The sequence below is a fragment of the Mucilaginibacter sp. BGA-UO-ETr-C110 genome (assembly GCF_059567985.1).
The window spans coordinates 4,381,863-4,612,548 of the sequence record NZ_JCAQPB010000002.1; the positions used below are offsets into that span (position 1 = coordinate 4,381,863).

The window sequence follows — 230,686 nt, forward strand, 5'->3', positions numbered from 1 at the left end:
GCAGCAGGACAACAACTTTACCGTTGGCCGGGCCAACTTCAACATATCCTATGTTCAGTACGCCGGCTTTAATTTGTTTAATGTTATCAAATGATGTATTTGCACCTGATTTAAAAGCATTTGAATTTGTCGTGATTCCTGTTGTTGATTTTGCAATTGCAGAACCAAATATCCCAAGTTGAGTAGCGGCTATAGTGATGGCCGCAGTACTTAAAAAGCGACGGCGACTGTTTTGAATTTCGTTTGACATCTTGATTTCTCCTTTTATTTTAATGCGTTTGCTGTTTGTTTTAATACACCGACCGACGGCCGGTGTATAGCTTATATAAGATCAGTTATTTACGTAATGATTTGAATGCTGCACGAAGCTCTTCGGCAAATAATTGTGGCTCTTCCCAGGCAGCAAAGTGACCGCCTTTGTTTACTTCGTGGAAATAGATCAGCTTGTGGTAGCTTTTTTCGGCCCAGCTTTTTGGTGCCTGATAGATCTCGCCAGGGAAAACAGTTATTGCGGCAGGGATCGAAATGTCCACAGCGTTGAAATTATTGGCATTATTCTCCCAGTAAAGTTGTGCTCCTGATGTAGCTGTGTTGGTCAGCCAGTATAATGAAATATCATCCAGCATCTCATCTTTGGTCAATGATTTTTCAGGATCGCCACCGCTATAGGTCCAGTCGGCAAATTTATCATAGAACCATGAGGCCAAACCTACCGGTGAATCGGATAAACTGTAACCAATGGTTTGCGGACGGGTTACCATGATGCCGGCATATCCACCACCCCTGGTATACAAATTATTTAATGATTGATAAGCAGCTTTTTCTTTGGCAGAAAGGTTGGCTGGGGCGGGACTACCACTGGCCAGTGATTTTGCTACATCGGCAGGCACGGTAGCTGGCATGTTAACATGGATACCTAATAGTCCTACCGGTTTTTGAGCCGCCATTTTATCTGCAACAACCGAACCCCAGTCACCACCCTGTGATACATAATTCTTATATCCTAAACGTTTCACCAATACATCCCAGGCACGGGCTATGTGATCAGCATTCCAGCCGGTACCGGTAGGTTTACCAGAAAAACCATAACCAGGCATAGAAGGTATAATTACATCAAATGAATCTTCTTTACGGCCTCCATAAGCTTCGGGATCGGTCAGCGGACCAACAACTTTCAGCAATTCAAAAACAGAACCCGGCCAGCCATGGGTGATGATCACCGGCAAAGCATTTGGATTTTTGGAGCGTACATGAATAAAGTGGATGTCCAGACCATCAATATTAGTTATGAATTGTGGCAGGGCATTCAGTTTATCTTCGGCTTTGCGCCAGTCATAGTCTGTACCCCAATATTTTACCAGGGCTTGTATTTTGTCCAGTTGGGCGCCTTGTGAGCGATCAGTAACTGTTTCTTTTTCGGCCCAGCGGGTTGCTTTTACCCGCTGGCGCAGATCGGCAACTGCTTCATCTGAAATATGAGCGTGAAAAGGACGGATAGCATCAGGCTGCTGAGTATTGGCAGATGTGCTGGTTTGAGCAAAGCTGGTAGTTGCTGTAAACAGGACAAAAGCACCGGCGATAATTTTACTGATAAGGATGTGTTTATTCGTTTTCATGATTTAAATTTTTTGAGTTTTTGTTATTGTTTCCTCAAAAGTATCCTCACCATGTCCCTAACCTAACCACTATATATGGTAAGTAGACAAAGCCTATCCCGAACCGGTCATTTTTAAACCCCAATTTTATTTGAAAGAGATGTTATGAGTCCAAGGTATGCCGGAATTGCGTTTGAATACACATAACACTGCATTCAAAGCAACTAAAAAACAGCGTGATAAGATGTAATAGATATCATCGCATTAAATTTAATCACATCAAACGTTTGCGTTATTTTTTGAAAAAGCATAGTTTCATTTTCCTGATAAAGCGTATGATTCGGGTTTTAACAAAAAACAGGGATATTTTTAGATGTCTTTAAATTTTTGATTTTTGCTGCGTTTATTTTCAATAAAAGGGACTTCTAACGTATTTGCATATCTTTTATTTTAAAATTGATATAAAATCATAAAAAATTACCTTTCTATAACAAAACTATCCTCCTTTTTTACCTATATCAACTAGTTTTTCTCTCATTTTTTAATAAAAATGAGCCCTTATCCGCGATTTAAGCTCCTCTTTTCTGTTTTAACTATTAAATAATATACTTTTTTAACTACGGTGTAATAAAACATCAGCAGCAAACGTTTGCGTGCCCTTTAATTAGGTGCTCAATAAAATTATTCGATAGGTTTGGTTTAAGAGATTATTGGTTTTCTGATTGAAAAGCAATCACTTACGAGTTAAGTCCGACACTGAAAGTGGGGCTGTTTATCAGTGCAAATTAAGGTATGTATTGTTAACCGGCGATTATCCAATAATTAATTATAAAACAATCCAATTTATTTATTTAACCCAGTAAAGCATGATGAACATTTACAAAAAGATTCTGATTTGTTGTTTGCTGTTATTTTATTACGGGCTTGCCTACGCCCAGGTAAACGTAACAGGTACAGTTAAAGGCGCCGATGACGGCAGAGCCATCCCCGGGGTTTCGGTAACCGTTAAAGGAGAGCAACGGGGAGCAATTACCGACTCGGAAGGTAAGTTTAAAATCTCCGTCTCTACCAATGCCGTCCTCCGGTTTTCATTTATCGGTTTCGATGCCAGGGAGGTTGATGTTAATGGCAAATCGGTTATTAACGTAAACCTTCAACCATCCAAAAATGAGCTAAATAATGTGGTTGTAGTAGGTTATCATGAAATTAAGCAACGGACTACTACCGCCGCCATAACGGTAATTTCTGGTAAGGATATAGAAAACTTACCAGCACCCAGTTTTGATATTGCCTTACAGGGTAAGGTAACAGGGGTTAATATTCAAAATTTCAGTGGGCAACCAGGAGTACGTAACACTTTCACAGTTAGGGGTAATTCGTCATTATCATCTAATCTTTCCGAAGCCAATGCGCTGAGCACTCCCTTGTTTATTATTGATGGAGTACCTACCAGCCTCACGGATTTAGGTAATTACGATAATACCCAAACCGACGTATTGGCGGGCATCAACATTAATGATATTGAAAGCATACAAATTGCCAAAGACGCCGCTGCTACAGCCATATGGGGCTCAAGGGGTGCAAATGGCGTAGTAACTATAAAAACAAAGAGAGCGGTTAAAGGAAAACCGCAAATAAACTTAAACGTTTACGGTGGTTTCTCTGATCAGCCTAAATTAGTTGAAACAGCCACCGGCTCTTTTGAGCGGAATCAAAAACTTAATTTCCTAACCCAACAGGGTGGTGTAAGAGCCATTGGTTCATTACCACAAATGCTCACAGACAGTTTAAATCCGGCATTTAATAATGCCACTAACTGGCAGGGATTGTTTTACCGTAAAGGCTATATCCACAATGTCGATCTATCCATAGCCGGTGCTACGGATGCTATTAATTACCGCTTCAGCTTGAATAACTATGACGAGAATGGCGTTTTATATGGAACAGGCTTTAAGCGATATTCCTTCCGCTCGAATATTGATTATCAGATCAATAAAAAACTGAGCACCGAGGTAAACATCAGCTTTTCGAGGGTCGACAGGCAACCAGGTTTAGGCAACGACCCGCATGAGATCAATCCTTTATCTGGTTTTCAACAGCCAAGTTCATTGTACTATACCAATGACACGGATATTGCCAGATACCGGGGTGATTATGATCAATTAAGAAACCTGGACAGAAACGATCTCTTAACCGGCTTTATAGGTTTACACTACCAGATACTACCTGGGTTATTGTATAAAATTGAAGGATCGGGTAGCACTAATATGAGCCAAAACCAATTTAGCTCACCTACAACACTATCGGCACAGGGGATTGCCACTTCTTATGACTACAGCAGCAATTATGTGTCTGCCAACGTCAATAACGTTTTATCCTACGGACGAAAAATTGGCACCAATCACAATATCAATATCCTGGTACTGCAAAACTTTCAAAGGGATGTGGTAAACAGCAAAAACATCTATGGAGATAACGTTCCAGATGATAATATAAAAGTGGTTCAGGGTGTTCCGCAAGCCAGTTTAACCGCTTCAACTGATTACCAGGCATCGTCGCTGCTATCTTATGCTACTCAGGTGCATTACGATTATAAAGAAAAATACCTGTTTGATGCTACCATGCGTGCAGATGCTTCGTCAAGGTTTGGTTCTAACCACAAATGGGGATATTTTCCATCGGTAAGTGCGGGCTACATCCTTTCTGATGAGAATTATCTAAAATCGGTAAAATGGATATCACTCTTGAAATTAAGAGCAAGTTATGGTGTAAATGGTGATCAGCCATCCAGTTTTTACGCGCCTTATAATGGTTATAATTTAACACAAGGTTATTACAATGGTGTGGCCATGGGTACGCCTAACTTTAATACAGGCAATGGTGTTACTGATAAAAACCTTACCTGGGAACCAACCAAGCAATTTGATATCGGCTTTGATGGCGCTTTTTTTAACAACCGTATTAACCTTACCGTCGATTATTATAACAAGATCCAAAGTAATAAGTACTATACATTCCCATTAGCCTTTTATACCGGGTATACACAACAAACCTCTAACTCGGGTTTATCTGTCGGCAACTCTGGTATCGAGGTTAATATTGACACTCATAACCTTCCTCCTTCCAGCAAATTTCAATGGAACACCAACTTTAACTTTTCGTATAATAAAAATCAGATCCGGAGTCTTCCCAACGGTAATCGAACCATTTATGCAACTTATAATGATCCCAATAGTGGCTTAGGCATCAATTACATTTTCCAGGTAGGTAAGCCAATGTATATGCTTAACCAGATGATCTATCAGGGAGTTTACAATTCACAATCACAGGTACCGGTTAATCCATATACAGGTCAGGCCCTTACCTATTTTAAAGGAAATTACGGGGTTAAACCAGGCTATCCAATATGGATGGATGCTAATGGCGATTTTGATGTTTGGTCTGACGAGGACAAAGGTAATGCCCAAGGCGACTTGCTGCCTACCGCGAATCCAAACCCCGCTATAACAGGTGGTTTTAACAATAACTTCAGTTATAAAAATTTCTCATTAGGCATCGGGATGACCTTTACATTAAAAAGGGATATCATCAATAGTTTGCTATCTAACCAGTATGATAACTGGGCAAATGGTGTCACCAACTTTACCAACTCAGGCATTCCGGATTTGTCCAAAATTGGATTCTGGGATCCTGTATTAGCGGCTAAAGATCCGGCAGGCTATAAAGCCAAATACCCGGCACTAAACCCAAGCGGAGCTTATTTTTACCAGTTCTTCCCGTTCTCAACCATGTTTAATGAAAACGGAGCTTATTTAAAAATTACCAATATCTCTTTAGGGTACAAACTTTCTAAAAAATATTTAGATGCTTTGGGACTTTCGGGTTGCCGCTTCTACGCTGTATTACAAAACGTGTATACTTTCCAAAAAGCCAAAGTTCCTGACGCCGAGCAGGTAAATCCATTTGGTATTTACGATGGGGCAACTTACCCTATTCCTAAAAAAATAACCTTGGGTGTAAATGTTCAGTTTTAATTAATTCAATGAAATTACAGATGAAAAAGTATATAAATAAATACATTATAGCTATAATTATTTGCGGCCTTGGATTAATTACCTCCTGCAAAAAATATATTAATGAAGGGCCCATTGATACACCAACCGACGATAACTTCTGGTCAAGTGAAAGGGCTGCCGAAAGTGGACTGGCAGGCGCATACGGCCTGTTACGTACAGCTTTAACCAATGGCAAAGCATATTTTATTTTAGGAGATGCTACGGCCAATGAATTTACCTATGGTAGCGACTGGACAATAGGCTCTCTAAGCTCTGCCAATCAGTGGAATTTTAATTATGTTCCTTATAATGAGTCGGTGTTGCACAATTGGACCAGCTTTTACCAGGTGATAAGTCAATGTAATTTGATACTGAGCAAGGTACCCAATATTCCTGCTTCCAAATTCACAGACGACCCTGTGGCCACCAGAAATCAAATCATGGGCGAGGCTTATTTTATCAGGGCCTATTGCTACTATTATATTACCCAGGTTTGGGGGCAACCGGTTATAGTTACACAAGCCTATACCGACCCCATCAATGCCAAACCTATAGCCCGCAGTTCAGATGCCGATGGTTTTAACCAGGTAGTGAGCGATCTGAAAAAGAGCTCAAATCTTTTAAGCTATAATTACTCAGATGCTTCAAAAGTTGCTGTTCAGGCAAGTAAAGGGTCGGCATTGGCACTTTTATCAAAGGTATATATGTGGCAAAAGCAATATCAGTTAGCATCAGCCGCTGCGGATAGTGTGATACAATATGGCAATTATTCGCTGGAGCCCGGCGCAAATTTCGCCAATATATTTAAAGGCCAAAGCCCGGAAAGCATCTTTGAGATCAATATGATCTACTCGCCAAATCAGAATGAAGCACAGAGCGGGAGTAGCGGCATCTTTTCCATTTTCCTGGCAGATCCGCTTGTGAAAGGTAAAAGTTCAAGCTGGGCGGTAAATAAGGACTTGATCAATAACTTATATGATACTACCCAGGTGAATAGCGACGTACGTATCAAGGCTACATTTTATGGTTTGCATAGCAATAGTACCCTGATGGTTAAATACGCCAACGTGATCTATCAAAACCCGCAACAACAAACACTGCCCTTTGTGAGCAATAATATGGTTGTTTTACGCCTTGCCGATATATTCCTGTTAAAGGCCGAAGCCGATCTGAACCTGGGAAATACCGGGAGCGCATTGACCTATCTTAACCGCGTGCGTCAAAGGGCAGGTCTTGATCCTTATGTTTTTACAGGGCAGAATGATTTACTGTACACCATAATGGATGAACGGGGAAGAGAATTATACGGCGAAGGTCAATGGTATTTTGACCTCGTACGATCAGGTCTTATTACTAACCCCAACTATGATAATTCTATCGATGGTTATTTACCCAACCGGATAACTAACCGCGGTTATTTATGGCCGCTTGATTTGAGAACCCTTTTACCTCAGGATCCATTGTTAACACAAAACGCATGGTGGGCATCAGCAGGTCAGTAATTCAATTAAACAGACAAGAAAATGAAAAATATAATTAAATTCTTTATGATCTCTGCGTTAGCTGGTATCATACTGGTTTCATGCAAGAAAAACGATTACATCATCGGTGGTAAGTTAGAAAGCAATACAACCACCTTAAGCACTTATGACTATTTAAAAAGTAACAGATATAACATGTTTGATACTTTATTAATGGTAGTTGATAAAGCCGGACTTAAGGATGTGATCAATCAAAAAGGCATAACATTTTATGCCCCTACAGATTTTGCTATTAACAATTATTTACAGGCAAAAACTTTGCAGGCTCAAAAAAAGGACCCTTTTGCCAGGTATAGCATTGATACTTTGATCAAATACGATCTGAATGTTTTTAAAGATTCGCTGAATACCTATATCATTCCTAAAACAGTAACCTATGGGTCGTTAACCGAAAATGGCGTTGTTTTCAATACCTCCAAAACCGGGAGCCAGGCGGTAATATCGTTCGAAAAAACATATGACCCTACTTTAGGGTATACTTCGGCTACCAGCACAGCTCCGAGCCTGGAATACTACACATTTATCAAAGGCAAGCTGCCAAACGTAGTAGTCGCGCCTGACATTCCGGATACGGTTGGTGTTAGGGTACGCTGCCAAACAACAGGCCTTACCACTTCAACAGGTCAGCTTAATGTGCTTAACAACTCGCATGTTTTATTTTTTAAACAATAACCACAACATGAAACGTAACCTATTTTTATATATCCCATTACTTATTATATGCTTAGTAACAAGCTACGCATGTAAAAAAACAGGCACTGGCTTTTTGAGTCCGTACATCCATTACGAGCAAAGCCCTATCATCATTCCAAAAGGACGGGCATTCCTTAGTGCGGGGCTAAATGGAGACGGAACCTCGCAACCTTTTTCTGTAAGGGTGATACATTTTTATGATAAAGCAACAGGTAATATTGTAGATGACCTGTTTAGTAAAACATACCCAGTTTCGGTTTGGACAGCGCTGTATGATCCAAAAACAGATACAACGCTGCAACTGATCAACGCTAAACTTAAAACCATTAATGCAGCGCCAATTTCTATTAATCCATCCAGTGGTCAGATTTCAGGTAATTACGGCGCTTTAAAGCTGCCCGCCGGCGAGTACCAGTTCGACCTGGAAATAAAAAACGAAACTGGAACAAAAATATATCCCAAAATAGGCGATTTTTTACTCCGGGATACCACCACCTTTGAGTCGGTACCAACTATTGGTTCAACCAGCGAAACCAGGATAGTGGTTGGTAATGAGAGCAAGTCAGTAGTTGGCAAACCTCCACTTTTAACGGTTACAAGAATAGCAGATACCCCCAACATGATTACGGTTAAGTATATGGATAAAAACGGGGTGTTCTTTAATCCAAAGAAAGGGGAGATCATCAGTCGGCCGGCTGCCGGGTTAAATCCTGTTCCACCGTATTTACAATCATTGCAGCAGTATACAAAATCATATTATTACACCGATGATGCCATGGTTTTTAAATTTCCGTTCACACCTTTTCCATTAAGCTCTTTAGGCAACGGATATAACATTTATCAAAGGATACCTACTCAGTTTGTACACAATGATGGATTACCCGATGGAATGTACAGTTTAAATCTTCGGTTCCCCATACGTATATATGTACCGGGCTCCTATCTGGTAGTTGAACAAACCATAGATGCAACGCGTGCCAATTAAAAAACACACAAATCAAATGAAATTAAAAATAAAGAGCCTTTTTATTCCGATACTGACCCTCGCCATTGTAACACCTAGCCTTGCCCAGCAAAGCTGCCCCAAATGGGGCCCGTATGTAAAAACCGTAAAAATGGGTAAGATCAAAGCCGAACTGATGATGGCGGATGTGATGTTCCCGGCTGATGGTCTGGCTCCATATACCTATGCCTGCAGCGTGCAGTTTGGTATTGGCAAAAGTGGTGGTTATTGTGGGATACAAAAGGCCGGTTTAAATGAAACCCGCATGCCTAACAATATATTCTCCATCTGGGATTTTCCGAACAAGATCCAGCTATCTGCACAATATAAAGACCCGCTAACTTTTGTTGGCGGCTTTGGAGGTGAAGGTACCGGTTTGCATTCGCATGCCGATTTTGGCTGGAAGCCCGATCATTGGTATACCAATATTGTAAAAAGATGGACCACAAATGACTCCACAACAATGGTAGGTTACTGGATATATGACCAAAGCGAAAAAACCTACCGGCATTATGTAACCTTTGTAGTGCCCGAAAAAGAGGCTATGCTTCATGGGGATATCGGGAGTTTCCTGGAAAATTTTGCCGATGAGCAAAAAAGATCAAGAACAGCGGTTTACAAATCATACTGGATGTTAACGGATCAAAACAAATGGGCACACCCCGATTCCTTAGTAGCTGAAGCAGGTGAAGGATCATGGAAGGCGGAAAAGTATGGCAATGATGGTGTAAGGGTAACTTCATGTGGCACAAACCCGGGACAACCGAAAACCTTTTATCCTACCAGTCAAAAAGATAAACCGGAGATTGTACCGGCAAGTATTTATGATCTGGCCTCTTATTATGATCACTCCCAGAAAAAAATCTTTGTAAACTGGAGTATGTTACCAACTGCGACACCGCAGTTAAGCTATGAGGTAAAAATATACGAAAACAGCTCATACTCCGGCAAGCCCATTGCATCTATCAAGGGGACTGATCCAGACATCACCAGTATAGGATTTTTGGTTAAAGGAATGAACCTGAAAGCCCAGGATTACTATATAGCCCTGCAGATAACGGATATTTTTGGTCAGCTTTCCCCAGTCAAAAAAACAGTTTTGGAAGAAAAAAAGCCATAGGTGTAGTTAAAGTGTAACACTTGCATCTGAAAAGCAAAAGCCCCGGAATTTTAAAATCCCGGGGCTTTTGCTTTAATACTGAACTAAGCATAATCTTTAAATAAGTGAGCCATTTCGTTAAAATTGGGTTTACATGGTTTACACTTTTTACGGTTTACATTAAATTAAATCATTAACAATCAATTATTTAATTATTTTTAATGCTAAAAAGTGGGTTTACACTGTAAACCATAATTTTGTTCGTCCATGCTGGTCGAAATGGCCTGGGGAGTTCTTTATATCGAACTCACGTTAGATAGGCAAAATATTAAATGCATTAAGTATTTTTGATTTGATGCAAGCCAAAGAAACACTCCAGGCGCATATCGCCAAAACTATATCATTAACGGATGAGCAGTTCGATTATGTTTTTTCGCATTTTAAACAGCGGTCATTCAAAAAAGGACAGGTTATTATTGCCGCCGGCGACAAGGTGGATTGCGAATATTTTGTACTGGATGGCTGCTTGAAATCATTTTATATCAATGATGACCTGAAAATGTTCATCCTTCAATTTGCCATGCCAACCTGGTGGGCTTCGGATTACAACGCACTTTACAGCAACGCTAAAGCAACCATCAATTTGGATTGTATTACAGATGCCGAGGTGCTTTGTCTCTCAAACGATGACCGCGAAAAACTCTGCAACGAAATCCACCAGGTAGAACATTTTTTTCGCTGGCGTACCAATAAAGGATATGTTGCCTCTCAAAAAAGGTTATTATCATTCATGAACAATGATGCCAAACATCGTTATGAAGAGCTGCTGGCTCAATATCCCGCGCTATATAATATCGTCCCCAAACATTTAATTGCCGCCTATCTGGGGGTTTCGAGAGAAACGTTAAGCCGGCTTTATCATTCCTGATCTCTTCAGCCCAAAATGTGATGTATATCACTTAATTTACCTGCTTTTTTAAATGTGATGTAGGTCACGTAAGTTCCTCTTCACTCCTCCCCACATTTGTATTGTCATTAAAGACATACAAACATGGAAACACAAAATTTTAAAATCGTAAGCGCTAAAAGTAACATCGACTGGACCGGTCGTAAAGTAACCGGCGCACATAACGGAACTATCTCCGTTAAAGAGGGTTCTTTAACCTTTAACGATGGCCAGCTAACAGGCGGCCAATTTACAATCGATACTACATCGATTAACATTCTGGATATAACCGATCCGGCTACCAACGCGCAATTTGCAGGTCACCTGGCTTCGGAGGATTTCTTCAATTCAAAACAATATCCCGAAGCTTTATTCTTGATCACCACATCAGTGCCCAAGGGTGATGGCTCTTATCATATTAATGGAGACCTGACCATCAAGGATCTTACTCATCCGGTAGCGTTTGACGCGCAGATCGATCATGCTGGCGATGTGATCACCGCATCTGGAAAAATCGTGATCGACCGTACCAAATACGGAATGAAGTTCCGTTCAGGTAATTTCTTCAAAGATCTGGGCGATACTTTGATCTACAATGAGTTTGAACTACATGTAACTATCACCGCTAACGCTGTTGCAGAAATAGCCTTAGCCTAAAAATCTACAGCCATGCCATTCGTAAAAATCGAAATCACCCGTGAAGGAGTCACCCGTGAACAAAAGCAAACCTTAATAAAAGGTGTAACTGAGTTGTTAACCAACACGCTAAACAAAGACCCGCATTTAACCCATGTGGTGATACAGGAAGTTGACCTGGACGATTGGGGATATGCTGGCGAACAAGTATCTGTATTAAGAGAAAAAGGCATCACAGCCGATAAAAAATAAAATATGAAAAAACAAACCATCATCGTTACCGGCGCATCATCCGGAATCGGTAAAGAAATAGCCCGTTATTTTTTAGAAAAGGGCGATAATGTTGTGATCAATTCGTCAACTACCCACAAATTGGAGCAGGTTTTTAACGAACTTGGTGCTGGCGATAACCTGGCCATGGTTGCCGGCAACGTAAGCCATAAACATACCGGCGAACAGCTGGTAGCTAAGGCCATTGAAAAATTTGGTTCGGTAGATGTGCTGGTAAACAATGCCGGCATATTTGAAACCAGGCCTTTCCTGGAAGTGGATGAAGCCTACCTGGATAAGTTTTTGAACACCAACCTGAGGGGTACTTACTTTACTACTCAGGCGGTTATTCCACAAATGTTGAAACAGCGCGACGGTGTAGTGATCAATATTGGCACTCCGTTGGTTAACCATTCCCTTGCAGGAGTACCTATTACTGCACCAATGGCATCAAAGGGAGCCATACAAGCGCTTACTATACAACTGGCAGGTGAGTTTGGTAAAGATAACATCAGGGTGAATTCGATTGGGCCTGGCACCATCCGTACCCCTATGCATGGTGATAATGCCGATCAAAGCGCTGGATTGCATCTGCTGAACCGTGTGGGCGAAGTGGAAGACATCGCGGAAATGGTTTATACCGTTGCCAAGAGTAAGTTTATTACCGGCGCTATCATCAACGTAGATGGTGGTATAGGAGCCGGGCATAATTTAAATTGATATGAAACCCTTTTTATTAATCGCTTTAATGCTCTGCGGCTTGCGGGGCATTAAAGCACAAAATTTAAAGAAAATGGAAAATAATCAGCAAGACAGAGCCGCCATTACCGGGGTACTCGAAGACATCTACTTCAAAGGGATATATGAAGGAGATGTTAACGCATTAAGCCAAATTTACTACAGCGGCACACTATTATTTGGCGATGTAAAAGGCCAGCCTTACGCCAAAACACTGGAGCAGTATTTGGATGGCGTGGCACACCGCCAAAGCCCAAAAGATTCGGGCAAACCATTTAAAGGGGATATTATTGACATCAGGGTGATAAATTCCATAGCCGTTGCCGAGGTAAAAGTAAAAATGTATGATTTCAATTACCATGAATTGCTGTCATTCCACCAGATAGATGGCAAATGGCTCATCGTTAATAAAATGATCAGCGATATTGCTCAATAAAACCGATTAAAAATATTTTGGTCATGAATAGTAAGATAACGTTGATCGCCAATATAGATATCCTTCCGGGTTTTGAGGAGGAGGTAAAAAAGGTAATGGTTGCCATGGCTATTGAAACCCGCAAAGAAACAGGTTGTGAATTATTTCAGGTGAATACCCGGGAGGATTCTCCGCAGATGATTGTCAATTATGAGGTATATCAAAACCAGGAGGCCTTTGATTTACATAAAACTTATGCCTATGCCGCTACGTTCTTTGAATACGTGAAAGGGAAAATAAAAAATGACGAGATCGAGGTGATTTATTTGACAGCGTTAAATAGCTAATAGCTCATAAAAAATTGGTGCATAAAGTAATATAAAATCATGTGGTATAACACAAAAGCAACGGAATTATTAGGCATAGATTACCCGATCATGCAGGGACCATTCGGCGGTGGATTATCCACGGTTGAGTTGGTGGCGACGGTGTCCAACGCTGGTGGTTTAGGTGGGTTTGGCGCTTACACTTTGAGTCCGCAGGAGATCTATGAAAAAGATAAACAACTGAAAGCCGCGACCAACAAGCCATACAATATTAATCTGTGGGTTTCTGATACTGATACGGTTGATGACACGGTTTCGGACGAACATTTCGAGCAGGCCAAAACCTTGTTCAAGCCTTATTTTGATGAAGCCGGGATTGCTTTGCCCGAAAAGCCTGCCACCTTTAAATCCCGTTTTGAAAACCAGATTGAGGTCATTCTGAGCACCCGTCCAAAAGTGTTCAGCTTTATGTTTGGCATACCCTCTGCGGATATCCTGGAGCAATGCCGTAAACTGGGTATTAAAACAGTGGGCGCCGCCACAACGCTGGATGAAGCGATTGCTTTGGAAGCGGCCGGCGTAGATCTGATCATCGCCTCGGGTTTTGAATCCGGCGGTCATCGCCCTTCGTTTTTAGCCTCTGCCGAACAATCAACTACCGGAACTTTTGTATTAGTCCAATTGATTAAAGAGAAAGTAAAAACACCGATCATTGCCGCGGGTGGTATCGCAAGCGGTCGTGGTGTAGCCGCAGCTCTCACTTTGGGTGCTGATGCAGCGCAGATCGGTACCGCATTCCTGGCTTGTGATGAATCGGGTGCCTTACCCATTCACCGGCAAATGTTATTTTCTGATGCCGCTAAATACACCACACTGTCACGTGCCTTTACAGGACGATTGGGTCGGGGTATCACCAGCAGGGTGGCTAAAGATTTAGTGGGACAAGAGAAACAATTTTTGCCCTTCCCCTTACAAACTACTTTCATGTCATCGTTAAGAAAAGCGGCGCTTGAGCAACAAAAATGGGATCTGATATTGTTCTGGGGCGGGCAAATTGCACCGATACTTAAACATACCAAGGCCGCCGTGTTGATGCAATCCTTAATTGAGGATACCTCAAAGATCATGACCTCATAAATCAAAACAGTTTAAAACAAACAAGTTATGAACTCATCAAAAGTATGGTATGTAACCGGGGCCTCTCAGGGCCTGGGGCTCAACCTGGTAAAAAAGTTGCTGAACGATGGCTACCGGGTAGCTGCCACCTCGCGCAATGCGCAAACCCTTAAAGATGCTGTCGGTGTGATAGACACAGACCGCTTTCTCCCCCTGGCAGTAGACCTGAGTAACCTGGATTGTATTGAAGAATCGATCAGGCAAACTATTACCGCGTTCGGCCGAATTGATGTGCTGGTTAACAATGCCGGTTACGGCATGGCCGGTACTGTAGAAGAAATTGTAGAGCGGGATATCAGGAATATTTTTGACGTGAATGTTTTGGCTACCATTAATGTTACCCGGAGCATCCTGCCTGTTATGCGTAAGCAGAAAGCAGGCTTCGTTATCAACATGGGCTCTGTAGCCGGTTTTGTAGGCGCGCCGGGCTGGTCGGTCTATTCGGCTACCAAAGCTGCAGTCGCAGCTTTTTCTGAAGTGTTGGCGCTTGATGTTAAAGAGTTTGGTATTAAGGTGACTGTGGTTGAGCCATCAGGTTTCCGTACCGGCTTTCTTACCAAAGATTCACTCGCCTTTACCGAAAGTAAGATCGATGGTTACCAGGCAGTTAAAGATACACAGAATCGCTACCTGGCAGCCAACGGCAAACAACCCGGCGACCCGGATAAGGCCGCTGAGATATTGATACGGCTTTCTGAAGATCAGCAACCGCCGCTGCACCTGTACCTTGGTCGGGACGCCTATAAGCGGGCATCAGAAAAATTGAAAGCGATGGTTGACGAACTGGAGACCTGGAAAGCAACTACTATAGGTGCCGATTTTCCCGATCAGAATTAAGGATCTTATCATAATGCTTTGCCGATTTTGCTTATTTTCGTAATGCACAACAGCCTTATATAATAAGCTTATGAATCCGGATTCACAGAATGTTACAGACTACACCAATGACAATACCATATTTATGGTCTGGGATTTTAAGGATACCCCGGAGATTAAAGACGTTTTCAGCAAGCTTTGCAAGCTGATCATCAACCTCAATAATTCCGTTAATGTTCGTTTCCCTGTTTCCCGGGCAAGCTGTGTAATGGGAATCGGACATGATGCCTGGCTTAGGCTTGGGCTCCCTCTTCCATTACCTAAAGAATTAACGAATTTTGAGCCCATCATCGGCAGCAAGCACACAGCGGTTTCTACCAAAGGCGATCTGCATTTTCATATCAGGGCCGATACTACCAGTATATGTTATGATATGGCATCTGCCATAACGGATCTTTTAAGTCCCGTGGCTATCAGTACCGAAGAAATTCATGGCTTCAGGTATTGGGATAGCCGATCCATTTTAGGTTTTGTTGATGGTACTGAAAACCCTCACGGCCAGGATAGGGAATTGTTTGGCATAGTGGGGAATGATGACGCTGTTTACCAAGGTGGGAGCTACCTTTTTGTACAAAAATATATCCATAATTTAACCGCATGGAAAGGCCTTTCGACCGAACAACAAGAGAAAGTAATTGGACGGTACAAAGCGAATGATATAGAAATGAGCGATGAGGTAAAACCTTCCAATTCGCATATAGCCCTGGCCAATGTTGGTGATGATCTTAAAATTGTTAGGGATAATATGCCTTTTGGCAACATGTCTACCAATGAAATGGGCACTTACTTTATAGCCTATGCCAGTACATTCAGCACCGTAAAAAAAATGCTGAATAATATGTTTATTGGTTCACCGGAAGGGAATTATGACAGGATATTAGATTTCAGCACAGCCAAAACAGGAAGCCTGTTTTTTGTACCGACATTTAATATGATAGATGATTTTTCGTCAGAGTAAGTTTTATATTTCCTTTAATCAATAAAAGATAAAGCCAAACTTTTAAAAGTTTGGCTTTATCAGAAAAATATGTGCTTATAACGGCGTAAATTTAAAGCTGTGAATGATCACTTCAACCGGCTGCCCATCAGATGGTGCATTTCCGTCAAAAAGCCATAAATTCATATGCACCGGCATGGCTAAGGTGCTTATTGAAATGGGAGAAGTACCGGTAGTACTAAAAGTTTTGGATTGAAACTGGTTAGCATCCCCATCCTGAAAACCGTAAAGGCTCTGCAAGTAAACACTTGTACTTGTCCTTTTGAATCTGTGGGTAGTATATGTTCCGTTAGGTGTAGTAAACGAAGCGGTATACGAACCGGGACTACCAGTAACACCTGTTGCAGGCCAAATGGTATAATTTAAATTATCCCAGGCGGCATTACCCCAGCGGGCTATCTCGATATCCATTTCGTCATGTTGGTCATTTCCCGAATAGTTGTATAAGCCCAAAACGATGTTCTTGTCAAACGAGCCTAACGTTCCTTCAACCTGCCATTGGTATGTTCCATAACCTAAGCTTTGCGTAGTATAAACTTCAGCACTCTCCCAGTGATTATTTGATGGATTTTTCGCGACTTTTAAATGCAGCCAACCATTGGCGTCGACCCAGGCGTTTGATCCGCTCCAATAGTTTGGCCCCGGGCTTACCAAACCACTCGGGGCATTTACCTGCCAGGTATACCCGGCAAAAGATACCGTGGCATTTACCGCTTTTTTCCTGGTGGCCGTGGGATCTGAATTTGCTGATTGTACAGTTGAACTTTCTTTTTTACAAGCTGTAACCATTACAACTGCAAGGAGTACTAAAACCATTTTTTTCATAGTTTCTAAAATTTAGATGTTAAAATTATTGATGTAGATTAATTGCGATTTTGGAGTATATCATTACTTTTTTAATGCGATTTCAATAGTTTTTACTTGTACTTCTTAGCGATGACCGGCTCACTGGGTATTAAAAATTTATGCTACTTTAAGGCCTGGTAAATAACAGCCATCAACGAACTGGCGCCGGTGGCATCGTAATCAGCAGCCCACAAATACGCTCCTTTAAACCCGTTAGTTTTTATATAAGCTGCCTTTTTTGCTACCAGTGGTACGCCATTAAAATAGACGCCAAAAGCAATGTTGGCCTTTTCCTTTTGCGCGTTAGCCGGATCGGCAGCTATGATAGATCTATAGGTCATGTAACTATAGGAACCCCAGCTATCATTATTACCCGCAGCATTTAAGGCGTCATAGCGTAAACCAAAGGCGGGTATACCTATAACCAGTTTATTGGCCGGCAGGTGAAATTGTGTCCAGATCGCCGCTCCTGATACCATAAAATCATAACTTGATGATTGGCCCACAGGCGCATCAGGACCAATATGTATGTTATCTTCATAAGCATGTACATTAACCCAGGTAGCGGCAGAAAGATCAGGGTATTCCCAATGCTGATAGTTAACAGATGCCGTAACCGTTATGATAGCTGTGGCTGGCAGCGCGGCTTTTAGAGCAGTTAAGAATGGCCCGATAGCATGAATATTGTCAGGCGCGGCTACGGAGTTAATATCGGTCATGTTGATATCAACACCATCCAGTTTCCGCTTCAACACATACGCTTTCACCGAATCTATCAATAGTTTCATAGAGACCGGGTTGCGGATGGCCGTACCGAAATCATTGCTTTCGTATACGGCCCATCCATCAATCCCCGACAGGTGACCGCTCAACCCTAAAATCACCGGTACGCCGTTAATATGAGCCCTTGCTATGATCTCATCGGCGCGCTGATTCACGTTTCCTTTGGATACATCCAACGTACCATCGGCGGCTACCTTGCCAACCTGGTAATCAACGTGGGTAATATTGCTCCAAACCAGGTCGGCCGCTGTACCATCTTCGGTCAGGTTAGCAAGCACTACGCTGGTGTAGGGTTTAAAAGTGTAAGTTGACGGGCTAACCAATACCTTGGTTGTGCGCGATGTGGTTTCGCCATTATAGCTCACGTCCAGTTTAATGGTGAATTCGCCGCCTGTGGTTGGCTTAAAGTTAAAAGCCGTATCCGTCGACATTTCTTTATCATTCACTTTCCAGCTTATTTTCACTTGTTTTGCCGGCGAAAAGGCAAGGCCATTAAATACTGCCGTTTGTCCTTCGTTAATAATTTGTGGTGCACCAAGCTTCCGCAGGTTATCAAATATGCGTGGCGTATAGGGGTTATCGGCCTCCTGCTTTTTGGCCTCATCTTTTTTACAGCCCTGCAACACCAGCATCATGAGCATGATCACCGGTACCGATATATGTATAAATTTCTTCATCTTACTAAATGTTTTAAAGTCTGTTTACCGATCATTTACTATGCGCTTTGATCACCGTATTAATGGCATTCAATAATGAATTAGCTCCTTTGGCATCCTGCCTCAATTGCCATATCATGATACCACCCGCTTGATTCAGCGCCAGTTCGGTCTTACTTTTTATAGTAGGGATACCATTATAATACACGATGCCACCACCGGGAACCGTTACCTGGTCAAGATTTTCGGAACCGGGATAATCGGCCAGGATCTCGCTGAAGGCCAGGCTCTCGGGCGCATTTACCCCAAAGCCATAACCATAAAATGGCACACCCAGGCTCAGCTTTTCTTTCGCTATGCCACGGGTTCCACCCCAATAGTTCATATCATCTACAGCCATACTATAGGGCGAATGCTGGCCCGGCCTGGCCTGGTTCCAGGGACCAGTTTTATCGTATGACATCACATTGATAAAATCAAGCTGTGCCAGCGCTTTATCCGGGTAACTATCGGCATATACCGTAGCTACAGCCGCGGTAACGAGCTTCTTTTTGGCTTTGAGCGCTGTAGAAAGATTGGTCACAAAGGCTTCGTAGTTTTTATCGATAAAGGCTTGTTCCAGGTCAACATCAATACCATCCAGCAAATTATCGTCGGTAAGCTTAACCAGGGCGGCAATAAATTTGGCCTGATTAGCCGGGGCTATCAGTGCGCTCATGTAAGCCGGCGGGTTGCCCCCGGCGATGGATGCCAATATCTGCACGCCTTTGCTATGGGCCAGTATAGCTACCTGTTTCAAGTTGTCGTCAGCAGCAAAAGTGCCGTCGGCCGCAGGGTTGATGAACGCCACATTCAAATGAGTGATCATGCTAAAGTCGATGGCATTGGCCTCGTTCAGTATATTCCCTTCATAGCGCAGGTAACCCACCACCCTGAACCGGGCAGGGGTAGTTGTATTATTTTCGGGAGCAGCTTTTACATCACTTTTTTTGCAGGCCATAATGGCTATCAGTATCAAAAAAGTAAAAGGTAAAAGGGCTGTGTTCTTTAATATTTTCATCGTGTTATATAGTTTATTGTTTGTCCCACCAAACCCTGCCAGTCCAATCGTCTTTACCGCCGAGGGCGGCAATAGCGCTGGCTATGTTGGCGGAGTTTTGCTCACGCTCGGTCAAAGGATATTCAAATCTGCGGGGAATAGTAGTTACGTCCGATTCGGCAGTTACCCCAGGAACCAATGCCGGGAAACCGGTACGCCTCCAGTTGGCATAAGCCTCGGGGCCATTCAGCAGCAAAGCCACCCAAAGCTGGGTATCTATCATCTGCAGTTCTTTACCCGGGGCCAGCTGGTTATCCTGTTGAAATTGCTGTATCTGGGCGCCACTTAAAACCGGCCCTGTAGGATATAATGCCAATTGCTGACAGGCAGCAGCCAAACCTTTGTTGAAATGGGCTTTAGCATCACCACCCAAACTTAAACCCCAGCGGGTATTAGCTTCGGCCAGTAAAAATTCCACTTCGGCGTAGGTCATGTGAAAATACGGGGCATCGCTGCGCACCAGGAAATCGGCCAGCTGCACTTTTTGACCACCATTTGGAACCGATAAGGTTCCACGCCCTGGATAATCAACATTAATAGCCCCTAAAAAATCATCATAGTTATATTTGCCGGGGCCAACGCCAATAATGCCTACCTGCGCCTTTACCTGGTCGGTAACATCAAGCCGGTCGGTTAGTTTATCGGGGTTTACCCAGTAAGCACGCGCTATGTAATTGAGGCGGGGGTCATTGGTATTTTTCATTTCATCCAACAAGGTGGTACAAACCCTCGGACGACCGTCATCCTGATACTGGTTGATACCCACTGAAACACCATTACCACGAATTTCCAGATACCCATTGGTGATGTTATTATAATCGAGCTTGCAGATATCACTGTTGTCGGTAAACAGGCCGGAGTTAAAGGCGTCCTGCGCTTCGGTTTTAGCTCTTGCATTATCAATCTTAACTAAACGCATGGCCAGCCGCAGGCGCAGGGAGTTGGCAAACTTTTTCCACTTAGCAACATCCCCATGATAAAACAAATCTTTGCTTATATCGTCTTTTGAGGCATCCAGGCTTGCGGCCGCGGCTTTCAGCTCTTTAAAAAAATCGTCGTAAATATCTTTTTGCGTATCAAACTTGGGTCTTACCGTTCCGGTTGAATAGGCCTTACCAGCTTGCGAGTATGGGATATCACCATAAAGATCGGTAAGCCTGGCAAAAACATACACCTTCATGATACGGCATATCGCGTTCAGGTTGGTTTTCAGCGGATCGGTTTTGGTACGGTCAACCGCGTCAACAATGTTCAGCACATCGTTAGGGTATCCCAACTCCCAAAGCTCAGACATGTATTGTTTGTTTTTGATATAAGCGCTGCCATAACGGTTATAATATGCCCCTCCTATTTGCTGTATCTCCGGCATCGTCATGATAATGCTGGTACGCTCATTTATGGTAACATCGCCACCAAAGCGCAGTTGTACCAAAGCCAGTTGATTTATAGGATCAAGGTTGCTTGATTTTGTAGGATCGGTGTTCACATCCCCGAATTTTTTGCACGAAAACAGCAGCATCGGCAGCAGGAACGTAAGCAGCAGGTATTTATTAAAAGTTCTTTTCATCTTGTTGATTCTAAAATTATACATACCGTTAAAATCTGAAATTGAGGTTAAAGCCCCAGCTTTTACGCGAGGGTAATGAACCATACTCCAGCCCCTGTCCGTTACCATTGTTATAGTTGGAGTCGGGGTCAACATTCGGAACGTTCTTGTGGATGATGAATGGGTTACGACTTACCACCGCTACCGACATTTCTTTGATACCCAGCTTAGCTATAGCGCTTTTGGGCAGCCTGTAGCTCAGGGTTATCTCCCTCATTTTTATATAGCTGGCATCATAGATGAACGGTGTAGCTACCCCATTGCCATCGCTGTAAAACTGCGACCAGTAGTTTGAGGGATCAACGGCGGTTGTATTGGCGGTATAAATAGGTTTGCCATTAGCATCGGTACCTGTTTGTACCACACCTTGTGGCGTATAGCCTTTTACCTTTCCGGCGGCACGCCATGCTTCAATGGTCATGCCTGCGGTTTGACGGTCTTCTTCAGATTTTATCCACTCGGCTCTGCCTGGCAGGGTAGAAATATGACTACCCCGGATAATGGCGAACATGTTGGTCATGGAAAACAAACTGGAGCCATGCTTAATATCGATCACCGTACTTAAAGCAAAATTTTTATACCGGAAAGTATTGGTTAAACCACCCGTCCAGCTCCAGGTACCTTTGCCTAATACGCTGCGTTCTTCGGCCTGTTTGGGTGCAAGGGTTTGTGGATCAAGGATGATATTACCCTGCGGATCGCGCTGATAATCGAACCCTAAAATGGCCCCGTAAGGCGCGCCTGGTTTGGCCACCACAGATACGCCCAACCAGCGTGCGTCTGACAAAGTCAGGTACGGAACGCCCTCAGCCAAGGATAATACAGTATTGGTGTTTTTGGCAAAGTTTACGTTGATGTCCCAGCCAAAATCCTTACTGGCCACCGGGCTGCCGTTCAATTGTACCTCGATACCCTTATTGCCAATTACACCGGCATTGATGATCTGCTGCGCGAAACCTGAAGACAGCGGCGCTGGCACCAAATTGATCTGGTCACGAGATTTGGAGGTGTAATAAGTAAAATCGAGCCCGAGCCTGTCGCGAAAAAATTTCAATTGCGTACCAACTTCAAATGAACGGGTACGGGTTGGTTTTAAATTCTTGTTGGGTAATATTGTACTGGATATGCCGCCTACAGATTGTCCGTTAAAAGTTTGGGGATACAGGTTATAATATAAATTTAACTGGTATGGGTCGGTATCGTTACCCACCTCCGCACCGGAAACTCTAAGCTTGCCAAATGATAGTATGGCCGGGTTGATCTTGAAAAAATCGGTAAAAATAAAACTGGCCGCCAGCGATGGGTACACGTACGAATTATTATTTACCGGCAGTGTGGATGAGGCATCCTGCCTTACGCTGGCATCAAGATATAAGTATGATTTATAGGCCGCGCTGAACAAAGCATATACCGAGTTATTCTGTTTACGGTAATGGTTATCAACCACTGCCTTGTCCGAAAAACTATTGGGGCTTACAACATCAGTCACTGTTTGATTGATGAAAGTTGATAAGGTACCCGGATTATCAAGCCGGGATATACTCCCCCCGAAACGGGCTGATAAATTGAGTGATTTGGTCACCTGTTTTTGCAGGGTTACCAAAACGTCAGCTTCGGTAGTTGAAAGTTTTTGGTTGATCTCATCCAGCTCACCAGCCAGGGCGCCGGGTGTAGTACGCGGACTAAATTTGTTATAATCAAAGTAAGTAAAATCTGTTGAGGCGCGGCCCTGTACATTTAGCCAGCTGGTGATCACATAATTGGCCTGCAAACCGCCTATGAAACGGTTTTTACGGGTTTTGTTACTCATTTCGTTAATTACCCAATACGGATCTAAACGATACTGACCGCCGCCCCAGTCCACATAATTACCTTCGGAATCTTTGTAGCCGTTTTTAAAATAAGCCTGGTCAACGTTATTAGCCAAACCCACAAAACTGTTACCAATATTGCCGGGATCATCGGCCAGGGCCGGGCGGTTGGTCACATCTTCGTTCAGGTACATTACCCTTGCCGACATGGTAATTTTTGTACCCAGCTTGGTACTGCCGGTAAAGTTAAATGTGTTGCGGCGCAGGCTGCTGCCCGGCACAATATCGCGGTTACGCAGATCAGATATCGACAGGCGAAAGGACGAGTTATCTGTCGCATTCGAAAAAGCGACGTTATTGGTAAAGGTGGCACCTGTTCTGAAGAAATTATCAATATTGTTTTTTACCAGCGCGTATGGACGGTATTTGCCATCAAAACCAATCACCTGCAAACCCGGATCGAGCCGGGGGCCGAAGTTATTGAACAGGGTATTTTTTGCCTGGGATTGATCGACCACCAATTGCTCGGCGGTTCCCTGGCCATATATGTATTGATAGTCGTTATAATGGGTAAGCTGGTTTTCGATAGATGTGGTGCTGTTTAGCTCGATACCCAATTCTCTTTTAGCCGCACCTTTTTTGGTAGTGATGAGAATAACCCCATTACCAGCCCGGCTACCATATAATGCCGAGGCCGATGGCCCTTTCAGAACACTGATCTTATCAATATCGTCGGGATTGATGGCTGATATAGCATCGCCAAAATCAAATCCTCCCGAATACTTGGCTCCGCCAACCTGACCATAATTGGAGTTATCAATAGGTACACCATCCACTACATAAAGCGGCTGGTTATTACCGGTGATACTGGTATTACCCCTGATGATAACTCTTGATGAACCTGAGGGGCCACCGGCTGTACTGTTAATGATCAATCCCGGCACTTTACCCGCCAATGAATTGATCACATTGGTTTCACGCGCTTTTTTAAGGTCGTTACCATCCACTTCAGAATAAGCGTAGCCCAGGGATCGTTCTTCTCTTTTAATACCTAAAGCGGTTACCACTACCGTATTCAATTCAGTGGCTTTTTGTTTCAGAACGATCTTGATTGTTTTAATCTGATCTGAAGCAATCACAGAAGCTGTTTGATAACCGACCATACTAAAGGTAATCACTTCGCCATTGTTGGCCAGGATAATAAAATTGCCTGTTTCAGTAGTAACTGCCGAGCGTTTTTTGCTCGTGTTCACCACAGTAACGCCGGGCAGGGGCAGGTTATCTTCGTCAGTCACCTTGCCACTCAAATTAAAATCGTCCGTTACCTGGGATGATGTTTTGGGCGGTGCCTTTTGCGATTGGATCATCACCGTTTCGCCAACAATTTTGTACTGGGCCTGTAGTTGTTTGGTTAGTATATCAATAACCTGTGGCAGGCTTTGTTTGTTAACCGTTAAACTGATCTTTTTTTGCAGGTCGAGCTCGTTGGGGTTGTACGAAAAATGTACGCCGGCGGCTTTTTCAATCTGCCCAAAAACGGTTTGTACCGGAATGTTTTTCCAATGGAATGAATATACTTTTGCTGATGATTGCGCATGCCCTGACAGCGACACAATAAATAGCAATGAGGGGAGTATCCTCAGTAATATCCATGAAAAAAATCGTGAATAAAGTAATGGTTTTTGCATATAATTAATTAAGGGTGGTTTAAAAATTGGTAATCATAAACTCAGTGTCAGAACATTAGCTTCACGCTATGGCCTTCCTGTTTGTAGGTAAAATGGTTAGTAAAGCCAATGGCATCCAGCACGTCGGTTAGGTTTTTATCATTAAACTGGCCGGTAAACACAATAGCCGACGCCGGTTTATTAGCCGGAACGATCACAATGCCATACATCTCTTTTAATTTCCCGGTAATTTCCTCAAGCCCGGCGCTGTTGAAAATCAGCTTACGGTTTATCCAGTTTTGCAGGTTTTTACCATTAAAGTTTGATTGCTTAAAACTTTTGTCGCCCTGGTATAAAGCGGCCTGCTGTCCGGGGATCAGTGTTACATCGCTAATATCCAAACGGGCTTGTGTATATTCCACTTTCACCTTTCCGGTTGCCAGCATTACACTGGCCTCGGCCTCATGAGGGTAGCTTTGAACTTTGAACGAGGTGCCCAGCGCGGTAGTGGCTGTTTTATCGGTGATCACTACAAATGGCTTCTCCTTATTCTTTTTTACGGAGAAAAATGCCTCTCCGCTTAGTAGTACGTGCCGGTTGTTGACGTTATAATCCCTGGCTATTTTCAACGTACTGGAGCCATTAAGCAGCACCGAACTGCCATCGGGCAGTGTTACCTGTTTGCGATGGTTAAAATCGGTATTAGCTATGATAGTATAATTGGCATCTGTGGCCTGGCTATATAAGACTGCACCAGACGGAGCAGCCTTATATTTATAAATACCAAAGGCTCCGGCAATAATCAACAGCGAAGCGGCAATGGCCACCCATCTTGAAAAATAGGTTTTAATATGTACAATTAAAGGTGACTGTGCAGGTTCGATAACTTCCGGACTTGCATCAATAGCGGCTTTTAATCGCTCCAGCGCTATGGCCTTTTGAGCGGGGCTAACCCGGATACCCAGGAGCAGGCATAGCTCGCGGGCTTCACTTATTTTCTGGGTAAGTTCCGGCCTTTCGGCCTGTATATTTTCCCATTTAGCTTTGGCTGCCGCATTGTCGTCATAGCAGTATTGTACAAAGCTGTCATCGGTTAAAAAATCATCAATTTGGTATAATCCGTAATCCATTTAAGTAGGGTTTTTATTTCCTTTTCCTACAAGTGCAATAGATTATTCTTTTTTACCAATGCTTTTCCAAATAAATTTTATGTTTCAGTTTTCAGAACAATACTATTGCATTATTCAATAAGTATTATGTAGTTTTATAAAAACTTTAAAAAGTCAATCCTTTGTAAATCATGCATTAATTTTCAATCTTTAGATGGAAGTATCAAAAACAGTACTCATGAGTCCTAAACCCCGGGACATTTATAAGAACTGGCAATTGCTTGCAGAAGGTGAAAAGCAGGGACTTTACGAATGCTTTAATATTTTTTATGACGATTTGTATCGCTTCGGGCTTTCCCTGTACAAAAACCCCGAACTGGTAAAAGAAGGCATCCATAATTTATTTTTAGAACTGTGGAAGATCAGGCATAAACTAGCCGATGTGCAAAACATTCAGCAGTATACCCTTACCATTTATAAGCGAATATTGTACAAAACCTACCAGCAACTATCGGCCGAAACCCAAACCGGTCACCTGGTAGATGACATATCTATAGAAAACATTCCGATTGAACCCTCCTACGAATCGATACTGATAGCCAGCCAGCATGATGAACATATGAAAAAAAGGCTGCAAAAAGCACTCAATCAGCTATCGCCCAGGCAAAAAGAGATCATTCGTCTTCGTTACTTTGATGCCGTTTCTTTCAAGGACATTGCCGATCAAACAGGTTTGAGCGAACGCACCATCTACAATACCCTGCACAACGCCATCAAAGTTTTGCGCGATGTGATCTGCCTGGTGATCATTTTCAAAGGAAGCAAAACCATCCTTTAATACAATTCATACGAAAATAATCCTATAACTACCATTAATGGTGCATTGCGGCTCAAAACCTGAGTGTGTTTCTTTGTGTTGATGTATTTGATCCCTTAATATACAACCCAATTTTATTTATCAAATTAACATGCGAATAGTCACAGTCGAAGAACATATTTCCTTTCCGGAAATGGCAAATAAAATACCCAAAGCAGCTTTGGGCGGTTTTGGTCAATCAGAAAGGATGCAGCAGCTTATACCAAAACTGGCTGATATTACCGGTGAGCGGCTAAAATCAATGGATGCCAACGGTATTACGATGCAGGTACTTTCTGTAGATAGCTCTGGCGCCAACCTTTTAAGCCCAGGGGAAGGTCCGGCCTTTGCTACGCAGTATAATGACCTGATCGCCGAAAGGATCGCGGGGTTTGAGAACCGGTTCACCGCTTTTGCCCATTTGCCTATGACTGCTCCCATGGCCGCAGCCGACGAATTGGAACGCACAGTAAAAGAATACCAATTTCGCGGCGCCATGATCAGGGGACTAACACAGGACCAGTTTTTAGATCAACCCGAATTTGCACCGATATTTGAACGGGCCGAAAAGTTGGACGTGCCTATTTATCTTCACCCCGGCTTGCCCCCAAAAGGAATAGCAGATATTTATTATAGTGGATTGCCCAATCATTCGGGTATGGCAGAGGCGTTGGCCTGTTACGGCTGGGGTTGGCACTCAGAAACCGCGCTGCATGTTTTACGCCTGCTCTATTCGGGGATTTTCGACAGGTATCCCAAACTTAAACTAGTTATTGGTCATATGGGAGAAATGCTGCCCATGATGATGGCAAGGTCAGAGCGAGCATTTAAACCAGGTAACGGAGGCGCCAACCAGCGTACACTTACGGATACTTTCCACCAGCAGGTTTATATCACCACTAGTGGCTTTTTTACGCAGCCACCATTAAAAGTCTCTTTAGATACTTTCGGTATTGATAATATTATGTTTTCTATTGACTATCCTTTTAGCACAAACGAAATGGGTATTGAATTTTTGAATGCAATTGAGCTTTCTGATGAACAAGTAGCAAAAATTGCGCATAGCAATGCGGATAAACTACTGAATTTAACGATATAAAGGTATTCAACCTGGGGTAGGTGTTATCACCGCACCGACTAATACACATCAAAATTTAGGGCATAAAAAAACCCAACTCGCCAGAGTTGGGTTAAATCATTGATTTTCAGTGCTCCTGAGGCTGGGCTCGAACCAGCGACCCTCTGATTAACAGTCAGATTTTGGCCAATACGCTCATTTTGCTTAATTTTATTATTTATTGTAAATCAATTAGTTATACATATAATACTGCTTTTTAATTTGTGATATTTTGTATTTTATTGCTCGTTTTTCTGCAAATTTTCTGCAAATAATTCAATCAGATTTCTTATATTTGAATTAATAAAATCAGCTATAAATCAGCAATTTATGTTATTTATAGTGATACTTATATTTGATATGTTTCTGCAAATTTATACATTTAATTATTAAAATCATGAAAGCAGAAGTTTCTTTATACTTAGATACGAGGCGGGCGTTAAAAAGCGGTGCTTATCCTTTGAAATTACATGTTTATTTTACCGCAAAAATGGAACGGTGGTATAAAACGGATTACAAACTAAGCAATGAGCAGTTTGAACAATCCTATTTAGCTGCCAAGCCAAGAGGGGAACACAAAGAGCTTAAAATTGAGTTGGACGCTATTATACAAAAAGCCGCTGAACTGGCTAAAGACTTGGGCGACAATTTTACTTTTGAAAAATTTGAGCGCAAAATGTTCCGCTCTAAAGCAAGCACTACTAACGTAATTGAGCACTTTGCAGGCTATGTAAAAGTACTGGAGAAAAACGAACAGATTGGAACAGCCTCCAGTTACGATTGCAGTATCAGATCAATTACAGGCTATTTAAGTGAGGGTAAAAAAAGTCCGGTTACGCATATTCCTTTTGCCGCACTTTCGGCGGATGTTTTAAATAAATACGAGCAATGGATGGTATCTAAAAACAACTCCAAAACCACAGTTGGTATTTATATGCGGAATTTAAGGGCGATATTTAATAAAGCTATTGCGGCCGGGGATGTCTCCCCTGAACTTTATCCTTTTAAGACCTATAAAATCCCGAATGGCAAAAATGTAAAAAAGGCTTTGGAAACACCTGATCTCAACGCTTTATACATTGCAGATGTTGCTACAGATAGCTTTATGGAAAAGGCCAGGGATTTCTGGTTTTTTAGTTACCAGTGCAACGGGATGAATTTTAGGGATATCGCGGAACTAAAATTTAAAGATATCCATGACACGTATTTTTCATTTTTAAGGCATAAGACGAAAAACACCACAAAGGAAGACCCGACACCTATTGTTGTCCCTTTAACCAGCTATATTAAAAATTTCATAAAAAAGTATGCCAACAAAAAGGGCAAGCCAAATGATTATGTGTTTCCCATATTTCAGACAGATATGTCAGCCAAAGAGCGGCACCGGGTGAACCAAAATTTTATACGCTTCGTTAACCAGCACATGCAAAAATTGGTCGATCTGTTGGGCTTATCATTTAAGTTAGGCACAATGGTGGCCCGTCATTCATTTACTACCCAGGCAACTCGTACTATGGGACTGGAATTTGCACAGGAAGCTTTGGGCCATACCACTATGAACACGACACAAAACTACTGGAAAGGCTTTGAAAAGGATGCTAAGAAAAGCATGGCGGAAAAGCTTATGGAGTTTACAACGGCAAAACCAATAGCAGTTCAGGAGGTCGTCTAAACGACTTTTTGAACTGTCCTGAATGTCAATTGCAAAAAGCCCGTTTTTTGCTTTAACCATGATCAGATGCTGCTAAGCCGGTTTGGCTTATGTAGCATTGTGTATCGCTATTCATTTAAACCACCCTGCATGCCCAAATAAAGGGAAGGGGCTTTATTGCTAATCAAGCCTCGCCGGAATGGTTATGTATGCGGACATTCCCGCTCTGCAAGTCAATAACGCACACCACCCCATTTTCACCACTTAAGCAACAAAAGCGAATAGCCGGGTGAAATGTCAAGGGCAGGCGGGCAAAAAAACAAACAACTACCGCCTGTTCATATACCCTTGACATTTCATCCCTGCGTTGGCTATCTTTGCGTCAGGTGGTGTAATTGGGTTGTTTCTTTTTTCACAAGCAACGGGAAAAGCAAGTCGGTTATGAGCGCAGCGAATTTCCGTCTTGCTGTGCACAGGTGAGGCGAACGGCGGAATGTAACCCGGCGCGGAGCGCGTGGTGCAATGCAGCCGTTTGCCGCAACCGGGGCGGCCGTTTAGTTTTTGGTTTCATCATCGTTTAATGACACTATCTCATTTTTGATCCATGCCTCTACTTCTTTCTTCGCGTCCCTGCTGACTTTGGCAATTTCGTCGCAAGGCGGGATCAGTTCCAGGGTCATCCCCCTGTCGGGGTGTCTTCGCATTTTATCGACAGCATCACGAGTGATGATGAAATTGCGGCTTGCCCTGCAAAAGATCCTGGGGTTGAGTAGCTTTTGTACTGCATCGAGTGAATCCCAGAAGATAACCGAACTGGCATCGCGCCGCCTGAGCACCAATGGGCCCGCTTCCGTGCGATAGATATAAGCAATATCGCCTACCCGTACCCGGAGTTCTTCCTTTTCTTCCGAAATCCGCAGGTATAGATAGTCAGCATAAGTTGATTGTTGCTGTACTTCGGTTAAGACCGATTCTTTCACAGATTTCTTCTGGTGATAGTAATAAAAATTGCAGAACAGATATAAGCAGTTAAAGTTAACGGCCATATTAATGATCTCTTTAAGCATATAGCCAGTATAGGCATAACGTGCGCTATGCTGATCGAAAGGGAAGAACAACTCGCTGATCAACAGGGATGCGATAACAGGAAGCGGTAAGCCTAATAAAAGCTGCCATACGATCCTCAACCAAAACTGCATCTCCCAGTCATACTTTTTATCCAGCCGCTTACATATCCAGTTAATGATAATGATCTGCCCATTAGCAATAGTAAAGAGTGCGGTAAAAGAATAGAGAAACCATAAATGAGTGATCAACTTAAAAAATGGCTCCGGCGGTAAAGGACACAGCGCGTAGATACCGGCCAGAAAAGAGAGCAGCAGTAATAGCGGGCTATTAGGATATGGGCCTTCCCTTAAATGTAAACGTAACCATGCCACTGCGCTTTTTTTCATCGGCTTAAGTTTTTACACCCGGCAATGAAGCGGTCACTGGCACTTATTCCTGTTAGTGGTAGGGTAGACTGCTTATGACGTTTTCATCAGCGGATATGTATTAACCCAAAATTACAAAATCAACCTAAGCGAAACTGTGCACTCCGGGGGATTCAGAAAAAAAGTTGACGGTTCAACCCTTGTTTTTGTACGTTTCACATAAAATAATGCAAACGGTCTGAAAAAAAAATGACGGTTCAAGCCCGTTTTTGTACGTTTCGCATAAATTGGTTCCGCCCGTCTAAAAAATTTCACCAAAAACCAATTTACCTTTGTATTAAGCAATTAACCACATGGCAACAACGAATCTTCAACCGGATGGCGATAACGGAGGGCAAGAGGTTAACCGTTATGATGAGCATAACGAAACAAAAAAAGCAAACTGGCTAACCCGGTTGCTCCGGGCTTACATGCGTATCCCGTTACTGCGAAGCATCGATCCAGTCAAGTTGTGCATGTTCTTATTGATCATGTTGGTAGAGACAGCGCTGTTAAAGGTTTTCTTGCCACCGGGCTGGCCGATTCCAGTAGTAACCTGCACCTGTGAAGATCAGTACAGCGACACGACGCTACAAGCGATGGCGAAAGCAGGAAATGAGGATGTAAAACGTTACCTGGCTCAAAAGGACAACCCGATCAATTGCGCGGGTAGGCGGAAGGAACTGTTAGACAAACTGGAAAAGGCAAAGCATAAAAGCCAGCCCAGGCGATAGCCAGGCAGCGATAATATTAAAAATATGGATGGGGAATACCGGTTTTTCATAGCGCCCTTTCCGGGCGTAGAAGTGCATAGAGCTAAGATGGTCGTCCCCTTAATTGATGCGGTCATCGGTGCAGAAACCGGCGGTATTGGCAAGTTTTTACCGGAACGGCACAAGGAACGTTGGCACGACGATAAGTGCAAATAAGCAAACAGGGCGGGCCATATCAAGGCTGTGGCCGGTTTAAGTACAGTAATAAGAAAAATGTAAAGCAAATGAGAACGTTAGATGCAGCAACAATCAGGGATCTGGCAGAGGATTATGCCTCAAAAGTCATGCTGGCCGCTATGGCGACGCTATGCATCCGTTTTGTCTTGGCATACATCGCCGCATTGGTATGGTTTCAAACCTTATTCATAGTGCCTTTCTTTACCTGCACTTATGCCCACAAGAGAATCGTTAACAGAATAATCCATGACCGTAAGTTTGCGCTATTCACGAAAAACCCGAATAGCCGTGCCGGGCTATTCGGGATCAGGTAACTACCACATCGGGATGCGAATAGTTACGGTGAGGTCTGCCAAAAGACAAAACGCAAGATAAAAGTACGAAAATTTGAATTTTTTAAGGTAATCTTTTTTCTTAAAAAAAGACCATGCTATGAACACTACACTGTTCAAAAACAAAGTCATGGCTATAGTAGCTATGTTTACAATTGTATTAGGTGTTGGCGCTGCTGTTGCTATGAAAGCGCCTGAAAAAAAGACGCTGGCTAACCCGTATTGGCAGTACGATGGCAGCGGTAGTGTAACCTCCCCAAGCAATTATGTTGAACTGTCAGGCAGTCCATCTTGTAGTGGGAACGCCAATATCTGTGCAATACAGGCAGCCGAAGATCCCAACAATCCCGGTGAGCCACAAATCGACACAGGCCTGAGCGGACGCATCACTGCTAAAAACACATCGGCCGGAGATGTGTTTCTTAAAAACTAATTTGAGTTAATAAAGAAAGGGGAGCATTGCTCCCCTTTCTTTATCTGGTATTCTGGCTTATTCCACTCGTCTGTATTACACTTACAGGTATTAGCCAGGCATAACGTTTATCATTGGGTGGTAAAGTAAAAGTTTGGCCATTAATTACTCTTGTTAACGTCTTCGCATATTGCGGCTCTTTATTGAGCCTTCTCAAATCACTCCATCTGATCTCACTTCTGAAAGCCAGTTCCTTTCTGCGTTCCTGCAAAATTAATGGCAATGGGTTTGCATAATTCGCGGGGTAAGGTATAAAGCTTGATTTGGCATACCGTTTAGCTAATAACAGATTCAAATCGGCAATAGCATTGGAGTTGTTGCCCAGTCTTGCATAAGTTTCAGCCCTGATCAGCAGCATTTCATCTACAGCGATGCCACCAAATAATGAACCATAACTCTGCCCGGTATAATCTCCTTTAAACTCATAATAACCATCATCCGCGTAGGTATAAAAAACATGCTTACGAAGATCATTATTCGTATAGGTTGCATAGAGATTGGTATCTACCCGTGCATAATAGGGGTTTAAAACACCATCCCTGCCGGATGTTGTTGCATGAAAGATCACTTCATCATTGAACTGGCTGATCGGATTGGCGAGTGTGCTGTCCAGTGTATTGTAATCCAATAACTTGTTGTATAACTGCAAACAGGAGTCCGCATATTTATTGGCACTGGTATAATCACTCATTGCAAGATAGGTACGCGCCAATACTCCAAAAGCCGCTGGCTTTGATGGCCTTGTTTTTACCTTTGGCTGTACCGGTAATAAAGGCAGGGATGATCTCAGATCGCTGATGATCTGCCGATAGGTTTCCTGCATGGAACTCCGGGTCGTCTTAACGGTAATATCAGCCCTTAAACGTAATGCTATTCCCGGTAAGCTATTACTGTTCCCGGCATCATAAGGTAATGAAAAAACATTGGCCACCTGGAAAAAGGTATATCCCCGGAAGAATAAGGCACTTCCCTTAATGGATGCCCCGCCCTGAACATTGTTCTTTTCCAAACCATCCAAAACCACATTGCAGCGCTCAACCATATTGTACGCATAATTCCAGTCCAGGTCATTGGCGGCATTCGCACCCCAAACGTAAGTAAGCTGATCATTGGTTGAAAAATTTGACAGATCACTTGCTTTTAAAAAATAATCATCGCTACCAATATCTCCCGCAAAGGGATAATCCAGGTTTAAGAAATTGTTATCCAGAATAGCCTGGAAATCCTGCAACGTTGATGGTACAGCCAAAGTTTTGTCGGGCTTGGCATCCAGGTATTTTTTACAGGAAGCGAGTACCAGGCAGGTTAAAAGTAATAGCAACCATTTCGTGTAACTGCATTGGTGCATTAGTCGTATATAAAGGGAGTTTTGCTTTTTCATATTAATTCTAATTTTTGCTATAGCATTATAAATCTATTTTACACCCAAAAGCTATTGTTCTCACCGCAGGAAGCGACTGTCCGTAATCAGGGTCGAGGCCAAGCTTATTTGCCCGCCAAAGGATGGCAATGTTATTGGCATAGGTATAAAACAAAATACCCTTTACCGGCAGTCGTGGATAGTTCGACCTGTTGAACTGATAACTTAGCCTTATATCCTGCAAACGGATATTGTCCCCTTTCTCCACTGTAATGCTGGAATAATCATAAACCGCGTCACGGCTGCTGTTGGCCGGATAGATCATGGAGGGTACATTGGTATTTTTTTCATCACCGGGTTTCTGCCAGCGGTTTTCGTATTCACTATAACCTATCCAGCTGTAGAATAGGCTGTAATAACTCAGCGCATTCCTACGGAAATAATAATCAAAACAATAAGTCAGGTTAACCGAAAGGGCAAAACCCTTATATTCAAAATCATTGCGCAGGGAACCGAAGTATTGAGGTAAGGCAGAGCCATGAAATACCAGATCATTGAACCCTGCCGAACTGGTAATGGCATTGTAATCCTGACTTACTTTCCCATTCAGATATGCTTGCGGATTTCCGGTAGCCGGGTCAAGCCCTGCCCATTTATAGCTTACGATTTCATAAGCCGCTTGTCCTATAATGGGTGAAATTAGGGAGCCGTTGCCGATGTAGGCGGTGGGGCTTGACGGGGTGTAGAGATATTGGGCAACCTTGTTTTTATTCATAGAAAACAAGAGCGCCGAGTTCCAGTTAAAGCCGCCTCGCAGATTGACCGCATTCAGCGTAAAATCAAACCCATGTGTCTTTAGATCGGCACTGTTTTCATTGAGATAATCACCCGCGCCAATCGTCAGATCGGCGGGAACAAGACCGATCAAATCTGTTGCATTCTTATAATAGTATTCCAGGCTCCCTGAAATGCGGTTACCCTGGGTGCCAAAATCAAGTCCTAAATTAAACATGCCTATCTTCTCCCATCGCAGATTGGGATTAGGAAAATTGGTAATATTGGCAAAGGGTAACCCGGTAATACTGTTAGCGGAGTTTGGCGTGTTATACTGTATCGTTGTTAATGCGGGTATGGTATTATTGACATTACCGCTATAACCAAAGGTGCCCCTCAGCTTCATATAAGGCAATGCTGCTATATGATAAAATTTCTCATCAGATAATAGCCAGGATGCACCTGTCGACCAAAGAGGCACCCATTTACGATTGGTTTCTACCCCAAAGAGATTGGACGCATCCCGGCGTGCGCTCAGGCTAATTGTATAGCGGTTATTATAGGTGTAAGAACCATTGCCGTAAACAGAAACTGTTCGGTTTAACAGACCGCTAAAGGAATTGACATAAGGAACTGCGGCGTTGACCCCTAAATTGCCATACTGTGGGTAAAGATTAACTAAATCCACAGCGGAAGAAGTCAACGATTCATTATTGTAACCATAGGTTCTTTCTTTACTAATATCGGTACTGCTTTGGGTGATCTCTGCTCCACCAATGATGTTAACACGGTGTTTCTGGTGCCAGTCTTTATTGAAATTAAGCTGACCGCGTATATCATTGGATTTTATATTGTTTTGTGTAAGGTCAAGTATTCCGCCATCAGGAATAATTTGAGTAATGGTATTACCGGCCACCTGCGTGTAACGGTTGATGAGGTTACGGGTAAAATAAGTATCAGGGCTATAATAATTCCTTAAATTGCCGTCTGCATATTCGTACTGGTAACGAACTTCTGCGCTTAGGGCAGGCGTAAACTGGTAGGATAAACCCGCATTCAATAAAAGGTCATGTAACTTATTGGTATTATCCGCAAGCTTGATCTCCTGTAATGGGCGGTATTTCCAGTCCAATAAAGTGCCGTGACCGACGGTATCAATATAATTGTATCGGTAATCTTTGGCAATGGGCAATGGTTTACCATTTGCATCAGCTAATTGTGCATAGGGATAAAGCCCGGTTTTACCACCGCCCGGATAGATACTGCCATATCCTCCCTGGCTGTTGGTGATGGTATTACTTTGTGTGTATTGGATACTGGTCTGTAATTGCAGGTTTTTTACTGGTCTGTACGTATTACTATTTCTGAATGTAAAACGGCCATACTGATTACCCACCAGACTTTGCAGATTGCGGTCGTACCCTACAGAAAGGTTATTATTCATATTGTTGGTTCCGCCTGAAATCTGTAGATTATATTGCTGACTAAAAGCCTGCCGATAAACATATTTTTCAAAATCATTACGTACATCAATATTCCGTAAGGCGTCAATCTGCGTAGTGGCAGTAGCGGCGGAGATTGTTCCCAATTTTTGCTGATTTAAAATTTCAACAACAGGCGAAATCACGGGCCGCCTTCTATTGCTCAAAGCGGAAGTATAGTTTCCGTTGGCAAACAAATATTCTTCCACGTCAATAAAATCCGAAGAACTGATCATGGGCAGATAAAACAGATCAGGTCTGGCTGCCACGGTAAAGTTGGTATTCAGCGTTATTGCCAAAGGCTGATTGTATTTGCCTTTTTTAGTAGTAATCACGATTACCCCGTTTCCGGCCTTTGTACCCCATATAGAGCTTGCCGCTGCATCTTTTAATATCGTGATGCTTTCCACATCGTTTGGGTTGATATTGTTAACATCACCATCATAAGGGAAATTATCCAAGATAATCAGCGGTTTGCTGATGGTGCTGGTGAGTGTACTTAATCCGCGAACACTGAAATTCGTTGTGCCGGTGCCACGCTTGTCAAACAAAATGCTGCTTGCTATTCCGTCCAGGCGGGTGAGCACATTCGTGCTGACCTCTCGGTCAATTAACTTGTTACTGATCTGTTCAAATGAACCGGTGGCGCGTTCCCTGGGTAAATGCTGATAACCTGTAGAAACGACCACTTCCTGGAGTCTGCGGGTATCGGGTGTTAAAGTGAAAGTCAAGGGAGTTTTAAGCGGTAGCTTCAACGGCACTTCCGAACTGATGTAGCCAATATAGGTAATTTGCAAGGTATCCGGCAGACGGGCCAGTTGAAAGTGGAAGCTCCCGTTTTTATCGGTAATGGCAGAAAGGCTTTGTCCTTTCAATTTAACGGTCGCCCCAGATAATGGACTGCCATCCCTTACGTCTAGCACCCGGCCATTGATAATCTGCTGAGCCCTGAGAAATGCAGGGATGAGCAGCAGCATTAATAATAAGTATATCGTTCTTTTCATCTAAACGGTTCTTTAAGGTTAAAATGATCTGTTAATTATCTGGTGATTGGTTCTAAAGCAGGGCTTAAAATCAAATGCCTTTGCTCGGTCAAAACAAACATGTCCAGCTTTCTCCTTTGCTTTATAAACTCCAAGCCAAGTGGCTTTAACACGACGTTCCATTCACCAATTGTTACCGGAAGGGTTTTGAAATCAAGATCGAAAGGCGCTCTTGTTGCTGATTCGTTTATTACTGGTGTCGCATTTTCTTTTTGATTAAGCAGCCATTCTAAATCAGCTGCCTGAATGTGGTGTGTAAACAAAGGATGACTTGGGTTCAATTGAATATCCTTTTTTGCATAAGCGGTTTGCAGCGTAGCCTGACTATCTTTTCGTTTTAGTATCCAGCAATTTGTTTCCCGCTCCTGTACCGATCCTTTTATTTTCAGCAGGTATTCGATTTGAAGTTGCAGTTGTTTTAATACTTCACGCTCTGAAAAACCGACAGGGACAATAGCTTCATAGGTATAAGTATGCGTTTTAAGCCATTCGTCATAATAACCCGATTGGGCGGCATACACATAAATGTTAGAATGATCTGTTGGAAGTATTCTCCGGGTTGCCATAAAAGGCAGGCCGCTGTTTAAGATCAGCGCATAAAGGTTGAGTACAGGTTGGTTGATAAATGAAAAGCGTTTGGTTTGGGTCGGTGTATCCGTTTTCACCTGTTGCGCAGGTGGAACTCCTTCGAGATAGCCTGTAAATGTAATAGAGTATAAAATAGAGCCAGATTTCAATTTTGTATTATTATCCGAAAAGAATAATGGTTTATCCGCATTATAGTCCAGTTTATCGTTTTTTAAATCCCATTGTGGTTTTTGACCTTTTAAAACCTGCTCAATATTCCGGGCAGTAACATATTCGTCAGTTGTAACTGCGATGAGTTTACCTTGCGGATCGATCCAAACTTCATGAGGCAGCTGATTATGGGGGAACAGTTTTGTTAATACTTGATCATTTACTACGGAAGTAATCTTGTAATTTTTCAGAAAAGCGCTACCGAGCAAAAACTTTTGGATGTTTTCAAGTTTTTGTCCCGTAACAGGCAGAATATATGCTCTATCCAAAAACGTCCTATTCAAAGTATTTGCTTGTGGCAAAAACTTAATACAACTGCTGCACCAGGTATCCCAAAAATCAAGAATGAGTAGCTTGCCTTTAAAGTCTGATATTTTAGCGGTTTTAGCAGAGTAATTAATGATGTCACTTATGGTAATATTGGGTACGATGTCGCCGATTTTAAGGGCAGTGACGGTAGGTTTATCCTGGGCGCTCGCGGTTAATTTTAAGCAAAGCATAGCCAGTACGATGTATATCGTTAATTTTTTCATGAAGTTTCTTTAGCTGGTTTGGGTAAAGGGTTCGTCAGATTAAGACTATGAAAAGGAAAACGGCAACCCCAAATTGACTATTAACTACTAAGCTGATCTTAGATTGCCGTTTATCCTGAAGATTCAATCAGGGGATTTGATAATGTTTTTAAACCGGTTTTTGAGGAATTGAGATAGAATTTCTTGAAGAAACGAAAAGTGCAATAGAGGGCCGTTGCTATAAGTAGCAATCTTTGTATAACCGAAATGTGGCAGTTTTAAACTCATTATTGTTTGACAATGAGTCTCGATGTTTGAATAAGAATAGGCTGGGCCTTACAAACCACCGCTTCTTAGGTGACAGCCAAGAAAATGGATTTACAGTAAGGCCCATACCTATTCTTAAGCGCAAATATATGCACTAAGGCGATATGGGCATTATCTTACTGTCTCGCATTCTTGGCTGTCAATCTTTGAGCGACGAGACTCTTCAGTTAATACCTCAAAAAGAGGCGGCAATCTATCTATTTTGCCATAATTTATTAATAATCAAATATAACTACAAATTATAATTATTCCAAATTTGGAATAATTATTTCTGATTAAATGAAGTCATTTTGTTTTATGGGTGAACAATTCATAGACAAAAAATCTTTAGGAGTCATAAGAGAAAGATTGTGGGAGATTTGCAGCGAAAAGAAAATAGCATTGGAGGATATTCAGGATCGAACAGGATTTAGTTATAGTCAGGTTTATAGAATAGTTAGAGGCAAAAACAATATGTCTGTTAGTGGGCTGATTGCTGTTTGTAAAGCGCTTGAAATTCAGCCAACGGAAATCTTCAATTTTAAAATTCAAATTCCGAAACACTCACCTACAAGAAAGAATTTTTAATTCATGCTGTTTTTAAGGTGCTTTTTATATGTTGTTAAGAAACACAAATTAATCATAATGGCTTGGAGCGATGTGCCTGAAATTGCAGTCACTTGCCATCCGGCACATATTGATAAACAACCTCATAAGGCTTATTGTGCAATTTTGCTGAAATCTGTCCTATCCCAAGATCCTCCCGCTGGGGAGTGGGTTCACAAAGCGAATAGGTTTTCCCTTTGTAAATTATAGGACTGCCAACAGGTTTGTCAAACTGTACAGCCATCGTAATATGTGTCGGATATAAAAGGGCTATCATTGGCAGATTATATACCTCTTTGACGAGATAAAAAAACAAGGCGGCTCTGTCGTCGCAATCACTGTATTTAGCAAATAATGTTTCCTCCGGCGAGAGGCGCTTTTCTTTTCCAAAATTATCTTCATCATCTTCATATAAAAATGCATACCTGGTAAAACGCATCAGATAGTCCACTCCCTTTTTCTGATTCATCCCCTTTACATTTTTTTTCAGCAGCGGAATGAGGGAGCCATAAGTTTCCTTACTCAGTGGAATATTAAAATAAGATTCAAAATCTACAATTGGATAATTTGCAAAAATGGCCTCTACATCCCTGTTTAGCTTGATATTAAAATAATAAACCTTATGATGATAGGTAAATTGCAATTCTTTATCGAAGTAATCTTCCGGTTTAAAGTTGGGCATCTTAGTTACTTTATAAGAGAAGGGTTTTGTTGCTTCAGGGATGTTGACCGTCACCGGAATTGGTGGGTCCAGATTAAGATCGGTTTTTGGATAGTCATGGTAGTTTAAACACATGTACTTCTTATTATTAACCGTAAAGGACGGAATGTCTTCAACATCTTCATCGTTAAATACATAGAATATGACCTTGTTCTTAGTTAACGCCAACCTGGCATCATAACCTGACTTGGCAAGTAAAAACCATTTATAAAGGGTGTAGCGACTATAGTTATCTGCTTTAGGGCTTATTTGCTGGGCTGTTTTACGGATCAACTGATAATACAACCAATCGCTTAACTGATGTTTTTGTTTATAGGAGGTTAATGAATCAATAATGGGCTTATAGTTACCGGTATTCAAGGTGTCATAAAATGTTTTGATCTCCTGGGGTGTTAACTGAACCGGGATATCGACCAATAGGGTTTTATCTATTTCGCTGTTAAAGGTACCTTCATAAAATTCAAAACAAATCCTTTGATCTTTCGCCTGACCATAAACGGATGGCAGTGTAAAGACCAGCAGTAAAGTACAGCATACTTTAATAAGCCGGATCATGAATATTACAATTGGTTATATTAAAATTACGCAAAATAAATTGCTTTCTATGTTAAGTTTTGACCTGTCAAATACCGCGATTATCCTTGTTTTATATAATCTAACCATACGCCCGGGCAGTTTTGTGAAAAAAAATTTGGAGAATAAAATATTAATCGTAATATTGCAATATAATATGGGACTTACAAAAACAGAAATATTCACCGAAGAGCAAAACAGGCTGGCCATTTTGCTAAAAGCACTTGCTCATCCTGCGCGGATTGCCATTTTGCAACAAATCATTAAAGCGAATGCTTGTATCTGTGGTGATCTGGCTGACGAGCTGGGCTTGGCGCAGGCGACCATTTCGCAGCATTTAAAAGAACTTAAAACAGCAGGTTTGATCCAGGGGACCATTGAAGGCGTTAGCGTTTGCTACTGCATTAATCCATTGGTATGGAAACAATTAAATGATGAGCTGGGCGATTTTTTTGCCACTTATGATGTAGCTAATTGCTGTTAAAAAAATTTAATCAAATCAATCGTAATATTGCAATAAAATAAATAGAAATCATGAATAAAGTAGAAGCGATCAACTGGAAAACCTTTAAAGACACTCTATTACTGCATCCCGACCTTGACCTGCAATTCCAATATGCAGAAGGCAAGCTGGTAGATGCAGCTTATCATATTACTGAGATCAAACAAGCGCCAATCACATCGGTAGATTGCGGCGGGGTGATGAATGCCTGGACAGAGATCATTGTACAACTTTGGGTACCTGAAGGCGATCAGCAAGAGCGCTCCATGAAAGTTAGCAAGGCATTATCGATAGTAAACATTGTAGAAAAAATGCTGCCGCTTAATCCAAACGGCACGGTAAAGATCGAGTTCGGTAATTCTGAATTTGATACCCGCCAGATGTTCCCTAACGAAATGATCGTGAACAGTGAAGCTTTAACTATCGACCTGCGCCCTGATGCAGTACAATGCAAGGCCATTTCCCGCGGCGGCAGTTGTGGTACAAACGATAAAGGCGAAGAATGTTGCGTACCTGCGGCGGCAGAGAAACCCAAAGTACAATTAGTTAACCTGGCTGCGCCTGCGGAAGCTTGCTGCACACCAGGCGGAGGCTGCTGCTAATATAACAACCATGATCATAGACCAGGCCCAACCCTATAAAGACAAAATAATCGAACTGCTGGCCGCTGAAAAGCTGCCCATAGCGGATCTGCCGCAAACACTAGATAATTTTATTGTAGCGATACAAGATGGTACAGTAGTCGGTGTTGGAGGCGTTGAGGTTTATGGAGACTATGGGTTGCTCCGGTCTTTAGCGGTACAACCTGAAAAGCGAGGTTTAGGTATCGCCGGTAAACTGCTGGCCCGGTTGGATGCGATGTGTAAGTTGAAAGGCTTGATTGAATTATACCTGCTAACAGAAACGGCTCCAGCCTACTTCGAGCGTAAAAACTATTCAAAAATAAACAGGGAAGATGTGCCTGCGGAAGTCAGCGCTTCATCAGAGTTCAGCCATGTTTGCCCGGTATCGGCTATCGTCATGAAAAAAACATTAAGATGAGCAAGAAAAATATATTAGTCCTATGTACCGGCAATAGTTGCCGCAGCCAATTGGCCGAGGGTTACCTGCGTCATTTCGCAAGTGAAAAAGCCAATATTTACAGTGCAGGCATAGAAACACATGGCGTTAATCCTAAAGCCATCCAGGTCATGGCGGAGGATCATATTGACATATCAGGACACACCTCCAATCACGTAGATGAATATATTTCCATCCCATTTGATTATGTGATCACCGTATGTGATAACGCCAATGAGGCCTGTCCTTTTTTCCCCGGCAAGGCAGAACGTTTCCATGAAAACTTCCCTGATCCTGCAAAGGCGAAAGGAACAGACGAAGTAGTTTTCGCTGAATTTAAAAGGGTACGGGATATGGTTAAAATCTATAGTGCCAATTTTATTCAACAACACCTGCCTAATTAATTTAAACTTATTTAACAAAGCCCGTTTCCGGGCTTTGTTTCAAATTATTTTTTCACAAAGTATTGGTTTACAGTCAGTGTATCCATTGGCTTATTTGCCTCTGTTCCAAGAATTACTGTTGCATGAATAAGCCATTTTTGATCATCAATCCTGTGTCCTTCAACATGACCTCCTATAGGTTTAAAAAAAATTGAGTTGCAGCAGGGACAGATGAAATTGTAATTGACAGTGCCATTTACGATATCCTGGGCATTATAGTCAAATTTGTTGTTTGTTAAAGGAGCTTTTATCATCATTCGCGTTTCTATATTACAACTCTCTTTCAAAATTTGGCCGTAAGTAAATGCCCTGAAACTGGACGGTTGATCCTGTGCATATTCCGGTATAGTGGAAAATGTATGCGTACAATCGGAATTGACCGGGCATGATGTTAAATCATTTGTGTTCTCGTTGGGCTCGCTGTGCTTTTTACATGAAGTAAACAATTGAATACATATCAACGGCACTACTAAGAAAATGGATACAGGTTTCATAGGCTTTCGTTTTTAACTATTTACGTTTACGAAGGCCTAAACGCTACAGATTATCAAATTTTGCTATAGAAAATAGCAATAACACAAATGAGGATCGTCTACTCTTTTTGGATAATTGAAGCGTTTCCATAATAAGATCCTGACAGCACATTAGTGCTCCTTAAATTGAATGAATTTATAAACGTAAGAAACTCATTAAGGGACTTCATCGAATTTTTACGAATGCCCGTTTATAAAGCTATCCGAATAATTAATACTCAAAAGACCCGACTAAATTAGTCGGGTCCTTTTATATTAGATCACTACATTACTGAACCGTAATATTTTTTATTCCGGTTACCCCGGCAGCATACTTACCACCGGATATAGCACATTGCAGTTGGTAAGTTCCTGATGGAAGATTCAGTTCCAGTCCCGGATTGTTGTTATCCGGATCAGTAAAGTCATAACTAAAGGTCGTTCCGTTTATACCAATCGCTTTCCAGTGATAGTTTATACCAACTTCTTTTGATATATAACTTAAGGAAAAGATTCTTTCGCCACCAAATGTTGATGGACCACTTACTATTGGTGCTATAGCACTGTTTACATTGATAGGATATAAAGTACTTATTGCCGTTTTATCATATATAGAAGGCAATGGATAAGTTTGATTGTTTGAATTGTAGGAACTTAGTGCTGTTCCCCCATTCATTACAGAATTAGGATCGCCCTGAGTGGCGGTTGGTGTATTTGGTATCTGGATCGCACCATCAGGCGAAGCACCTTCGTTTCTTAAAAACCAGTTCGTATGCCTCAATCCCAAACAATGTCCAATTTCATGTATCATATTCCATGTGGTTTGTGCTGTTGTAGGATTTATAAATGAACTGGAAAAAGGGTCTACAAAATCGGTATTTACGATTATTAAATTTCCCGGTTTTCCATCAGAAAAAGGAAATACTGCCCTTGCCGCCGTATTAGCATCTAATAAACCATTATCTGATTTGATCGTAATATCGACTCTTTGACCTGCATCGTACACATCGTAAATAAGATTCAGTTTGATGTTGCTGTTGGATTGGGTATTCCATACTCTCATCGCCTCCAGCAAGCCGCTTTGCCATGTATTAGCGTCACTCCATATGGTATGATCGACTAATATATTTATATTATAACTACTGTAATTACTAATAATATAGTTAGACCGAGTTTGGTTGATAATTTTATCCCGGTCAATCTGCGTAGTTGACTTTTGCGGTGTTTTTAAATTCGATTTTAAGAGCATGATATCGCCCTCCACCACGTAATAATCACCAAATTCTTTAATGGTATCCGCTCTGAAACCCAGGTCTTTAATGGCCTTCACAATTAAAGGGTCTACACTTACTAATGGATCTTTTTTAGCCGATGGAACATTATTATCTTTTTTACAACCGGTATATACCGTTGCAAGAATAAATAATAATAAAACAAAATTCTTTGCAGGCGAAAGCTTAAATCCCTGGGATTTAAGCTCTTTTTGATAAGGTTTTATCATATTGATTTAGATTTGTATCAATATAATAACCATATATTAATTGATTATTTTTTAAATGTTATCTTATTAAAATAATACAATTGATTCATGATTGCAAAGTCAATAAAAGCAGAATATGCATCAGAAGATGTGTTAACGAATTTCGAAACGCCGGGGATATAATTAAAATACTTTTCAATAATTATTACAAGTGTCAAATATGAAATGACACTTATATATCAACCCTTTATTTTTCGACTCTCCTTAATAAGTTCAGCAATACGGTAGTTGTAATATTCTTTTGTTACAGTTTGCAAATTCAAATAAAGCGCTTTGGACAAGCTTTCTAATTTATCAATATTTAATGATTTCTTGCCTCCTTCTATTCTGCTCAGCTGTGCCCGGTCAATATTGATCTTCTTTGCAAAGTCTTCCTGCGAAATGTTAAGCTCTTGCCGGTGTGCTTTAATAAAAGCGCCAAAGTTTTTGAAGTTAATCAGTAGCTCATCCTTTTTTAAATCCAGAACGGTTTCAGTTACTGATTTGGGGTGATCTATTTTTTGCAAACTTAACTGACTTATGCTTTGAAACATATTGATAAAACTATCCGATATTTGCTTTGATACATTTTGGTCAATGCTATAAGTAATTTGCCCCCTCACGCCATTCATCTTAAGAATTCCAACTGATTTTAACTCCATAATATGCTTATTGATATTATCTGTACTGAATACGCCGGTGTGTAGTGCCTGCTTACTGATGGAGTTGCCATTTTCAATGATCGTTCTGATAATGAAAACCCGAATGGGTAATGCCAGCGCTCTTGCAAATTGCGACAATTCAAGATCAATATGATTTAAAAGAAAATGTAAAGATGACATAGACGTTTCAGGTGGATATAATTAATTTCTATAAAAAAAGCTGCCTCAAAAATATTGAGGCAGCTTTAAAATATTAAATAAAATTACTTTGTTACTGCGCCCGGAGTTGTATAAGGCATTGTTTGAGGATCAAAATTAGCCCATCCTGCTGTCCAGTCTGTAGTGCCAAAAGCACCTTTGTAATCAACTTTTTCAAAGAATGTATCACTCAATTTAGCATCAGTGAATAAAGCACCAGCTGCCGCAATTGAGCCAGCCTTAACAGTAAAGTCTGGAGTTCCTGCATTAGCAAAATCAGATGAAAACTTAAACGGCGAATTAATAACAGCATCAGCGTATATGGCAGCATTAAAAACATTTTCAGCTCTTAATTTGGTTTCAAATAAGGTTTTATTTTCACCTTTTACTTCATTGTTCTTCGTTCCTAAAATGATGTTGTTTTTGAACACCAGACGACCTGCTGTATAGTTAGTTGAAGTTGAGGCAGCGGTAGTTACTTTAGAATCATCTATATAAACACCATCAACATAACCCGAGAATATAGAGTTAAAGCAGCTTAAAGCCGAATTACGACGGATCTGCGCGCCATGCTGATAGTTAGCATTTACGTTAGTTTCTCCGCTCTTAGTAATAGGGCCTAGTAGAGTCATATTTGAAAAAACAACCGAAGTCTGTGGTGTTTTATCAGAGCCATTAGCATCGTTATCCGATTCAAAGCTGTTTGATCCCGAAATATCGGCAATGGTTTTAAAGCGTTGGCTTATACCAAACTGAATTTTACCTGCAAAACCAAAATCTGTATCAAAATCATCATCTAAACTCCCCATAGCGATCAGGTGTTTACATTTAACTGTACCGCCAAACCACTCAAAAGCATCATCACCAGAGCGGTAAACTTGTACATATTCAATAGTTGTACCTGCGCCTACGCCACCAAAGGTAACACCATTGATCTCGTTATCAGGTGAAAAAGGGATACCTGCGTATTCAACACGTACATATTTCAATGTGCCTGAGTTATCATTAGCATCTGTACCACCATATTGGATGTATTTAGCAGCGTCGCCTTTAGCATCCAAACCACCTTCAATAGCTACATTATCGCCTTGGTTAACGGGAGCTTTTCCTAAAAGGATAATACCACCCCAATCGCCATTTGCCCTTGCACCTGATTCAAATGATGAAGTAAATACAATAGGTTTGGCAACAGTACCTACTGCCATGATTTTTGCGCCACGGGTAATGGTCAAAGTGCCTTTACTTGCTTTATCACCTTTTATGATCGTTCCTGGCTCAATTGTTAATGTAGCACCGTTAGTTACGTATACAAAACCTTTCAATAAATAAATTTTATCTGCTTTCCAGGTAGTTGCTGTAGAAATATCGCCGGTTACAGTAACAACGTTACTGGTTTTAGTAGTGTCATTAATGGGCGGGTCAATAGTTGCTGATTTTTTGCTACACGCAGCTGAAAAAAGAGCTACAATAAGCGCTAAAAATAATCCTTGCTTTTTCATAATTTTGGGTTCAATTAAATCTGTATTGTTAAATTTTTGGGGTGTAAGCTTATTAAAAATTGTAATTAAAGGTTAGCGCATAAACTGCCCCTGGTTTGTACTTTTTAAAGATATTACCGGTACCGCCTTTAGGGTTTTTGTCGAGTTCGTAGTAGAAAGTATAATTCTGATTAAACAGATCACTACCGTTTATTTTAATCTCTCCTTTGTTTTTGAGTACTTTGTAACCTAATTGAAAGTCAAGTACATTTCTTGGAGCTTCATAAACGCTGGGGAAGTTTTGCCCGCCGGCGTAAAAAATACGCTTACCTAAACGGTTATACAGGATATTAACAGACAATGTGTTGTTAAAGGCATTATGCTGAAAACCTGCATTAATAACATAGGGCGATTGCCCTACTAATGACCTGTTTGGTTCAAGCAGATTGGGATTAGCTGGATTTTGAATACGTGATTTGGTTACAGACACGTTAGCATAAAGAGAGCTGTTTTTAAAGAACCCTTGATCATTAATGAAATCAAGAGATTTACGGGCTTCCATTTCGAGGCCATAAACATAGGCTGATTTGGAATTGAAATAACTGATTGTAGTTGATGAGTTTACATCATCTATACTCGGCTCAATAGCGTTATAAAACTTTTTATAAAAAACAGAGAAAGAGAATATCTGACCTGCTGATGGATAAAATTCATACCTTAAATCGGCATTATCAATTGATGTTCTTTTTAAATCAGGGTTACCTACCTGGGTAGCTAACAGTTCATAATCATAATAGGAAAATGGTGCAAGTTCCCTGAATTCAGGACGTGCCAGGGTACGATAGTAAGACGCCCTTAAGTTTGCTTTGCTGGTTAAACTGTAAGTAAGGTTTACTGATGGCAGGAAATCGGTATTGTTTAATTCGGCCTGGGGTTGTTTTTGATCAGGGTCATTGGTGTTTAGTTTCAAATCAAATTTTTCAATCCTTAAACCATAAACCGCTCTGAACTTTTCGCTTATTTTATTATCGAACATTATGTAGCCGGCGTTGGTATAACTATGCGCCTTATAGTTATCATTCGGGGCTGAAATTTCATCAAGTTCAAAAGCACCTGAATTGACAGCATTTGGCCCAAAAAGGGTTTCTATTGGCCTTAGCCTGATATCACTTGTCCCGTCAAGAAGCGTAACACCCAGGAAACGGGCGGCAAAAGTACGCTCGCGATATTGTGAAGATATACCCGCTTTAAAATTGCTGGTTTGGTTAAACAGCTTAACAGGTAATTTAAAATCAACTTTGCCTGCATAAATATTCTCATGCAGATCTGAAAAAAAGCGGGCATTCTCTTTTCCCAAAGTAGTAATGCTTGCCACATACGGATCACCTGCATTCGGTTGTACATAGTTTATTTTTCTTTGATCTGGTTGGCTGTTTAAAATATTGCTATAGCCCAGGCTCCAGTCTAATTTTGCATTTGATGCTCCAAGTTTATGATCGCCGTCCAATGTGGTTTTAAATAAGGCTTTTTCCGTTAAATCAAATGCATAAAATCGGTTGTCGTGGCTTGAATTGGAAGTATTGACACCTGTGCGATAAGTAAAAATATCGTCGAAAGTACGATTGTAAAGATTTTTGAGTGTTATTTTGTTGTTGCCAAAACTGTATGCAAAATTTGCAAGTGCTCCAATATTTGTAGAGAATTTATATTGATCTTCTGTATAATCAAAATTATTATACTTCCTGATCAGGTCTGGCGTTGTTGTTTCCGCATTACGGTAGGTTAAGGCTATAGTAGTACCAAAGCGATTTTTGTTGGGGCCTATTTCCTGTACATTACCCAGGGTAAACTGGTAGCTTTGGCCTAAAAATGCGTTTTTATTATAGATATTAAAGTCGTTATTAAGCGAATTGATAGATTGTATATTTTGCTTAGTGGTTAATCTTGGGGGGCCAATTATTTGAGCTGTGGTTGGGAAATTCTTAACCAGTTCCCTGGCACCGCCGTCAAAGCCGAAATAATCACTTGTGTTGCGGTATCCGCTCTTAAAGTCTTTAAATGTGCTTTGTGTATTATAGCTATACCCCGCCCCCAAACTGATAAAATTTTGATCCGGAATGTCTTTTGTTAAAACCTGTATATTACCACCGGCAAAATCAGCAGGAAGGTCAGGTGTAGCTGTTTTACTGATAATGATATTTTCAATTAAGTTGGCTGGTACAATATCAAATGAAAAGGCCTTTCTGTTTGGCTCTGTACTTGGCAATGGGGTACCATCAAGCGAAGCACTATTGTACCGGTCACTAAGCCCCCTTACAACCACGAATTTATTATCCTGAACAGTAGCGCCGCTCACCCTTTTTAAAACATCACTGGTACTTCTGTCGGGGGATTTTTTGATCAGTTCTGATGATATACCATCAGATATAGATACACTGTTTTTTTGCACAGCATATAGGGATGCTACCGATGCCTGGCGGTAAGTAGCAGTAACAACAACTTCTTTAAGTGAGGTATTTGTAGCCTCCTGTAAAACAACATCAAGATTAGTAACAGCACCAGCCTTAACCTCTATATCAGAAACTGATTTGCTTTGGTACCCTATATATTTTATAACTATAGTATACTTACCGGGCTGAAGACCAGTTAAGACATAACGGCCGTCAACGTTGGTGGCAGCGCCTTTGGTTGTACCTTGAATGCCGACTGTGGCTCCAATTAATGTTTCGCTTGTTTTCTGATCAATAATTTTACCTGCAATTTTTCCACTATTCTGTGCAAAAAGCTTGGTATTAATTAGGAGGATCGGAAAAAGAAAAATGAGTAAGTAATTAGTTTTCAACATAATATTTAATGATGGGTCAAAATTACCCTAGCATCATTAATTTCGTGTTAACAGAACATTATCAAATCGAATATCTTAGATATTAGATTAAACTAAGGAAACATTATGTTAACTCAGGGTATTATGAAGAAATCATGAAGAAAATCCTGTTCAAATTCTATTTATGTTTAAGATCATGTTTTGATTTTATCTTTGCACGATTCATTCAACATGGCTAATCATAAAAAAGGCGAGTTTACCTCGGTTGACCAACATATCTCATTAATAGCGAAAGCCATGTCCCATCCTGCAAGGATAGCTATACTGCGTATTTTGGCGGAGCGCCCTAAATTCACCTGTGGTGAAATTGTGGAGGTATTACCTCTGGCACAACCTACTGTATCGCATCACTTGAAAGAATTATTGGAGTCGGACCTCATTATCGCATCCATTGACGGTAAAAAGTCTTTATATGAAGTAAATTGGAAAACCTGGAATGAGTATACCGGGCAATTTGAGCACCTCATGGAAGCGATGCATAAAAAATAATTTCATTTATTAGCATCATTCAAATATTAATCGTAATATTGCAATATGGGATTAACTAAAACAGCAAACTTTACAGATGCGCAAAATGACATGGCGCAAATGATGAAAGCTTTGGCACACCCTGCGCGTATTGGAATCATTGAACATTTAATAAAAGCCAATGAATGTATATGCAATGATCTGGTAGAGATACTGGGCTTGGCGCAGCCAACCATATCACAGCATTTGAGAGAATTAAAAGATGCCGGAATAATCAAAGGTAAAATTGAAGGAACAAGCGTATGTTACTGTATTGACAGCAAAACCTGGTCAAAATATCGGGATACATTCGCAGCGTTTTTTGTAACTGTTAATTGTATTGATGAGTGTTGTTAACTTTTTTTTAACACTATTTCATCGTAATATTGCTTTAAAGCAATAAATAATTATTACTATTGTCAGATAAACCATCAGTCCTTATTATGTTATCTCCAAAATCAAAATTCAGTGAAAGTGACAACGAATTAGCAGAATTTGCTAAAGCGCTGGCATTGCCGGTTAGGGTTGCCATTTTTCGTTTAATTGTTGAAAAGGGAAATGTGATCAGTAAAGAGGAGTTATTTGATATCCCGTTTACCCAGGATGCGATTAAAAAGCATGTTGCGGAATTAAAGGCTTTAGGCATCTTAAAAGCACAGGGGACAAAATATCATTTGACCTATACTATAAATCAGGAACTTATTGGCCAGATGTCAAATAAATTTTCGCTGCTTTTTGCCAGTATTAATAGTTTTCGCCCCAATCCTGCTGATGGCGCAGTCACTACCGAAAATCCATCAAAGACTGCGCAAAAGCAAACCGACGAAAAGCCTGTAGTATTTGCAAGCTTTGGTGCTTTCATAAAAGAACATCGTCAGGAGCTCAACATCTCACAGGAAGAATTTGCAAAAAAACTGGATATAGAAAGGGCCAATTTGAGCCGGATTGAATCCGGCAAAAAGGCATTTAATGCGAGTAAATTAAAAGAACTCTCTAAAGCATTGTATATAGATCTCCCTACCCTAAAAAAAGAATACTACAGTTACAAGATAGCACAACTCGCTGATGAAAGCGGCTTAAATGCTACCATATTAGACAGCGCTAAAGAGAAAATCAATCAGACAAATACTTAACATCTATCCGAACTTCATCATCTACTATAAACAACCTAATTGATATAAACCAATAATTTAAAGATCATGAAACCCTTAGTTAATGTATTTTTAGCAAGCCTACTGGTAGTAGGCTCCGCTTTCGCCCCGGTGGCAGATGCTATTTATCCTGAACTGGTGCAATCTTTTAAACAAATCAAAAAGAGCAACCCTGTTTCTTATGAACGTCAGGATGTATTGACCGGCATCCAGCAGATGGGCATTGTAGCAAAAGGTCAGAAGAAGCCGGTTTTGATCGAACTGATCAGTAATGACGGATTCAGCGCTCCTTTTGCGAAGGCCGTTTTGAAAGCAGCCTTAGCGAACAATGGGATTAACGATGTCAAAGTATTTGCCGTAGGCGCTGCCCCGTCCGAGAAAGTGGCACCGGCTTTGACCAAACTTGGATTCAAGATAGGTACAGACGGCGGTCTGAATGCCAAATACAATGACCAGGGTGGCTCGGTTACCTTTGAAAGTTCAGCCTCTAATCCTCAGGCGGTTCATGTACTGCTGAATGAGGATGCGTCGTCCTTGCTAAGCAGTCCGGACAAATTCGCGATCAAACTTAAATACCCAGCTCTTACAAGTGCTACAGATGAGCAATTGCAGCAACAGGAAAAACTGATCGCTGCCGAAATGATCTTTGTGGCTAATAAGATAAAAGATAACTGGAACTATTAACATTCAATTCATATTCATACACGAACTTTAGATTATGTCAGCAAACAACTGCGCCCCGGTGGCCGAACGAAAAAAACTAAGTTTTCTTGACCGGTACTTAACCTTATGGATATTTTTAGCAATGGCTATAGGTGTAGGTATAGGTTACTTTATTCCCTCGTCATCGGGGTTCATCAATTCTTTTTCCAGTGGCACAACCAATATTCCATTGGCCATTGGTTTGATCTTAATGATGTACCCGCCTTTAGCCAAAGTGAAATATGAGAATATGGGTGAGGTATTCAAGGACACTAAAGTACTGAGTGCATCCCTGATCTTAAACTGGATAGTTGGCCCCATATTAATGTTCGTGTTAGCGATAACATTGCTGCGTGATCATCCGGCCTACATGGTGGGTTTGATCCTCATCGGTCTGGCCCGCTGCATCGCGATGGTAGTGGTATGGAATGAACTGGCCGAAGGTAACCGGGAATATGCAGCCGGGTTAATCGCCTTAAACAGTATCTTCCAGGTATTGCTGTACAGCGTTTATGCTTATGTATTTATTACCGTGTTACCTCCATTATTCGGATTGAAAGGTTTAGCAGTTAATATTACCATTGGGGAGATCGCCAAGAGCGTAGGTATTTACTTAGGTATTCCGTTTGCTGCTGGTGTAATCAGCCGTTATGCGCTGATAAAAATCAAAGGGGAAGAATGGTTCCAAACGAAATACGTACCGTTCATATCGCCCATCACGTTAATTGCTTTACTGTTCACCATTGTAGTGATGTTCAGCTTAAAGGGAAATCTGATCGTTCAGATTCCATTCGATGTACTGCGTATCGCTATACCATTGGTGATCTACTTTACCATCATGTTCGTGCTGAGCTTTTTTATCGGCAAATCTTTTGGAGCGGATTATTCCAAAAGCACATCTATCGCTTTTACAGCTACAGGCAATAATTTTGAATTAGCTATTGCTGTTGCAATCGGTGTATTCGGTATCAATTCCGGTGAAGCTTTTGCAGGTGTGATTGGCCCCTTAGTAGAAGTACCTGCACTGATCGCTTTAGTAAACCTCGCTTTCTATTTCAGAAAGAAATATTATACTTCTAAAACTAAAACATTAACTACTATACAATAATGAAGATTGCGCTTTTTTCTGATATACACGCTAACTTACCGGCACTGGAGGCTTTCTTCGCCGATGTAGAAACTCAAAAGCCTGATGCCATTTATTGCCTGGGTGACCTTGTAGGTTATAATATCTGGCCCAATGAAGTCATTGACGAAATTCGCAAACGGGGTATCCCTTGTATCACCGGAAACTATGATTTTGGTATAGGTCGCCATAGTGATGACTGCGGTTGCGCCTACAAAACAGATGAAGAAAAAGCATTAGGCAAAATTTCCATTGCATATACCAATGAAGTGGTTAAAGAGGAGCAAAGGGATTATTTACGTACCCTGCCTGCGCATATTCGTTTGGAGTTTCAATTGAATAATGATAAACTGAATGTGCTTTTTGTTCACGGCAGCCCCCGTAAAGTAAATGAATACCTGTTTGAAGACAGGGACGAAAAAAGTATGCTGCGTATTATGGAAGGGGCCGACGCGGATGTCATGTGTTTCGGCCATACGCATCAACCTTATCACCGCATCCTGCCTACGGAGATCACGGAAGATACCCATTACCGCCATGCCATCAATATCGGCTCGGTTGGTAAACCAAAAGATAAAGACCCGCGAGGCGGCTATGTGTTATTGCATATTAATGAAAACAGTTCTGTAAAAGATAAAGACAGCGTAAAGGTGGAATTTATCCGCTTTGACTATGACATCGAAAAAGCGGCCAAAGCGGTTGAAGGCAGTCCATTGCCGAATGAATATGCGGATATGTTAAGGAACGGATAAATGAGGATAGCACTATTTTCTGATATACACGCCAATCTTCCGGCATTTGAAGCTTTTTTAACTGACCTGGACAGCCGCAAACCTGATGCGGTTTATTGCCTGGGCGACCTGATCGGGTATAACATCTGGCCGAACGAAGTCATTGCGGAAATCCGCAGGCGGGGCATTGCTATGTTAGCGGGCAACCATGACCTGAAGACAAAAGGCTATGCTTATGAACTGGTATCTGCCGAAAACAGGCAATATCTGACTACGCTACCCTCGCATATTAAGCTGGAATTTCAATTGAATAATGATCATTTGAATATCGTACTGGCGCATGGCAGTACCCGCGGTATCAATGAATATGTTTTGGAAGACACTGACGAAGCTTATGTACTGGATATGATGAACGAAGCCAAAGCGGATATTTTATGTGTGGGCCATTCCCATTTACCGTATCACCGCATTATAGGTAACAAGCATGTGGTAAATATCGGCTCTGTCGGCAAGCCAAAGGATGGCAACGCCATGGGCTGCTATGCACTGCTGACCATCACAGATACGGTTCAGGTCGATTTTATCCGTTTTGCTTATGACATAGAAAAAGCAGCATCGGCTATTTCCCAAAGCCCATTGCCGGATGAACTGGCCGACCGGTTAAGAAAGGCTTATTAAAAACAAAGCCCCGAACGATCCGTCCGGGGCTTCTTTATGCATGCTTAATGCTTATTTACAGCAATCTGCTTTGGTGCAGGTTGTCTTGGCACATTTCTGTCCTTTGGGGCAGCTGGTGCAGGTCGCCTGTTTAGCTTTTGCTTTTTTAACAGGAACATTCCCATTAGCCATTACAGATGTTGCTGCGAAAGCGATTACCAGCATGCTTAACATTACTTTTTTCATTTTGAATATCTTTTATATTGTTAAATAATTTATTTGAACGTGAAGGTTCAGGTCTGCGGAATTATTTAACAGGCTTGCGGCGGCTTCCAGTTGTCAGCGTGATAAGCGGCAATATCGCCATCAGTATGTGGAGCAACTGGTTTCGGTAACTCGAAAGCAAGAACAGGTTTTAATGCGGCCGATCGCGGTACGATAAAGCCGCAAATATTACAGGAGAACATCATGGCGCAGCTTTGTTTGCCGCAATCGTCTTGCGTTTTTTTGGGATGGTGGCAGGCTGGTTTCCCGGCCATTTTTGCACAGCAGCTTTCTTTAGCAGGCGCAGCCGTGTTCGTCATCCCCGAAAACGAAGACAGGAACAAAATGCAAAGCGCCAAAAACAGTGACAAAAATTTCATCTTTTCAAATAACGTAATTTATTTTAAAATATGCGGCCATAATCTAAATTAACCGCAGCAGGATGTCCCCTGCTGAATAGGCGGGCATTTCGCTGAACCGTAGCTGCAAAACACACAGCAATCACCCGTCAGCGGTTTTAATCGGGTTTTACAGTTTTCACACTCATAGAAAAACTGGCAGGCATCGGTTGGCATTTCTTCTTCTTTTTGAAAGCCGCATTGAGGACAGGTAATTATAGAATTAAGCAGGATCGTTGTTGCCATGAGATTAGTTATTTTTGATCAAAGTAGATTGATATCCTATTTCTTTTATTTTTAGATTGATGCTGTCGGTGTTCGTTTTTGTTGGATCGTACCGGACAATCGTTACCGCCTTTTCATAAGAAGTATTGGATGTCGATACACCGCTAAGTCCCATCAACGCCCCGTCAATATGTTTGGTACAATCCGCACAGCCCATGCCTTTAATATTCAATTTAACGAATTTGAATTTACCCTGGGGAGAAATGGTTGCTATTGGTTGAGTCGTTTTGTAAAAAAAGGAAGAGTAATAGGGAAAGGTAATTACCACTCCTGAAAACAGGGTTAGGACGAGCAGAAACTTTTTCGACTTCCAGAATGATCGCTTTACAGGCTCACAACAATCCTCTTGCCCACGGGGAACCACAACCAATTGCTGATACCAGGCCACAGCAAAAATCAGTATGGTCAAACCAATAATATATGGCCGGAAAGGTTCTATCCAGTTAAAATAAGTGGCAGCGCCGCTTATTCCCCCAAATATGGCGAGCAAGGGTGTAATGCAGCAAAGAGATGCTGCTAATGCGGCAAAGAGGCCGCCAATCCAGCTGTTTTGAATGTTGGTGCTCATGCGTTGGTTGATAAAGGCTGATTGATTAAATTAAACAAGGGTTGTAGCAAAGGTAAATGTGGCGCACAAATCGAATAAAATATCGTTTGACCGGATTTACGAAACTGTATCAATCCGCCGTCTTTTAATTTACGCAGGTGTTGAGACACTGCGGGAATAGTCATTTCCAGAATATCACTCAGGTCACAAGGACACAATTCTTTTTCCTGGTGCAAAAGAAAAAATATCTTCAACCTGACCTCATTACCCGCTAAAGCTAAAGTCGCTGACAGCGCGGAAAATCCTTGTTGGTTTCCTTTAATGGTTTCTTTGCAATTCTTAATTTGTCCAGAATCAGCAAAAATTCGTTTACAGGTATTCATCTCCATAATAAGCAGCAAATATACCATTATTTAAGCAGTTGCTTAAATAATGGTACCAAATATTATATTTACATTTTCATGCCGTCCATGCTATTATTGCCATTTTAAAAATAGTTTCGCTGTTTAATAAATAAGCGCCATTCGTTACCACAATATCGCCAGGATTTAAGCCGGAATGGAAAGATACATAATTCGGGTTACCCATACCCGATTTAATCATTTTGGCTGAAAAGCTACCGTCTCCACTTTTTATCAAACCAAATCTCCATTGCCGTCAGTTAAAACAGCAGAGGGAGGTACGGCACAAAGTTTTTAAGTTTTTGGCTGCTTTCCGTTTTGCACCTTTTCGATGCCATAAAGAACGTTCGTTTGGATAAAGATTAGCGTAAGTTTTTCATTCGCAAGGCCGTTGGTTGGTGGTTTTTATGGCAGGGGTTGGTCAGGTTGGTGGATCATCTGTTGCAGCAAAGATAGCCTCCGAGCCATTGCAGAAAAGGCTCGTTTTATATATTAAACCATTTAACAAATCTTATGCCCTTCAGGGTTTCCGTCGCAAAGCTTTCAAACTGTCCGCCTCCCTTTCCAATTGCTTGATTCTCAATTCTGTTGTCAGTATTTCCAGGTAATGTTCTATGCTGTCAGTCCGGTAGCTATTAATCTCTGATATATTCAGGCTGTCCAGTTGGTTTTGTAATTTCTTCCTTTTTATAGTATCTGCAATCAAATAGTTCCAGTACCAGGCTGTACGATAGCGGCTGTTTTGACTGTCCTTATACCAATTGCGGAAGCCGAACCAACTGACAAAACCAACGACGATAGCTAAAGCAGTTAAATACATACTGCGCTTAGCCATAGTCTTTATAAAGCCCTTTCCGGCGTCCTCCGGCAATACCAAAATTCTGTTCTTGGAAAATAACTCATGCAATACTTGTGTGACGGCTGTTCTCGTTGCGGTTATACCATCACTGGCAATTTTAGAAAGAGGCAAAGTACTTGGTGCTGGTACCTCAATCTTTTGGTACTTCTGCTCAAAGCTGCCGATCAGCTTCTTTGTCTCCTTTTCCTTTTCAATAATGATTTGCTCCTTTTGATCGAGCCGCTGCTGTTGGTCTTTTATAAAATTTTTGATCTCCTTTAAATCAGTTGCGTGTTCGTTCAATACGGATGTTAAGGTGATCTCATCAATTGGGGTTTCTTCGTTTGGTTTCATGATGCCGTCATTAAATTTAATAAATCTGTTCACTGTAAATAGGTGTCGCTCATCGTCCTATGCTTGGAGTGTGCTGATGCACTTGTTGTTGCTGTTGTTCCTTTTCCTGTTGTTGCTGTTTCTTTAAATCCTCTTGCTGCTGTCTCAGTAACAGCGCCTGCCTGTTTTGTTCCTGTTGCTGCCGTAAAACCTGTTCCTGTTTTAGCTTCTTCTCAATATCCATCAGGGAGTAGCCAATCTGGCTGCCTTTGAAGCGTACATGCTGTGCATCCGTAAAAGCGATGCCCCGGCCTAATTCTACTTCGTAGCTCCGCTGCTCCATGTACTTTTTGACCTGCTGCACATCTTTACTTTGCTTAATCGCTGTTTGCAGATGCTTCTTCAGGGTTTCCTTACGGTTGTCAACACGCTGGCTTTGTACAACCCTTTGCTCCGGCTTCAAAAACTTATTCGGGCTTAATACTTGCTCTAATTTGTATTCCAGTTCCATCTTCCGGGCGAACTCGGCCACATGCTTATAGCTATTGCTGTCACTGGCGGTCTTGCCGTCAAACCCAATGCGGTTGGCGACAATATGCAAATGTTCATGATCGGTATCTTTGTGCGCTACAACTACATACTGGTGGTCTTTGAAATCAAATTTATCGGCCAGCTTTTCTACCATGTCGATCTTATCTTGCAAGCCTAACTTCCCGGCATCGCTATGGGCGAAGCTTAGCGAAAAGTGAAACACCGGTTTGGATTGATCAGGGTTTAGCTTGGCCACTTCGATCATTTCCCGCACTAGTTCCAGGCGGGTACCGAAGCACTGATTATAAGCAATCACCTCGACCTGCTTCTTTTCCAATTCCTGCATTTGCAGCTCTTTGCTTTCCTGCCGCCTGCCCTCAAAAAGGTAATGCAGCACACCACGGAAGCTTTTGCCTGTACCTACTTTACCGATCATGATACATAGGCATTTATGTTCTTTACCAATGCCCGCAGGCCCCGTACATCCTGGTCGAGCAAAGCCCTTTCCATCGCATTCAGGTCATCGCCCCGGTTGCGCCGCTTTGCGATCTGGTTGAGGTTGGCGGCGATGTGATTGAGTGTACCCCGTAATTCCAAAACTGGTTTGGGGAGGGCCTTGACCCTGACTTCTACCCGCGTGTTCAATCCCAGGTTACGCAGGAAAACAGATGCGTTCATGCCTACGCGCTTCGCGTTGGCCTCAATGATCTTTTTCTCGATGAGCGTACACATTACGCTCACACTGCTGCGCCGCTTATGCGGCACTTTAGGCCGCCCGCCTTTATTAACCCGGTCCGCCGGGGCCACGTCTTTTGTACTTGTTATCTTTTTAACCACACTTTCCATAAGCTTCAATTCTTTAAAAAATCCCCCCCCGAATGCGATAGCATGAGCGGGGGCCAGCAAGTTTCGGCACGGCCGAAACATAGCTGGCTCCGCTTACAGGCCAAGGGCCTGTTCCGCTATCTGTATATATGGCTATAGTCATATATACAGAGTCTGTTAAAGCAGCACCTTTGGTGCTGCTCCGCCAAAAGCGCTTTGCGCTATAGCGATTATCGGGCTTTTTAAACGGTGGCACCAAAGGTGCCGCCCGTTGTATCCGGCGGCTTGCCGCCGATGCTGTTATACACCCGTCTGCGGGTGTCGGGTTTCAGCATACCGCTTCGCGGTATCGCTGATTTGCCCGGTGTTCTTTTGACAATGGCACCGTTGGTGCCTCGTCGGTACGCCGCCCCATCAGGGCGGGTGTATCGGTCTGCGTTCTAAAAGACGTTGGCTTTTTGACCGACTTAAGGTCACTTGTAAGGGGGTTGATTCAATAGCATTGCCATTGGTCACCCTGGCGGATTTAATGCGCTCAATCGGCTTTAAAATGCTTTAGCTTTTTTATTGCTGATTGCCAGATGCTGTACCGCCTCTTCCCTGATTTCTTCTGCTGTTTTTTTACGGCCTGACTTGATCCATTCCGTTAATTCTGAACGATAGAAATACAGGCGCTTCCCTCGCTTATTCACTGGGATTTCTTTACGACATACTTTGCTATAAACGGTCGGGACTGCCAGGTCTAAAAATGCTGCGGCCTGCGTGATGGGCATAAGTTCTTCCTGCTCCGGCGATTGTTCTTTTCGCTGAGTTAAAAGCTGTTCGATATTGTCGAGCTTTTCCTGTATTTGTGTTACCGCCTGGGGTAACTGGTCAAAGGTGAGTGTGTCTTTCATTGCGCATTAATTTTGTTTAATGCTGCAATGGTATGGGCTTGTTTTGCAGGGTTACAAGTAGGTAAGCGGCAACCCTGCGCCTACCCCCTCATTTTTTTGTTATTTTTTGCTGCGGGAGCGGGCAAAATAAAAAACTTGTCTTCCTTTTGTTCAATTGTCAGGATGGGGGACTTACATGGTCGACCTTTAGTTGACATCAATCCATTGAGATAACCCTCGGGTAACTCTCTCGGTTGGGACTGCGGGGAAAGGTACAGGAATTTCGGGGCTATCCATTTTTCGAGGTCGATCATCCGGCACCCTACGATCAAATTAGCTTCTTTGAGTTGTTTAAAGGCATCGGCCAGTGCGGTGGCGGAACCCCGGAATAATAAAGGCGTATTAGGGGCTTCGTCGTGTAACAATAGTTTTTCCAGTATGGAATGATCTTCTGCAACAAAATAAGTTTTTAATAAGTCAAACAGTTGCGCGGCTGCCCCCTCCTTAAAGGTTGGATAGAAGCCCACAATTTTAGTAGTAGCTAACTGTTCTTCACTTAGTGCAGATTCGGCAATTGTTTCCTGTATCGCCGCTGTTTCATGTACGTTGGGTGTTTCAGATTTAGGAGTTAAATCCGTTTCGTTATTGGTTTCAGTCTTTACCGTTTCCGCTTCACGTTTCTTTCTCTCGTTATCCAGCCATTCTTTGAATTCGGCTTCTGACATTTTAGGCTTAATGGCTGTTTCTGTAGCATTGATCAGTTCCATTAAGAATTTTTCCCGAAGCTTGACCGATTCGCCCAGGTCTTCACCAAATTTACCGCTAACTTCGATCTCTGCACTGGCTGGTTGCAAACCGTTGACAATAAATAAATATTCCAGCCGGACGGAAAAAATAAAAGAACGGTTGTAAACCCGTGTCATCTCGGAATAATTATCATGATAAAAACTCCAAAATTCTTTAAATCGGCTACGGACTTTAGCCAGTTCGGCCAATTGGAGTTGGATACGCTCCTTGTCTAATGTCATCAGGTCGATAAAGGACATATCTTTCAATACCCTTAGTTCGCTGCGATAGGAAAAAGAATCATAGTATTGCGTCTGGTAGCTGATGTCGTAAACCCTGACTTGCTTCTTTTCGTTAGTTCCCCATTCCATGTGAATGTCGTCTTCGATTACACGTAAGTCGAATGTTTGGATACGGGTTAAAAATTCTTTCAAGTGCTGCATATTGAACTTATGAAATTGAGCCTTTAACTATAGTCAGAGCCTTAAAAAATGTAATGAAAAAATTAAAAACAATAGGAAAATCCGTTAAAAATCGGCTAAGGATCAGCCTAAAGCTTCAATTATAGCAAAGTTATGCAAAATGAGTTTTATATATGTTTTGATTTTTTTTCCTGCAAATTTTCTGCAAATAAAAAAACCCAACTCGCCAGAGTTGGGTTAAATCATTGATTTTCAAGCTCCTGAGGCTGGGCTCGAACCAGCGACCCTCTGATTAACAGTCAGATGCTCTAACCAGCTGAGCTACTCAGGACTATTTTCCGTTTGGAGTGGTGCAAAAGTATAATTTCTGCGTTAATTTCACAATATTTGCGCAAAAAAAATTTAAAAATATTTTACATGAGTTTGTTAGTTATTGGTACTGTGGCATTTGACGCTATTGAAACACCCTTCGGAAAGACAGATAAAATTGTTGGCGGGTCGGCAACCTTTGCCAGTTTGGGCGCATCTTACTTTTATGACCGTATAAAAATCGTTGCTGTAGTAGGCGACGACTTCCCGCAGACCAAGATCGAAGACCTTCAGAAGCACAACGTAAATACCGAAGGCTTGCAGATAAAACAAGGCGAAAAGTCGTTTTTCTGGAGCGGAAGATACCACAATGACATGAACAGCCGTGATACATTGGTTACTGAGCTAAACGTTTTAGAGGCTTTTGATCCTATTATCCCCGATTCATACCAGGATTGTGAATACCTGATGCTGGGTAATTTATCGCCGCAGGTGCAACAAACGGTTATCAAACGGTTAACCAAACGTCCAAAATTGATTGTGATGGATACCATGAACTTTTGGATGGACATTGCCCTTGATGAACTATTAGCTACCATTAAACTGGTAGATGTTATCACTATTAATGATGCCGAAGCACGTCAACTATCAGGTGAGTTCTCTTTGGTAAAGGCAGCCCGTAAAATATTAACCATGGGACCCAAATATGTGATCATTAAAAAAGGAGAGCACGGCGCCCTGCTTTTCCATGAGGATAAAATATTCAGCGCCCCCGCCCTGCCATTGGCCGAAGTATTTGACCCTACCGGGGCCGGTGATACCTTCGCGGGTGGCTTTATTGGTTACCTGGCTAAAGTAGGCTCAGTAAATTTTGATTACATGAAAAATGCTATTATATACGGATCGGCGCTGGCATCGTTCTGCGTTGAAAAATTCGGCTCAGAGAGATTAAGAAACTTGTCTCAGGAAGAAATTGCAGCCCGTGTACAGGAATTTGTTGGCTTAGCTAAATTTGAAATATAAGTCTCAAAGCCCTCTTCTGATTTCTAAGAGGAGGGCTTTTCTTTCAAGAATACCCTTCCTCTACGTAGTCGGCTGACTCAACCGCCCTATTTTCTCAAATTTCTCAAATACGCTTTCGGTATGCGGAGCATCGGGCAATTCATCAGTCAGATCCTGCCCTGCCCAGTGCTCATAATGTTTGCCGTTTTTCCATAGTCGGCTTTCGCTCACATCATAGATCACTCCTTTATAGGCCACCCATATTTGGGGCTTATCCTGCCCGTTGCGCAGGGCCAGTTGTGATCTGGTATATTCCGGAAGCTGATTCAAGATAATTGATTTTTGGTTTTAAAGTACTCAAAAAAGCCGATGTTCATCAACAGCAGGATGATTAAGTAAAAATGATCTTCTACCGGGATCGTACCTATCCGTTTACCCATATTCTCGCTGTTGTCATAGATGACTACCGGTATAGATGTCAGTATACCATTTACTACATAAAAAGGGATAAGCGCTACCAGATAAGCCAAATAAAACCGGTTAAGCCATCTTGCTTTAAATACATATTGTAGCAAGGGCATCAACACCAGCAGCAAGCCAAAAGTTACGATAGTATATAAACGGTCATGATAAAAAATGAGCCCTAATATACTCAGCGTAATGATCAGACTATTGATAATACCGGTGAGCCTGTTAGTCATTTCCCATTTGATATAATAATTCAAACAGGCATAAATAAAGATACAGGCAAATGGTACGGTTATAAAAAACAATATCTCCTCAAGTGGTAGCCCATAAAAAGTTATACCTACAATATAATGAGGATTAAATGACCATACTCCTTTTACCGTGAAAAGCACATCCCAAAACAAAAAGAAAAGCCCGGTTATAGTCATCCCCGGCCAGATAAATTTCCAGCTTTTGTAAAAATGCACTCTCTTATCAAACGATAATACCACCGGAAAAAATACGGTCAATATATTGATCAATAAGTAGGTATATTTCACTTTAAAGCGGCTAAAAGCTTATTTAACTCATCAATTTGGACAGGGGTGCACCTTCGGGAGTTCACCAAAAACTTAATGATCTCTACGGTAAGTTCCTTATCAGCTGTACCATAATTTTTTTTATCCAGCTGGGTTATGATCTCCTTGCTATCGGTAGCTATATTTTTATTATAGCCTAAAAACCCGGGCACGCTGTCTTCCACAGAAAAGCGCATAAACCTGATCTCGATATTATGCGGATCAACCTCAATGGCCTTTTCAAAAGTTTTTTCGCAGTTTTTCAGATATTTTATTTTGGAGTATGGGTTCCAGGCGTGTTTTGCCTTCAGTGCCTGTACACCGGCTATAAAGCCATCAATAATACCCGTACGATTTTTTATACTGCTCAGGCTTTTATAAAGAGAATCAGTGGTTTTACTATCATTAATGGCCTCTCTTAATTGCCTGCGTATATTTTTCAGGTTAGGCTCATCGGCCTTTACGTTTTGTACCATGAACAAAAACGAAAACATTCCGGCTATAAAAAAAATACTTCTCCTCATTATCTTAAATCACATTCAGTTTTTGTTGTAAAACAGCTTTAACGTACAAACCCATTTTACGGGTATCAGAAATACGTATTCTTTTTTGCAGAATAACATTCGCAGGGGTATAGCTTATTTTTTTAAACAGTTTCAGATAATAAGTGTAAGCTATATAAACCCCTAAACGTGTACCTGCGGGCAATTGTTTGATCCCCTCAAAAGCATTGTCAAAGTCGTTTTTAATCTCAACTTCAATACGATGCTTATCCTGCTCGGTAAAATTGTTAAAATCAATACCGGGGAAATAGGTACGACCACGCTCCTGATAATCAGCTTGTATATCACGCAAAAAATTTACTTTTTGAAAAGCAGCGCCCAGGCTTCGGGCCTGGGACAAAAGCGATTGATATTGCGCCTCATTATTATCTGTAAACACACGCAGACACATAAGCCCTACCGTCTCAGCCGAACCATAGATGTAAGTTTCATAGCAAGCCGGATCATAGGCTTTTTTGTCCAGATCCATTTCCATAGAGCGCAAAAAAGCATCAATAAGCCCGGTTTCAATACCATACCTGTTTACAACCTGTTGAAACGAGTGTATAACCGGGTTTAAACTGATCTTTTCCTGGATGGCTTTAAACGTTTCCTTTCTAAAATCGCTGAGCAGCGTTAGTTTATCATACTCATGAAAAGTGTCCACTATTTCATCGGCATACCTTACAAAACCATAAATAGCATAAATAGGGTAACGAAAACTCTTATCGAAAGCCTTTATCCCTAAGCTGAATGATGTGCTATACTTATTGGTTATCAATTTACTGCATTCAAAACTGGTCTCGTCGTACAGATTCATCATTTACACTTGGGCTGATCCCCAAAAGTACAAATTCCAACCGTTATTGTTTTTTTATGGTGACAAAACAATTTGTTTAACTTGGGCCTCCATAGCTATATGAACAGGGGCAGGCATATTATCATCATCGGGGCAGGTTTTGCGGGGCTATCAGCTGCCTGTGTGCTGGCTAAAGAGGGCTTTAAAGTTACCATATTGGAAAAGAACGACCAGCCCGGCGGTCGGGCCCGGATTTGGGAAAAAGATGGCTTTAAATTTGACATGGGCCCCAGCTGGTATTGGATGCCCGATGTATTCGAAAAGTTTTTCGCCTTGTTTGGCAAAACACCTGCTGATTACTATCAGTTAGAGCGTCTAGACCCCGGATATCGCATTTATTATGGCCCTGGTGATGCAATGGATATACCCGCTAGTATGGACCAACTGGAAGCCCTTTTTGAGCAAACAGAACCCGGCAGCAGCATCGGCTTAAGGGAATTTTTAAAACAAGCAGCTTATAAGTATCAGGTTGGCATGGGCGAGTATGTGTTTCGTCCCTCCCATTCCATTACCGAATTTATTGACTTTAATCTCATCAAAAAAAGCCTGAGCATGCAGCTGCTAAGCAGTATGAGCAAGCATGTGCGCCGATATTTTAAAAATCCCCGGTTGATCAAACTGCTGGAGTTTCCAGTTTTGTTTTTGGGTGCGACGCCTCAAAATACACCCGCCATGTACAGCATGATGAACTATGCCGACCTGGCCCTGGGTACCTGGTACCCGCAAGGCGGCATGAACCAGATTGTAAAAGCCATGGTGAATTTAGCCGAAGAGTTAGGTGTCGAAATAAAGCTCAATACAGAGGTTGTTAACATCGACATAAAGGACAATGCGGTCAATAATATAAATACAAACCAAGGCTCATTTCAGGCAGATTTTGTGATAGCCGGAGCTGATTATGAGCATGTTGACCAGCATTTGTTACCGAAATCTCACCGAAACTATTCCGAAAAATATTGGGATAGCCGTACCATGTCGCCATCGAGCTTATTGTTTTATATCGGTACCAATAAAAAGATAGACGGTATAAAACACCACAATTTATTTTTTGACGAGGACTTTGAACTGCATGCCCGGGAGATATATACCTCACCGCAATGGCCTACCAGTCCCCTGTTTTATGTTTCCTGTACCTCCAAGACAGATCCTAACGTAGCGCCAGAAGGTGGTGAAAACCTATTTTTTTTAATGCCCATTGCCCCTGGTTTACATGATGACGAAAGTATCCGCGAAAAATATTTCAACCTGATGCTCAACCGGTTCAAACACATTACCGGACAGGATATTCGTGATTCCATCGTAGTGAAACGTAGCTATGCCCTGAACGATTTTAAAGCCGACTACCATTCTTTCAAGGGCAATGCCTACGGCTTAGCTAATACACTGGCGCAAACCGCTTTTTTTAAACCGGCCATGCGGGCTAAGCATGTTAAAAACATGTTGTATACTGGTCAGTTAACCGTTCCTGGACCCGGAGTACCGCCAGCTATTATATCCGGGCAAATAGTGGCTCAAGAGGTTATAAAAACCTTTAAATAAGTCCGGAAACGGCATTGTCATAAAAATGACGTAAACAAGTCGGTATATTACGGGGTGGAAAATCTTTTGAGCAAGCTACTTTTGTTGCATAAATCTAAATACTTAAACCATGAACAATTTTGAATTAGGCAAAAAGATCAAAACACTAAGAACATCAAAAGGACTAAGCCAGGAAGAGCTGGCCCAGCAAGCAGGCATTAGTTTACGAACCGTTCAGCGTATCGAAAATGATGAGGCCGAACCCAGGGGAGATACCTTAATAAGGCTGGCAGCTGTTTTAAACGTTAAACCCGAAGAGCTTGCTGAAGTTGAAAAGCCAGAACCGGGGAATAAAAACCATATCGCTTTACTCAACCTGTCTGCGCTTGCTTTTATTGCTTTCCCTTTATTAGGCGTGCTGGTGCCGCTTATGCTATGGTCGTTTAATAAAAACAAAATGAAAAACATTGATGAGGCCGGCAAGAAGCTTTTAAACTTTCAAATATCCTGGTGCATTGCCGTTCTCGTTGTTACTATTGGCACTATTGCTGCTGGAATAATCAGCACCGGTAATATAGGGGTTGAATTATTGTCGACCGTAGTTTTTGGACTTTATGGTATGTATATTTTAAACTTTGTATTTGTTATTTCCAATACCATCAGGGCTTTAAACTCCCGGGGAATGTTCTATAAGCCTGCAGTACAATTCATCAGATAAATTTTAGCTAATTATCATACATCAGCGAGTAGATCTCCTGCATATAAATGGCTTCGGCCATGGCAGCATGAAAATCTTCCCATTCTTCGGTAGTAAAAGTTAGTTGTACATCATTAACCGGGGTGCGCATCACCAGCCTTTCCTGCCCGTCGGGAAAGGAGTGGGTGTGTTCGGCAAAATCAAGATCGACTGTAAAATCCCTGAACTGTATAAACTGTTCCGGTGAAAAGCTCAGGATCAGGTTGTTATTCCAGATAAATATACAGCGGCACTCTGAGCACCGGCTAATTACCGATGCTCCAACCTGGCTTATGATTTTTGAATCGCACATAGGAGTGTTAATTAAGTTGGTGCCTGCCCGGCCTGCAAAGCTATCGCACCGCAGCATTTGCTTAAGAGCAGGACTTTATATTTTAAACTGTTTTTTACAGGTGTGTTCCTTATCAATGGGAACAAAGTAATGTCTTATTTAGAATAAATCCAAATAAAAATAAAAAAAGCTTATTTACAGATAGTTATAGATCTATCAATCCTGAAGGAGGCTTATCAGGGTATTAAACCATTCTTTGTCGTGGGTATAAATACCGTTATAATCAATAATAAGATACAGGTACTGTGTTTCGGTGGCGGATAAATAGTACTCTATTCTTAAAGGCTGCCAAAGCATTCCCAGGCTTTTTTCGGCAGTTACGGGAAACAGCTCATCGAAACCCAGGTATACCTGTTTAACATTATTCAGCGGAACAAGCAGGTCTTCATCCTCCTCAATTCCCTCAATGATCAGTTCGGTAGTGCTTAATGCGATATAACCGTTATGGCGTAGTAGCACCGGCGTTGAGGTTACTAAACCTGCCAGTATTTTTTTGCTCCGCGATATGCCGGCCAGTTCATGATCATAGCTCCATTTAACATTGCCCTGCAGTAAGAATTTCTCGGCCATAATGATTTTTTTAGGATAAGATGTTTACGGATATTGTTAAAATCTGCTGTTTATGCCCTGGCAAAAACTTTTTAAACCTCTTATTTTTAACACTTTTCTGCTCAAAAACGGCTAAAAACAGATCAAAAATCACTCAAAAACATCGATTTTAACACTTTTTAACAAATTTTAACACGATTTTGATGTGTTTTCAAAACTTTAAAAAGTACTAATTTACTGATTATCAAATAACTACATACAAAACGGTCGATTTTTGGGTCGTTTCCCCTTTACCTAAACGGCCCGACTTTCTATTACGAAAGCCGGGCCGTTGGAGTAATATAAATATACGAATTTTTGGAGTAAGGAACAAGGACTTTTGGACTATGGGATTTTTGGAGCAAGGACGTTCGCCTATTCATAGGACATTTCCTCCGCGCGTCATTGCTGTAAGGTACGAAGCAATCCCCGATAAGCAGGTTCGCTCTGTATAGCTTAGAGATTGCTTCGTACCTCGCAATGACGCGTTTTTTTATGGATTCGTTCCCTCGATTATACCCCAAAACAAAAAAGCCTTCCAAGCTAAACTTGAAAGGCTTTTTTTTATCATCTGCACATCTGAAATATGCACATCTGCACATCTATGACATCAGTTTGATAAAATCATCAAACAGGTACCTTGAATCGTGCGGGCCGGGAGATGACTCCGGATGGTATTGCACCGAAAACGCTTTTTTGTCTTTTACACGAATACCTTCTATCGATTGATCGTTCAGGTTCACGTGGGTGATCTCAACCTTGTCAGAGGCACGTACAGCCTCAGGCACTACACCAAAACCGTGGTTTTGTGAAGTTACCTCGCAATGGTTGATAATAATATTTTTTACCGGGTGATTTAGGCCACGGTGACCATTAAACATTTTTTTGGTTGGGATATCGTTAGCCAAAGCCAGCAACTGGTGACCTAAACAAATACCGAACATCGGTTTTTCTGAAGCTAAAACTTTTTTAACCGTCTCAATAGCATAAGGCATGGCCGATGGATCGCCGGGGCCGTTTGATATAAAGTAACCGGTTGGGGCAAAATCTTGCTCCATTTCTTCGAAGGTGGTTTTTGCAGGGAAAACCTTGGCGTAAACATCACGATCGTCAAAATTGCGCAGGATGTTTTTCTTAACACCCAGGTCAAGCACGGCTACGCGGTATTTCGCGCTCTCATCGCCAAAGGTATAGGTTTGGGTAGTAGATACTTTTGAGGATAGTTCCAACCCGTCCATCGATGGCACCAGGGCAAGCTTAGCTTTAAGTTCATTAATATCTAGTATCTCCGAAGATATGATGGCATTCATAGCGCCTTTATCACGGATATGACGTACCAGCTGACGGGTATCCACATCAGATATACCTACCAGGTTTTGTTCCTGGAAATAATCCTGTATCGATTCATCGGCTTGTTTGCGGCTGTAGGCTATGTTATAGTTTTTACAAACCAAACCGGCAATCTGGATATTTCCAGATTCAACCTCCTCATGGGTAATACCATAGTTACCAATATGCGCGTTGGTAGCCACCATAATCTGCCCAAAGTATGATGGGTCGGTAAAAATTTCCTGGTAACCGGTCATCCCGGTGTTAAAGCATATTTCGCCGGTAGTGGTACCTATCTTTCCTGCGGCTTTACCGTGAAAAACGGTTCCATCATCAAGTAATAGTACAGCCGGTAATTTGGTGAGGTAAGTCATTTATCAAAAAAATTGAAAGGATTAATAAATCGGATCGCCTGGTTCAAAGCCCCGTGAAAACTAATAGAAATATCGAAGTAAGGAACTTCCTGATTCACGCCGCAAAAGTACAGTTTTATTTGGGATTTCGGATGTTCGATTTCGGATTTTTTTATTTTGGATTACCTATATTGGGAATTTCGGATTTTCGTTTCCTCAGGGTCTCCTGTAAGGGCCCCTGAGGATATGTGAAAATGGTTAAAATCTCAGGGACCTCTGCGAGAGGTACTGAGGGAACGAAAAGGCTTTTGCATTTAAGTTCTATTGCAAAAAGGTTTACTTTAGTTTCATGAAACAGGCCTTCATAATCGGCTTCTTTATATTATCATTATTGTTTTCTAACATGACCAATAATATTCAGGTAAGGGCAAGCTTTACAGAAAAGGAAATATTGAATCAGTTAGATCTTGCTTTTCAGGGTATTCCAAGTGAATATTATCCTGCCGGAGAGAAAAAGGATATTAAATACAACTTTTTTTTTGACCTTGAGCATGGTTATTTTTATACAGCAGGTAACCGTATTCATCTCTATGCAGACCCGCATCGCTGGGCAATTGTTTTTGAAAAAAATGGATATGCAAATCGTGGCGGTGATGCCGAGATCGAGTTGAATTATATCGGAAACTGTATTAATTATCCTATAGATAAATACCCTGAACGAAATTATATTACTAATACAAGCAGCATACAATTAATTACAGGTGAAGAATATGAGCGGATACAAAACAAAAGCGGATCTGATACGGAACGGTTTGAATTGATCGATCCAAGTACTAAATACGTTATTGTAAGAGGCCATAAGGTAGCTATTGAACATAATGAAAAAAAATATGCCCATTTAGGAATTAAGCCCAGAAATTTTGATAACCCCAGAAATCTGGTGAGTTTTGAAGGTTTGATGCGCTACCTTAGTGAAACTCAACCACTGCTTACCAATGCTACAAAAGACGACATTAAGGCGTATTTGCCAAGCGATTTACCTGAAATATTAACGATAGATAAATTTCATTTCGAAAGTATTTATGATAAAACCAATTTTCCAAGTAATCAAGAAACTTACCAATTGATTGCAAAGATTCTTGTAACCGGAAACCCTAATTTGTGGAAGCCAAAAAACAAACCCAATAACCACTGGTCAAATTGGGAATCTGGTAATCTATAGTTGTTATCATAAAGAATATGGTGATGGAAGCGGTTAAAACCACAGAAGCTTCAGTAAGAGACCGGGAGGGAACAAAAAATCAAAAACTTTCAAATTCTCCAAATCCGAAACGGCGGAGCCCTCTTGAGTATCGTTAAAATAAACATAACGAAAAATCGAAATTCCGAAACGGCGAAGCCCTCTTTAACGCCAATAAAAACCATCAACTGTTAAAATTCCGAAATTAATAGTAACCTTTGCATACCAGAAACATATTTATCGATGTCAATACATAAAGAAGTTAAAAGGATCACTACACATATTGTGCAGGAAATGAAGAACCGTGGCGAGAAAATTGCCATGCTTACTGCTTATGATTACTCCATGGCAGCTATTGTTGACGATGCCGGGATGGACATCATCCTGGTGGGCGATTCGGCTTCGAACGTAATGGCCGGTCATGAAACCACGCTGCCTATAACGCTTGATCAGATGATCTATCACGCCTCATCGGTAGTGCGTGCGGCTAAACGCGCGCTTGTGATCGTCGATCTGCCTTTTGGCTCGTACCAGGGTAACTCCAAAGAAGCCCTGAACTCGGCCATCCGTATCATGAAAGAATCGGGTGCTCACGGGGTTAAAATGGAAGGTGGCATTGAAATAGCCGAATCAGTAACCCGTATACTCACCGCCGGCATCCCGGTGATGGGCCACCTGGGATTAACACCGCAATCTATTTATAAATTTGGCACCTACACCGTACGCGCCAAACAAGATGCCGAAGCACAGAAATTACGCGAAGATGCCCTCACCTTACAGGAACTGGGCTGCTTTGCCATTGTAGTTGAAAAGATCCCTGCCAAACTGGCCAAAGAAGTTGCCGAAAGCGTGCAGATACCTATTATAGGCATAGGTGCCGGACAGCATTGCGATGGCCAGGTGCTGGTGATACATGATATGCTGGGTATTAACAAAGGTTTTAAACCCCGCTTTTTACGCCAGTATGCCAATTTGTACGACCAGATGAACGGCGCCATCAAAAATTATGTTGGCGACATCAAATCAAAAAGCTTCCCGAACGAACAGGAACAATATTAAATTGATTTCGGATTTCGGAATTTCGATTTCGGATTTTGGGGATTTAGATTTTTTTGATTTTTGAATAAATATTAAAATCCTACATCCGAATTCCGAAATTAGAATAAATCCGAAATCGAAAATCCCAATTCCGAAATAAAAAAGATGCGTCCCGAATTTAATTATACCAGCTACGATATTACCGATAAGGATATCCTTTATGAGGACAATCACCTTATTGCCGTGAACAAGCGCGCCGGTGATATTGTACAGGTTGATGAAACCGGCGATGAACCGCTGGATGAAAAGGTTAAAAAATACATCGCCCAAAAATACAATAAACCCAACGGCGCTTTTTTAGGCGTGGTGCACCGGCTGGATCGCCCGGTAAGCGGCGTTATCCTGTTTGCCAAAACCAGCAAGGCACTCGACAGGATCAACAAGATGTTTAAGGCCCGCGATATGCATAAAACCTATTATGCCGTAGTGCGCAAACGCCCCCAACCCGAGGCAGGCACCCTGGTACATTGGCTGGTAAAAAACTCACAGAAAAATGTAACCAAGGCGCATGATAAAGAAGTACAGGGCAGTTTACGCTCCGAACTGCATTACAAACTGGTTGCCGAACTTAATGGCTATTACCTGATTGAAGTTGACCCGATAACCGGTCGCCCGCACCAGATCAGGGTGCAGCTTTCAACCCTGGGTACGCCCATTGTTGGCGATAATAAATACGGCTACCCGCGCGGCAGCCTGCGCAAAAGCATTTGTCTGCATGCCCGTAAATTAACTTTTGTCCACCCCGTTAAAAATGAACCGGTGACGATCATTGCTCCCGTTCCGCACGATGGTTTCTGGGAAAAGTTTGAGGGCATGATGGTGGGAGAATAGGAGAGAATCAAGAAGTGAGAATTAAGAAATAAGATTTAAACGGTGATAACACCAGCCACAGGCTGGAATAATACCAACCACAGGCGGAGATAATTAGTTGATCAGTTCTCGTAATTTATTAACCAGTGCGTCACCCCTCAGGTTATAGTCCACAATTTTTCCCGAAGGATCGATCAGATAACTTGTTGGGAAGCTGTTTATATGACCATAACCTGAAATTTGGGTAGATTTGCTATTCATTTCAACATTGGGCCATATCACTTTATTCTTTTTGAACAAAGTTTGAGTCATTGCTTTATCACGCTCATCAAAAACACCAATGATCTCAAACTTATCTCTTTTATATTTCAAATAAGCTTCCCTTAAATAGGGCAATTCTAAAATACATGGACCGCAGTAGGTGCTCCAAAAATCAACAAAGATGTATTTGCCCTTCCAACCGGCGGTTGATATCTGCATGCCTGTACTTAAACTTTGATTGATGTTTTCACCTGAAATTAATGGCGCCCGAAACCCAACCTGGTCAGAAGTCACCGTATCAATTATTCCTGCCGTTATTTCTTCCTTTTCCTCCGTGACGCTCCCATTATCAGAAAACCCATTAACAGACATACCTGTTAATGTAACCTTGCCTGCATTAGGGTCATAATTGATAAACTTAAAATTGGAATTTCCTATTCTAACAAAATGATTAATCCTGATGATTTGATCATTACTCACACGCATGAAGTAAGGCCTGTCAGACAGAATACAAATAAAAGGAGTCAAGTTGGCACTGGTGCACATCATATAGGATTTTCTCTGATACTTAAACCTGGTATAATTAAATTCAGGAAACATAAAAGCTAACGCTAATTGTTGAGGATTGCGTGAACGTTCTAAAAAAACAGGCACCTCTTTTTCTTTAATTTCTTTACCAGACAAATAGGTTGTTTTAACCAAAACCGATAAATTACTGAACAATGCTTCGTCATATACATTCTTTAAAAGCGGCTTAATCACATCATCCGCAAAATCTCCATTGTTATTAGCATCAATAATAGCCACCTCATTTTTCTGCTGATCAATACCAGCCAACACGGAAACAAAACATAGGAGGGGTGTGCGCGATAATTTAACAGTATCTGCTAAAACCCAGCCTTCCTTATTTGCCTCTTTAAGAAAAATCGCTTTGTTATAAATACCGGCACAATAGTTTTGATAAAAGAACTGAAAATGATTAAGGATATAAAAATACTGCACCACATTTGTTAAACTGCCTGGAATATTTTTCATCACCGGATAGGCTTTAAATTCCACATAATCTTTTACTACATCGTAGGAGCCTATCCCAAATGAATTTTGGCCCATGGGCCCAACCCCATTAACAAGCTGCATATTAAACACAATAGTATCCTGATGTATAACGAACGATTTGGATTGAGCAAAAGCAAAGCTCTGTAATAAGAGAACAATTGCGAAACAGGAGAGTGATAATTTCATAATTTTAGGTTTATGGTTCACTAAATTAATTTAAATCAATGGATTATTCATTAGTCTCTTCGCCTTTAACACAAATTTTGTGTGGCTACCGATGGGTTGATGGCTTGTGTTTGTATACAATGCAACAAGGTCACAAGTCAGCCCTTACCTCCAACCTATCACACAAGACTTGCGCCAACGGGGGCGAAAAATTCAATCCCTTGATGCATGAATTAAGATAATAAAAAAGTGGTGCGGTGATAACACCGACCACAGGCTGGAAAAGGTAAGGAATCGAGAATCAATAAAGAAGATAAAGCTTGTGGTCGGTGTTATCACCGCACCACAGACTTTTGACTTTTGACTTTTGACTTTTGACTTTTGACTTTTGACTTTTGACTTTTGACTTTTGACTTTTGACTTTTGACTTTTGACTTTTGACTTTTGACTTTTGACCCCACCTCTACAGTCCCAGCACCGTATTCCAGATCTTTTCATCCACTAAAACACCTTCTTTTAAATTTTGTGCGCGTGTTTTCAGTGTGTTTTCGCCGGGATAGGAGATAGTTGTTCCGGGGTGTTCGGGTCGGCTGGTTTTGGTATAGCTGATGACCTCTTCGATGAGGGCAGCGGTATGGTCATCGTCCTTTGGTTTTATGCAGATAAATACTTGTGAGATACCGGCCTCTTTGCCATCGGCAGTGATCCTGGCGGTGGAATTACCGCCGCTTAAAACCGTAGCCAGCAGATCAAGCACCAGCGAAAGTCCAGATCCTTTCCAAAAGCCAACCGGCAGCAGGCGCTCCGACTGTAGTATGGCCGCGGCATCGGTACTCAAATGTCCTTCGCTGTCATAGCCACCGGGTAAGGGCAGTTGTTCACCTCTTGATTTATATTGATACAGCTTACCAACCGCGTATTGCGATATGGCCATATCGAGCACTACATGCCCGTTTTTGCGGGGCACGGCTATCACCAATGGGTTGTTACCCAAACGCGGATCCAGGCCGCCCCAGGGCGGTAAATTGGCAATAGTATTGGTAAAACAGATGCCTATATAACCGGCCTCGGCAGCCTGCCAGCCGTAAGTGCCGCCGCGCATCCAATGATTGGTATTTTTGATGGCTACACAGCCAATGCCATTATCGCGGGCCAGTTCAATAGCCCGGTTCATACAGATACGGGCATTTAACATTCCCGGACCATAATTACCATCCCATTGTTCAATAGCGCCTAAGCCTCCTTCTTTTATAGGTTCTTCGGCTGGTTTTACCAGGCCGTCTCTTACATGCTGCACAAAAACCGGGAAACGGTTAAGGCCGTGTGTATACACACCATCCCTGCTGTTTTCGGCAAAAATGGCGGCACATTTTTCGGCCTTATCATCGGTAAAATCAATATTGGTTAGGATCCGTTTAAATTCAGCTTTCAGTTTTTCGAAGGGTACACGCATGGTAGTAAGTAGTAAGTCAAAAATCAAAAGTAAAAATAAAACATCCATCCTGAATCCGTCTTGAGGTTTAGGGTGTAAAACGCTTAAATAGCTTATTAAAATAATTTCAGTTTAAAAGAGTTATTATTACGTCCTGGTTGCCAACTAATAACCGGGAATATTTATTTTTGCCTGCGTATTTTCTATGAAAAATAAAACCCCGTTAGTTTTTGTTTTAGGCTTAGTTATTATTAACCTGCTGAGTAATTCCTGTAAAAAGGATGCAGACAGCAATATACCACATTTGCTCACAGCCGGCACCTGGCTGCTGGCTACGGTACAGGTTAACAATTATGTTGGTGATGCGCAGATTGGCAGCACGGATACTTTATATGTTAACTGCGACTCGACCCAAACATTCACTTTCAATACCAACAATACCTGCACATTTGTGAATTTTGCCTGCCTGGCCCAAAAAACAACCGGCAACTGGTCGCTTACTCAGAATCGACTTTATTTAGTATCAGACATAACGTGCAAGGATACTACCGGCAACGTAGGGGCGGCTATAAAAGATACACAGCCTTTTACCAATGCACAGATATCTACCCTGGGGGTTTATTCCCTGGTATTACAAACGGGTGATGTGCAGCCGAATTATTCATCAACCTCCAGGCGAAGAATTGTGCGATACGGATTTATCAAGCAAAAAGCAGTAACACAATAACTAAACTTTTATATTTGGATTATGATACCAGTGATTTTTTATAATAAAATTACCAGCAGCATAAAACAAATCCCTATAAATAAACATTTACAGGTAACATCATCACCTTTGAAAAGCCCCAAATTTTAATGAAGAAACGAATTGCCATTTTTGCTTCAGGTTCAGGGTCAAACGCCCAAAAGTTAATGGAGCACTTTAAACGCAATGCCGATGCCGAAGTAGTGCTGATACTTACTAATAATCCCCAGGCTTACGTATTACAACGGGCCGATAATTTTGAGGTACCATCGCACATATTTACCAGGCATGAATTTTTTGAAACCGACGATGTGATCAGACTACTTAAAAACCTGCAGGTTGACCTTATTGTACTGGCAGGCTTTTTATGGTTGGTACCCGCATCGTTGTTAAAAGCCTTCCCCAACAAGATCATTAACCTTCACCCTGCCCTGCTGCCCAAATATGGTGGCAAAGGCATGTATGGCGATCATGTGCACAAAGCTATCCTGGAAGCCGGCGAAGAGGAAAGCGGTATTACCATACACTTTGTAAACGAGCAGTTTGATGAAGGCGAGATCATCCACCAATCCAAATTCAGGATTGAACCGGGCGACAACCTGGAAATGGTTAAATTTAAAGGCCAGCAGCTGGAGCATCATCATTTTCCCAAAGTTGTAGAAGCTTTGTTGAAGAAAATGAAAAGTTAATTCAAGTTCTGAGTCTTAAGTCCTAAGTCAGAAAAGAATCTTAAGTAATGAACTTACGACTTAAGACTCAGAACTTCGGACTTAAAAATTCGTGCTTAACGATACGCCATAGGTACGCGGATTGCCTAAGTGCGATGCGCCAAAGTCATAGGCATAATCAATATACTTTTTGTTGGCGATGTTGCTCTCCCAGAAAAACAGGCTGAAGTTTTTGGTATCCAACCCTAACCTCGCGTTAAACTTACTGTATGCTTTTTGTTCGATCTGGTTGGCCAGGTCAAAATACTGATCGCCCAGGTAGCGCCATTCGCCACGGGCTACCAGTTTTACTTTTTGCGGTCCACCCAGCTCATAGCCGTATTGTACAGCCAGCATGGAAGTAATATCAGGTGTATAGATCTGGCGGTTACCTTTAAGGTCCACAATTTGTCCATTGTTACCTACTGCCAGGCTGGTATAACGGGCATGGGTATATCCAAAATTATAATCAAAAACCAGGCCCTTTACCGGGGTAGCACTCAGCTCCAGCTCGGCACCTTTACTGCTCAGTTTTCCCGCATTTTTGGTAATGGTAATGGCATCGGGCAATATCAGCGTAGGCACCTGCGCGTTGGTTACGCGGGTATAAAAAGCGGTAATATTTACGCGCAGCTTGTTATCTAAAAAATTATTTTTAGAGCCTATCTCGTAGTTATTACTGTACTCGGGCTTAAAGGTATACAGCGGTGGTTGCGAGGGGTCTGAGCCCAGTTCTGTAATCCCCCCGGCCCGGAAACCGCGGCTATAACTGGCATACAGGTTATTGTTGGTCGAAAAATGATAAGCCACGCTCAGTTTTGGCGAAAAAGCATTAAAATTAGCTTTTGACGAGGTATCAGACCGGGTTACGATAGCCGCCTGTCCATCGGGTTGAAATTCACCCAGGATGTTTTCTTTCTTATGCTCATGGTCATAACGAAGACCGGCGGTAATATCAAATTCGGGGCTTACGGTATATGTTACCTGGCCATAAACAGCTACGCCTAAATTACGGTCGGTATTGGTATTGATGCTGGTAAAATTGGTCATGGGCGAACCTACTTCCGCAGCATCGGCACCGAAATGGGTACCCTGGCGATTTGGCGCGTAATGGTAAAAACCATAAGCGCCGGCTGTCCACTTTAAAGCCGAGGTTGATGAGGCCGGCGAAGTAAACCGGAACTCCTGGATCCCAGTCTTTACTTTGTTCCAGTCGCCGCCATAATTGTTGATGATCGATATGCCATCGATGGCTGAAAAATCGCCGTCGATAGGCGTAGTATAATACCGGTTATTAACCTGGTATGACGATTGGGAGGTAAAGTTAAAATCGCGCCCGGCATAGCTAATAGCCAATGAGGACTGGAAAGTATTATCGATCATTTTGGTGGTGGCGTCCTGATCTACCTTAAACGGATCGCTCAAAGCATCAGCCGGTGAACCTGCCAGCGGGAAAGCGCCATTATTGCGGTTATTATAATTTTTAACATTCAAGGTGAGCGCCAGTTTGGAGGTAGCCAGGAACTTGAGGTAGTAATTACCTAAAAAGAAATGCTGCTTATCAAAATGGGCATTGTTAAAGGTATTGGTATAAAAACCGTTGAAAGCCGAATAAACACCGGCGACGCCTAAAAATAACTTATCCTTAATGAGGGGAGCACGCAGACCCAGGGTGTAGCGCTGCTGGCCGTAGTTACCAAAATCGAGCCCGGCAAAACCGCTTATGGTATTGGTAGGTTGTTTGGTGATGATATTGATAACCCCGCCGGTAGCATTGCGCCCGTAAAGGGTTCCCTGCGGGCCACGTAAAACTTCTATTCTTTCTACATCCAGCAACTGGGGGATGTAAGTATCGAGGCCGTACTGGTTCACACCATCTACATAAGTAGCTACCGCGGGGTCGTATGAAGTTGTGACAATACCCCTGATGCCACTCACTGTACGGTTATCGCCCGGTCCAGCCGAGTTGAGGTTGGGTGCAATAGCGGTCAGATCTTTAAGATCCCAAAGACGGTAATCGCGTATCTGCTTTGCCGTTAACGTCGTGATACTGATCGGTACACGCTGGGCGTCTTCCTCATATTTTTGGGCGGTTACGGTAACCTCGTCCAACTGGTTGGCTGCATCTTTTAATTTTATATCGATGGATTTGCTGTTACTGCCAACTTTTATTTCCTGGTTCCTGGCTGCATAACCTACCGCGCTGATATGCAGGGTATAGGTACCGGCATCCAGGTTTCTGAATACAAATTTCCCGTTTTTATCGGCAATAGTGTGGTAATTGGTATTGAGCAAATAAACCGAAGCAGCGGGTATAACCTGTGTTTTATCATCAGTCACTGTGCCCGATAAATTGGTGCGGGTTTGGCTTTTTACAGTAACAGCAAGCAGAAACAGTACTAACAAAGTAAATATTGTTTTCATCATAAAGGCAGTAATTGGCAGGTGTCAGAAACACACATTGATATATTTTCCAATTATAATAAAACGGCCTGCATATTAGAAGCAGGGAACAGAAATATTACTGAAATGTGTTTAAAGAGGTGATGATCTAAGCGGTCTCCATACCAACAACGAGTATGTGAAGAAATAAAAAGCTTGTCATTTCGAACGAGGTACGAGGAGAAATCTTCTGCAATTTGCAAGTGGGATTTGTATACAGCAGAAGATTTCTCTTTCGCCCCAACGCTTATGCCTCTCAGGCTCTATCGAAATGACACCCTTTGTTGGAATTATTGAGATTAATTTTACCTAACTCACCCTATTCATTTTTCATATACTTATCAATCCCCTCGGCGGGTTTCCAATTGCTGCCGGGCTCAAAATAGTGCCATAACAGGGCCGATATTTTTTTGATGAGTACACTGGCTTCGTTGTCGGGTACCCAGCGCTGGTCGGTATTATGATTGGTCATGATGGAAAATACATAATCGCCATGCGGGGCGTTCACCAGCACGGTTTCTGATTTCGCGGCATCAACGGCACCCTGTTTAGATATGGTTTGCACATAAGGTGGTATCTGCGACAGCGCTTTCTCATCCCAGTAAATACGTGCCATGTTGCGGCTCATGCGCTCGCTGGCAGCCGGACTAACAGCCTTACCCTGCCTGATCATGGTAAACAGGCGGCACATTTCAAAGGGTGTACTTACCCCCCAGCCGTAAATACTGCGGATAGCTTCGCGCCCCGGCACACGGGAGTTTACCCGCATTACCTTAAATCCGTTTTGCTGCAGCCAATTGTTGATATAATCGCCGCCTACCAGCTTTTGCAGCCAGGTGCTGGCCGTATTATCGCTCATGGTGATCATGAGCAGGGCCACTTTACTCAATTGTATCGTGTCTTTATCTTTAAAGGAGCCCAGGATATCCTCTCCTTTGTACAGCAAGGAGTCGCGGTAAACCAGTTTTTGATTGTATTGCAGCTCGCCCTTTTCAATTTTATCCATTAAACCGCATTGGATGCTCACCTTGATCATACTGGCCGTAGGGAACAAGGTATCGGCATTAATACTCGCGGTTTTGCCGGTTTTAAGGTTTTGCACATAGATTCCTACCTGGCCATGAAATCCCATAACCGCATCATTAAGCTGTTGTGTAAGCTTACGATCTGCTTGGGCAAAGGCGGTGGAGGTGATAGTGAGTAAAAAAGGAAGTAGTTTGAGTTTCATCGGGTATGCGTATAAATACTAATTTAAATAAATTTAGTAAATTTGATTATGCAAATTCAGGTTGATATAGGTTTTGAGAATTTGATTAAGATCGTTAAGCAGCTCCCTAAAGATCAGTTATTAAGATTTAAAAAAGAGCTGGAAAAAGAATCTGCAAAAGATACGCAACAAAAGGATCTAAGGTCATTTCTATTAGATGCTCCGGTTTTTACCGACGAGCAGGTTGCAACTATTGAACAAACCCGCAAAGAGATTGATAAATGGCGGACAAAGTAGTATTGGCTGATACTTCACTGCTCATTGATTTTTTCAGAAAATCCAACAAATTAAATTCGAAATTAATTTCATTAATGGATGATGGTTACAGCTTTTGTATCTGCACCATTACGGAATATGAGATTTATACAGGTGCTACAGAGGCACAAATAGCATATTGGAAAGAGTTTCTTGACAACATTGAGATACTTAGTTTTGATAGTGCCACAGTAACTAAGGCCATTGATATCAATAAAGCCCTGAGACTTAAAAGTAAACAAATAGGTATTGCCGATCTGTTTATTGCAGCCATTGCAATGAGCAATAACTTGCCTGTGGCCACTTTGAATAAAAAACATTTTGATCGGATTGATGATCTATTACTGATCGATATCAAATAACTATATTCATCAGTCATTTACTATGATATACCTCCGCTGGCTTTTATTTCCTTTCTCGTTGCTGTATGGCCTGGTGGTGGTTATCCGCAACTGGTTTTATAATACCGGGGTATTTAAGAGCAGGTCGTTTAACATCCCCGTGATCGCTGTGGGCAACCTGGATGTAGGCGGCGCGGGTAAAAGCCCGATGACGGAATACCTGATCCGCTTGTTGAAAGGTAATTACAAACTGGCTACCTTAAGCCGGGGCTATGGCCGTAAAACAACAGGGTTTCTGATAGCAGATGCTCATGCGCAGGCATCTGACATCGGCGATGAGCCTGCGCAGTTCAAAAACAAGTTCCCCGGCGTTACGATAGCAGTGGACGAAAAACGGGTGGAAGGGATCGAACAATTACAAACATCACATGACCTCATTATTCTGGACGATGCCTACCAGCACCGGGCTGTAAAACCGGGTTTCAGTATTTTATTGTTTGATTATAACCGCATCCGCGAGCCGCGCTTATTATTACCCGCCGGCAACCTGCGCGAGCCTTTTACAGGGCGCAAACGCGCCGATATTATCGTGATCAGCAAATGCCCGGCGACTCTGGATCCTGAACAACAAGCAGCTGTTATCAACCGAATAAATCCACGACCACATCAGGCCGTTTTTTTTACATCGATAAGCTATTTACCACTTCAGAATATGAACGGGCAGGCTACCGATACCGTGATAGATGATACCACAACGGTATTCCTGCTTACGGGAATAGCCAATGCCTATCCTTTGCTGGAGCATTTAAAAAAACAAACACTGCACATCATCCATCATAAATATCCCGACCATCACCAGTTTAGCTTAAAAAATATCAGTAAACTTGCCGATGATTTTTTGGCCTGCACTGCACAAAAAAAACTGATCATCACAACAGAAAAGGACGCACAGCGTTTAGGGGAACAGGAACTGCAGCAGGTGGTGAAAAAACTTAATATTTTGGTATTGCCTATAGGTATTGAGTTTTTAAATAACCAACAAAAGCAGTTTGATAAATTAGTAACAGATTATGTTAGAAAATATTCAAAGCACAGCCCAATACATTAAAAGCCGCATTGGCGATTTTGAACCCGAAATAGGCATTATTTTAGGCACCGGTCTTGGTGGTCTGGTAAAAGAAATAGAGGTTGAAAAACAACTGATGTACTCCAACATCCCGGATTTTCCGATCTCGACACTGGAATTTCATTCTGGCAAATTAATTTTTGGTACGCTGGCCGGTAAAAAGGTTGTGGCCATGCAGGGCCGTTTGCATTATTACGAAGGTTATAGCATGCAGCAGATCACTTTTCCGGTAAGGGTGCTGAAATACCTGGGCATTAAATCATTGTTTGTTTCAAACGCCAGCGGCTCGCTTAATCCAAAGTTTAAAAAGGGCGACCTGATGATTATTGCCGATCATATTAACCTGCAACCGCAAAACCCACTGGTTGGACGTAATAATAATGAACTGGGTCCGCGTTTCCCGGATATGAGTCAGCCTTATCAGCGTACATTGATTGATAAAGCATTAACAATAGCAAAGACCAACAATATTATTTGCCATAAAGGAGTTTATGTAGCTGTTACCGGCCCAAATCTGGAAACCAAAGCAGAATACAAGTATTTACAAATTATTGGCGGCGACGCCGTTGGCATGAGCACCGTACCCGAAGTTATTGTGGCTAACCATATGGGCCTGCCGGTATTCGCGATATCGGTATTAACCGACGAAGGTTTTAATGATGAGCTGGCGCCTGTTGTGATTGAAGATATTATAAAAATTGCCGAAGAGGCCGAACCCAAACTAACATTGATACTTAAAGAACTGATAGCCGGTAGTTAGAGATAAGAACCAAGAGTCAAGATATTTAGAGTCAAGAAAAGAGTTTTTAAAGTGAATAAAAGAAAATATTTCAACAGGACATCACAGCATCATCGTTTACATGAGGAGGCTTCTGTCTTGATTCCTGATTCTAATATCTTGACTCTTCGGCGTAAGCCATTTAAATATATTTTATTGTTCCTGCTGTGCATATCGGTACATAGCGCGTTTGCGCAATATAACCAAACCGGCCGGCAACGAACTTTACCTACCCGGGATACCCTTAAAGCAACCAGGCAGGTGAGTGATGATGAACTGCTGGACAGCTTGCGTAAAAAAGAAGAGAACAAGCACGATTCTGTAATTTACAATTCAAAATTCATCCGCGTAACCAACGAGCTGTTGCTTAACGACAGTACCCAAACATTTGCTATTGACACGGGTATAAGCCGTTTTGAAAACTATAGTCCGCTGCTTGATCCGCGGAACCCACGCATACACCTCGGCTATACCGGGCTATCGCAAAGAAGCCTGTTGTTTGAACCGGTTAAAACCATTGGTTTTGATATGGGCATGCACGCCCTTGATATTTACACACTGCAACCACAGGATATCAATTACTATAATACCCGGGTTGCTTATACCAACCTATCGCTTTTTAATGGCTTTGGAAGTTCGGCCGAACAGCTTTTTAAAGTGATCCATACCCAAAACATTAAACCCAATTGGAATGTGGGCCTTAATTTAAATTTTAACGGTTCCAAAGGTTTTTACAGTAGCAGCAGTGTGCTGGGTCAAAATGTAAGCGGTCTTAACGCGGCCATATTTACCTGGTACGAGTCGAAAAGCAAACGCTATAACCTGTTGGCGAATGCCACGTTTAACAACTTAAAAGCCCCCGAAACCGGATCTATATTGGGTGATTCAGTTTTTACAAGCGCTCCAGGTACCGTATTTTTTAAAACATCGGCCCCTGTGCGTTTACCTAACAGCTACGAGAACTGGAACGACAAAGGCATATATATTAAACAGTTTTACTACCTGGGCCGTATTGATAGCTTAAATAAGGGCAAAGAGAATTCCAAAGTTTTACCTACGCAACGCGTATCGCATACACTGAACATCAAAAATGGCCGGTATAACTATATCGAGAGCGGGGTTGATACCTACAATGTATTCCCTGATTATTACTACAGCAATAACCGGTCGCGCGATTCAACGATATACACACACATTCAGAATGAATTTTCGTACAGCTTTTATCTGCGCAGCAAATCAGTCAAGTTTGTCAAAAACGAGCTAAAACTGGATCTTGGACTGGTACATGATTTCTGGCATTACGCGCAATTTGTAAGTGATACCGCGTTGAACCAGTACGGCGCCAAATATGTTCACCAGGACAGAGTACAAAACACCACTTTCCAGGATATTACCTTAAAAGCTAAACTGGGTTACCGTTTCAGCGACCGCATAGGTTTGGATGCCGATTTCAGGCAGATAGTGCAGGGCCGCGATTTTGGCAATTATTTGTACGATGCCAAACTTAACCTGGCCGGGGGTGGCCGTGTGGGTAAAGTTGTTTTAGAGGCTTATACCCAAAATAGTTCGCCGCCGCTGGTATATACAGACTGGATATCCAATCATTATATTTTTCATAATGATTTCCGCAATCAAAAAACAACCAGTTTATCCTTCAATTATATTAATGCCCCCTTACAGTTTGATGTAAAGGTGGAGTATTTTTTAATATCTAACTACCTGTATTTTACAGCGCAGGATGGCGGTAATGACGCACACCCGGCACAGCTGGGTAACGACATTAACTTACTGAAGATAAGCGTTGGCAAAAGTTTAAAGTGGCGCAACCTCCATTTTGATAATTACATAGTCTATCAAAAAACCGACTATCAATCAACCCTACGTACGCCGGAGATATATACGTACAGTAACCTATATCTGACCAAGACATTTTTTAATGTGCTGCAGTCGGCTGTTGGGATAAATGTGCGTTATAATTCAGAGTATGTGGCGCCGTCATACGCGGTAGGCTTAGGCCAGTTTTATAACGGACCGAATGTTACTTTTTCATCGTACCCTATAGCATCTATATATTTCAAAGCTACCCTGCAGCGTACCAATTTATTCCTGATGTATGATTATGCCAACCAGGGCTTGTCAAGCAAGGGGTATTATACCGTGAACCGCTATCCGCAACAAGATCACCTTATCAAGTTCGGCGTAAGCTGGACGTTCTATAATTAGTATCAAGTAGTTAGTATCAAGTATCACGACAGATTCACAAAGGCAAGCAATCATTTTCAAAAATCTTGATACTTGATACTAACTACTTGATACTAAACAAAAATCACGTTTTCTGTTTCTTCTTTTTGGCTGCCGGGAACAATACGTTGTTTAGGATCAGCCGATAGCCTGGCGAATTGGGGTGCAGCTTCAGATCGGTCGGGGGATCGCCTACAGCATGCTGGTAATCCTCAGGGTCATGGCCACCGTAGAATGTCCATTGCCCCTTTCCATATTCGCCATGGATATAACGGGCCTCGTTAGCCGTTTTCATTTCGCCCATGATGGTTATGCCGGGCTTCAGCATACTTTTGTTGAAGGCGGTAGTCAATCCCATAAAGCCCTTGATCACTTTATCATGATCCTGTGTAAGCATGCTGGGTACCACATCCCACTTGGCCGAAAAATCAAACAAGGTAAAAAAATCGCGGGTACGATCAACCTGGCGGGTGCTGGTAACATCAATATTGCTGAACTGATGCGATATGGGGTTCATATCCAGCGTAAAGTTCTGAAAAGCGAATGTTTGGGTAAAATCTAGTTTCGACTGCGCATCCGGATCGGCAGAATCACCGTCGAACATGTTTTCGCAGATATCGGTATTGGCAGCAGCCAGGGCAATATCAAAAGTATCGGTACCTGAGCACATGGCAAAAAGAAAGCCTCCGCCGGCGCAAAAATCGCGGATGTTTTTAGCAACCGCCAGCTTCATCTTTGATACCTTTTTAAAGCCGAGTTTGTGGGCCAGTTCTTCCTGTCCTTTTACATCATCGGTATACCATTGGGCAAAGCGGAAGGCGCCGTAAAACTTGCTGTACTGGCCGGTAAAATCCTCATGGTGCAGGTGCAGCCAGTCGTACTTAGGCAGGTCGCCACGAATCACTTCTTCGTCGTAAACTACATCATAAGGTATTTCGGCATATTTTAATACCAGGGTAACGGCATCATCCCAGGGCAATTTGTTCTTAGGTGAATACACGGCCATTTTGGGCGTTTTTTCCAGCTTGATCACATCCATGTTGACTGATGGATCGCTTACCTCCGTCAGTATCTCGTTTACCTTGGCATCGGCCAGCACCTGGTAGCTCACCCCACGAACTTTGCATTCCTCTTCTATCTTTGGGTCATACTTCATCATGAAGCTGCCACCGCGATAGTTCAACAGCCAATCCACCTCTTCACCGTTCTTAAGCGTCCAGAAAGCGATACCGTATGATTTCAGGTGATCTTTCTGCTCATCATCCATCGGGATCAAAATTGATGCGGCTTTTGAAAGTATGGGAGCCAAAAGCAGAAAGCCAAAAGCTAAAAGCTTTGTAAGATGCAAAGGGCGATACTGATATATTTTGCTGGCCACTAATCTGTAATTATGTATGTAGATATATTCAAATGTAACGAATAAACACCTAATGTATTACCGTATATCAATGATGATATAAACGCGATTCTAAAAAAGTTTAGAGCCATAAGCTTTTCGCTTTAAGCCTTTTCCCTTTCAGCTCAAAATTATTACCTTTGCCAACTGTTTTCCAAAAAACAAATAAAATGAGCAAAGCGATTATCAAAACCGAAAAGGGCGATATGACTGTTGAGTTTTTCGACAAAGATGCCCCAAATACTGTTGCTAACTTTCAAAAATTAGCTAAATCAAAATTTTATGACAACGTGACCTTTCACCGCGTTATCCCAAACTTTGTAATTCAGGGTGGCGACCCAACCGGTACCGGTGCAGGTGGCTCTGATCAAAAAATTGATTGCGAACTAACCGGTGATAACCAATATCACGATCGTGGTGTGCTTTCAATGGCACATGCTGGTCGTAATACCGGCAGCTCGCAGTTTTTCATTTGCCACAGCCGCGATAATACGGCTCACTTAGACCGCAACCATACCGTTTTTGGTAAAGTGGTTGAAAATGTGGAAGTGGTTGACGCTATCCGTCAGGGCGATAAAATTTTAACCATCGAAGTAATAGAAGACTAATTAGTAAAGAGTTGGGAGTTTTGAGTGATGAGTTTAATACCTCACTCAAAACCCAATACTCAAAACTCACAACTGATAAAACAAATGAATTTACAAGGAATTGTAGCAGTATCGGGCAAACCGGGTTTATGGAAAGCCCTGGCGCAAAACAAAAATGGTTATGTGCTGGAAAGCCTTGATGCGCAAAAAACCAAACTGGTAGCTAATCTTTCAACCGCTAAATTAGCGGCACTGAGCGAGATCACCATTTTTGGGCTTGACGACGATATTAAATTGACTGATGTGTTTGAGCAGATGAAAAGCGCTGCCAGCATCCCCGACGCTAAAGCCGACGGTAAAAAATTAAGGGATTTCTTTTTTGAAGTAGCCCCTGATCATGATGAAGAGAAAGTTTACTCTTCAGATATGAAAAAAGTAATTTCATGGTTTCAGCTGCTAAAAGATCTGCCGCTTTTTAACGAGCCTGATCCAACCGTTGCCCCAGCGGAAGCTGCTGCTCCGGCTGTTGAAGCCCCTGTTGCTGTTGAAGAAGTTGCTGAACCAGCACCTGCCGCAGCACCAAAAGCAAAAGCTAAAAAAGCTCCGGCAAAAAAAGCATAAGCAAGTAGCTTTAAAATATAAAAGCCCCGGTAGTAATTATCGGGGCTTTTATATTTTATAATACTTTATTCAATATTCTTCATCACGTCATTGCGAGGAGGAACGACGTGGCAATCCCTAATAAGCAAGTCGCTCTGCTCTGTAGGTCAGGGATTGCCACGCTATCGCTCGCAATGACGTTTTTTTTGTTACTTATGCATCCACCGCATCATACACAATAACCTTTTCCCAAAGGTGACTGCAGTTTTTGATGAACTCCAGGTGTATGGGGTGGGTTTGGTAAGTGGCTTGTCCGGCCAGATCGCTGAAGAACATGAGTTCTGATACTGCCCAGCTGTTATCAACCACATCGCGCTTTTCGGTACTGGCTACAATACCTACACGCAGTTTGCGTACGGTTTCAATTTTGGCTAAGGTTTTTACGCCGGCTACCAGTTTATCCCGGTCTTCTGTTGAGCCCGGGTTTTTAAGCCAGAAGAATACATGATGTATCACCGGCCATTCTTCTTTCTGTTCTGCTGATAATGGCATTGCCGATGCAGCTATGGTACCGGCCGCCATAGCAGCCGTAGTGGTTATAAATTTGCGTCTGTTTGTTTTCATCACAGGTTAAATAATGGTCTTAAATTAGTAAGAATTATTTACTTAGTCGATATAGGATATCTGTCATGTTATTCAATAATTCATTTTTCATAAACCCAATCTTCTTTTCCAAGAGTTCGGCCAATTCTAATTTAGGTGTTACATTAAACGGATAGCAGTCGGTTACAGAATTTCCTTTTTTTATTTGATCAATCCAATCCTGGGCCAGATTGATATAATCCTCAACTACATGTTTTGTCGTTTTTGGCCCATAAACATCCAGGTACATAGGTGGAAAATCGCCAACCATCACCCATAAAAAATCATCCTCACTGCTTTGAGTATTTATGATCTCGAAAAGAAAAATGCAGAGCACTTCTCCAAGATTAGTATAAAGAAAGCTATTTTTTATTTCCGTACACCACTTAAAACCAAGCAAATAGTTTTCGGCTTCGCTATATATTACGTCGAGCTCCTGATAAAAATCTATATCAGCAGTAATATTTTTATAGTTGACCGGATAATTCATTATTTACAAACACTCCGGTTGCTTGCATTTTTCGTCGGCAAACTCGGGTTCAAAGGTGCTGTGGTTGATGTCGAGGTGTTCCAGGCGATGGCGCAGATCATGTTTAATATTGTCAAAATCGGTCATTGATTCAGGTTTGATCACCAGGTGAGCGGTCAGTGCGTTTTCGGTAGTGCTCAGGGCCCATACATGCATGTGGTGTACATCAACTACGCCTTTGCCTTTCATCAGTTCGGCTTTGATCTTTTCCAGGTCCATTTCGGCAGGTACACCATCCATTTCCAGGCGCAGGCTGTCTTTAAGCAGGCTCCAGGTACCACGTAATATCACAACACCTATAATTACACTCACTACGCTATCAATCCAATAGATCTTGGTAAAATAAATGATCAAACCTGATACTACTACCCCAAATGAAACGATGGCATCAACGGCCATGTGCAGATAGGCACCTTTCACGTTCAGATCTTTATCCTTATCCTTTACAAAAAGCCATGCGGTAAAACCATTAATAGCAATACCAATAAAAGCCACCCAGGCCATGGTACCGCCCGATACCACTTCGGGATTCATAAAGCGTACAACGGCTTCATATAAAATAAAGCCTACCGCCACAAACAAGATCAGCGCGTTAAAAAACGATACGATGATGGTCGACCGCTTGTAGCCATAAGTATATTTACTATTGGCACTCACTTTAGTAAGCTTAAAGGCCAGCAGGGCCAAAGCCAGTGAGGCCACATCACTCAGGTTATGACCGGCATCGGTTAATAACGACAGCGAATGCGTTGTTAAACCGGCTATTACCTCAACTACTATAAAAATAGAATTCAATATGATACCGGCAATAAACGCGGTATTCAAATGATCGAGCTTGGGAGCGTGATCATGGTGATGATGACCGTGCGCGTGTGAATGATCGTGACCTGCTGACATTTAGCAAAGATAGGGTTTTTGATGTGCAGATATGCAAATTTCAGCTATGCAGATTATTGTCTTAATCAGAAGTTCACAATTGAAACAAAATGTGCAGATGTGCGGATTTCAGATGTGCAGATTAAGATTATGGGATCAATCAGAAGTTCACAATTGATCAAAAAAATTCATTTGCATATCTGAAATCTGCACATCTGATCACTCATGATGATAGGGTTCCCCTTTAATAATAGTATAGGCGCGATAAAGCTGCTCCACAAAAAACAGGCGTACCATCTGGTGCGAGAATGTCATGCGCGACAGGGAGATTTTATCATTGGCCCGTTGATAAACGGATTGGTCAAAACCGTAAGGCCCGCCGATAACAAATATCATATTGGTCGATGAGCTGATCTCTTTTTTATTGATATAAGCCGCAAACTGGGTTGATGAATACTCCACACCCTTTTCATCCAACAGTATCAGGTGATCCAACGGAGTTACTTTTTTGAGTATCAGCTCAGCTTCTTTGGCTTTCTGCTGTTCGGCACTCAGGGCTTTGGTATTTTTCAGTTCGTTAATTTCAACCAGTTCCAGTTTGGTGTAATGCTTCAGGCGTTTTACATATTTGTCGATACCCTCTTTTAGGTAGGCATCTTCTGTTTTACCAACGGTTAAAAAAGTGATCTTCATATATTGAACAAATAAACGTTTATTTAAAATATATGTGTTTATTTAGCCACAAATTTTTTAACAGCAATCATGCAACAAGATATTATTAATGATTATCAGCAACATGCGGCAGCGGCCGGTCAGGAAGCCAGTCAATACAAAAAACTGGCCAATACCTACTCCCTGCTCCGGCTCAGTATCTTCGCGCTTATTGTAGTAGCTATTTATATTGCTGTACAGTTTGACAATTTCACCATTGTGGCCGGTGCATTCGTGGTACTTGTTTTCGCGTTTGCCTGGCTGGTGTCGCGCCAAAGCAAGTATGAGCGCCAGAAACAATATTTTGAAGATCTGCAAAAGGTAAACCTCAACGAGATCGACAACATACAAACCCATGCCAATATTTACAACGATGGAGCCCGGTTTGCCAACGAAAAACATTATTATACTTCTGATCTGGACATTTTTGGCAATGCTTCGCTATACCAACTGGTAAATCGCACCGCTACTTCAACCGGCAACAATAAGCTGGCGCAATGGTTTGATAAGCCATCGGCCAAAGAAGTTATCCTTCCCCGACAAGCCGCCGTTCAGGAGATCGCCGCAAAAAACAACTGGAAACTGGACATCCAAACCCGTTTGTTATTTGCTCTGAAACAAGACGCGAACCAACTGCCAAACCTTTTCAAATACCTGTACATGCCGTTGAACATGCCGGGCGAAAAATGGCTCGACCGTTATACCAGGATCGCTCCTTACCTGCTCACCGGACTGTTGGCACTGGCCTGGTTTTTCCCGATAATAAGACTAGCGGCCGTTTTGGTGGGCCTCATCAATATGAGCCTGGTTTTTTCTAAAGCCGCGTATATCCAAAAAGCTGATCTGATAGCCGGTAAAATAGGAAATACCCTGGCCAACTATGCCGATGTTTTTGAGCGCGTTGAAAACGAAAAATGGCAAACGGTTTATAATACCGACCTGGCCCAGCAACTCAAAAGCGGACAAACATCCAACAAAATAAAAGAACTGGCTTCGTTGATCAATAAGCTCAATTATCACCTGAATATGATCATCGCTTTTGTGCTTAATTTATTCTTTTTGTGGGATATACGCCAGGTAATAGCCATTGAGAATTGGAAACGCCAGAACAACCAAAGTCTGGAAGCAGCCTTTGAAGTAGTAGCCGAATTTGAAGCCCTGTTTAGTTTGGCCGGACTGGCCATCAACTACCCGGAATGGAATTTCCCACAGATAGATGATCGTGAAGCCTATACACTCACAGCTCAGGAATTAGCCCATCCGCTTATTGATGCCACCAAGCGTATTGAAAACGATTATGAACTGGACGATGCTTTTAAAATAGATATCATTACCGGATCAAATATGGCGGGTAAGAGTACCTTTTTGCGTACCATCGGCATTAATACCGTGCTGGCTCTTTGCGGGGCACCGGTGTGTGCTAAAAGCATGCAGGTATCGGTCATTACTATCATCAGCTATATGCGTATTAAGGATTCATTGAACGAAAGCACCTCTACCTTTAAGGCCGAGCTTGACCGCCTGCAAATGTTGCTGGGTGCCGTGGAGAATGAGCCTAAAATATTTTTCCTGATAGATGAGATGCTAAGGGGCACCAATTCGGTGGATAAATACCTGGGCTCGAAAGCGGTAATTGAACAATTGATCGCTAAAAAGGCAGTAGGCATGGTAGCCACCCACGATCTGCAAATAGCCCAGCTGGAAACCAAATACCCTGATTACGTACGCAATTTTTATTTTGATATCCAGGTTAAGGATGGCGAAATGCTATTTGATTATAAGATCAAACACGGCGAGTGTAAAACTTTTAATGCCTCGCTATTACTTAAGCAAATCGGCATCAATGTAGAAGCCCATTGAAGGGATTAAAGATTATTGGAACAAGGAATAAAGATTGCCTATCAATACAAATAAAAAACGCGTCATTGCGAGGAACGAAGACAACCGACCGGAGGGAGCTCATTAATACCTATAAAAACAAACACAATATTAATAATCTCTACGTAAGTAGGTCAACTATGCAAATTTGCTCTGTATAGCATAGAGATTGCTTCGTTCCTCGCAATGACGTAATGGTTATTACAACAAAAAGCTCCCGGCCATATGACCGGGAGCTTTTTTTATTGTCTTTATTCTTGACTCTAAAAGTCTTGACTCTATATGTTATCTGCCGCCTGATGGTGCACCCTGGCCGCCCTGATCGCCTTGTTTCTGGTCGTCATTGTTAACGCCTTTTTTCTGCTGATTAGGGTTGCTGAAGGTAGTTTTACCAAAGCTATAGCTAAACGTTAAACCAAATGAACGGAACGGAAACGCGGTTGAGCTAGTTTGACTAAAACTTGCGCTGCTGATATTCTGATCAAAATGTTTATCGCGGGCAAATGGCTGTACGGTGTTAAAGCCGATAGCCAGTTTTCTTTTCATGAACTGTTTTTTGATACCAAAGGCATAAATACCAAATGCCGGGTTGGTACCCTGTATGGTACGGCGTGCTGAGTTGGTAAAGCCAAATAACTCTGCCAGGAAATCACCTTTAAACTGGTATGACGCGCTTCCGAATGCAGAGAACTGGAAATAAGTACCAACTTTTGAAGCACTGCTGGCAAACTCATCAAATATAGTTGGGCTATAAGTATAGCCGTTTATACTCGCCCTTATAGTTAAAGGTTTGATAGGGTTTACCGAACCAAAGAAACTGGCACCGAACGAATTGTTACGGCCAATATTTTGGTAAGTTGTACGGGTTGCGTGTACAGTTTGGTTGCGGATAGTCTCGGTCAAAGTATCGGCAATGCCCTCTATCAGGTTGTTTGTTCTTTTGTAATAAACCGAAAAGTTTAATACCGACGATTTGATAAAGGTATTATAACCTAACTCGAGCGTTTGTGAAACTTCCGGAGCCAGGTTAGGATTACCTACACTTTGATTCTGGATGTTGCTGCGGTTAATGAACGGATTCAGGAACTGCAAGCTTGGCCTTGTTATACGTTTGCTGTATGACAATTTCAGCGTTTGGTTACCAAACTGTTTTTGTATAGTTAAACTTGGGATATAAGTAGTATAGCTTGATGTAAATGGCTGCAGATTTTGGAACAGGTTACTGTTTTCATCCTGGAACGGATTCTGCGGATCACCTTTTATCCGGGTATTCTCTACACGCCCACCGGCCAATATCGAATAACTTTTAGGCAGAGTAATGGTAAACACCGCATAGCCGGCATATACATTCTGCGTATAATCATACAGATTTGAGTTTAACGAATCGCGCAGGGCGTTATTTCCTGTGTTATCTGTATCAAATATATCGTAGTTACTGTTTATACGGCGCTGTATGGTTTTACCGCCAGCTTCAATCTTTAATACCTTATTTACAGGCAGGGTATAATCTAACTGGAAAGTGTACTCGTTATTTTTACCATTATTATCGCCAGTTTGACTTGGGTTCTGCGCGGTGAATAAGTTGGTATAATCTGTTGTAATATTACTGTGGCTCCACTGTCCGGATACGGTTATTTCCTCACCCTCTTTTTTAAACTTGTGGGTGTAATCGATATTCCAGTCAAAACCACCAAAATGGTTGTGAGACATACTTTTACTAAAGTATTGTATAGGTGAAATGTGGTTATCGATATTATTAATACCGCTACCATCAACATTAAAACCACCATCATTCAATCTGAAAGTACTGTTAATGCTGTTAAAAGCATTAAACTCATAACCTAAGGTAACAGAACCAATGGCGCCATGCCTTTTAATACGGCTGCTTGAATTATTAAAGTTGTGAACCAATTCATTACCGGCAGCATCTTTCAATACCTGGTCAAAGGTGGTCAGTGAGGTTTGTGGCCAGGTTAAGTTGCCACCCGCGTTGATACCTAAGCTAAAACGGTTCTTGTTATAGTTCAGGTTGACGTTACCATTGTTTTGACGTGTACCTACACCTCCACTTACCGAACCGCTAATGCCTGATATATTCTTTTGCTTGGTGATGATGTTGATGATACCACCAGAACCTTCTGCATCGTACTTGGCCGATGGAGATGTTACCACCTCGATGCTCTTGATCTGATCGGCCGGGATGGTTTTTAATACATCCGATAAGTTGGCTGATGTAGCGCCAGATGGTTTACCATTGATCAATACACGCACGTTTGCATCGCCACGTACCGATACGTTACCGTTGATATCAACTGCTACCAATGGTACTTTTTGCAGTACATCTGTAGCGTTACCACCTACGGAAGTAAGGTCTTTTTCGGCATTGTAAACAATTTTATCGATCCTGTTCTCTATCAGCGGAGCCTGGCCTACTACGTTTACTTGCGCCAGCGCATGAGCACCCGGAGCCAGCAATACGGCGCCCATTTTATTATCAGGTTTTGATGCTGTTGTAGTTACCGGGTCAATTGTTTTTGAAGGATAACCAATAAAAGATATCACCAGTTTGTAGCTTCCTGGTTTTATGTTATCCAGTTTAAAGTTGCCTTTTTCATCAGTTACCACACCTGTAATGGGCGATTTGCCTCCGCTGCGGTATAAGCCTACAGTGGTATAATCCATTGGTTTTTTGGTAATTGAGTCGATCACCGTGCCCGATATCCGGCCCGTAGTAGTTGGCCCGCTCCCTCCCACACCAAACTGGGCTTTCGCCGAAAGTGCAAAACAAAAAAGTGCTATAAGTATGTAAAAACGTTTCATTTATAAGGATTTTCGTAATTGGAGGCGAAAATAGATTAAATGTTACACCCCAAACTTTTATTTTTTTAGGAAATTAGCAATTGTCATGTATATGTTACACTAAGAAGATATTAACTCTGTGTAAACTTGGAGAGTTTCTTTACCCACCGCACGTCATTGCGAGGTACGAAGCAATCTCTACATAAGCTCGTCAAACATTATAAGTATAACCTTTTCTGTCTGCCCTGTACAGTATAGAGATTGCTTCGTCCCTCGCAATGACGCGTTTATAATTATTAGATTAAAAAGAAAACCCGTTTTTGCCTTCGGCAAAAACGGGTTAACAACAAATTTTACAACTCCCCCTTCAGGGGGCTGGGGGGCTTAAATCACCATATTCACTATCCTGCCTTTTACCACGATCACCTTTTTAGGAGCTTTCCCGTCCAGGTATCGTTGTACATCGGCATTGGCCAAAACAAATTCTTCAATAGCTTTTGGCTCCAGGCTTAAGGAGATATTGAGGTTCATTTTTGTTTTACCGTTGATAGAGATAGGGTAAGCAAACTCATCCTCCACCAGGTAAGCGCTGTTGAATTTTGGATACGGAGCGTATGACAAACTACCAGCCGGGTTACCTAATAAGGTCCACAGTTCCTCACAAATGTGCGGAGCATAAGATGACAGCACGATCACCATATCCTGCAGGATGGCCCGGTTATTACACTTCAGGTCAGTTAATTCGTTAACTGCGATCATAAAGCTGGATACCGAAGTATTGAACGAGAAACGCTCCACATCTTCCTCTACTTTGCGGATGATTTTATGCAACGATTTCAGTTCGGCTTTGCTTGGTTCTGCATCAGATACGCTAAACTCCCAGGCTTCGTTATGGAACAAACGCCAGAACTTACGCAGGAATTTGAACACACCTTCGATACCATTGGTATTCCATGGTTTGCTCTGCTCCAAGGGCCCCAGGAACATTTCGTACATGCGCAAAGTATCGGCACCGTAACGGCTGATAATGTCATCCGGGTTCACTACGTTGAACTTAGATTTCGACATTTTTTCAACTTCAACACCACAGATGTATTTGCCGTTTTCCAATATAAACTCAGCAGTTTCAAACTCCGATCTGAATTTTTTGAATTTCTCTAAATTCAGCACCTCGTTCTCTACAATGTTCACATCCACATGTAATGGCGAAGTTTTGTACGCTTTAATCAAACCATGAGATACAAAAGTGTTAGTTCCGCGACCTTCTTCATCAATTAAACGATAAACAAAATTACTACGGCCCTGTATCATCCCCTGGTTGATGAGCTTTTTAAACGGCTCTTCTTCAATAACCAGGTCAAGATCTTTCAGGAACTTATTCCAGAAACGGCTGTATAACAAGTGTCCGGTTGCATGTTCGCTGCCGCCGATATACAAATCGACATCTTTCCAGTAAGCAATGGCTTCTTTGGATGCAAACTCTTGATCATTCTGCGCATCCATATAGCGGTACCAGTACCAGCTGCTACCGGCCCAGCCCGGCATGGTGCTCAACTCATATTCACCTTCCGGATGTTTCCAGCCTTCTGCCCGACCCAATGGTGGTTCGCCCGTTTCGGTTGGCAGATACTTATCCACTTCGGGTAATAACAAAGGTAAATGCTGCTCTTCAATTAAATGAGGCAAACCATCTTTAAAGTAAACCGGCACCGGTTCGCCCCAGTAACGCTGACGACCAAATATGGCATCGCGCATCCTGAAGTTCACTTTGGCTTTACCTGCACCAATAGCTTCCAATTTAGCAATTACGGCGGCGGTTGCTTCTTTATAAGCAAGCCCGTTCATAAAGTCGGAATTGATATATTTGCCCTCTTTGGTCGGGTCGGCTTCCGTTTCGATATTTTGTATGTCGATAATAGGTACTATCGGCAGGTTAAAATGTTTGGCAAATAAATAATCACGCTGATCGCCCGATGGTACGGCCATTACGGCACCGGTACCATATCCGGCCAACACATAATCAGCTATCCAGATCGGGATTCTTTCATTATTTAGCGGATTCAACACATAGCTGCCGGTGAAGGCTCCTGATACTGTTTTGGCATCGGCCATCCTGTCCAACTCCGATTTCTTTTTGGTCTGGACTATGTAGGCTTCAATATCTGCCTTTTGCTCAGGCGTTGTCAAAGCAGACACCAGCTCATGCTCGGGCGCTATCACCAAAAAGGTAACCCCAAAAATGGTATCAACCCGGGTGGTGAAAACCTCTATATAGTCTTGAGTCTTGAGTTCTGAGTTCTGAGTTGCATTCTCAATCGGAAATTTTACTGACGCTCCGGTACTTTTGCCTATCCAGTTGCGCTGCATTTCTTTTAGCGGCTCGGGCCAGTCAATAATATCCAGGCCTTGCAACAGGCGTTCGGCATAGGCGGTAATACGCATGCTCCACTGCATCATTTTCTTTTGCTCCACAGGGTAACCACCACGCTCGCTAAAGCCGTCTTTCACCTCGTCATTAGCCAATACGGTACCTAAAGCGGGGCACCAGTTTACGGTACTTTCGCGCAGATAAGTTAAGCGGTATTTTAACAGTTCACTTTGCTGTTCGCGGTTGCCCAGGGCTTTCCACTCCTCAGCAGTAAAACTCAAAACTTCTTCGTCGCATACGGCATTAATACCTGCAGAGCCTTTTTGCTCAAAATGTTCCACCAATTTGGCAATGGATTCGGCTTTGTCTGCATCCTTATTATACCAGGAGTTGAACAGTTGCATAAAGATCCACTGTGTCCATTTATAATAATCGGGCGAACTGGTACGTACTTCCCGGCTCCAATCAAACGAAAAACCAATCTGATCCAGCTGGCGGCGATAGGTGGCAATATTATCAGCCGTAGTAATAGCAGGGTGCTGCCCTGTTTGTATGGCATACTGTTCGGCTGGCAGGCCAAAGCTATCATAACCCATTGGGTGCAGCACGTTAAAACCTTTTAAACGTTTATAGCGTGCAAAAATATCAGAGGCAATATAACCCAGCGGATGGCCCACATGCAGCCCCGCACCCGATGGGTAAGGGAACATATCCAGCACATAATACTTAGGTTTAGCGCTTTTATCCTCAGCTTTAAAGGTTCCGTTCTGGGCCCAAAACTGCTGCCACTTTTGCTCTATATCTTTAAATTGATAGTCCATTTTATTGTTTACACGTATGAGGTTGCGAAATTAAGAAAATACCTATTAGTTTGGTAGTATATTGATGCTTTGTTTATTATGTTCTGTGGATAATTCGATCCGGTCGACAAAGTTACGCCCGGTTTTCCCCACAAATTAATTTGACTCCCCTTTTCCTTAATTCATTGATAATAAGTTAAATTTGCGAAGAACACCAAACCTTTTTTATGAAACAGTACCCCAAACTCACCTTTTTACTACTTGCCTGCATAGCCATTGGCTACTCTGCATGTATCAAATCAGCAAATAATAATAACAAAAGTAATCCCAGTACGGTAAGCACCAAAGTGGTCAGCAGCAATATCGCGATGAACCTTAAACAGATACTGTATGGCGAATATGGTTCGTTCAGTATTGCAGACGGTGCTAATATGCCTGATAATATGGATCAAAACCACAAAGGGCGATTGAAAGTACAATCAACCCACAGCCCGGATTGCGATTTTAAAATTGATACCGCGTTTCAGTTCTCGCTCGACCTGAGCGATACCGCCAAATTCAGCATCTGGAACAAGATCAAATATAACGTACAGTGCACGGGCGAAGCGCTTTCGGGCATCAGTGTATACGATAGTTTATATGTTACGATCACATCAAATGAGTATATCGTATTGACTAAAAGCGGCGAAACACTCAGCATGAAGCTATTAACGCCGGGCGATAAAAATTCGCAATTATCTATGAACGGCTCTATGAATGTTTACGCCAATCTGCAGGCCAAAACATCAGCACAAAAAACAACTATTTCCAGCTATAACTTCTCGTTCAACTCGCTTATCATTGATCCAACAAAAGATGGGGATATCATCAGCGGATCGGCTAGTTTTGCTACCAAAGGCAGTGGTGCCGATGGTACCTGGGATTATAAAGGCACTATTCAATTCCTGCCTAACCACCGGGTAAAAATAGTGATCAATGGATCATCCTATACCTACGATCTGCAAACGGGGCTTGCAGTATAAATTACTCACCCGGATCAAAAACATAAAAACCCGCCTAAAAAGCGGGTTTTTCTATGATATATATTTGAGTTTAATAAATATTAGTTCTCCGCGTAAACGGGTTTCGCAATGCCGTTATCATATGCTTTCAAGTTCTTTTTCAGCAACTTGCGGGCTACGTGGATGCGGGTTTTTACAGTACCGATCGGGATATCCAGATGATCGGCAATTTCGTGGTATTTATGACCTTCAAAGTACATGGTGAAGGGTACATAATAATCTTCGGGTAAGCGGTCAAGCGCTCTTTTGATATCGTCCATCACAAATTTTGCTTCGCCTTGATTTTTTGTCGAGCTGTATACCAGGTTTGGAGAAGAGATCTCGTCAGACTTGGTAACAAAAGTGCTCATTTTAACAAAACGGCGATAGTTGTTGATGAATGTATTTTTCATGATGGTATATAACCATCCTTTTAAATTAGTACCCTCTTTAAACTTATTGTAATAAGTTATGGCCTTCAACATTGTATCCTGGACAAGGTCGTTAGCATCATCTGCGTCATGCGTAAAATGAAGGGCGTAAGACCTTAATGAACTTGCCTGACGTAGTACTAGGGTGTTAAACTCAATCTTTGTCATTTTGTTAAAGTTTTGTATCAACACTTAGGCAACCATGATGCCACTTAAAAATTGAGCTTTTAACCCGAACAATGACGAAAGAGATTTTTTCTGAAAAAATTAAGTGTGTAAAAATTACACTATATAGACAATTAACAAACTGAAAAGCAGAACATTAAAGATAGAAATCAACCAAAATAAAAAAGCACTGAAATTAACTAATGTAACAAGAATGTTATACAATTGACGTGAAACGAAAGTGAAAGTTTAATTAGAATAAAATTATTTAACTAATAATATTCACCTCACGTTGTAGCATAACGCCAAATTTAGTGTACACACTGTCTATGATTTGCGACGAAAAACTGTACACTTCCTGGCCGGTGGCACCGCCATGGTTCACTAATACTAGTGCCTGATTTTTCCAGGTACCCGTATTTCCTACTACTTTTCCCTTCCAGCCGCACTGTTCAATAAGCCAGCCAGCTGCTAATTTGATCAAGCCAACACCACCGGGATAATTGACCACGTCGGGGAATTTTGCCTGGATCACATTGAAATCCTCCACACTAATCAAGGGGTTTTTAAAGAAACTGCCCGCATTACCTATAGTAGATGGATCGGGCAGTTTGGACACCCGGATGTGTGATACCACCGTCGAAACATCTTTTATAGTAGGCGCAGTGATTCCCCGATTGGCCAGTTCCTGCCCGATAGCACCATATTGTGTATTGATATCAGGAATAAGCGATAACTGGAATTTTACCGACACGATGATGTACAGCCCCTTGAGTTCATTTTTAAATACACTTTCGCGATAGCCAAATTTGCAATCTTCTTTAGTAAAGGTTTTAAAAGTACCGCTTGCTATTTCAAAAGCACGACAGCTCAAAAAGGCATCTTTCAGTTCCACGCCGTAAGCGCCGATGTTTTGAATAGGCGATGCACCTACTGAGCCGGGGATCAGGCTCAGGTTTTCAATACCTGCATATTCGCGGGCTACGCAAAAGTTCACCAGGTCGTTCCATACTTCGCCGCCGCCTGCTTCCACAAAAACATCGTTATGACTGATGCGGTGCTCAATCCCACGGATATTCATACGGATCACCAGTCCTTCAAAATTACTCACCAGCAGCAGGTTGCTGCCACCGCCCAGTACCAGCCGGTCAATTTGCAGCCATTGCGGATCGGCAAACAACTCCACCAGTTCATCCTCGTGGGCTATCTCCACAAAATAACGGGCATAAGCGTCGATACCAAAGGTGTTAAAGTTTTTGAGCGATACGTTTTCCTGTATTTGCAGCATATTTTTTGATGTCGGATATCGGGTGTTCGATGTCGGATTTATTGGGGGCGAATTTCGGAATTTTATTTTATTGCCTGCGGTTATTGTATCCCCGCTATGATGAAAAACTTTTTAAACCTTAAATTTTAACAATTTCTGACTCAAAAATGGATCAAAACAGGTCGAAAACCGCTTAAAAATCATTCAAAAACCTCGATTTTAACACTTTTTAACAAATTCCTGATGGCTTTTGAAAGGTTTAAAAAGTATTAAATTATTGACAATCAAACAACTAATCTCAAAACAATCTCTTTTTTGCCCCCTTTGTCCTTTAACAAAACGGCCCGGTTTGCTGATAAACAGTAAACCGGGCCATTGCTCATATAAATATACGGAAATTAAGGGGTAAAAGCAAGCTCAGCTGTGCACTGGTTGGGATTATATCGCATGCAGAAACCCCTTCCTCCCCTTCCCGGGGGAAGGAATCGCACGTACCCCAGGCTTTTTTGTTCATGGCTTCTGTCCTCCTGCGAAGCTAAAGTTCCCTCCCCACGGGAGGGGTGCGGTTGGCTGGTGTGGTAGCTGGGGGGGGGGTTATACACCCACTGCGAGGAAGATCACGACTTATTTGGAAGCTTTTAAATCGGCGCGTCTATTTTGATGTTCTCGAACCATGCGCTGAATAATTTGACACCAACAACAGGCAGAATTTAACATCACAAACCCTTACCTATCCTCACCAAATAAAATCGCTCCAACGTACCCAGTCTGCTGGTTTTGATGATGAACGGCAAGGTCATGTTTTCGTTGGGGTAATTATAAAATGCCTGCACTATCCGGAGATTGGTGTGGTTCTTTTCCAGCTCCGCCTTTAATCCGTCGTCTATCAGGATAAGGGCATTGCTGTGCGTGGCCGCCTGGGCCATGCTCATAAAGGTTACCGGTTGGTGGGTATAAAAATCGAAAGCATTGGGCACATCAAAAGCGGCAATGATCTCATCGTTGGGATAATGCTGGTTAATGTATTCAGCCGCGTGGACGTCGCCTTTAAACTTGAGCAGCGTGGGGTAAACTACGCCCATGAGGTAAGCATTAACCCATAAACCCATCACAGCGGTTAATAAAACCAAGGCCCTTTGCGGGTTGCCGCTGTTTTTATAAATGTACAAAGCAATACCGATGAGCAGGATACAGAGCGCTATAAACACGGGCCAACGTTCGGGCGCGTAAACAAAGTTAAGCACCGTTACCGCGATGACGAGCAACACCACGATAGCGTATTGAGCAATGGTAAAGAACTTGTTTTTGTTTTGGATCACTTCGCTGATGAAACCGGCCGTGATGATGGCGAAAAAAGGAAACAGGATATTGGTATAAAAGGGCAGCTGAAATTTGGATACCGAAAATATCAACAGCATCACTACCGAGCCGCTGATGGTAATATACTCAGGCAGCTTTACCCCTTTGATCATTTTGCCAATATGCCTGATCAGCGCGTAATAAAACAACAGCATCCACGGCGCAAAGGCCCACAACAGTGTATGCAGAAAAAAGAAGATACTGCCATGTGTATTGCGGATAAAACTGTTGTTGTTGAAACGACCAAATTGGCTATCCCACAAAAACCAGTGGATACCCGATATGCCTGTTTTACCAAACACCACTTTTTCGGGGTGCATATCAAACTGTATATATAAGGTATAAATTTCGGGCAGGGTAAAAACGGCAACCAGTATAAAGGCCAGCAGCCATTTCCAATGGAACAGACTTTTAAGATCTTTTTTAAACAGGTAATCGCCTATGATAGCGCTGCCGATGGGGATGAGCAGGTAAATCCCTTTGGTCATGACCGCGCAGGCGGTAAACAGGGCGCCCAATAAAATATCGGCCCAGCCAAAACGCTCTTTAACTTTATAAAAGTGATATACGGCCCCCATGAGCAGGCCCATGATGTAGGGCTCGGCCCGCACATCGGTGTTCGACATGAGCACGTGCTGGGCGGTAAGCAAGATCAGTGTGGCGATCAGCGAGGTTTCCAGATCGTAAAACTTACGGGCCAGTTTATAGGTATAAGCCACCGACATCAGGAAAAACAACAAAGCCGGTAATTTATAGGCGATGGTATTGATGCCAAAGATCTTAAAACTGAGCGCGGCCATCCAGAATGGAAAATGCGGTTTATCCAGCCAATCCTTCCCATGATAGATGAGGTCGGTAAAATTATTGCTTTGGGCCATGCCACGGGCAATCACGCTGTACAAACTGGGATCGTCGGTAAAATACCGGATGCCGATGCCGGCTATATTCACCAGTATGGCCAGTGCCAGAACTACGATGTATGGCTTTTTATTTGCGGAAGATAAAGTGCTTGCTGAACTATTCACCAGGGATATTTAGAGTACAAAATAACACATTATAATATTACTACGTTGTTGTCTGATTAAGATTCTTTAAAATTTTGGCCTTTTTCAAGTTTTTCAAAAGCTGAGGCAGGTGCGATTCCTTCCCTCGGGAAGGGGAGGAAGGGGTTTCTTCATTGTGCAGAGTTTATACCCGGCGTATAAACCCCTCCCTGCCTTTACGCGCATAGCAGCCGCACCCCTCCCGTGGGGAGGGAATTAGAAAACTTTTACTATCTTATGCGTTCCAGGGCAGGTATTTGGGCGATGCTTCCTTCAGTGTCGGGTTAAGCGGGTTCAGGGTTTCGCCATTTAAAACTCTTTCGTATAGCGAAAGATAGCGCCGGGCCATTTTTTGCACGGTGAAATGCTCCACGGCATAATCATGGCAAAGCTGGTTGTTAAAAGTATCTACAGCTTTTAGTCCGGCTACCAGTTCCTGTTTACTGTTGCTAAGCAAGCCAACCTCGGCAGGTACCAACTCGGGTAACGATCCGTATGGCGTACCAAACACAGGACAGCCAAAATACAGACTTTCGATAATAGCCAAACCAAAAGGCTCATGCCATAAAACCGGGAACAGTAAGCCCTTTGAAGCATTCAACACGACCGACTTTTGGTCATTATCCACCATACCCTTAAACCGTACATTTAAATTGGGTGTAAAGCGTAGCCCCATCTTCAGGTTTAAACGTGTGCCGCCCAGTACCACCAGTTTGTTGCGACTTTGGGTGGCTATATCAATGGCGCCTTTCACATTTTTAACGCGCCAGGCTGCTTTAGCCAAAAAGTGAGTATGGGTACGTTTCTGTTGCAGATTGGGCTTAGGATAATCGTCGGGGTCGAGACCATGGTGTACAAATGAGGTTGAACCATGGCGGGCAGCATGATCGGCAGATACAAATACGGAGTTTTGATCCAATACATGCCCATAGCCCGGGTTATTATGTACATTAATCAGGTATGGCTTTTTGGTAAAGCCACTTACCTGGAAATGAAAATGTACCACATCAATATCATCGGGCACCTGTTGGTTCATATCAACAGCGGGATCATATATCAACACCTTAGCAAAGGGACAAGTGGAACCCTCGGCCACCAGGTAAGTAACCTCATGCCCCAGGCGGTTAAGCTCTTTACCCAACCACCAGATCACCCTTTCGGTACCGCCATATTTGGCAGCCGGTATAGCGGTATTGTTAACTATTAATATTTTCATGCAGGCGATGAATGTAAGCGCCCGAATTTCGGAATTTTAATTTGGATTGAAGATTTCTGATATCGATGGTCGGAAGAACCAACACCGCACAATAAATTAATTTTTTTTTCTAAATCCTGATTTTTATAGGTATTGCACATAAATAGCCACGCAAACGTTTGATAAATCAATAAAACTCATTATCAATCTGTTTTTTAAAGAAAAATCACCATAAAAAACCATACGAATGATATAAATCACCTAAATAAGAGGAATATATCCTCATTTAATTTCACTAATTTTCACATTCCCAATACAATCTACCAACTTTTTTAATTATTTTAGAAACTTCATTAAGTTCTTAACAATTTAACTAAAAGAAATGGATTCTGTTATCAAAGCCGAAAAGCCGGCAGCAAAAAGTTCGGGTATCAACCCTATTATTATTATAGGTGCATTATTTTTCATTTTCGGGTTTGTAACCTGGCTAAATTCTGTGTTGATACCCTATTTAAAAATTGCCTGTCAGCTTAATAACATCGAATCATTTTTAGTTGCAAGCGCTTTTTACATTGCTTATTTATTAATGGCCAAGCCATCGGCCTGGCTGCTTAAACTATTTGGCTTTAAAAACGGCATGGCCGTAGGCTTGATCATTATGGCGGTTGGCGCCCTGATATTTATTCCTGCTGCATTAACCAGGACTTATGCTGTTTTCCTCATCGGTTTATTTGTACAGGGTTCGGGATTGGCCGTTTTACAATCCGCCTCAAACCCTTATATCACTATAGTTGGCCCACCAGAAAGCGCTGCCAAACGGATCAGTATTATGGGTATCTGTAATAAATTTGCAGGTGTATTGGCTCCTATCGCACTGGGTGCCGTGGTATTAAAAAATATCGACGCTTTTACAGCCAACCTTGCTAAGCTTGACGCTACCCAAAAAATAGCCGAATTGAATGAGCTGGCCTCCAGGGTAATTTTGCCTTATGTGCTTATTGTTATTGTATTGGTAGTATTGGCGGTACTAATCTACTTTTCGGGCCTGCCAGAAATTGATACCGACCATGAGGACGAAACAGTGGCTGCCGCCAACTCCGGCAAAACCAGCGTATTCGAGTTTCCGCATTTGATATTGGGGGTAATTGCCCTGTTCCTGTACGTAGGTGCCGAAGTTATAGCCGGCGACTCCATCATTAGTTATGGTGTTGCTCACCATATCCCGCTATCTACCGCCAAATATTTTGCCTCTGGCACATTAGCCTGTATGGTTATTGGCTATATCGCAGGTATTGTATTTATCCCCCGCTATATTTCACAGCAAAAAGCGCTGGTATACTCGGCTATTTTAGGCGTAATCTTAACAGCGGCAGCGCTATTTGTCCCTAAATATGCTTCTATAAGCTGTATAGCGCTTTTAGGTTTAGCAAATTCATTAATGTGGCCGGCTATATGGCCTCTTGCCTTATCAGGTTTAGGCAGGTTCACCAAGATCGGTTCGTCATTATTGGTCATGGGTATCGCCGGCGCGGCGGTATTCCCACCTGTTTATGGATTCCTGGTTGATAAATTTAAAGTAAGCCTCGGCCCCGAAGCCGCAGCTCAAACATCCTACTGGATCTTGTTGCCTATTTACCTGTTCATCCTGTATTTTGCTACTATCGGCTATAAAAAGGGGAAACATGTGATAGCGGTGTAAAAACATACCGTCATTGCGAGGCACGAAACAATCTCTAAACTATACAGAGCCAACATGAATAGTTAATCTGCTTACGTAGAGATTGCTTTGTACCTCGCAATGACGTGTTTTATAACTTAATTACTCCTGAACCATTTCCTGCTGGCCACCAGTAACCCAAACTCTTCCGAGGGATTTTTCTGCATAGATTTATGGTGGATCTTATGCGCCCGGCGGATGCCTGCCAGGTAGCGATTGTTACTCTTGAAAGCTTTAAAGCGGTTATGGATAAACCAGTCGTGGAAAATAAAATAGATGATACCATATATGCTGATGCCGGTACCTATCCAAAAGTGATAGTCTAGATTAAGATGCCCCATCCACATCAGCCATAAAGCAAAGGTTGCAAAGCCTATACTGAACAGGTCGTTTAACTCAAACCAGCTATGGCGTTCCTGGTGATGCGTTTTGTGGATAAACCAAAGCGGGCCGTGAAACAGGTATTTGTGCATAGCCCATGATAGTAATTCCATGAGCGCAATGCTGAGTAGCGTAATACCTATGTTAATCAATACCTGCATTTACTTAACCGCGAGGGCTTCTTTTATCATCTGCTCAATTTTCGCATTCTCAGCTTCTTCTACATCATTATCATAACCTGTTTTTTTGAAGAGCAGTTTCCCTTTTTTATCAAAAATAACGATAGTTGGATAACCATGGAAGCCAAATTGGGCATCTGGGCATTTTGTTTTATCGTCCGGGGTATATTTTGCTAACTCCTTATCCACATAGATCTTTTCATTACAACCAGGTATAAAATACACCGGGAGCTTGAAATCTTTTAGATGACTAAAACCATGATACATATCTATATACCGGGCCATTGATTTATCCTGAGCAAAAAATTTCCGGGCTATTGAACTGTCCGTACGGCATATGGTTATAAAATTGAAATTTTTATTGGTCCTATACTTTGCATAAAGCTGATGCAGCACATTCATTTCACGAAAACATGGCGGACACGGTATAAACCAGGAGTCGATAAACAGCACTTTATTTTTACCCAGCTGCCGCAAAGTCGTGTGTTTGCCGTGAATGTCGTAAACATCAATATCGGGTAAGTATTTAAGCTGATGTTTTTTTAGGTTCTTGTTTTGTGCCACGCTCAAAGATGCCCAAAACAACATACTTATTAATAAGATATAGCTTACACCTTTCATAACTATTAATTTAGTTTAATATAAGCATCTTAAACCAAAAAGCAAATAAAAAGCGGTTATCTATTAAATAACCGCTTTTAAAATATGGACTAGATTACAATTTATTGTTAAAGCAAACTGCCAACTCAAAACTGCAAACTGTAAAACTTACATATGTATCGGCCTGTTGTCAGTAGCTGCTAAGCAGGCTTCACGCATGGCTTCGGTGTAAGTTGGGTGAGCGTGACTCATGCGCGAAATATCTTCGGCGCTGGCACGGTATTCCATCGCAACAACGGCCTCGGCTATCATATCCGCTGCACGCGGACCAATCATGTGAACGCCCAGTATCTCGTCGGTAGTAGCGTCAGCCAGTACTTTCACAAAACCATCCAGATCACCGCTGGCACGTGCACGGCCACTGGCTTTGAATGGGAACGATCCGGTTTTATATTTTACACCTGCTGCTTTCAATTGCTCTTCGGTTTGACCTACGGCGGCAACTTCCGGCCACGTATAAACAACGCCCGGTATCAGGTTATAATCGATATGTGGTTTCTGACCGGCTATGATCTCGGCAACCAGAGTACCTTCATCTTCGGCTTTGTGGGCCAGCATGGCACCTTTAATTACGTCGCCAATAGCGTAAACACCTTTAACGCTGGTTTCCAGGTGATCGTCAACGGTGATCTTACGACCGCGTTCTTCAACGGTAATGCCAATTTTATCCAGACCTAAACCATCGGTGTAAGCTATACGACCAACAGCAACCAGGCAGTAATCGCCTTTTAGTTCCTGTTTTTCGCCTTTCGGGGTATCAAAGGTTACGGTTACTTCTTTACCTTTTACGGTAGCGCCGGTAACTTTATGACCCAGGTAAAACTCCATACCCAGTTTGGTCAACACTTTTTGCAGCTCTTTACCCAAACCTTTATCCATGGTGGGAATAATGCCATCCATAAATTCAATTACAGATACTTTTGAGCCTAAGCGGGCATAAACAGAACCCAGCTCCAAACCAATAACACCGCCGCCTATCAGCACCAGGTGCTTAGGGATCTCGGTCAAGGTTAAAGCTTCGGTTGAAGTGATGATACGTTTTTTATCGATCTTTAAAAATGGCAGTGCCGATGGTTTTGAACCGGTAGCGATGATCACGTTTTTGCTGGTGATCTCGGTTTCGGTGCCATCGCTCTTTTTAACGATAATGGTATTTTTATCTTTAAAAGATCCTACACCATAATGGGTATCGATCTTATTTTTTTTCATCAGGTAAACAATACCGCTGGTATTGGCATCAACTACTTCCTGTTTACGTTTGATCATCTGTCCGAAATCAATTTTCAGGTTATCCAAATTAATACCATGCGTTTTAAAGGAGTGAGCCGCGTTATGGTAATGTTCAGACGAATCCAGTAAAGCTTTGGATGGGATACAGCCTACATTAAGGCAGGTACCGCCAAGAGTAGCATATTTTTCAACAATCGCGGTTTTTAAACCAAGCTGGGCACAACGTATAGCGGCTACATAGCCACCTGGGCCCGAACCGATAACGATAACATCATATTGCATAAGTTTGTATTTTGTGGTTGGCAAAGTTAATGGTTATTAGGCTATTATTTTATAGATTAATAGTCAAAATTCGCAATACTTATCTGTCCACACTTTTATCAGCGCAACCCTGTCTTTTATAAATTTCGGGCCAAAAAACGGGTTCGACCAATCATCGAAGTTCTCATATTGAAAGCCCAGGTAAAATATCCAGAAACCTACACCGAGGTAAGGAATAGCTTTTATCTCGTCATCTGATACTGGTCTTACTTCACGGTAGGCTGATATAAAAACCTTAAACATGCGGTCAGCTTCTTCATCGGTTAATTTGCCGGTAAATACATGCATAAAAAAATGCACAAAGAACGACATCAGATCGTTTGCCAGGTAACCTTGTCCAGCAAAATCGAAATCAAAAAAGGTGATCCTGTCATTATCGTCAAAATGAAAGTTCTTAGGTAAAAAATCATACTGGCAGTATCCATAGCTAAATTTCTTTGTATCAAACGTATTGAGCTTTTGAATTACCTGCATGGCTGTTTCCTTTAAATAAGTGTATTCATCCGGAAGGTCGGCAAAGGCAGGCTTCAGAACTTTTAAGGGTCCGGTTAGTGTGGTATCAATGGTATAAGCTTTTCTTTTATAGTTCAGCTTCACCACCGAGGTGATGTTATGAACCGTTGCCATTTCACGGCCTACGGTTTTTAGCTGCTCATCCGACAGATCAAGGCTCACCTTACCTTCGGCATAAGAAAACACAATGCCGTAGCGGGTACCTTCTGCGGCATCAAACTTTTGTATCTGGCTGCCAAAAATATCGATCAACGGGTACGATACCTTGGCACCATACTCTTTCAACATATTCAGCAATTCCACTTCACCCTGTATTTCGGTTAATGAGCGGTGCCGGTCGCGGTAAATTTTTAAAATATATTTTGAATCGGCTGCTTCTAAAACATAAGTATCGCTTACGCCTCGCAGTAAATATTTGCAGCTTATTAGGTTTATACCATACGCTGCTGTTATATAATCTTTTAAAGCAAGGGCAGATAAGGTGGAATACTGAGCTGGGAATGATGACATAAATAAGGTAGATAAATATACAAAATGATGTTTGAGGCCGTTTTTTAACTTTATTGTAACAGTGTTGCAATAATAAATTGAATTAACGATTTACTTGCTAAATTAGGCGTTTAAACTGACTGATCTCATGAAAAAAGTTTACTCATTTTTTGCACTGTTATTGATGTGCAGCATTAACGCTTTTGCTCAAAGCGACTATGTAAAAGAACATTTTACCAAAAAAGACGTGTACATCACCATGCGCGATGGTAAAAAGCTTTTTACCTCCATTTATACGCCGAAGGATGCTTCAGCCAAAAACAAGTACCCCATCTTGATGCAGCGTACCTGTTACAGCGTTGCACCGTATGGCGAAGATAAATATCCGGCACGCCTGGGCCCATCGGAAATTATCATGAAAGAGGGTTACATTTTTGTATACCAGGATGTGCGTGGCCGCTGGAAAAGCGAGGGTACCTGGACCAACATGACCCCGGTTATCGACAACAAAAAAAGTAAAACCGACGTTGATGAGGGTTCTGATACTTATGACACCATTGACTGGCTGGTTAGAAATGTTGCCGGCAACAATGGCAAGGTTGGCCAGTATGGTATATCTTACCCCGGCTTTTACACCGCTGCGGGTATCCTGTCAAACCATCCGGCATTAAAAGCGTCATCGCCACAAGCCCCTATATCCGATTTCTTTTTTGACGATTTTCATCATAACGGTGCATTTCTGGAAGGTTACTTTTTCACCTTTCCCGTTTTTGGTGTTCAGAAAACCGATACCACCAGCAAAGCCTGGTACACCATGCTTAAACCCAATAGCAAAGATGGATATCAATACCTATTGGATCTTGGTCCGCTAAAAAATGCCGATAAATTTTATCACGACAATTTCTTCTGGCAGGAAACCATCAACCACCCTAATTATGATGAATTTTGGCAAAAACGCGGTCTGCTAAAGCACTATGGCAAAGTAAAACCAGCGGTAATGCTGGTAGGCGGCTGGTTTGATGCCGAAGATCTGACCGGTCCGCTGGCTATTTATAAAACCATCAACAAAACCGATCCTAATGCCTATAATACTATTGTGATGGGGCCGTTTGGGCACGGCCGCTGGTCGCGCGAAACCGGGCATACCATGCACAGCAACGTTTACTTTGGCGATAGCATCGCTACTTTTTACCAAAAAAATATCGAAGCCAAATTCTTCAACCATTTCCTGAAAGGTAATGGCGATAAAAATTCAGGTCTGCCAAATGCTTATATGTATAATACCGGCAAAAAAGAATGGGCTACTTTTGATAAATGGCCGGCTCCAAATGCCGTTCACCAAAAAATGTATCTGGGTGCCGATGGTAAACTGGCAGATGCGCAGCCAGCCACAACCGGTTCGGTATCCTATATAAGCGACCCACTTAAACCGGTTCCGTATACCGAGGATAATACCACTACCATGGGCTTTACCCCGCACAATTATATGAGCGAAGATCAGCGATTTGCTGGTCGTCGCCCGGATGTATTGGTTTACCAGACTGATGTATTAAATGACGACGTAACTCTTGGCGGCGAGATCATGGCTCATCTAAAAATAGCTACTACCGGTACCGATGCCGATTTTGTGGTAAAACTGATTGATGTTTACCCTGCCGATGAGCCTAACAACCCGTACATGCCCAACAAAAACATCATCCTGAGCAATTACTGGCAAATGGTACGCTCAGAAGTAATGCCGGCGCGTTTCCGCAATAGCTTCGAGAAACCCGAGGCTTTGGTAGCCAACCAAAAAACCGATGTTAACTTCCGGCTGCAGGATGTGCTACACACCTTTAAAAAAGGTCACCGCATCATGATCCAGGTACAAAGCACCTGGTTCCCGATCATAGCGCGTAATCCGCAAAAGTTTGTGGAGAACCCTTACAAGGCCAACGAAAGCGATTATATCAAAGCCACCGAAACTGTTTATAACGACAGCTTTATTGATGTGGAAGTATTGAAATAAAACATTACACCGGCCCTTCTCCAAATAGAGGAGGGCCTTTTTCTTAAAATGCCCCCCTTTTGGGGTGAATTTAAAAGCAACTTATCTTTAAAAATAAACTTAATCACAAGATATTTGTAGATTTAGGTTCATTTAAACATTGACTGATCCGTTACAATGAACAACTCATCATTAATTAAACTGAATTATCAGTTTATATTGGGGGCAATCGTATTATTCCTCCCGGTTATTGCCAAAGCCCAGCTTTTACAAGAGAAAGAAAAATACACACATGCAGACACCCTGCGCGGTAGCCTTTCACCATTACGTTCCTGTTATGATATTAACTATTACCACCTTGATGTGAAGGTTAATATCGATCAACGAGCCATCAGCGGCAGCAATCAATTTAAATTTACTGCCACGGAAGATTTTACCAAATTACAGTTTGATCTGTTTGCCAACCTGAATGTAGATAAAGTAGTGTATAAAGGTAAAAACCTGCCTTACACCCGCGATGCTAACGCCGTTTTTGTTACATTTCCGCAAACGATTGCCAAAGGCAGTAAGGACGAATTTACCGTATACTATTCGGGCAAACCAACGGTGGCTATTAACGCCCCCTGGGATGGTGGCCTTGTATTTAAAAAAGATTCCCTGGGCAAACCCTGGGTAGCTACCGCTTGCGAAGGTATAGGCGCCAGCATCTGGTGGCCCAATAAAGATCACCTGAGCGACGAGGTTGACAGTATGATGATCAGCATCAGCGTACCTAAAGGATTAAAAGATGTATCAAACGGCAGGCTGCGTAAAGTTACTCCGCTCAAAGATGGCTATACCCGCTTTGATTGGTTTGTGGCCAACCCCATTAACAATTATGATGTAGTAGCCAACATTGGCGATTATACCCACTTCAGCGATACGTACGATGGCGAAAAAGGCAAACTCAGCCTTGATTTCTGGGTACTGCCTGCCAGTTTGGAAAAAGCCAAAAAGCAATTTGCCGAAAACGTAAAGCCCATGCTCAAAGCTTTTGAACACTGGTTTGGCCCTTATCCGTTTTACGAGGATGGCTACAAACTGGTGGAAACACCGCATTTAGGTATGGAGCACCAGAGCGCTACCGCTTATGGTAACCACTATTTGAATGGCTACCTGGGTTATGATATGTCGGGCACGGGCTGGGGACTTAAGTGGGATTATATTATAGTTCACGAAAGCGGCCATGAATGGTTTGGCAACAACATCACCGGTAAAGATCTGGCAGATATGTGGATCCATGAAGGCTTTACCTGTTATTCCGAATCGTTGTTTATTGAAAACAACTGGGGCAAAAAAGCAGGCCAGGAATACAACAAAGGGCTCAGAATAGGGATTGGGAACGATAGCCCTATTGTTGGCGTTTATAATGTAAACAAAGAAGGCTCCGGCGATATGTACCCCAAAGGTGCGGTATTGCTTAATATGGTGCGCACTATGATCAATGATGATGAAAAATGGCGCGGGATCCTACGCGGCTTAAATAAAACATTTTATCATCAAACCGTTACTTATGATCAGGTGGTTAACTATATCACCGAACAATCGGGCAAAAAATTACTCCCAGTGTTTGACCAGTACCTGCATTATAAAAACCTGCCAACGCTGGAGTTTGCCACCAGAGACGGTAAACTGACCAGTCGTTGGATAGCTGACGTAACTGGTTTTACCATGCCCGTATTAGTAAAGGTTAAAGGGGGCGAGTATCAATTTATTACCCCTACTACCCGTTTTACCCCGGTTGCTATTGATGGTGCTACTATTGATAATATTGAAGTAGATACATTTAACTACTATATCGGTATCCTGAAAGATTAGTATGAGCATGCATTACATCAAATTCATGGGCCTGCTGATATTTTTATCCGCGGGGCAAATGACTATGGCACAGATCAGCGTGATCAAGCTTAATAAAAGATCGATACCTTCATCAATTAAATATAAAGGAGATATTGTTAAAGCGGTACGCTTTACAGATAGTGAAGGTGAGCATTTACTGATCACTACCGAAACCGGGATAACCGACACCAAAGGCGATAGCGAAGATGGCAACGGACGCGACGCGGCACTTTATGCTTACCAGTATACCATCAAGAGCAACGGAAGTATGCAGTTAAACTGGCAAATGGTTGATTTTGTGAAGGACTGCCAGGTTGACCTGGAAGCGATATACATTCCGGGCACTTTTGCCGTTACCGACCTGGACAGAAATGGCAAAGCCGAAGTATGGCTGATGTACAAAACATTATGCGCCGGTGATATCAGTCCGGGCGAAATGAAGATCATTATGCATGAGGGCGGTAACAAATATGCCATCAGAGGGCAAAACAAAGTTAAAGTGGGGCCGGGCGACTATGATGGCGGCAAATATACTTTTGACGATGCTTTTAAAAGCGGGCCTGAGCTGTTCAGGAAATATGCCCAGGAGCTTTGGAGAAGGAATATTTGGGGGGCTGATTGATCGACATTAAATTTACAAGCACAGCAATTTAACATGAAAACAAAATATTTATATAACATCGCGTCGGCTATTTTGATCCTGACCGCATTTACTTTACCTGCACAGGCACAGCTTGGCGCAAATCGTGAAATATTTACCCGTGCCGATACCCTACGCGGCAGTTTAACACCTTTACGCACCTGTTATGATATCAATTACTATCACCTGGATGTGAAGTTTGATATCGATCAAAAATACATCAGCGGCAGCAACCAGTTTAAATTTACAGCCACACAGGATTTCACCAAACTACAGTTCGACCTGTTTGCTAACCTAAAGGTTGACAAGGTAGTTTACAAAGGACAGGAGCTGCCTTATACACGGGAGTTTAACGCCGTATTCATCACCTTTCCGCAAACCATAACCAAAGGCAGCGCCGATGAGTTTACCGTATTTTACTCCGGCAATCCTATTATTGCCAAACATGCTCCCTGGGATGGCGGCATCGTGTATACTACAGACTCCTTAGGTAAACCCTGGGTGGCTACCGCCTGCCAGGGCATTGGCGCCAGCATCTGGTGGCCTACTAAAGATCATCAGTATGACGAGGTTGACAGCGCCCTCATCAGCATCAGCGTACCTAATGGTTTAAAGGATGTATCCAATGGCCGTTTACGCAAAGTGACCAAATTGAAAGACGGTTATACCCGTTTTGACTGGTTTGTGGCTAACCCTATCAACAACTATGATATTGAGGCCAACATTGGCGATTATGTACACTACGATGGCGTTTATCCCGGCGAAAAAGGAAAGCTGACCATGGATTACTGGCCACTAAGCTATAACCTGAATAAGGCTAAAAAACAATGGAACGAGAATGCTACCAAAATGCTCAAAGCATTCGAGCACTGGTTTGGCCCCTATCCTTTTTATGAAGACGGCTATAAACTGGTGGAGGCCCCACACCTGGGCATGGAGCACCAGAGTGGCACTGCATACGGCAATCACTATCAGAATGGCTACCTGGGCCGCGATCTTTCAGGAACAGGCTGGGGTTTAAAATGGGATTTTATTGTGGTACATGAGAGCGGACACGAATGGTTTGGCAATAATATCACCTCCAAAGATGTGGCTGATATGTGGATCCATGAAAGCTTTACCAATTATTCTGAGTCCTTATTTGTGGAAACCTATTACGGCAAGCAGGCCGGGCAGGAATATGTACATGGCACCCGTTTGGCTATACAGAATGACAGGCCTATTGTTGGCCCTTATGGCGTGAACCGGGAAGGATCGGGCGATATGTATTATAAAGGCGGTAACCTGCTCAACATGATCCGCACTGTGATAAATGATGATGAAAAATGGCGCAATATCCTGCGTGGGCTCAACAAAACCTTCTATCATCAAACCGTTACTTACGACCAGGTGGTAAATTATATTACCGAACAAAGCGGTATGAACCTGGCGCCCATATTTGACCAGTACTTGCATTATAAAACCATCCCAATCCTGGAGTTTTTAACCTATAAGGATAAAATACGTTGCCGTTGGATAAACGTAAGCAGCAAAAAGTTCAATATGCCGGTAAGGGTTAAAGTAAAAGGCGGCGATTATCAATTCATCACCCCAACTACCCGCTTTACACCATTAAAACTGGATGGCGCTACAGAAGATAATATTGAAGTAGATACTTTTAATTATTACATAGGGGTAGCGCGCAATTGAGTTGTATTAGAGAAAGAAGTCATGCTGAATCTACTTGCGCTCGTTTGCAACGAGTGCTTATTGTGGAGAGGCGATTGCATCGCTCTCGCGTTTTAAACGCAAACCCATGTTAAGCACTCGTTGCAAACGAGCGCAAGACTGACTGAGGGGACAAAAAGGTTTAAAATTGGGTTTACATGGTTTACACAATTTATGGTTAACACTTATTTATATAATTGAAAATCAATTATATATGTGAATTTTATCATTATATTATGGGTTTACATGTAAACCATCTCAGGGTCCTCTGCGAGAGATTCTGAGGGGGCAAAAAAGTTGTAAAGCCTACTTTATTTTAAAAACAGTGCAACCTATCGGTGCATGTTGCGTCTTATAAACAAATAATTAACGTTAACTATGAAATCACTAACCAAACTATTATTACTTGCGGCTTTAGCAACAGGAACCGCTGGCTATACTTATGCCAAACCTGTTACTACTGTTAAAACCATACAACAAAGCACGCAGGATCGTCATTTATCCGGCTTCCACGCTATTGATCTGGCAGGTTCTTTTGATGTTTACATTACACAGGGCCCAACTGAGTCGGTAAAGGTAGAAGCACCTTCTAATGTTATTGACCGGATTGTTACCGAAGTACAGGATGGTGTATTAAAAATACACAGTAAAAAAGACTCCAACTGGAATAACTGGAGTTTTGGAAATAAAAGAATGGTGATCTATGTTACCGCAAAAGATCTGAACGGCGTTTCTGTAACCGGTTCTGGCGATATCTTTTTTAAAGACGGTATCAGTACTAACTCCTTAAAATTAAGTATCACCGGATCGGGCGATATGCTGGGAAAAGTAAATGTAAAAAAACTGGAAAGCAGGATCTCCGGCTCAGGCGATATGAAACTATCTGGTCGTGCAGATGATTCAAGCGTAAGTGTAGTGGGCTCAGGCGATTTTACCGCCCGCGACCTGGTAACCGTAAACACCGCGGTACGCGTAGCAGGCTCAGGCGATGCCGTTGTAAATGCCAGCAATAAAGTAGATGCTTCGGTAAGTGGTTCAGGCGATATTCACTATACCGGCGGCGCTAAAAATATCAGCAGCTCAAAAGCGGGCAGCGGCGATATCAGCAGACTGTAAGGCCTCACCCCAACCCTCTCCAAAGGAGAGGGAGGTAAACAAAAGAGCGATAGAATCAATTCTATCGCTCTTTTGTTTTTAAGCAAGATGCTAATCAGGTACCCTCTCCTTTGGAGAGGACAGGGTGAGGCTCTAAAACCTCGTATAAATAGCCAGCTGGGCCACGTGGTTCAGCGTATAGGTTTCGGCCAGGTTGATGTATTGGTTAAGGTAACCGGCCTCTACATCAAACTTTTTGCTTACGCGATAGCCGACCGCAACATAGGCTCGATTTTGATCAAAGAAATGTTTGTTCACCCGGTTTTTATTTTGAACGTTAAAAAACACTTCGTTCTGCAGGGCCAGGAATGGACCTTTGGTAAATACAGCCGAATCATTCTTAAATGGAATTATACCTCTTACAAAATACCGGAAACGCTGGGCAAAGTAATCGTCATTTTTATTATTAGCTGTTTCCCCTAAAAAGCGCTGCTCCAAACGGAAACGGTGTGCTACAGATATGTGTTTACCCAACTTATGTGAGTATGTATATTGTTGCCATATTCGCTGTTCGGGCCTGAAGGTTTTATCGCCATTGGCGGTACGGCCATTGGTGGCTATATAAGCATAACCCAGGGCCGCTACCTTGTTATTGGCAAAATAATAATTTGCCGATGGACGCAGCAGCGTGTGTTTTAGATAGCTCAGGTCGTCATGTGAGCGAAATTGCCCGTCAAATGAATAACCCCAATGTTCAGATAGTCGCTGGCTGTGAAACCAGGCAGCCCAGCCCGAAAATTGATTCTCTTGTGCCAATAGCCTTGCAGGAGCTATAAACAGGAACACAAAAAGAACCAGTAGTTTGTGCTTTAATTGCATAGTATATATTATTTGTTTTAAAATTAGTATCAAGTAGTTAGTATCAAGTATCATGACCGAATTAAAATCTTGATACTTGATACTAAAACTTGATACCTGACTAAGGTTAATTTCTTTCTTTACTAATCTTTAAACTTGAGCAGGGTTTTCCGGCCCAGATCAAACGTTACCCTAAATGCTTCCTGGTTGCTCATAGCAGATCCGGGTACCTGGTGAAAGCTTAAAATAAACTGCCCTTTTATACGGTTAAATAAAAACGGCGTATAAATAATATCCAAACGGTTATAGGTTTTGTACTGATAAAACGAATCGCCGTATATGATATGACTGCCATCGCCTTTATAAAACTCATCAAACAAAGCAAATTTGTGCCAGCCTAAATAAGCATTGGCTATAAACCCTTTTGGTTTTTGAAAGCCATCAACGCCACGGGTGCGCTCAAATGACATCATGCCACCTGCTTCTACAGATAACGAATCTAAAAAGGTTTTATGACTAAAATCAAGACCTAAACGGATCTGGCCTCCGCCGTTATCCTGTATATGATCATTGGGGATAGGAATACCCGGACCGGCATCATGCAACAGCAAAAAGTAATGCGATACATAAAAAGGGCCGAAAAGCGAAGGGCGGTATTTACCGGAGAATCCAAATAAAAACTCCTCGCGTTCGGTATCGGTTTGGCGGCTCACCCAGTCGATCCAGCCGGTTTCAGTAAAATGTTCGTTGTGATAACGGGCCAGTAAACCTTCTACGTTAGGGCGATAATAGCGCAGCGTATCATTCAGCAAAGCACGTGGGTAATCGTCCAGCAAACCTTCGCGTGGAAACGCGCCCGCGTTAAACAACCAGTTTTTCCCGGTATAGCTGTAGTAAGCCACGGGATTAACCTTTACAAAATAAGGCTGCGCGCCAAATTCATGCAGGGCGTTGGCACCTACAATAAAGTGATGCACACTATCGATATTTAAACCCATATCCAACTCCGTACGCACACCCGAGTAAGTGCGTGAACGTAGCACAAAAGGTTTGTATTCGCGGTTATCCAGAAAACCCATTCCATTAAAATGGATATCGAGACTATTTTGTGCCAAAGCAGCGGTACTGCTTATAAAGGTAATGATTGCAAAAAGGTATAGTTTTTTAAGCATGGGGTGATGTATTATTTAACTGTAAACTTGATATAAGTGCTGTTTCTGCTTCCTACAAACGGTTCTGTTCGCCAGGAAAAAAACAGGCCGTAATTGCCTTTTTTAAGCGGGGCTTTAAATGTAAAATTATAGTGTACCTGTGCACCGGGTTTTAACGTGGGCAGGTCATAAATATTTTGAGGGGCCGATTGTATCTCTACGATGTCTTCGCCCAATAAAAAACAAGCTTCTACCGTAAGCGGATGCAAGGTATTGGTATTGCTGAAACTAATTGGGAAAGGATATGGATTGGTAATAAGCATCTCTACCGACTGCTGCTGTCCCGGCATCGAGGTCATACTATCCACAGCGGGTTTACAGATCACTTTTTGATAAGTACGCACGTCTTTAACCCAGCCACCATGCCATTTACCCGCGGTATTACTGGTATGGATACTATCTGTCGATATTCCTTTTATTTTATCCTCGGTGAGGTAATATATATCGGTATGCTGCAGGCTATCCTCAAAAGGCCACATATCAAACTGGGTGGTGCGGTAATAGCGCGAATCGTACCCGAAGCCTTTTAATGAATTGGTGTAAAAGCAATATTTAGATGGATTTTGATACTCATCCTTCATGATCACATAATGATCACCGGCTTTGGCCTGTACCGCCTTGGCCCAATCCCTGAATCCATAATAGCTGGCCAATTGATTATTTTCCTTTAAAAACGAAAAACCGGCTACCATACAAAGCCTGAAAGCAACAATAAGTGCCACATTAACCACCGCCAACCTGTAAAGCCACACCGGGTTAAGTTCTTTTTGTTTAATACCGATCAATGCCAACATGATTAAGGGAACAAAGGCTATCAGCGTGTAATGCGGTTGTACATTTACTTTTAAGGTATTGAGATAAAAAAATATAAAAACACCAGCCGCGTTAACCATCAGGCCACGCATAAAGGCATCTTTTATTTTGGCAGTGAAGGCCTTGTAGAATATAAACCAGCTAATGAGCGGTCCGCCAATAAGCAACTGGGCTGCCAGGTAAATAAAGCCGTAAGTAATATCAAAGCCCCCTTCAGAACGTTCAAATAAATTGAGGTTTATCGCCGGGAAATGATGATGATACTGCCATATGATATGGGGCACAAATAGAGCCAGAGCCAGCACCGCTATCAGGTAAAACGAGGCCCGCTTTAATAACTTCAGATTGGATAAGAGGGTAAAGCCAACCAGCAAAATGCCATGATATTTGCTATACAGCAAACAGGCGACTATAACGCCAAGTATAATAGCCAGTAACCAACTATCGCCATCGAGATATTGCTGATAAAAAAAATAGAAGAGTACAGCAAAAAATAACAGCGGGGCATCTGGCGTGGCGGTAAAGCCATATACATGAAATATCAGTATCCCCGACATCAGCAGGATAAACCATTTGGCGCTTACCTCATATCGCTTCAGCATCAACCAGACCAGGTATATGGCTCCCGTGCTCGATAGCAAAGTGATCAACCTGGCGCCGAGCTCATTATGCATCAGCGTATCACCCATGCGGATAAATACAGCCACCATAGGCGGGTGATAATAAAATCCCCAATCCATCATGCGCGAGAATACCCAGTAATAGGCCTCATCGGCATGCAGCTCCAGCGTAGCCGACTGCAGCACGTTCAATGCTGTCCACAACAATAAAAAATAAATAACAGGGCGGCTATATTTTACCGGGGCCTGCGTATTATTTAAACTGTCGTGCTGCATTAACTATACTAAAATTTTAATTGGCAAAGGTATGATAAAAGATATAAGGCTTAAAGTATTCGCAATCATCATTAAGTAATTTGATCAAATAATACATCTAATCTTCATAATTTAGCCTTACTCAAATAAACCAAACATGTTCAAATCTGAATTTATAAAACAACCCAGAAAGTTTATACTTACCCAGGTTGAGGGCCTTACCACCGAGCAACTTAACCACATACCTACCGGTTTTAATAATAACCTCATCTGGAACCTGGCCCACCTGATATCCGGGCAACAAGGTATATGCTATACCCGTGCAGGATTGCCACATGTTGTTGAGGATAAATACTACACCCCTTTCAGGCCGGATACCAAACCCGAACGCTTTATTGATACAGAAGAGATAGCCCATATTAAAGAACTTTTCCTGAGCAGTATTGATCGCCTGGAGGCCGATATGCAAGCTAATATATTTACCAATTACCCTGCCTGGTTGAGTCGTTACGGCACCACCATCAATTCGTTTAATGAAGCCATGGAGTTTTTGCCATTTCACGAAGGATTGCACTGTGGCTATATCATGGCATTGAAAAGGGCGGTATTGAATGAGTTGAAATAGTATTATAAAACAGCCGCTTCTTTGTTATACTTAATCCGGTAATCGTTCGGGGTCATGCCGGTTATTTTTTTAAAAATATCCCTAAAGGTTTTCACATCCGAATAGCCAACATGATACATCACTTCATTGATCGACCGTTTACCGGTTTCCAGTAGTTTTTTAGTGGCTTCGATCTTGACACGTTGGATGTACCCGACCACGGTGCACCGCGTGGCCTTTTTAAACCTGCGTTCAAACGTACGGCGACTCACATTAAAAACATCCGCTATCTGGTCGACAGTTAACTTTCCTTTATAATTCTGTTCAATAAATTCCTGCGACTTCAAGATGGTATCGTCTTCATGGTTCTTTTGGCCGTTAAAAATAATAAAGGGCGATTGATACCTGCGGTCGATATCGATCACAAAAAACTTAGCGGTATGGATGGCGATTTCGCGGTTGGTATATTTTTCGACCAGGTACAACAGCAAGTTCCAGTACGCGTTATTACCGCCGCTTGAGTATAATCCATGCTGATGCGTGATCACTTTTTCGTCGACCAGGGTTACATCGGGATAATAATACCGGAATTCGTTGGCATAGGCCCAGTGCGTTGTGCATTGCCTGTCTCTTAATAAACCGGTGAATGCCAGCAGAAAGGCGCCTGTACACAAACTGGCTACCTCGGCACCTTGTTTATATTGATCAATTATCCAGGACGCGTAATCTTTGTTTACGTAAGCAGCAGCAATAGCATCACCCATCATGGATGGGATAATGATCAGGTCGGTTTGCGGCAAATCATCTATGATCACATCCGGCTTAATGGAGAAAATACCATTGTTTAATTTTACCTCTTTGTCTAAGCCAACCAATTTTACAATGAATAAAGGGGGCTTGCCTGAGTTTTCCAAGAGTTCATTAACGGTAGCAAATACATAGGCAGCATCGGCGATGGAGGCCATGACCGCGTTTTTGAGCGTTAAGATGGCAATGTTGATCATGATTAAATATACCATTTTGTCGCAATACCCTACCTAAGATTGTCGTATTAGCACATCATGTCTAATAGATATAGCGCTTACCTTTGTTTTAACAAAACAACAATAATCATGATCAGCATTAATCCTTATTTAAATTTCATGGGCAATACCGAAGAGGCCATGAAATTTTACCAATCCATATTCGGTGTAGAATTTGCAGGTTTTCAGCGTTTTAATGAAAGTCCCGGTTTTGAGCGGATGCCTAAACAAGATCAGGAAAAGATCATGTACGCATCGCTTCCTATGGGTAAACATAATAACCTGATGGCCACCGACACCTTAGAATCAATGGGGCAAACCTTAACCATGGGTAATAACTTTTACATCAACATTAATACCGAAAGTGAGGCCGAAACCGACAAGCTATTCAATGGCCTGGCCGCGGGTGGTAAAATAGAAATGCCGCTTAACAAAACCTTTTGGGGAGCCTATTGCGGCATGTGCCGGGATAAATTCGGCATACAATGGATGATCAATTTCGATCTGAAGCAAACGGCTAAATAGTTATGAAGAAGATAAATATATTTTACTGGATCTGCACGGGTATATTGCTTGCTGTGGTTGGCGTAGGTTCGGTATTTGACGCTATCGCTTACCCTGATTCGGTCAAGATAGTTACCGGACTCGGATACCCTGCTTACCTGGTGCCGTTTTTGGGTATTGCCAAACTCCTGGCCTTCGCGGTGATTCTTGTTCCTGGTTATCCACGATTGAAAGAATGGGCCTATGCTGGTATCGCGTTCGACATATTGGGTGCCTTGTATTCCAACATCGTCCTGGGCCGACCTTTGCCGGCTTTGATCTTTATCATCCTGCCTATTTTACTGTTGGCCGGGTCTTACATATTTTACCATAAAAGATCAGACGTAGGTAATCGTGTGCTTGTTGAAAGCTAAACCGGTCAGAAAAAAGCAAACACAAAAAAGGCCTTCTTATACAAGAAGACCTTTTTACTATAAACTCTTTTATAAATTTTATTGTCCGGATAAAGCCGCGGCACCACTCACAATTTCGGTAAGCTCGGTGGTGATGGCTGCCTGACGGGCCTGGTTGTATGAAAGCTTAAGGGCTTTTAACAATTCGCCTGCGTTTTCAGTCGCCTTATCCATGGCTGTCATACGGGCGCCATGCTCAGAAGCGTTGGAGTCTAATACAGCACGATATACTTGTATCTTGATATTTTTAGGTATCAACTGCTCTACGATTTCTTCTTGCGAAGGCTCCAGTATGTAATCAACATTAGCAGTTTTTACCTCTTCTTGTTTTTCAGGTTTTGGTACTGGCAACAATTGCTCGGCAATTAAAAACTGTACTGCCGCGTTCCTGAAATGGTTATACACCAGCTCCACACGGTCATAATTGCCATTAACAAAACCTTCCATAATGCTTTCGGTAATTTTGGAAGTATTTTCAAAGTTAAGGTCAAGGTACAAATCGTTATTGTTACCAATTACGTTGTACTTACGACGCTGATAATACTCCTGGCTTTTTTTACCGATAGCTACTATCGAAACATTACCAGCCTGCAATTGCTTGGTATATTTTTCGGCAATAAGGTTGTTAGCTGTTTTAATTGCGTTGGCATTAAAAGCACCAGCCAAACCACGGTTTGAGGTTACTACAATCACCAATACACGTACAGGCTCACGCTCCTGCAGATAAGGTGATGAACCATCCTCTAAACTTGCAGATAAATTAGCCAGCAACTCCTTTAGCTTATTGGCATAAGGGCGCAATTGTACAATAGCATTTGTAGCACGTTTCAACTTAGCCGCCGAAACCATTTTCATGGCCTTGGTGATCTGCTGGGTTGATGATACAGATGTTATCCTGTTTCTTACTTCTTTTAAATTAGCCATTCTTTACGATGTGCAAATTTTAAATGTGCAGATGTGCAAATGCAACATTACACGGTTTTTAAATCTTAAAAAATCAATGGAGGATATGCTAATCTGCACATTTGCAAATCAGCATATCTGCACATCTGATTAATAGTTACTTGCCAGTTCTTTGGCTACAGTTTCTAATACGCCGGTGATCTGGTCGTCGAATTTACCTGCTTTAAGGGCAGCTAAAACTTCTGGATGACGAGCCTCTAACTGGCTGGTAAATTCAACTTCAAATTTCCTGATATCTTTTACAGGCACGCTACGCATCAGGTTTTTTGTACCTAAGTATATAATAGCAACTTGTTTTTCAACAGATACCGGAGCGAACTGACCTTGTTTCAATATCTCTACGTTACGGATACCTTTGTCCAACACGTTTTTTGTTGAGGCGTCAAGATCCGAACCGAATTTTGAGAACGCTTCCAACTCACGATATTGAGCCTGATCCAATTTCAAGGTACCGGCTACTTTTTTCATGGATTTGATCTGCGCGTTACCACCCACACGTGATACCGAGATACCTACGTTAATGGCCGGACGAACACCCGCGTTAAACAGGTTTGATTCCAGGAATATCTGACCATCGGTAATTGAGATTACGTTGGTTGGGATATAGGCAGATACGTCACCAGCTTGGGTTTCGATGATAGGCAAAGCGGTTAATGAACCACCACCTTTTACGATACCTCTGATAGACTCCGGCAAATCGTTCATCGCCTGGGCGATAGAATCATTCGCGTTGATCTTAGCGGCACGCTCTAATAAACGGCTGTGCAGGTAAAATACGTCACCTGGGTAAGCCTCACGGCCCGGTGGACGACGTAATAACAGTGATACCTCACGGTAAGCAACAGCTTGTTTTGACAAATCATCATAGATGATCAAAGCTGGCCTTCCGGTATCACGGAAGTACTCGCCGATAGCGGCACCTGCAAACGGAGCAAAGAACTGCATGGTTGCAGAGTCTGAAGCGTTTGCAGCTACAATGATAGAATATGGCATAGCACCATTTTCTTCCAGTGTACGTACAATGTTTGCTACTGTACTTGCTTTTTGACCGCAAGCAACATATATACAGATAACCGGCTGACCGGCATCATAAAATTCTTTTTGGTTGATGATGGTATCGATACAAACAGCGGTTTTACCAGTTTGACGGTCACCGATTACCAGCTCACGTTGTCCACGGCCGATAGGGATCATCGCGTCGATAGCTTTGATACCAGTTTGCAGAGGCTCAGTTACCGGCTGACGATAGATTACACCAGGTGCTTTACGCTCCAAAGGCATTTCGTAAGTTTGACCAGTGATAGGGCCTTTACCGTCAATTGGGGTACCCAAAGTATCCACAACACGGCCAAGCATACCTTCACCTACGTTGATAGATGCGATACGGTTGGTACGTTTTACCGTATCACCTTCTTTAATATCGTCAGATCTACCTAACAATACCACACCCACGTTATCTTCTTCAAGGTTAAGCACGATACCTTGCAATCCTGTGCCAAATTCTACAAGCTCTCCTGATTGTACTTTTGTCAATCCATAAACGCGTGCAATACCGTCACCCACCTGGAGTACAGTACCCACTTCTTCTAATTCAGATTCTGACTTGAAGCCTGCCAACTGCTGACGCAAAATTGCCGATACTTCGTCTGGTCTTACCTCTACCATTGTTTAAAATTTATTTAGAGTTTTAGTGTTAATATTAAGCTGCCTGTTCGGCAAATTCTTTCTTTAATTTTTTCAAGCTGGCTGCAATGCTGGTATCTACCTGCCTGTCGCCTACGGTTAGTACAAAGCCACCAATCAGGCTTGGGTCAACCTTAGCTTCCAGTTCAATAGTACCGCCAATTGTCTTTTGCAATTCAGCAATCAGCGTTTGTTTGTTAGCCGCAGAAAGCGCTGTAGCCGAAGCAACTTTTGCTTTGGTGATATGCCTTTTGATGTTAAACTGGTTTATGTACTCCAGTGCGGTAGTATATAAAACCTCACCACGACCTTTGTTAACCATCAATTTAAAAAACGCGATGGTAACCTTGTTCACCTTACCAGCAAACACTTCATCCAGTATTTTTATTTTTTTGATGTGGGCGATGATCGGGTTACTTAAAACAGCTTTAAGTTCAGGATTTGCCTTAAGGGTATGCAAAAACAGATCCATATCAGCCTTGATCGCATCAACAATATCTTGTTCCTGCGCTAGGTCAATTAGCGATTTGGCGTACCTGGTTCCTACTGTTAATTCTGACATATATTTTTGAGATGTGAGACGTGAGATGTGAGATGTGAGACCGGGACTATTTCTGTCTCATATCTCAAATCTCATATCTTAAATCTATTTACAATTTCACTTCTTTTAATAGTTGGCTCACCAGTTCGTCTTGTTTCTGGTGATCTTCAAATTGCTTGCGTAATACTTTCTCGGCAATTTGTAATGACAGGGTAGCTACCTGGTTTTTAACATCAGCCATAGCTATTGATTTCTGGTTGTTGATCTCCACACGGGCCAGTTCAATCATGCGTGCACCTTCTTTGTGGGCAAGCTCTTTGGCATCAACTATCATTTGCTCTTTTACTTTGCGGGCTTCAGACAGTATCTGGTCGCGCTCGGCACGGGCTTGTTTCAGTAACGACTCATTCTCGTTGGTTAAACGGGCCATTTCATCTTTAGCAGCTTCGGCTTTTGACAGTGAATCTTCAATAAAACGTTCACGATCGTTAAGGGCGCCTAAGATAGGTTTCCAGGCAAATTTGCCCAGTAAAAACAGCAGGATCGCGAAGGATATCGTTGTCCAGACAACCAAACCAAGATTGGGGGTAACTAAGTCCATAATTATGTATAGATATTTACTTTATATGTTTATTCTTTTTTAACCTCTTTAAAACAAGCCCGGAGCCAATCGCCCCGGGTTGTTCTTTTTCTTTCCTTCTAATAAATATTAGAGAAGAGCAACTACCACGGCAAACAAAGCAACACCTTCAACAAGGGCTGCAGCGATGATCATGTTAGTTTGAATTTTTGAGGCAGCTTCTGGCTGACGGGCAATACCTTCAACGGCTTTACCACCGATTTGACCGATACCGATACCAGCGCCAATAACAGCTAAACCTGCACCAATTGCACCAATTTTTTGTAAGCCCACAACGCCTGTAGCAGCGGCTTGTGCAATTGTTCCAATCATTCCAATCATTGTTTGATAATTTAACGTGTATATATAATTATAATTAATTCAGATTAATGGTGATGCTCTTCAACAGCCATCCCGATAAACAGGGAAGTAAGCATCGTAAAAATAAAGGCCTGCAAAAACGCTACAAGCAACTCGATACAATCCATAAATACTACGAACGGTACAGACACTGTTGCCATCCATGCAGTTTTAAAGATAAATATTAAGGATATTAAGCTTAATACAATGATGTGACCGGCTGTAATGTTCGCAAACAAACGGATCATTAATGCAAATGGCTTTGACAGGATACCGATGATCTCAACCGGAACCATAATAGGATACAGCCACAATGGAATATCAGGTGTAAAAATGTGTTTCCAGTAGTATTTATTACCGCTAAAGTTAATAACAACAAGTACTATTACCGACAACACCATAGTTACCGCAATATTACCGGTTAGGTTAAAGCCTCCCGGAAAGAAGGGAACCAAACCTAATAAGTTGTTGATCAATATAAAGAAGAAAATAGTTAGCAACAAAGGCATGTATTTAACATACTTAACACCTATATTAGGAATAGCCACATCATCCCTTACAAAAAGGATAACCGGTTCCAGCAACGCCTGCAAACCTTTTGGTGCTTTACCTACGCGTTTTTTATAGGCCGAAGTAATACTAAAAAATACAATCAATAATACAATCATTCCCAGCCACATACTGATCACATTTCGGGTGATAGAAAAATCATATACTTTAGCATCTTTAATAACTTCACCTGCTTCGTCAACCGCCAGTATCTTTTTATCTTCAAGCTTATAGCTGTAATGCTCACCTTTGTAAATTGTAGCTTCGTGACCTTCTTCATGATGGAAACCTAATTTCCCAGAAGAAAAAACTTCCAAACCTTTATCTGTATACAGAATAATAGGCAATGAAACAAAGTGCTCATCCATAAATGGTATTGCCACAGGCCAGGAGTGTGAATCACCGATGTGTTCAAATACTACTTCTTTCGGATCAAATGGTTTTTCGCTTGCTTCCGCAGCCTTTTCTTGTGAAAAAGATAATGTTGGCTTAACACAGAAAAGCAAAAAAAGCGCGGAAATCAGTAATGGTTTAAATATTTTTGAGTTCAAAATCGAGCTATTATTCATCTAGATGAAGTTTTCTACCTTATTTTTTGGTTGCGCAAGTTACGTAACAAACCATAAATTTCAAAACCCATATTTAAGAAATATATATAAAAAAAATCGGCCACAAAAACGTACCTGTTTACCTTGTTTTTTAAAAGAAAAATCAAGGCGAAAAACATACAAGCCAATAGCTTAACCGTCGTCGCGGCCAAAAAGGCCTGGGCATACATTTCTTTGTTGATTTTGGCCACCATCAGGATAGCAATTACCGTTAAAAAGGTAAGACCCGACAGAAAAAAAAACAGCAGCCAGAACTTTGGGGTAAGCAAATTGCCGTAACCAATATAAGGAAGAACCAGAGGTGGTACAGCTATGATAATAATAAACGATAAATAGGATAATACAGTAGGTAGTAATTTCAACTTTTTACAGATCTGATAACAATATATAATGCAATAAACACCCCAATAAGCGATAACACAGCCGTTACCCATTTTACCCGGTGCGCCATGCTCTCATCAATTTTATAACCTGCAAAAGCAAATACACCAATAACCGCTATCATCTGGAAAGCTACACCGCTGAACTTGGCATAGGTGTTTGCCTCTCTGACATTTTCAGATTCATCGTCCTGTTCATTTTTAGCCATGCGCAAATTTATTAAACCTATTGGATAAAGTTCTGAATTCTAAACACTAAATCCGAAATCAAAATAAATCTGGCACAGCGAAGCCCTCTCGAACACCACCGTTAAAATAAACAATAACGAAAAATCGAACATCCGAAACCCAAAATCGTATAATATCTTTAGTATTTTAGCAATGCTTTTAAAACCAATAGCTTATTTTGAGGCAACTACCTATATCTTCCATGTATAAAAACAGTAAATTTTTACTGTTTGCCCTTATTATCACTATCGCGGGGTGTTCGCTCGAAAAACAAAGCGGCCTTAACCGCTCTATGCAAAACCTTACCGCGCATTACAATATCCTGTTTAATGCCAACGAGTTGCTGCGGCGCAAGCAGGAAAGCTTTGCTGCATCCTTCCCTGATGCTTATACCGAATTACTGAATGTTTACCCCGATACTTCCAGCCAGAGCGGTTCGCCGGACAAGGATATGGAGCTGGCTATTACCAAGGCCAATACCATTATCAACATCAAAGAGCAAAGCCATTACATTGGCAATGCCTACCTGGTTTTGGGCAAAGCCCGCTTTTTAGAGGGCAGCTATTTTGATGCTGTAGAATATTTTAGCTACGTGGTGCGTTCGTTTGGGAATAATTTCCCCCTGGCCCAGGAGGCTATGGTTTGGGAAGGACGTTCGCTTTTATATCTTAACAACCTCCCAAAAGCCAAACTTGTGATTGATTCGGCGGTACAAAACATCAACCCTAAAAAACCGGGTAAAAGTTTTACTGCCGATGTGTATGCAACCCGCATGCAGTACAACATCAACACGCAAAATTATGCCGAAGCCGAGGAAGATGCCAAACAGGCCATACAATTCAGCTCGGTAAGCAGGCTAAAGCTGCGCTGGATTTTTATTTTGGCCCAACTACAGGAGCTTAACTTAAAACCAGCCGATGCTTATGATAGTTATACCCGTATTGTGCAAAGCAATGCCTCGTTCGAGATGGCCTTTAATGCCAATTTAAACCGCATCCGGATACAGGATAACCGCAATGGTATTAAATTAAGTAAGCTAGACCAGCTGCGTAAACTATTAAAGAATCACGATAATATCGATTTCTTTGACCAGATATACTACCACATCGGGCAGCAATATTACTCCACTGGCGATATTGATAACGCCATCAAGAACTATAAGCTATCGGTACGCCACAGCACTAAAAACCAAAATCAGCGTGGTGTATCGTATCTGCGCATTGCCGATATCGATTTCAAGAACAAGGCCAATTATGAGGGCGCTAAATTATATTACGATAGTACCCTTACCTACCTGTCGCCCAGTTACCCGGGTTATCAGCTTATCGTTAAAAAGAGCAACAACCTGCAGCTACTGACCGATCTACTGCAAACTATAGCCCGCGAGGATACCCTGCAAATGTTAGCCGCCCTTGACGAAAAAACACGCATGGTGCATATTGATGCCATGGTTGCCCGTAAAGCAGCTCAGGAAAAAGCAGCAGCGGCCGAGGCAGCGGCAGCAGCGGCCAGTGCCAACAACGGTGATCCGTTCAGCAATAGTTTTACCTTAAATAACCCCGACGCGCAATCGCAGCAAAATGGTCTAAACCGCCAGCCCGGGCAAAATGGTCAAAACGGGCAAAACGTAGTAAGCTCCTTCTATTTTTATAATAATGCCGCGGTAAGTCAGGGATATACCGCCTTCAAGCGCCAATGGGGAAACCGTAAGCTGGAAGACAACTGGCGCCGCAGCAAACGCTCTAACAGTGGTTTACCTACAAGCGCCGGACCTGCTGGACCGAACACAACTACAGACAAACTCGCGGGTGTTACCGGTAAAGCGGCCGATTCGTTAAGAAACGTCATCTATAAACAAGACCTCATTCACGATCTGCCATTGACGCCCGATCTGCTTAGTCAGTCCAATATCCGTATCTACAATGCCTACCTTGATCTGGGCAACCTGTACCGCGATGTGCTGGAAGATAAAAAAGAGGCAATAGCCGCGTTTGAAAAAATGTTGGCCCGTTTCCCGGATAACCCGGATAAGCCTGCTATATATTATAATCTGTATCGTTTGTATACGGATATTGATGCCGCCAAGTCTGACATGTACAAAAACCGCATCCTGAAAGAGTATCCGCAAACCGCGTTCGCCAAAATAATTCTTGATCCGGAATACAGCAAAAAACTGAATGATGCCAATGCCGGGTTTAACATATTCTATAACCAGGTATATGACCTGTATGAACAAAAACAATACGCCCAGGTGATCAGCAGTGCAGACGATCTGTTAAAAAGATACCCGGACAATCGTTTCTCGGCACAGTTATTTTATTTAAAAGCCATAGCCGCGGGGCACCAGGAAAAATTGCCTCCATTTATGGCCGATATGAAGCAAATAGTTGAAAAATATCCGGATGATGTATTAATAACCCCGCTGGCCCAGCAACACCTGGCCTACATTAATGCCAACCTGGCCGAAGTGGCCAATCGTCCGGTAGTATTGAATAACGAAGATCCTAACGAGATCCCGTTCACCCCTCCTGTGGCCTATCAAAAACAAACGGAGTATCGGAAAACCTATATACCATCGCCGCAGGCACCAGAATACCGTCACCCGGTAAATGCGCCTCTGAACGGATTGGCTTCAGTAACAACAAAGATCAGTACCCAGCTAAACGCACCACAGGGTAAACTAAGCGATACTCATATACAACAACCCGCATACGTGCTGCAGCAAGCCAACAAGGCTAACCCGGATAGCGTTAACACAACGGTGGCTCCGCCCGTTATTGTGGCACAAAATATTGCCCAGATATTTTCAAAGCGCGATAGCTCACATTATTATTTTGCTATAAATGTAACTTCGGGTACAACTAACCTGGCATCTTCACGTTTTGGGATAGGACAATTTAACCGCATCCGTTTTTTTGGTTATGGTTTTAAACACGAGTTGGTAAACGCCGGGCCAGATAACCAGATCATTTACATTGGTCGCTTTTTTAGCCTGAGCGATGCCCGGAAATATGCCAAGAGCATTATCCCGGTATTGCCGGATATTATGAAGGTTCCTAAGGATAAATACAGTTTTTTTATCATTACCAAGGAAAATCTGGATAAATTAGCCGATCAAAAAACGGTGGATAGTTATATTGACTATTACCAGAAAAATTATTCAAATGAGAACCACTAAGCCCAAGCTAACGCAACAGGATATAAGACGATACAATTGGTACATATGGCGCACCGTAATAGCGGGTTTTGTATTTGTAGGATTGATGATAGCGCTTACTATTTTTGATGTATTTGGTCAGCTACCTTCCTTCCGTGATCTGGAAAATCCCAAGAGCAACCAGGCATCCGAAGTATTATCGGCCGATAAAAAGGTATTAGGTACCTATTATATACAAAACCGCTCCAACGTAACTTATGCAGGGCTATCACCCAACGTAGTTAACGCGCTGGTAGCTACAGAGGATAAGCGCTTTTTTGACCATTCCGGTATTGACTTTGGCCGGAGCTTTACCATTTTTCTGCATTTACTGATCGGACAAAAGCAGGGTGGCAGTACTATTACACAGCAACTGGCATTAAACCTGTTCTCAGAAAGAGCAGCCAATCCATTTAAACGCGTTATTCAAAAAATGCAGGAATGGGTAACCGCTGTTAAGCTGGAACGCCATTATACCAAAGAGGAGATCCTGACGATGTATCTCAACACGGTTGATTTTGGCGCCTATAATACTTATGGCATTAAGTCGGCAGCACGTACTTACTTTAATACTACGCCTGACAAGCTTACACCAGATCAGGCAGCATTATTGATTGGTATGGTTAACGGACCTGGTATCTACTCGCCCATCCGTCATCCTGAAAACGCGCTGAGACGCCGTAACCTGGTGCTCAATCGTATGGTTGAAAAAGGTGATTTGAACCAGGCCCAGGCCGATGAGTACAAACAAAAACCGCTTGGACTCGATTTTCACCCGAACAACCACTTTGATGGCCCGGCACCTTATTTCAGGTCGGTACTTAAAAAAGAGCTGCAAAAACTGTTTAAAGAGCAAAACATTAACCGGTCAGACGGTACACCTTATGATCTTGACCGCGATGGCCTGAAAATATACACCACTATTGACGCTACCATGCAGCAATACGCCGAGGAGGCCCAGCAGCAATATATGCGCGATCTGCAGGTACAGTTTAATGATCACTGGCGTGGAAAAAACCTGTCCAAAAGCATTCACAATTATAAACTGCTGATACAGCAGGGTATGCTCAAATCAGACAGGTACAAGCAGTTGAAAGCCCAGGGAATGAGTGATGAGGATATCACCACCAACTTTAACACCCCAGACAAGCTAAACCTGTTTACCTGGCATGGCGACATCGACACGCTGATGAAACCTATCGACTCTATTGTGTATTGTAAAATGCTGCTTCGTAACGCCTTGATGAGTATGGACCCAACTACAGGCTATGTTAAAGCCTGGGTAGGCGGTACCAACTTTGAGCATTTTAAATATGATCAGGTAAAAAATGGTACACGGCAGGTAGGTTCAACGGCCAAACCGTTTACCTATGCGGTGGCTATTGATAATGGTTACTCCCCTTGCATGAAGATCAATAATGTACCTGATACTATCAGGGGATATGGCAGCGGTCCTTGGTGTCCGCGCTCATCTCCATCTGAAACTATACCCGGCTTTATTACCCTGCGCCAGGCTTTGGCACACTCGCAAAACTGGGTAACCGCACACGTAATGGGTGAGGTTAAACCCGAACCTGTTGTGGAGCTGATCAAAAAAATGGGGGTTACCAGCGCGGTGCCGCCTTATCCTTCTATTTGCCTGGGTACATTTGATGCTTCGGTATTTGAAATGACTGCAGCCTATTCGGTATTCGCTAATCATGGTCTTTGGACAGAGCCTACCTATATATTACGTATTGAAGATAAAAACGGGAACGTTTTATATACACATACTCCAAAAGTAGTGCAGGCCATGAACCCGCAAACCGCTTATGTGATGACTTATATGCTTAAAGGTGTAATTCAGGATGGCACGGGCTCCCGCTTACAATATAAATATGGTCTTAGCAACCCGATAGGAGGTAAAACCGGCACTACCCAAAATAACTCTGATGGCTGGTTTATTGGCATTACGCCACAACTGGTTACCGGTTTATGGACAGGCTGTGAAGATCGGGACATCGCATTCCAGTCGACCCGATTGGGTGAAGGTGCAAACAGTGCACTGCCTATATTTGCGTTCTACATGAAAAAGGTATACGCCAACGCCGCCTTAGGCATCAAGAAGAATGTCGACTTTGACGCACCCAAAAACGGCGTAAGCATAGTAATGGATTGCAACCAATACAACCAGCAACAGCAGGGTACAACCGAAGTTGATAAAAAATTAGGATTTTAATAACGTTGTAAGTTTAACGCTATATGTTTTACGTTGATTGGCATTGATCAATAGGTTTTATTCAACGTAAAACGTATCACATACAACGTAATACCTAACAAACGAGAAAATACCGTGGAGAAGTTTGATTACAGGGCGGCATTAAAAAATATACCTCACAAACCAGGTGTTTATCAATATTGGGATAGTGAGCAGGAATTGATATATATAGGTAAAGCTAAAGACCTGCGCAACCGCGTAGGTTCATACTTTAACCAGGACATACATGTAAATGCCAAAACCCGGGTTTTGGTATCCAAGATACGCAACATCACCTTTACTATTGTTGATACCGAGGTGGATGCCTGGCTGCTGGAGAACAGCATGATCAAGAAGCATCAGCCCCGCTACAATGTGATGCTTAAGGATGATAAAACCTACCCCTGGATCATCATCAAGAACGAGAACTATCCCCGTATTTTCTGGACCCGTCGCATTGTTAAAGACGGTTCAAAATACCTGGGCCCTTATGCTTCGGTGAGCATGATGCATAATATCCTGGGGCTTATTAAGGAAACCTACCCCTTACGCACCTGCAACCTGCAACTTACCCGCGAAAACATCGATAAAGGTAAGTTTAAGGTTTGCCTGGAATACCAACTGGGCAACTGTAAGGGGCCATGCCAAAACTACCAGACCGAGGATGATTATGATAATGGCATTGAGGAGATCAAAGACATCCTGAACGGTAAAATAGGAGCCGTACTACGTCGTCTTAAGGGCGAAATGGAAACCGCGGTTGCTGAGTATAACTACGAGCTTGCCCATCGCTTAAAGCGGAAGTTCGAGTTGCTGGAGAACTACCAGAGCAAATCAACCGTTGTAAATTCATCTATAACAGATGTGGATGTTTTTAGCATCGCATCTGAAGATAAAATAGCCTTTGTTAACTTTTTAAAAGTGATGAACGGCACCATCATCCAAACGCAAACCATCGAGCTTAAAAAGCGCCTGGATGAGAGCGATGAGGAGTTACTAACCCTGGCCATATCCGAGTTCAGGAGTCGTTATAACAGTGATTCTAAAGAGATCATTGTGCCTTTTGGTATTGATCTGGAAGATCACCCCGGGATTAAGTTCACAGTACCCAAACTGGGCGAAAAGAAAAAACTGCTCGATCTTTCGCAAAAGAATGTACTCTTCTTTAAAAAAGAAAAGATAGACCAGTACGAAAAACTGAATCCCGAGATCCGTACAGAACGTTTGCTTACACAAATGATGAAAGATCTGCGGATGAACCAGCTGCCCCGCCATATTGAGTGTTTTGATAACTCCAACTTTCAGGGTAAATACCCGGTATCGGCCATCGTTGTATTTAAGGATGGAAAGCCATCCAAGAAAGACTACCGGCACTTTCATGTAAAAACCGTAGAAGGGCCGAATGACTTTGCCACCATGGAAGAAGCCGTACACCGCCGTTACCGCCGCATGCTGGATGAAGGTACCGAACTACCTCAACTCATTATTATTGATGGAGGCAAGGGTCAGCTATCATCGGCTATGCACAGTCTGAAGCTATTGGGTATTGATAAACAAGTAACCGTTATAGGTATAGCCAAGCGCCTGGAGGAGTTGTATTATCCTAATGACCAGTACCCAATGTACCTGGATAAAAAATCAGAAACACTAAAAGTGATCCAACACCTGCGCGATGAGGCACATCGTTTTGGCATCACCTTTCACCGGAAGATCCGCGATAAAGGCACCCTGGCCACCGAACTGGAACTGATAGATGGCATAGGCAAAACTACTGCCGAAAAGCTGCTGAAATACTTTAAATCGGTAAAGAAGATCCGTGAGGCGAATGAAGAAATGTTGCTGGAAGTAGTGAACCTGAAACAGGCCAAAGCTATTTTAGGATATTTTACGGCAAGTCAAAATTAAAAAGTCAAAATACTCCTTACTTTGTCATGCTGATATAAAGAATATGTCATTGCGAGCGCAGCGTGGCAATCTCATCTCAAGCAGAGGCACGCGAGGAGATTGCTTCGTCGTTCCTCCTCGCAATGACATCGGGCAGACATGGGTAGCCGTAGCGAAGCATCTGTTATTCAACAAGCATGTTGAAGAAGATCCTTCGTACCTCAGGATGACAACTTTTAAGAAAGGCCTTATTAAACAAAAAAGCCAAAACTCAATACCCGCAGGCTCTGAATTCTGGCTTTAAAATTTAGGTTGGTAATTGGTTAGTATGACCAGAGGTTAAGCTCCCAATCCATCAACGATTTTTTGATCCGTTCTGATTCGTAAAGCTTATCAATACCCTGTGCGTAATCTTTTATGCGTTCGTCCTTATCATTACTTTCTTTAACAATGTAGCTGGTGAAGATCCTCTTCATAAAAACATCGTCAAAGCTGAGGCCTGTCGCATCACTGTTACGACTGGCAACTTCTTTAGTAGCAAAAATTGGTCTTGCTTCCGGAAAATACACCCAAAATGCGGGCTGATAATCCAGGTCAAGAGTACCTGCTTTTGGTTTGATCAATGGAGCTATACCAATAATGCGTGGTTCAAATACCGAGCGCTGCTTGTCAAAAACCCAGTCTTCTTTGATGCGGAATTTCACTACGCTATCGGGGTTAAATTCACCGGCCTGTAAAGATGATCCTATTTTATTACCGTCTTTATCAAACTTATCAACTACCGAACTATCTGCCATTTTTGATTTGGCGCCCCCCGAAGAAAGCGGAACAGTAAAAGCATCGCCTCCCGGATCATCCTTTGTAGGGCTTGGATCATAGGCGGTTAACTCACCTGCGGCAATGGCATTCAAAAGAACATCAATCAGCCTGCTTTTTGGTGAAGCCAGGTATTGATTCATTTTTTCACGAACATCAATTTCGCGCCAAACACGTTTAGCAAAAACCACATCATTTTCACGCAGGTTTGGTAAAGGGGTAACCTTGGCATTCAGGATGTTGTTTTTTTTGTAATACCCATCAAGTGGTCTTTCAAAAGGCTTGTTGGGGTCAAATGCTTTACGCTTTGAAGTATCGGCAACAGGAGGCTGGCTCGCCACATTATCCTGCTGGCTGGATTGCTGTGGTTGCAGCTGTGTTGGCTGTTGCTGTACTGGTTGTTGCTGAGTGGTAGTTGCAGGTTTCCTGGTACGTTTTTTAGCCGGGCGTTTCTGGGCAAATGCTGCCGAAACGCACACTAAGCAAAGTACAGCTACCAAAATTTTCTTTTTCATACGCCTTTAATTTGCGGATATTACAATCGGGTCAAGTCCTCTCGGTGTTCCATCAGGGCCAACTGCAATAATATCCTTAAATACAACAGTAGTACCCGGTGTAACAGTATTCATTGCTGAACGCATAGCGCTTGTTAACTCAGCACCGCTGCTTGAATATATAATGGCATCCTGGCGGGGCTTTACAACAAGCAGTGTAAAACGCGTTACGTTAAATTTAGCATCAAAATCAAAATTCTCTAATTTGGCAAATACCCGGTCCTGCGCTCTTAAGTTTGCAGCACTGGTATTACCACCACTTTTGCCGGCAAATTGTGGTTTAGGATCAGGAATACGTTTAATACGAAATAATGATGAACCTAAAACCATGCCCTTATCGCCGGTTACCGTAATGGTTGTAGTGCCTATGCTGTGTACAGTGGCAATATAATGACCGCCGCTACCACTTATAGATGCACCACCAGATGAGCCTATATGTAAACTAGATGTAGGCACACCAGGCGCCGATACCGAAAGCGGGTTTGGTACACCAATATATAATACGTTCATTTTATCGGGCGATACCACGGCAGATGGTTTAGCCACCATGTAGGTAGCAGAAATAGGATATACTTTAGGCGGACCTTCTACCTGTTTTACCGATAAACTACCTGTCCATGTATGTAATCCTTCACCACTTGCTGTAGTAGTATAGGTACCAACGCCATCAGTAGTAGGTATGCTTGAGCCACCTACGGTAATAGCTGGATTAGAGTTTTTATCATACGCAGTTAAGTAGATCTCAGCTTTGTACTGCTGACCGGCCAAAACATAACTGCTTGGTGCAACAGCAACAGCCTTAAACTGATTTAAGGTTACCTGTGCCTGATCGATTTTACCTAATATCTTTTTCACCACTTCGTTCTCCGCATTTTTATTATCCGCCTGGATCTTGGCCAGGGTGGTTAAAGCAGCACCCAATGGAATGCCGTCACCAAAATAGGCCTGCTGCCACGTTTTACCTTTAGTTGCAATGGCGTTTAAAGAAAAATTAACACCTGTACTATCCTTACCTAATATTTGCAGTAAATGTGCACGGGTACTTTCAATCTTTTCTTTCAATACATCCGCCTTTTTAGCATTGATCATTACCTCGGGTGATATATCAAGACTTTCTCTGGCGTCTACGTCGCCTGTCTCTGTATTAATACCTCCACCTCTTTTAATTAACTCGGCTTTTAATTCTTCAATGTATCCATTCAATTCGTCAGCAGTTTTACTTGCTGCTTTGGCCTGGGCTTCCAATCGCTGTGCCTTTTCGGGCTGCTCTTTTCCTTTGGTAGCTTCAAATGCCGAATAAGTGCTCTGTAAACTGGTAGTTACATTTTGACGTGACTGGTCTAAACTACTTGTTATATTTTTAAACGCGTCTAACAAGCTATCGGGTACATTAAGCGCTATTAAGCCTAAAAGCACCAGGTATAGTATGCCTATCATTCGCTGTCTTGGGGTTTCCTTACCTCCGGCCATCTATATAAATATTAGCTTGTATAAAAATCTATTAATTATATTAATTAACACGTGGCTGGTTCATTGCAGTAAGCATATTACCATACACCGAATTTAACGATGCCAGGTTTTTAGCTAAACGCCCCACTTCTTCCTTAAACTGTTTCGAATCATCTAACGACTCATTGAAATTGTTCATGGTTAAAGACAGATTTTTATAAAAGTTATTCATTGATTTTAAATGAGCGCTTGAATCCTGCAGTTCCAATTCATAAACAGCGTTCAATTCAGACAGGTTTCTACCTAATTTGGTTACCTGCTCATGGTATGCCTTTGAATCAACGTTTGAATTGGCTAATTCTGCTAAATTGGTTGAGGCCTTATCAAAAGCGTTGCTTAACTTATCATAGCTTGCAGATGCCGTTTTTACCTTATCAGTAAAAGCAATAGTAGCCTCACCGGCATCAGTTACTCTTGATATAGCGGCAACTTTGTCACCAAAAGTTCTTAAACCGTCGCCCAGGCTGCGTACCAGTTCCGGACCTATTTTAGCATCCTCCAGCATTTTATCCAGGGCCTGTGTATTTGATGAGTTACTAATTACTGGTCTGGTAGTTGCTTTTGGTAATTCGCCGCTAAAATCTTCGCTTAATTCCGGGTAAACACGTACCCAGTCAATATCCTTATCTTCTCTCTGGAAACCCAATAAGAAAAATAGGAAAGCTTCCATACCTAATCCTATGGTTATAAAGGTAGATGCCATTGGCCAATGCTGTATTTTAAACAACAAGCCGATGATTACTACTGTAGCTCCCCATGATATCACATTTCCTATTCCATAAGGTTTTTTCTTCCCTGCCATAATAATTCAGAAATAATTTGTGTAGATGTTTATTAATTAGTTTTGTTTATCGTTTGTCTTTAATATCGCGGCCCAAATAATCAGTTACACAACGGAAACCAATGTATGATTTCGCGGTGTCCTGGTATTCATAAGTACGGGTCGCATTTTGAAGAAAATATCCGATATCTTTCCATGATCCGCCGCGCACAACCTTACGTTTCAGTACTTCCGGATCGGTTGATTTAGCTTCGTAATTAAATGTTGGTGCAAGATCATGCACAAATGATGAGGCTGATTCGTCATAAGTTGATGATGTCCACTCAGCTACGTTACCTGCCATATTATATAAGCCGTAATCGTTAGGGAAATATGAGCGCACATTTACGGTATAAGCTCCGCCATCATCTGTATAGTTACCACGACCAGGTTTAAAGTTGGCCAGTAAACAGCCTTTGGCATTTTTAATATAAGGGCCGCCCCATGGATAATCGGTACCGATCCTGCCACCACGTGCTGCATATTCAAATTGAGCTTCGGAAGGCAAACTGTAAGGTAAACGGTGCGGTAAGCGGCGTGAATCTTTATAAGCATCATTATAACGGGTACGCCATACGGTGTATGCTCTTGCCTGGCGCCAGGTTACACCAACTACCGGGTAGTTACGGAAAGCCGGATGCGAAAAATAACCTTCAACCATAGGCTCGTTGGCGGCGTATGAAAAATCGCTCAACCAAACCAGGGTATCCGGATAAACAGCTACGGTATCACGTAAAATGAAATCAGAACGCCTTTTAGATTTATCGTTTTTATAATTGGCAGCATCACGCAGTACCATAATGGAGTAGTTATACTTTAATATACGTACATCTATTTCATTACGATCAAAAACGCGGTCGTCGCCCTGGTAATACATACCCTGTAATTTTGAAGCATTACTGGCCTGCCCTTTTTTATTACTCCAAACAGGATTCTTTTTTACATAATCCCAGTTAATGAATTTTTTGCCGTTATTATTATTGGCATTGGCACCAGCACCTTTAGGTTGAATGTAGTACTTATTATCGTTAGCGTAATTGGTAATAGCTATGGAATCACGTACCCAGTAAACAAACTGCTTGTACTGGCTATTGGTGGTTTCGGTTTGATCCATAAAGAAAGGAGCTATGGTAACCTGCTTGGTTTGCGCTATCTGCGCAAAGGTTACGTCCTGATCGGTTTGTCCCATCAGGAAGGTTCCGCCGGGTATATAAACCATACCATAAGGCACTTCGGACCTGAACGAGCGTTGCGGGATACCGGTAACCTCCCCTCTATCGCCTCCTTTACTGCAACCGCTCAATAACCCGCCCGCCAAAACAACTATTAAAAAGTAGATATGCTTCATTTTTAAACAAATTCAGTTATATAAACTATAACATTATGAGCCCCCCGAATATATCAAAAATTTGCGCTAACAAACCTAAAAAACATTTTTTTAACCTAAAATAAAGTCAATAGATGTCCTTCGCGTTATTTTAACGACAAGTTATTACATCGTATAGAGGCAAAAAACCAATTACAATAATGTGAATTAGTTGGCATTAATACGCTAACTTTTCACAAAAAGTTGCAACAGGGGTCAATAAATTTCTAAATTATTTATTTGTTTACCAGTTTAACATATTGCTCAATGGCCATTGTCATGGATGGGGCAGCTGGGGTTGGCGCCGGGATATCCAGGATCAGACCTGCTTCGAGCACTGCTTTGTGTGTTGTGGCACCAAAAGCTGCTATGCGGGTGTTGTTTTGTTTAAAATCGGGAAAGTTTTTATATAACGACTGGATGCTTGACGGACTGAAAAACGCGATCACATCATAAAACACGTCGGCCAGGTCAGAAAGATCGCTGCAAACGGTGCGGAACAATACAGCTGGTGTAAAGTTGTAACCATTCTCCAACAGGAAACGTTGTGTTTCTTCTGCCGCAACGTCTGAACATGGGTAAAGGAATTTTTCGGCCGAATGTTTTTTGAGCACCTCAGCCAGATCGGCAGCGGTTTGTTTGCCAAAAAATATTTTACGCTTACGATATTGAATATACTTTTGCAGATAAAGAGCAATAGTTTCTGAAAGACAGAAATATTTCATCTCCACAGGTACCTCAAAGCGCATCTCTTCGCAAATGCGAAAAAAATGATCGGCTGAGTTACGGCTGGTAAAAATAACCGCGGTAAAATCGCTCAGGTTTATTTTTTCCTTTCTAAAATCTTTTGCAGGAACGCCTTCAACGTGAATGAAAGATCTGAAGTCAATTTTCAGGTTTAGCTTTTTAGCCAGTTCTGCATACGGATTCTTATCGTTTTCGGGTTTTGATAAAGTAACTAATATACTTTTAACCTTTTTCTTTCTGTCTTCCAAATCAATTCGTTTAAAACTACCTAAATTCTAATATTCAATGCCTTTATCAAAATTAAAACGGGGCAAATTTCGAGGGCACAAAGATACGTAAATAAATAAAACTTATGAAATCGAAAAGTAGAAATTATATTTACGCTGCTCCGGAGGTATTGCCATACAAATATAATCACCGTTATTATAAGCGTAACGTCCAATAAAGCCGGAACATAACGATTGCCAAGTAAGCTAAAACAAACTACAACCGGTAAAAATATAAATGCTAAGTTAAAGTAGGTAAGATGCAATATATTCAGGTATTCGCTTACCAGGCGGTTCATATCAAAAACAAATCCCAAAAACTTAAGGGCCAGGAACTTTAAGGCAAACAACACTATTATAATAACCGTAAGCGACACATATAAACGTGTACCGCTCACTACATAATAAACGCCTTTATAAGCGGCAAGCTGATACAGGAATAAACCACAAGTTAAACAAAACAGTAAAAAAAGGCCCAAAAAAGCCCATGAGCTTACAAAACCTTCCTCTTTACCTGCTTGCGAAAGTACACGCTTACTGTAAAACGATTGCAGCACATAAGCCACATCCTTATTTAAGGCGATGTTAAGTGCGGCTGTATACAAAAGCAAACTAACTATAATGATGATTATCCAGGGATCACGCAGTGGACGGTTGTGCCCATCCCTCACCAGGTCTTTTGATTTTAAAGGAATATCTAAAAATCCATAGCCTCTATATAAAGCATGAGCAAATAAACTATCCGCAAATTCCCGTGTGGTTGCCGAGTCGGGTGCATGTATGTAACGCATGGCTATGGAATCGGCTACAAAAATCTTACGGGACTGCATAGCTGCAGCTACAGAGTCAAGCAGCGAGTTACCACCCTGGTGTATAGATCGCTTAATAGTATTACCAGCAATTACCGAGTCCTGCTGTGCAAACACGGCCGAACAACTCCATAATAAAAGCAGGAAACACCAGGCAATTAAACGCATTTTAAAGCAAAATATAAACTCCGTTAATTTTGCTGCAAATTTATTGTAATAATTGATTGTTTTATAAACGCTTTACAATTAACCTGGTATTAGTTAAATAGAATTTTATTTAACGGGCACTCCGGTAGCAGCCCAAAATAAAAGATATCCGGCAGTCCCCTTTTTAACTTTAATATGCAGTAAAACCCGTCGCGGATCGGGATAAATGTTCAAGGCATCAATATTATGATGGTTATGCTCTGCCATGTTGTTTTTATTATCCCACTTAGCCAGGTCATGTACCACGTAACTTAAACTGGTGTCCCTGGCAATAATGTCATTATAATAATCAGGCAGCCAGAAATCTTTTACTGCTACCCCGTCTTTATATGTTAATTCTATTTGTAATTGCGAGCCCCCTTCGGCGCTGGTCATGCTCAGATACATACCCATATATCTTTTGGGTGGCACGTAAAATCCAAAACTACCTTCGCCCGAAACAAAATGGGCCTGGTAACCGGTACCGGCGTTATTTTTATAGTGCAATGTAATTGACGGATGCTCCGGCGTGGCTTCTATCCCCGGATGATCTGGTAACGCGTGCGGATCCTTATCCTTATTAAACAGGGCCGCTGCCATTGTGAGGTAGCCATCACCCTGTCCATCACCATCGATACCCTTGCTCCAGGTTACCAACTTGCCATGTGTAAACGTAGTTACCGGCCGGGCATTTAAAAGCGTATCTATATTGATCTGAATCTCGCGACCAGGCTGTTGACCGCATACCCGGAACACCATCAGGGTATAAAATATGATCAACAATATTATTTTAGGTTTCATTTGATCGGGTATATGCGTATATAAATATACTTTAAAAATATGGACCTGATTATTTAATTTGATGAGCATTCTTATCAGGCCATCCCTCCTTTTCTCGACAATTACCTTGGTAAACCCATAATTATCATGAAAATGCCTCTTGTTATACATATCCTTAATAAAAAAACTTATTTTTATACATTAACTCATTGAACCTCTTAGCCATTGAAGAAGAAAATTGCTATATTCATACTCTTTCTGCACCTTTTTAATATTGGTGGGCAATTGGCCTTACATCAATATTTAGTTTATAAAACCGACAAATTATTCACCGAACAGATACGCAAAGGCTTTTACAATGTAGAAGACCTGACAGAAGTAACTATTCCTGTTAATTTACCAGGCATTAGAGATTGGAACCGTTTTGAAAACATAAGCGGACAAATCCAGTTTGAAAACAACAATTATAACTACGTAAAAATGAGGCTTACACGGAATGCTATGTACTTAATGTGCATTCCTAATTATGAAACCACTCATTTATCATCCGAAAATATCCTAAAGGCGAAAGGTATGCAGGGCATGCCAATCCCCCAGAAAGACCACGTTCCGTATGGCAAATCAATTTTACAGGACAACCTGAACTTTTGCTTTGTACAATTTGATTTTTATTGTCCTGTAAAAAGCCTGTCCCAAAACATTGAACAACCTGTTCAACAATTGATCTATCAGCAAAAAGACATTCCAGAGCAACCTCCTAAAATGAATGCAGCGCATTTCCTCATCTAATCCAATTTATCGCATCATTTAAAACTACATCTGTTCGAGCAATAGTATGTTCCGCCCAATTTAATCAGGAATGCGAAAACAGTCTATGCATTAACCCAATATTAATATATACCTGCGGTTAACTATCCTTAACGGGAACTTGCAGGTAAACCCCATAAATATGATGAAAAGGTTAACAATCTGCGTATTATCTGTCTTGTTACTCTGCGCTATAATAATAGCATGCCGTCAAGACTCATCACATGATGAAATGATCCGGATACTTCAAAAAATTAACAAGCAGAATTACAGTACCGGCAACCCCTTCAACCAGGAGGCTAAAATTGCTTTTTATGATTCATTGCTTAAAAAGACGGGCAATAATCAAAATCAATACATTTTATCTGCAAAAGCATCCCTCTTGCTCAAAGCCGGTAAAGAAGAGCAATCCGTAAAGATTTATGAAAACCTGTTGTATCAAATGGATTTTATGCTGGGCGATAACATGCTGCCAGACCTGGGCATAGCCTATATGCGTTTAGGGGAGCGTAGTAATTGTATGCTTAACCATAACGGATCATCCTGTATTTATCCCATCAAAGATGAAGGCGTTCATAAGATACAAACCGGTTCAAAAAAAGCGATTGAAATTTATAAAACCATCTTAAAAAACAAACCGGATGATTTGGAATCCAGATGGTTGATCAATATCGCTTATATGACCTTAGGCCAATACCCGCAAAAAGTACCCAAAGAATTACTGATACCTAATTTAAATTCAGATACTGCTAACCAGGTAAAGCCTTTTCCGGATATGGCCGGCAGCCTGGGGCTTAATATCAATGGTCGGGCCGGTGGGGTTATTATTGACGATTTTAACAATGATGGATACCTTGACATTATCACATCGGGCTGGGATCTGAGCGATCCCATGCATTATTTTCAAAACAACAAGGACGGCACCTTTAGCGACCGTACCGAACAAAGTGGTTTAAAAGGCATAACCGGGGGCTTAAATATCCAGCAAACAGACTATAACAATGATGGTAATACAGACATTTTTATCCTGAGAGGCGCCTGGCTCACTAATGGATTTGGCAATCAACCCAGCTCTTTGCTGCGCAATAATGGCGATGGTACTTTTACAGATGTAACCATACCCAGCGGCTTGCTCTTTTTCCACCCAACACAAACTGCAACCTGGGCCGATTTTAATAACGATGGTTGGCTTGATGTATTTGTGGGTACCGAAAGCTCAACCAATATTTATGAAAAAAACGCATCGGCCTGCGCCCTGTATATCAATAATCACGACGGAACATTTACCAATATTTCTGCCGCTGCCCATTGTAATATCAGCGCGTTTGTAAAAGGTGTTACCTCTGCCGACTATAATAATGACGGATACCCCGACATATTCATTTCAACTATGGATGGGAAAAAGTTCTTATTAAAGAACAAAGGAATAGCCGGCCCTGCTGTTGATTTTGAAGACGTTACCGCGAAATCCGGGATAGATAACAATCGGGAAAGATCATTTACCACCTGGTTTTATGATTATAATAATGATGGCTGGCAAGACATTATGGTAGCCGACTACCAGTTTGACCGTGCCCTGGGGTACTATAGCGCGGCCGAAGCCTTAGGTTCGCCGGTTCCGGGAGCGGGTAATATTTTCCTGTATAAAAACAACCACGATGGCACCTTCACCGATGTAACTAAAGAAACTGGCTTAAATAAAGTGGTTTACAGCATGGGAGGAAATTTTGGCGATATTGATAATGATGGATATCCTGATATGTATTTTGGCACAGGCAACCCCGACTTCAAATCGCTGGTACCCAATAAATTTTTCAGAAATATCGAGGGGAAAAGATTTGCCGATATTACCACATCTTCACGTACCGGTAACCTGCAGAAAGGGCATGGTGTAGCATTTGCCGACCTGAGAAATACAGGTACCCAGGATATATTTATTGAAATGGGCGGCGCCTACATTGGTGACTCCTACACCAGTTCATTATATATGAATCCTAGCCTCAGCAATAACAATTGGATAAGTTTAAAACTAAATGGTGTTAAGGCAAATAAAGCAGCTATAGGTAGTCATATTAAGTTAACCTTTACCGACAATGGGGTTAAACGGAGTGTTTATAAAGATGTAAATTCAGGGGGGAGCTTTGGATCTTCGCCTTTGCGGCAGGAAATGGGCATAGGACAGGCAAAATTGATAGATGATATTGAAATTAAATGGGCGGGCAGTAATACCGTACAACATTTTAAAAACGTTATGCCCAATCAATTCCTGCATATTACAGAGGGTGAAGATCATTATCAAACCATACCATTGGCTAAGTTAACTTTCATAAACAAGCAGCATGCTGCGCCGGTTTGTATGCCAATGACCGCCAAAATGAATTAAAGATCATATTTATAAAAACAACCGGGGGCATTGCGGCTTTTATATATTGTTTAAATAGATTACATTTAGATAAATAATTGACAATCAACTCTAATTTTAAGCCATGAGAATTTTTTTATTAGCATGCTTTATCCTTGTTGGGATAACAACAGCATGCAATGCCCAAAATCATCCGGGTACCAATAGTCCGGCCGAAAAAGCTAAGGAACTGCAAAAAGAGCTTAAGCTCAATAATACGCAAACCACTAAGATTGAAAAAATATATGAGGGATCTTCCCAAAAATTTGATAAGATCAAAGCAGATGCGCATGGCGATAATACCAAAATGTTAGCTGCGATAAAACCTCTTCGTACAGCTACCATAAGCAAAATAAAAGCCGTTTTAACTACTAAACAAGCTGTAAAATATGATAAGCTGTTAAAAGAGTCCAAAAACACTGGCGGTAGTGGTTGGGGCGATGGATGGAGTGCGCCAAATTAATATATTAATCAATTTACATAACAGAAAAGCCTCGTCAAATTGATGAGGCTTTTCTGTTATGATATGGTTGCTGGTAGTCCGTATAAAATTAATCACTATCAGCATCCCAAATAATAAAAAAGCCTGCGAACGTGTACGCGTCCGCAGGCATAACTATTATTATTAACGAGATTTAGCTGTTCCTGTCAAATAAGCTTCCGAATATCCTTAAAAAGATATTTTTCTTGGATAGCTCTATATAACCATCACCTGTTAACGTGCTGGCTAAGGGTATGGTTTTATTCTTGATGGTTTTTAAGCCCTCCATCAGTTTTACTTTTGCTATATATTTATCATGTACCGGGATCCTGATAATTTCGGTTATCCTGCCTTCTAAGGGGCCAAATGTAGCTGCAGAGTATTCGGCCAGGTTGATCATTACTTTCTGATTAGGTAATACCTCGCCAACCCTTTCTGCCTTTATATATAGCCGTACCTCATAGTTCCCTAATGTTGGATTGATAATAATGGTATTTTTACGAGGGTTATCTTCGGAGCCTTTAAGTACAATGGCCTTACCCAGCACCGGGCTGGTCATTACCGAAGTAATTTTACCTGACGAATTGGTTTCAATTAACAAGGTATCCATGGGTTTAACCATCTGGCCATCTTTTATATCCGTTTTATATAGCTCAGCGCCATCTTTTAGCCAGCTAACCCTAAAAGGTTGGTTCTTGGCGTCAATAACCACGGTTGACGGCAGTATCGATGGGAAACTTATTATTGTTGAGCATAAAATAATTATGCCAAAAACAAATAAAAACATCATGATGCCCCATCTTATTAACCAGGGAGGTACATTACCTATAATTTCCTCAACCTCGTAACTGTGTTCTACAAAATCTAATCTATCTGGCATAATCAAAAAATTTAAGCAGCATCCAATTCTAATTGATTCTTAACAAGCTCGTAATATTTGCCTCTTTTTTGTACTAATTCCAAATGGTTACCCACCTCAATGATAGTTCCGTTTTCCATTACCACAATCTGATCGGCATTTTTTACGGTACTTAACCTGTGGGCAATAACCAATACGGTTCGCCCCTTAAAAAAGTCATGCAGGTTTTGCATAATAACCGTTTCGTTATTGGCATCAAGCGCGCTGGTAGCCTCATCAAAAAACAGGTATTTAGGTTGTTTATACACGGCCCTTGCAATAAATATCCGTTGCTTTTGGCCGCCGCTCATACCAGTGCCTGTATTACCTATTTTGGTTGTAAGCCCTAACGGAAGTTTTTTGATATAGTCCTGAATGTTGGCAACATGAATGGCATGTTGTAAAATTTCTTCATTAGGAGTATCCTCATTGGCCGCGATGTTGCGCGATATAGTATCCGAAAAAATATAGCCTTCCTGCATCACGGTTCCGCAAATTTTCCTCCAATCCCTTGCAGACAGGTCCAATATATCCGATTCGTTCACTGTGATCTGGCCTTCTGTAGGTGGATAAAACTTCAGCAGCAGTTTCAGCAGTGTACTTTTTCCGCTACCGCTTGAGCCCACTATCGCGGTCACCTTACCCTCGGGAATAAACAGGTCGATATTTTTAAGAACTTTTACAGATTGCGAGCCCCCATACTGGAAAGAAACATTATCCAGGTGTATCCCTCTTTTGGTATTATAAGTTTTGCCGTTGATCACCTGGCTATTGATCACATTGTCGGTACTTTCGCTCATTTCATACAGCTCCTTGTTTACCTTTCCGGCCTTGGTCGACAGATCGATCTCCTCATTACTTTGATCATGTATCTCGCTCAATCGCTCCAAACTTATTTTAGCATCCTGAACACTCCGCACAAAACCAATAATCTGGTTCAGCGGATTATTCATTTGCCCTACTACATAGGATATGCTGAGCATAACCCCAAGCGAAATGCTATTGTTGATCACCAAAAAGGCAGCGGTAGACGATATCAGGATATTTTTAAGCTGGGTAACAAATGACGAGCCTATCTCCTGGTATTGCTCCAATGCCAAGCTTTGGATATTTACCTTAAATAACCTGGCCTGTATACGCTCCCATTCCCATCTTCTGGTTCTTTCGCAATTGTTTAGCTTGATCTCCTGCATGCTGGTAACCAGCTCATATATGGTATTCTGATTTTCGCGCATCCGCTGAAAACGTACATAATCCAAATCTTTACGTTTTTTCAGAAAGAGAAGTACCCAGGCAATAGAAATAGCACTACCAATACCAAAAATGGCCAGGATCTTGACATTGTATGAACCCAGTACGATCGAGAATATCAATATATTGATGATAGAAAAGAGCGTACTTAAAGTTGACCCCGTTAAAAACGTTTCGATCCGGTGGTGATCATTGATCCTTTGTGTAATGTCTCCAACATTTTTCGACTCAAAATAACTGATAGGCAGTTTCATGAGTTTAACCAGGAAATTGGAAATGATAGTTACGCTTACCCGGGTATTAATATGAAGCAACATCCAGTTTCTGATCATATCAACCGTCATCCCGCCTACAAACAGGAAGAGCTGGGAGAAAAGAACCAGGTAGATAAAATCTATATTATGTCGTTGTATCCCAAAGTCGACCATACTTTGTGTAAGGAACGGGAAGATCAGGGCGATGAGGCTACTCAACAGCATCCCGATAATAACCTGAACCACATACTTTTTATATGGCGCTATATATTTAAACAGGAATTTAAAGCCACTTGATTTTGTTTGCTGGTTTTCCTCCTGATTATAGAATTCAATGGTTGGTTCCAGGATCAATGCTACTCCTTTTTTGTCGCCGGTGTTTAACCAGAACTTTGAAAAGGTGGCTTGGTCAATGGATATCAAATTATGCCCTGGATCGGCGATCAAAAATTTCAGTTTTTTCTTCTTGGAAAGGATACCATCTTTGGCTAACTGGATATCATACAGGACAACAAAGTGCTCCTGGTTCCAGTGCAAAATACAAGGTAACGGCACATCCTCAACTAATTGGTTAATCGTAACCTTAACACCTAATGTTTTTATACCGATTTTTTCAGCAGCTTCGCTCAAACCAAGCAAATTCACCCCCTGGCGGGTGATAAATGAGTTAGCCCTTAAAAAGTCTAATGAATAATCTTTCCCATAATATGATGCGATCATCTTTAAACAAGTGGGGCCGCAATCCATGTGGTCTAACTGCTTGTGAAATTTAAATTTCTTTTTCATCATTATTATTTAATAGCTCATCATTGAATGTATCTCGTTAAAAACATGATCATAGGAAAGCAGGTTCTTTTTTGCTTTACTTAAAACCTTTTGCGGCAAACTGTCCATCAGTGTATTATGTATATGGCATATTAACCTGAGCGAATCATGGCAGTAAACCGACCTATTGTTAAACCCGTTTACCGCGCTATACCGGTTTGGCAAAAAACCGCCTCCGCAAATACTAACAACCTTACAGTTACAACACGGAAAGGGCAATTCCTGGTGACTGTTATAATGCAGGCTTAGTTGATTATTCTGTAACGCGCTATCCAGGTCCATTTCCAAAATATTCATATTTTCTTTGGTCATGCCATGGCCGCATACTTTTAACGCGCCCGAAACCTCAATACTCCCATCAGTTTCAATGATCAAAAAGTCGAGCTTTTCACCACCAAAGTATTGCGAACTTTGCTTTAAACCTATACACAAACCCAGTATTTGCTCAAATATTGGGATTGATGGTTTAGGCTTATCATCAAAATACCAGCGGTCAAAAACTTTGATCAACCAGTCGGCATACACGGTTTTACTTTTAACCCAATCCGGCGGCGGAACATCCCAGGAAGCATATGGTAAAAGCAAATTAAAGCTCCTGATATTTAGCCCTTTTATTTGCTGATATAGCTTATCCGGATCTGCCCGGGTATTAATAACTGTCAGTATTCCCAGGTTTAGCCTTCCCTGGTAACTATTAACCAGGTTAATGGCCGCAATAACTTTTTGATATGATCCCTTGCCCGCATGATCAACACGTTTGCTGTCATGAATTTCCTCATAACCATCTAAACTGATGCCTATGGTTATGGCTTCTTCCAAGAAAAAGTCGCACCACTCTTTGGTCAAAAGCACCCCATTGGTTTGAACAGCAAAATGGAGGTGTGTTTGAGGCTTAATGATCTCCCTGGCTTTGTTAATAAAGCCCGAGAAAAACTCCATGCTTTGCAGAAGGGGCTCACCACCATGAAAAACAAAATGAAAGCTCCTGATATTATGTTTTTCGCAGTGCCGGGATACCTTTTGCAAAATAGCGTTAACCACCTTTGCCGACATGTATTTTGGCTGATCCTGATAAGTTAAATCGCCCAGGTTATAAACGTAGCAATAGGTGCAATTCAGATTACATCTGCTTGCTACTTTTAAAACGAGCGTATTCAAATTCATTAGCTTAGGGATCAGTAACCATGTTCAAGTTTAATTTTAAACCATCGGCTTATTTGTCTACGTGTACCTCAATAAAGCCCGGAAGACCGCCCGTATCCATTGTTTCAATAAATCCGCCGGAAATGGTATCACCACCCTCCAGCTCAATTCCTTTGAGTTTTAGCTGCTCAATTGCCGATGACTTTAGGTCTTTCTCGGCATCAGCTGATTTTTTGTCTTTCTTTTTCATTTTGAATAATAGTTATTGTCCTGATCAAAAATTACCGAACTCTTGCTCCATATGTTTTTTTTCTCCGGATCATGATAAAGCGGTTTATACTCTTTATCGCCCCCGTTTATAGTGGTTAAAGCCTCATTATCCAAAATAAATTGATCATCCTGGGCAGCCAGTGTTTGTTTAAAATGATTTAAGTCCTTTTTCATAGCGTCCTTAATTTTTTAACCAATCTTTTTATGTTTAACTCTAATTAATTACTGTATTGTTTATGTAATTATAGCGAAGAATGTAATTAAGACCTTCATTTTTTCGACCAACTGAGGGCTTTGGGTGACTAATTGACATAATCCCTCCGCTTATGAAAATGAGCGGGTTAGCTGGCTTTCATTACCAAAAGAACTACATGTAAATACCAATAAAATGGAAGCGGTATATATACTATATGGGCAAGTGTTAAGACCGGCGCAGAGCAGCACCGGGGGAAACTTTTTAAAGCTTTAGTTTTAACACTTTTAGGCTTAAAAATGGGACAAAACGAGTCGAAAACCACTTAAAATTCATTCAAAACCATTCATTTTAACACTTTTTAACAAATTTTAACGTGGCTTTTGAAAGTTTAAAAAGTATTAAATTATTGACAATCAATATACTACATAAAAAACAGTCTATTTTAGGGGCTATTTATCCTTTAACCAAACAGCCCGGACCTCTTATAAAAGAGCCCGGGCTGTGTATTGACATAAATATACGAAAATTTGGGCATAAATTAAAATCCCGGTTCTCAAAAGGTAACACCCTCTCCCTGGTTCTAAAGCAAGCAAATCCACGATAATTGGTCATTAGCCCGAAGGATGGCGCAGTTAGTCGAAAAAGTTTCGCTTTGGCCGATGGCTCGATTAGTTTTATCATAAACAAACTAAAATTTTAAAGCCATGTCAGAAAAAAAAGGATCCTACAGCTTCAGGCTGAATCTTGACGAATTAACTCCAGAGCAGTTATTCGACAAACTGAAAAAATTACAAAACGACGCGCTGATAGATGCCGGTGAATCTATTGCAGGCGGAGCCGACAAACAAAGTTCAGTAAGCGTAGTTCATGGTTCTGTGAGCGGCACTTTTAGCAGAGCAGCTAACTAAAGACAAACCGTTTCTAAAAAAGATGGCCTGATCTGTTTATCTACGGACCAGGCTATCTTTTTATCCGGGCCTTGATCATGAATACATACAGGTATAAGCCGCTATTAGTCTTTATGCTGCTTTGATTGGTCGAAAAAGTTTCGCTTTAAAACACAACCCGGTTAGTTTTATCATAACAAACAAACTAAATTTTAAAGCCATGTCAGAAAAAAAAGGATCCTACAGCTTCAGGCTGAATCTTGACGAATTAACTCCGGAGCAGTTATTCGACAAACTGAAAAAATTACAAAACGATGCGCTGATAGATGCAGGTGAATCTATTGCAGGCGGAGCCGACAAACAGAGCTCTGTAAGTGTGGTTCACGGTTCTGTAAGCGGCACTTTCAGCAGGGCAGCTTCACAGTAATTGTAGCGCTACTTCTGAAAATAAAACCCGGTGTTCATCATTGCGCATCGGGTTTTGTTTTTATAATAGCCTTATACAGAGCCTATTTCAAAACGCATTTATCCCAAATATCCGGTCATTCGCCAAATGTTACACATTGGTCTTTAAGACACTCTGATTCGTCGAAAAAGTTTCCCTTCAAATCATCAGGCATTTAGCTTTACCATAAATTAAAACTTAAAGCTATGTCAGAAAACAAAGAAACCAAAGGTACTTACAGCTACAGGCTGAACCTTGATGAATTAACTCCAGAGCAGTTATTCGACAAATTAAAAAAATTACAGAACGACGCGTTAATGGAAGCCGGCGAATCAATTTCTGGCGGTGCTGCTACTGATGCCAGGGCAAGTGTTATACACGGTTCTGTAGGCGGCACTTTCAGCAAAAGCATCGTTTCAAAACCAACTACCGACTGAGTTGATGGTTTTCAAACAAAAAGCCTGATCTACGGGGGTAGGTCAGGCTTTTTGTTTGGATAAAATTTAATTTTTCAATACATCTTACAATTATAACTTCCCTGGTAAAAAATCAAATTGTAATGGTTTAAAACGGATTCGTCTTTAAGAGATATCCATTAGTCGAAAAAGTTTCAGCTCAAATTATCAGGCGCTTAGCTTTACTAAAAATTAAAACTTTAAAGCCATGTCAGAAAACCAAGACAACAAAGGAACTTACAGTTTCCGCCTGAATCTGGACGAATTAACTCCGGAAGAATTGTATGCTAAATTAAAAAAATTAGAAAATGATGCATTGAAAGATGCCGGTGAATCAATTTCTGGTGGTACAGGCACTTCACCCGTAAGCGTGGTGCATGGCTCAGTAAGCGGAACTTTCAGCAGAGGCGCTGACAACATGTAGTTTCCTGCTTTACCCGTAAGCGGCCGGTATGGTTTATGATTGATAAACTATGCCGGCCGTTTTGTTTTGGGTAGTCGTCTGCCCCATAACAGGCCGGAATTTTTTCTTTGTAATCGTCGAAGGGTAAAGCGCAGAGGCTTGCCCATCCTACTTCGAACGGAGCTCAGCATGACATCCTTTTTGAACGATTGTCTTTTCAGCGCTTACTACTCTATCCTCGCCAATATCCCTTATTTCCATTCGTCACCCATTGGCTATGCTTCTTGCATACAAAAGCACATAGTTGGTCGAAAAAGTTTCAGCCCAAAGTATCAGGCATTTAGCTTTACTCAAAATTAAAACTTTCAAGCTATGTCAGAAAAACAAGAAAACAAAGGAACTTACAGTTTCCGCCTGAATCTGGACGAATTGACTCCGGAAGAATTGTATGCCAAATTAAAAAAATTAGAAAATGATGCGCTGAAAGAAGCCGGCGAATCAATTTCTGGTGGCGCTACTACCGAAAAATCAAGCGTTATTCACGGTTCAGTAAGCGGAACTTTCAGCAGAGGTGCTGATTGCATGTAGTTCCCCGCTTTACCCCTAAACGGCCGGTATGGTTTATGATTGATAAACTATGCCGGCTGTTTTGGTTTTAAGCATGTGGCTCCTTTAACCTTCCTGGTTCTGTACATCCTATTTTAGCCATAATCATATCTGTTTAAATACATATTAACCGGTCATAAATCATACACCCCGTTGAATTATGTATTCGTCTTATAGTAGGCTCAGTTAGTCGAAAAAGTTTGGGTTTCCATCATCACCCCATTAGTTTTAATAAAAAAACCAAATCATAGAAATTATGTCAGGAGAAATTAAAGCATTAATTGGGGGGCTACATAATTTACAATTAAAAAATTATGGTTTACCCATTGCCGAGCCTCGCGAAAAAGCAAAAAGAACGCACAATGGTAAAGTAGAAAAGTCGGCGCGGCTATTTCTGAAGAGGTTCCCCGGCATTGATGCCACGGGCCTTTAAAAACAGCCCGGCACATCAAATAACGGTTAAGAGCAAATACCAATAAACTTAATTAACAAGCGGCTATAACAACTCAGTTTATTCAAAAAATTATGCAAACCCAGATAGCAGAAAAACCCGAAACCTTAGAGGTAGTGCATCACCACTCACCAAACCCATCAAACCCAACAAGCAAGGTTGATTTTTTGGTTCTGAAAATAGCCAGCCGGTGCAACCTGAACTGTACCTATTGCTACATGTATAATTTGGGCGATAAAACTTATTTACAACAACCAAAGTTCATGAGCGAAGCGGTAATTGATACTATGCTTACCCGGGTTATTGAACACTGTGAAAAGCATCACTTAACCGCTTTTGCATTTGGTTTTCACGGTGGCGAGCCCTTACTGGCCGGCAAGGCCTTCTTTATAAACTTTGTTAATAAAACAAATACCCTGTTTGAAAAACACGGCCTCACCGCTAATTACTTTATACAAACCAACGGGGTTTTACTTACCCGCAGCATAGGCAAATTATTTAATGAACTGAAGATACAGATAGGCGTTAGTTTGGATGGTACCGAAGAGATCAATGATGCGTTCCGGGTTGACCATAAAGGCAAAGGCACCTACCAACGGGTTGTAGCAGGTATCAATAAATTAGAAGATAACAAGCATCCGGTGACCGGCAAGATCAGGGTGGGTTTACTTAACGTAATGAACCTTAACTGCGATCCGGTGGCATTATACTATCATTATTCCAACGTAGTTAATGTGGAATCATTTGACCTGTTATTCCCTTTAGCCAACTACCAGGTGGCGCCTTACGTGCCGGCAAAAGGTCCCTTTTCCAAATCACTTACACCCTATGCCGATTGGATGCTGATCATGTTCCATCTTTGGTTTAATGATAAATCGCAGGCAAGGCCTCACATCAGGCTGTTTGATATGCTGATAAAGCAGGTTTTGGGCGCATCGGCATCTTTAGATTCCATAGGCAATAAAGATAATGGCCTACTGGTAATAGAAACAGACGGTGGTATTGAGCCATCAGATGTATTGAAAAGCTGCGGAAATGGCATCACCAAACAAAACCTGAATATTAAAACCAACGCTTTGGATGATGCCCTGGATAAAGAATTGGTGGCCACTTATGTACACAATGGCCAGTACCTGAGCGAAACCTGCAAAAGGTGCCCTATTGTGGAAATGTGCGGCGGTGGTTATATGCCGCATCGTTACAGCAAGGTAAACGGCTTTGATAATCCGTCTATCTACTGCAAAGACCTGGTCAAACTGATCTCAGAGATCCAGTCGACGGTGGTAGACAATCTTCCGAGAGAGATCCTGGATCTGTATCCGCTTGAAAAGCTGAACTATACCGAAATCATCAACGAAATATACGCTCAAAGCTATGCAAGCTAAATCATTTTCTTTTGTTGTAAAAATAGCCAGCAGATGTAACCTCAACTGTACGTATTGCTATATGTACAATATGGGCGACGACAGCTATTTGATGCAGCCTAAAAAAATGAGCGACCTTACCATCCAAAAGCTTGCCCTGCGGATCGACTCATTTTCAAAAAAGCACGAAATGCAGGCCATTTCGATCATTTTACATGGTGGCGAACCCTTACTGGCCGGCAAAGCTTTTTTCCGCCGTTTCCTGGATATCTTCCGGGAAAACATTGCCGATCATGTAAAGATCGTTTACGTAGTGCAAACCAATGCTTTGCTCATTGATCAAGAATGGATGCAGCTGTTTGAAGAACTTGATATTAAACTGGGTATTAGTTTAGATGGTGATAAAGAAACTAACGACAGGTACCGCATTGATCATAAAGGCAAAGGATCATATGACCGCGTGATCGAAAAATACCAGCTGGCCCGCGATTCTGAATTCAGTAAAAGAGCACCTGCGGTATTAACGGTGATCAACGTAGATGCCGACCCTAAAGAGCTGTACTATCATCATAAATCCATCGGCATCGAGTCGTTTGATATATTATTGCCCGATTCTAACTGGGATAAACTGCCCCCGGCACCTTCGCCAGGCACCCGGTTTTATGGGTCGCCTACAGCTTACGGCGATTGGCTTATTGCCTTGTTTGATGAGTGGTATAATGACTCCAATCAAAATAAAAGACCACGAATCCGTAAGTTCAGCCAGATTGTTCAAATGATCCTGGGCCATAAAGTTTCTGCAGATGACCTGGGCGAAGGCGATAACCAGTTAATGGTTATTGAAACAGACGGATCATACGAAGCCGGCGACTCGTTAAAAATTTGTGGCCCCTCTTTTACCAAAGCCAATACCAATGTGCATAACCACGAAATTGACGAGGGCCTGAATACCGACCTGGCCAGCCTCTATTTCAAAAGCCATAATAGCCTGTGCAGGGAATGCTCATCATGTAAAATACGGAATATATGCGGCTCCGGTTATTTGCCGCACCGGTACAGCACCGAAAATTCATTCAATAATACTTCGGTGTATTGTATGGACCTGACCAGGTTGATCACACATATCCAAAACAGGATAGTGGATAGCCTGTCTGTTGACATGGAGGAGGAGATCCAGATCAAAAAATTTGACTACCTGGAAATATTTAACGACAGGCAGCCCAAGGACTTAGTAACAAATTAATATTTGACCCAGAAAATATTTGAAATCATGATCATACAAGATGGCATCAAAATTTATCCACATTTAGACTGGGAGTCTAAAATTTGGCTTAGCGAAGGAACAATGATAGCAAAGGGTACAGCGTCAAACGGGATACAATACCGGGATAATGCTTTTAAACCATTAAAACCCTGGAGAAGTGCCAATGAAACCGAGCGGGAAATATTGCTTGGCCAGGATGGGGAAGATGAACCGGACCTGAACAGCGTGATCAATATTGTTAAACTGCCCGATCATGTGATTGAAGAACTGAAAGAATATAAGTTTCAAAACATCAACAGCAAGTTCAAATTTAAACATTACAAAGCGCTTTACGGCGAAAAGCTGGATCAAAGCATCATTGGTCTTAATACTTACCTCAAAACATTGTTGATCGAAGGTCAGCCTGTGCCGCCACCCTCATTCGCGTTTAATCAGCCTAACCTGGAAACGGTGACCGTATACCTCAAATTTAACGCGCTTGGTGGTTTACATATCGATAATTTCGATGGCTTTGATATAGGCCAAACCGAACACGCCGGTCGCAGGATGTGTATAAACCTGGGTTCCGAAGTAAGGCACCTGCTGTTCATTAACCAACCTGTCAACACCATGATAGAGTGGATGAAAACCAAAAAAACGGTGGTAAAGGAGTACTCGCAATGGAACCTGTATAACGACTTTATGCGGTATTTTAGCGAGTATCCGGTTGTAAAGATCCCTATCCAACCGTATGAAGCTTATATCGCCCCAACAGAAAACATGATACATGAAGGCTGTACCGAAGGCACCACACATTACGATGTGAGCCTATCATACCGGGGCGCGTTTAAAAATACCAGTCCTAAGCCCGTACTAAACAGCCAGGTTTATTAATTACCATCACCACCTATGAAACAATTAGCGGTAGTACATCCTGAATTTGAAGTTGCTAACCCGGCCAGTAAATTTGCTGTGAACTTTTTTGGAGAACGCGTAAATTTTGTTCTGGATGATTGCTTTCCGGAAAAGGAAAACATTGTACTGGGCGACCACGAAGTGCTGGTCAGGAAAAAAGGCTTTTCGCTCAACTATCGCGACCTGAATTTTATTATGAAGGCCTCGCGGCACTTTATCAGCGATAATTGTACAACAGCTTATTTACCCATTGGGTCGGAGTTTGTGGGCGAGGTGGAACAAACCGGCAAACTGGTTACCGGCCTGCAAAAAGGCGACCGCGTGATACCCAACTGGAACTATGAGGAAATACGCCGCCTTAAAAAACGTAAACCTGGCTTAACCGCCGGAGTGGCCAGTAACTCTACCTCAAAAGAAAAAGAGGTATTTCATTTCCGCAAGCTGTACAAAATTCCAGCTACCTTTTCATTAGAGGTGGCCGCAGGGTTTTCTATCGGCGCGCAAACCGGTATGAGCATGCTGCGCAAGGCTAAGCTTAACAGCCAATCGACACTGTTGGTTACCGGCGGCTCGTCCAACACTTCGCTGTTTGTGCTAAAAATGCTTCCCAGCTTTAAATATAAGCATGTTTATGTACTTACTTCGTCTGCAGAAAAGGCACAGCAGCTGGAAAAACTAAATATCAAAAATGCCACTATACTCATCAACAATAAATCAAAAGACGAGGAAATCGACCAATCCATAGTAAACATCCTGCATAATAACATCGACGCCATTATTGATCCGTTTTGTAATGTATACCTTAAAAAACTGTATTACCTGCTTAAGTTTAACGGCAGATATGTTACCTGCGGAATTGAGAATAACACCTTATACAACACGCCCGGTATAGATACCGAAACCATGCAACTACCCGAAAATTTGCTTGTTCACTTTATCATGAACAATATCAGCTTTACCGGCAACTGCCTGGGCACAACCAAAGATCTGGGCAAAGCGGTTGATCTTTATCTTGATGATAAGCTGAGTTTAAGCAATTACCACAGCCTGTCTTATAAAAATGCCTGTGAGTTTTTAGAAACGTCATTTAACGACGCCAACAGGCTGGGTAAAGTGGTATGTATGTACGAGTGAGCACAAGTAGTAAAAAATTAATTTATTGATCATGAGCTTTAAAGTTTTTCACAGCTCCCCGGTTCAGGGTCTGTCGGTTATTGAACCACGATTTTCGTTAACGCATAAAAGGCTATGGGTTTACGCAACTAAATCGCCTATTATGTCGGCCCCTTTTCTGAGTAACCTCGGTGGCGATTTAACCTGCTACGTTGGTAAAGAGATTGTGGAAAACAGGTCCTTTATCCTGGAGCGTAATCCAGGGCTTTTTGATCAGCGGTATCTGAACAAAAAAGGATCTATATATATGCTGCCTGGCGATACTTTTATTGAAAACCAAACCTCATGGAAAGAAGAGCTGGTGAGCGAAGTGGCCGTGCCCGTTTTAGACGAATTTAAGATCGACAATGTGAAGGATTTTCTTTTTTGGTTAAAAGAATTGAACTTATTAGACATCTACCTGATACCCGAAGACGGTTTACTATATGGATAGCCCTGATTTTGCTTATCAATGTGATTTTTTCTCCTTAAGGCTCCCCATTTTTAGTCTACAAAAAATGGATGAGTTTCACATTGCCGAAGCAAATGGCCAGGAAGAAACGTTTTTTATTGATCTGCTCAATCATCATAATTTCAGAGATGGCATTTTGCTGGCCTCGCCAACTGTTTACCACGAGCTCCTGAAACTGGAAAGCGGGGAGCTAAACCCTAAAAAAAAAGAGAAGTTATTAAAAACCCTTTATAAATATTTTGTCAGATGCTGTATCCGTCCGCTGCCTTTCGGCCTTTTTGCGGGGTATGCGGCAGGCACTATTACCCCGGATGCAACAAGCTCGGCTATCGATCCGGAGCAAAATTTAAGGCAGCTAAGATTAGCAGGCACACCGGTTAAAATACTGATCAAAATGGTTACAGATTTCCTGGTCAGGAATGAATATCAGGAAAAAGTGGAGGCTGTAAAACCGCGATACCCATTGATATTTAATTATTATCCGCTTCAGGGTTTTGAGGCGGATGTTACAGATGAGTACACCTTTGGCTATTTGCAAAAGCAACTATTCGCCATATTCTTAAAATCTGAGGAGCCTTTTATTGAACTGATCGATCTCATCAGCCGGTACCCTGATAGTGAACAACTGGCCGTATTTATTAAGGGTATCCATAACTATTTGCACTCGGATAAGCCTTTGATCCAGGTACATGAACATATTACCGGTCTGTTCAATTCTTATGACCCGGATGCAGGGTCAAAGGAATATCTGCAGGCCGATCTGTTTGTGCATCATACGCAAAGTTTAAATATCCCCGACAAGGTAACAGCCACACTGTTAACCGAAATTGAAGAACTTAATGCCTTGGGGCCAGCTTATGTAAATGACGACCTGCTCAATTTTATTACGGAATTTACAGATCATTACGGTGATGCCCAGATACCCTTATTAACAGCACTCGATCAGCAAAGCGGGATTATTTACCCCTCCTCCAATTCAGAAAGTTGCACATTTAACGGCAATATTTCCGCTTTAAATATACCGGAGCAAACAGCCGATAGAAGCGATGTTTTAAAAAACCTAAAACTCAAAAAGCTGGCAGAGGCTGTTGCCAATAAACAAAAAGAGGTTGAAATTACCGCTGATGACATTAGCAATTTTAAAAGCCACCAGTCGGCAGCAGTTAAAAACTTTTATTTGCAGGGTAACCTTATTGCTTCCTCGCCAGATCAGCTCGACCAGGGATCATTTCATTTCTTTATCAAAAAACAATCGGCTCCATCGGCATTGGCCTTGGTCAATAAATCGGGTTATGGTTTGCCCGGTCTGCGCGATCAACTATCCGCTTTTATAGACCAGGAGGATGCATTAAACAGCGATGTTATTTTGGCCGAAATAGTTTATATCCCTGACGATGTTATTGATAACTCTATTTATCGGCCAATACTCAGGCAGTTTACCATTGATGTTCAATCCGGGGCCTTTGGCCAATCCGAAGAAAATATATATTTAACAGATCTGCTCATCTCGGTTAAAAACCAGGAGATCATTTTACACTCCAAAAAGTTAAACAAAAGGATCATCCCGGTATTAACCTGTAATCATAATTTTTATAAAGGACCAGTGGTATATCGTTTTTTGAGTGAGCTGCAGTACCAAAACCCTAAACAGATATTTGCATGGTACTGGGGTCATCTGTCAAACCAGCCTTTCCTTCCTCGTATCACCTACAAACACCTGATACTTTCCAAAGCGCAATGGCATATCAGCCAGCAGGATGTGAGCTTTGTAATTGAACAATTTGCTGAGCCTGTTGACGCGCTGCAGGAGTTACAGCATAGATTTAAGTTTCCACAGCTATTTACCATTGCCAATGACGATAAAGAAATGCTGATCGATATCCGGTCGCGATTTTCCTGCACCGTTTTCATGGAGGCGGTAACATCGGCAGGCATTATCATTACTGAATTTATAGGAAACCCGGCGTCAACTTTATTTAAAAATCAAGACAATAGCTTTCATCATGAAATGATCATCCCGGTTTTGGATAAGCGAAAACCGGAAGCCTCTTTAACCATACCGGATAACGAGGTAATAACTCAGTGGCCGGATGAACACCTCCAGGAGCAAAAGGAATGGATATATTATAAAGCTTATGGCCGGCCGGTGGTGCTTCAGCGATCACTCGAAACACTTTATCCTTTATTAAATCTTATGACTGATGAAGGCATCATTTCGCAGTGGTTCTTTGTCAGGTATAACGATCCTTATAATCACCTGCGGTTAAGAATAAAAATGGCTTCGTATGCCATGGCTAAATATGCCAATGTTATTGCTGAACTGAAAAACGTGCTAAAAGATCAAATGGAAAACCACCAGATCTGGGCTATCGAAGCGGATACGTACGCTCCGGAGGTTGACCGGTATGGTACAAGAACCATAGAATATTGCGAGCAATTATTTTATCATGACAGCCACGCCACCATGCAGCTGTTTAAAAGCGGCATTACGCTACCGGATAACTGGCTCATCGGCATACTCAATGTGGAAACCTTGCTAAATGATTTTGATTTGGATATTGCCGGCAGAATTGAATTGCTGTATCAAATGGAGACTGACTTTTTTAAACGTACGGGTGGTTCAAAACAACTCCAGGTATCATTTGATACTTTATACCGGGCACATAAACAAAATATTGAAACGATGATCAAGGGCGGAAACGAGGCATATTGGGCATTTAAAGAAATACTTAAAACCCGCTCAGAACAAAACAAGCTTACGCTTTCGGCCATGACACAAACCTGTAAAGAATATCCTGGCGAGTGTAAAACCCCATCACAAATAGTCAACAGCATTATTCACATGGCGCTCAACCGTTTCTTTTTGACCCAACAAAACAGGAACGAGTTATTGATATATGCCCTGTTACGAAGATATTATGTATCCGTCATCTGTAAATTGCGTTATGATGCCAAACAATTGGCCGGTCATATGGAAGCATAGTTGCCAGCATTAAATCTGATTAAACCGTTCCATAAAACTGCTGATCAGGAATTCCCAGTGGCTCGAGGGGCAAAACCCGGGAGATGTAGCTATAGAAACATCAACAATTTGCGGCCGGATACGGCTTAGTGCCGCGCAGATAGAACGGATCTCCTCTTCCAGTTCAACATGGGTAATGATATTACCGGGGTTGTCATTCCGGGAATTGCCGTTGAATTGGTTTAAAAAATAATCCAAGTCGATATGCAGGAAAGTGGGATCGCCGTTAATTTCCCCAATCAATGATTTAAGATCATTACCCCGGTAATAAAAACCTTTGGCAGGTTCATCATTTTTATCGGTGACGGATATAGAAATGCGGTCTTTATCCAGGTATGGAAAATCATTAATGTATGATTCAACCAGATTCTGTTTTGTGGGCCCGTTCAGTGAAGGCTCTTTTCGCAGGTGAAATATATTTACCCTGTCCAGGAAAAAAATAAGCGGAGCAATAAATGATCCCAGGTTAATACTTCCTTTCCTGATAAAATCAGTAATACTTTCCGGTTCATCAAAATCCACCTTTTTATCATCCGTTACCTGAAAATATTCGTCCTGCTTTTTATATAACAAAGGTGGCATCAAATCGGTATGATCATCCAGGTGAATGATGTTGATCTTTCTGATCCCAGGGTTGGCTTTTAAATATCTTAACCAAAATAAAAGCGACCAGGTATCTTCAAAACAAAGGTTATAGCCATCCTTAACTTCATGAAAATCTGCCACATCTGTCAGTGATAATTCACTTGCTGAAAATCCGGACAGATTAGCGCTCAGGTTTGCATCCAGGCCAAGGTAGCTTAGTCCGGGCCCCTGCAGTTGAAACTCCCGGCCCACCTGGGTCCATTTACAGTTTGTAAAATAGCGGTTCAGTTGTTGCTCAAAAGTAGCTTCTAACATCGTCATGAATAGTAGGTATATATGATATAAGCAGATCTGCAGGTTGTAAACTATTATATTCAAGATAATAATTTAATAGAACAAAATCATTTTATTTTATAATATTTATAGGTGTTATAAATATCCGGTTAACCTAAACCACATTATACTATATGCCAGTATCGCCGCACGAGTATAGCTTTAAAGAATATGAGATTAAACACGAACAGGAAGCTATTCGGTTTTATATTCATACGCCTGGATTTTCTCCTGCAAAAAGCACTTTTATTTTCCTGCAGGGCTCGGGCGCGGTACCTTTATGTATTGAAAATAACGACGGCCACCATAGGCTAACTTTTTCATTGCATACCAACCCGCAGATCATTCAAAATTTCAACTTCATCATCATTTCAAAGGTGGGGTTCACTTTCAGCGGTCATCAGGAGGCTGAGGTTCCGGAGGAGTATCATCAAAAAACCAGTCTGGCTTACCGGGTTTTTCAGGTTGATGCGGTATTACAATATATCCTGTCAAACCAGTTAATCAGCAGTAAGCATATCATCGTATGCGGGCATTCCGAAGGATCAGACGTTGCGGCTAAGCTGGCCACTATCAATAAGGCTATCAGCCACCTGGTATTTTTAAGCGGCGACGGTGCATCACAATTTTTTGAATATTTTCTTTACATCCGCAAGCGGATAGAACGGGGAGAGTTATCCTTTCGGGAAGGGCAAAATGAGATTGAAACGCTCACCAAACAATTCGCTGAAATTATGCAAAACCCGGCCTCAACCGGCAAGTTTTGGCAGGGACATACTTACCTGCGCTGGGCCACATTTACCGAGCCGGCGCTAAAAAATCTCTTACAGCTCAACATACCCATTTTTATGGCCATGGGATCAAAAGACAAGGTGGTACATGCCGAAGGTTTTGATCTGATCGTCAGCGAATTCCTGTTCAACAAAAAGCAAAACCTTCATCACCAGATCTACGAGGGTGCCGACCATGGATTTAAAGAGAAAAACGATACCGGGACAAGCATTGATCATATTCCTCCATTAATAGCCGATATAGTTACCTGGTTCAACCAAACCTTAGTATCTTCTAAATCCTGAACCGACCATGGCCGATTATCACTTTATCCGCGACCTTATATTGCGGATCCCCCTATTTAGTTTTGAGGACTACTCCCTCTCCAATGTGCAGGAGATTGCCAATGATCCGCAATTTCAATATGCCATTTATCTGTCCAATCCGGTGCTATACCAGGTATTGCTCCATAAGCATTTCCATATCAGCTCCTTTAATGATAAGGAATTGCTCAGTATCCAAAAATATATCAACCGCATGTGTTTCAGGCCCACACCTTTTGGCTGCTTTGCATCGTCGATAGTTGTTGGCTGGGGTACGGATGATGAAATTATATTGAAAGATAAAGCGCATGACCGCGTTCAACTGCTTTTAGACCAGGAGGTTTCACTCTTGCTTGCTAAAAAGTTACTCCATGAGGTTCCATATCCCAGGCAATTATTTTTAAACCCCACTATCTATCGTTTTAACAAAAGCTACAGGTTCGTAAAAACCACTTATGAGGAAGGGGTTTCGGCGCCATCTTATACGCTCGACTCGATTAAAATAAACAGGTACATAGATAATATTGTCAGATTATTTAAAAAAGGCCCTCTTTCAGAAACCCAGCTGTTATCGATTTTAGAAACCGGGTGGAAATTCAGCAACGAGGAAGCCGTTGAATTTTTGAACATGTTGCTCTCCAGTCAGATTTTAACTACACAGCTTGGGCCAAATTTAATAGGCGAAGATTATTTGTACCGGTTAATCAACACGCCTTATACAAGGGATAATCATCTCTCGCTCCAACTCAATGCCTTATATAAAAAATTAACCACGGTAAAACCTTTTGCACAGGAGTTGTTATTGAAACTTGATGATGAAATAAAACAGCTAACAACTGGCAGCGCAAAAAAAACCAACCTGAATTTTTACTCAAACCTGCAGCGAAAAAAACTGACGGGGAGTTTGAACGTAAAGTACCAGGAACAAATTTCGGCGGCCATAGCCGCTTTACAGGTTTTAGTGCCTTATGCTTTACCGCAACAGCTTAAAGATTTTATAACCGAATTCAAGACCCGGTTCGACAGGCAAAAAGTGCCCTTACTACAGGCCCTTGACCCGGATGCCGGCATAGCCTATGGCAATATTTCCGGTTCAGCAAGAGAGGGGCTCCTGAGCCAGGTTAAATTTAACCAAAGCGTTAAGAACTCAACCGCAATAGAATGGACCATGGTTCACCAGGTGTTGCTTCAACTTTGGACAAACAACACCAACCGCGGCACTTTTGAGCCTATCGAATTAACCCCATCACACTTAAGTGCGATCGATACTACGAGCACCCCATTGCCGCCGTCCATGATGGTGATGTTCCGGGAAACTGAGGGCCAGATTTTTATGGAGAATGCAGGGGGCTGTTCGGGCACATCCATCATTGGCCGTTTTACTTTATTTAATGATGATGTATTGCATTTAAGCAAACAAATAGCCCAAATTGAAGAACAGGCGAACCCGGATGTGATCTTCGCCGATATCGGCATACTTTCCGATACCCATACCGATAATATCAACCGGCGGTACCCGGTTTACCAATATGAGATCCCCATTAATTCCGTCCCGGTTCAACCAGCAGCCCACCAGATCAGGCTATCCGACCTGGTGATATCCGTTGTAAATGACGCGTTGGTACTGGAGTCTGTATCTCTGCAAAAAGTTGTGCAACCCCGGCTAAGTTCGGCCTATAATTATGTACATAATCACTTAAGTATCTTTAAGTTCCTGTGCGACCTTCAGTACCAGGGCATCCACCATACTTTAAGTTTTGATCTGGAATACTATTTCCCCAACTTAAAATTTTACCCAAGAGTAAGCATAGGCAACGTTATCCTGAGCGCTGCCAAATGGTACTTAACTACCAACGATATCGATTATTTGAACAAGGCTACAGAAAAAGAGGGCTTAGAGAAAATGCAGGAAATAAAACAGCGTGTTCAATTACCCGATCTGATCTGTTTAACCAGGGCCGACCAGCAACTTGTTTTTAACCTTACCCAAAAAGAAGAAGTATTGGTATTGTTAAACTGCATAGCAGGTACCGAACAGGTTAAACTGCAGGAATATTTTTTACCTAGGCCTGTTCGGCCTACAGTAGCCATAGCGGGGAAACCCATGATCAACCAGTTTATAACCTTCCTGTATCAAACAGATAATGTTTACCCGGCTAAGTTATTTAACCCTCAGCCTGCACTCAGTAAAAAAATCAAAAGGGAATTTGTACCCGGAAGCGATTGGCTTTATTTTAAAATTTATTGCAGTCCCCAGGTAGCCGATCATTTATTATCTGATCAGATTTTACCACTCATGATCGCTTTAGAAAAAAGGGAAATAAGCTCCTGGTTTTTTATCCGCTACCTGGAATCGGGCTATCACCTTCGGCTCCGTTTAAAAGTAAACCCAACGGATATTGGCCGGGTGATGATAAAATTAAAAGATCAATTAGCCATAAGTCTGCAAACCAACCAGATCAAACAACTACAAACCGACACTTATATTAGGGAAATAGAGCGGTACGGGGCCGATATCATACCGCTTGTTGAAGATTTTTTTAGCGCGAGTAGTAAGCTGGTCATTCATTTTATAAAAGCCCGGGGCATGGTTTACTCCAGCCACAGTCTCGCGATCATTGATATTGATAGGTTAATGGTTCTGTTTATGCCATCTGTTACCGATCAGATATCATTTTTACAATTAGTGTCGGATAGCTTTTACCAGGAGTTTTCGGGTAACAAAGCTTTAAAGATTGATCTGGATTTGAAATACAGGGAATTAAAAACCGAAATCCAATCCTTGCTCCATGATCATCATTACTTTAAAACGTTGAAATTGAGTAAATACCATCAGGATTTTTTGCATCAGGCAGGCCAGGTAGCTAAAGTATCCCTCCAATTCAGCACAGAGCGAAGGGTTGCATTGCTTGCCGATCTGATCCACATGCACTTTAACCGTCTATTTACTGAAAACCAGCGGGAGCAGGAGTATATCGTTTACTACTGTATATTAAAATACAAACTATCGGTAAAAGCCCGGCTTTAGGAAAAGATGACGTTATCGCTTTTTCAAAATATTCAGATCTAATTTCTTAAAAAACAGGTCCCGGTAAGTTGCGCCTAATTGAAGTACCTTTTTGTTGGCTAAAAAGATCTGGTTACCATTTATAAATTTAATCTTATTGGTATTTACAATAAATGATTTATGGATCCGGCTAAAACTGCTTTCGGGCAGATGTAACTCTATATCCTTTAGGGTTATATAGGCTTTGTAGTCGGTATCGTTTAAGTATATGGTAATAAAATTATTGCTGGCTTCTATGTAAATAATACTTTCATGGTCTATCTTTACTATTTTGCCAAAATCACTTTTTATATAAAAAAAGCCTTGTTCATGCTCACCTGTTTTTGAGCTATCTTTCTCCTCCATACTCCCCATTACTTTTTTAATACAGGTTAAAAACCGGGGGTATGAAATGGGTTTAAGTAAAAAGTCGAGCGCGTTTTTTTCAAAAGCCTCCACGGCATGGTTAGCGTGCCCGGTAACAAATATGATTTTAATTTGAGGGTCAAGCAGGCTTGATAGTTCCAGGCCATTCAGCATGGGCATATCTATATCCAGAAAAAGGATATCAGGCCTCTCCTTCCGCACAGCGGCCAAACCCTCCATGGGGTTATTAGAAGTTCCTAAAAGTGTAAGGTCAGGTGTATTAGCTATATAATCTTTGAGTAAATCAATTGCATGTGATTCATCATCAATTATAAAGCACTTTATTGTGTTCATGTAAATTTATATTTAAATCTATTGAAAATATGCCATCTCTGTTATTGATAGTTAAATCATATTGACGTTTATACTGGTTCTCCAGCCGGTTCTTTACGTTCATCAGGCCTAATTTGTTATTATTATGTGGCATGGAATGAGTTTTTCCTATTTTATTGATGGTATAAAAGCTTAGGCTACCGTTGTCTAATCCTACATAAATTTGTACCGGAAAATCACCATCTGATAAATTAGCATATTTAAATATATTTTCAACAAAAGTTAACAGCACCAGCGGAATTATTTTAATACCCTCAAAATCCCCCTTTAATATTAACTCAATACAAAGCTTATTATTAAACCTTATTTGATTTAGTTTGATCAGGTTTTCTATCGCCACCACTTCATCTTTTAAACTAACGGTTTCATTACTCCCGGTTGATTTAAATGAATAATGGGTGATCTCTGATAAAAGCATAATAACCTCTGCCGCTTCTTCTGAGCTTTTGTATACCGTATTATAAATATAATTTAATGTATTAAATAACAGGTGCGGGTTAATTTGAGCCCTGAGCAAGCTGTTATGCGTAGCCAGCAGATCTTTTTCAAGCAATATCTTCCTGCTTTCAGATTTCATCCGCTCATTTTCAAGCTGAAGTATTTTCCTTTTATTATACACACTGTATAAAGCAAACCAGTAACAGGTGCTCAGACCGATAAAATATATGGCACGCCATACACTGGCCACAAAAAAGAAATAAGGAACACGAATTGATCTTAAAACCTTTATATGGAACCAGCTTTCCAGCATATAATTCAGCCCATAATTAAGTACTAAATAGATAGTTATCTCTAAAGGAAGCAAGATCAAAAATGATACGAACCAATTATGTTTCTTTTCAGAAAAATTTCTGAGCAATACCATCGCATTATAATAAAACAGCGTGATGTTAAGGGGGTAGTGCACTATCTGATCCATCAAAGAGAGATCTCCCGATGATAATATTAATAACACAGAAAGCTCATATACAATAAATGAGCTCCAAAAAATTAAGTGCCAGAAAACATGAATACCATGGGTATTATTCACCATGCGTTTAAACTTGTTTACCATCCATTTAAAACTGTTTGCACAATAAATTTCATATTATTTATAGTATACTCTAAATTAAATAAAAAAAGAACCTATGAAAAAGTCCCAAACCTTAAAAGCTATGTTTGAAATTGAAACAGTTTTCAAATTTCAACCAGATCACAGGGCCCTACATCTATTCCCTACTGATACAACAACAACATCATCAACGTCGCTGGTAACCTCTTTTCAAACTATTAGCTTCAGAGGGGGACCCAATAAGTTAAGAATGTAACCTTTTCTTAAACTATTACCGACTGATGATTTGTTGAACCGCTTAAAATAAAAGGAAAAGAACGATATATGATTAACTCATACTTAACTAATAATACAACGATCAATGAAAACCTAAACAGGTTAATGATTGATAAAACAATCTGCCTGATATCGGTCATTCATTGCTTTTACATATACTTTATATATTATTAGGTTAATTAAGGGATATTTAAATAGTGGCCGTTTTTAACACGTTAAGATAAATATTTTTTTTATTAATAAAAACTAACAGTAACTATTAAAAAAAATAATTTACAGGTAACCTGTTATTACTGCGGTCATAACAAATATATCAATCATAAACTCAAATTATAATTTATGGTTTAATATCCCCATAAATAATAACAATTAACGTATTTAAGGAAAAATAAGATAAAGCTAAAAGTTTTATTTCAATAAATATAAACCGTTGATTTTAGCAAATTATTAATTATTTGATATCATAATACCTGCATTATGAATAACCCTTGTCAACTATCTGTTATTATTGTTGAAAATGACCAGGCCGACGCGTCTACATTAAAACAATATATTTCCCGTATTCCGTTCCTGAATCTGTTAACGGTTTGCCGGACAGCCATCGATGCATTGGATCTGATCTATATAAAAAAACCGGATATCATTATAGTGGATGTAAATCTGCCAATGATGTCAGGGTTGGAACTCATCAGCGGGCTAACATCGCAAAAACCACAGATCATCCTTACCTCTTCCCATCAGCAATATGCTTTTAACGGCTTTGAACTTGATGTAACCGACTTTTTGCTGAAGCCCTTTGATTACCAACGCTTCATTAAAGCTATATGCAAGGTTAAACAAAGGCATTATAATTTAAACAGCGATATAAGTGTCAAAGAATTGATGCCTAAGCGTAACAACATGCTGGAGGACCTGAACACAAGTACAGCCACGAAGAGCCTCTCGAAGGAAGAACGGTTTATATGGGTTAAGGTAGATAAGAAAATGATGAACCTGAATACTTCCGAAATTGTGTACGTTGAAGGGCTAAGGGATTATGTGAAAATTCATTTAGCTAAAATGAACTACGTAGTAAACTTAACCATGACCAAAACCGAAGAACTCCTGGGCAACAGCAGCTTTATTAGGGTAAACAGGTCTTTTATTATAAATAAGTCATTTATCATTTGTGTTAAAGGCAACACCATCGAAACCAGCTTAAATAATTCTTTACCTATCGGGGTAAATTATAAAGATGCTGTGAAACAATTGCTGTTTAACTAAATCCTTCTCAAACCCCAATCAAAACCTATTTTATAAAAGCGCCCCTGGTAATTATACCAGGGGCGCTTCTGTTTAAGAAATCTTATGCAAGCTTTTATCTTTGGGTATCAAATTAACAATTCATGCCGGATAAGGACAGTACCAGGATAATTTACAACAGGACGCCGGAATCGGCAGCGATGTCGGCAAACGTTAAACGGGCGATGGCGATCACCACCAAACTTAACCGATTGACGTTCAACGATGCGGACGAGATCAGGGCCTTGTTCAGCGAACTTATTGGTAAAAAGGTGGACGATAGTTTTCTACTCATCCCGCCATTTTATACTGCCGGTGGCGACGAAATCCGCATGGGGCATAATGTCTTCATCAATCAGAACTGTACCTTTTATGACCTTGGCGGCCTCTGTATCGGAGACGATGTAATGATTGGACCCAACGTAAGCATCATCACCACTGGGCATCCACTTGAACCATCGCAACGCCGCAAGGTCACCATTGGAAAGCCCATCGTGATTGAGCGAAACGTTTGGATCGCCGCAGGCGCAACGATTATCGGCGGAGTAACGGTAGGCGAAAACTCGGTTGTGGCCGCCGGCGCCGTAGTTACCCTGGACGTTCCCCCTAATACGCTCGTCGGAGGAAATCCGGCGCGGGTCATTAAGGAAATTATTGATTCAAACCATTCTTAACCCGGTCGCCTTCTTCAGTAGCTTTTGGTTCGTTTTTCAGGTTACCGTTGATGGACTGGTTACCGAACGAATACGTGACTCTAAAATTAAAGTAGCGCGTATTGGTAAATTGCGATAAGGAGTTATGCAGGTTTAAATAGTTAACCGTTAAAACATCCTTTCGACCACGATAGATGTCATAATAATTCACATCGATGGTCAGTTTCTTTTTCAGGAATTCCTTTTTCAAACCCAGATCCAGCGAACTGAGGGCATTAACCTGGTAAAAGTTAAACACCGATGGCGAAGTATAGAAGAAGGCCGTGTTAAAATAAAAACCCGGACTAATAGTAAAGGTACTTACAAAGTTATTGGTAAAGTTTATTTTATTCCGTGTAAATGACCCGCCAGACAGTTGCGATTCATAATGATCATGCAGCACGGTGCTGGAGTTTTCCAGCGTCCACCAGCTGGCCACTTTTAAAGGAAAATTCAGATCGAAAGAAATATTCCTCTTTTTATCCAGGTTAAGTGGCGAGTAGGTTAAAATGTTGGTTTCGGAATTTAAAACCGGCAGTTGGGTAATGATGTTCTTTTGGGTCCTGTAACTCAATGACATATTAACGGAATGAATGGAGTACTCTACTTTAAAGTTATTGTAAGTACTTGGATTTAAAAAAGGATTACCGCTTACATAAGTATAGGGGTCAATAATAAACACAAAAGGGTTCAGGTCGCGATAGCTGGGTCTGCTTATTTTTTTGGCGTACGAAAGGGTAAGCGTTTGTCCCGAACCCCATTTTTTATACAACTGGGCGCCTGGCAATACATTGGTATAATTTTTTGTAAAGCTTTGCGATGCTATAGCCGCGGTACCTGTTGAACGTGTATCCTCTACCCGTGTACCCACCTCTAAGGTGGCAAAGCCAAAGTCATAATCTAAATTAAAGTAGTACGCGTAAATCTTTTCATCGTACTTAAAATCATTGGTTTGGCGGGCGGCATTAATTACGGCATTATTCCTTACCGAGTCGCTTACCAAACCGTCTTTGGTTGTACTGTTGTTAAACTTACCACCTAATTGCAGGGTTACCGCTTTTGACAAGGCTGTCGAGAAATCGGTATTTACGTTAAAAAGATCAATGGTTGATCTGGCATCATTGATGATCCCCGAAGTGTTAGTGGGCGTATTTACATTTGAACTGATGGTATTTTGATTTTGAGTAAGATCATAACGGCCCAGGTTTGATTCCAAACTAAACTTAGTGCCTTTGTTAAAAGCATGCTCATAATTAACCGTGTAGGTGGAGTTTGTTGCATCGGTTTTGGTTAAGCCGGTGGTATTGATGAGACTAACCAATTGGTTGTCATCCGCGGTGCTGCCCAAAAATGTTTTGGATACGCTGTTGGGCTCCTGGGTTGTTTTCAGGGTGTTGCCCCGGTAATATACGCCAAAGGTATTAGCGGTATCTATATAATACTCCAGGCCGGCGTTATAATAAACCAGCGTGGGTTTATTTTTAATGAACGATTTGGTATTGAGCAAATAATCCTGCCCATCCTGGTTATAATAACGGTTACCGGTGATATCTGTAAAAGCAGGGGTCCATATTCTGCCGGCTGAGGCGGTAATGGTGAACTTTTTCTGCTTAAAGCTAAAGTCGCCGCCAAAGTTAAACTGGTTGTACTTGTTCCGGGCATATTCTGTGTACAGCGAAGTATTATAGCCGGTTTCTTTCACTTTGTTTTTCAGCACAATGTTGATGATCGCTTTTCTGTCGCCCTCATATGATGAGTTTGGATTGCTGATGATCTCAATTTTTTCAATGTTATCATAAGGGATAGATTTTAGCTCCTCCAGGCTTAAGGGTGTTCTGCGGCCATTGAGTAAAATATCGGGTTCCACATTCCCGTTTATTTTAAATGAACCGTTGAGCAAAGCCACGCCCGGCGCTTTTTGCAAAACATCAAACGCCGTATTTGACGATGCGAAGATCTTGCTTTGGGCATTGATCTCCATTTTTCCGGGTTTATTAGAAACCAGCTGTCTTTCGGCCTTCACCTGTACTTCGCCAAGCTGATTTAAATTGGGTATAAGCCTTAATACCCCTATATTATGCACAGATGTGGCACCGGTGATCTCGATGCCCGCTTTATCCAGTATTTTATAGCCCAGGTAAGATATATTAATGCTATAGGTCCCTTTTTTAAGCCCCTTGATGGTAAATTTACCTGCCGAATCTGTTTGGAGTGATTTTATATTATTGGGATCTTCAGAACTAATCAGTTTTACGGTTGCCAACTCAACCGGGGTATTATTTGAATTATCAACAACGGAGCCGGTGAGCGTTAAGCTACCCTGGGCCTTCAGCGTTAGAGCAGTAAATTCAAATAGTACAATAAATAATAATGTGAGCAACCTGATTAGTCGTTTGTTCATAGATAGTAGGTGTTATAGTATTATTTGATGATACTCTATTGTAAAGTCTCATTTCTTCCTAATTTAGTTTAAAGAAAATCCAACGCTTAATTTTTTCGATGAACTCACCTATAGTTTCGATATATGTTATATTTATTTATGACGAGTTTAATTGGGATATCAAGGATAGCCAGGAACGGGGCAATTGTTAAAATAGATGAATAGTTAGGCAATATTTAATGAGCCGGGTGTCGTAAATTCCTATTTATTTGTATAGGCTGATTTCGCCCCAACAGCCTCCGGTTTCCGGGACCACCTGATATAAACGATATGACCAAGCTATCTGTAATAAAATTTGCGCTTCTTTTGTGTTTCGCTATGCCGGCTATAGTCGCCAATAGTCAAACACAACGTGTGGGTACCCGCATAACCTTTGGCAAAAATGCCAAAAACATCGCCCGGATAACCAACGACTCCCTGGTGTTGATTAGCGGTACTACCTACCTGTTCACGGTGGATACGCCCGAAGACCAGGGACTTATCTCCACCAAAGTAAGCGTAAGTGACCTGCCCTGGCAACTGGCTTCTGCCGATGGCTCTGTCCAGAAATACACCATTACCGATCAGAACGGCAAGGCAAAAACTGATGGCGATATCCAGACCGGAGATAAGTTGGTGGTAACCTCAAAAGGGGCATCCACCAAAACATATCATATTGCTATTAAACCCATGGCGCTTAGTGGCCAGCTAAGTTTAGATCATACAGCCATAACCGCCAATGCCAGCCGCGATGTGGTATTGTATTTTACCGCAGGGCAACGCAGCCCGGATGCTACTGTAAAGGTTTATATCCCGGCGGGTATTCATGTTACTATGGCCAATACCACCGTAAATGTTATTGGCCGGGGCGATGTAAAACTAAGCGGCCTGCCCACACAATCCATCGGGCGGGTTGGTACAAAATATTCCTATTTCAAAGTTGGGGAAGTAGCTATTTCCGGATCGGTGAGCAGCGGTTCTGTCATCACCTTCCGTCATCTCGACCTGAGGCCTGCAAATGGTGCCGATCTCAAGATCACAATCAGCGGCGTAAATCTCAAAAAAGCAGGAAAATATCCATTCAGGGCTGTATACAGTACTTCTAAGCCCGAGATACTGACAAGCCCCGGCACGGGTTCCGAAACGGTGGTGTTAACCGCTACCCATACCATCTCTGATTTGGTGCGGATTCCCGACACTGCCATGAGCTACCGCGAAACACCGGCTATGTATACAACAGCAAATTTTAAATGGGCGCAGGGTGCAAATGCTTCGGGTATACAATTGATGCAATCTACGGATAAGGGCAAAACATGGTCGGCAGCAATGGCCAAAATTGATCCCAAAGCAGCCACCGCTTCGGTTCAGGGCTTATCTCCCAATAAATTGTACAGCTTTAAATTAAAGATTGGGAGCGGCACACAAAAAGGCTATTCAAACCCGGTTTCATTTTACTCGGGTAAAATGGACATCAAATCCTTTGGCGTTACAGGCAGCGGTACAGACGATACCGAAAATATCAACAAAGCTATCGCCTATATCAATCAATTGGGCGGCGGCACCCTGTTATTTACCCAGGGTACTTATATGGTACGTACCGTTCACCTCCTGAGCAATGTTTACCTGTACCTGGAAAAAGACGCCATCATCAAAGCCCTGAAAGGGGGCGATGCCCCGGAATCAACCTGGTTTAGCGACCGTAAATACCGCTCGGGCCTTTCTCCTACCGATGCTGGCCCCTATGCCGATCCCGAAAACTACATGACCAAGCAGGATGTGGGTCACCATTATTTCAAAAACGCCATGTTTTTTGGCGAGCGGCTCGACAACGTAAAAATTATAGGCAATGGCCAGATCAATGGCAACGCCAACCTGGTTAACGGCGATGGCGTCATGAAAAACGCACCCGACAACCGTTGCGATAAAATGTTTTCGCTTAAACTTTGTACCCATATTGAAATTGGTGGTATTTATCACCCCGAAGATCTGTGGTATGATGAAACCAAAGACGAGCCTTACTATATAGGCAGTAATGGGACAAAGAATTTCGATAGCGACCATATGCTCCAGATCGACCGCTCCGGGCATTTCGCTTTACTGGCTACGGGGACCGATGGCATCAACATTCACGATACCTACATCTGCAAAAACAACCAAACCAATGTGCGCGACGTGTATGATTTTATGGAGTGTAACAATGTAACCGTCACCAATATATTCTCCCGGGTGAGCTCCGATGATGTGGTAAAACCCGGCTCCGACTGTTCGTTGGGCTTTACACGGCCGGCCAGCAATTACCTGGTGCGCAATATTATTGGCGATACCAATTGTAACCTCATCCAGATAGGTTCTGAAACGGTTGATGATATTACGCAGGTTTATGTGGATAATATTTATGTACTGGGCGCCAACAAGGCCGGGTTCTCCATATCTACCAATGATGGGGCCCATGTAAAAGATGTTTACCTGAACAGTGGTCGCACAGGTCCCATTCGGGAGCGCTCTAAAATGTACCGGGCCACCACACCGTTTTTTATATCCATCTCCAACCGCGGGCGTGTTATCGGCGCCGAGGCCGGCAGGTATGTATTTACAGAAAATGGTAAAAAGCACGACGAGCTACTGATTAAAAATGTAAACATTGGCCAGGTGGAAAACATTAACCTCAAAGGCCTGGATGTGTATGAGGTTTATGGCGGCAGTTCATATGGCGGTAAAAAGAAACCATACGATGGCACCCAGCGCAAAGCCTCGCCCATTATTGCGGGGTATAAGCTGCCCGATAATGCCGATGTTACCGGCGGCCTGGATTTTAAACTGCCCAATGGCCTGCATACAGGCTATATTAAAAATGTAGTTTTTGACGATGTCCATTTCCTGGTAAAAGGAGGCAACCCGCTAACGGACACTGCTAGCGCTCCGGCTGAATTGGGCGTAGGGCAATATAATGTGGCCGATCTGAAGATCCAGCCCTCCTACGGACTTTGGGCCAGGCATGTGAAAGGGATCTCGGTCAATAATTGCACATTCAATTACGAAAAACGCGACAGCCGGTATGCCCTGTTTTTTGATGATGTGATCGGTGCCAGCATCAGCAATATAAAAACGGTACGTGCGCAGGATAACCCTAAGGTGATTGGCACCCAAAAAGCGCAAAATGTACAGGTGTTTAATTCGGTTTATTATAATGATACCTGGGGAAATGCTCCGGTAGCGCTAACAACATACTAAGGGTGTCACCCTGGCAAAAAGCCCGGGCCCTGTGCGATTCCTTCCCTCGGGAAGGGGAGGAAGGGGTTTCATCGCTATGTAAACTTGCATCGCGCATAGTCGACTCACCCGGTCTCCGCTTCGCTGGACCACCCTCTCTCCGGCTTTGCCGCAAAGAGGGTAAAGAAATAACTATGTCATTGCGAGGAGGAACGACGAAGCAATCTCCTCGCGTTCAATATGCAAGCGAGGAGATTGCCACGCTACGCTCGCAATGACATAATTTATTATTACTACCCCGCTGCCTTAATAAGCATACTCCTCAACAGCACCCAAAGCTTTGGGCAAAGCGGTTTCTTTGGTTTCGCCTCTGAAATGTCCTTCTACCCGGAAAGCGGTTATATCCGTAAGACCAATTAAACCGAGGGCAGTTCTCAGATACGATTCTGTAAAATCATAACTTTTCATAGGTCCTTCGGAGAATACCCCTCCTGAGGCGATAGCCAGGTAAACCTTTTTGTTTTTTACAAGTCCTTCCGGTAAACCACCTTCTTCATAACTAAAAGTAACACCACGTCTGATAACATGATCTATCCATGATTTTAATGTAGATGGGATAGCAAAATTATACATCGGCACACCAATTACAATAACGTCTGTATCCTTCAATTCGCTTATCGCCGCGTCGGAGTGTTTGATAGCCTCACGATGCTCGGCTGTCCGCGCTTCATCCGGCGTATAAAACGCGGTAAGATGTGATTCCTCCAAATACGGAAATGGATTTTTGGTCAGATCACGAGTTTGCACAGTACTGCCGGGATAAGCAGCGGATAGTTTTTCCAATATAGCGCCTGATAGCTTGTTGCTGAAGGATTCGTTTCCGTTAACGCTCGAAATGATATTCAGTATCTTTTTCATTGTTTCTTATTTTTTTGTTTGATCAAAGGTATTTACTATTGATATACAAAGGATACTACTATACTAAAGGATAGTAGTATCCTTTAGTATAGCGACAAGCCGGAGGGATCAGAAAACGCAGTGATTATATCGGGGGCATGTGCGATTCCTTGGGAGGAAGAGGTTTCTGCATCATATAAGCTTGCATCACGCATAAACCCCTCCCAGCCACAACACCATCCATCCGCACCCCTCCCGTGGGGAGGGAACTGGAAAATATCCGGCCCAAACCTCAGAATCCTCTGCGAGACACCTTTTTCTTCCCCTCAGCAGATAAGCTTCGGGCAAAATCGGACAGAACAATGGTGGCCTGTGCGGCTGCAGGGACATAGCAAGTTTTTGCTGAAGCGCGGGAAACGAGCGAACGAAGTAGCGCAAAATAATTGCAGTCCGTGGTTCTGTCTGATTTGCAGAGTAAAGGCATTGTGCGGCAAAGAAGCCTCTCTGCTGAAGCCTTTATTCGCCTATTGTTTATTTTTTATTGGTGCTCATTATCTCGCTTCGCTCGGTCTTGGTTACTTTTGTGGCGACAAAAGTGACTGGCCCTCCCGCGGCCAAGAGCGGGTATACGATTTGCATTATTCGCCCTGTATAAAGGGGATTGCTTCGTTCCTCGCAATGACGTGACGGAATCGAAATACGTACCCGCCCATGGCCTTTCAATCAAAATTTATTTACAACCCCCATTAATCCATTCCCTCCAATTCAAGTCTGATAGAAAAAGCATATCTCCATCAAAATGGCAGAGGCGCTTTTTTATTCGTTTATATATGATCGTTATAGTTAAAAAACGTTAAATAAATGACTGTACGTCAACTTTCTGTAGGTACATACGATTTGTTTTTACTTATTTTTGCTATATCTAATTTAAAGTCATGCAAAGGAAATTAATTATCATTGCCAGCTTACTGATAGGTAGCTTTTACAGCGGCGTAGTACACGCTCAACAAACAACTGCTTTAGAACCTGATCAAAATCCAAGATATTTGGAAAGTCAGTATAAATATATGCGTGGAGCCGACAGCCTGAACAGTCTGCACGGAACCACTATTCAAAATACCTATAAAGCTTATGACTGGTACGAGGCCAGATTGGAACGCCGCAGGCAAAACCGCGAATGGCGCCATCAGGAACGTATGAACGGTTATGATTACTCACCATCATGGAGCCTTTATGGCGGCTACTCGTACCCCTACAGTAATTGGGGCTGGAATAGCGGCTGGGGCGGTAGCTGGGGCAACCGTTGGGGCGGCCATGGCCGTGGTTGGGGCGGACGTACCAGCGTTGGAATAGGATTTGGCTGGTAACAATTCACATAAAATACAATCTTACTATATAAAACCCCGAACAATACACATGAAATTCAACAAATTTATAGCCGTTGCTGCCCTTGCAGTTTCAGGAATGTTAGTAGCCTCATGCTCCAGACAAGTAACACGTGTTAGTACAGACGAAACTATCGATATCAGCGGAAACTGGAACAACAGCGACTCGAGATTAGTAGCAGCCGACCTTACCGATAAAATATTAAATGCCAACTGGATCAATACACACCAACAAGAGCACCAGGGTAAAAGACCGGTAGTTATTGTGGGCTTTGTTCAAAACAAAAGCCACGAACATATTGATGCCGAAACATTTGTAAAAGATGTGGAAAGCGCATTTATACAAACTCAAAAAGTACGTTTGGTACAGGGCGGCAAAAAACGTGATGAGTTACGTGCCGAAAAAGAAGATCAGCAAACCAATGCTACCGTTTCGAGCATGAAAAAATTCGGTTTGGAAAACGGTGCCGATTATATATTGCAGGGTTCTATCAATTCTATTGTTGATGCGCACAAACGCCAAAAAGTAGTTTACTACCAGGTAAACCTGGAACTGACCAACATCCAAACCAACGAAGTAGTTTGGATAGGCGAAAAGAAAATAGCCAAATACGTTAAAAACTAATCTACTTTTAGTATCAAGTAGTTAGTATCAAGTATCAAGATTTTTTGAATACTATTTATATAGCTTTTTGAAGCTGTCTTGATACTTGATACTAACTACTTGATACTAATACCTTCACAATGATAAACCTCCGCAAGTATATTCTCCAGGCATCGTCTGTTATAGGATTGATGCTTTTTTTGTCAGGCTGCGCATCTTATAATGACCGTATTCTTCCGTATTATAAAAATGTTTCGGCCGGGAATTACAAAGCGGCCGAGACTGAGCTTGACAAAAACAGCCTGATTCAAAAACCCCGCAACAGGCTCCTTTACCTCATGGAAAAAGGAAGGATAAGTCAGCTGAACGGAGAATATAAAAACAGCAACCAGTATTTTAATGAGGCCGATTCGCTGTTGGAGCAAGGCATGACCAGTGCTGCTGATGAAGCCGTTGGCGCGCTGGTAAACCCTATGGAGCAACGCTATAAAGGCGAGGATTTTGAGAAATTCATGATCCATTACTACAAAGCGCTCAACTACATGTATCTGCACAATACCGAAGATGCCATCGTAGAAGCCAGGCGCATTAGTTTACAAGCACAAGTACAGGGCGATAAGTTCAATAACAAGGATAGCCGTTACTCAAACGACGCCTTTTCGCTCATGCTACAGGGTATGCTTTATGAAAGCAATAACGATGTTAATAACGCATTTATATCGTACCGTAACGCTGCCGAGCTATACCTAAAAAACCCGGATAAAACCTATTATGGCACTACTATGCCGCTTGGATTGCAACAGGATGTGATCCGTACGGCAAATCTGAATGGCTTTACAACAGAGGCGGATCAATTTGAAAAAACCTTCGGCATCAACAATTACGTGCTGCCCAAACCCAGCGAGGGCGGCGAGCTGATCCTTTTTTGGGAAAACGGTTTGGCCCCGGTTAAAACCCAGGTCGATTTATTTTTCAGCCTGATCAGGAATGATAACGGTGATCTTTTCTTTACCGACGCTGCCGGGGGCATAGTGGTTCCTTTCAATTATAGCGGCGACAGGTATAAAGTAAATACCAAATCGGTAGAAAGCCTGCGGGTGGCCTGGCCCAAATACGTGGCACAAACCCCATATTATTCGGGCGCGGTAGTCACCAATAATCAACAGCAGATCCCGTTTGAAAAAGCCGAGGATATTAATGAACTGGCCTTTAAAACATTACAGCAACGCACATTAAAAGAGATCGGTAAAACACTCTCCAGGCTAGCCGTAAAAAAGATAGCAGAGTACTCGGTACGTGCCGCCGCTAAAGACAATAATGGCAATACCAACTCCTTATTACAGGGCATAGGCTATGGTATACAGCTGTATAGTCTGCTCTCGGAAAAAGCCGATACACGTAACTGGCAAACCCTGCCCTCGTACATTTCATACGCGCGTATACCATTGCAAAAAGGCGAAAACCAGATCAGTCTTACTTTAAAAAACAGCCACGGCGCCGACGAAACCAAAACCATCAAAGTAAACGGTACCGGCAGGCTCCAGTTTTATAATTATCCATCATTAAGATAAAAAGGCTTTAAACCGGAATTGACTCACCCGATCTACGCTTCGCTGGATCGCCCTCTCTTCGGCTGACCGCAAAGAGGGATAGAGAAAATCCTTTCTTCTTATTTCTCCTCCGTCAGCAGTTAAGCTTCGGGCGAAAGCGGGCAGAACAATGATGGCTGGTGCGGATGCGGGGCATAGCAAGTTTTTGCTGAAGCGCAGGTTGTGGGAACGAAGTAGGGCAAAATAATTGCAGCCCTGGTTCTGCTCGATTTGCAGGGCAAAGGCCTTGTGCGCAAAGAAGCATTTCTGCTGACTTGATTTTTGGTTACTTTGTATCAAGACAAAGTAACAGCCTTAGCGGCAATTGAGCGCTCTACGATTTGCATTATTCGCCCTGTACAGTATGCGATTGCCACGCTACGCTCGCAATGACATGGTTTTAATTATGATTTACTCCTTCCTTTTGGTGAACTATCATTGCATATCCCAAACATTTTTTGTATACTTAAGTACATCCAAACACCAGCCCTGCTTACTTGAATATCGTAAGCAGGGCTGTTTGGTTAAAGGGATAAAAGGCTCAAAAATCAGAACTATTTATACGCAATATCATGACAATCAATCATATAATACTTTTTAAAGCTTTCAAAACCTGTCTAAAATTTGTTAAAAAGTGTTAAAATCGATAGTTATGAATGAGTTTTGAGCAGTTTTCGACACGTTTTCACCTCGTTTTTGATGAGAAAAGTGTTAAAATAAAGGTTTAAAAAGTTTTCTGCTGATTGTGGCTGTTTGAATTTTATAATTATCTTTAATTAAGTTGTGGCGAACTTCAGAAACCTGTCACCTTCAACATATCACACCCATGGCCGAAAACAAAACCAAAGAAACCACTGCCAGTGTAGCCGAATTTCTAAATTCGGTTACCGATGAAACCAAACGTAAGGATAGTTTCAAACTGGTACAGATCATGGAAGATCAAACCGGACTAAAAGCCAAAATGTGGGGACCCGCTATAGTTGGCTTTGGCAGTGGGCATTACAAATATGCAAGTGGCCGCGAAGGCGATATGCCGCTGGTAGCCTTCTCCCCGCGCAAAGCCGAAATATCCCTTTACCTGATGCAGGACCCAATTGAGAAAGAAAAACTGCTTGCCAGTTTTGGTAAATACAAAGCCGGGAAAGGCTGCATCTACATCAAAAAGTTGCAGGATGTTGATGAAGGTGTACTCCGGGAAATGATCACCGCCACGGTTAGCTATGTAAAAAGCAAATATTGCGCATCAGTATCCTAAATAGTTAAACGCTTAATTTGGAATCTCATTTATTTTATCTTCTTTTGAACAAGGGTTCAGGGAGTTATCCTGACTGAAACACCAGACCCTTAATGCAGGTATGCAGCGTATGCCGGCGATAAACCAATTTTGAATACCAATTTATAGGCACTATTGCTGAATTTATAAAACACCTCGAAGAGGCTGTTAGATGTTGAATTTTGAGCTTTTAAAGCTTAACAATAACTTAACTTATAAAATTAAGCATAGTAATACCTTAGTTATATTATTGCCCCTATTGATTATTTATAATGGATGATATAGAATTACTGTCGCGGGTAAAAGCAGATGACAGGGAAGCCTTCAATTCCTTATTTCTAAAATATTATCCATTATTATCTGATTTTTGCCGGTTTTTAGGCATAAACGGCGATGATGGAGAGGACATTATTGCCGACGTTTTTTTAGACATCTGGGTAAAACGGGAACGTTTGCATATCCATACCTCCTTAAAATCATACCTGTACGGCGCTGTAAAAAACAGGGTTTACACCCTAAAAGGCAAAAATCAAAAAATGCAGCTACTGCCCGAAGAGTACGCATCAGATAAAGCTATCAGCGATCACCTGCGCCCGGATGAAATGCTTTTCAGAAAGGATCGCCGCCTGATGATCGAGCGTTTTGTTGATGAATTGCCCGAACAGGGCAAGCTTATTTTTTTAATGAACTGGCAACACCAGCTTGACTACCAGGAAATTGCCGAAATTTTAAGCATCTCGCCCCATACGGTAAAGACACATATTTACCGATCCGTAAATTATTTCAGGAAACGCTTGCTTTTTGTTAAGTAATTGGCACCAATATTAACATTATGTTAAATCGTAAAAACATGTAATCGAATTATGCCTTTTTGAATACTTACTTCAAAATGGCATACATGGATGAACATCATTACCTACTGATCATAGGCTACCTGGAGGGAAGGATAACCGAAGAGGAAACCCAGTATTTATTACAAAAAGTTCAAACAGACAAGGAATTTTCCGACGCGTTTGAAGATATAGCCGAGATCTGGTCGGCAAAAAAGGCTATACCCAATAATAGTGGTAAAGCTAATGAAGCATTAGCCCGTTTAAATAAAAAGATAGATGATCTGGAGGCAGGAGCGCATATCCGTAAAAACGGATCAGCAAAAACAGGGCATCAAAACTCCATTATCCTAAAACTACGCCCCATACTGGCCATAGCTGCTTCGGCGCTGATTTTGGCAGGTGCCTTTTGGTTATATAAAGCCAAACTTAGTACCAAGCCGGCCGATACCCTGGCCATGGCCGAAAAACATACCGCTCCCGGCGAAAAGAAAAAGATCGACCTGCCGGATGGCACCACGGTTACGCTTAATTCATCAAGCAACCTGCGTATCGCTAATAGTTTTGGTGATGATAAACGGGAAGTGTACCTGGAGGGTGAGGCATTTTTTGATGTAAAAAGAGATCCGCAAAAACCATTTATTGTACATACCGGCAAAATAGCTACGCAAGTACTGGGCACGCATTTCAACGTTTCGGCTTACAAAAACGACAGTAATATTACCGTATCACTGGTACAGGGCAAAGTTCAGGTGGATATGAATAATGATCCATCCAAGCGTATCATCCTTGATCCGGGTAAACAAATGATCTATTCCAAAAGCAATCATCAGGCCCATGTTGCCGATTTTATGACTGATGATATTACCGGCTGGAAAGAAAACAAACTGGTATTTAACTATGACAGCTGGCCCGATGCCGCCAAAAAACTAAGCAGATGGTATGGCGTACCTGTACTATTAAAAGATAGCACCCTGCTGCGCTGCAAGCTAAAAGGCACTTTTGATAATATCCCGCTGGCTAAAGTGATGGAACAGATCAGGATGGTAGCGGATGTATCATGGCAAATGCAAGGCAACAAGGTGATCATATCCGGTAAATGTAACTAAACACAAGAAAGGTAATTTTAATGAAATAAGAAAAACCATAAAACAACAACAGGCAGCATGATCAGATCATACTACCTGCTCCGTAATCAGGTTCTCGCCAAAGGACCCAATTCATTTAGTAAAACAATCTCAAAAATATGAAAAAATATATATTCTCGCTTTTAAGTGCTATTTATTTGATGTGCACGGTTGTACAAGTCAGTGCAGCTAACGTAAACCGCGCGTCAGATTCTATCAATTGCACTATCCAGGTTTCTGAAAAATCGATCAAGGAGGTATTTTCTTTGATAGAAAAACAAACCGGTTTACGCTTTATACACAATGCTACAGAGGAACAGCTCAGTAAAAAGATCAGTCTTTCTGAAAATAACCAGCCTATTGATGAGGTATTAAAAAAAATAGCCAAACAATCTGGTCTGTCATTCAAAAGGGTTGACCAAACCATATATGTACAAACCACCGCCAGGCTCATGCGGGTTAGCGGCAAAGTTATCGATTCGCAAACAGGCGAAACCATGCCCGGCGTATCGGTAAAGATCAAAGGCAGCACCGATGGCACCGTAACTGATATCTCGGGCAGTTACCATATTGAGGCTGCCGAAAACAATATCCTGATATTCTCATTCATCGGTTACCAATCGCAGGAGCTTGCGGTTTCGGGCGGTACCCTTAACGTGTCTTTAAAACCAGATCAGGCCGCGTTGAAAGAAGTGGTAGTAGTAGGTTATGGAAAGCAATCGCGCAAACTGTTGACCAGCTCTATCGTATCTGTTCAAAATAAAGATTTTAATAAAGGTGCATTCACCAGCCCCGCACAATTACTACAAGGTAAAGTGGCTGGCTTAAACATTACCCGTTCGGGCGACCCAAACGAAACACCATCTATTAGCTTGCGCGGCCCGTCAACCTTGCGTACCGGTCAGGCCCAGGAACCATTTTATGTGATCGACGGTGTACCCGGTGCCGATTTCCGCCTGGTAGCTCCAGACGATATTGAAACACTGGATGTATTAAAAGATGCCTCTGCAACTGCCATATATGGTACTCGAGCTGCCAATGGTGTAATTATCATCACCACAAAAAAGGGCAAAAGCGGCCAGGCGGTCATATCCTATAATGCTTACGCTGGTTTTGAAAAGATCGCCAACAGCATTAAGATGATGAATGCCACCCAACTGAACGACTATCTGACCAAAAATAACCTGTCTCTTGATCCATCCGATCAAAAAGGTGCTAATACCGACTGGCAAAAAGAAGTAAGCCGCACTGGTTACTCTCAAAACCATAACGTGGCCCTTAGCGGCGGTTTTAACCAAACATCCTATAGTGCCTCTGTTAATTATTTTGATGATAAAGGTATCCTGAAAGGCAGTGCTTTAAACCGTTTAACTACCAAAATAGCTGTAGAGCAAAAGGCTTTTAATGACCGGTTAAAATTGGGTTTATCAGTAAATAACGCCACCAGCAATGCGGACATCATTCCTAACCAAAATATTGTGCTGTACAATATGCTGCGTTACCTGCCAACCGTACCGGTGATGCAAAACGGCGCGTATACCGAAAATTTGCAAAGGGTACAATACTACAACCCCGTAGCGCTATTAGCCGATGCTTATCAAAAAACTAAAAGCAAACTAAACCTAATTAATGCTACTGCCGAATTGAAATTGCCTTTTAACTTTACCTACAACATCAGCCTGTCGTCACAAAGCGAACAGGTAAATGGCGGTTCTTATTATAACAGTAAATACACGCTTGATCAGGGTGTAAATGGCGAGGCTTACCGCTCATCCTTTGAAAACACGCGTAAGGTAGGTGAAACCTTTTTGACCTATGCTAAAGCTACCGGCAAACATGATATCAATGTGCTGGCAGGTTACAGCTTACAGCAGGATGTTAACGGTGATGGTTTTCAGGCCAACAACCGCAACTTCCCTACAGATGATATTGGTTACCTGAATATTGGTTTAGGCTCGCCACAAGCAGGATTTGTGACCGACTGGGGGCCAAACCTGTATCAAAAACTACGCTTAATATCCTTCTACAGCAGGGCCAAGTACAGCTATGATAATAAATACCTGTTACAGCTATCATTAAGACGCGATGGTTCATCGGCTTTTGGCGCCAACAACAAATGGGGTACTTTCCCATCAGCCTCGTTAGGATGGAGGATCACCGAAGAATCATTTATGCAGAACCAGCATCTATTTAACGATTTGAAACTACGTGCCAGCTATGGTATCACCGGTAACTCCCTGGGGTTTGATCCATTGATATCACAGATAAAATACGGTTCGTCAGGCGCATTTTATTACAATGGTACATTCACCAACTCGATAGGCCCATCACAAAATGCCAACCCCGATCTGAAATGGGAAAAAACCACCATGTACAACTTAGGTCTGGATTTTTCGATGTTCAAAGGCAGAGTAAGCGGTACTATTGAAGCTTATGACAAAAAGACCAACGACCTGATCTACTTCTATCCGGTATCAACCACTCAATACTTTGTGGGTACTTTAACAGCCAACGTGGGCTCCATCTCTAACAAAGGTTATGAGATTACTATTGATGCGATACCCGTACAATCGAGCAAATTCCGCTGGAACACTTCTATCAACATAGCGCATAACAATAACAAACTGGTATCCTTGTCAAACAACAGCTTTAAACTGGATTCGATACCGCAGGCAGAACCAGGTGGCCAGGGCGAAACCGGCTACAAAGTACAGATCCTGAAAACCGGTTACCCGGTTGGTCAGTTTCTGTTATACAAATACGCGGGTAAAAATGCAGCCGGTGTATCACAATTCTACAGCCGTAGCGGCGGTGTTACTACCACCCCAACATCTAAAGATTATTTTTATGCAGGCAACGCACAGCCGAAATTACTCTTCGGGTTTAACAACAGCTTTAACTATGGCAATTTTGACCTGAATGTATTTATCCGCGGTTCATTAGGCGGTAAGGTATTGAACGCTACCCTGGCCGACCTGAACCGTACCAGCGATGTAAGAAGCTATAACCTGCCGGTTTCATCAGCTAATGAATCGCCAAAGGACGTTAACGCTTATCTGTATTCTGACCGTTATATCGAAAGCAGCTCTTATTTAAGGTTGGATAATGCTACTCTGGGTTATACCTTCCCTAAATTCACTCCGGGTATCCGTAACCTGCGTTTGTATGTGTCAGGCAACAACCTGGCCGTTATAACGGGTTACAAGGGTATCGACCCTGAAGTTTCATTAGGAGGGCTTACGCCGGGCATTGATAATAAGAACTATTACCCGCGTACCAGGGCTTTCCTGTTCGGTTTAAGTGCATCATTTTAAATCATCCCATTAAGAGATCAACATGAAAACTTCCATTCATAAATACTGCGCCATATTTTTAACCGCGCTAACCATATCGTCATGCACCAAGGTTGATGTACCGGTTGAAACCGAATTAACCCCTGCTAATTTCCCTGTAACACAACAGCAATTTATCCTGGCATCAGGAGCTGCTTATGCACAATTGAGAGGCTCTTTTGCACAAGCTTACTGGCAAATGCAAAGCCTAAGTACCGATGAGGCTATTATGCCCGCAAGAGCCGGCGGATGGCGCGATGGCGGCCGTTATCAACAGTTACACTATCACAGCTGGAATGCCGATCTTCCGGAGGTACAAGACGCCTGGACATGGGGATTTGGTACCATAAGTACCTGTAATCGTGTTATTGCAAGTTTTGCTACTGCTCCTGATAACCCAGCTAAGGCTGCTACCATTGCAGAATTAAGAGCTACCCGCGCCATGGTATTCTTCTTTATGATGGATCTGTATGGTAATATCCCTGTGGTAACCACTTTTGGTTCGGCTGATAAACCTTCTACCACTGCCCGTAAAGATGTGTTCGCCTTTATTGAAAAGGAACTGAACGAGGTGATCCCCAGCCTGAGCCAGGTAGTTGATCAAACCACATACGGAAGGCCGACCCAATATACCGCTTACGCTATACTGGCCAAAATGTATCTGAACGCACAGGTTTATACCGGTACAAGCCGTTATGACGACGCGGTTAAGATGTGTGATAACATTATCCAATCGGGTAAATACAGCCTGGAAGATGATTATATCAAAATGTTTTACCCGGATAACGGTCCTAAGGACAAGGAATTTATTTTCGCTATTCCTTTTGATCATGCACAAGCTCAGGGTGAGCAATTTACCTGGTACAACCTGCACCCGGCTCTACAGGCTAAATATGGTTTACTATACCGCCTGAGCAATCCATGCAGTACCATACCATCTTACTACGCACAGTTCAATGACCCTAATGACATCCGTACCAGCATTTGGCTCATTGGTAAACAATATGACTTTGCCGGTAACCCTATCATTATTAAAACGACTAAAAAAGGCCTGGATGCTTCGTACAGCGGCCCGGATCCTACTGCGCCTGTTGATTTCCAGCTAACTTTCACACCTGATCTGACCCTGGTTGATGTGCCTACCTTTGAGGTTGGCGGCGACGAACTGGGTAAAGCCAAAGGTATCCGTAATAACAAATATTATCCGGATGTTACCGCTACAGATCGTAACCAGAGTAATGATGTACCGGTATTCCGCTATGCCGATATATTACTGATGAAAGCCGAAGCCATTTTACGGGGAGCTTCCTCAACCAATGGTGAAAGCGCTTTATCGCTGGTTAACCAGTTAAGGGCAAAACGTAAAGCCGCTACCTGGGCCAGTGTCGACTTGCCAAATATTTTACAGGAACGTGCCCGCGAGCTGAACTGGGAGACCTGGAGAAGAAACGACCTGATCCGTTTTGGTAAATACGAAGAGTCATGGGGCTATAAAACCGACAACAACGTAAACAAACGTCTTTTCCCTATTCCCTCTGCCGAAATTATCCTGAATTCAAAACTGCAACAAAATCCAGGCTATTAATCATATTGACCGAAACCTTATCACAGCCCTTAGCTTTTAGCTAAGGGCTTTTTTATTGACCAAAATTTTATAAATAGCACATAAAATTTTATAAAACATATCCGTTATAATGCTTTAACTTTGTTGCCAGATGAAAAGAGCGGCCGTTTTAAGCATAGCAGCATTTTACCTGTTACTCACCACAGGGATGTTTGTGTGCCTGGTGCATTGTACCGGTCAAAGCTTAATGGGCAACAAAATGGCCATGCAGGCCATGAACCACAAGGCTGCACATCATCATCACAAACACAATTCAAAAAGCGATGATTGCGACTGCTGCAAAAAGCATGGCAATTATGTGATCAAAGAAAACATAAAACCAGCAGGTGTTGATGTCCAAGCGCCATTGGTAGCTATTGTTACCAGGCCATTTCAGCTAATCCCGGCTGCTACACATTACCTTGTTTTAAATACATTTAAGCTAAGTTTAGGTAAGGCCCCGCCGGGTTTATCCGGCAAAGCATTAGCTATACAACAACGTTCTCTCCAGATCTGATCTGATAAGTAATCCTGTTTTAATTTGAGGCGATATTATGCCTTGACATTTGAATTATATGGTTATTAACCGTCAATTACAGGTTCTAACCATCAAAAAAAATTAATTACTTTTAATCATAAAAATCATGAGAACGTTAAAATCCATCATAATACTCTTCACCGTATTCATCACTTATTCAACCGTTAAAGCCCAGGATAAAACAGCCAATACCGCTGTAAACAATGTACTGAGTGCTTACCTGGATGTCAAAAATGCCCTTACCACCGATAATAACGCGCAAACCAAAGCAAAAGCTAAAGATCTGTTAGCTGCCATTGCCGCCGTGCCCATGGATAAGTTAACTGCCGATCAGCATAAGTTGTGGATGACCTATGCCGAAAAACTGGAATTTGATAGTCGCCACATCAGCGAGAGCGATGCCATTGATCACCAACGCGAACATTTCACCAGTTTATCCAAGAACATGTACGCCGTAGTTAAAGGCCTTAAACTGAACACCAACACAGTTTACGAACAATACTGCCCTATGAAAAAAGCCACCTGGTTGAGCGAAACCAATACCGTTAAAAATCCATATTACGGCAAGCAAATGCTAACCTGTGGTAAAACAACAGAAACGCTGGCCCCGGCTACCAAATAACAAACAGGCTTTTTATGAAGACTTACCTTTTAATATGGGTAAATTTGTTCCTGGTGGCTACTGCTTTCGGTCAACATCATACGTCTATGAAAATGGATCAGGGTGCTGGCGGTAAGCGGGAGCCTTTCTATACCAAAATAGGCAACAGGGAGATTTATCATTTATATATAGGCGATACCACCGTAAATTATACCGGTAAAGCCAGGCCCGCAATGGCCATTAACGGATCGATACCGGCACCCACGCTTACCTTTACCGAGGGTGATACTGCCGAGATCTACGTACATAACAACATGATGATGGAAACATCCATCCACTGGCATGGACTCATACTGCCTAACCGGTACGATGGTGTATCTTACCTCACTACATCGCCTGTAAAGGCCGGTGAAACGCATCTGTATAAGTTCCCATTGGTGCAACATGGTACCTACTGGTATCATTCGCATACCATGACACAGCAGCAAAGCGGTATGTATGGCGCTTTCATTATCCATGAAAAGCAACCGTCACCCATTAAGGATTACACCTTGTTACTGAGCGACTGGACAGATGACAACCCCGAACAGGTGCAGCGCCTGCTGCATAACGCTACCGATTGGTATGCCATACGCAAAGGCAGCACGCAGAACTATGCCGAGGCCATTAAAGAAGGCCAATTTAAAACCAAGGTGGCTAACGAATGGAAACGGATGACTGCCATGGATGTAAGTGATGTGTTCTACGACCGCTTTTTCAGCAATGGCAAAGCAGAGAATACCGCGCCGCAGTTTAAAGCCGGCGACCAGGTAAGGCTGCATGTGGTTAATGGTAGTTCGTCAACCTATTTCTGGCTCAATTATGCAGGTGGCAAGCTCACCGTAGTAGCCAATGATGGCGAAGATGTGGAACCAGTAAAAGTTGACCGCCTGATCATTGCTACGGCAGAAACTTATGATGTGGTGGTCACCATTCCTAAAGATGGCAGCTATGAATTTTTAGCTACGCCCGAGGATCGAACCAAATACACTTCACTTTGGCTGGGCTCGGGTACGCAGCATAAAGCCACGCATCTGTCGCGCCTGAAATATTTTGAGGGCATGAAAATGATGAACGGGATGATGGATATGCAAGGCAATATGAAGGAGATGGATGGCATGACCATGACCAACCAGGTAATGGATATGAACACGGTGATGTATCCTGAAATAACCGGGGAGGCCGAAAAACCTGCTGATAAAAAAGGTCAGAAAGCCGACAAGATGGAGGGTATGGACATGGGTGGCAAAAAAACTGATCATAAGGACATGGGCAGCATGAATATGGATGGCATGGACATGAGCAGTAGTTCCTCTGATATTGTTACCCTGAACTATGGTATGCTACGATCAACCAAAGTGACCACCCTACCAGAGGGGCCAACCAAATTACTGCGGTTTGACCTTACCGGCAACATGAACCGTTACGTGTGGACGATCAACAATAAGACCGTATCCGAATCAGATAAGATCCTGATTAAAAAGGGCGAGAATGTGCGCATCATCCTGTATAACAACACCATGATGCGACACCCTATGCACCTGCATGGGCATTACTTCAGAGTATTGAATGGCCAGGGCGATCATTCGCCTTTGAAGAATACACTGGATATTATGCCGATGGAAAGGGACACCATTGAGTTTAGAGCAAGCGAAAGCGGCGATTGGTTTTTCCATTGCCATATCCTTTATCATATGATGAGTGGTATGGGACGGATATTCAGCTATGAAAACTCGCCGCCTAACCCCGAGATCCCGGATCCAGCCGCGGCAATTAAAAAGATCTATGCCGATGACCAGCATTTTTATGCATCGGCAAGAGTAGGACTGGAAAGCAATGGCAGCGATGGTACCGCCGCGCTGGCTAACACCCGCTGGAAGTTTTCGACCTTGTGGCACCTTGGCCTGCATGATCACGATGGTTACGAAAGCGAAACCATGTTGGGCCGATATTTTGGTCGTATGCAATGGCTATATGCTTATGGTGGCTTTGACTACCATCACAAAAAGGACAATGGCGAGCCAGAAAAAAACCTGTTTGGCCAGGTAAGCAACAAAGACAACCGTAAAACGGTAGTTGCCGGTTTGGCTTATACGCTACCCATGCTGGTTGTGGCCGATGCCCGCATTGATGGCAATGGCAAGCTCAGGTTTCAGCTAAGCCGTGATGATATACCGGTTACCAGCCGCCTACGCTTCACCTTTATGGGTAATACTGACAGGGAATATGCAGCCGGATTCAGGTATATTTTTACCCACAATTTTGCGCTGTCCAGTCATTATGACAGCGACATGGGTTGGGGCGGGGGTTTAACGCTTACCTATTAACTAGTTAAAAAAGAGGTTGTATCATCAATCGTGATCAACCTCTTTTTCTTTGATCTACCCGGGTACTCAATCACAAATTGATGTATAGTTTTGAATTGACTTTATAAACAAAAAGTGGGTTTACATGGTTTACACTTTTTACGGTTTACATTATTATAATTTACTGATAATCAAATAATTAATTTATTTTATCATCGAAAAGTGGGTTTACAGTGTAAACCATAAATTATGTAAATCCAATTTGTATAAATATGATCAGCTTAATTTCAATTCATAGCTGGCACAACACCAAGGGCGGTTAATTTGGTTTATGATACAGTCTCTTTTTTATATTTTCTTTGTCTTTATAAAATCCAACACCTTTTGAGTTTCCTCGGGGTAAACCGCTATGTGGTGATTTCGCAACAGGTAAGGCGCGCTGGTTTTACCCTGGGAGCCTCCACCTACCATAATCACATGCGATGATTGCTGCGGCATATGGCAATTGATACAATAGTTATTAATAACTGCACCTATCTGCGGAGCCATTTTGCAAAAATTGTGTTTTGCCTCACTATGGCAGCTCAGGCACTTCTGGGTAAACATTCCTATGTTTTTTTCCTGGTTAACATGCGGGTCATGACAGGTATTGCAATCCATTTTACTCATGATAAAGCATTTGCTGGTGGGTAGCAACGCACTCTGATTACCATGCACATCGGGGCTGGGATGTTTAGGATCATCGGGCAAAAAGGTCATCTCCTTAAATTTGGATAAGGTATCGCCCATATGAAAAGCATATGACGTACGCTGAAAATCGCCCTTTGTACCAGAATGGCAAACCGCGCAGGCATCCATCTTTTGCCCCCTTGTTAAAGATGCATAAGTGGTAATATACTTTGGCTTTTTTTCATCCGGATAAGCGGTATGGTAATTAACGTGATTAGCAGCCGGGCCATGACACCGTTCGCAATCAATACCATATATCAAGGAGGCTTTATCAAACCCTACCTGCATACTCGCCTGAGGCAGATCGCTGATATAGGAGGTGTGGCACTCCAGGCATTTACGCAATATGGGGCGTTGAAAATTCACACGGGTTGGATCATACCCCGGACTATTAGCCCAGCCATGCAAAGCCGTAAAGTAAGACACCGGCAACTCAAATAACTGGTTCTCTTTCCAATACAAATAGGTTTGGGCATTAACCAGGCCTACAGTTATCTCAAACTTTTCGGCTTGGGTTTGTTTGTTGTTTAGGTATCCAACCTGGTAAAGGCTATCACCACGTTTTTCCATGGCTACGTGCAGCCCGCTACCATAATCCAAAATGTTAAACCCTTTCGTAAAACTGCCTTTAATATTATCGGCTGAGGAGGGACGTGTAGTTTGAAAATGAGCGGTATGAGCATAGGAATTATAAACATCGCTATGGCATTTAACACAACTCTCTGAACCGGCAAATAATTGCCCGCGGGGATCATCTTCCGGAGCACCTGCGTTGTAACACTGTGTTAAAATAAAACTTAAGGGGATAAGGGAAATTAAAACAAAAAAGAAGGTCTTTTTTTTAAGCATGTCCTTAATTCACAAATTGGATACGGTGGTTTAAATTTGATTTTATCGGCTGGGGTAAGCTCGTAAAATCAACAACAATTTACTTCAATAATTATATAAAACAAATAAAAAAACAAAGGGCCGCCACATAACGCGGCAGCCCTTCTATATAAGCGGTTATATTAATTATAGCCTGGGTTTTGTTTTACCTGGCTGCCATTGGTTGTCTCGTTCAATGGGATAGGTAAAATTTCATTCACACCTGCTTTAAAGCCTTTAAACGATAAAGCAGTAGGTGCTTGTCCCCAGCGTACCAGGTCAAACCAGCGATGACCCTCGGTAGCCAGCTCTAAACGTCTTTCGGTATACACATTTTGCAGAGTTGCCGCTACAGATGGTAAACCCACACGGCTGCGTACAGCATCAAGCAAAGTTTGGGCACGCGCGGTGCTGCCACCACCGTTCAAATCAGCTTCAGCTTCCATCAGGTAAGTATCAGCCAAACGGATCTCGATGTAGTCATTAGGCCAGTTCAGTTCGGTAATACCTGTTGTTACTTTATTAGCGTTTATAGGCGCGTATTTCTGTATAAAGTAACCAGTATTCTGATAGCTTGGTGCATAGCTTGTTTTAGTAGCTTTGGTTAAGCTGTCGATATTTACAATGGTGTAACCATAACGCGGATCACCTTTCATGGCATCAGCTAACTGGGTAGTAACCGGGCTAAAGCCATAACCACCGCTGTAGTAAATTGGGCCGGTATAACTTCTTGGACCAACCATTTGTACATATACGTTTGATTTAAACTGATCCCAGTTGCTCCAGGTATAGCTTTGTGTACCAGAGTGTACTAATTCAAAGATCGATTCACTGTTGAACTTATTTTTGGTGCTGAATACATCACCATAGTTAGGCAACAGTTTATAGCTGTAATTGGTATTTACATCGTTTAATAAACGTGCGGCATCTGACCATTTTTTTTCATACAGGTAAACTTTACCTAAAAGGGCCTTTGCTGCACCCTGAGATACACGACCATTTTCGGAAGCGATAATAGTTACCGGTAAACCATCAATAGCTGCCAACAGATCTTTTTCTATCTGCGCATATACAGCATCGGCAGGTGCCTGAGGCTGTTGATACACGTTGTTGATATTTAATGTAGTCAGTATTAACGGTACGTTTTTAAATAACCTAACCAGGTCAAAGTAATAATGCGCACGCAGAAACTGGCCTTCGGCTGTGTATCTTTTTAACAGGTCGGCACCTAAACCTGGTACTTTAGGTAATTGCTCCAACAAAACGTCGGCGCGGTTTACACCCTGAAAGTTAATAGCCCAGAATTGGTTTTGAGGACCAACAGTTGGCGACAGGGTATAATTATTAATAGCCTGCCATGCGGGTACGTCTGACGAGCTACCACCACCTGCGTAACAATCATCCGATGCAGCGTTCAATGCTCCCAGTGGTGATGAGTAGGTATTATCAATACCGCCAGTTTCAGTAACCAAAGGGTCATAAGCAGCCACTACAGCGGTAAGCGCCTCCGCAGGGTTAGCATAATAATTGGATTGAAGGAATTGCCCTTGTGGCGTTAATTCCAGGAATGATTTTTTACAGGAAGCTAAAGCACCTACACCCAGCAAAATTGCTCCCGTATATATAATATATTTTGATTTCATGATCAATCTTGTTATTTGTTATTATAAAGTAATGTCTAAACCAGCCATAAATGTGCGGGCCTGAGGATAAATGCCCATGTCAATACCACCACTTATTTCGGGATCATAACCTTTGTAACCGGTAATGGTTACGAGGTTGTTGCTGCTTAAAAATACCCTTACCTTTTTAACGTCTGCCGATTTTAACCAGCTTTGTGGCAGGTTATAACCTAACTGCAAGGTTTTGATACGGAAGTAAGCACCATTTTGCAGATAAAAGTTTGATGGGTTTTTAAAATTCTGGTTTGGATCAGCATCGGTTAAACGAGGATAGTTGCTACTTGCATTTTCTGGCGTCCATGCGTTTACAGCCGCGATAGGATAATTTGCCGAAGCGATATCTAACCTGCGGTAAGCCTGGTAAATTTTATTACCCCAAACACCCTGACCAAATATTTTTATGTCAAAGTTTTTGTAGCTGGCGTTAAAGTTTACACCATAAGTAAAGGTAGGCAGCGGATTGCCCAGGAATTTACGATCTGACGAAGTTATTTTACCATCACCGTCTACATCAGCCCATTTAAAATCACCTGGTTTGGCATTAGGCTGTATTAACTGACCATTTTTAGTATAAGCGTTAATTTCTGCCTGTGAGTGGAACACACCTAACTCCTGGAAGCCATAGAACGCACCCACCGGCTGACCAACAGCAGTACGGCCAATTTCATAGGTTGAGCTTTGTACGCTACCTACAGTAAAGTAGTTGATCTGATTGCCCAGGCTGGTTACTTCGTTGTGGTTATAAGATATATTACCACCTACGTTATATTTAAAATCACCTGCTTTGCCAGTATATCCCAGGCTTAACTCCACACCCTTGTTTTCCATATCACCAACATTGGCAAATGGCTGACCACTAAAACCGGCATAAGTTGGTAACTGCACATTTTGCAGCATACCTTTAGTCAGCTTTCTGTATACATCAAAGGTTACACTCAAGTTATTGAACAAGGTAGCATCAAAACCAAGATCAGCGGTACGGGTTTCTTCCCATTTCAGATCCGGGTTAGCCGGCGCATTAGGGCTGTAACCTACAATCAGGTTATCGTTACCAAATACATAATTACGACCGCTCCCAATAGTTGCAGCATAGGCAAAATCGCCAACGGCCATCTCATTACCTACAATACCGTATGAACCACGTAGTTTAATAAAATCAACAAATGTATTTTTCGGGAACCAATCTTCGCGGCTGATCACATAACCAGCTTCGGCCGATGGGAAGGTACCGTAAACATTGTTGCTACCAAACCTTGACGAACCATCACGGCGGATGATACCTGTGAACAGGTATTTTTGATTATAATCATAAGTTACCCTACCAAAAAACGAAGCCAGTGTATGTGGTTGAGCAATAATACCCGTAGCTATCCTGTTAGCTGCTGGTAAAGCGAAGCCGGTTGAAGCGTCGGCAAATGAATTTACCGGCTCACCGATGAAAGTACCACCCAGGCCTGATGACGTTATTTTCTGCGCACTGGTACCTACTAAAGCAGATAAATTATGCTTACCGAATGAACGGGTATATGTAGCAGTATTATCCCAGTTCCATGACAAGTTCCTGTCGTTTTCCTGATACTGTGAGGTGTTTGAAAGATTACTTGTGCTTGAATTTAGATAATAAAGCGGTGTAAAACCATCCTGCCCGTAGTATGATTGTTTAGCACCTATCTGCGTACGGATCTTTAAACCTTCAATCGGCTCAATCTCGGCAAAAGCATTACCCAAAAGATTGGTAGCATAGCTGTAATTACCCACACGGGTTTGAGCATATGCAAAAGGATTGGTGATTTCCTGCGATACATAGTTGGATATACCATATGGCAATCCCTGCGCATTTCTTACTATGTAATTAGCCTGATCAGTATAAACAGATGCGTTTGGTTGGGCACCAATATCACTTACTGTTACCGGGGTAAGAGGGTCAAGGTTTAAAGCAGAACTAAGTGGACCGCCAAATACACTATTGGTATTACCTACACTTTTATTGCGATTGTAAGAGTATGTAAAGTTTTCACCAATAGTGAACCATTTTTTTACTTTATAAGTAGTATTGGTTGTAAAGTTGAATTTCTTGTAATCAGAAATATCAGGCATTACGATACCTTTTTGATCAAGATAACCAAATGAGGTATAGTAAGTAACTTTATCAGTAGCGCCGCTGATATTCAGGTTATGATTCTGAATCAGAGCATTGTTACTGAAGATCTCATTTTGCCAGTTGGTACCCGCGCCTAATGATCCCGGATTGGTGAATATAGGAGCTTTGCCATCATTAACCTGTGCTTCATTTCTTAAAGTGGCATACTGTGACGCATTGGCCAATTTAACTTTGCTTACCGGCCCCTGAAAACCAACATAACCGTTATAGCTAATTACAGCATCCCCTTTTTTACCTTTTTTGGTAGTGATGAGGATAACACCATTTGATGAACGAGAACCGTAGATAGCTGCAGACGCATCTTTCAAAACCTCCGTTGATTCAACATCATTAGGGTTCAATAACGATATGTCATCAACAACAACTCCGTCAACAACATATAACGGATTGCTATTTATTCTTGATGTAACACCCCTTACACGTATTTGTGGAGCAGCACCAGGCTCCCCAGAGCTTTGTACAACGCTTACCCCACTAACGCGCCCCCTCAAAGCATCATCAATACGGGTTACCTGCTGATCTTGTATATCGGCAGCTTTAACACTGCTGATAGCACCTGTGACGGTAGCTTTCTTTTGCGTACCGTAACCTACTACAACAACCTCGTTTAGATTTTTAACGTTTTCAACCAGGGTTATGGTAATGTTAGTTTGGTTACCAACAGTTATCTCCTGGTTATTATAACCAATATAGGCTACTACCAATACCGATGACGGACCGGCTACGTTCAGTTTAAAGTTACCGTTAAGATCTGTTGACACGCCATTCGTGGTGCCTTTTTCAAGAATGCTGGCTCCAATAATGGGCTCACCGCTTTGGTCAACAATTTTACCGGTTATTGGCGTTGCAGCAACATCTGTTTCTGTATTTACTGGTGTAGTTTCGGGAGTTGAGGTTGCTTCGTTAACCACGCCGGCTTTACCCAGGACGATCCTGCCCTGCAGTACTTCATAGCTTATACCTTTACTTTTTAATACTTCGTCAAGCACATTTTTAAGCGACTCGTTTTCCATGTTAACAGAAACTTTCTGAGTGCCGTTGATGGCTGTGCTGCTGTATATAAACTTAACATTATCATTCTTTTGCAAATGAGTTAATACATCAACCAGGGTGGTATTATTTAATGATATACTTACCTTTTTATCAAGTATACCCTGGGCACTCAAGGTGTTTGAGTATGCCATACCGGTTAACATGGTTGATATCAGAATTTGAATAAATGTTATCCTCATGATTTGATACCAGGGAATAGGTGTTCGTAAACGAAATTTCATATATTTGTTATGTTTCTTTTTAAAAATGAGACAATTAACGCCCCGCCACCATTAAAAATGGTGTCAATTGATTTGGGCTAATCTGAACTTAGGAGTGGTCGTAACACTTCTAAGTTTTTTTATTTATACCAGTTTCTTGCTGGCTTATAACTGATTTTTAGGCTTTTGTTCTCTCTTTCATTCAATCATGGGTTTGGTTAATAGTTGGTTTATTTAAGTTCGATGGTATTATTTTTTATTTCGTAATCAATACTTAACGACTTGTTAAGCGCCTCCAGAACGTCGGGCAGGTTAAAGCCCGTAAAATCGGCGTTAAGCATATAGTGGTTCAATTTTTCGTTGGCTACAACAATGTGTGTTTTATACCTCGCGTTTAGTACAGGTACAATATCTTTCATCAGTCTATTATCAAATAACAAATCCTCGTGGTTCCATATTTTAAGCGTGGTTTCATCAGATTTGGTAACGGGCTTTAGCGTATGATCGTGCACAGAGTATACTGCCTTCTGATGCGGATAAAGCATCACATCCCCATTTTCTATATTTAACCGGGTATTGTTTATACTCTGTTTGCTTTTAATACTCACGGATACTTTACCTGTAACTACAGCCACATCAGCTTCGCTGCTTAGGTCATTATCACGTACACGAAAACTTGTTCCCCAAACTTTGGTGATGATAGAATGACTACTGATTATAAAAGGACGTTCTGGATTTTTAGTGACTTCAAAAAAGCATTCGCCCGACATGAAAACCATACGTGCCGATGCTGCAAATTCCTTTGGATACTTTAATTGTGCATTAGGGTTTAACCAAACCGTGCTGCCATCGGGAAGTTTTGATTTATAAATGCGGTGGGAGTTATTAGTGATAGCAACCATTTCCTGCTGGTTACTGGCCAGCATATCCTGGTTACCCGTATTTGTTTGACGGTATAAACCTATCATTATAGCTATCAACAACATGGCAGCCACTGCACCTACCCATAGCCAGGTATTACTTCTCTTATTTATTACCGGCGCTTCCTGATCATTTACAGCATCTATATTGTTCAGTATACTGTTATATATCTTTTCTTCCAACTCTTTTTGCTGAGAGGCATTCAGGGCCGAAGTATAATTAGCATCATGTTCAAATGATTGGTACCACCGTTTTACCAGGGCAGCTTCATCATCCGTGCATTCGCCATTAATATACCGTTCCAGTAATTCAATAGATAGATGTTCTTTCATGAAAAGAAAAAAATTCGGTTTATACTATGATTGACGTTTGAGAAAGACACATCCCTTAGTCGGTTGGAAACTTTTTTTTTAATAAATTATTTCAGCAGTAAGAACAGCATAAGGGCAAGGTAGTGGGTAAGGGTAAGCCTAATTTGTTTTATTGCTTTGGTAAGATGCTGTTCTACCGTTTTCTCGGATATGCCCAGGTAACTGGCTATTTCCTTATTGCTTTTATGTTCCTTACGGCTCAGCTCAAATACGGATCGGCATTTATCCGGCAGGTGGCTTATTTCTTCATCAATGGTATAAACCAGATCTTTTAACATGATGGAATCTACGGTTGAGTTATCAACCTCGGTATGTACAACTTTAAAAGCCTCTTTATACCTTGATCGCACCAATTCCTTACGATAAATGTCAATAACCTGGTTTGCTATGGCCGAATACAGGTATGCACCTATAGTAGTGTTGATTTGTAGTACTTGCCTTTTTGTCCAAAGATTAGTAAAAAGTTCCTGTACAACCTCTTCAGCCAATTCTCTGTTTTTTAGCCTCTTATATGCCTCGTCAAATAGTTTTTTCCAGTACCGGGAGTATATCTCACGGAACGCACCAAGCCTGTCTTGCTTCAGCAATCGTACCAGTTCCTCTTCAGACAGCTCTTCTGTGAAATCAATCATAACCTAAGTAACAGCAGGTTAATAAGATGTAATTAAAATATTAACCAATCGACAAAACTGAAAAAAAATCAACAACCTATCAAGCCTGGATTGTAATAGTTTCGTTGATTTTTCATTTTTCTCCGTAACATTTTAGCTATTAAAAGCTTACAAAGTGTTATTAAAACACTTTGCTGTATAAAAACGGACTTACAACTGCATTATTATTTACTTGTATAACAATAATCAAAAGCAACAAAATTGCATTTATTAATTATATTTGTTTCAATTTAAACAGACTGAATAATGAGCGTGACAGCAGCAAAACCCGTTACCATAATCACCGGTTTTCTCGGTGCAGGTAAAACCACTTTCCTGAACGGGCTAATAGCCTACAAAAACACCGAGAAACTGGCTGTGATCGAAAATGAGTTTGGCCAGGAAGGGATAGATGGGCAACTGGTTATTTGTGCTGACGATAAGCTGTTTGAGCTCAGCAATGGCTGTTTGTGCTGCACTTTGAATGAAGATTTTTACTCGCTACTGGAAGTTTTATGGGAAGGCCGCGAAGAATTTGATGAACTGGTGATAGAAACTACCGGCATCGCCAATCCCGCATCGGTGGCTGCACCCTTTCTCACCAATGCTAATGTGCCTTATTACTATAAACTCAAACGGGTAATATGCCTGATAGATGCCCGTAACCTTGAACAGCAACTACGTGAAACCGACGAAGCACGCAATCAGATCAGCTTTAGTGATATTCTACTCATTACTAAAACAGACATGGTGACCGCTGAACAACTGGCTCATATTGAAAAAATATTGAGAGGTATTAATCCACTGGCTCTTGTATTATCGGGTCATCGTGAATGTTATCCTTTTGACGAAATTTATCAGGCAACACGCGAGGCTGTGATTGAAGTTAAATCGCCCAAAACAGGCAACCGGACCTTTGCACTGCAACGCCATCAACATGAGGATCTGGTTTCCTTAAGTTTTAATTTCAACGAACCATTTGACTTACAATTACTATCGCACCGCTTAACCGTTTTCCTGAATTTTCAGGCTAAAGATGTTTACCGGGTAAAAGGCATTTTTAACATTCACGATCAGCCACAAAAAATCATTATACAATCTGTCATGAATGACCTGGCTGTTGCCGCCGGCGATACCTGGGCCAATGAAGCCGAAAGGAACAGCCGTATCGTATTTATCGGTAAAAACCTGGAGCCTGCCGGATTTGAAAAAATGTTACGACAATGCTTATACCGACACATTTAAACATATTCGGGTACATTACCTGGAACCCCAATCCCAACATTTTTGACCTTGGCTTTTATGCCCTGCACTGGTATTCCGTTTTGTTTTTAGGCGGCTTTGTACTGGGCTACCTGATCATTAAACAGCGTTTTAAAACTGCTTGTATTAACCCCTACCTGCTTGAACGCCTTACTCTTTATATGGTAGCCGGCAGCTTGATTGGCGCCCGGCTGGGCCATTGTCTGTTTTACGACTGGGAATATTATCATTCGCATATCATAGAAATAATTTTACCTTTTCAGTTTACACCCCATTTTAAGGTCACCGGTTATCAGGGACTGGCCAGTCACGGTGGTGGCATTGGCATATTTATAGCACTTTGGCTTTATCATCGCAAGCACCATAAGGATATAAACCTGCTGTGGATTATGGATCAACTGGCTTTAGTTGTTCCGCTGGCGGGATGTTTTATCAGATTGGGCAACCTCATGAACTCCGAAATTATCGGTCGCCCAACGCAGGCGAGCTGGGCATTTATTTTTGTCAGGGATGATGGTATCCCACGACATCCCGCGCAACTGTATGAAGCTATGGCATACCTTGGCATTTTTATCATTTTGAATCTAGTATTCAGATATAGGCCATCAAAAAATGGTTTTCTGCTGGGTTTATTTTTGATATTGGTGTTTACAGCCAGGTTTCTGTTAGAAGGCCTGAAGGAAGATCAGGTGGCCTTTGAAGCCCAGATGTCATTAAATATGGGACAGCTATTAAGCATTCCATTTATTGTGGCGGGTATCATTCTAATGATCGTTAAAAGCGGAAAAGATCCCGTAATACCTGATAAGGTGGAAACGCTATAAACAAAACAGGTAGCTTGGATATTCAAGCTACCTGTTTTGTTTTGAACAAAGGAACGCTTAATTTTTGTGTATATCCAGTTCGCTGATCAGGTTATCGGCATGCCCCAATTTATCCATACACCATAACACGTAGCGAATATCAACGCAAATGGTTCTTTTGTACTTTTTGTCGAAAGCGATATCCCCGCTCATGGCTTCCCAGTTACCATCAAACGCTAAACCAATCAATTCACCATTGCCGTTTATAACCGGAGAACCAGAATTGCCGCCTGTAATATCATCATTAGTGATAAAACATACCGGCACTGTCCCATCAACCGCATACTGACCAAAATCCTTTTTCTTATATGCATCGATCAGTGAAGATGGGAGATCAAATTCGCTGTCACCCGGTTTATACTTTTTCATCACCTCATCCAAATTAGTAGTAATATTATACTGCTTACCATCCTTGGAGGCATAATCCTGCACATTACCATAACTAATACGCATGGTTGAGTTGGCATCAGGATACATCAATCTGCCCTGGTTTTTCTCAAGCAAGGCTTGCAGGTACAACTTATCCAGCTTTTCCTTTTGCTCTTCAAAATCACTAACCTTTGAGCCGAAGGTGTTACGGGCATAGGCCCTGGGGCTCACCTGCCTGGCGTATTGATATGCCGGGTCATTACCCAATACTTCGATAGATGGGTTTTGCATGAAGGCTTTAAACTTATCAGGGTTGATCACGATGCTCTTACTCCAAAGCTCATCAGCCAATTTTGTAAATGACTCTTCAACAGTAGCTCCCTTGTATTTCTTAACAATGTCTTCAATAAATTGCGGGTGCTGATCCTTTGGAACGCCGGCATAATAAGTAGCCATGATCTGCGCGAAGATTTTTTTATCGGCCGTTTCATTATAGTTACTTACATAACCATCATTTACTTCCTTGAGGTCTTTTTTTAGATCTTCAACAGCCTTAGCATCATCCTTACGAGCCTGAAGCCCCCTTAAAATATTATAAGTAACCAGCGTATTATATACAAACCCGGGAGCCAACAAACCCTCTTCTACAAAGGTGCGATGAATGGCATAAGGTTCATAGGCGGCATACATTTTCTTATAGCTATCCATTAAATTAGAGTAAGCTGGCTTATCAACGGCCCATTGTGTAAATTCAGCCTCTTCTTTCAATTTTTGGTCATAAATATCCAGCTGCTTTAACTGTTCGGTTTGACCAATAAAGTATTTCCAATAATTGGCTATCTCAGCATATTTTGATGATAATTTAAGACGGATATCCACACTCTTATTCATCTCTTCTTTCCAGGCCTTGAGACGGATATCACGCAACTTTACAATTACCGGATTGGTTTCTTCAGTAGCTAATCTAACACCGTTTGATGTCAGGAACCTGTCTGTATGCCCAGGATATCCGTACACCATAGCAAAATCACCATTTTTAACACCTTTGATAGATACCGGCAAGAATTTTTTAGGTACCAAAGGCACGTTATCGGTCGAATAAGCGGCGGGCTTTCCATCTTTACCGCTGTAAATTCTGAAAATGGAGAAATCGCCGGTATGCCTTGGCCATTCCCAGTTGTCGGTATCACCTCCAAATTTACCTATTGATTGAGGAGGGGCACCAACCAGACGAACATCGTTATAAGTTTCATACAGGTACAGAAAATATTGGTTGCCGTCGAAAAAATCTTTGATAGCACCCTCATAGCCGGTGTTCCTGGAGGCATCAACTATAAGCTGATTTTTAACCTCTTCCAGCTTTTCGCCACGATTGGCTTCTGTAGCACCTTGCAAAGCGGCAGTTATCTGCGGGGTTACATCTTCCATTCGCACCAAAAACTGGACAAACAAGCCCGGTATAGGCTTCTCTTCAGCATAACTTTTAGCATAAAAGCCATTGTCCAGAATATCATTCTGTGGTGTTGAATTGGCAGATATAGCCTCGTAACCGCAGTGGTGATTAGTAAAAACCAGTCCTTTGTTGGATACTACCTCCCCGGTACAAAATCCGCCGCCAAGAGAGACAATGGCATCTTTTATACTGGCTTTGTTAATGTTATACAGATCTTCAGGGGTTAGTTTAAAACCCTGCTTCTTCATCTGATCATAATTTTTACCTATCAGCATAGGTATCCACATCCCCTCATCAGCTTTAGCTGCCTCTACAAAAATCAGCGGAAGCACCAAGGCAACAATCATTAATTTAAGTTTATTCATGTTATTGGTTTAATATTTAAATATAGTTATTGTCTATCAAATCCTTATTGATGAATGCGCCTGCTGCTGTCCCCAATGCAACCGACATGGATACCGCGCGCATAGGGGTAGTGCTATCGCCAGCGGCATAAACTCCGGGTATATTGGTGCGGCCAAAACCATCAACATTAATATAACCCATATCCGTTAGGTCGCACCCCAGTTTCCCGGGCAGATCGCAATGTTGCACAAAAGCAGGGCGATTATATAAAGCATTTATCAAATACATTTTGTCATTTTCCAGTGATATACCTTTGACATAACCATTTTCATGTACTATTTCCCTGACCCTGCTTTCCTCGATATTAATATTGCGCGACTGTAATGTTTTCATCTGTTCTACACTTAATGTTGATACTCCATTGGTAAACAGCGTAAGATCTTTTGTCCAGTTATTGATAAGCTTGGCATACTCATAGCCTCCGTCACCATTTCCTAAAATACCGGTAGGTTGTTGCCGTACTTCATAGCCGTGACAATAAGGACAATGTATTACAGAAATGCCCCAGCATTCAGCAAAGCCAGGTATATCTGGTAAAATATCTTTTATACCGGTAGCAAAAAGCACTTTCTTTGCAATATACTTTTTGCCTGATAGCGTTTGTATGCGAAAACCATCTTCTTTTGCTATAGCGTTTGTAACAGTATCGGCAATTAGCTTGACGGTGTCGTACATCGTGAGCTGTTCAAGAGCTATTTGAGTAATAGCTGCCGGCGTTTCCCCATCACGGGTCAAAAAATTATGCGAGTGCGGAGTTTGCCGGTTGCAGGGCTTACCAGAATCAATCACCAAGACCTTGCGCAACGCCCGGCCTAAAGAAGTGGCCGCAGACAGTCCCGCGTAACTGCCACCAATAATTATCACCTCAAAATCTGTTTCGAAACTATTCATCACTTCCATCTTATTATTTCGGGTTGAAAGTAATGAAGAACAAAAACAAATGCAACTATATTGCATTTAATGAGTTTTATATTACAAAACAATGGGCTGATAATCATAAGATTACCAACCCATTATCGGTCTTTATCATACAGTATTTTACTTAATTGCAAGCGTAAGCGTGGTGTAATAAAAACCACCGATTGCCGGGCCACCTAAAAACGAATTATAATATTTGTTAGTTAAGTTAGTCGCTCCTATTTTGAGGTTAAGTCCGGTTTTTAAAAAATCATAATTCACCTGGGCATCTATGGTTCCGTAATGATCAACATTGCCATTCACCAAAAACGATTGCCAATAAAACCCACTTTGCCATTTGTAGCTGGCATTAAAGCCAAAGTTGCCAATAACCCGGTTACCACCAAAAGAAAAATTAGTGATCCATTGAGGTGTATTAAAACCATCCTCCAGTGCATCCTCATTAGCTGTGCGTTGCAGTTTGGCGTAGGATACATTGCCGGTTAACACATAATTTTGAAATAATTTATAGGATAAGCCTAAACTGCCACCAATATTGTATACCGTACTTTGAGAGTTTGTCCAGGCACGGTAGCGGGCTTGTTTATTTTTATCATTCAGGTAATAGGGTATCGAGTCGGGTTTCTGGGTATTGGGTACATTGATCTCTACCTGGCCTATGAAGTTATTATATTTATTGTAATAAAAATCAGCGTCGACACTGAGCTGACCATCAAAAAGTATTGATTTGTAGCCCACTTCAAAAGAGTTAATATGCTCGGGTTGTAAATAAGTATAGGGGTTCTTTTTAAGCAAGCCTTTTTCTTTTTCAATTGCCGCATCGGTAGTTATGCCACTATTAAAGTCATTCTTCACAGCCGCCTGGAATGCGTCGATAGAAGTACGCAGGTATGAATTTTCAAATATACCATTTGATACTACTCTTAAACCACCAATACGCTTAACACCACCGCTATTAACGTTTGAGAAAGCTTCGAAGATACTCGGGAACCGATAACCGCTCTGAAAAGATATCCGGAAATTTTGCTCAACCACGGGTGAATATACAGCGGTAAACCGGGGGTTTAATTTCAGATCAAAATAATCATTTTTGTCAGCACGCAGAGTAGCGGACAATTTCAACTCCCGATCAAAAAACTCCTTGGCCACCTGTACAAAGCCCCCGGTTTTACTGTAATCAATGTTGCTATATTCTTTACCTGGTACATAATTAATAAAGTAGTTACCATCGGGGTGAATAATATAAGTACGGTGATCAAAACCGGCGAGGAGATCAAGTCCGGTCTCTTTTTGAAAAGTTGAAGATATGGCATTGGAGATATTTATCTGCCCTTCCGCATGAAGCAGATCATCCTTTACCCGCAGGGCCGCGCCTACATCCCAGTTATTGATATCGGCCAGTTTATCTAATGTATTCTTAAACGCGGCAGTTCCGGGCTGATACCTGCCTGCATCCGCCAATTGCCGGGCTTGTTGCAAAGCCTGCGGAACGGTTGCGCCTGACGATGTAGCTGAATTAAACCCTTTGGTAAAATCGGCATACCAGGTGTTATCATCTTTAAAATTCCTGTCGATATTTTCACCGGCCGACCGAAGGTTGTATGACTTCCCGGTGTTCTCACTTGTCCAATAACCGCGTATCTGATAAATATTATTTTTGATTTCTAAAGCATGCTGCTGCAAAATATAACCCGACAGTCGGAACCGGTTGGCGCGCTGGTAAATATTATCCAGATCGGCAAAACGATAGGTATAGTTGATACGGGTATTATCATTTAATTTGTAGGCCAAGCCCAAATCTACTTTAACATTATGCAGGTTATAACTGGTCACATCCTTTTCGGCATAGCCGGTACGGGCTATGGAATATTGCTTACCTCCTAAAGTAACCGTTTTACGGTCTGAGGATTCGTTACCATAACCATTAACCGGGTCGTAGCCCGGATTATCAGGTCCACCTGCTATTCCCAGCTTAGCATTGGCAGCAGCATTTAAATCGGTTTTATTGTCGGCTATCCAATCATATCCCGTAGTATAAGTGCCATTCAATTTAAACGCGAACTTTTTCGACAATGCTTTGGCTATCCGAAAACTGGTTTCAGAAAATAAATGCGTCGAGGTTTCTTTGTCACCCACGTGGTTAACTCCCGTTTTTTGTTGGATGCTGACGCCCTGACTGGTAAAAGGATCTTTAGTAATAAAATTGGCTAAACCATTAATGGCATTCAAACCGTACAATGCCGATGCCGTACCAGGGATGATCTCCACACTTTCAATATCCAGATCGCTCGGTCCCAGGGCATTCCCAATGGGGGCACCAATGTGTGGTGCCTGATTATCCACCCCATCAACTAATTGTGTAAAACGCACATTGGTGGTATTGGCAAAACCCCGTGTATTAATAATACGGAAACCCAGACTGGGTGTTATTAACTGTACCCCCTTTACATTTTCCAGCGCATCAAAAAATGATGGGGCTGCCGAACGCCGGAAGTCCGCTGCTGTTATTTTTTCGATACTCACAGGTGATCGTAAAATACTTTCGCTGATACGTGAGGCTGAAATCACAACTTCATGAAGCTGTTGCTTTTTAATTTGTGTAGTGTCGCTTTTAATTGATACGGTATCCGGTCGGATTACTTTTTTACTGCTTTGAGCATAAAGTATGTTGCCCGAAAGCAACAATAGTGTTAAGGGTAAATACTTTTTGTGCATAGGTGGTTGTAGGGTATACTAACTTTTCAATATGTTTTAATTTATATAACGATATTCAAAATAAAACCAATTCCTTCTATTGAATTGGTTATTGCTTTCCTGATAAATATATTATGATTGTAAGTTAAATATTACCTGCAAAGCATAAATATTAAACAATATAATAATTATTATTCATTTACAGGCTTAGTCGCTTCTAAATAGCAAACCTTACAAACTTTCTGATCTTTCTTCAGGACACAAAGGTATTACCCGTCAAAGCGGAGACCTAACATTGATTATTATTATTATACCCGGAAGTAGAGGATTTTATTTACCCGAACTTTGCTTTTGAGTATTTTGGATATAGGCTTGCTTCCAATAAGCTTCGATATTTTCTAATGAGCGACCTTTGGTTTCGGGAATGAGCTTAAAAGTAAGCCACAACGCAGGTGAGCAGCAGAGTGCGAATAGCCAAAACGTCCATGATGATCCCAGACCTTCCAGCATAACAGGTGTTAGTTGCCCTACTAAAAAGTTACCTATCCACAATGACAATGTGGCTAAAGCCATCGCCTTTCCTCTGATAGCGTTGGGAAATATCTCGCCTACAACTACCCAGCAAACCGGCCCGAAAGAGAATGCGAAACAGGATATAAATGTTATTATAAAGATCAATATCCACGGCCCATTAGTTATTCCGAGCGCGAACAAAGCTCCAATAATGAGCAGTGAAATAACCGCACCACCAATACCGGCAAACAATAAAGGTCGGCGCCCCCATATATCAATGGTAAAAATGGCTACAAAAGTAAATACCACGTTAACCAATCCTATAGTTACCTGCCCACCAAGTGCGTTGTTAAGCGTAAAACCCGCCTGTTCCAAAATTCTGGGGCCATAATATATAACCGCGTTTATGCCACACACTTGCGACAGGAAGGGCAACAGCAAACCTATCCACAAAGCCTTCCGGTAAACCGGGGTGAATAGTTCTTTAATAGAACCTTCATTATTACCGCTATCCAGTGTTTTAAAGGCATCTATTTCCTTCTGTACAGCTTCCGCACCATCAATTTTAATTAGAATAGTTTTTGCTTTTTGCTCCTGGCCTTTTAACAATAACCACCGTGGTGATTCAGGGACTAAAAACAGGCAGATCAAAAATATACCCGCCGGCAGCGCACCTAAGCCCAGCATACCGCGCCAAACTTCGGTCGAAAATATTTTGTTTATATCAGCATTGTTAAATACAACTGTGGTATGACTTGCCAAATAAGCATTCGAAAAATAAGCCAGCACAATACCAATGGTTAAGGCGAGCTGGTATAGTGACACCATCATTCCACGGAAGCGTGATGGTGAGAATTCAGAAATATACAGGGGCGACACCATAGAAGCTACGCCAATACCCAAACCACCGATTAACCGGAACACAATTAGAACGGTAAATGAGTTTGACAACATGCAGCCCAAAGCCGATGCCAGAAAAAGCACTGCCGAAATGATCAACACGATCTTACGGCCGTATTTATCGCTCAATTTGCCGGAAAAACTTACGCCTATGATACAGCCCAACAGTGCACAGCTTACAAACCAGCCTTCGCTAACCGCATTTAAATTAAAATCGTGTTTAACCAGGCTTACCGTCCCTGAAATTACAGCGGTGTCAAAACCAAATAAGAATCCGCCGAGAGCGGCCACAAGACATACGAGATACAAGTAAGTGCTATTTTGTTTTACTGTCATGCGGCTAGTGTTTATTTTAAAAAGGCTTTGATAACTTTTGCACGATTTTTACCCAGGTTGGTTAATGTATAGGATTGTGCCGCTGCCGGTACCACAAAAGTTTCGGCGTAGGCAAAAGTTTGTTCGGTTCCGTTGGCTGTTTTTATAGTAATGGCCGATCCTTCAACCAACATCATTACGTGGCATTGGTTATGGATTTCAACGGTGATCTCTTTGTCAAATTCCATCCGGTGAACATCATAAAAATGCTCCTGGTGTGTGGGTACATGCACCAGTTGCCAGTCTTCTCCCTGCTGGATAACCTCCTGCTTGGATATAAGCTCTGTCTGGACTTTTTCACCTTTACGATCAAAATTAAGGTTATTAAAGGCGTGATCAATGTTAATAGGGCGCGGATTGCCGTCAAGATCAAGCCGTAACCAATCGTACATCTTAAAGGTGAAAATATAAGGCGTAGCGCTGATCTCGAGTACCAGGTTATTAGCTCCTGCGCTGTGCACAGTACCGTTTGGTATCAGGAACAGATCGTGTTTTTTGGCTGCGTGTGCCTGGACATAATTTGTGATCTCTACTTCCTTATTTTCACGCTGACTGGTTTCTAATACAGACCTGAACTCTTCGGGTTGAATGTTGTCTTGAAAACCAAGGTAAACCTCAGCCTCGTCCTTACAATCCAGTATGTAATAGGTTTCATCCTGAGTTATAGTCTCACCAAAGTTGTCCTGTATATATTTTAGTGAAGGATGGCACTGGATAGACAAGTTACCACCGTCATAAGTATCCAGAAAATCAAACCGAATAGGGAACTCGTCGCCAAATTTTTGCGCGTGAACACCCAGCACCTCTTGTTGGTTATTAAACATCAGGAAATCAAAAGATACCTCGAGCAAATAACCGTCGCTTTCAAACACCAATCCATTTTCCGGTACAATCAGCTCAAAAGACCAGGCATAGTTAACCACATCCTTATTGATATTTTTGATATGCTCACGTATCCAATGACCACCCCATGCCCCCGGTTCAAACCAGGGCCTAACCCGGATTACCGACTGGCTAAGCTGATTTAGACCATCTATAAGATCGGCTTTGTACATCCAGTTAATATCATTTGCCCACTGCCCATCAGCTATAACCGCTATTTTATCAAGTATTTGTTTTTTATAATTATTGAATAAAACCCAGTCGACAAAGTAAAAACGTTTATACATGTAAAATGGCTCATTAGCCCCATTGGCACCCAGGTTGGTTATAACTCCTGCTCTCATTCGGAACTGTAGTTCATTTTTTGGCAGATCGATATAAATTACCGGAACATCCCATCCAGTCAACGCAGCTCCCGGACCCATCACTATGTTAAGATCTGCGACTTCATTTGGTAATTGCTCTGTTAACTTATCCAGCTCATACAAATCATGAAGAGACAAGGTACATTTAGTTCCCCAAACAGCATCCGGAGCCCCTAAGAATGGTTCGATCAATGTCTCAACTACTTGCGCGGGTTTTAAATATGCTGAAGTTTCTATCCAATTAACCGTTAATCCATCCGCTATAAAATATTCGTTTAACGATGTCTTTATTATATCCCATAAAACTCCTGCATAACCATCAATGATCACTCTTTTTTTTCCGATGATATATTGTGCCAATGAATGATAGCCGTTAAAAATTTTCCCTCCTCCCAGTGAACGAACTGGGTAAACATTATATTCATCCTGTTTAATATTGTTGTTATTTACTCTTACAGGCATTAAAAATTGCGAAGTTCTTCGAATATGCTCGTAGGTGATTTTGTGTAAGGCTGGGGTATTTGAAGGGCTTGGATTAGTATTCATTTATTTGTAATAATGTACATACATATTAATTTATGCCTGTAAAAATCCTTAGAGGATTTTTTTCCATAAGTAAACATTCATAACCAGTCGACTTATTATTTATTATGTACAAACATATAAATAAATTCATCGTACAAGTAATTTCTAATTAATTTATTTTTGTACTTAAAATATATAGTTGCCAAATACTAAAAACTGTTTCAGCACGTCTTTATGTAGCAACAAATAAACTTGTTGAATAAAATGGTTATTATTGTAATTTACACTAATAAATGAAATACGCTATAGATCATAAAAGTCCTATTCCTTTACACGTACAGGCCGAAGCCCTTTTAAGAACGTTGATAGCAGAAGAAGAGTACCAGGAAGGTAAACTTTTGCCCAATGAGGTCGACCTTGCCAAAAAACTGGCCATATCACGTACAACTTTAAGACAAGCAATTAACAAACTGGTTTTTGAAGGATTACTGGTGCGCAAAAAAAGGTTCGGTACCAAAGTTGCCCAGGCTGCAGTTAGCTCAAAGTCAAACAACTGGTTAAGCTTTTCGCAGGAAATGGCGTTAAGAGGTATCCCGATCAAGAACTTTGAACTGCACGTTACCTGGGTATTCCCGGATGAGGCTCTTGCAAAATTCTTTGAAATAAAAACAGATCGTAAAATATTAAAAATGGAACGGGTAAGGGGTCGTACCGATGAGCCATTTGTTTATTTTGCTTCCTATTTTCATCCCCGTGTTGGCCTTACAGGCGATGAAGATTTTAAGAGACCATTATACGAAATGTTAGAGCAGGATCATTCCGTTATCGCCACCTTATCAAAAGAAGAGATCAGTGCAAAATCAGCCAATACTTCAATTGCCGAGAAATTGCGAATAGCCGTCGGCAGCCCGGTACTATTCAGAAAAAGATTTGTTTTTGACCAGGGTGAACGGCCAATTGAATACAATTTAGGATATTATAAAGCAGATAGCTTTGTGTATACTGTAGAGAGCACCCGGTAAATATCCAACCTATCATTATATTTAATTTGATGCCTGACTCATCAAATTAAATTTCCACATCATCCCTTCCTTTATTTTTTATAACCTGCTACATCTGGCGAATAGCTGGTTACACTATTATTTTATACTAAGTACGGGGCCTCTTAGGATTAAACGCTACTAAATAGGTTAGTTCCTCATTCAAAGCACTACGCGTTCCTTCTTTGCGGTCTTCCTGGTGGCTTGGCTGATCAAGCCTTGATTTAATTGTATGAAAAACCTGTAATAATATTTCCGGGAATATTCTGGCTGCAATGGTTGGATAATAATCTTTTTGAATTTTTATTCGTTCGGTATCGGTGGCCATACTTAATTCCCAGTTATCTTCTCCTTTAAAACCGTGTTCCTTGGCTGTATTCAACAAATCGAACATGTACATACGGGTTTGCTTTTCTATTGCTTGCTTGTCAACTATCATTATTTCTTTGCTTTAATGTTTACAACAGCAACGACAATTCATGATACAATAACATTGTTTTTAAACAAGGTAAACAAATGCTTTTGCTCATTTTGGCGGTGATGCTGGTATTGTTTTATTAGCTAAAACTTAATTATCACCGTGTCAGAAAATGGCAATGCCTAAGAATTTATTCAGTGGTATGAAAGGAATTGTTTAAAGATAAGCATATTTTACGGCATCAGCGGTTTTAATTTAGCTGGTGCTATAAAAACAAAATGCGCTCCGGGTTTTACCCCGGAACACACTTGTTTTCCAAAAACTATAACCGCTTATAGTGGAAATCTTTAACCGCCTCAATTAATGCAATTACGGCGGCACCAGCTAAATGGTTTTTACAGGTGTAAAATTAACACGTATTCCGTCATAATTAGTATATTTCTAAAAAAAATTGCTTCTTGCGCTATTAACGAGTCAGTATCTTTTGGTTTGTTGGGATTTGGCTGGAGAAAGAAACTATTGCGAAGATTTTCGGTCATTTGCCCGCTTGCTTTTGATAAGTATAATTCCGGATTTTTGCGCTTGTTTCATACCATGCCCAGAAACAGGAAAGAAAGAAACCGGTAAAACCATCTCTGTATCCCCTTGCAGAGATAAAACTGTTACGGAATGACCGGAGAGGCTGCAATGCTATTTCACGGGGCGTGCTCCGGATTCCGTTTTTAAAGCGGGCTTCCCCTTCATTACGCAGATATCTGGAATGTTTTTCAAAAAGTTTCCTGAAACCTATCATCCAGTAATGATGAATAAAATTTTTGCCCTTAAAAACAATATCATAAGTGGTGTATCCCTCTTTTACTTTTCGACCCAGGTGAATAAGCTCCCGGAATTCAAAGTGATTATGATTTACCAATAATATCCTCCGGTTTATGCCGCCCCAGTTAGTACCGTAGAGCCTTTTCCCTTTAAAATAAAAGATCCAGGGCGAGCTTATCGCTCCAATATTTTCCAGGGATACTCCACCATTAAAAATATGGTGAATTTCGTTAACCAACTCCTCGCTCAGTACTTCATCCGGATCGGTAATCAGTACCCATTCATGTTTTGTTGATCTGGAATATTTGGCGTGTATCCATTCACAACTATCAACCCGGGCATGATCAATTACTTTCGCACCAAATCGCAGCGCTATTTCTTTAGAATCATCCGCAGAGCCCAGGTCAAAGTATAAGATCTCATCACAGAACGACAATGGCTTTAAGGCCTGCTCCAATAATCGGGCTTCATTGTACCCTACAATAATGGCGGAAACAGGTAGTTTATTGATCATAGTTGAGCCAGTGATAGCGAACTAAAGTAAATAATTTTATACATTAGTTCGCTATTAAATCTATGTCAGATAAGCCTTTCTTTTCCATTATAATACCGGTTTTTAATGGTGCAGCCACACTATCAAATGCTTTAGGCAGCATTTTGAACCAAACATTTACTAACTACGAGGTAATTATAATCGATGGTTTGTCCACAGACAATACTATGTCCATCATCAATAGCCATGTCAAAGATTTACCGCTTAAATATTTATCTGAGCCGGATAAAGGCATTTATGATGCCATGAACAAGGGTATAAAATTAGCCGAAGGTGATTGGTTATATTTTATGGGCAGTGATGATACATTGTATGACCCAAAGGTATTCTCGGCTATACATCAGGAATTAAGTAACAAGCCATGCCACCTGATATATGGCAATGTTATTGGTCAGTTATCAAACACAAAATATGCTTATGACACACGGGATAAGGTTTTAACAGAAGGCTTACATCACCAAAGCGCATTCTATAAAAGAACCCTTTTTGACGAATTAGGCCCCTACGATAACTCCTTTAAAATAGCGGCCGATTATCATTTTACTTTAAAGGTATTTGTTAGCAAATTATACAAAACACAATATATAAATATTGATACCTGCATCTATGGCGAGAGTGGCTTTAGTTCGCAAAACTATGATTACAGGTTTTATAGCTATCACTACCAATTTTTATCAAAACACAATGCCATACAGCAAACCGGGGCATATCAAAAGTGCCTGGACGATTCTGTGTACTGCTGTTTATATTTGGCGATGAACAAAACAGACCTATTATTTGCCTGGCAAAACCTGCTGTTTTACCTGTTTCAAAAAAACGCATTTACCTTTAAATACAGAATAAAAAAAGGTCTCCAGATGCTCCGGTGGAGCATACTTAGCAGCAAGTAAAATTCAGGTCCTTTTTAGATCCCAGCCCTTCCTTTCCTCAAAAAGCCAAAATCATAACATTAAAGGATAGTTTCGGTCAATTTTATTGAACCTTGTTTAAATATCTTTGTTAAAAATATTCGCGGCTAAGGCTGCTTGTATGATCATCTATTATAAACATCTGTCATGGCTAACCCATTTAAAGAAACCAGTGTCGACGAAATAAACCAGGTAATGCAGCGCTCATACGCCGCGTTCGGGATCTATCGAAAAAAGAGCATCGAAGAAAAAAGTACCTTCCTGGATACTATAGCCCAGGAGATCGAAGCCCTGGGTGATGCCCTGTTACAAAAAGCATCCGAAGAAACCAATCTGCCCATTCCCCGCCTCAGTGGTGAACGCGCCCGTACCACGGGACAACTGCGGATGTTTGCCACCATGCTGCGCGAAGGCAGTTGGGTAGAGGCCACTATTGATACCGCCCAGCCCGAACGCACTCCGCTACCCAAACCCGATCTGCGCAAAATGCTGATCCCTTTGGGACCGGTGGTAGTTTTTGGAGCCAGTAATTTTCCCTTCGCTTACTCTACTGCTGGCGGCGATACAGCCAGCGCACTGGCCGCCGGTTGCCCGGTTGTGGTAAAAGCCCATCCGGCCCATGCCGAAACTTCGGAAATGGTGTATGAGGCAATTAAAAAAGCCATAACTATTTGCAATATGCCTGCCGATGTTTTTCAGCATGTACATGGTACTTCTTTCGAAAGCGGCAAGGCATTGGTACAAGCTGAGCATACTGCGGCCGTAGGTTTTACCGGCTCAACTACAGGCGGTAAAGCGCTGTTTGATTATTCGGCGCAAAGAGCAAACCCGATACCCGTATTTTCTGAAATGGGCAGCATCAACCCGGTGATATTTTTACCGGATTCCCTGCAAAAAAACACCGCCGAACTGGCCGCACAATACACAGGTTCTATTACACTGGGCATGGGGCAGTTTTGCACTAATCCAGGCTTAATGCTCGCGGTAGAAAGTCCGGCCCTGCATGATTTCCTGGAGCATTTAAGCACCGGTATCAAAGCGGTACAACCCGCTAAAATGCTGCATGCCGGCATCCATTCAGCTTATCAGAAAAAAAGCAACGCGGCGCTTAAACAGGATGGCGTTGCCCTGGTTGAACAGGCCCAGGCAACAGCGCATGATATAGAAGCATTACCCATCATCGCCCAGGTAAGCGGCGAAACATTTTTGCAAAACCCACTGCTGCATGAGGAAGTTTTTGGCCCGTACTCGCTCATGGTAAGTTGCCGCGACGAGCAGGAACTGATAGCGGTTTTAAAATCGGTATCGGGCCAACTCACTACTACCATCATGGGTACCGAAAAAGACCTGACCGATCATCCGGAACTGATCGATCTGCTGCCATCTATCGCCGGCAGGATATTGTTTAACGGTGTGCCCACCGGGGTGGAGGTTTGTGCCAGTATGGTACATGGAGGTCCTTCGCCAGCCACTACTGATAGCCGCTTTACTGCCGTAGGCATTAACGCTGTAAAACGCTGGGTTCGCCCGGTATGTTACCAAAACTGGCCCGACAGTCAGCTGCCGCTGGCTCTGCAGAATGCCAACCCGCTAAATATCTGGCGTATGGTTGATAATGAGTGGAAAAAGTAGGGCACCCCTGAGGGGACGAAAAAGTGGGTTTACATGGTTTACACTTTTCATGGTTAACATTATTTCAAATTATTGACAATCAATTAATTAACTTATTTTATATCAAAAAAAACGGTTTACAGTGTAAACCATAAATAACGGGGTTTACATTAATCAATTTTATGGGCTTCCCAACATGCCGGGCTTCGGAGACACATGTGATGTGTCTCCCTATTTACGCCATTTCTTTTATAAAAATCTCCTTGATGCTTTCTATCTCTTTGGCATAAATGGTTTTCTTACGCATAGAAAAATACAGCGTGTTCTCCACCTTTTGCTTGCCTTCCCATATCAGTTTTACATCGCCATTTTCTATCTCCCGTTTACATAGAAAATTGGGAATCACCGCCAGGCCTGTACCGCTGCTCAGGCACCGTACTATCGAATTTAAATTCGGTACAATAAAATTGGGCTTAAAGTTAGGCCGGCGGTTAAAGTTGTTGTACCAAAAACGCAGCCAGTGCTCCATATCTCCCGTAGTACCATACCAGCGCTGCGCGCTAAGCCATTGTTCTAAACCAGCCATGTCGTCCTGTGCCAGCAATCTGTCAAATTCGGCACAGTCAATATTTTTACCGGCCACCAGTACAATAGTCTCTTTGGAAAAAGGGATGTATTCGATGCTTTTATTACTGCCCTTTTCGGGAGTGATGATGAGGTCAAGGATACCGTTATCCAGGTCGGCCAGCATCTGCGGGTATTCGCCAAACTTAATAATCACGTTAAAGGGCAGCGTAGCCAGGTAAGGCTCGAGTGTGATCTGGAAGGTCTCAAAACACATGCCTATGCTAATAGTAGGTGTATCCTTTTCGGTACTGCGATGAAAATGTTTTTCTGCCGACTCCAGCTTTTCCAGCGCTTCCTGGATATAGTTATACAGGATCTTGCCCCGCTCAGTTGAAACCATTTTACGCGAGGTACGGTCGAACAATTTATAGCCCACATAAGCCTCTAACGAGCCCAGGTGCAAACTCACGCCAGGCTGCGATACATAAAGGGATTCGGCCGCGCCGGTAAGGGTACCGGTTTCATATATCGCTTTAAAAGTTCTGTACCATTCTAAATTTACCATAACTCTTACTATTATAATTATGATACAAATGTATGATTTAAATTATTTTAATAGTAGATAAATCTAACATAATTTTGTGCTATCAATAATTGAATACAACAACATGAAAAAAATATTTGTAATAAACGGAGGACAAAAATTTGGTCATTCCGGTGGTAAGTTTAATAAAACCATCAGCGATGCCAGTGTTGATTTTTTTAGCAATCAGCCAGGTTATGAGGTAAAATATACCGATGTTAACGATGATTATGACCCTGCCGAAGAAGTTGAAAAATATGTTTGGGCCGATGTAGTGATCTATCATACCCCTATCTGGTGGTTCCAGGTGCCGCATGCGCTAAAACAATATATCGACCTTGTATTTACCGAAGGTCACGCCAAAGGCATTTACCACAGTGACGGCCGTACATCAGCCAATCCGGCCATTAATTACGGTACAGGCGGTATGCTGCATGGCAGGCAGTACATGGTCACTTCATCATGGAACGCCCCCCGCGAAGCTTTTACCTTGCCTAATGAATTCTTTAACGAAACCAGTGTGGACGACGGCGTACTGTTCGGTTTTCACCGCATGAACGCCTTTACCGGGATGACGCCTTTAAAAAGTCTGCATTTTCACGATGTAGAAAAAAATGCCGACGTACAGCGCGATCTGGCCATTTATACTGATCATCTTACCGAAAATTTCATCACCAATACAAAAACACAAGAACATGAGCATTTACTTAACTGCAATAGTTAAAAGCATACCCGGCGAGGCCGAAACTTTAAAAGCACATTTACTGGAACTGGTAAGCCATTCCACCAAGGAAACCGCCTGCCTGCAATATGATCTGCACCAGGTGGATGATGAGAACACGTTCATCTTTCACGAAGAATGGAGCGATGCCGCCGGTTTAGAATTGCATAACAGCCAGCCGCACATCGGGCGTTTTATTAGCAACACCGCCCATCTGCGCGATGGCGATATTTTGATTTACAAAACACAGCCGGTAAAATAATTGCCGGCAACACAAAAAATGGAATACAGAAAATTAGGAAATACAAAGCTGCAATTATCAGCCATTACTTACGGCGCATTTGCCATTGGCGGTAATATGTGGGGCGGTAACGAAGAGCAGGAATCGATCAAAGCCGTACAGGCATCTATCGATCATGGCGTTACCACGATTGATACCGCGCCGTTTTATGGCTTTGGTTTAAGCGAAGGATTAATAGGCAAGGCCGTGGCTGGGTATGATCGCAGTAAAATACAATTGCTTACCAAATTTGGCCTGGTATGGGATCAAAGTAATCAAGGCAAAGGCGAGTTCTTTTTTGACGCAGCCGACAATGATGGGAACAAATTGCCTGTTTATAAATACGCGGCCAAGGGCAGCATTATCCGCGAGGTGGAAGCCAGCCTGAAACGCCTGGGTACCGACTATATCGACCTGCTGCAAATTCACTGGCCAAATGCTACCACACCCATAGCCGAAACCATGGAGACGCTGGAACTGCTCATTAAACAAGGCAAGATCAGAGCGGCAGGTGTGAGCAACTACAGCCTGCAGCAAATGGAAACCGCACAGCAAAGCATCCAACTGGCATCAAACCAGGTACCTTACAGCATGCTTAACCGCGCTATTGAACAAGATGTAGTGCCTTATGCTATGGAGAACCATATCGGCATTATCGCTTACAGTCCGCTGGAGCGTGGCTTGCTTACCGGCAAATACAAACCCGATTTTAAACTGAGTGATAATGATCACCGCAACGGCTATTTTAACCAGTTTTCGATTGGTAAAGTAAATCTGTTTTTAGAGGCTATCCGTCCGCTGGCGAAGGAAAAAGAGGCAAGTTTATCGCAATTGGTATTACGCTGGACAACCCTGCAGCCCGGTATTACCCTGGTATTGGCAGGCGCCCGTAACGCCACCCAGGCTATTGACAACGCCAAAGCGGTTGACTTTACGCTTTCGGCAGAGGAGTTGGCTTTTGTTAATAAGACATTTGAGGGAATTTTTGGGTAAGGAAAGCGCCCTTCTATCACACGCGTCATTGCGAGGAACGAAGCAATCTCTATGCTATACAGAGCCGACTTTTCTGATCGACCTGCTTGTGTAGAGATTGCTTCGTTCCTCGCAATGACGTGTAAAGAACAGAGAGCCCAAACAAGAGGCTCTACCGCGGCCGATATTTCCCCACAGCGGTTTTCTTAAACTCCTCCACCTCCTCAACAGCATGTTCATTGGCCCAGGTTTCCAGCGCGGACAGTGCGGGACCCAGGGCCTTTCCTTTTTCGGATATCCGATAACTCACCTCTGGCGGAAAGCCGTGTTTTTCTTCGCGGATGATGAGGCCGTCGGCTTCCATTTGTTTCAGATGATCAAGCAATACCTTTTTGGCCACCTTGGGAATGATGCGCCAAAGCTCGGTAAAACGCATCTCGGCATTGTGAAACAAATGATACAGGATAATGGGTTTCCATTTGCCCGAAAGTATGTTTAAGGTAACATTAAGACCGCAATGTCTGAACTGATTGTAACTCATGGTAACCAAATAGTGAACTGGTTACTAAAAGGTAACCTTCTTGGGCTTGCCAAAGGATAAGCGGACCTTTGAAGCATCAAATTTAAATGCTTTAACATGAACTTGCAATTATTGCGCCACGCAACCCAGATATTATCTGCCAATGGCAAAACTATTCTCATTGATCCTATGCTGGCCCCCAAAGACAGCTATGATCCAATTCCAAATACAGCTAATACTTTAAGAAACCCGCTGGTTGATCTCCTTGTTGATGAAAACGAACTGAAGCAATTGATTGACCGTGTAGATGCCGTGCTCGTTACCCATGCACAACACTTTGACCACTGGGACGCTACCGCCCGCGAACTGCTGCCCAAAAACATTACCCTGTTTTGCCAGCCTACCGATACCAGATTGATCCGCGAAGCGGGTTTTACCAATGTCACCCCCGTTAATGATGAATTGGCTTGGGAGGGGATCAGCATCAGTCGTACCGGCGGCCATCACGGCACAGGGGAAATAGGCGAACGCATGGGTACTGTTTCGGGCTATGTGATCAACTATGGCGGCGATAGCATCTATATTGCCGGGGATACTGTTTGGTGTGCCGAAGTACAGGATGCGCTAAATAAGTACCAGCCTGCAAACATTGTATTAAATGGCGGCGCAGGTCGTTTTTTAACCGGAGACCCTATTGTGATGGATATTCAGGATATCTTAACCGTTTGTAACTACGCGCCCAAAGCCAGCATTTATGTAGTACACCTGGAAACCGCCAATCATTGTGTCGAAAGACGTGCGGATATCAAAGCGGCTTTAGCGGCACATAACTTTACACAGCGCTGCCATATACCCAATGATGGCGAGTGGTTTATATAATCATCTCCTTCATTTTATCTTGATTTTTAACCCCTATACCTTATTGAAAAAAATTTCGATAAGGCATAGGGGTTTTAGTGTGTATTGTTGTCTGCTGCATAATAAAAGTTTAAAACAGTACTTTTAAACCCAAGCTTTGCAAACAGAAAACACCCATAAAACACCTTATCTGCTACACCTGAACGTGGATGAGCAGGATTTTGACAGGATATATCTTGATCATTATGCTGCTCTGCACCATTATGCCCTTACGCTGGTTAATAACAGCACCGTAGCCGATGAAATGGTACAGGATGTATTTTTAAAGATCCTGGAAAGGCGCGAACCTATAACCATACATACTTCATTAAAGGCCTATCTGTACCGCTCGGTACATAACGAGTGCATGAATTATTTTAAGCATCATAAGGTAAAACAGAAATATCAAACACACACATTTTACAAGATGGAACAAGAAACAGAGCACCCGCTTGATAAGCTGCAATACCGGGAGTTTGAAAAGCGTTTATACAGATCAATCAATGCCTTGCCCGAACAATGCCGCACCGTTTTCCAGATGAGCCGGTTTGAGGAGCTTAAATACGCAGAGATAGCCGCGCGGCTGGGTATTTCTATTAAAACGGTAGATAACCAGATGGGCAAGGCGCTTAAACGGCTCAGGTTACAACTGGCAGATTACCTGCCCCTGTTATTATGGATATTAATGAACCTGATACGATGAAGCAACCTTTACATATCAACGATGATCTGCTGATCAGTTATCTGCTTAAAGAAGTTTCGGAGGAGCAGGCGCTGCAGGTGGAAGAATGGCGTGCCAGGGATGCCGCTAATGAACGCCGTTTTGAGCAGTTCAAGCTCATATGGGACAGCAGTAAAAACTTTACCGCCGACCCGGATATTGATGCCCTGGCCTCCTTGCAAAGTGTAAAGCAAAGAGCCGCAGAGCAAAAACCACGAACAAGGGCTGTATCCATGCATCATTATGGCTGGCTTAAAATAGCTGCGGCCGTATTATTTATAGCGGGCGGGAGTTGGCTGTTCATGACCAGATTCATGAACCCGCAGGTGGCGTTTGAAACCCAGGATCTGGTGAAAACGGATACGCTTTCTGATGGCTCCATGATCACCCTGAACAAGTATGCCCTGCTCAATTATCCCAAAAGGTTTCGGGGCGAACAGCGTAACGTTGCCCTGGTTAAAGGCGAGGCTTTTTTTAGCGTTGCCCCCAACAAAGCCAAGCCCTTTATTATTTCAACCGGCGGGGCCACTATAAAAGTGGTGGGCACGTCGTTCAATGTAAAAAACCGCAACGGTATGGTTGAAGTGATTGTGGAGACAGGCGTAGTGCAGGTAACCGACAACCGCAACCGCGCCATGATCATACTTAAACCCGGCGAAATGGCTTTATTAAATGCCAGCACCGGCAAGTTGATCAAGATCAAAACCCCTGATAAGTTATATACCTACTACCGCAGTCACGAGTTTGTGGCCAAAGGTGTATCGCTTTACCGTTTGGTACAGGTGCTGAACGAGGCTTACAATTGTCACATTGTTATCGGCAGAAAAGAGTTAAAGAACCAGCTGGTGACCACTACCTTTAAAACTGATATTAGTTTGGATTATGTTTTAGAATTACTTACCAAAACATTGCAGATAACTATTGAAAAAAAACAGGACCAGATCATCCTCAGATAAACCAGCTACGGTTAATGATAATAACGTATACGCAACTACCTAAATTCGCAAAATCAATACTGACGGTTATTTCACTGATAGTCAGCACTATGTTTACACAGGCGCAAAGCCTGCTGGAAAAAAGGGTATCGGTCAGTTTTGATCATACCCGTATAGCCGATGTGTTACAGGAGGTAGGCAAAAAAGGTGGCTTTTACTTTGCATACAATGATAAACTGTTGCCCAAAGACAGCCTGGTAACTTTCACCGTAAGCAATCAAACAGTAGCAGTGATCCTCACCATGCTGTTTCATGACAGGTATGAGATCACCGAGCTCAAGTATCATATCGTTATCTCCCCGCCCAGGCCAAACCTCTCGTTTAACAATACCGATATTACCAACGAGAGCAACAGCTACTCCATCAGCGGCCTGGTTATCGACGAACACAGCGGTGCCCGCCTGGCTAATGTAAGCGTATATGCCAAACAACAGCTGGCTTCAACACTTACAGATGAACATGGCTATTTTCAACTCAAATTCAGGGCAGAAAACCCCGGACAGATCAGTCTGACAGCAAGCAAACTGGATTACAGGGATACTTCCATCAATTTCCTGCAAAGCGTATCCGTAAGCAGCAGACAGCAAGAATCTGACTATGATCATGCGGCTAATAAAGGCAGCAATGTGGAAAGAACCGCCGCCGGCCGCTTTTTTATCACCGCCAAGCAACGAATCCAAAGCCTCAACATACCCGATTTTTTTGCCAAACGCCCGTTCCAGGTATCGCTTACGCCAGGTTTGAGCTCGCATGGCTTATTTAGTCCGCAGGTGGTTAACAAATTTTCGCTTAACCTGGTGGGCGGCTATACCGCCGGTGTAAACGGACTGGAGTTTGGCGGCCTGTTCAATATCAACAGGATGAATTCGAGGTACCTGCAGCTCGCCGGTGTTTTTAACCTGGTGGGCGGTACGGTTACCGGCTTGCAGGCCGCGGGCGTACATAATCGCGCGCTGGATACCGTTAAAGGCGTGCAGTTTGCCGGCTTTATCAACAAAGCCGAAGGCCAGGTATCGGGGATGCAGGTGGCTGCTCTAAATAACGAGGCCCATAAACTAAAAGGGGTACAGATAGGCCTGGTTAACCGTGCCGATACTTCACACGGCGCCAGCATAGGTTTGGTCAACATTATTGGCAACGGCTTTTATAAGGTTACTTTATCGGCCAATGATATTGTGAATACCAATATCTCTTTAAAAACAGGCACACATGGTTTTTACACTACTGTATACTTAGGTGCTAATATACAGCCACAAAATAAACTGTATCTCGCCGGTTTTGGTCTTGGTCATGATTTTATGCTGAGCAATAAAGTATACGTTTCTACAGAAGCCGCTTTTCATTTTGTTAATGACAACGGCACCTGGGATAGTCATCTAATGCAGGGTAAACTATTATTAAATGTGCAGCTTTCCAAAAACATCAGCCTGGTTGCCGGGCCAACTTTTAACAGTTATAATAACAGTATCGCCTTTCATGTACCTGGATATAAAAACATCAATCACCTCCCTGATTTTAACGACGTTATCGGCTATCCCCCAGATCACCAGATTAAGAAATGGGTTGGCTGGGAAGCCGGTATCTCCTTTAATTCTGTTTTTAAACGCCCTCCAAAAGAGGTCGACAATTCCGATGACTGGTATCTGGGCGCTACTGCTACCGCGGGTGTTGGCTGGGATCCGCATAAAATGGTATATGGCACCGAATTGTTTACTATGCGCGATCTTGGCGAACATATTGCCGGTACTTTTTCTGTGGGTTATACCTCTTTTGGCCAAGAAAGTTATCATGACCCACAACCAATCAGGTTTATCCCGGTAAAAGCAGGTGTCAGGCTAAAAACCGGCAATTTGTTTTTTATCGGCGGTGAGGTGGGCGAAGCATTCGGTGTGTTTGACCAAACTATTTACAGTGGCACTTACCCTTATGAAACTACCACTAAACCTTACCGGTCGCTCATGTATGCTGTATCCGCCGGGTTCAGTTTCCGTAGCGGGCTGGAGACCAGCTTT

At 42.0% G+C, this 230,686-nt stretch carries 200 protein-coding genes and 2 tRNA genes (2 of these 202 only partly in view); 104 read left to right on the forward strand and 98 right to left on the reverse strand.

Annotated features, from left to right (window positions below; genetic code table 11):
- Together AC57BQ_RS18835 and AC57BQ_RS18840 are read right to left on the reverse strand one after the other, a co-directional pair.
- On the reverse strand, positions 1 to 250 hold the start of the coding sequence (locus tag AC57BQ_RS18835; RefSeq protein WP_496407734.1) for an alpha/beta fold hydrolase. The gene continues 809 nt to the left of window position 1, outside the view; 250 of the gene's 1,059 nt are visible here — the first part of the coding sequence; the start codon lies at positions 248 to 250; its stop codon lies beyond the left edge, outside the window.
- An 85-nt stretch (positions 251 to 335) separates the two neighbouring features.
- Positions 336 to 1,616, reverse strand: a complete 1,281-nt coding sequence (locus AC57BQ_RS18840; protein WP_496407735.1) for an epoxide hydrolase family protein — start codon at positions 1,614 to 1,616, stop codon at positions 336 to 338.
- A gap of 845 nt (positions 1,617 to 2,461) precedes the next feature.
- On the opposite strand from AC57BQ_RS18840, the gene AC57BQ_RS18845 reads away from it, so the two are divergent.
- The 14 genes from AC57BQ_RS18845 to AC57BQ_RS18910 all read left to right on the forward strand — a co-directional run bounded on the left by AC57BQ_RS18845 (position 2,462) and on the right by AC57BQ_RS18910 (position 16,327).
- Positions 2,462 to 5,629 carry a SusC/RagA family TonB-linked outer membrane protein gene (locus AC57BQ_RS18845; RefSeq protein ID WP_496407736.1) on the forward strand — a complete coding sequence of 1,056 codons (3,168 nt, stop codon included), beginning with the start codon at positions 2,462 to 2,464 and terminating at the stop codon, positions 5,627 to 5,629.
- A gap of 20 nt (positions 5,630 to 5,649) precedes the next feature.
- Positions 5,650 to 7,152, forward strand: a complete 1,503-nt coding sequence (locus tag AC57BQ_RS18850) for a RagB/SusD family nutrient uptake outer membrane protein (RefSeq protein WP_496407737.1) — start codon at positions 5,650 to 5,652, stop codon at positions 7,150 to 7,152.
- Between the two features lie 21 nt (positions 7,153 to 7,173).
- Positions 7,174 to 7,863: a fasciclin domain-containing protein gene (locus AC57BQ_RS18855; protein ID WP_496407738.1), complete on the forward strand. Its 690-nt coding sequence runs from the start codon at positions 7,174 to 7,176 to the stop codon at positions 7,861 to 7,863.
- A 7-nt stretch (positions 7,864 to 7,870) separates the two neighbouring features.
- Positions 7,871 to 8,869, forward strand: a complete 999-nt coding sequence (locus AC57BQ_RS18860; RefSeq protein ID WP_496407739.1) for a hypothetical protein — start codon at positions 7,871 to 7,873, stop codon at positions 8,867 to 8,869.
- 16 nt (positions 8,870 to 8,885) lie between these two features.
- A complete protein-coding gene (locus AC57BQ_RS18865) occupies positions 8,886 to 10,007 on the forward strand; it encodes a DUF3472 domain-containing protein (RefSeq protein WP_496407740.1) in 1,122 nt (373 codons plus the stop codon).
- A gap of 334 nt (positions 10,008 to 10,341) precedes the next feature.
- Positions 10,342 to 10,914, forward strand: coding sequence for a Crp/Fnr family transcriptional regulator (locus tag AC57BQ_RS18870; RefSeq protein ID WP_496407741.1), 573 nt, complete (start codon positions 10,342 to 10,344; stop codon positions 10,912 to 10,914).
- Between the two features lie 123 nt (positions 10,915 to 11,037).
- Positions 11,038 to 11,589: a YceI family protein gene (locus AC57BQ_RS18875; protein WP_496407742.1), complete on the forward strand. Its 552-nt coding sequence runs from the start codon at positions 11,038 to 11,040 to the stop codon at positions 11,587 to 11,589.
- Positions 11,590 to 11,601: 12 nt separating this feature from the next.
- Positions 11,602 to 11,820 (forward strand): tautomerase family protein, encoded by a 219-nt coding sequence (locus AC57BQ_RS18880; RefSeq protein WP_496407743.1) that lies wholly within the window; start codon positions 11,602 to 11,604, stop codon positions 11,818 to 11,820.
- Positions 11,821 to 11,823: 3 nt separating this feature from the next.
- On the forward strand, positions 11,824 to 12,558 hold the full coding sequence (locus tag AC57BQ_RS18885; RefSeq protein WP_496407744.1) for an SDR family NAD(P)-dependent oxidoreductase: 735 nt from the start codon (positions 11,824 to 11,826) through the stop codon (positions 12,556 to 12,558).
- 1 nt (position 12,559) lies between these two features.
- Entirely contained in the window at positions 12,560 to 13,012 is a 453-nt protein-coding gene (locus AC57BQ_RS18890) for a nuclear transport factor 2 family protein (protein WP_496407745.1), read from the forward strand.
- Positions 13,013 to 13,035: 23 nt separating this feature from the next.
- Positions 13,036 to 13,338, forward strand: a complete 303-nt coding sequence (locus AC57BQ_RS18895) for a putative quinol monooxygenase (protein WP_496407746.1) — start codon at positions 13,036 to 13,038, stop codon at positions 13,336 to 13,338.
- 39 nt (positions 13,339 to 13,377) lie between these two features.
- Positions 13,378 to 14,454, forward strand: coding sequence for an NAD(P)H-dependent flavin oxidoreductase (locus tag AC57BQ_RS18900; protein ID WP_496407747.1), 1,077 nt, complete (start codon positions 13,378 to 13,380; stop codon positions 14,452 to 14,454).
- Between the two features lie 27 nt (positions 14,455 to 14,481).
- Complete coding sequence (locus AC57BQ_RS18905; protein WP_496407748.1) at positions 14,482 to 15,330, forward strand: SDR family NAD(P)-dependent oxidoreductase; 849 nt, start codon at positions 14,482 to 14,484, stop codon at positions 15,328 to 15,330.
- Between the two features lie 70 nt (positions 15,331 to 15,400).
- Entirely contained in the window at positions 15,401 to 16,327 is a 927-nt protein-coding gene (locus tag AC57BQ_RS18910; protein ID WP_496407749.1) for a Dyp-type peroxidase, read from the forward strand.
- Between the two features lie 75 nt (positions 16,328 to 16,402).
- On the opposite strand, the gene AC57BQ_RS18915 is transcribed toward AC57BQ_RS18910, so the two are convergent.
- The 6 genes from AC57BQ_RS18915 to AC57BQ_RS18940 all read right to left on the reverse strand — a co-directional run bounded on the left by AC57BQ_RS18915 (position 16,403) and on the right by AC57BQ_RS18940 (position 25,964).
- The gene (locus tag AC57BQ_RS18915; protein WP_496407750.1) at positions 16,403 to 17,191 is read right to left on the reverse strand and encodes a glycoside hydrolase family 16 protein; all 789 of its coding nucleotides are present in this window, start codon (positions 17,189 to 17,191) and stop codon (positions 16,403 to 16,405) included.
- A gap of 143 nt (positions 17,192 to 17,334) precedes the next feature.
- Complete coding sequence (locus AC57BQ_RS18920; RefSeq protein WP_496407751.1) at positions 17,335 to 18,672, reverse strand: glycosyl hydrolase family 18 protein; 1,338 nt, start codon at positions 18,670 to 18,672, stop codon at positions 17,335 to 17,337.
- Between the two features lie 31 nt (positions 18,673 to 18,703).
- Entirely contained in the window at positions 18,704 to 19,711 is a 1,008-nt protein-coding gene (locus AC57BQ_RS18925; protein WP_496407752.1) for a glycosyl hydrolase family 18 protein, read from the reverse strand.
- 13 nt (positions 19,712 to 19,724) lie between these two features.
- Positions 19,725 to 21,317: a SusD/RagB family nutrient-binding outer membrane lipoprotein gene (locus AC57BQ_RS18930; protein ID WP_496407753.1), complete on the reverse strand. Its 1,593-nt coding sequence runs from the start codon at positions 21,315 to 21,317 to the stop codon at positions 19,725 to 19,727.
- 28 nt (positions 21,318 to 21,345) lie between these two features.
- On the reverse strand, positions 21,346 to 24,855 hold the full coding sequence (locus AC57BQ_RS18935) for a SusC/RagA family TonB-linked outer membrane protein (RefSeq protein WP_496407754.1): 3,510 nt from the start codon (positions 24,853 to 24,855) through the stop codon (positions 21,346 to 21,348).
- A 47-nt stretch (positions 24,856 to 24,902) separates the two neighbouring features.
- The gene (locus AC57BQ_RS18940; protein ID WP_496407755.1) at positions 24,903 to 25,964 is read right to left on the reverse strand and encodes a FecR family protein; all 1,062 of its coding nucleotides are present in this window, start codon (positions 25,962 to 25,964) and stop codon (positions 24,903 to 24,905) included.
- A 217-nt stretch (positions 25,965 to 26,181) separates the two neighbouring features.
- On the opposite strand from AC57BQ_RS18940, the gene AC57BQ_RS18945 reads away from it, so the two are divergent.
- Complete coding sequence (locus AC57BQ_RS18945; RefSeq protein ID WP_496407756.1) at positions 26,182 to 26,781, forward strand: RNA polymerase sigma factor; 600 nt, start codon at positions 26,182 to 26,184, stop codon at positions 26,779 to 26,781.
- A gap of 130 nt (positions 26,782 to 26,911) precedes the next feature.
- Positions 26,912 to 27,898 (forward strand): amidohydrolase family protein, encoded by a 987-nt coding sequence (locus AC57BQ_RS18950; RefSeq protein WP_496407757.1) that lies wholly within the window; start codon positions 26,912 to 26,914, stop codon positions 27,896 to 27,898.
- A gap of 115 nt (positions 27,899 to 28,013) precedes the next feature.
- Here AC57BQ_RS18950 and AC57BQ_RS18955 read toward each other — a convergent pair.
- Positions 28,014 to 28,078 (reverse strand) — tRNA-OTHER (locus AC57BQ_RS18955).
- Between the two features lie 235 nt (positions 28,079 to 28,313).
- Here AC57BQ_RS18955 and AC57BQ_RS18960 point away from each other — a divergent pair.
- Positions 28,314 to 29,588: a tyrosine-type recombinase/integrase gene (locus tag AC57BQ_RS18960; RefSeq protein ID WP_496407758.1), complete on the forward strand. Its 1,275-nt coding sequence runs from the start codon at positions 28,314 to 28,316 to the stop codon at positions 29,586 to 29,588.
- Between the two features lie 533 nt (positions 29,589 to 30,121).
- On the opposite strand, the gene AC57BQ_RS18965 is transcribed toward AC57BQ_RS18960, so the two are convergent.
- Positions 30,122 to 31,021, reverse strand: coding sequence for a LytTR family transcriptional regulator DNA-binding domain-containing protein (locus AC57BQ_RS18965; protein WP_496407759.1), 900 nt, complete (start codon positions 31,019 to 31,021; stop codon positions 30,122 to 30,124).
- A 332-nt stretch (positions 31,022 to 31,353) separates the two neighbouring features.
- Between AC57BQ_RS18965 and AC57BQ_RS18970 the strand changes: the two genes are divergently transcribed.
- Positions 31,354 to 31,773 (forward strand): hypothetical protein, encoded by a 420-nt coding sequence (locus tag AC57BQ_RS18970; RefSeq protein ID WP_496407760.1) that lies wholly within the window; start codon positions 31,354 to 31,356, stop codon positions 31,771 to 31,773.
- Between the two features lie 648 nt (positions 31,774 to 32,421).
- A complete protein-coding gene (locus AC57BQ_RS18975; RefSeq protein ID WP_496407761.1) occupies positions 32,422 to 32,754 on the forward strand; it encodes a hypothetical protein in 333 nt (110 codons plus the stop codon).
- Between the two features lie 40 nt (positions 32,755 to 32,794).
- Here the strand turns inward: AC57BQ_RS18975 and AC57BQ_RS18980 are convergent, their stop codons facing one another.
- The 3 genes from AC57BQ_RS18980 to AC57BQ_RS18990 are packed head-to-tail and all read right to left on the reverse strand — an operon-like array spanning position 32,795 to position 38,782.
- The gene (locus AC57BQ_RS18980) at positions 32,795 to 34,174 is read right to left on the reverse strand and encodes a RagB/SusD family nutrient uptake outer membrane protein (RefSeq protein ID WP_496407762.1); all 1,380 of its coding nucleotides are present in this window, start codon (positions 34,172 to 34,174) and stop codon (positions 32,795 to 32,797) included.
- Between the two features lie 25 nt (positions 34,175 to 34,199).
- A complete protein-coding gene (locus AC57BQ_RS18985; RefSeq protein WP_496407763.1) occupies positions 34,200 to 37,412 on the reverse strand; it encodes a SusC/RagA family TonB-linked outer membrane protein in 3,213 nt (1,070 codons plus the stop codon).
- A 35-nt stretch (positions 37,413 to 37,447) separates the two neighbouring features.
- Positions 37,448 to 38,782, reverse strand: a complete 1,335-nt coding sequence (locus tag AC57BQ_RS18990; RefSeq protein ID WP_496407764.1) for a TlpA family protein disulfide reductase — start codon at positions 38,780 to 38,782, stop codon at positions 37,448 to 37,450.
- Positions 38,783 to 39,367: 585 nt separating this feature from the next.
- On the opposite strand from AC57BQ_RS18990, the gene AC57BQ_RS18995 reads away from it, so the two are divergent.
- Entirely contained in the window at positions 39,368 to 39,655 is a 288-nt protein-coding gene (locus tag AC57BQ_RS18995; RefSeq protein ID WP_496407765.1) for a helix-turn-helix domain-containing protein, read from the forward strand.
- 88 nt (positions 39,656 to 39,743) lie between these two features.
- On the opposite strand, the gene AC57BQ_RS19000 is transcribed toward AC57BQ_RS18995, so the two are convergent.
- On the reverse strand, positions 39,744 to 40,949 hold the full coding sequence (locus AC57BQ_RS19000; protein ID WP_496407766.1) for a hypothetical protein: 1,206 nt from the start codon (positions 40,947 to 40,949) through the stop codon (positions 39,744 to 39,746).
- A 175-nt stretch (positions 40,950 to 41,124) separates the two neighbouring features.
- Here AC57BQ_RS19000 and AC57BQ_RS19005 point away from each other — a divergent pair, with 175 nt between their 5' ends.
- Genes AC57BQ_RS19005 through AC57BQ_RS19020 form a run of 4 tightly spaced genes read left to right on the forward strand, consistent with a single transcriptional unit; the run spans position 41,125 to position 42,932 of the window.
- Entirely contained in the window at positions 41,125 to 41,451 is a 327-nt protein-coding gene (locus AC57BQ_RS19005) for an ArsR/SmtB family transcription factor (RefSeq protein ID WP_496409483.1), read from the forward strand.
- A 50-nt stretch (positions 41,452 to 41,501) separates the two neighbouring features.
- Entirely contained in the window at positions 41,502 to 42,071 is a 570-nt protein-coding gene (locus AC57BQ_RS19010) for a DUF6428 family protein (RefSeq protein WP_496407767.1), read from the forward strand.
- A 10-nt stretch (positions 42,072 to 42,081) separates the two neighbouring features.
- Positions 42,082 to 42,510 (forward strand): arsenic resistance N-acetyltransferase ArsN2, encoded by a 429-nt coding sequence (gene arsN2 / locus AC57BQ_RS19015; RefSeq protein ID WP_496407768.1) that lies wholly within the window; start codon positions 42,082 to 42,084, stop codon positions 42,508 to 42,510.
- Positions 42,507 to 42,932, forward strand: a complete 426-nt coding sequence (locus AC57BQ_RS19020; RefSeq protein ID WP_496407769.1) for an arsenate reductase ArsC — start codon at positions 42,507 to 42,509, stop codon at positions 42,930 to 42,932. The genes arsN2 and AC57BQ_RS19020 overlap by 4 nt, the downstream gene beginning before the upstream one ends.
- A gap of 44 nt (positions 42,933 to 42,976) precedes the next feature.
- Here the strand turns inward: AC57BQ_RS19020 and AC57BQ_RS19025 are convergent, their stop codons facing one another.
- The 5 genes from AC57BQ_RS19025 to AC57BQ_RS19045 all read right to left on the reverse strand — a co-directional run bounded on the left by AC57BQ_RS19025 (position 42,977) and on the right by AC57BQ_RS19045 (position 50,185).
- Positions 42,977 to 43,465, reverse strand: a complete 489-nt coding sequence (locus AC57BQ_RS19025; protein WP_496407770.1) for a hypothetical protein — start codon at positions 43,463 to 43,465, stop codon at positions 42,977 to 42,979.
- Positions 43,466 to 43,772: 307 nt separating this feature from the next.
- Positions 43,773 to 44,984 carry a M57 family metalloprotease gene (locus AC57BQ_RS19030; protein ID WP_496407771.1) on the reverse strand — a complete coding sequence of 404 codons (1,212 nt, stop codon included), beginning with the start codon at positions 44,982 to 44,984 and terminating at the stop codon, positions 43,773 to 43,775.
- 218 nt (positions 44,985 to 45,202) lie between these two features.
- Positions 45,203 to 45,664, reverse strand: coding sequence for a helix-turn-helix domain-containing protein (locus tag AC57BQ_RS19035; RefSeq protein WP_496407772.1), 462 nt, complete (start codon positions 45,662 to 45,664; stop codon positions 45,203 to 45,205).
- A gap of 263 nt (positions 45,665 to 45,927) precedes the next feature.
- Positions 45,928 to 47,361 (reverse strand): beta-helix domain-containing protein, encoded by a 1,434-nt coding sequence (locus tag AC57BQ_RS19040; protein ID WP_496407773.1) that lies wholly within the window; start codon positions 47,359 to 47,361, stop codon positions 45,928 to 45,930.
- A 52-nt stretch (positions 47,362 to 47,413) separates the two neighbouring features.
- Complete coding sequence (locus AC57BQ_RS19045) at positions 47,414 to 50,185, reverse strand: TonB-dependent receptor (protein WP_496407774.1); 2,772 nt, start codon at positions 50,183 to 50,185, stop codon at positions 47,414 to 47,416.
- Between the two features lie 210 nt (positions 50,186 to 50,395).
- Here AC57BQ_RS19045 and AC57BQ_RS19050 point away from each other — a divergent pair, with 210 nt between their 5' ends.
- From AC57BQ_RS19050 to AC57BQ_RS19085, 8 genes are all read left to right on the forward strand, one after another.
- Positions 50,396 to 50,713 carry an ArsR/SmtB family transcription factor gene (locus tag AC57BQ_RS19050; protein WP_496407775.1) on the forward strand — a complete coding sequence of 106 codons (318 nt, stop codon included), beginning with the start codon at positions 50,396 to 50,398 and terminating at the stop codon, positions 50,711 to 50,713.
- A gap of 45 nt (positions 50,714 to 50,758) precedes the next feature.
- Positions 50,759 to 51,088 (forward strand): ArsR/SmtB family transcription factor, encoded by a 330-nt coding sequence (locus tag AC57BQ_RS19055; RefSeq protein ID WP_496407776.1) that lies wholly within the window; start codon positions 50,759 to 50,761, stop codon positions 51,086 to 51,088.
- 86 nt (positions 51,089 to 51,174) lie between these two features.
- Positions 51,175 to 51,864 (forward strand): helix-turn-helix domain-containing protein, encoded by a 690-nt coding sequence (locus tag AC57BQ_RS19060; protein ID WP_496407777.1) that lies wholly within the window; start codon positions 51,175 to 51,177, stop codon positions 51,862 to 51,864.
- 66 nt (positions 51,865 to 51,930) lie between these two features.
- Complete coding sequence (locus AC57BQ_RS19065) at positions 51,931 to 52,566, forward strand: hypothetical protein (protein ID WP_496407778.1); 636 nt, start codon at positions 51,931 to 51,933, stop codon at positions 52,564 to 52,566.
- 34 nt (positions 52,567 to 52,600) lie between these two features.
- The gene (gene arsB, locus AC57BQ_RS19070) at positions 52,601 to 53,692 is read left to right on the forward strand and encodes an ACR3 family arsenite efflux transporter (RefSeq protein ID WP_496407779.1); all 1,092 of its coding nucleotides are present in this window, start codon (positions 52,601 to 52,603) and stop codon (positions 53,690 to 53,692) included.
- On the forward strand, positions 53,692 to 54,462 hold the full coding sequence (locus tag AC57BQ_RS19075; RefSeq protein WP_496407780.1) for a metallophosphoesterase family protein: 771 nt from the start codon (positions 53,692 to 53,694) through the stop codon (positions 54,460 to 54,462). Before arsB ends, AC57BQ_RS19075 begins: the two co-directional genes overlap by 1 nt.
- A complete protein-coding gene (locus tag AC57BQ_RS19080) occupies positions 54,463 to 55,119 on the forward strand; it encodes a metallophosphoesterase family protein (RefSeq protein WP_496407781.1) in 657 nt (218 codons plus the stop codon).
- A gap of 40 nt (positions 55,120 to 55,159) precedes the next feature.
- Positions 55,160 to 55,372, forward strand: a complete 213-nt coding sequence (locus AC57BQ_RS19085) for a hypothetical protein (RefSeq protein WP_496407782.1) — start codon at positions 55,160 to 55,162, stop codon at positions 55,370 to 55,372.
- Positions 55,373 to 55,409: 37 nt separating this feature from the next.
- Here the strand turns inward: AC57BQ_RS19085 and AC57BQ_RS19090 are convergent, their stop codons facing one another.
- The 10 genes from AC57BQ_RS19090 to AC57BQ_RS19135 form a co-directional block, all read right to left on the reverse strand.
- Positions 55,410 to 55,742, reverse strand: coding sequence for a hypothetical protein (locus AC57BQ_RS19090; protein ID WP_496407783.1), 333 nt, complete (start codon positions 55,740 to 55,742; stop codon positions 55,410 to 55,412).
- Positions 55,743 to 55,790: 48 nt separating this feature from the next.
- A complete protein-coding gene (locus tag AC57BQ_RS19095) occupies positions 55,791 to 56,006 on the reverse strand; it encodes a GDCCVxC domain-containing (seleno)protein (RefSeq protein ID WP_496407784.1) in 216 nt (71 codons plus the stop codon).
- Between the two features lie 4 nt (positions 56,007 to 56,010).
- Positions 56,011 to 56,613: a mercuric transport protein MerTP gene (gene merTP, locus AC57BQ_RS19100; protein ID WP_496407785.1), complete on the reverse strand. Its 603-nt coding sequence runs from the start codon at positions 56,611 to 56,613 to the stop codon at positions 56,011 to 56,013.
- The gene (locus AC57BQ_RS19105; protein WP_496407786.1) at positions 56,610 to 56,981 is read right to left on the reverse strand and encodes an ArsR/SmtB family transcription factor; all 372 of its coding nucleotides are present in this window, start codon (positions 56,979 to 56,981) and stop codon (positions 56,610 to 56,612) included. The genes merTP and AC57BQ_RS19105 overlap by 4 nt, the downstream gene beginning before the upstream one ends.
- Before the next feature lie 532 nt (positions 56,982 to 57,513).
- Positions 57,514 to 58,185 carry a hypothetical protein gene (locus tag AC57BQ_RS19110; protein ID WP_496407787.1) on the reverse strand — a complete coding sequence of 224 codons (672 nt, stop codon included), beginning with the start codon at positions 58,183 to 58,185 and terminating at the stop codon, positions 57,514 to 57,516.
- 49 nt (positions 58,186 to 58,234) lie between these two features.
- Positions 58,235 to 59,131: a relaxase/mobilization nuclease domain-containing protein gene (locus AC57BQ_RS19115; protein WP_496407788.1), complete on the reverse strand. Its 897-nt coding sequence runs from the start codon at positions 59,129 to 59,131 to the stop codon at positions 58,235 to 58,237.
- Positions 59,128 to 59,541, reverse strand: coding sequence for a plasmid mobilization protein (locus tag AC57BQ_RS19120; RefSeq protein ID WP_496407789.1), 414 nt, complete (start codon positions 59,539 to 59,541; stop codon positions 59,128 to 59,130). Before AC57BQ_RS19120 ends, AC57BQ_RS19115 begins: the two co-directional genes overlap by 4 nt.
- Positions 59,542 to 60,065: 524 nt before the next feature.
- Positions 60,066 to 60,416 (reverse strand): helix-turn-helix domain-containing protein, encoded by a 351-nt coding sequence (locus AC57BQ_RS19125; protein ID WP_496407790.1) that lies wholly within the window; start codon positions 60,414 to 60,416, stop codon positions 60,066 to 60,068.
- A gap of 80 nt (positions 60,417 to 60,496) precedes the next feature.
- Positions 60,497 to 61,624, reverse strand: a complete 1,128-nt coding sequence (locus AC57BQ_RS19130) for a hypothetical protein (RefSeq protein ID WP_496407791.1) — start codon at positions 61,622 to 61,624, stop codon at positions 60,497 to 60,499.
- 236 nt (positions 61,625 to 61,860) lie between these two features.
- Positions 61,861 to 61,934, reverse strand: a tRNA-Asn gene (locus AC57BQ_RS19135).
- Between the two features lie 86 nt (positions 61,935 to 62,020).
- Here AC57BQ_RS19135 and AC57BQ_RS19140 point away from each other — a divergent pair.
- Entirely contained in the window at positions 62,021 to 62,935 is a 915-nt protein-coding gene (locus AC57BQ_RS19140; RefSeq protein ID WP_496407792.1) for a PfkB family carbohydrate kinase, read from the forward strand.
- Between the two features lie 60 nt (positions 62,936 to 62,995).
- Here AC57BQ_RS19140 and AC57BQ_RS19145 read toward each other — a convergent pair whose 3' ends face one another.
- Genes AC57BQ_RS19145 through AC57BQ_RS19160 form a run of 4 tightly spaced genes read right to left on the reverse strand, consistent with a single transcriptional unit; the run spans position 62,996 to position 65,304 of the window.
- A complete protein-coding gene (locus AC57BQ_RS19145) occupies positions 62,996 to 63,244 on the reverse strand; it encodes a cytochrome b5 domain-containing protein (protein ID WP_496407793.1) in 249 nt (82 codons plus the stop codon).
- Positions 63,241 to 63,921 carry a lycopene cyclase domain-containing protein gene (locus AC57BQ_RS19150; protein ID WP_496407794.1) on the reverse strand — a complete coding sequence of 227 codons (681 nt, stop codon included), beginning with the start codon at positions 63,919 to 63,921 and terminating at the stop codon, positions 63,241 to 63,243. The genes AC57BQ_RS19145 and AC57BQ_RS19150 overlap by 4 nt, the downstream gene beginning before the upstream one ends.
- Positions 63,918 to 64,463 (reverse strand): hypothetical protein, encoded by a 546-nt coding sequence (locus tag AC57BQ_RS19155; RefSeq protein ID WP_496407795.1) that lies wholly within the window; start codon positions 64,461 to 64,463, stop codon positions 63,918 to 63,920. Before AC57BQ_RS19155 ends, AC57BQ_RS19150 begins: the two co-directional genes overlap by 4 nt.
- A gap of 4 nt (positions 64,464 to 64,467) precedes the next feature.
- Positions 64,468 to 65,304 (reverse strand): phytoene/squalene synthase family protein, encoded by an 837-nt coding sequence (locus AC57BQ_RS19160; RefSeq protein ID WP_496407796.1) that lies wholly within the window; start codon positions 65,302 to 65,304, stop codon positions 64,468 to 64,470.
- Positions 65,305 to 65,400: 96 nt separating this feature from the next.
- Here AC57BQ_RS19160 and crtID point away from each other — a divergent pair, with 96 nt between their 5' ends.
- Positions 65,401 to 66,879, forward strand: a complete 1,479-nt coding sequence (crtID, locus tag AC57BQ_RS19165) for a bifunctional phytoene desaturase/3,4-desaturase (protein ID WP_496407797.1) — start codon at positions 65,401 to 65,403, stop codon at positions 66,877 to 66,879.
- A gap of 109 nt (positions 66,880 to 66,988) precedes the next feature.
- Positions 66,989 to 67,576 carry a magnetosome magnetite crystal formation protein family gene (locus AC57BQ_RS19170; RefSeq protein WP_496407798.1) on the forward strand — a complete coding sequence of 196 codons (588 nt, stop codon included), beginning with the start codon at positions 66,989 to 66,991 and terminating at the stop codon, positions 67,574 to 67,576.
- Positions 67,577 to 67,583: 7 nt separating this feature from the next.
- Here AC57BQ_RS19170 and AC57BQ_RS19175 read toward each other — a convergent pair whose 3' ends face one another.
- From AC57BQ_RS19175 to carA, 3 genes are all read right to left on the reverse strand, one after another.
- On the reverse strand, positions 67,584 to 67,907 hold the full coding sequence (locus AC57BQ_RS19175; protein ID WP_496407799.1) for a DUF6686 family protein: 324 nt from the start codon (positions 67,905 to 67,907) through the stop codon (positions 67,584 to 67,586).
- 195 nt (positions 67,908 to 68,102) lie between these two features.
- Positions 68,103 to 68,516, reverse strand: a complete 414-nt coding sequence (locus AC57BQ_RS19180) for a hypothetical protein (RefSeq protein ID WP_496407800.1) — start codon at positions 68,514 to 68,516, stop codon at positions 68,103 to 68,105.
- 620 nt (positions 68,517 to 69,136) lie between these two features.
- Positions 69,137 to 70,237 (reverse strand): glutamine-hydrolyzing carbamoyl-phosphate synthase small subunit, encoded by a 1,101-nt coding sequence (gene carA, locus AC57BQ_RS19185; protein WP_496407801.1) that lies wholly within the window; start codon positions 70,235 to 70,237, stop codon positions 69,137 to 69,139.
- A gap of 328 nt (positions 70,238 to 70,565) precedes the next feature.
- Between carA and AC57BQ_RS19190 the strand changes: the two genes are divergently transcribed.
- The 3 genes from AC57BQ_RS19190 to AC57BQ_RS19200 all read left to right on the forward strand — a co-directional run bounded on the left by AC57BQ_RS19190 (position 70,566) and on the right by AC57BQ_RS19200 (position 73,385).
- Positions 70,566 to 71,438, forward strand: a complete 873-nt coding sequence (locus tag AC57BQ_RS19190; RefSeq protein ID WP_496407802.1) for a DUF7003 family protein — start codon at positions 70,566 to 70,568, stop codon at positions 71,436 to 71,438.
- Positions 71,439 to 71,699: 261 nt separating this feature from the next.
- The gene (gene panB / locus AC57BQ_RS19195; protein WP_090472513.1) at positions 71,700 to 72,515 is read left to right on the forward strand and encodes a 3-methyl-2-oxobutanoate hydroxymethyltransferase; all 816 of its coding nucleotides are present in this window, start codon (positions 71,700 to 71,702) and stop codon (positions 72,513 to 72,515) included.
- Positions 72,516 to 72,659: 144 nt separating this feature from the next.
- Entirely contained in the window at positions 72,660 to 73,385 is a 726-nt protein-coding gene (locus AC57BQ_RS19200) for an RluA family pseudouridine synthase (protein ID WP_496407803.1), read from the forward strand.
- A 93-nt stretch (positions 73,386 to 73,478) separates the two neighbouring features.
- Here AC57BQ_RS19200 and AC57BQ_RS19205 read toward each other — a convergent pair whose 3' ends face one another.
- On the reverse strand, positions 73,479 to 74,762 hold the full coding sequence (locus AC57BQ_RS19205) for a TlpA disulfide reductase family protein (protein ID WP_496409484.1): 1,284 nt from the start codon (positions 74,760 to 74,762) through the stop codon (positions 73,479 to 73,481).
- A 547-nt stretch (positions 74,763 to 75,309) separates the two neighbouring features.
- Positions 75,310 to 76,299 carry a 3-dehydro-L-gulonate 2-dehydrogenase gene (gene yiaK, locus AC57BQ_RS19210; RefSeq protein ID WP_496407804.1) on the reverse strand — a complete coding sequence of 330 codons (990 nt, stop codon included), beginning with the start codon at positions 76,297 to 76,299 and terminating at the stop codon, positions 75,310 to 75,312.
- A 184-nt stretch (positions 76,300 to 76,483) separates the two neighbouring features.
- Here yiaK and AC57BQ_RS19215 point away from each other — a divergent pair, with 184 nt between their 5' ends.
- Both AC57BQ_RS19215 and purN read left to right on the forward strand, forming a co-directional pair.
- Positions 76,484 to 77,005: a hypothetical protein gene (locus AC57BQ_RS19215; protein ID WP_496407805.1), complete on the forward strand. Its 522-nt coding sequence runs from the start codon at positions 76,484 to 76,486 to the stop codon at positions 77,003 to 77,005.
- A gap of 128 nt (positions 77,006 to 77,133) precedes the next feature.
- Entirely contained in the window at positions 77,134 to 77,712 is a 579-nt protein-coding gene (gene purN, locus AC57BQ_RS19220; protein ID WP_090472517.1) for a phosphoribosylglycinamide formyltransferase, read from the forward strand.
- Positions 77,713 to 77,793: 81 nt separating this feature from the next.
- Here the strand turns inward: purN and AC57BQ_RS19225 are convergent, their stop codons facing one another.
- A complete protein-coding gene (locus AC57BQ_RS19225) occupies positions 77,794 to 80,157 on the reverse strand; it encodes a TonB-dependent receptor (RefSeq protein WP_496407806.1) in 2,364 nt (787 codons plus the stop codon).
- Between the two features lie 334 nt (positions 80,158 to 80,491).
- Positions 80,492 to 81,400, reverse strand: a complete 909-nt coding sequence (locus tag AC57BQ_RS19230) for a serine hydrolase (RefSeq protein ID WP_496407807.1) — start codon at positions 81,398 to 81,400, stop codon at positions 80,492 to 80,494.
- A 48-nt stretch (positions 81,401 to 81,448) separates the two neighbouring features.
- Here AC57BQ_RS19230 and AC57BQ_RS19235 point away from each other — a divergent pair, with 48 nt between their 5' ends.
- Genes AC57BQ_RS19235 through AC57BQ_RS19255 form a run of 5 tightly spaced genes read left to right on the forward strand, consistent with a single transcriptional unit; the run spans position 81,449 to position 86,162 of the window.
- The gene (locus tag AC57BQ_RS19235; RefSeq protein WP_496407808.1) at positions 81,449 to 81,676 is read left to right on the forward strand and encodes a type II toxin-antitoxin system VapB15 family antitoxin; all 228 of its coding nucleotides are present in this window, start codon (positions 81,449 to 81,451) and stop codon (positions 81,674 to 81,676) included.
- Positions 81,661 to 82,056, forward strand: a complete 396-nt coding sequence (locus tag AC57BQ_RS19240; protein ID WP_496407809.1) for a type II toxin-antitoxin system VapC family toxin — start codon at positions 81,661 to 81,663, stop codon at positions 82,054 to 82,056. Before AC57BQ_RS19235 ends, AC57BQ_RS19240 begins: the two co-directional genes overlap by 16 nt.
- Positions 82,057 to 82,078: 22 nt before the next feature.
- Complete coding sequence (lpxK, locus tag AC57BQ_RS19245) at positions 82,079 to 83,143, forward strand: tetraacyldisaccharide 4'-kinase (protein ID WP_496407810.1); 1,065 nt, start codon at positions 82,079 to 82,081, stop codon at positions 83,141 to 83,143.
- Positions 83,106 to 83,921: a purine-nucleoside phosphorylase gene (locus tag AC57BQ_RS19250; protein ID WP_496407811.1), complete on the forward strand. Its 816-nt coding sequence runs from the start codon at positions 83,106 to 83,108 to the stop codon at positions 83,919 to 83,921. Before lpxK ends, AC57BQ_RS19250 begins: the two co-directional genes overlap by 38 nt.
- A gap of 51 nt (positions 83,922 to 83,972) precedes the next feature.
- Positions 83,973 to 86,162, forward strand: coding sequence for a putative porin (locus tag AC57BQ_RS19255; RefSeq protein WP_496407812.1), 2,190 nt, complete (start codon positions 83,973 to 83,975; stop codon positions 86,160 to 86,162).
- A 103-nt stretch (positions 86,163 to 86,265) separates the two neighbouring features.
- Here the strand turns inward: AC57BQ_RS19255 and AC57BQ_RS19260 are convergent, their stop codons facing one another.
- A complete protein-coding gene (locus AC57BQ_RS19260) occupies positions 86,266 to 87,447 on the reverse strand; it encodes an asparagine synthetase B (RefSeq protein WP_496409485.1) in 1,182 nt (393 codons plus the stop codon).
- Between the two features lie 299 nt (positions 87,448 to 87,746).
- Between AC57BQ_RS19260 and AC57BQ_RS19265 the strand changes: the two genes are divergently transcribed.
- Positions 87,747 to 88,184 carry a peptidylprolyl isomerase gene (locus tag AC57BQ_RS19265; RefSeq protein ID WP_496407813.1) on the forward strand — a complete coding sequence of 146 codons (438 nt, stop codon included), beginning with the start codon at positions 87,747 to 87,749 and terminating at the stop codon, positions 88,182 to 88,184.
- 84 nt (positions 88,185 to 88,268) lie between these two features.
- Complete coding sequence (locus tag AC57BQ_RS19270) at positions 88,269 to 88,784, forward strand: DUF5606 family protein (protein ID WP_496407814.1); 516 nt, start codon at positions 88,269 to 88,271, stop codon at positions 88,782 to 88,784.
- Between the two features lie 192 nt (positions 88,785 to 88,976).
- Here AC57BQ_RS19270 and AC57BQ_RS19275 read toward each other — a convergent pair whose 3' ends face one another.
- The 4 genes from AC57BQ_RS19275 to rlmH form a co-directional block, all read right to left on the reverse strand.
- Positions 88,977 to 89,387, reverse strand: a complete 411-nt coding sequence (locus AC57BQ_RS19275; protein ID WP_496407815.1) for a Dabb family protein — start codon at positions 89,385 to 89,387, stop codon at positions 88,977 to 88,979.
- Between the two features lie 34 nt (positions 89,388 to 89,421).
- Complete coding sequence (locus AC57BQ_RS19280; protein ID WP_496407816.1) at positions 89,422 to 89,895, reverse strand: hypothetical protein; 474 nt, start codon at positions 89,893 to 89,895, stop codon at positions 89,422 to 89,424.
- A 3-nt stretch (positions 89,896 to 89,898) separates the two neighbouring features.
- Positions 89,899 to 90,831: a cation diffusion facilitator family transporter gene (locus AC57BQ_RS19285; RefSeq protein ID WP_496407817.1), complete on the reverse strand. Its 933-nt coding sequence runs from the start codon at positions 90,829 to 90,831 to the stop codon at positions 89,899 to 89,901.
- A gap of 198 nt (positions 90,832 to 91,029) precedes the next feature.
- Positions 91,030 to 91,503 carry a 23S rRNA (pseudouridine(1915)-N(3))-methyltransferase RlmH gene (gene rlmH, locus AC57BQ_RS19290; RefSeq protein WP_496407818.1) on the reverse strand — a complete coding sequence of 158 codons (474 nt, stop codon included), beginning with the start codon at positions 91,501 to 91,503 and terminating at the stop codon, positions 91,030 to 91,032.
- Between the two features lie 69 nt (positions 91,504 to 91,572).
- Here rlmH and AC57BQ_RS19295 point away from each other — a divergent pair, with 69 nt between their 5' ends.
- Entirely contained in the window at positions 91,573 to 93,381 is a 1,809-nt protein-coding gene (locus AC57BQ_RS19295) for a MutS-related protein (RefSeq protein ID WP_496407819.1), read from the forward strand.
- A gap of 303 nt (positions 93,382 to 93,684) precedes the next feature.
- Here the strand turns inward: AC57BQ_RS19295 and AC57BQ_RS19300 are convergent, their stop codons facing one another.
- Positions 93,685 to 96,219: a TonB-dependent receptor gene (locus AC57BQ_RS19300; RefSeq protein WP_496407820.1), complete on the reverse strand. Its 2,535-nt coding sequence runs from the start codon at positions 96,217 to 96,219 to the stop codon at positions 93,685 to 93,687.
- A 363-nt stretch (positions 96,220 to 96,582) separates the two neighbouring features.
- Positions 96,583 to 99,387 (reverse strand): leucine--tRNA ligase, encoded by a 2,805-nt coding sequence (gene leuS, locus AC57BQ_RS19305; protein WP_496407821.1) that lies wholly within the window; start codon positions 99,385 to 99,387, stop codon positions 96,583 to 96,585.
- A 206-nt stretch (positions 99,388 to 99,593) separates the two neighbouring features.
- On the opposite strand from leuS, the gene AC57BQ_RS19310 reads away from it, so the two are divergent.
- Entirely contained in the window at positions 99,594 to 100,388 is a 795-nt protein-coding gene (locus AC57BQ_RS19310; RefSeq protein ID WP_496407822.1) for a hypothetical protein, read from the forward strand.
- Between the two features lie 80 nt (positions 100,389 to 100,468).
- On the opposite strand, the gene AC57BQ_RS19315 is transcribed toward AC57BQ_RS19310, so the two are convergent.
- From AC57BQ_RS19315 to AC57BQ_RS19330, 4 genes are all read right to left on the reverse strand, one after another.
- The gene (locus AC57BQ_RS19315; protein WP_076376152.1) at positions 100,469 to 101,005 is read right to left on the reverse strand and encodes an RNA polymerase sigma factor; all 537 of its coding nucleotides are present in this window, start codon (positions 101,003 to 101,005) and stop codon (positions 100,469 to 100,471) included.
- Positions 101,006 to 101,270: 265 nt separating this feature from the next.
- On the reverse strand, positions 101,271 to 102,290 hold the full coding sequence (murB, locus tag AC57BQ_RS19320) for a UDP-N-acetylmuramate dehydrogenase (RefSeq protein ID WP_496407823.1): 1,020 nt from the start codon (positions 102,288 to 102,290) through the stop codon (positions 101,271 to 101,273).
- Between the two features lie 695 nt (positions 102,291 to 102,985).
- Positions 102,986 to 104,653, reverse strand: coding sequence for an ArnT family glycosyltransferase (locus AC57BQ_RS19325; RefSeq protein ID WP_496407824.1), 1,668 nt, complete (start codon positions 104,651 to 104,653; stop codon positions 102,986 to 102,988).
- Between the two features lie 253 nt (positions 104,654 to 104,906).
- The gene (locus tag AC57BQ_RS19330) at positions 104,907 to 105,887 is read right to left on the reverse strand and encodes a glycosyltransferase (RefSeq protein ID WP_496407825.1); all 981 of its coding nucleotides are present in this window, start codon (positions 105,885 to 105,887) and stop codon (positions 104,907 to 104,909) included.
- A 361-nt stretch (positions 105,888 to 106,248) separates the two neighbouring features.
- Between AC57BQ_RS19330 and AC57BQ_RS19335 the strand changes: the two genes are divergently transcribed.
- Complete coding sequence (locus AC57BQ_RS19335) at positions 106,249 to 107,565, forward strand: sugar MFS transporter (protein ID WP_496407826.1); 1,317 nt, start codon at positions 106,249 to 106,251, stop codon at positions 107,563 to 107,565.
- Between the two features lie 116 nt (positions 107,566 to 107,681).
- On the opposite strand, the gene AC57BQ_RS19340 is transcribed toward AC57BQ_RS19335, so the two are convergent.
- The 4 genes from AC57BQ_RS19340 to AC57BQ_RS19355 all read right to left on the reverse strand — a co-directional run bounded on the left by AC57BQ_RS19340 (position 107,682) and on the right by AC57BQ_RS19355 (position 111,377).
- Entirely contained in the window at positions 107,682 to 108,125 is a 444-nt protein-coding gene (locus AC57BQ_RS19340; protein ID WP_496407827.1) for a sterol desaturase family protein, read from the reverse strand.
- Positions 108,126 to 108,764 (reverse strand): TlpA family protein disulfide reductase, encoded by a 639-nt coding sequence (locus tag AC57BQ_RS19345; protein ID WP_496407828.1) that lies wholly within the window; start codon positions 108,762 to 108,764, stop codon positions 108,126 to 108,128.
- A gap of 147 nt (positions 108,765 to 108,911) precedes the next feature.
- Positions 108,912 to 110,315: a dihydrolipoyl dehydrogenase gene (gene lpdA / locus AC57BQ_RS19350; protein WP_496407829.1), complete on the reverse strand. Its 1,404-nt coding sequence runs from the start codon at positions 110,313 to 110,315 to the stop codon at positions 108,912 to 108,914.
- 63 nt (positions 110,316 to 110,378) lie between these two features.
- A complete protein-coding gene (locus tag AC57BQ_RS19355) occupies positions 110,379 to 111,377 on the reverse strand; it encodes a phosphotransferase enzyme family protein (protein WP_496407830.1) in 999 nt (332 codons plus the stop codon).
- Positions 111,378 to 111,504: 127 nt separating this feature from the next.
- Here AC57BQ_RS19355 and AC57BQ_RS19360 point away from each other — a divergent pair, with 127 nt between their 5' ends.
- From AC57BQ_RS19360 to AC57BQ_RS19380, 5 genes are all read left to right on the forward strand, one after another.
- Positions 111,505 to 113,364 carry a CocE/NonD family hydrolase gene (locus AC57BQ_RS19360; protein WP_496407831.1) on the forward strand — a complete coding sequence of 620 codons (1,860 nt, stop codon included), beginning with the start codon at positions 111,505 to 111,507 and terminating at the stop codon, positions 113,362 to 113,364.
- Positions 113,365 to 113,520: 156 nt separating this feature from the next.
- Positions 113,521 to 115,200 (forward strand): M1 family metallopeptidase, encoded by a 1,680-nt coding sequence (locus AC57BQ_RS19365; protein WP_496407832.1) that lies wholly within the window; start codon positions 113,521 to 113,523, stop codon positions 115,198 to 115,200.
- Between the two features lie 7 nt (positions 115,201 to 115,207).
- The gene (locus tag AC57BQ_RS19370; protein WP_496409486.1) at positions 115,208 to 115,843 is read left to right on the forward strand and encodes a M949_RS01915 family surface polysaccharide biosynthesis protein; all 636 of its coding nucleotides are present in this window, start codon (positions 115,208 to 115,210) and stop codon (positions 115,841 to 115,843) included.
- A 33-nt stretch (positions 115,844 to 115,876) separates the two neighbouring features.
- Positions 115,877 to 117,550, forward strand: a complete 1,674-nt coding sequence (locus tag AC57BQ_RS19375; RefSeq protein WP_496407833.1) for a M1 family metallopeptidase — start codon at positions 115,877 to 115,879, stop codon at positions 117,548 to 117,550.
- Between the two features lie 396 nt (positions 117,551 to 117,946).
- Positions 117,947 to 118,684: a head GIN domain-containing protein gene (locus tag AC57BQ_RS19380; protein WP_496407834.1), complete on the forward strand. Its 738-nt coding sequence runs from the start codon at positions 117,947 to 117,949 to the stop codon at positions 118,682 to 118,684.
- Between the two features lie 132 nt (positions 118,685 to 118,816).
- On the opposite strand, the gene AC57BQ_RS19385 is transcribed toward AC57BQ_RS19380, so the two are convergent.
- The 3 genes from AC57BQ_RS19385 to AC57BQ_RS19395 all read right to left on the reverse strand — a co-directional run bounded on the left by AC57BQ_RS19385 (position 118,817) and on the right by AC57BQ_RS19395 (position 122,441).
- Positions 118,817 to 119,542, reverse strand: coding sequence for a DUF2490 domain-containing protein (locus AC57BQ_RS19385; RefSeq protein WP_496407835.1), 726 nt, complete (start codon positions 119,540 to 119,542; stop codon positions 118,817 to 118,819).
- Between the two features lie 122 nt (positions 119,543 to 119,664).
- Positions 119,665 to 120,693: a lipid A deacylase gene (locus AC57BQ_RS19390; RefSeq protein WP_496407836.1), complete on the reverse strand. Its 1,029-nt coding sequence runs from the start codon at positions 120,691 to 120,693 to the stop codon at positions 119,665 to 119,667.
- 11 nt (positions 120,694 to 120,704) lie between these two features.
- Positions 120,705 to 122,441 (reverse strand): ArnT family glycosyltransferase, encoded by a 1,737-nt coding sequence (locus tag AC57BQ_RS19395; RefSeq protein ID WP_496407837.1) that lies wholly within the window; start codon positions 122,439 to 122,441, stop codon positions 120,705 to 120,707.
- 136 nt (positions 122,442 to 122,577) lie between these two features.
- Between AC57BQ_RS19395 and AC57BQ_RS19400 the strand changes: the two genes are divergently transcribed.
- On the forward strand, positions 122,578 to 123,045 hold the full coding sequence (locus AC57BQ_RS19400) for a DinB family protein (protein WP_496407838.1): 468 nt from the start codon (positions 122,578 to 122,580) through the stop codon (positions 123,043 to 123,045).
- A gap of 2 nt (positions 123,046 to 123,047) precedes the next feature.
- Here AC57BQ_RS19400 and AC57BQ_RS19405 read toward each other — a convergent pair whose 3' ends face one another.
- Complete coding sequence (locus tag AC57BQ_RS19405) at positions 123,048 to 124,028, reverse strand: GlxA family transcriptional regulator (protein ID WP_496407839.1); 981 nt, start codon at positions 124,026 to 124,028, stop codon at positions 123,048 to 123,050.
- 108 nt (positions 124,029 to 124,136) lie between these two features.
- Between AC57BQ_RS19405 and AC57BQ_RS19410 the strand changes: the two genes are divergently transcribed.
- On the forward strand, positions 124,137 to 124,571 hold the full coding sequence (locus AC57BQ_RS19410) for a VOC family protein (protein ID WP_090472549.1): 435 nt from the start codon (positions 124,137 to 124,139) through the stop codon (positions 124,569 to 124,571).
- A gap of 2 nt (positions 124,572 to 124,573) precedes the next feature.
- Positions 124,574 to 124,963 (forward strand): DoxX family protein, encoded by a 390-nt coding sequence (locus tag AC57BQ_RS19415; protein WP_496407840.1) that lies wholly within the window; start codon positions 124,574 to 124,576, stop codon positions 124,961 to 124,963.
- Positions 124,964 to 125,041: 78 nt separating this feature from the next.
- Here AC57BQ_RS19415 and atpG read toward each other — a convergent pair whose 3' ends face one another.
- The 8 genes from atpG to AC57BQ_RS19455 all read right to left on the reverse strand — a co-directional run bounded on the left by atpG (position 125,042) and on the right by AC57BQ_RS19455 (position 130,914).
- Complete coding sequence (gene atpG, locus AC57BQ_RS19420) at positions 125,042 to 125,926, reverse strand: ATP synthase F1 subunit gamma (protein ID WP_496407841.1); 885 nt, start codon at positions 125,924 to 125,926, stop codon at positions 125,042 to 125,044.
- 129 nt (positions 125,927 to 126,055) lie between these two features.
- The gene (gene atpA / locus AC57BQ_RS19425; RefSeq protein WP_090472552.1) at positions 126,056 to 127,630 is read right to left on the reverse strand and encodes a F0F1 ATP synthase subunit alpha; all 1,575 of its coding nucleotides are present in this window, start codon (positions 127,628 to 127,630) and stop codon (positions 126,056 to 126,058) included.
- A gap of 34 nt (positions 127,631 to 127,664) precedes the next feature.
- Complete coding sequence (gene atpH, locus AC57BQ_RS19430) at positions 127,665 to 128,210, reverse strand: ATP synthase F1 subunit delta (protein ID WP_496407842.1); 546 nt, start codon at positions 128,208 to 128,210, stop codon at positions 127,665 to 127,667.
- An 88-nt stretch (positions 128,211 to 128,298) separates the two neighbouring features.
- Positions 128,299 to 128,790: a F0F1 ATP synthase subunit B gene (gene atpF, locus AC57BQ_RS19435; protein ID WP_090472554.1), complete on the reverse strand. Its 492-nt coding sequence runs from the start codon at positions 128,788 to 128,790 to the stop codon at positions 128,299 to 128,301.
- A gap of 108 nt (positions 128,791 to 128,898) precedes the next feature.
- Positions 128,899 to 129,141, reverse strand: a complete 243-nt coding sequence (gene atpE, locus AC57BQ_RS19440; RefSeq protein ID WP_090472659.1) for an ATP synthase F0 subunit C — start codon at positions 129,139 to 129,141, stop codon at positions 128,899 to 128,901.
- Between the two features lie 53 nt (positions 129,142 to 129,194).
- Positions 129,195 to 130,268 (reverse strand): F0F1 ATP synthase subunit A, encoded by a 1,074-nt coding sequence (atpB, locus tag AC57BQ_RS19445; RefSeq protein WP_496407843.1) that lies wholly within the window; start codon positions 130,266 to 130,268, stop codon positions 129,195 to 129,197.
- Between the two features lie 32 nt (positions 130,269 to 130,300).
- The gene (locus AC57BQ_RS19450; RefSeq protein ID WP_496407844.1) at positions 130,301 to 130,687 is read right to left on the reverse strand and encodes a hypothetical protein; all 387 of its coding nucleotides are present in this window, start codon (positions 130,685 to 130,687) and stop codon (positions 130,301 to 130,303) included.
- A complete protein-coding gene (locus tag AC57BQ_RS19455) occupies positions 130,684 to 130,914 on the reverse strand; it encodes an AtpZ/AtpI family protein (RefSeq protein ID WP_496407845.1) in 231 nt (76 codons plus the stop codon). The genes AC57BQ_RS19450 and AC57BQ_RS19455 overlap by 4 nt, the downstream gene beginning before the upstream one ends.
- Before the next feature lie 221 nt (positions 130,915 to 131,135).
- Between AC57BQ_RS19455 and porW the strand changes: the two genes are divergently transcribed.
- From porW to uvrC, 3 genes are all read left to right on the forward strand, one after another.
- The gene (gene porW / locus AC57BQ_RS19460; protein ID WP_496407846.1) at positions 131,136 to 134,111 is read left to right on the forward strand and encodes a type IX secretion system periplasmic lipoprotein PorW/SprE; all 2,976 of its coding nucleotides are present in this window, start codon (positions 131,136 to 131,138) and stop codon (positions 134,109 to 134,111) included.
- Positions 134,098 to 136,347 (forward strand): penicillin-binding protein 1A, encoded by a 2,250-nt coding sequence (locus AC57BQ_RS19465; protein WP_496407847.1) that lies wholly within the window; start codon positions 134,098 to 134,100, stop codon positions 136,345 to 136,347. The genes porW and AC57BQ_RS19465 overlap by 14 nt, the downstream gene beginning before the upstream one ends.
- 114 nt (positions 136,348 to 136,461) lie before the next feature.
- The gene (uvrC, locus tag AC57BQ_RS19470) at positions 136,462 to 138,270 is read left to right on the forward strand and encodes an excinuclease ABC subunit UvrC (protein WP_496407848.1); all 1,809 of its coding nucleotides are present in this window, start codon (positions 136,462 to 136,464) and stop codon (positions 138,268 to 138,270) included.
- Positions 138,271 to 138,572: 302 nt separating this feature from the next.
- On the opposite strand, the gene porN is transcribed toward uvrC, so the two are convergent.
- From porN to AC57BQ_RS19505, 7 genes are all read right to left on the reverse strand, one after another.
- Entirely contained in the window at positions 138,573 to 139,580 is a 1,008-nt protein-coding gene (gene porN / locus AC57BQ_RS19475) for a type IX secretion system ring subunit PorN/GldN (protein WP_496407849.1), read from the reverse strand.
- Between the two features lie 6 nt (positions 139,581 to 139,586).
- Complete coding sequence (gene porM, locus AC57BQ_RS19480) at positions 139,587 to 141,089, reverse strand: type IX secretion system motor protein PorM/GldM (protein WP_496407850.1); 1,503 nt, start codon at positions 141,087 to 141,089, stop codon at positions 139,587 to 139,589.
- A 40-nt stretch (positions 141,090 to 141,129) separates the two neighbouring features.
- Positions 141,130 to 141,930, reverse strand: a complete 801-nt coding sequence (gene porL / locus AC57BQ_RS19485; protein ID WP_496407851.1) for a type IX secretion system motor protein PorL/GldL — start codon at positions 141,928 to 141,930, stop codon at positions 141,130 to 141,132.
- Positions 141,931 to 141,976: 46 nt separating this feature from the next.
- Positions 141,977 to 143,296 (reverse strand): T9SS ring complex lipoprotein PorK/GldK, encoded by a 1,320-nt coding sequence (gene porK / locus AC57BQ_RS19490; protein WP_496407852.1) that lies wholly within the window; start codon positions 143,294 to 143,296, stop codon positions 141,977 to 141,979.
- 254 nt (positions 143,297 to 143,550) lie between these two features.
- The gene (locus AC57BQ_RS19495) at positions 143,551 to 144,315 is read right to left on the reverse strand and encodes a uroporphyrinogen-III synthase (protein ID WP_076376218.1); all 765 of its coding nucleotides are present in this window, start codon (positions 144,313 to 144,315) and stop codon (positions 143,551 to 143,553) included.
- 14 nt (positions 144,316 to 144,329) lie between these two features.
- Complete coding sequence (locus tag AC57BQ_RS19500) at positions 144,330 to 145,304, reverse strand: DUF4271 domain-containing protein (protein WP_496407853.1); 975 nt, start codon at positions 145,302 to 145,304, stop codon at positions 144,330 to 144,332.
- A gap of 105 nt (positions 145,305 to 145,409) precedes the next feature.
- Entirely contained in the window at positions 145,410 to 146,123 is a 714-nt protein-coding gene (locus AC57BQ_RS19505; protein WP_496407854.1) for a hypothetical protein, read from the reverse strand.
- 204 nt (positions 146,124 to 146,327) lie between these two features.
- Here AC57BQ_RS19505 and AC57BQ_RS19510 point away from each other — a divergent pair, with 204 nt between their 5' ends.
- The 3 genes from AC57BQ_RS19510 (at position 146,328) to AC57BQ_RS19520 (ending at position 149,773) form a co-directional block, all read left to right on the forward strand.
- On the forward strand, positions 146,328 to 146,891 hold the full coding sequence (locus AC57BQ_RS19510) for a hypothetical protein (RefSeq protein ID WP_496407855.1): 564 nt from the start codon (positions 146,328 to 146,330) through the stop codon (positions 146,889 to 146,891).
- A 250-nt stretch (positions 146,892 to 147,141) separates the two neighbouring features.
- Positions 147,142 to 149,292, forward strand: a complete 2,151-nt coding sequence (locus tag AC57BQ_RS19515) for a CRTAC1 family protein (protein ID WP_496407856.1) — start codon at positions 147,142 to 147,144, stop codon at positions 149,290 to 149,292.
- A 103-nt stretch (positions 149,293 to 149,395) separates the two neighbouring features.
- Positions 149,396 to 149,773, forward strand: coding sequence for a hypothetical protein (locus AC57BQ_RS19520; protein ID WP_496407857.1), 378 nt, complete (start codon positions 149,396 to 149,398; stop codon positions 149,771 to 149,773).
- 172 nt (positions 149,774 to 149,945) lie between these two features.
- On the opposite strand, the gene AC57BQ_RS19525 is transcribed toward AC57BQ_RS19520, so the two are convergent.
- Genes AC57BQ_RS19525 through AC57BQ_RS19545 form a run of 5 tightly spaced genes read right to left on the reverse strand, consistent with a single transcriptional unit; the run spans position 149,946 to position 154,606 of the window.
- Positions 149,946 to 150,671: a hypothetical protein gene (locus AC57BQ_RS19525; protein ID WP_496407858.1), complete on the reverse strand. Its 726-nt coding sequence runs from the start codon at positions 150,669 to 150,671 to the stop codon at positions 149,946 to 149,948.
- A gap of 11 nt (positions 150,672 to 150,682) precedes the next feature.
- A complete protein-coding gene (locus AC57BQ_RS19530; RefSeq protein WP_496407859.1) occupies positions 150,683 to 152,983 on the reverse strand; it encodes a peptidase domain-containing ABC transporter in 2,301 nt (766 codons plus the stop codon).
- 6 nt (positions 152,984 to 152,989) lie between these two features.
- On the reverse strand, positions 152,990 to 154,183 hold the full coding sequence (locus tag AC57BQ_RS19535) for a radical SAM protein (protein WP_496407860.1): 1,194 nt from the start codon (positions 154,181 to 154,183) through the stop codon (positions 152,990 to 152,992).
- A 49-nt stretch (positions 154,184 to 154,232) separates the two neighbouring features.
- Positions 154,233 to 154,412, reverse strand: a complete 180-nt coding sequence (locus AC57BQ_RS19540) for a hypothetical protein (RefSeq protein ID WP_496407861.1) — start codon at positions 154,410 to 154,412, stop codon at positions 154,233 to 154,235.
- Complete coding sequence (locus AC57BQ_RS19545) at positions 154,409 to 154,606, reverse strand: hypothetical protein (RefSeq protein WP_496407862.1); 198 nt, start codon at positions 154,604 to 154,606, stop codon at positions 154,409 to 154,411. The genes AC57BQ_RS19540 and AC57BQ_RS19545 overlap by 4 nt, the downstream gene beginning before the upstream one ends.
- Positions 154,607 to 155,332: 726 nt before the next feature.
- Between AC57BQ_RS19545 and AC57BQ_RS19550 the strand changes: the two genes are divergently transcribed.
- The 12 genes from AC57BQ_RS19550 to AC57BQ_RS19605 all read left to right on the forward strand — a co-directional run bounded on the left by AC57BQ_RS19550 (position 155,333) and on the right by AC57BQ_RS19605 (position 166,004).
- Entirely contained in the window at positions 155,333 to 155,536 is a 204-nt protein-coding gene (locus tag AC57BQ_RS19550; protein ID WP_166090748.1) for a hypothetical protein, read from the forward strand.
- A 199-nt stretch (positions 155,537 to 155,735) separates the two neighbouring features.
- Positions 155,736 to 155,942 carry a hypothetical protein gene (locus AC57BQ_RS19555; RefSeq protein WP_496407863.1) on the forward strand — a complete coding sequence of 69 codons (207 nt, stop codon included), beginning with the start codon at positions 155,736 to 155,738 and terminating at the stop codon, positions 155,940 to 155,942.
- A gap of 224 nt (positions 155,943 to 156,166) precedes the next feature.
- A complete protein-coding gene (locus AC57BQ_RS19560; RefSeq protein WP_496407864.1) occupies positions 156,167 to 156,397 on the forward strand; it encodes a hypothetical protein in 231 nt (76 codons plus the stop codon).
- Between the two features lie 226 nt (positions 156,398 to 156,623).
- Positions 156,624 to 156,839 (forward strand): hypothetical protein, encoded by a 216-nt coding sequence (locus AC57BQ_RS19565; RefSeq protein WP_496407865.1) that lies wholly within the window; start codon positions 156,624 to 156,626, stop codon positions 156,837 to 156,839.
- 351 nt (positions 156,840 to 157,190) lie between these two features.
- On the forward strand, positions 157,191 to 157,406 hold the full coding sequence (locus tag AC57BQ_RS19570) for a hypothetical protein (RefSeq protein WP_090472579.1): 216 nt from the start codon (positions 157,191 to 157,193) through the stop codon (positions 157,404 to 157,406).
- 274 nt (positions 157,407 to 157,680) lie between these two features.
- Entirely contained in the window at positions 157,681 to 157,857 is a 177-nt protein-coding gene (locus AC57BQ_RS19575) for a hypothetical protein (RefSeq protein WP_496407866.1), read from the forward strand.
- Between the two features lie 92 nt (positions 157,858 to 157,949).
- Positions 157,950 to 159,260, forward strand: a complete 1,311-nt coding sequence (locus AC57BQ_RS19580; protein ID WP_496407867.1) for a radical SAM protein — start codon at positions 157,950 to 157,952, stop codon at positions 159,258 to 159,260.
- Positions 159,250 to 160,482 (forward strand): radical SAM protein, encoded by a 1,233-nt coding sequence (locus tag AC57BQ_RS19585; protein ID WP_496407868.1) that lies wholly within the window; start codon positions 159,250 to 159,252, stop codon positions 160,480 to 160,482. Before AC57BQ_RS19580 ends, AC57BQ_RS19585 begins: the two co-directional genes overlap by 11 nt.
- Before the next feature lie 27 nt (positions 160,483 to 160,509).
- Positions 160,510 to 161,376 (forward strand): hypothetical protein, encoded by an 867-nt coding sequence (locus AC57BQ_RS19590; RefSeq protein ID WP_496407869.1) that lies wholly within the window; start codon positions 160,510 to 160,512, stop codon positions 161,374 to 161,376.
- Positions 161,377 to 161,391: 15 nt separating this feature from the next.
- The gene (locus tag AC57BQ_RS19595) at positions 161,392 to 162,531 is read left to right on the forward strand and encodes an MDR/zinc-dependent alcohol dehydrogenase-like family protein (protein WP_496407870.1); all 1,140 of its coding nucleotides are present in this window, start codon (positions 161,392 to 161,394) and stop codon (positions 162,529 to 162,531) included.
- 31 nt (positions 162,532 to 162,562) lie between these two features.
- Positions 162,563 to 163,003: a hypothetical protein gene (locus AC57BQ_RS19600; protein WP_090472584.1), complete on the forward strand. Its 441-nt coding sequence runs from the start codon at positions 162,563 to 162,565 to the stop codon at positions 163,001 to 163,003.
- 64 nt (positions 163,004 to 163,067) lie between these two features.
- Complete coding sequence (locus AC57BQ_RS19605) at positions 163,068 to 166,004, forward strand: lantibiotic dehydratase (RefSeq protein WP_496407871.1); 2,937 nt, start codon at positions 163,068 to 163,070, stop codon at positions 166,002 to 166,004.
- 9 nt (positions 166,005 to 166,013) lie between these two features.
- On the opposite strand, the gene AC57BQ_RS19610 is transcribed toward AC57BQ_RS19605, so the two are convergent.
- Positions 166,014 to 166,949 (reverse strand): hypothetical protein, encoded by a 936-nt coding sequence (locus tag AC57BQ_RS19610; protein ID WP_496407872.1) that lies wholly within the window; start codon positions 166,947 to 166,949, stop codon positions 166,014 to 166,016.
- 146 nt (positions 166,950 to 167,095) lie between these two features.
- Here AC57BQ_RS19610 and AC57BQ_RS19615 point away from each other — a divergent pair, with 146 nt between their 5' ends.
- Both AC57BQ_RS19615 and AC57BQ_RS19620 read left to right on the forward strand, forming a co-directional pair.
- Positions 167,096 to 168,037, forward strand: coding sequence for a dienelactone hydrolase family protein (locus AC57BQ_RS19615; protein WP_496407873.1), 942 nt, complete (start codon positions 167,096 to 167,098; stop codon positions 168,035 to 168,037).
- 7 nt (positions 168,038 to 168,044) lie between these two features.
- On the forward strand, positions 168,045 to 171,083 hold the full coding sequence (locus AC57BQ_RS19620) for a lantibiotic dehydratase (protein ID WP_496407874.1): 3,039 nt from the start codon (positions 168,045 to 168,047) through the stop codon (positions 171,081 to 171,083).
- Positions 171,084 to 171,095: 12 nt separating this feature from the next.
- Here the strand turns inward: AC57BQ_RS19620 and AC57BQ_RS19625 are convergent, their stop codons facing one another.
- On the reverse strand, positions 171,096 to 171,821 hold the full coding sequence (locus AC57BQ_RS19625) for a LytR/AlgR family response regulator transcription factor (protein WP_496407875.1): 726 nt from the start codon (positions 171,819 to 171,821) through the stop codon (positions 171,096 to 171,098).
- Positions 171,793 to 172,914: a sensor histidine kinase gene (locus AC57BQ_RS19630; protein WP_496407876.1), complete on the reverse strand. Its 1,122-nt coding sequence runs from the start codon at positions 172,912 to 172,914 to the stop codon at positions 171,793 to 171,795. The genes AC57BQ_RS19625 and AC57BQ_RS19630 overlap by 29 nt, the downstream gene beginning before the upstream one ends.
- Positions 172,915 to 173,664: 750 nt before the next feature.
- Here AC57BQ_RS19630 and AC57BQ_RS19635 point away from each other — a divergent pair.
- Positions 173,665 to 174,450: a LytR/AlgR family response regulator transcription factor gene (locus tag AC57BQ_RS19635; RefSeq protein ID WP_496407877.1), complete on the forward strand. Its 786-nt coding sequence runs from the start codon at positions 173,665 to 173,667 to the stop codon at positions 174,448 to 174,450.
- A 122-nt stretch (positions 174,451 to 174,572) separates the two neighbouring features.
- Positions 174,573 to 175,142, forward strand: coding sequence for a sugar O-acetyltransferase (locus tag AC57BQ_RS19640; RefSeq protein ID WP_496407878.1), 570 nt, complete (start codon positions 174,573 to 174,575; stop codon positions 175,140 to 175,142).
- Here AC57BQ_RS19640 and AC57BQ_RS19645 read toward each other — a convergent pair.
- On the reverse strand, positions 175,120 to 177,561 hold the full coding sequence (locus AC57BQ_RS19645; RefSeq protein ID WP_496407879.1) for a TonB-dependent receptor domain-containing protein: 2,442 nt from the start codon (positions 177,559 to 177,561) through the stop codon (positions 175,120 to 175,122). The genes AC57BQ_RS19640 and AC57BQ_RS19645 overlap by 23 nt on opposite strands.
- A 309-nt stretch (positions 177,562 to 177,870) precedes the next feature.
- Here AC57BQ_RS19645 and AC57BQ_RS19650 point away from each other — a divergent pair, with 309 nt between their 5' ends.
- Entirely contained in the window at positions 177,871 to 180,810 is a 2,940-nt protein-coding gene (locus tag AC57BQ_RS19650) for an endopygalactorunase (protein ID WP_496407880.1), read from the forward strand.
- A 285-nt stretch (positions 180,811 to 181,095) separates the two neighbouring features.
- On the opposite strand, the gene AC57BQ_RS19655 is transcribed toward AC57BQ_RS19650, so the two are convergent.
- Positions 181,096 to 181,707: an FMN-dependent NADH-azoreductase gene (locus AC57BQ_RS19655; RefSeq protein WP_496407881.1), complete on the reverse strand. Its 612-nt coding sequence runs from the start codon at positions 181,705 to 181,707 to the stop codon at positions 181,096 to 181,098.
- A gap of 914 nt (positions 181,708 to 182,621) precedes the next feature.
- Here AC57BQ_RS19655 and AC57BQ_RS19660 point away from each other — a divergent pair.
- The 11 genes from AC57BQ_RS19660 (at position 182,622) to AC57BQ_RS19710 (ending at position 196,934) form a co-directional block, all read left to right on the forward strand.
- On the forward strand, positions 182,622 to 183,053 hold the full coding sequence (locus tag AC57BQ_RS19660; RefSeq protein ID WP_496407882.1) for a hypothetical protein: 432 nt from the start codon (positions 182,622 to 182,624) through the stop codon (positions 183,051 to 183,053).
- A 49-nt stretch (positions 183,054 to 183,102) separates the two neighbouring features.
- On the forward strand, positions 183,103 to 183,696 hold the full coding sequence (locus tag AC57BQ_RS19665) for a penicillin-binding protein activator LpoB (protein ID WP_090472599.1): 594 nt from the start codon (positions 183,103 to 183,105) through the stop codon (positions 183,694 to 183,696).
- A 119-nt stretch (positions 183,697 to 183,815) separates the two neighbouring features.
- Positions 183,816 to 185,246, forward strand: a complete 1,431-nt coding sequence (locus AC57BQ_RS19670) for a COG3014 family protein (protein WP_496407883.1) — start codon at positions 183,816 to 183,818, stop codon at positions 185,244 to 185,246.
- A gap of 844 nt (positions 185,247 to 186,090) precedes the next feature.
- Positions 186,091 to 186,519, forward strand: coding sequence for a DUF1801 domain-containing protein (locus AC57BQ_RS19675; protein WP_496407884.1), 429 nt, complete (start codon positions 186,091 to 186,093; stop codon positions 186,517 to 186,519).
- Between the two features lie 290 nt (positions 186,520 to 186,809).
- Positions 186,810 to 187,349 (forward strand): RNA polymerase sigma factor, encoded by a 540-nt coding sequence (locus AC57BQ_RS19680; RefSeq protein WP_496407885.1) that lies wholly within the window; start codon positions 186,810 to 186,812, stop codon positions 187,347 to 187,349.
- Between the two features lie 86 nt (positions 187,350 to 187,435).
- Entirely contained in the window at positions 187,436 to 188,476 is a 1,041-nt protein-coding gene (locus AC57BQ_RS19685; protein ID WP_496407886.1) for a FecR family protein, read from the forward strand.
- A 137-nt stretch (positions 188,477 to 188,613) separates the two neighbouring features.
- Positions 188,614 to 191,808, forward strand: coding sequence for a TonB-dependent receptor (locus AC57BQ_RS19690; protein ID WP_496407887.1), 3,195 nt, complete (start codon positions 188,614 to 188,616; stop codon positions 191,806 to 191,808).
- Positions 191,809 to 191,830: 22 nt separating this feature from the next.
- On the forward strand, positions 191,831 to 193,411 hold the full coding sequence (locus tag AC57BQ_RS19695; protein ID WP_496407888.1) for a RagB/SusD family nutrient uptake outer membrane protein: 1,581 nt from the start codon (positions 191,831 to 191,833) through the stop codon (positions 193,409 to 193,411).
- Between the two features lie 130 nt (positions 193,412 to 193,541).
- Complete coding sequence (locus AC57BQ_RS19700) at positions 193,542 to 193,946, forward strand: HYC_CC_PP family protein (protein ID WP_496407889.1); 405 nt, start codon at positions 193,542 to 193,544, stop codon at positions 193,944 to 193,946.
- Positions 193,947 to 194,073: 127 nt separating this feature from the next.
- A complete protein-coding gene (locus AC57BQ_RS19705; RefSeq protein WP_496407890.1) occupies positions 194,074 to 194,589 on the forward strand; it encodes a DUF3347 domain-containing protein in 516 nt (171 codons plus the stop codon).
- A gap of 14 nt (positions 194,590 to 194,603) precedes the next feature.
- Positions 194,604 to 196,934, forward strand: coding sequence for a multicopper oxidase domain-containing protein (locus AC57BQ_RS19710; RefSeq protein WP_496407891.1), 2,331 nt, complete (start codon positions 194,604 to 194,606; stop codon positions 196,932 to 196,934).
- 327 nt (positions 196,935 to 197,261) lie between these two features.
- Here AC57BQ_RS19710 and AC57BQ_RS19715 read toward each other — a convergent pair whose 3' ends face one another.
- The 5 genes from AC57BQ_RS19715 to AC57BQ_RS19735 all read right to left on the reverse strand — a co-directional run bounded on the left by AC57BQ_RS19715 (position 197,262) and on the right by AC57BQ_RS19735 (position 205,529).
- Positions 197,262 to 198,491: a multiheme c-type cytochrome gene (locus AC57BQ_RS19715; protein ID WP_496407892.1), complete on the reverse strand. Its 1,230-nt coding sequence runs from the start codon at positions 198,489 to 198,491 to the stop codon at positions 197,262 to 197,264.
- A 161-nt stretch (positions 198,492 to 198,652) separates the two neighbouring features.
- Positions 198,653 to 200,152 (reverse strand): RagB/SusD family nutrient uptake outer membrane protein, encoded by a 1,500-nt coding sequence (locus AC57BQ_RS19720; RefSeq protein ID WP_496407893.1) that lies wholly within the window; start codon positions 200,150 to 200,152, stop codon positions 198,653 to 198,655.
- A gap of 21 nt (positions 200,153 to 200,173) precedes the next feature.
- Positions 200,174 to 203,536 carry a TonB-dependent receptor gene (locus tag AC57BQ_RS19725; RefSeq protein WP_496407894.1) on the reverse strand — a complete coding sequence of 1,121 codons (3,363 nt, stop codon included), beginning with the start codon at positions 203,534 to 203,536 and terminating at the stop codon, positions 200,174 to 200,176.
- A gap of 299 nt (positions 203,537 to 203,835) precedes the next feature.
- Positions 203,836 to 204,858, reverse strand: coding sequence for a FecR family protein (locus AC57BQ_RS19730; protein WP_496407895.1), 1,023 nt, complete (start codon positions 204,856 to 204,858; stop codon positions 203,836 to 203,838).
- Between the two features lie 86 nt (positions 204,859 to 204,944).
- Positions 204,945 to 205,529 carry an RNA polymerase sigma factor gene (locus AC57BQ_RS19735; protein WP_496407896.1) on the reverse strand — a complete coding sequence of 195 codons (585 nt, stop codon included), beginning with the start codon at positions 205,527 to 205,529 and terminating at the stop codon, positions 204,945 to 204,947.
- A gap of 285 nt (positions 205,530 to 205,814) precedes the next feature.
- Between AC57BQ_RS19735 and AC57BQ_RS19740 the strand changes: the two genes are divergently transcribed.
- Both AC57BQ_RS19740 and lgt read left to right on the forward strand, forming a co-directional pair.
- A complete protein-coding gene (locus AC57BQ_RS19740) occupies positions 205,815 to 206,792 on the forward strand; it encodes a CobW family GTP-binding protein (RefSeq protein WP_496407897.1) in 978 nt (325 codons plus the stop codon).
- On the forward strand, positions 206,771 to 207,634 hold the full coding sequence (lgt, locus tag AC57BQ_RS19745) for a prolipoprotein diacylglyceryl transferase (protein WP_496407898.1): 864 nt from the start codon (positions 206,771 to 206,773) through the stop codon (positions 207,632 to 207,634). The genes AC57BQ_RS19740 and lgt overlap by 22 nt, the downstream gene beginning before the upstream one ends.
- A 57-nt stretch (positions 207,635 to 207,691) precedes the next feature.
- On the opposite strand, the gene AC57BQ_RS19750 is transcribed toward lgt, so the two are convergent.
- The 5 genes from AC57BQ_RS19750 to AC57BQ_RS19770 form a co-directional block, all read right to left on the reverse strand.
- On the reverse strand, positions 207,692 to 209,860 hold the full coding sequence (locus tag AC57BQ_RS19750) for a S46 family peptidase (protein WP_496407899.1): 2,169 nt from the start codon (positions 209,858 to 209,860) through the stop codon (positions 207,692 to 207,694).
- A gap of 16 nt (positions 209,861 to 209,876) precedes the next feature.
- Entirely contained in the window at positions 209,877 to 210,791 is a 915-nt protein-coding gene (locus AC57BQ_RS19755; protein ID WP_496407900.1) for an NAD(P)/FAD-dependent oxidoreductase, read from the reverse strand.
- A 147-nt stretch (positions 210,792 to 210,938) separates the two neighbouring features.
- A complete protein-coding gene (locus AC57BQ_RS19760; protein ID WP_496407901.1) occupies positions 210,939 to 213,533 on the reverse strand; it encodes a TonB-dependent receptor in 2,595 nt (864 codons plus the stop codon).
- 309 nt (positions 213,534 to 213,842) lie between these two features.
- Positions 213,843 to 215,261, reverse strand: a complete 1,419-nt coding sequence (locus AC57BQ_RS19765) for a sugar porter family MFS transporter (RefSeq protein ID WP_496407902.1) — start codon at positions 215,259 to 215,261, stop codon at positions 213,843 to 213,845.
- An 11-nt stretch (positions 215,262 to 215,272) separates the two neighbouring features.
- Entirely contained in the window at positions 215,273 to 217,009 is a 1,737-nt protein-coding gene (locus tag AC57BQ_RS19770) for a class I mannose-6-phosphate isomerase (protein WP_496407903.1), read from the reverse strand.
- A gap of 356 nt (positions 217,010 to 217,365) precedes the next feature.
- On the opposite strand from AC57BQ_RS19770, the gene AC57BQ_RS19775 reads away from it, so the two are divergent.
- Positions 217,366 to 218,094, forward strand: a complete 729-nt coding sequence (locus tag AC57BQ_RS19775) for a GntR family transcriptional regulator (RefSeq protein WP_090472617.1) — start codon at positions 217,366 to 217,368, stop codon at positions 218,092 to 218,094.
- 127 nt (positions 218,095 to 218,221) lie between these two features.
- On the opposite strand, the gene AC57BQ_RS19780 is transcribed toward AC57BQ_RS19775, so the two are convergent.
- Both AC57BQ_RS19780 and AC57BQ_RS19785 read right to left on the reverse strand, forming a co-directional pair.
- Positions 218,222 to 218,551 carry a hypothetical protein gene (locus tag AC57BQ_RS19780; protein ID WP_496407904.1) on the reverse strand — a complete coding sequence of 110 codons (330 nt, stop codon included), beginning with the start codon at positions 218,549 to 218,551 and terminating at the stop codon, positions 218,222 to 218,224.
- Between the two features lie 514 nt (positions 218,552 to 219,065).
- Positions 219,066 to 219,860, reverse strand: coding sequence for a glycosyltransferase family protein (locus AC57BQ_RS19785; protein ID WP_496407905.1), 795 nt, complete (start codon positions 219,858 to 219,860; stop codon positions 219,066 to 219,068).
- Positions 219,861 to 219,922: 62 nt separating this feature from the next.
- Between AC57BQ_RS19785 and AC57BQ_RS19790 the strand changes: the two genes are divergently transcribed.
- Both AC57BQ_RS19790 and AC57BQ_RS19795 read left to right on the forward strand, forming a co-directional pair.
- The gene (locus AC57BQ_RS19790; protein WP_496407906.1) at positions 219,923 to 220,789 is read left to right on the forward strand and encodes a glycosyltransferase family 2 protein; all 867 of its coding nucleotides are present in this window, start codon (positions 219,923 to 219,925) and stop codon (positions 220,787 to 220,789) included.
- 165 nt (positions 220,790 to 220,954) lie between these two features.
- Positions 220,955 to 222,439 (forward strand): aldehyde dehydrogenase (NADP(+)), encoded by a 1,485-nt coding sequence (locus AC57BQ_RS19795; protein WP_496407907.1) that lies wholly within the window; start codon positions 220,955 to 220,957, stop codon positions 222,437 to 222,439.
- A 214-nt stretch (positions 222,440 to 222,653) separates the two neighbouring features.
- On the opposite strand, the gene AC57BQ_RS19800 is transcribed toward AC57BQ_RS19795, so the two are convergent.
- Positions 222,654 to 223,550, reverse strand: a complete 897-nt coding sequence (locus tag AC57BQ_RS19800) for a LysR family transcriptional regulator (RefSeq protein WP_496407908.1) — start codon at positions 223,548 to 223,550, stop codon at positions 222,654 to 222,656.
- Between the two features lie 103 nt (positions 223,551 to 223,653).
- On the opposite strand from AC57BQ_RS19800, the gene AC57BQ_RS19805 reads away from it, so the two are divergent.
- The 3 genes from AC57BQ_RS19805 to AC57BQ_RS19815 are packed head-to-tail and all read left to right on the forward strand — an operon-like array spanning position 223,654 to position 225,562.
- Positions 223,654 to 224,292 carry an NAD(P)H-dependent oxidoreductase gene (locus AC57BQ_RS19805; protein WP_496407909.1) on the forward strand — a complete coding sequence of 213 codons (639 nt, stop codon included), beginning with the start codon at positions 223,654 to 223,656 and terminating at the stop codon, positions 224,290 to 224,292.
- Complete coding sequence (locus AC57BQ_RS19810) at positions 224,264 to 224,551, forward strand: putative quinol monooxygenase (RefSeq protein WP_496407910.1); 288 nt, start codon at positions 224,264 to 224,266, stop codon at positions 224,549 to 224,551. Before AC57BQ_RS19805 ends, AC57BQ_RS19810 begins: the two co-directional genes overlap by 29 nt.
- Before the next feature lie 18 nt (positions 224,552 to 224,569).
- Entirely contained in the window at positions 224,570 to 225,562 is a 993-nt protein-coding gene (locus AC57BQ_RS19815) for an aldo/keto reductase (protein ID WP_496407911.1), read from the forward strand.
- A 151-nt stretch (positions 225,563 to 225,713) separates the two neighbouring features.
- On the opposite strand, the gene AC57BQ_RS19820 is transcribed toward AC57BQ_RS19815, so the two are convergent.
- Positions 225,714 to 226,082, reverse strand: coding sequence for a winged helix-turn-helix transcriptional regulator (locus AC57BQ_RS19820; RefSeq protein ID WP_496407912.1), 369 nt, complete (start codon positions 226,080 to 226,082; stop codon positions 225,714 to 225,716).
- A gap of 96 nt (positions 226,083 to 226,178) precedes the next feature.
- On the opposite strand from AC57BQ_RS19820, the gene AC57BQ_RS19825 reads away from it, so the two are divergent.
- From AC57BQ_RS19825 to AC57BQ_RS19840, 4 genes are all read left to right on the forward strand, one after another.
- The gene (locus tag AC57BQ_RS19825) at positions 226,179 to 226,940 is read left to right on the forward strand and encodes an MBL fold metallo-hydrolase (protein ID WP_496407913.1); all 762 of its coding nucleotides are present in this window, start codon (positions 226,179 to 226,181) and stop codon (positions 226,938 to 226,940) included.
- 136 nt (positions 226,941 to 227,076) lie between these two features.
- Complete coding sequence (locus AC57BQ_RS19830; protein ID WP_496407914.1) at positions 227,077 to 227,661, forward strand: RNA polymerase sigma-70 factor; 585 nt, start codon at positions 227,077 to 227,079, stop codon at positions 227,659 to 227,661.
- Positions 227,658 to 228,635 (forward strand): FecR family protein, encoded by a 978-nt coding sequence (locus tag AC57BQ_RS19835; protein WP_496407915.1) that lies wholly within the window; start codon positions 227,658 to 227,660, stop codon positions 228,633 to 228,635. The genes AC57BQ_RS19830 and AC57BQ_RS19835 overlap by 4 nt, the downstream gene beginning before the upstream one ends.
- Before the next feature lie 14 nt (positions 228,636 to 228,649).
- Positions 228,650 to 230,686, forward strand: the 5' portion of a protein-coding gene (locus AC57BQ_RS19840) for a carboxypeptidase-like regulatory domain-containing protein (RefSeq protein WP_496407916.1). 81 nt of this gene lie beyond the right edge of the window; 2,037 of the gene's 2,118 nt are visible here — the first part of the coding sequence; it begins with the start codon at positions 228,650 to 228,652; the stop codon falls past the right edge of the window.

Coding starts and splice junctions, on each gene's coding strand:
- AC57BQ_RS18850 (WP_496407737.1), top strand. CDS start 5,650: ATGAAAAAGTATATAAATAAATACATTATAGCTATAATTATTTGCGGC.
- AC57BQ_RS19080 (WP_496407781.1), top strand. CDS start 54,463: ATGAGGATAGCACTATTTTCTGATATACACGCCAATCTTCCGGCATTT.
- AC57BQ_RS19300 (WP_496407820.1), bottom strand. CDS start 96,219: ATGAAACGTTTTTACATACTTATAGCACTTTTTTGTTTTGCACTTTCG.
- purN (WP_090472517.1), top strand. CDS start 77,134: ATGAAGAAACGAATTGCCATTTTTGCTTCAGGTTCAGGGTCAAACGCC.
- AC57BQ_RS19725 (WP_496407894.1), bottom strand. CDS start 203,536: ATGGCATACTCAAACACCTTGAGTGCCCAGGGTATACTTGATAAAAAG.
- lpxK (WP_496407810.1), top strand. CDS start 82,079: ATGATATACCTCCGCTGGCTTTTATTTCCTTTCTCGTTGCTGTATGGC.
- AC57BQ_RS19085 (WP_496407782.1), top strand. CDS start 55,160: ATGCTTAATGCTTATTTACAGCAATCTGCTTTGGTGCAGGTTGTCTTG.
- leuS (WP_496407821.1), bottom strand. CDS start 99,387: ATGGACTATCAATTTAAAGATATAGAGCAAAAGTGGCAGCAGTTTTGG.
- AC57BQ_RS18945 (WP_496407756.1), top strand. CDS start 26,182: ATGAGTCCTAAACCCCGGGACATTTATAAGAACTGGCAATTGCTTGCA.
- AC57BQ_RS18975 (WP_496407761.1), top strand. CDS start 32,422: ATGAACACTACACTGTTCAAAAACAAAGTCATGGCTATAGTAGCTATG.
- crtID (WP_496407797.1), top strand. CDS start 65,401: ATGAACAGGGGCAGGCATATTATCATCATCGGGGCAGGTTTTGCGGGG.
- AC57BQ_RS19715 (WP_496407892.1), bottom strand. CDS start 198,491: ATGCTTAAAAAAAAGACCTTCTTTTTTGTTTTAATTTCCCTTATCCCC.
- AC57BQ_RS18865 (WP_496407740.1), top strand. CDS start 8,886: ATGAAATTAAAAATAAAGAGCCTTTTTATTCCGATACTGACCCTCGCC.
- AC57BQ_RS19805 (WP_496407909.1), top strand. CDS start 223,654: ATGAAAAAAATATTTGTAATAAACGGAGGACAAAAATTTGGTCATTCC.
- AC57BQ_RS19095 (WP_496407784.1), bottom strand. CDS start 56,006: ATGGCAACAACGATCCTGCTTAATTCTATAATTACCTGTCCTCAATGC.
- AC57BQ_RS19270 (WP_496407814.1), top strand. CDS start 88,269: ATGAATTTACAAGGAATTGTAGCAGTATCGGGCAAACCGGGTTTATGG.
- atpH (WP_496407842.1), bottom strand. CDS start 128,210: ATGTCAGAATTAACAGTAGGAACCAGGTACGCCAAATCGCTAATTGAC.
- AC57BQ_RS19570 (WP_090472579.1), top strand. CDS start 157,191: ATGTCAGAAAAACAAGAAAACAAAGGAACTTACAGTTTCCGCCTGAAT.
- AC57BQ_RS19635 (WP_496407877.1), top strand. CDS start 173,665: ATGAATAACCCTTGTCAACTATCTGTTATTATTGTTGAAAATGACCAG.
- AC57BQ_RS19410 (WP_090472549.1), top strand. CDS start 124,137: ATGATCAGCATTAATCCTTATTTAAATTTCATGGGCAATACCGAAGAG.
- AC57BQ_RS18930 (WP_496407753.1), bottom strand. CDS start 21,317: ATGAAAAGAACTTTTAATAAATACCTGCTGCTTACGTTCCTGCTGCCG.
- arsN2 (WP_496407768.1), top strand. CDS start 42,082: ATGATCATAGACCAGGCCCAACCCTATAAAGACAAAATAATCGAACTG.
- AC57BQ_RS19465 (WP_496407847.1), top strand. CDS start 134,098: ATGAGAACCACTAAGCCCAAGCTAACGCAACAGGATATAAGACGATAC.
- AC57BQ_RS18895 (WP_496407746.1), top strand. CDS start 13,036: ATGAATAGTAAGATAACGTTGATCGCCAATATAGATATCCTTCCGGGT.
- AC57BQ_RS19595 (WP_496407870.1), top strand. CDS start 161,392: ATGAAACAATTAGCGGTAGTACATCCTGAATTTGAAGTTGCTAACCCG.
- AC57BQ_RS19835 (WP_496407915.1), top strand. CDS start 227,658: ATGAAGCAACCTTTACATATCAACGATGATCTGCTGATCAGTTATCTG.
- AC57BQ_RS19360 (WP_496407831.1), top strand. CDS start 111,505: ATGAAAAAAGTTTACTCATTTTTTGCACTGTTATTGATGTGCAGCATT.
- atpA (WP_090472552.1), bottom strand. CDS start 127,630: ATGGTAGAGGTAAGACCAGACGAAGTATCGGCAATTTTGCGTCAGCAG.
- AC57BQ_RS19775 (WP_090472617.1), top strand. CDS start 217,366: ATGAAATACGCTATAGATCATAAAAGTCCTATTCCTTTACACGTACAG.
- porM (WP_496407850.1), bottom strand. CDS start 141,089: ATGGCCGGAGGTAAGGAAACCCCAAGACAGCGAATGATAGGCATACTA.
- atpF (WP_090472554.1), bottom strand. CDS start 128,790: ATGGACTTAGTTACCCCCAATCTTGGTTTGGTTGTCTGGACAACGATA.
- AC57BQ_RS19675 (WP_496407884.1), top strand. CDS start 186,091: ATGGCCGAAAACAAAACCAAAGAAACCACTGCCAGTGTAGCCGAATTT.
- AC57BQ_RS19000 (WP_496407766.1), bottom strand. CDS start 40,949: ATGATCCGGCTTATTAAAGTATGCTGTACTTTACTGCTGGTCTTTACA.
- AC57BQ_RS19720 (WP_496407893.1), bottom strand. CDS start 200,152: ATGAAATCAAAATATATTATATATACGGGAGCAATTTTGCTGGGTGTA.
- AC57BQ_RS19225 (WP_496407806.1), bottom strand. CDS start 80,157: ATGATGAAAACAATATTTACTTTGTTAGTACTGTTTCTGCTTGCTGTT.
- AC57BQ_RS19170 (WP_496407798.1), top strand. CDS start 66,989: ATGAACAATTTTGAATTAGGCAAAAAGATCAAAACACTAAGAACATCA.
- AC57BQ_RS18845 (WP_496407736.1), top strand. CDS start 2,462: ATGATGAACATTTACAAAAAGATTCTGATTTGTTGTTTGCTGTTATTT.
- AC57BQ_RS19630 (WP_496407876.1), bottom strand. CDS start 172,914: ATGGTAAACAAGTTTAAACGCATGGTGAATAATACCCATGGTATTCAT.
- AC57BQ_RS18960 (WP_496407758.1), top strand. CDS start 28,314: ATGAAAGCAGAAGTTTCTTTATACTTAGATACGAGGCGGGCGTTAAAA.
- AC57BQ_RS19790 (WP_496407906.1), top strand. CDS start 219,923: ATGTCAGATAAGCCTTTCTTTTCCATTATAATACCGGTTTTTAATGGT.
- lpdA (WP_496407829.1), bottom strand. CDS start 110,315: ATGCAATATGATGTTATCGTTATCGGTTCGGGCCCAGGTGGCTATGTA.
- AC57BQ_RS19105 (WP_496407786.1), bottom strand. CDS start 56,981: ATGGAGATGAATACCTGTAAACGAATTTTTGCTGATTCTGGACAAATT.
- AC57BQ_RS19375 (WP_496407833.1), top strand. CDS start 115,877: ATGAAAACAAAATATTTATATAACATCGCGTCGGCTATTTTGATCCTG.
- AC57BQ_RS18965 (WP_496407759.1), bottom strand. CDS start 31,021: ATGAAAAAAAGCGCAGTGGCATGGTTACGTTTACATTTAAGGGAAGGC.
- AC57BQ_RS19400 (WP_496407838.1), top strand. CDS start 122,578: ATGTTCAAATCTGAATTTATAAAACAACCCAGAAAGTTTATACTTACC.
- atpG (WP_496407841.1), bottom strand. CDS start 125,926: ATGGCTAATTTAAAAGAAGTAAGAAACAGGATAACATCTGTATCATCA.
- yiaK (WP_496407804.1), bottom strand. CDS start 76,299: ATGCGTGTACCCTTCGAAAAACTGAAAGCTGAATTTAAACGGATCCTA.
- AC57BQ_RS19590 (WP_496407869.1), top strand. CDS start 160,510: ATGATCATACAAGATGGCATCAAAATTTATCCACATTTAGACTGGGAG.
- AC57BQ_RS19680 (WP_496407885.1), top strand. CDS start 186,810: ATGGATGATATAGAATTACTGTCGCGGGTAAAAGCAGATGACAGGGAA.
- AC57BQ_RS19505 (WP_496407854.1), bottom strand. CDS start 146,123: ATGAAACCTAAAATAATATTGTTGATCATATTTTATACCCTGATGGTG.
- AC57BQ_RS19280 (WP_496407816.1), bottom strand. CDS start 89,895: ATGAATTATCCGGTCAACTATAAAAATATTACTGCTGATATAGATTTT.
- AC57BQ_RS18910 (WP_496407749.1), top strand. CDS start 15,401: ATGAATCCGGATTCACAGAATGTTACAGACTACACCAATGACAATACC.
- AC57BQ_RS19555 (WP_496407863.1), top strand. CDS start 155,736: ATGTCAGAAAAAAAAGGATCCTACAGCTTCAGGCTGAATCTTGACGAA.
- AC57BQ_RS19540 (WP_496407861.1), bottom strand. CDS start 154,412: ATGAAAAAGAAAGACAAAAAATCAGCTGATGCCGAGAAAGACCTAAAG.
- AC57BQ_RS19455 (WP_496407845.1), bottom strand. CDS start 130,914: ATGGCTAAAAATGAACAGGACGATGAATCTGAAAATGTCAGAGAGGCA.
- AC57BQ_RS19090 (WP_496407783.1), bottom strand. CDS start 55,742: ATGAAATTTTTGTCACTGTTTTTGGCGCTTTGCATTTTGTTCCTGTCT.
- AC57BQ_RS19345 (WP_496407828.1), bottom strand. CDS start 108,764: ATGAAAGGTGTAAGCTATATCTTATTAATAAGTATGTTGTTTTGGGCA.
- AC57BQ_RS19610 (WP_496407872.1), bottom strand. CDS start 166,949: ATGACGATGTTAGAAGCTACTTTTGAGCAACAACTGAACCGCTATTTT.
- AC57BQ_RS19585 (WP_496407868.1), top strand. CDS start 159,250: ATGCAAGCTAAATCATTTTCTTTTGTTGTAAAAATAGCCAGCAGATGT.
- AC57BQ_RS19005 (WP_496409483.1), top strand. CDS start 41,125: ATGGGACTTACAAAAACAGAAATATTCACCGAAGAGCAAAACAGGCTG.
- AC57BQ_RS19620 (WP_496407874.1), top strand. CDS start 168,045: ATGGCCGATTATCACTTTATCCGCGACCTTATATTGCGGATCCCCCTA.
- AC57BQ_RS19705 (WP_496407890.1), top strand. CDS start 194,074: ATGAGAACGTTAAAATCCATCATAATACTCTTCACCGTATTCATCACT.
- AC57BQ_RS19030 (WP_496407771.1), bottom strand. CDS start 44,984: ATGATAAAACCTTATCAAAAAGAGCTTAAATCCCAGGGATTTAAGCTT.
- AC57BQ_RS19230 (WP_496407807.1), bottom strand. CDS start 81,400: ATGAAACTCAAACTACTTCCTTTTTTACTCACTATCACCTCCACCGCC.
- AC57BQ_RS19315 (WP_076376152.1), bottom strand. CDS start 101,005: ATGACAAAGATTGAGTTTAACACCCTAGTACTACGTCAGGCAAGTTCA.
- AC57BQ_RS18855 (WP_496407738.1), top strand. CDS start 7,174: ATGAAAAATATAATTAAATTCTTTATGATCTCTGCGTTAGCTGGTATC.
- AC57BQ_RS19035 (WP_496407772.1), bottom strand. CDS start 45,664: ATGGAGTTAAAATCAGTTGGAATTCTTAAGATGAATGGCGTGAGGGGG.
- AC57BQ_RS19560 (WP_496407864.1), top strand. CDS start 156,167: ATGTCAGAAAACAAAGAAACCAAAGGTACTTACAGCTACAGGCTGAAC.
- arsB (WP_496407779.1), top strand. CDS start 52,601: ATGTCAGCAAACAACTGCGCCCCGGTGGCCGAACGAAAAAAACTAAGT.
- AC57BQ_RS18985 (WP_496407763.1), bottom strand. CDS start 37,412: ATGAAAAGAACGATATACTTATTATTAATGCTGCTGCTCATCCCTGCA.
- AC57BQ_RS19215 (WP_496407805.1), top strand. CDS start 76,484: ATGAAAAATAAAACCCCGTTAGTTTTTGTTTTAGGCTTAGTTATTATT.
- AC57BQ_RS19380 (WP_496407834.1), top strand. CDS start 117,947: ATGAAATCACTAACCAAACTATTATTACTTGCGGCTTTAGCAACAGGA.
- AC57BQ_RS19640 (WP_496407878.1), top strand. CDS start 174,573: ATGCCGGATAAGGACAGTACCAGGATAATTTACAACAGGACGCCGGAA.
- AC57BQ_RS19795 (WP_496407907.1), top strand. CDS start 220,955: ATGGCTAACCCATTTAAAGAAACCAGTGTCGACGAAATAAACCAGGTA.
- murB (WP_496407823.1), bottom strand. CDS start 102,290: ATGCTGCAAATACAGGAAAACGTATCGCTCAAAAACTTTAACACCTTT.
- AC57BQ_RS19800 (WP_496407908.1), bottom strand. CDS start 223,550: ATGGTAAATTTAGAATGGTACAGAACTTTTAAAGCGATATATGAAACC.
- porK (WP_496407852.1), bottom strand. CDS start 143,296: ATGAAGCATATCTACTTTTTAATAGTTGTTTTGGCGGGCGGGTTATTG.
- AC57BQ_RS18935 (WP_496407754.1), bottom strand. CDS start 24,855: ATGCAAAAACCATTACTTTATTCACGATTTTTTTCATGGATATTACTG.
- AC57BQ_RS19695 (WP_496407888.1), top strand. CDS start 191,831: ATGAAAACTTCCATTCATAAATACTGCGCCATATTTTTAACCGCGCTA.
- AC57BQ_RS19175 (WP_496407799.1), bottom strand. CDS start 67,907: ATGTGCGATTCAAAAATCATAAGCCAGGTTGGAGCATCGGTAATTAGC.
- AC57BQ_RS19110 (WP_496407787.1), bottom strand. CDS start 58,185: ATGAAACCAAACGAAGAAACCCCAATTGATGAGATCACCTTAACATCC.
- AC57BQ_RS19295 (WP_496407819.1), top strand. CDS start 91,573: ATGCAACAAGATATTATTAATGATTATCAGCAACATGCGGCAGCGGCC.
- AC57BQ_RS19065 (WP_496407778.1), top strand. CDS start 51,931: ATGAAACCCTTAGTTAATGTATTTTTAGCAAGCCTACTGGTAGTAGGC.
- AC57BQ_RS19275 (WP_496407815.1), bottom strand. CDS start 89,387: ATGAAAACAAACAGACGCAAATTTATAACCACTACGGCTGCTATGGCG.
- AC57BQ_RS19260 (WP_496409485.1), bottom strand. CDS start 87,447: ATGGATGATGAGCAGAAAGATCACCTGAAATCATACGGTATCGCTTTC.
- AC57BQ_RS19755 (WP_496407900.1), bottom strand. CDS start 210,791: ATGAATAGTTTCGAAACAGATTTTGAGGTGATAATTATTGGTGGCAGT.
- AC57BQ_RS19645 (WP_496407879.1), bottom strand. CDS start 177,561: ATGAACAAACGACTAATCAGGTTGCTCACATTATTATTTATTGTACTA.
- AC57BQ_RS19520 (WP_496407857.1), top strand. CDS start 149,396: ATGAGAATTTTTTTATTAGCATGCTTTATCCTTGTTGGGATAACAACA.
- AC57BQ_RS18980 (WP_496407762.1), bottom strand. CDS start 34,174: ATGAAAAAGCAAAACTCCCTTTATATACGACTAATGCACCAATGCAGT.
- AC57BQ_RS19810 (WP_496407910.1), top strand. CDS start 224,264: ATGAGCATTTACTTAACTGCAATAGTTAAAAGCATACCCGGCGAGGCC.
- AC57BQ_RS18915 (WP_496407750.1), bottom strand. CDS start 17,191: ATGAAAAAAATGGTTTTAGTACTCCTTGCAGTTGTAATGGTTACAGCT.
- AC57BQ_RS19650 (WP_496407880.1), top strand. CDS start 177,871: ATGACCAAGCTATCTGTAATAAAATTTGCGCTTCTTTTGTGTTTCGCT.
- AC57BQ_RS19045 (WP_496407774.1), bottom strand. CDS start 50,185: ATGTTGAAAACTAATTACTTACTCATTTTTCTTTTTCCGATCCTCCTA.
- AC57BQ_RS19565 (WP_496407865.1), top strand. CDS start 156,624: ATGTCAGAAAACCAAGACAACAAAGGAACTTACAGTTTCCGCCTGAAT.
- AC57BQ_RS19750 (WP_496407899.1), bottom strand. CDS start 209,860: ATGAATAAACTTAAATTAATGATTGTTGCCTTGGTGCTTCCGCTGATT.
- AC57BQ_RS18990 (WP_496407764.1), bottom strand. CDS start 38,782: ATGAAAAAATTAACGATATACATCGTACTGGCTATGCTTTGCTTAAAA.
- AC57BQ_RS19825 (WP_496407913.1), top strand. CDS start 226,179: ATGAACTTGCAATTATTGCGCCACGCAACCCAGATATTATCTGCCAAT.
- AC57BQ_RS19740 (WP_496407897.1), top strand. CDS start 205,815: ATGAGCGTGACAGCAGCAAAACCCGTTACCATAATCACCGGTTTTCTC.
- AC57BQ_RS19765 (WP_496407902.1), bottom strand. CDS start 215,261: ATGACAGTAAAACAAAATAGCACTTACTTGTATCTCGTATGTCTTGTG.
- merTP (WP_496407785.1), bottom strand. CDS start 56,613: ATGAGCACCAACATTCAAAACAGCTGGATTGGCGGCCTCTTTGCCGCA.
- AC57BQ_RS19530 (WP_496407859.1), bottom strand. CDS start 152,983: ATGATGAAAAAGAAATTTAAATTTCACAAGCAGTTAGACCACATGGAT.
- AC57BQ_RS19660 (WP_496407882.1), top strand. CDS start 182,622: ATGCAAAGGAAATTAATTATCATTGCCAGCTTACTGATAGGTAGCTTT.
- AC57BQ_RS19780 (WP_496407904.1), bottom strand. CDS start 218,551: ATGATAGTTGACAAGCAAGCAATAGAAAAGCAAACCCGTATGTACATG.
- AC57BQ_RS18840 (WP_496407735.1), bottom strand. CDS start 1,616: ATGAAAACGAATAAACACATCCTTATCAGTAAAATTATCGCCGGTGCT.
- AC57BQ_RS19685 (WP_496407886.1), top strand. CDS start 187,436: ATGGATGAACATCATTACCTACTGATCATAGGCTACCTGGAGGGAAGG.
- AC57BQ_RS19665 (WP_090472599.1), top strand. CDS start 183,103: ATGAAATTCAACAAATTTATAGCCGTTGCTGCCCTTGCAGTTTCAGGA.
- AC57BQ_RS19600 (WP_090472584.1), top strand. CDS start 162,563: ATGAGCTTTAAAGTTTTTCACAGCTCCCCGGTTCAGGGTCTGTCGGTT.
- AC57BQ_RS19500 (WP_496407853.1), bottom strand. CDS start 145,304: ATGCGTTTAATTGCCTGGTGTTTCCTGCTTTTATTATGGAGTTGTTCG.
- AC57BQ_RS19010 (WP_496407767.1), top strand. CDS start 41,502: ATGAATAAAGTAGAAGCGATCAACTGGAAAACCTTTAAAGACACTCTA.
- AC57BQ_RS19700 (WP_496407889.1), top strand. CDS start 193,542: ATGAAAAGAGCGGCCGTTTTAAGCATAGCAGCATTTTACCTGTTACTC.
- AC57BQ_RS19545 (WP_496407862.1), bottom strand. CDS start 154,606: ATGAAAAAGGACTTAAATCATTTTAAACAAACACTGGCTGCCCAGGAT.
- AC57BQ_RS18940 (WP_496407755.1), bottom strand. CDS start 25,964: ATGGATTACGGATTATACCAAATTGATGATTTTTTAACCGATGACAGC.
- AC57BQ_RS19365 (WP_496407832.1), top strand. CDS start 113,521: ATGAACAACTCATCATTAATTAAACTGAATTATCAGTTTATATTGGGG.
- AC57BQ_RS19020 (WP_496407769.1), top strand. CDS start 42,507: ATGAGCAAGAAAAATATATTAGTCCTATGTACCGGCAATAGTTGCCGC.
- AC57BQ_RS19710 (WP_496407891.1), top strand. CDS start 194,604: ATGAAGACTTACCTTTTAATATGGGTAAATTTGTTCCTGGTGGCTACT.
- AC57BQ_RS19820 (WP_496407912.1), bottom strand. CDS start 226,082: ATGAGTTACAATCAGTTCAGACATTGCGGTCTTAATGTTACCTTAAAC.
- AC57BQ_RS18860 (WP_496407739.1), top strand. CDS start 7,871: ATGAAACGTAACCTATTTTTATATATCCCATTACTTATTATATGCTTA.
- AC57BQ_RS19125 (WP_496407790.1), bottom strand. CDS start 60,416: ATGAAAGACACACTCACCTTTGACCAGTTACCCCAGGCGGTAACACAA.
- AC57BQ_RS19415 (WP_496407840.1), top strand. CDS start 124,574: ATGAAGAAGATAAATATATTTTACTGGATCTGCACGGGTATATTGCTT.
- AC57BQ_RS18870 (WP_496407741.1), top strand. CDS start 10,342: ATGCAAGCCAAAGAAACACTCCAGGCGCATATCGCCAAAACTATATCA.
- AC57BQ_RS18920 (WP_496407751.1), bottom strand. CDS start 18,672: ATGAAGAAATTTATACATATATCGGTACCGGTGATCATGCTCATGATG.
- AC57BQ_RS19815 (WP_496407911.1), top strand. CDS start 224,570: ATGGAATACAGAAAATTAGGAAATACAAAGCTGCAATTATCAGCCATT.
- AC57BQ_RS19055 (WP_496407776.1), top strand. CDS start 50,759: ATGGGATTAACTAAAACAGCAAACTTTACAGATGCGCAAAATGACATG.
- AC57BQ_RS18880 (WP_496407743.1), top strand. CDS start 11,602: ATGCCATTCGTAAAAATCGAAATCACCCGTGAAGGAGTCACCCGTGAA.
- porW (WP_496407846.1), top strand. CDS start 131,136: ATGTATAAAAACAGTAAATTTTTACTGTTTGCCCTTATTATCACTATC.
- AC57BQ_RS19235 (WP_496407808.1), top strand. CDS start 81,449: ATGCAAATTCAGGTTGATATAGGTTTTGAGAATTTGATTAAGATCGTT.
- AC57BQ_RS19760 (WP_496407901.1), bottom strand. CDS start 213,533: ATGCACAAAAAGTATTTACCCTTAACACTATTGTTGCTTTCGGGCAAC.
- AC57BQ_RS19140 (WP_496407792.1), top strand. CDS start 62,021: ATGAGTTTGTTAGTTATTGGTACTGTGGCATTTGACGCTATTGAAACA.
- AC57BQ_RS18905 (WP_496407748.1), top strand. CDS start 14,482: ATGAACTCATCAAAAGTATGGTATGTAACCGGGGCCTCTCAGGGCCTG.
- AC57BQ_RS19355 (WP_496407830.1), bottom strand. CDS start 111,377: ATGTCATCATTCCCAGCTCAGTATTCCACCTTATCTGCCCTTGCTTTA.
- AC57BQ_RS18925 (WP_496407752.1), bottom strand. CDS start 19,711: ATGAAAATATTAAAGAACACAGCCCTTTTACCTTTTACTTTTTTGATA.
- AC57BQ_RS19205 (WP_496409484.1), bottom strand. CDS start 74,762: ATGCAGCTTGTTAATGGGGTTGGGCCCATGGGCCAAAATTCATTTGGG.
- AC57BQ_RS18995 (WP_496407765.1), top strand. CDS start 39,368: ATGAAGTCATTTTGTTTTATGGGTGAACAATTCATAGACAAAAAATCT.
- AC57BQ_RS19160 (WP_496407796.1), bottom strand. CDS start 65,304: ATGATGAATCTGTACGACGAGACCAGTTTTGAATGCAGTAAATTGATA.
- AC57BQ_RS19240 (WP_496407809.1), top strand. CDS start 81,661: ATGGCGGACAAAGTAGTATTGGCTGATACTTCACTGCTCATTGATTTT.
- lgt (WP_496407898.1), top strand. CDS start 206,771: ATGCTTATACCGACACATTTAAACATATTCGGGTACATTACCTGGAAC.
- AC57BQ_RS19405 (WP_496407839.1), bottom strand. CDS start 124,028: ATGATCAACATTGCCATCTTAACGCTCAAAAACGCGGTCATGGCCTCC.
- carA (WP_496407801.1), bottom strand. CDS start 70,237: ATGACTTACCTCACCAAATTACCGGCTGTACTATTACTTGATGATGGA.
- AC57BQ_RS19390 (WP_496407836.1), bottom strand. CDS start 120,693: ATGCTTAAAAAACTATACCTTTTTGCAATCATTACCTTTATAAGCAGT.
- AC57BQ_RS19130 (WP_496407791.1), bottom strand. CDS start 61,624: ATGCAGCACTTGAAAGAATTTTTAACCCGTATCCAAACATTCGACTTA.
- AC57BQ_RS19670 (WP_496407883.1), top strand. CDS start 183,816: ATGATAAACCTCCGCAAGTATATTCTCCAGGCATCGTCTGTTATAGGA.
- AC57BQ_RS19060 (WP_496407777.1), top strand. CDS start 51,175: ATGTTATCTCCAAAATCAAAATTCAGTGAAAGTGACAACGAATTAGCA.
- AC57BQ_RS19690 (WP_496407887.1), top strand. CDS start 188,614: ATGAAAAAATATATATTCTCGCTTTTAAGTGCTATTTATTTGATGTGC.
- AC57BQ_RS19180 (WP_496407800.1), bottom strand. CDS start 68,516: ATGGCCGAGAAATTCTTACTGCAGGGCAATGTTAAATGGAGCTATGAT.
- AC57BQ_RS19535 (WP_496407860.1), bottom strand. CDS start 154,183: ATGAATTTGAATACGCTCGTTTTAAAAGTAGCAAGCAGATGTAATCTG.
- AC57BQ_RS19730 (WP_496407895.1), bottom strand. CDS start 204,858: ATGAAAGAACATCTATCTATTGAATTACTGGAACGGTATATTAATGGC.
- AC57BQ_RS19575 (WP_496407866.1), top strand. CDS start 157,681: ATGTCAGGAGAAATTAAAGCATTAATTGGGGGGCTACATAATTTACAA.
- AC57BQ_RS19050 (WP_496407775.1), top strand. CDS start 50,396: ATGGCTAATCATAAAAAAGGCGAGTTTACCTCGGTTGACCAACATATC.
- AC57BQ_RS19155 (WP_496407795.1), bottom strand. CDS start 64,463: ATGAGGAGAAGTATTTTTTTTATAGCCGGAATGTTTTCGTTTTTGTTC.
- AC57BQ_RS19200 (WP_496407803.1), top strand. CDS start 72,660: ATGCGTCCCGAATTTAATTATACCAGCTACGATATTACCGATAAGGAT.
- AC57BQ_RS19330 (WP_496407825.1), bottom strand. CDS start 105,887: ATGAAAATATTAATAGTTAACAATACCGCTATACCGGCTGCCAAATAT.
- AC57BQ_RS19265 (WP_496407813.1), top strand. CDS start 87,747: ATGAGCAAAGCGATTATCAAAACCGAAAAGGGCGATATGACTGTTGAG.
- AC57BQ_RS19515 (WP_496407856.1), top strand. CDS start 147,142: ATGATCCGGATACTTCAAAAAATTAACAAGCAGAATTACAGTACCGGC.
- AC57BQ_RS19655 (WP_496407881.1), bottom strand. CDS start 181,707: ATGAAAAAGATACTGAATATCATTTCGAGCGTTAACGGAAACGAATCC.
- AC57BQ_RS19310 (WP_496407822.1), top strand. CDS start 99,594: ATGAAACAGTACCCCAAACTCACCTTTTTACTACTTGCCTGCATAGCC.
- AC57BQ_RS19550 (WP_166090748.1), top strand. CDS start 155,333: ATGTCAGAAAAAAAAGGATCCTACAGCTTCAGGCTGAATCTTGACGAA.
- rlmH (WP_496407818.1), bottom strand. CDS start 91,503: ATGAAGATCACTTTTTTAACCGTTGGTAAAACAGAAGATGCCTACCTA.
- AC57BQ_RS19025 (WP_496407770.1), bottom strand. CDS start 43,465: ATGAAACCTGTATCCATTTTCTTAGTAGTGCCGTTGATATGTATTCAA.
- AC57BQ_RS19625 (WP_496407875.1), bottom strand. CDS start 171,821: ATGAACACAATAAAGTGCTTTATAATTGATGATGAATCACATGCAATT.
- AC57BQ_RS19370 (WP_496409486.1), top strand. CDS start 115,208: ATGCATTACATCAAATTCATGGGCCTGCTGATATTTTTATCCGCGGGG.
- AC57BQ_RS19190 (WP_496407802.1), top strand. CDS start 70,566: ATGAAACAGGCCTTCATAATCGGCTTCTTTATATTATCATTATTGTTT.
- AC57BQ_RS19525 (WP_496407858.1), bottom strand. CDS start 150,671: ATGCCAGATAGATTAGATTTTGTAGAACACAGTTACGAGGTTGAGGAA.
- AC57BQ_RS19785 (WP_496407905.1), bottom strand. CDS start 219,860: ATGATCAATAAACTACCTGTTTCCGCCATTATTGTAGGGTACAATGAA.
- porL (WP_496407851.1), bottom strand. CDS start 141,930: ATGGCAGGGAAGAAAAAACCTTATGGAATAGGAAATGTGATATCATGG.
- AC57BQ_RS19075 (WP_496407780.1), top strand. CDS start 53,692: ATGAAGATTGCGCTTTTTTCTGATATACACGCTAACTTACCGGCACTG.
- AC57BQ_RS19605 (WP_496407871.1), top strand. CDS start 163,068: ATGGATGAGTTTCACATTGCCGAAGCAAATGGCCAGGAAGAAACGTTT.
- AC57BQ_RS19285 (WP_496407817.1), bottom strand. CDS start 90,831: ATGTCAGCAGGTCACGATCATTCACACGCGCACGGTCATCATCACCAT.
- AC57BQ_RS19040 (WP_496407773.1), bottom strand. CDS start 47,361: ATGAAAAAGCAAGGATTATTTTTAGCGCTTATTGTAGCTCTTTTTTCA.
- AC57BQ_RS19120 (WP_496407789.1), bottom strand. CDS start 59,541: ATGGAAAGTGTGGTTAAAAAGATAACAAGTACAAAAGACGTGGCCCCG.
- AC57BQ_RS19770 (WP_496407903.1), bottom strand. CDS start 217,009: ATGCCTGTAAGAGTAAATAACAACAATATTAAACAGGATGAATATAAT.
- AC57BQ_RS18875 (WP_496407742.1), top strand. CDS start 11,038: ATGGAAACACAAAATTTTAAAATCGTAAGCGCTAAAAGTAACATCGAC.
- panB (WP_090472513.1), top strand. CDS start 71,700: ATGTCAATACATAAAGAAGTTAAAAGGATCACTACACATATTGTGCAG.
- AC57BQ_RS18900 (WP_496407747.1), top strand. CDS start 13,378: ATGTGGTATAACACAAAAGCAACGGAATTATTAGGCATAGATTACCCG.
- AC57BQ_RS19735 (WP_496407896.1), bottom strand. CDS start 205,529: ATGATTGATTTCACAGAAGAGCTGTCTGAAGAGGAACTGGTACGATTG.
- porN (WP_496407849.1), bottom strand. CDS start 139,580: ATGAAAAAGAAAATTTTGGTAGCTGTACTTTGCTTAGTGTGCGTTTCG.
- AC57BQ_RS19340 (WP_496407827.1), bottom strand. CDS start 108,125: ATGCAGGTATTGATTAACATAGGTATTACGCTACTCAGCATTGCGCTC.
- atpE (WP_090472659.1), bottom strand. CDS start 129,141: ATGATTGGAACAATTGCACAAGCCGCTGCTACAGGCGTTGTGGGCTTA.
- AC57BQ_RS19115 (WP_496407788.1), bottom strand. CDS start 59,131: ATGATCGGTAAAGTAGGTACAGGCAAAAGCTTCCGTGGTGTGCTGCAT.
- AC57BQ_RS18950 (WP_496407757.1), top strand. CDS start 26,912: ATGCGAATAGTCACAGTCGAAGAACATATTTCCTTTCCGGAAATGGCA.
- AC57BQ_RS19335 (WP_496407826.1), top strand. CDS start 106,249: ATGGATTCTGTTATCAAAGCCGAAAAGCCGGCAGCAAAAAGTTCGGGT.
- AC57BQ_RS19395 (WP_496407837.1), bottom strand. CDS start 122,441: ATGCAGCACGACAGTTTAAATAATACGCAGGCCCCGGTAAAATATAGC.
- AC57BQ_RS18970 (WP_496407760.1), top strand. CDS start 31,354: ATGGCAACAACGAATCTTCAACCGGATGGCGATAACGGAGGGCAAGAG.
- AC57BQ_RS19580 (WP_496407867.1), top strand. CDS start 157,950: ATGCAAACCCAGATAGCAGAAAAACCCGAAACCTTAGAGGTAGTGCAT.
- AC57BQ_RS19385 (WP_496407835.1), bottom strand. CDS start 119,542: ATGCAATTAAAGCACAAACTACTGGTTCTTTTTGTGTTCCTGTTTATA.
- AC57BQ_RS19250 (WP_496407811.1), top strand. CDS start 83,106: ATGTTAGAAAATATTCAAAGCACAGCCCAATACATTAAAAGCCGCATT.
- AC57BQ_RS19615 (WP_496407873.1), top strand. CDS start 167,096: ATGCCAGTATCGCCGCACGAGTATAGCTTTAAAGAATATGAGATTAAA.
- AC57BQ_RS18890 (WP_496407745.1), top strand. CDS start 12,560: ATGAAACCCTTTTTATTAATCGCTTTAATGCTCTGCGGCTTGCGGGGC.
- AC57BQ_RS18885 (WP_496407744.1), top strand. CDS start 11,824: ATGAAAAAACAAACCATCATCGTTACCGGCGCATCATCCGGAATCGGT.